This is a genomic window from Marinobacter sp. CP1 (assembly GCF_001266795.1).
Taxonomy (GTDB): Bacteria; Pseudomonadota; Gammaproteobacteria; order Pseudomonadales; family Oleiphilaceae; genus Marinobacter; species Marinobacter flavimaris.
The window spans coordinates 2509896-2740581 of the sequence record NZ_CP011929.1 but is presented as its reverse complement, the minus strand read 5'-3'; the positions used below and the strand labels follow the sequence as shown (position 1 = coordinate 2740581).

The following is a 230686-nucleotide window of genomic DNA, read 5'->3' as shown; positions in this document are numbered from 1 at the left end:
CATCCACCTTGCCCCGCTTCAACTGCTTTCTCAGTTCCTCCCGGAACCGGTTCTCCAGCTCACGGAACGCTTCCGGCAGGCGGAAGGAGGGTTCGAGATACCGGTGATTCACGGTCCGGATTTCACAGGTCAACGTTCCCCAGTCTCCCTGGACGTCCTTGCGGGCAAATGCAGTCATACTTCGGATCATGTCAGCTCCGCTTCGATAGTGTTGTATTGATGAAGTTTAACAGGCTCTTAACAGCAACGGCGAACCGGACAAAAGGCCAACCCCAACGTGATATACTGACCGGCCTTTTCGACAAACGTTCGCCCGGGACTCGCTCCCGGACATTCAAAACTGACTTCAGGAAAAACTATGCGTCCAAGCGGCAGAACGCCCGAACAACCCAGAGATGTTCGAATCACCCGCAACTACACCCGTCACGCCGAAGGCTCTGTGCTGGTGGAATTCGGGGACACAAAAGTCATCTGCACTGCCTCCGTCGAAAACAAGGTCCCTCCGTTTCTGAGGGGTGAAGGCAAGGGCTGGATCACCGCCGAATACGGCATGCTGCCCCGCTCTACCGGCAGCCGAATGGGCCGTGAAGCTGCCCGCGGCAAGCAGGGTGGCCGGACCGTCGAAATCCAGCGCCTGATTGGCCGCTCCCTGCGTGCAGCGGTGGATCTGACCGCTCTCGGTGAACACTCCATCACCATTGACTGCGATGTCATCCAGGCCGATGGCGGCACCCGCACCGCAGCCATCACCGGCGGCTGCGTGGCACTGGTTGATGCCCTGAACCACCTGGTTGCTGACAAGCGCCTCAAGAAATCTCCGCTCAAGCAGATGGTCGCCGCGCTTTCAGTCGGTGTTTACAAAGGCACCCCGGTGGTGGATCTGGACTACCCGGAAGACTCCGAAGCCGAAACCGACATGAACGTCATCATGACGGACCAGGGCGGTTTCATTGAGATTCAGGGGACTGCGGAAGGTGCACCGTTCGACCAGTCAGAACTGGACAGCATGCTGACTCTGGCCAAACAGGGTATTGAGCAGTTGTTTGAGATTCAGAAGGCGGCGCTGGCAGATTAAGTTTGTTGCCCGCGTGTCCGGAGGGGGAAACCTTTCCCAGACTGTTGAGGGCCATGGATGGCCCGATTCAAGCGCACAGGGAAGTGCTTGTAGCGTGTCTGGGAAAGCGTTGCCGCGCAGGCGCCTTCCTCAGAGCTTAGAAGCCGATTTCGATGTCGTAATCCATGATCACCGGGGCGTGATCAGAGAAGCGGGTTGAGTCGTCAATCCAGCCATCTTCGATGGTCTTGCGGATTCCCGGTGTCAGCAGCTGGTAATCCACCCGGATGCCGGCATTCTTGCGGGAACCCTCGGCCTGCTCGGGCCACCAGGTGAACTGGTTGCTCTGCTTGTTGATCTCCCGGAAGCCGTCAACGCAGCCCATCTCATCGAACAGACGATCCAACCAGGCACGCTCGTGGGGCAAGAAACCAGAGAAATCCAGTTTGTGGTACAGCGGGCTGGCGTCGGTTACGTGATGAGCAGTCTGCAGGTTGGCGCAGAAGATGAACTGACGGCGCTTACGAAGGGTCTTTTGCATGTGCAGACCGAAGGACTCCATGAATTCGTCCTTGTGGTCGAGAACCGTCAGGTCGTCCTCGCCAATCAGCTCGTCCTCACGACCCAGCGCACAGGGCGCCAGGACGCAGGCAACCGAGACCTTGTCAAAATCGGCCTGAATGAACCGGCCTTCCCGATCGGCCTGTTCGTTGGCAAATCCATACATGATGGCCTTCGGGAAATGACGGGTGTAGATACCAACACCGCCATCTTCATTCTTTTCGCCATCAATAAAGTAGGCCTCGTAACCTTCCGGAATCAGGTTATAGTCCTCAATCTCGTAGGCCCGCATGCGATGGTCCTGGACGCAGACCACGTCAGCGTCCTGCTCCGCCAGCCAGTCGAAAAAACCTTTTTCAACAGCCTGGGCGAGGCCATTGACGCTGATTGATACTACCCGCATACGTGTTCCCTGATTCGGTTTGTGTGTATGATACCGTTTTTACGAGCTAATTAAAGATCAACACCCGCCAGAAGCCTTGTCATGCACGACTATCAGCAGAAATTTATCGAATTTGCCATCCGCCGAAATGTACTACGCTTTGGTGAGTTCACGCTCAAGTCGGGCCGAACCAGCCCCTACTTCTTTAACGCTGGCCTGTTCAATACCGGGGACGACCTGCTTCAATTAAGCAAGGCCTATGCCGCCGCGATCGCACGCAGCGGGCTGGATTATGACATTATTTTCGGCCCTGCCTATAAGGGCATTCCGTTGGCCACTGTCACAGCAATGGCACTGGCTACAGACGGTAACAGCAAACCCTTTGCGTTTAACCGCAAGGAAAAGAAAGATCATGGTGAGGGCGGCAATATTGTTGGCGCACCGTTACAGGGCAAAGTGCTGATTGTCGATGATGTGATTACCGCCGGTACCGCGATCCGGGAATCCATCGATATCATCCGTGCCGCCGGGGCCGAACCGGCAGGCGTGCTTATTGCGCTGGATCGTCAGGAAAAAGGCAATGGCGAGCTATCCGCCATCCAGGAAGTGGAGAAGGAATTCGGCATCCCTGTGGTGAGCATCATTCGTCTTGAGCAGGTGCTGGACTACCTTAAAGCCAACCCGGAATTTGCCGGGCATGCTGAAAAGGTAGCCAGTTATCGGGATCGCTACGGAGTCTGATTGATGACCAATCGTCTGACCGCAATCTCTGTCAAAGCAACGGCATTGGCGCTGGCTCTGGGTTTTTCTGCCCAAGCAGCAGCCAATATGTACCGTTACACGGATGAGAACGGCCAGATCGTAATCAGCAGCACCATCCCCCAGGAAGCCACCAAGCGGGGCTATGACATCCTGAGCAACAATGGCCGCGTGATCGAAACCATTCCACCGGCACCAACCGAAGAAGAAATTGCTGCCCGGGAAGCGGAAAAACAGCGCCAGAAGGAACTCGCAGAACAGCGCGAGCAAGACCGCGCGCTGCTGAAACGCTTCAGCCATCCGGATCAGGCCGCGAAAGCCATGCACCGGAAAATCCGCGAGCTAGAGGGTCTTATCCAGCTCAAGCGCGGCAATATATCGGTGATATCGAGCCAGCTGGATAACGAACAGAGTCGGGCCGCCAACATGGAGCGGGCCGGTCGCGAGATTCCCGAGGGCACGCTGGAGAAGATCCGGCGGCTGGAGGCCCAGATTCGCGACATTGAGCGGGAAATTGCCTCACAGACCCAGGAAATCGACGAACTACGAAAGGCTTTTGAGGACGACATCGAACGCCTGGAAGAAGTTACCGGCGAGGCACGAACTCTGCCACTGGATCACACCAAGACCGACAACTGATTCTGCACTGAAATTTCCGAGACCAAAAAAAAAGCCACCGGTGTTAGCCGGTGGCTTTTTCATTTCACTCACCTACCGATGAGGTGCTATCCACAATTCAGGCGGATGCAGTGCTCTTCTTGGCAGTGGAAGTGGTCTTGCGCGCAGTGGTCTTGCGTGCAGCCGTCTTCTTCGGCTCAACCGTTTTTTTCGCATCCTTCGCAGCGTCAGACACATCTTCCGCGGCTTCTGCAACTGCATCAGCGCCTTCGGCTGCTTCTTTTTCCAGCTTGGCGACCAGGTCACCAGCAAAGCTGCCAAAACGGCTGTTCAGGTTGCGCAGCTGATCGAACAGGCTATCGCTGTAGCCGTTGTAACGCTTGCGCAGGGTCTTCACGCTGTACTCGCGCGCTTCAGACTCGAGCTTCTCGGCGTAATCGAACGGCTTGGAAGCCAGCTTCTTCTGCTGCTCTTCAGCGGCGTTGATACCCTTGTCCACGATTTCCTGGAGCTGTTCCTGATAAGACTTGAGTTTACCCATGATAAATCCCCTTGGTTTCCTGAAAGTTCCAAGGCCCTGTCGAAACGAGTGCAACGAAGGCCTTACTTCAATCTCACCACCCAAGTTACGCCTTAAAATTAGAATGTTCATACTAAAAGCAGGAAGTGAACGAATAAGGGCTTTTACGGATTATTCACTTGATCCTGAAAACCCGGCTGGCATAATGCCGTGCTTTCACAGAAGCCCGTCTCCCCGTTTTATTCAGGCTCCATACGCTTAATCACCAAAGGCCTCGATCAGGCCCGTATGCGAGTAACCATGACCACCAGCAAAACCCGACAACCGCATTTCTTCATATTTCTTTTACCAGTGATTGCCGCCTCTTTCCTCCTTGCTGCCTGCCAGGAAGATTCCCGCGCCGTCAGCACCAGCTCTGACAGGGCCAGTGAAATCGCAAATTCGCGGCTGAACAAGGCGACCGACGGGCTCATGACCACACTTGGGCAGACTCGGGAAACCGGATATACAGCCACTGAGCCGAAGGAGTTGACATGGACAGCTCCACTGACCCGTGAGGACGGCTCGTCACTGGCACTTGGAGAGATTGCGGAATTCAGGGTCTACTATCGGTTCAGACACCAGGACAACTTCAAGGTTATCCACATTGAGAGTCCTGCAACCACAAGACTCTCTCTGGCGGAGATGGCGCCAGGCGCTTACGAGTTCGCCATCACCACCGTGGATATTCAGGGGTTGGAGAGCCGGCGCTCAACTCCGGTCAACGTCGATCTGATCTGACTGAGGTTTACCAGCGGAAAATCACCCAGCTAGGCACCAACATGTCGGACTCGGTTTCCCGGATCCAACCGCCGCCATCCGCCGGCACCAGGTAATACTCCGGTCCGACTTCCGGTACAACCTTGATTTCCATCAGCTGTCCGTTGACCCGGTATTCATAGAACACTTCCTGCTCACCCGGGCGAATAACAATCTCGGGGCCCTGGCTTGCAGGCTGGTAATCCGAGATCACCACTGGCTCGTCGGGAGTTGTCACCGGCGTCTCATCCAGAGCGCCTTCTTCCTGGGCCAGAGCAGCCAAAGGCAGACAGGCGAGCAACAAAGCCGGGCAGGCGATTCGTTTCATTTTCGTGATACCCTTTCGTCCATCGATTTCAGTACAGAGTTGCATAAGCCAACCCACGCTTCAATCAGATTCCGGACCTGTTTTGACATGACCAGCAAAAACACACCACCTGTGGTTCTTGTGGACGGATCGTCCTATCTTTTCCGTGCTTATCATGCACTTCCACCGCTCACCACAAGCAAGGATCATCCGACAGGAGCCATTAAAGGCGTGATCAGCATGCTCCGCCGCCTGGAGCAGGATTTTCCCGGGTCCAAGATGGTGGTGGTGTTCGACGCCAAGGGCAAAACCTTCCGGCACGATCTCTATGAAGAGTACAAGGCCAACCGACCTCCCATGCCGGAGGATCTCGCCTGCCAGATCGAGCCTATTCACGAGATCGTAAAGGCCATGGGGCTGCCGCTGCTAACGGTGACAGGCGTTGAGGCCGACGACGTGATCGGCACCCTTGCCAACGAAGCAACCAGCAAAGGCATCGATGTGGTGGTCTCCACCGGCGACAAGGACATGGCGCAGCTGGTCAGCGATCACGTTACGCTGATTAACACCATGACCGAGACCCGGATGGACCGGGACGGCGTGGTGGAGAAATTCGGCGTTACTCCGGAGCAGATTGTCGATTACCTGGCCCTGGTGGGCGATAAGGTGGACAACATCCCCGGCGTCAACAAGTGCGGACCGAAGACCGCGGTCAAATGGCTTCAGAGCTACGACAACCTGGACAACGTCATCGAACACGCCGACGATATCAAAGGCAAGATCGGTGAATACCTGCGGGACGCAACGGAGACCCTGCCCCTGAGCCGTGAACTGGCGACCATCCGCACCGACGTGGAACTGGATTTTGGCCTGGAAGACCTGAAACTCCGGGAGCAGGACGACCAGCAATTGCTTGAGCTGTTCAGGGAGTATGAATTCCGAAGCTGGATCGCCGAACTCGAAGAGGACGAAAGTTCCTCTTCCAGCAATGCCAGAGCCGGCGATGAAAACCCCAAACCGGAAACCGGCGAAAAAGACTACAGCATCATCACCGACCAGAAAGAACTGGATCAGTGGATGGAGCGCCTTGGGGCGGCGGAGCTGTTTGCCTTCGACACAGAGACCACCAGCCTTCGCTACATGGACGCCGAAATCGTCGGTGTCTCCTTTGCCGTAAAGCCGGGCGAAGCCGCCTATGTCCCGCTGGGGCACGACTATATGGGCGCGCCCGAGCAGCTGGACCGTGATCAGGTGCTGGACCAGCTTAAACCACTGCTGGAGAACCCCGACGTGGCCAAGGTCGGCCAGAACCTGAAGTACGACAAGAACGTACTGGCCAACCACGGCATTACCCTGGAGGGCATTGCCGAAGACACCATGCTGGAATCCTACGTGCTGAATTCTGTCGCTACCCGGCACGACATGGACAGCCTTGCCATGTATTACCTGGGCGAGAAGACCATCAGCTTCGAATCCATTGCCGGCAAAGGCGCGAAACAGCTCACCTTCAACCAGATCGAACTGGAAAAGGCCGCACCCTATGCCGCCGAGGATGCGGACATTACCCTGCGCCTACACCAGACCTTGAGACCAAAACTGAAGGAAACCGGGAAGCTGGCCTCTGTCTACGAAGACATCGATTTGCCTCTGGTGCCGGTACTGTCGCGCATGGAGCAGCGCGGCACCCTGATCAGCGCCAGCACCCTGCGACAGCACAGCCAGGAACTGGCAGAGCGCATGGCGGAGCTGGAAAAAGAGGCCCATGAAGTGGCCGGGGAAACCTTCAACCTGGGCTCTACCAAGCAGCTGCAGGCGATCTTCTACGACAAGATGGGGCTGCCGGTCATCAAGAAAACCCCAAAGGGCGCGCCGTCAACAGCGGAGCCGGTGCTTCAGGAACTCGCCCACGAACACGAACTGCCGCGTCTGATTCTTGAGCACCGAAGCCTGAGCAAGCTGAAGTCGACCTACACCGACACGCTGCCGGAGCTGATTCACCATCGTACCGGCCGGGTACACACGTCCTACCATCAGGCTGTCACTGCTACCGGTCGACTGTCCTCGTCGGAACCCAACCTGCAGAATATCCCCATCAGGAGCGAACAGGGACGCCGTATACGGCAGGCCTTTATTGCGCCCGAGGGATACAAGCTCGTCGCTGCCGACTACTCTCAGATCGAGCTTCGGATCATGGCCCATCTCTCGGGAGACAAAGGACTGCTCAAAGCGTTTGAGAAGGGCGAAGACATTCACAAGGCAACGGCATCGGAAGTATTCGGGGTCAGCCTTGACGATGTGTCCTCAGACCAGCGTCGGAGCGCCAAGGCCATCAACTTCGGCCTGATCTACGGCATGTCCGCCTTTGGCCTTTCCCGGCAACTGGACGTTGAGCGCAAACTCGCCCAGGAATACATCGATCGTTATTTCGAACGCTATCCCGGCGTTCTTAAATACATGGACAACATCCGCAAACAGGCCCATGACGACGGTTTCGTGGAGACGCTCTTCGGCCGCCGCCTGTACCTGCCAGAGATAAACGCCCGCAACAAACAGCTGCAACAGGCTGCGGAGCGCACCGCGATCAATGCTCCCATGCAGGGCACAGCCGCCGACATCATCAAACGAGCGATGGTGGATGTGGAGAATTGGCTGCTCAAGGAGCACGCCAATGAAGCCCGCATGACCATGCAGGTTCACGATGAACTGATCCTGGAAGTGAAGGAATCGGCCCTCGACAAGATCCGGTCAGGCCTGGAGCAGCGCATGTCCGCAGCAGCTGAACTGGATGTTCCACTGCTGGTGGAAGCCGGTGCTGGTGACAACTGGGACGAGGCGCACTGATTCGACCCAGAAAAGGGCATGGATGCCCGAAAATGCACCGAAATCGACCGCAATATCCACCGCCTGGTCTGCTCTCAAGTCCCGCGATTCCAGGGCAGGCCGCACGCACTACCTCCCGGCGAAATACCACCGTCACGGCACGATATTCGCTACATAATCAGAGTCGGCGCCGCCCCATCAGACACTCCGGGCTGCGCCATGTTGTGACACCCATCTCCGAGGCTCATACCATGACTTCTCTGGCATCTGAACGTAGCTGGCTGCTGGACCCCAGCGTGCTGAAACTGGTTCACCAGTGCCGCCGCCTGATTCACACGGAATTCGGCGTCAAACTGCACCTCACGGAAGAGCATCTGGAACAACAACTGGCCGATTACGCGCGGAAAACCCGCTCCAGTCAGCTGACTCGTGTTTGGGAGACCCTCAAAGAACGGGTTCCGCAGCTCAATATTGAGCCCGAGGAAGAAGATGACGCCCTCAAGCGTAACTACAGAGGCCAGGTCATTGCCGATGCTCCGCCCGCATCAGCGGAACAGGACGAGGAGGGACAGATCGACCCGCCACGGAAGAAAAAAGTCATCTACCGTGGCCAGGTGGTTGGCTGACCGGCCTTCAGCCGGCCAGATTCTCCGGATTTTAGAAGGACTTGCTTACTTCGAACGCAGCGCTCCAGGCGCTCAGATCGTACTCAGCAGCGTAAAGGCTTGGATCCTCGACACCAGGCGCCAGTTGCGCGATCTCGCTCGGGTTTTCATGCTGGTAATTCCGATCGTTGACTCGTGGATCGTCCGTGAACAAGAGCGTTCCAACCGCTACGTCGACCGTCCAGCCACTTTGGGCGTCAGCCCATTGGGCACCGAGAGTCAGCCAGTGACGATCACTGGAGGGAATTCGGGCGGTAACATACTGATTCACGGGCGACTCATCCCAGGCATATCCGGCTTTAAACGCCCATTCAGGCGAAGCCTGCCAGATAGCACCAGCGTTGATCTGCCAGCTGTTTTCCCATTGTTCGGTAACATGAGAAATCACAGCGCCTTCTTGCGGCGCACCACTAACGGCACCACCAGCTTCGGTGCTGACGATATCAAGCTCCTCGAATCGGCTCCAACGAGCGTAAGTTGCTCCAGCCAGAAGAGTAACGTTATCGGTAAGGCTGTGACGAAGCCCCAGGGTCGCGCTCTCAGGAATCGCAAGAGGCACCTTGATACTCTCTGAGGCGGACAGCGTCGGCCCCATCGGGTTGGACGGATTGGTTATGCCAGAGATTTCCAGGTCACCCTCCAGCTCGAGTTCCGTACCCGTCTGAAGCGTGAGGCCAATCTGAGTAGCGCTGGTCAGCTCATAAAGAAAGCCAACACGGAACGTCATGCCAACATCGTCACCCTCTGCATCCGCATAAGGCTCCTCAAGTGCAAGCGCCGCTGTCCCTACTTGAGCACTGATGTCCTGGTAGCGGCTCAAGCGTCCTTCCGCGTATAGGACATTCAAACCAACACCCATTGACAGGCCCTGGCCATTGTTAAGAGAAACCGAGGGCGTGAATGCGATCGCCGTGAGCTCTGTCTTGTCAGCGAAAAAACGCCCTGCAAAGTCGTTATCGTAATCCGCCGCCAAACCATAGGGCGCATGGATTCCAAAACCTACATCTATCGACTCGTTGATTTCATGACTTAGATAAAAATTCGGCAGCACCGCAGGGTCTGCAATATCCCCTCCGCTACTGGCCGGGCTTACAGGCACCGAGGGATTGTTTCTGGAGGTCCGGATACTACTTTCCTTGGCCTCAGCATCAATATCCAGAACCGCAGCACCAAACGAAATATTTGTGCCCGACAACTGGCTCATACCGGCGGGGTTAAAAAGAACGGTGGTCGCATTTTCGGGGTTGGCGGCGGCACCGGCGTTAGCGGTGCCCATCGCACTGGCGCTCTGCTCATTGAGGGAGAAGCCGCCTGCCAGGGTAGAGGCAGGTGCGGCGAGCGCCGCGAGGGTGGTAAGACGTACAGCTCGTGCAAGCGTTGAGGAACGGTGGTGCATGGTATCTCCTTATTGAATCGCGCGGAGTATACGCACCACCCCTTACTGGCCTCAAATGCCATCCCTAACGGTTCGGGGCCCTAACTTTCTACGACCAACGTCTTATGCTCAGCCGGTATTCAGTCATCCTGAATGGAAAGCTTGTCGACGGAAGACGAGAGCTTGTCGGCTCCCTGGGCGTCGGCACCCAGTTTGATCATCAGGCGCAGGTCGTTAGCAGAATCAGCATGAGCCAGGGCGTCCTCATAAGTAATCGACCCTTCTGCATAGAGCTGATAAAGCGCCTGGTCAAAGGTCTGCATGCCGGATTCGTTGGATTTGGACATCAGCTCTTTCAGCCGATGCACCTCGCCCTTCCGGATGAGGTCCGATACCAGCGGGGTATTGATCAGCACCTCGATAACCGCCTTACGGCCCTTGCCATCTGGCGTTGGCACCAGCTGCTGAGCCACGATCGCCTTGAGGTTCAGGGACAGGTCCATCCAGATCTGGTTGTGCTGTTCCGGCGGGAAGAACTGGATGATCCGGTCCAGCGCCTGGTTGGCGTTGTTGGCGTGCAGGGTCGCCAGACACAGGTGACCGGTCTCGGCGAATTGCACGGAATATTCCATGGTCTGCCGGGTACGAACCTCACCGATCAGAATAACGTCTGGTGCCTGGCGCAGGGTGTTCTTCAGGGCCACTTCAAAGCTCTCGGTGTCGATACCCACCTCGCGCTGGGTGACGATACAACCCTGATGCTGGTGCACGAATTCGATCGGGTCTTCGATGGAAATGATGTGGCCACGGCTGTTGCGGTTACGATGCCCGAGCATGGCCGCAAGGGACGTAGACTTGCCGGTACCGGTAGCGCCCACGAACATGATCAGGCCACGCTTGGTCATGGCCAGTTCCTTGATTACCTCCGGCAACGACAGATCATCGATTTGCGGGATCTTTACCTCGATCCGACGCAGCACCATCCCGCACAGGTTGCGCTGGAAAAAGGCAGAAACACGGAAACGGCCAATGCCACGGGCACTGATAGCGAAGTTACACTCATGGGTTTCCTCGAATTCGGCGCGCTGCTTGTCGTTCATGGCGCCGTAAACGAACTCCCTGGTCTGCTCCGGCGTCAACGCGTTCTTGGTGACCGGTAGAACCTTCCCGTTCACCTTCATACTCGGCGGCACACCCGCTGTAATAAACAGGTCCGAACCGCCCTTCTCCACCATCAGCCGTAACAGTTTTTCGAATTCCATTTTTGTACCCAGTCTTCTTTGTTTGGTGCCTGACTTCCAGGCACCAGGAACCTACCAGTTAAAAATTATCGGGCATCTTGGCCTTGGCCCGCGCCGCTTCACGGGAAATAAGCCCTTTCTGCAGCAGCCGCTCCAGGCACTGGTCCAACGTCTGCATGCCCAGTGAACCGCCGGTCTGGATCGACGAATACATCTGCGCGATCTTGTCTTCCCGGATCAGGTTCCGGATCGCAGACGTACCGATCATGATCTCGTGCGCCGCAATCCGGCCGCCGCCCATTTTCTTCATCAGGGTCTGGGATATAACTGCCTGCAGGGATTCTGACAGCATCGACCGCACCATGGACTTTTCCTCCGCCGGGAACACGTCGACCACACGGTCAATGGTCTTGGCGGCAGAGGTGGTGTGAAGTGTGCCGAACACAAGGTGGCCCGTTTCGGCCGCCGTCAGCGCGAGGCGGATGGTTTCCAGATCCCGAAGCTCACCCACCAGAATGATGTCGGGGTCTTCCCGCAGTGCTGAACGCAGTGCTTCGTTGAAGCCCAGGGTATCGCGGTGAACTTCACGCTGGTTGACCAGACATTTCTTGGAGTCGTGTACAAATTCAATGGGGTCTTCAATGGTAAGAACGTGTTCGTAGCGGGTGTCGTTGATGTAATCGATCATCGCCGCCAGCGTGGTGGACTTACCCGAGCCGGTCGGGCCGGTCACCAGAACCAGCCCCCGGGGCACTGAAGACACGTCCTTGAACACCTGCCCCATACCCAGATCTTCCATGGTCAGTACTTTGGAAGGGATGGTCCGGAACACGGCGCCTGCGCCACGGTTCTGGTTAAAAGCGTTAACACGGAAACGGGCGACGCCCGGAACTTCGAAGGAGAAGTCGGTTTCCAGGAATTCCTCGTAGTCCTTACGCTGCTTGTCATTCATGATGTCGTAGATGAGCCCGTGGACTTCTTTGTGCTCCATGGGCGGCAGGTTGATGCGGCGTACATCACCATCAACACGAATCATCGGGGGCAAACCGGCAGAGAGGTGCAAGTCAGACGCACCCTGTTTCGCCGAAAAGGCAAGCAGTTCAGTAATATCCATAGGAATCCTCGGAAGGCTTTTTCTTTTATCCCGGTAGCTTCCGCCCGGCGGGGCCCCGGCGCGGTTCACTTGGCATTTCAGTGACCTGCGGGTAACGTGTCACCGTACAAGTGACAGACCGAGCGTGGCATTCTCACACTATGAGCAGCATAGCAGACAACATCGGGAGCGTAACCCGACGCATACAAAAAGCAACATTGCAGGCAGGCCGTGCGCCCGGGTCTGTGCATTTGCTCGCCGTCAGCAAAACCCGACCACCGGAAGACCTGCGGGAAGCCTTCGCTGCCGGGCAGCGGGCCTTTGGTGAGAACTACCTCCAGGAAGCGCTGAAAAAGATCGAGGCGCTGTCTGGTCTTGACGGACTGGAATGGCATTTCATCGGCCCGATCCAGTCCAACAAGACCCGGCAGATGGCCTCTGCCTTCGCCTGGGTGCACAGCGTGGACCGCCTCAAGATTGCCCGTCGCCTGAGCGAACAGCGCGATCCTGCGCTGCCGCCATTGAATATCTGTCTTCAGGTCAATATTAATGAGGAAGAGAGCAAATCCGGCTGCACTCTGGATGAGCTGCCGGATCTGGTGGCCGAAATCGGCGAATTGCCAAACCTCAGCCTGAGAGGGCTGATGGCCATTCCGGATCCGGATCAGCCCGAAGCAGGGTTAAGAGCCAGTTTCCGGAAACTTGCCAATACTCTGAAACAGCTGCGGTCAGACCATCCCGACGCCGGCCCACTCGACACACTGTCGATAGGCATGTCCGGCGACCTGGAAGTCGCGATTGCGGAAGGCGCCACCTGGGTACGGGTCGGCACTGCCCTATTCGGCAAACGCCCAGTAAAGAGCTGAACCGGCCGGTTCCTGCTATGATCAGGGCCGGACGTTTAACCGATCAACCGGGGAGTTAACCTTGAGCACATCACCAACCATTTCTTTTATTGGCGCCGGCAACATGGCCAGCGCCATCATTGGCGGTATGCTGGATAACGGCTATAAGGCCGGCAATATCTGGGTCAGCGCGCCGGATGACGCGCACCTGCAGACAATCCGCAAGCGCTTTGGCGTAAGCGTCACCACAGACAACCGGTACTGCGCCCAGCAGGCTGACATGGTAGTTCTGGCGGTGAAACCCCAGGTCATGGCCGATGTCTGTCGCGACATTGCACCAGTGGTCCAGAACACTCGCCCACTGATGGTATCCATCGCCGCCGGCCTGACAGCGGATACCCTCGATGGTTGGCTTGGTGGCGGCCTGCCGATGGTTCGGGTAATGCCCAACACACCGTCCCTGGTCGGCAAAGGGGCTGCAGGCCTGTTTGCCAACAAAGAAGTGAAAGACAAACAGAAGAAGATGGTGGAATCGGTGTTCGAAAGCATCGGGTCAGCGCTCTGGGTTGAGGACGAAAACCTGCTGCACGCGGTTACCGCCCTCTCCGGCAGCGGCCCCGCCTATTTCTTCCTGATGCTTGAGGCGCTTGAGGAAGCGGCCACCGAGGCTGGCATCGCCGCCGGAACCGCGAGGGAACTGGCTATCCAGACCATGGCGGGAGCCGCGGAAATGGCCGGTCGAAGCGAGCACGATCCCGGCCAGCTCAAGCGTAATGTGATGTCTCCTGGCGGAACCACCGAACAGGCCATCAACACGTTCGAGGAAGGTGGTATGCGCGATCTGGTAGCCAAAGCGTACAAGGCCGCCTTCAAGCGTTCGGAAGAAATGGCCAAAGAACTGGCAGGCAAACAGTAACCGATAACGGAGACACGGCTTCATGCTGGCAGATATTCTGATTACCATCCTGCTCATCGCATCCACCTTTTACCTGACCATTGTGCTGCTTCGGTTCCTGCTTCAACTGGCCAGGGCCGACTTCTACAATCCCATCACTCAATTCGTGGTCAAGGCCACCAATCCACCGCTACGCCCGCTACAGCGGGTTATTCCTGGCCTGGGCGGTTTCGATGGAGCTTCGCTGGTTCTTGCAGTCATCATTCAGGGCATCACCTTCTTCCTGATCCTGGTGGCGCTGAACGGCGGCATTCCGGCCATAAATCCGATTACGCTGCTGGTGTGGGCGGTACTGAACGTACTGGACCTGATCGTGAAGATCTATTTCTGGTCGGTAATTGCAGTGGTCGTCGTCAGTTGGATCGCGCCGGGCAGCGGCCATCCGGCCATCCAGCTGGTCGCCCAGATCACCGAGCCGGTCATGCGCCCGGTGCGCAATATCATGCCCTCCATGGGCGGCCTGGACCTGTCACCCATCATCGTTTTCCTGATTCTGAACGTGATCTCAGTGGTGATTGAACACATGAAAATGGCCGCAGGCCTCGGCTCCATCGGGCTCGGTATGTAAACGCCGTCTCAAATATACACTTTGTAACACTTAGCCACGAAATCCATCATTCCCGAGCTGCAAAGTCATGTAACTGATTTTGCAGCTTTTTTAGTGAATTTCCGGCAAGTTTGGCCATTTCTTCCACTCCGGCCCAGCCACAAACTTGGAAATAACAGGATAGTATTAACGGTAATTAATCCGTCACCCGTGAGCACCCCGTTCTGAGCGGGATACCAGGAAGTCGCGCAGAAGGAAAATCCGATGAACCAACAGGGAACTCTGTCGCAGCAGGTAGAGGCTTATCACAACTGGAAAAAAGAGCTGATCCGCCAGATCGGCAGGTACCGGCTGTGGCTGCAGGATAACAATCTGTTCTCCGACGATGTCAGCACCCGCATACGCCACGGGCTGGAGCTGCTGATTGAGGATGAACTGACCATTGCGTTTGTCGGCGAATACTCCCGCGGTAAAACCGAACTGATCAACGCCCTGTTCTTCTCCGAGTATGGCCAGCGCATGCTCCCGTCTCAGGCGGGGCGCACGACCATGTGCCCCACGGAGCTGTTCTTCGATCGCAGCGCCAATGAAAACTACCTGCTCCTGCTTCCCATCGAGACCCGAAACGGCGAACTGTCCCTGCAGCAGTTGCGCAAGCAGCCGGAACGCTGGGTCAAACATGAGCTGGATGAGCGCGACCCTGAGATCATGCGGGAGGTGCTTGCCGAGGTTGCCCGCGTCAAGAGTGTGCCACCTGAGGAGGCTCGCGCACTCGGCTTCGACGAAGGCATGCTCGAGAATGATCGCAACAACCCGGGCAATGTACTTGTACCTGCCTGGCGGAACGCACAGATCAGCATCCGCCACCCCCTGTTCGAGCGCGGCCTGCGGATCCTCGATACGCCGGGCCTGAATGCTCTTGGCTCCGAGCCGGAGCTGACGATCAGCATGCTGCCCCGCGCCCATGCGGTGATCTTTGTGCTGAGTGCCGACACCGGTGTGACTGCCAGCGACATGACCATCTGGAAAGAGCACATCGACACCCAGCACGCCGATCATCGCGCCGGCCGCTTTGCCGTGCTGAACAAGATCGACGTGCTCTGGGATGACCTCCAGGGCGAGCGCCACACCAACGAGGCGATTGAGCGGGTGCGCGGTTATACGGCCGACCACCTGGGCATGCGCCAGCACGATGTTATCCCGGTTTCTGCCAAGCAGGGGCTGGTCGCAAGGGTAAAGAAAGACAACGACCTGTTTGACCGTTCCAATATCAATCAGCTTGAGCAGCTGATTATCCAGCGCATTCTCATGCACAAGGAACAGCTGATCACCCAGAGTCTGATCAACGACCTGCTAGGCATGCTCCAGAACAGCCAGGCAGCCATGCAGTACCGCCTCGAATCCCTGGAGGAAGAACTCCAGGCGTGCGCGGGCGTTACCATGGACAAGGCAGCGCTGGGCCGCCTCGCAGAACGCGCCCAGAAAGACTACGACTTTTACTACAAGAAGCTGATCACCCTGCGCTCCAGCCGTCGCCTCATGGACTCCCAGGGCGACCTGCTGAAGAAGCTGGTGAGCGAAGACCGCTTCGAAGCCCATGCGGAACATGTCCGTACCAGTATGTCGAAGAGCTGGACCACTGCCGGGATGAACCGCGCGATGGATCAGTTTTTCGAACTGCTCGAAAGCGACTTGACCAACCTTCTGAGCGAAGGGCACCTGGCCGAAAAAATGGTGGGCGCGATTTACCGTCGCTATAACGAAGACAACCGGGCCCGTCACCTTGAGCCCATCCCGCTGCGGGCCGGGCGCCATGTTATTGCCATCCGCGAGTTGCGCAAAAAAGCGAGACGCTTCCGCATCAGTCCGAAGAACCTGCTCACCGAGCAGTCGGTCCTGGTTCGCCGTTTTTTCAATGTCATGGTGGGCGAAGCCCGCACACTGCATGCCCGTGTACGCCAGGACGTTGAGCGCTGGCCATCGGAAGCCCTGCTACCGATCATGCAGTATTCCATGGAGCAGAAGCAGCTTCTGGAGCACCAGATCCGGCGCCTTCGCGATATGGTCCGCAACGACAAGGACAGCCGCACCGAGCGCCTGCGCCTGACCAACACCATTGCCGACCTGCGCAGGCAACTGGAACTGGCCGACGCGATGCAGCGCCAGATCCGCAAACCGGCCCCCACCCTGATCCAGCAAAAAGTGGTGAACATCTCCGGCGCTGTGTAGTGTCCCGCAAGCGCGACCATTCAGGCGGTTGCAGCCATCATGCCCCGGCTTTAAACTGCTGGGCTGGCGATGGCTTTGTCATTGCTTTTCCAGACACTTACGGATCGAACCAGGAACCATTCGCGCCGATGCCTGATACCCTGCCTGCGGATTCTGTCGGGATTGTCTCCCCGCAGACCTATCATTTCGACGCTCCCATCGATCTGGCCTGCGGCCAGTCCCTGGAAAACTACGACCTGGTGGTGGAAACCTACGGCACCCTGAATGCCGACGCCAGCAATGCCGTTCTTATCTGCCATGCCTTGAGTGGCCATCACCACGCGGCCGGCTACCACTCTGCCGAGGACCGCAAACCCGGCTGGTGGGACAGCTGTATCGGCCCCGGAAAACCCATCGATACCGATCGTTTTTTTGTTGTCAGCCTGAACAATCTGGGGGGCTGCCACGGCAGCACCGGCCCCAACAGCATCAATCCCGAAACCGGAAAGCCGTTTGGCCCGGAGTTTCCGGTTATCACCGTGGGCGACTGGGTCAAGAGTCAGGCGCTGCTGGCAGATCGGCTCGGCATTCAATGCTGGGCGGCCGTTGTTGGCGGCTCCCTCGGCGGCATGCAGGCCCTGCAGTGGAGCCTGGACTACCCCGATCGCCTGCGGCATGCGGTGGTGATTGCGTCCACTCCGCGATTGACCGCCCAGAATATTGCCTTCAATGAAGTGGCACGCCAGGCAATAACCTCTGATCGGGAGTTTCACGAGGGGCGCTATTACGACTTTGATACGGTTCCCAGGCGTGGCCTTATGCTGGCGCGGATGGTTGGCCATATCACGTATCTGTCTGATGCCTCCATGGGCGAGAAATTTGGCCGCGAACTCCGTGACCAGGCTTACAAGTTTGGTTATGACGCGGAGTTCCAGGTCGAGAGCTACCTCCGCTATCAGGGCGAACGCTTTTCCGAATCGTTTGACGCCAACACCTACCTGCTGATGACCCGTGCCCTGGACTACTTTGATCCGGCCTACGAGTTTGGCGGCGACCTCTCGAAAGCACTGGCAGCGGCCAGTTGCGAATACCTGGTGTTGTCATTTAGCACCGACTGGCGCTTCACGCCGGCCCGCTCGGAAGAAATGGTCAATGCCATGATTGGCGCGCGCAGAAAGGTCAGCTACGCCGAGGTGGACGCACCCTGGGGACACGACGCGTTTCTGATTCCGACCCCGCGGTACACTGACATCTTTAACGCCTACATGGACCGGGTAGCACGGGAGGTCGGCGCATGAGACCGGATCTCGAAATCATCCAGCAGTGGGTTCAGCCCGGCCACCATGTTCTGGACCTGGGCTGTGGCGACGGCACTCTGCTTGATTTCCTTCAGCGGGAACGGGGTGCCAGTGGCTTCGGCCTGGAGATTAACCCGGACCACATCACCGCCTGCATGGGCCGCGGAGTGGCGGTTATCGAACAGAACCTGGACACCCAGGGGCTGGGGAACTTTGAAGATGGCAGTTTCGATATTGTTCTGATGACCCAGGCGCTTCAGGCGGTCCGGCGCCCTGACAGGGTACTGGATGAAATGCTGCGGGTTGGCAGCGAAGGCATCGTGACCTTCCCCAACTTTGCTCATTGGCGATTGCGCTGGGGACTGACTTTGAGCGGTCGTATGCCCGAATCCGAGGCACTGCCGTATAAATGGTATAACACGCCCAACATAAGGTTGTGCACCTTCAAGGATTTTGAGGCACTGTGCCGTCAGAAAGGCATCAGGATCAAAAGCCGCCGGGTGGTTGACGGCCAGCACCAGAACAGCTGGCTGGCTCGTCTCTGGCCGAACTTGTTGGGCGAAATTGCCATTTACCGAATCACACGGGAGACCTAGCAATGATCGCAAAAACCTTTTCCACATTCCGTACGCTGCTGGCAATTACGCTGATTGGCCTGTTCAGCCTGCAGGCACAGGCCGGCTCGAAGGATTTCGGAGACTACAAGGTACTCTGGAGTGTCCTGCCCAGCACCTTCCTGGCTCCGGAAGTCGCCCAGGCCAATAATCTTCAGCGGAGCAAGGGCATAGGCATCGTCAATATCTCCATCATGGAGGAAAACGACGATGGCTCAATGTCCCCGGTGAGCGGCCAGGTGGAAGGCAAGGTAACCAACGATGTCCAGCAGGTGCGCTTCCTGGCGTTCCGCCGCATCCAGGAGGGCGACTCCGTGTACTTTATTGCCGAGTATCAGTATTCCTCCGGCGAACTGATGACTTTCAATATTACCGCACGCCCTACCGGACACCAGCAGGACCTGGCGGTACGGTTTGCTCACACACTGTTCAGCGATTAAGCCTCTATGACCAACCGACTTGTCATCGCCAGCAATAACAAGGGCAAAATCGCCGAGTTGACCGAGCTCCTGGCACCTCTTGGCATGACGCCGATTGCCCAGGGCGATCTGGGCGTCGGTGAAGCCGAGGAGCCGGCGGTCACCTTTGTAGAAAACGCGATTCTCAAAGCGCGCCACGCGGCCCGGGAAACCGGGCTGCCAGCACTCGCTGACGACAGTGGTCTGGCGGTGGACGCGCTTGAGGGCCGTCCGGGCGTGCGCTCTGCCCGCTTTGCCGGCGATGATGCAACCGATCAGGACAATGTGGACGCGCTGCTCGACGCCATGGCGGGCGTGCCGGACGGGCAGCGGGGCGCCCAGTTTCACTGTGTGCTGGTATACCTGCGCCATGCCGAAGACCCGACCCCGATCATCTGCCATGGCCGCTGGCCGGGCTCGATCCTCAGATCCCCTCAGGGCGATGGCGGCTTCGGTTATGACCCGGTGTTCCTGGCACCAGAGCACGGCTGCAGTGCGGCGGAACTGTCTCGCGCCGAAAAGGGCAGCATCAGCCACCGCGGACGCGCCCTTAAGATTCTGCTGGATCAGCTGAAGGCCGAGGCCTGAAACAGTTGAGTAATACCAGCCCCGGGGACGATCAGCAGCCAGCGGCGGTTAGGCCGCCGTTGAGCCTCTATATTCACGTACCCTGGTGCGTGCGGAAGTGCCCCTACTGTGACTTCAACTCCCACGCTTTCACCGGGACAATCCCGGAATCCGCCTATCTGCAGGCTCTGCTCGAAGATCTCGACCAGGACCTGGCCTTTGCCACCGATCGACCAATAGAGACCGTGTTCATCGGAGGCGGCACTCCGTCCCTGATGAGCGGCGACTTCTACGATCGCCTGTTCAGGGAACTGCGGGCACGCCTTGCCTTCGCCACAAATGCCGAAATTACCCTGGAAGCCAACCCCGGCACGCTCGAAGCCGGCCGGTTCGACGCGTTCCGGGCAGCGGGCATCAACCGTCTGTCCATCGGGGTCCAGAGTTTCAATCCCGACCATCTCAAAACGCTGGGGCGCATTCACGATGCCGATGCCGCCCACCGGGCCATACGCGCCGCTCGCCGTGCCGGGTTCGATAACTTCAATATCGATCTGATGCACGGTCTGCCGGGCCAGACGCCCGGGCAGGCACTTGAGGACATCCAGACTGCCCTGGACTACAAACCACCGCATCTCTCCTGGTACCAGCTGACCCTCGAGCCCAATACCGAGTTTTACAGCCGTCCGCCAGAACTGCCCGACGACGATCATCTCTGGGACATCTATCGCCGGGGTTCCGATTACCTGCACCAACACGGCTACGAGGATTACGAAGTCTCGGCCTGGAGCCTCCAGGGAAGGGCCTCCCGTCACAATCTGAACTACTGGACGTTCGGGGACTACCTGGCCCTCGGGGCTGGGGCCCACGGCAAGATCAGCCTGGTGGACGGGGGTATCAGGCGATACTGGAAGACCCGGCAGCCGGACGCTTACCTGAACCGGATCGGCAGCCGAACGGCCGGTTCTGATGCGATTGCCGTGGACGATCTGCCGCTGGAATTCCTGATGAACGCCCTCAGACTGAAAGAAGGAGTGGATGAAAGCCTTTTTTCTGAACGAACGGGTTTACCCCTGACAACAGTTGGAGTAAAACTTGAACAACTGCGGAATGAAAAGCTGCTGGTAAGCGATCGACTCCAGGCAACCGACCTGGGCCAGAGATACCTTAACAGCCTGTTGGAGCGTTTTCTGTAATGGACCCTGCACACGGAGTGGCAGCATTTCCCAAAAGCCTGAAAGCCAGCCTGGTCGTGGCTGCCGTGCTGCTGTTCGCTCTGCTTATGGTCAACCAGCCTCTGCAGACGGCATCAGCACCCCAGGGTATCGTGAGCTATCAGCTGGCCGGGACTGCCGATCAGGCCCACGCCATTTTTCGCAGCTGGGGAAGCGAAGGGGTTGCCTGGGCGAAGGTTTCGCTGTGGCTGGACTTCCTGTTCATTCCTGCCTACATGCTGGCCCTGATTCATCTTACCCGGCACTTTACCCGTGATCGCCCCGGCATTCGCGAGCGGGTGGGTGCCCGTTGGGTACGGGCCCTGTTCGCAACTGCCGGCCTGAGCGACGGTGCAGAGAACATTCTGTTGCTGAACAATTTCAACCCGCCCACCGATGAGATGAGCCTGTCCGCAACCCTATGCGCACTCATCAAATTCACGGCGCTCACGCTCGGCATCGCCGGGCTGGTCATCATCCGGGCGTCACGGCGCCACCCGCTCGCGCATCACTGACCCCCGATCAACGCCTCTTAATTGGTGCGATAGAACAACAGGTCCCAGACACCGTGACCGAGGGTTTCGCCCCGCTTCTCAAACTTGGTAATTGGACGGTCGTCAGGGCGCGGTGAATAGCCACCGGTCTCCTGGGTGTTGGCAAAGCCCTCGGACTCGCTCATCACCTCGAGCATATGCTCGGCATAATTCTCCCAGTCGGTCGCCAGGTGCAGAATGCCGCCTACCCTCAACTTGTGACGAACCCGCTGGACAAACTCGTGCTGGATCAGCCGGCGCTTGTGATGCTTTTTCTTGTGCCAGGGATCGGGGAAGAACACCATCACGCGATCCAGGCACGCATCCGGAAGGCAGAGGTCAATCACATCGTTGGCATCAATACTGTAAATCCGGACGTTTTCCAGGCCACGGTCCTCGATCTCCTTGAGCAACGCGCCAACACCGGGCTGATGAACTTCAACCCCGATAAAATCCTGTTCGGGAGCGGCCTCAGCCATGTCGGCCAGGGACCGCCCCATACCAAAACCGATTTCCAGGTTCAGCATGTTGTCGCGGCCGAACACTTCCCTGGGATCAATCATTCCGTCCTCACGGGTCAGCCCGTACTTCGGCCAGCTCCGCTCGAACGCCTTTTTCTGGCCTTCCGTCATCCGGCCCTGGCGCAAAACAAAGCTGCGCACACCGCGACGGGTGGTGACCGGCGAATCGGCGGCCTCTTTGGGATCTTGCGGTTCTTTATGGTCTGTCATCTGCAATCCTTAACCGCAGGCAGCGGGTCATGGTTAACGGGATTTGCCAACAGTTTACCAGAGTGTTGTCGCTCAGGCGGAGACCACCGAGTTGCGGCCCTGCTGTCGGTCGAGCTGCCGGTAACCCAGAGCCTCAACCAGATGGCTCTGTCGTAGCTCCTCGCTGCCTTCAAGATCGGCAAGCGTTCGGGCAACTCGCAATATGCGGTGCAGTGCACGGGCCGAAAGCCCCAGCTTTTCCATGGCACCGGTGAGCAACTGCTCGCCCTGGCGATCCAGCCGGCACGCAGCCTGCAACGCACGCCCGGACAAGGCCGCATTCAGGCAACCCCGCTCTGATTGCCGGGCTCTGGCAATCAGGACACGCTCCCGGACGGTGGCGCTGGTTTCGCCATCCCCGCCCGACTGCATCAATACGTCGCCACCCTGCACAGGCACCTCCACATGCAGATCAAACCTGTCCAGAAGGGGGCCGGAAATTTTCGACCGGTAACGGGTAACCTGTTGCGGCGTACACTGACACTCGATGGTGGGATGACCACTGTAGCCACAGGGGCAGGGATTCATTGCAGCCACGACCTGAAATCGCGCCGGAAAATTCACCTGCCGTGCTGCCCGGCTGATCGAGATTTCGCCGGTTTCCATCGGCTCACGCAGGACCTCCAGCACCCGGCGTTCAAACTCTGGCAACTCGTCGAGAAACAGTACGCCCCGGTGAGCCAGTGAGATTTCTCCGGGCTTGGGGCTGCTGCCGCCGCCCACCAGGGCCACCGCTGAAGCGGTATGATGGGGCGCCCGGAAAGGCGGCTGGCGCCAGCCCCCGGCCCGAATCGGCAGCCCGGCCACCGAATGCACGCTGGCGACTTCCATGGCGGAGCCATCATCCAGCCCCGGAAGAATGCCGGGCAAACGACTGGCCAGCATACTCTTGCCGGTTCCCGGTGGGCCGAAGAACAGCAGATTGTGGCTGCCTGCCGCAGCCACTTCCAGTGCACGGCGGGGAACTCGCTGACCACGGACATCCGACAGGTCCGGCACTTCCCTGTTGCTGCCCGGCGCCTGTTCCAGCGAGGACCTGGGCACCGGCACCAGGCGGGCGCGGCCACTCAGGTGCTCGCACACGGCCAGCAGGTGGCCGGAAGCCAGAACGTCACCCTGGCTGGCCAGGGCCGCCTCCTCGGCATTGCCCTGGGGAACCAGCAGGTTTCGTTGCTCCTGCCGGGCGGCTAATACCGCCGGCAGCACGCCTTTAAGCGGCCTCAATGCACCATCAAGGGACAATTCGCCGAGAAATTCGCAGTCCGAAAGGCTCTCGGCCGGAATCTGGCCCGAGGCCGCCAGAATGCCCAGGGCAATAGGCAGATCAAAGCGACCACCCTCTTTGGGCAAGTCGGCAGGGGCAAGATTAATGGTGATTCTCCGGGCGGGGAACTCGAACCCGGCGTTCAGAAGGGCACTGCGAACACGCTCTTTGCTCTCCCTTACACCGGTTTCCGGCAGCCCCACAATCGAGAGCGCAGGCAAGCCGCCTGAGAGATGGACTTCAACGGTAACGGCGGGCGCCGACACGCCAATGGTGGCGCGGGAATGAACGATAGCAAGCATGACAACCTTCCATGGTAATGACCGGAACTGCTTGCCCGGCGTCCTGCCGGGCGTGTCCGTGGTTTACTGTTTTGGCAGGGAATTTTCCAGTTCGGCTACCCGCTTCTCGAGTGCGTCCACCTTTTCACGGGTCTTCAGCAGGACCGCCTGCTGGGCGTCGAACTCTTCCCTCGTTACCAACTCCAGGCGGGACAGGACGGACATCACGGTGGCCCGGGCCTGGGTTTCAAAATCTTCCCGTGCAGCGCGGGCCATGTCCGGTACAAACTGGCCAAACTGGCCCTGCAGCTGAGCAAAAATATCCTGTGGACCTTTCACACATCACCTCACACATTTCTGAAATATCCGGCTTCGACTAAAAGAGAGGGCCTGTTACCGGTTTGCAGGAGTGTATCACACCGCAGCCCCTGCCATACTGTAGGCGGTCGGCCCTATAATAGCGGTCGAACGGTCAGGCAGCCCGCTCCAATTTGGCTCACTGGCCGGCTACCCGCTTCATTTTGGTGCACAACTTTGCGCCATTCTGGTACGCGGATATCGTAGCCTGTTGTTTTAAATATATTTTTTTGCGTTGGCATACCCGATGCTAAAGCTCTCGTACGCAATCCGCACGATTGGTGTGCGAGGTGGCAGCATCCCGAGCTCAACAACCGGCCGACGGGCCCTCACTGTTGAGACGGCTTTACCAAGGAGAAAGCAATGAAACTTGTGACAGCGATCATCAAGCCTTTCAAATTGGACGATGTCCGTGAGGCATTATCCGAGATTGGCGTTCAAGGCGTAACCGTCACTGAAGTCAAAGGCTTCGGTCGGCAAAAAGGCCACACAGAACTCTATCGTGGCGCGGAATACGTGGTGGATTTCCTGCCCAAGGTGAAGGTGGAAGTTGCTATCGGCGACAACCTTCTGGACCAAGTTATCGAGTCCATCACCAAGGCGGCCAACACCGGCAAGATCGGTGACGGCAAGATCTTCGTGACTGAACTGGCTCAAGCCATCCGGATCCGGACTGGCGAAACCGGCGAAGAAGCGGTCTGAACCAGCTCTGATTTTTCGATCAGCCAACGCAAAAAAATTTATAACCTGAAAAGCCTCGTGCGGAGGGCTTCATATGGAAAGCAATCTTAATCACATTTTTGAACTCCAGTATGCGCTGGATACCTTTTACTTCCTGATTTGCGGTGCCCTGGTCATGTGGATGGCCGCTGGCTTTGCCATGCTGGAAGCCGGCCTGGTGCGTGCCAAGAACACCACTGAAATCCTGACCAAGAACGTGGCCCTGTTTGCGGTCGCCTGTACCATGTACCTGATTGTCGGCTACGACATCATGTACGACGGCGGTATCTTCCTGAGCGGTGTAACAACCGTTGCCGAGATGGACGACGCAGCGATCGCGGGCGTTATTGCAGCCTCCACTGAAGCCGGCTTCGGCGACATGGGCGAATACAGTGGCGCTTCTGACTTCTTCTTCCAGGTTGTTTTCGTTGCAACCGCCATGTCCATCGTTTCCGGCGCCGTGGCTGAGCGCATGAAGCTCTGGGCCTTCCTGGCTTTCGCCATCGTTATGTGTGGCTTCATCTACCCGATGCAGGGTTCCTGGACCTGGAACGGCGACGCGGTATTCGGCATGTACGAGCTGAGCTACAGCGACTACGCCGGTTCCGGTATCGTTCACATGGCAGGCGCAGCAGCGGCCCTGGCAGGCGTTCTTCTCCTCGGTGCCCGTAAAGGCAAGTACGGCGCCAAAGGCGAAATCCGTGCCTTCCCGGGCGCCAACCTGCCCCTGGCAACGCTTGGTACCTTCATCCTCTGGATGGGCTGGTTCGGCTTTAACGGCGGCTCCACCCTGAAGCTGGGTGGCATCGGTGTCGCCAACGAAGTTGCCAACGTGTTCCTGAACACCAACGCAGCTGCAGCCGGTGGCCTGATTGCCGCCCTGATCGTGGCACGCCTGATGTTCGGCAAAGCGGACCTGACCATGGCCCTGAACGGTGCCCTGGCTGGCCTGGTTGCCATCACTGCAGAGCCGGCGGATCCTTCTCCCCTGCTGGCCACCATCATCGGCGCCATTGGCGGCACCCTGGTTGTCTTCTCCATCGTAACCATGGACAAGCTGCGCATTGACGACCCGGTCGGTGCCATCTCTGTCCACGGCGTGGTGGGTATCTGGGGTATCTTCGCGGTTCTCCTGTCCGACGCAGACGCTACCTTCATGGGTCAGCTGGTCGGCATGCTCACCATCTTCATCTGGGTGTTCGTCACCAGCCTGATCGTCTGGGGCATCCTGAAAGCCGTCATGGGCATCAGGGTTTCCGAGGAAGACGAGTACGAAGGTGTGGATCTGTCCGAGTGCGGCATGGAAGCCTATCCGGAGTTTGTCAGCGGCAAGCAGTAATCGTTGACACGAGCAACGAAAAAGGGCGCCATCTGGCGCCCTTTTTTTGTCTGCTTTGTCTGCCCGCTTTCCCCTTAACCTTCTTCCGGACGGACCTCATCTTCCAGTGCATCCACCATGAACTGGGGCATCGCCAGGGCACCGTGATGAACCCCGGAATTATAGTATCGGGTCACGAACGGCCGGTTGTTGGCATCTTCCTCGCGGAAGTATTTGATCGGGTTTTCCTTGCTGGCCATGGTGCAGCTCCACCAGCCGGTGGGGTAGACCGGTTGCGGGAATGGCATGGTCTGCACATGCTCGAATCCGGCCTTACGCATGTCCTCGTGAATGCCCTTGATGATGCTGTCGGTGTGCAGCAGCGGTGATTCGCTCTGCTGGACAATAATGCCGCCTTCTCGAAGCGCCAACATGGCATCCCGGTAAAAATCCAGGGCAAACAGGCCTTCGGCCGGGCCGACAGGATCGGTGCTGTCGATAATAATGAGGTCGACACTGTTCGGCTCAATGTCCCGCATCCACTGGATACCATCTCCGAAGAAGAAATTGGCGCGCGGGTCACTGTTCGCTTCGCAAAGCTCCGGAAAATATTTTTCCGACATGCGGGTTACCCGCTCGTCGATTTCCACCTGCCAGGCTTCCTCAACGCCCGGATGCTTGAGCACCTCTTTCAGGGTGCCACAGTCACCGCCGCCGACAATCACCACCTTTTTGGGGTCCCGGTGGGTGAACAGGGCCGGATGGGTCATCATTTCGTGGTACAGGAAGTTATCGCGGGTGGTCAGCATCACGCAGCCGTCCAGAACCATCAGGTTGCCGAAGGTCTCGGTCTCGTAGATCTCCAGTTTCTGGAACGGTGTCTGCTCCTCGTGGAGCTTCTTTTTCACCTGAAGGGAGAACGCTGTCCCCTGATCCTGGAATACCTCGGTAAACCAGCCGTCATTGAGTGCTGTCATGTCTTGCCTCCCGATGTGGGCCATGGGCTGTGTTAAAAGGGCGTATTGTAGGGACGCCTTACCGTGAGCTAAAGCGATAATCGCGGCAACCGGCCAGATATTTTCCCTGCCCGGTTCTTTTAGCCCGTGGCGGGAATCCATACAATGTCGGCCAGAAGCCGGCTGCCGAACAATTCCCTGCCGGCCAGTGTTTCCTGACAGGATAGCAAGCATGAGCGAAGCCAGCGCCACCCCGGCCCACAAGGTTTACAACATTGCCCACTGGAGCGATGGCTACATAGGTGTCAACGACCAGGGACAGGTACTGATTCGTCCGGATCGGGGCCAGAGCCCGGCACGGATCAACCTGCCGGAGCTGACCCGAACACTGACCGACTCCGGGATTCAGTTGCCGGTGCTGGTGCGCTTCGTTGATATCCTCCACGACCGCGTCAACAAACTGTGCAATGCCTTCAACAAGGTCGCAGAAGAACATGCCTACCAGGGCCGTTACACAGCGGTCTACCCGATCAAGGTCAACCAGCAACGCCGCGTGGTCGAGGAACTGCTGGCCGCCGAGCCCGCTGCCTCTAAAGGGCAGATAGGCCTCGAAGCAGGCAGCAAGCCGGAATTGATGGCGGTGCTGGCGATGTCACAGCAACCGGGATCGGTGATCGTCTGCAACGGCTACAAAGACCGGGAGTACATCCGCCTGGCCCTGATCGGCCAGACCCTGGGTCACCGGGTGTTCATCGTGGTGGAGAAAAAATCCGAACTGCCACTTATCCTGGAGGAGGCAAAAAGCCTGGGCGTTTCGCCCCTGATCGGCGTGCGGGCGCGTCTGGCAACCATCGGCAAGGGCAACTGGCAGAACACAGGTGGTGAAAAGTCGAAATTCGGACTGTCTGCCAGCCAGGTCCTGGATGTCGTCGACACCCTGCGCGAGGCGGGTGCCCTGGACACCCTGCAACTTTTGCACTTCCATCTTGGCTCCCAGATTGCCAACATCCGTGACATCCAGACCGGTCTCCGGGAATGTGCCCGCTTCTACAGTGAACTGCGCCAGATGGGCGCTCCGGTGGGCACGGTGGATATCGGCGGCGGCCTGGGTGTGGACTACGAGGGCACCCGCTCCCGCAGCAGCTGCTCCATGAACTACAGCGTTTACGAATACGCCTATAACGTGGTGCATGTTCTGCAGGCGGAGTGTGATCGCCACGGCATTCCCCACCCGGACCTGATCAGCGAATCCGGCCGGGCCCTGACCGCCCACCATTCGGTGCTGGTAACCAACGTGATCGACCGCGAAGCACCGGAAAACCGGACGCCGGAACAACCAGACGATAACGCCTCCGCGCCACTGCACGACCTCTGGCGCGATCTCGACAGCCTGCAGGATACCAACACGCCGCGTTCATTGGCCGAGATCTACCACGACGTCCTGCATGCCATGGCCGACGTCCATGCGCAGTTTGCCCACGGCGTGCTCTCTCTGCAGGAACGGGCAGATGCGGAGACGCTGTACACCCGCTGTTGCCGCCTGCTTCGCAATCAGTTGGACAGCAGCAACCGGGCCCACCGGGAAATCATCGACGAGCTCAATGAGAAACTGGCCGAGAAGCTGTTTGTGAATTTCTCCCTGTTCCAGTCACTGCCGGATGTCTGGGGCATCGACCAGATCTTCCCGGTGATGCCGATCAACGGCCTGGACCGGCCGCTGAACCGCCGCGCCGTCATCCAGGACATCACCTGCGATTCGGACGGACGAATCGATCGTTACGTGGATGGCCAGGGCACCGAGACCACCCTGCCTCTACCTGAAGAAAAGACCGGCGAACCGCTGCTGATGGGTTTTTTCATGACCGGTGCCTATCAGGAAATTCTGGGGGACATGCACAACCTGTTCGGCGACACTCATTCCGTGGATGTCCGCTTGACGGCAGAAGGTGGCTACGAGATCAGCGACCCCATCACCGGCGATACCGTAGCCAAGGTGTTGCGCTATGTGAACTTTGAACCGGATGCCCTGGTGGAGGCCTACCGACGCAAGTTCGCCGCCTCCACCCTGGCGCCGGAGACCCAGTCAGCGCTGCTGGCGGAGCTGGCCGCCGGTCTTGATGGCTACACCTACCTGGAAGAATAGCCAGAGTCAGGGTTTCTGGTGCGTCCGACGCCAGGCGCTGGGCGAGAGGCCTTCCCATTTTCGGAAGGCCCGGCCAAAGTTGGAAGGGTCGCTGTAGCCGAGGGCGTCGGCAATCTCGTCGATGGTCAGCTCATTGCGCCGCAGCAGCTCCAACGCTCGGCGGTGGCGCAGGGAATCCTGCAACTGCTGGAAACGGACCCCTTCCGCTGCCAGCTGCCTGCGTAGTGTCCTCGTGGATATTTGCAGGTGCTCGGCCACGTCTTCCAGAGCCGGCAAGCGTTGACTCCGTCCCGTCTCAAGCAGGCGCATCACCCTGTCGGCTACCGATGTTGCTCCTTCGATAAATCGCATTTCCTCTTCGCACTGGGCCTCGGCAATCCGGCGTGTCACCGGATTCGACAGGGACATGGGCGAGTCCAGAAACACCCGCCTGAACCTTAACTGGTTCACACCGCTGCCAAACGAGATCTGACTGCCAAACAGCTGCCGATAGGCTGAGACATCTCCGGGCTCCGGAAAGTCTAAGAGGCAGCGGCCGCCGTCCAGGAGTCGTTGACCGAACAGTAAAAGGTTTACATCCATCAACGACGCCATCACCACGTCAACATTGAAACGGTATAGCTCCTCGATTCCGTGGGCCAGATCCAGCTGGATGACCGCCTCACGATCCTCCACGAAAAAAGACAGCCTCATGTAAACAAAACGGATCTGGAAATACTTGATCAACACGGTGAGCGCCTGCTCCAGGGTGTCGCAACTGATGGCAGCCTGGGCGAGGGAACCGTGGGTGGTAAACTTCAGTCGTTTGCCGAACTCCAGCCCCAGGGCAGGATCACCGCTTTGCGCCAGGCTTTCCCGACACAGGGCGCTGAACTGATCAACCGTGATGAAGTTGTCCGGGTGTCCAAGCATGGACGGACGGATTCCGGCGGCCGACAGCAACCGCCCACGCTGCAGGCCCCGATCCTCCGCCAACTGGCAGAGGATATCCGCATAGTGCGCCCGGATAACGGGCAAATTTCCGGAAATGCCGGGTGCATTCATGGGGATGGTTTTCTTCCGGTCTCGGTTTATTGCTCAGACTAGACCGCTCGGGCTGTTCCGGCAATTACCGGCGAGACGACCGGCAACCGTCTCTGGCGCCAGCTTTTTTGCATTTTTTTCGGACCGGCAGATCCAACGCGTAAACCACTCCGTAAATCTTGCGACTGACAAAACCGGGACGAGTGCATAGAATGATGACCAGAACAAGCTCAAATCATGCGACTGTCAAGGAGCGTCCGGTGACCACACTGGATCAGAAGCCAGCCAGTTCCGAGGGCCGAAAGGACCCGTGGAGCCAGATGCTGCAGAAAGTGGGCAAGCACCAGGATCGCGAGGCGTACCACGCGCTGTTCGAGCATTTTGGCCCGCAAATCAAGTACTACGCCATGGCGAACGGTCTGGCGAGTCATGCGGAAGAGCTCGTGCAGGAAGTATTCGTGTCGATCTGGAGACGCTCATGCCTCTACGACTGGCGCAAGGCGGCGGCATCAACCTGGATTTTCACCATCGCCCGGAACCAGCGAATCGATATGCTGAGAAAGATGCAGCGTACCAGTGCTGAAATGCCGGTCGAGACAGAAGACCTTTGGCAGATTCCGGGTGAGAACGAAAACGAGCCGGTCACTTCTTTGCACCGTCTCATGTCCGAACGGCGAATCAGGGAATCCCTGAGTCATCTGCCGGAAGAACAGATTACGGTCATTGCCAAAGTGTACATGGAAAACAAGTCGCACCAGATGGTTGCGGACGAGTTGGACATTCCTCTTGGCACCGTGAAAAGCCGGGTTCGCCTGGCATTGAATAAACTGAAAGTGATTTTGCAGGACCAGAACGTATGACACGGCACCATCCCGACAGCCTGAGCCTGATGGAGTACAGCGCAGGTAACCTGAGCGAGCCCCATGCCCTGTGCATCAAGCTCCACCTGGACAAGTGTTCCCACTGCCGCAGCCGTGTGGACACGCTTGATAGCCTTGGGGCTGTGATGATGGAGCAGCAGCCAAAGGTGACTGTCTCTGAAAGCATGTTCGACAGCATTCTTTCAAAGATCGACAGCGAGCCGGCAGCTGAGCCGGCAGCAGCGGCTGCCCCGAGGGTCAGCGCCCTGCAGAAGCTACTGGGTGAAGATCTCAACAGCTTGCCGTGGAAGCGCCAGCTGGGTGATGTGAGCGTCCTGGACATCACCGACCGGTTCCCCGGTCAGAAAGAACAGGTTGTACTCCAGAAACTCGCTGCCGGCGGCAAAGCGCCTGCCCACACGCATCGCGGCGAGGAAACGACCATCGTCCTTCAGGGTGCGTTTGCAGACCAGAAAGGGGTGTTTAACCAGTGGGATTTCGTGGTCCTGAACGATGAGGACGAACACAAGCCCGTAGCGGTTGGTTGCGAGGACTGTATAACACTCTCCGTGTTGAGTGCTCCGGTGAAGCTCACGGGCACCTTTACCCGGATGCTCAATCCCTTTATTCGGTAACCTTCCGCCGAATGACGGACACGAAAAAGGGGCGATGGAAATCGCCCCTTTTTTGTAGCCGACACCAGGGTTGCCCGAACTACCAGGGCAGCTCTGTACCATCCCAGCTCAGAAACTTTCCGTTATCGTCTTCCCCCAGTCCATCGAGCACCTCCAGAAGGTTGGTAGCCGTCTCCTCTGGAGTATGCACGTTAAGCTTGGCGAGAGATTGGCTGAACGGTTCGCTCAACGCCGACTCAGTGGTGCCCGGATGCAACGAAACACAAGCTATCGGTTTGCATCGCCGGGGTAATTCGATGGACAGGTTACGCACCAGCATGTTGAGCGCCGCCTTGGAGCTCCGGTAGGCATACCAGCCGCCAAACCCGTTGTCGGTTATCGAGCCAACCTTGGCGGAAATAGCCACCACCCGTTTGAATGCCCGATGTCGCAGCCATGGCAATAGCGCCTGGGTCAGCAATCCGAAACCGGTTGCGTTGACAGCAAACGCACGCGCCATACTCTGCGGATCGAGGTCTTCAAGGCGCTTCTCCGGGAACATATCCGGCCCGTGAAGCAGCCCCGCGGCATAAATAAAGCTATCAATCCCATCCTCCCTGTTTAGCAGCGATTCCAGTGCCTCGGCAATCGCACCGGGCGCGGCACTGCTTTCGGCATCCCAGGGCAGCAAAGTGATGCGCTGATGGCTGCGCAAAGCGTCCGGCGCATTCTCCGGATCACGGCACAACCCGATCACCCTGGTTTGGGAATCACGCTCAAGCAACCGGCTTGCCAAAGCGCCACCGATTGCGCCGGAAACCCCGGCTATCAACACTTGTTTCATTTGATACCTCCTTGGTTCAGGAGGACATACGAAAATTCTATCGTCCAGACTGCCAAAACGGTGAACCAGCGCATTAAAACGGGCGTATGAAACCAGTGTTCAAATTATCTTCGGGTCGCTGCCGAATGCTGCAGCGCTCCCGTTAAAACGGCGCACCTAGGAGAGTATCCATGCAATACCAGGCTCCGGCGAATGACCTTCGCTTTCTGTTGTTTGATGTATTGGGCGCAGACCGGCTGCATGAGCTGGAAAAATACGCCGATGCCACCCCGGATCTGATTTCCGCGGTCATCGATGAGGCTGGCAAACTGGCTGCCGAGGTTATCCAGCCCACCAACCAGGCCGGCGACCGCGAGGGCTGCACCTACGATCCTGAAACCCACTCTGTGAAAACACCCGAGTGTTTCAAGGACGCCTACAAGAAGTTTGTCGAGGGCGGCTGGACCGCGCTGGACGCACCCCTTGAATACGGCGGCCAGGGCCTGCCACACACCCTGAAGTTTGTGGTGGATGAAATGGTCTGCTCCACCAACCTGTCTCTGGGCATGTACCCCGGCCTGACTCACGGCGCCATTAGCGCCCTGCATGCCCACGGCTCCGACGAACTGAAAAAGACCTACCTGGAAAAGCTGATTTCCGGTGAGTGGACCGGCACCATGTGCCTGACCGAGCCCCAGTGCGGCACCGACCTGGGCCTGATTCGCACCCGCGCAACACCGAACGACGACGGCAGCTACGCCCTCGAAGGCACCAAGATCTGGATCACCGGTGGAGAGCACGATCTGGTGGACAACATCGTGCATCTGGTTCTGGCCAAGCTGCCCGGCGCGCCGGATACCACCAAGGGCATTTCCCTGTTTGTGGTACCCAAGTTCCTGCCGGAATCCGGGGAGCGAAACCCGGCCTTCTGTGGCGGCCTTGAGCACAAAATGGGCATCAAGGGTTCTGCAACCTGCGTCATGAACTTCGAGGGCGCCAAAGGCTGGCTTGTCGGCGAGCCGAACGATGGTATGCGTGCCATGTTCACCATGATGAACGAGGCGCGCCTGATGGTTGGTATGCAGGGCCTGGGCCTGGCCGAAATGGCCTACCAGGAAAGCCTCGGCTTTGCCCGTGAGCGCCTGCAGAGCCGTTCACTGAGCGGCCCGAAGAACCCCGATGGTCCCGCAGACCCGATCATCGTGCATCCGGATGTACGCCGAATGCTGATGCGCCAGAAAGTTCTGAACGAGGGCATGCGTGCTCTGGCCCTGTTTGCTGGCCACCAACTGGATCTCTCTGTCGCCCATCCAGACGAGACCGTTCGGGAATCCGCGGACGATCTGGTTCAACTGCTTACCCCGGTGGTGAAGTCGTTCCTGACAGACGAAGGCTTCAACAACGCCAACACCGGGCTGCAGGTACTGGGTGGCTCGGGCTTCACCACCGACTGGCCGCTGGAGCAGCTGGTTCGTGACGGCCGGATCGCCAGGATCTACGAGGGCACCAACGGCATTCAGGCCATGGACCTCGTGGGCCGCAAGCTGAGTCTGAAAGGCGGCCAGCTGGTGCGCACCCTCTTTGGCACCCTGAGCGGATATCTGAAGGACAATCCGGAAGCGCCGCACCGTGAAGAGCTGAAAAACGCCATGAAGGCGCTTGAGACAGCCACCATGTGGCTGGCCAGCAACGCACCGAAAGATCCGGAGCAGGCGGGCGCCGCCGCGACACCGTATCTGCGCCTGATGGCGCTGACGGTCATCGGTTACCTCTGGTCCAGGATGGCAAACGTTGCCAACGAACAGCTTGCCGCCGGCGAAGGCAACAAGCCCCTGCTCGAGAGCAAGGTTGTCTCTGCCCGCTTCTACTTTGAAAGGCTGCTTCCGGAAGTCGACTGGCTGCTGGGTGACATTCAGAGTGGCAAGGACAGCCTGATGGCGTTCTCGGACGACCACTGGGCCGCGTGATCCGCTATCCGGCCAGTGCTCCCAGGGCCTGGCCGGAAATGACCGATCAATGACAGCTTGTGACCTTCAGGTGAATGCACTGGCCATTGATAATGATCACGTTGATTAGTGTCTCTGAACTAGTCCCGCCCAGCTCCCCGTCGGACTGGGCACTTTGAAAGCCACGCCCTGCTTCTGTATAGTACATAGAACTGTGTAATTTTGATAAAAACCCCCTTAACTGGGGGTTTCTTTTTCCTGAAGACTGCACTATATGTATAGTAAATAATGTGTAATATGTGTAGGATTCAAGAATGTTTGCAACGAAGGTTACAGCCAAGGTAGTTCAGGACAAAAGTGGAGTGGCCACAGAGATCCCGGTCATTCTGACCGACCAAGGGGTTCTGGGGTCAGTCACAGATTATGTGCTTAGCCTTCACCTAAATGGCACCTCGCTTTCAACCATCACCAACCATATTCAGTCGATTAGACTCCTCATCGAGTTCATGGATGCCAACGAAGGCATGTTCCATGAACCCGAAGAGTTGTTCGCGGGCTTTGTCCGTCGGCTCTACAGCGGCACCATCGGTGAAGATGGATTAGACCCCTCTGGTCTTTATTGGATACCGGCCAGCACTGGCACGATAAATCGTCACATCGGCAATCTGACGAACTTCACCAATTGGCTCTCAGACAAAGGTCTGGCCAAGCCTCTTAATACCTTGCGCACGGCCACTCGACATGAGGAGCGCATCCAGTATGCCGCTTGGTTTAGGCGCAACCAGAACGATTTCCTCGGACACATTAAAGACACCTCGGTTAATACCACGGTAAAGAGAGCCCGCAGCATCAAGGGCAGAACACCTCTGGCAAAAACCAATGACGATGCCATCGCCTTCCCTACGGGAAAGTTTGAAGACTTCTACATGAAAGGCTTGGGAGGAGCCAAAGACCCGGGAGTTGCGCTGCGGGACAAGCTTATCGTGCTCCTGATGCACGCGGCCGGATTGAGGCGTAGCGAAGCACTGTTGCTTTGGGTCACAGATGTCTTTGAAGACCCCTCCGATCCGGATCGGGCAATCGTGAGGATCTACAACGAGATAGAAGGTATGGCACCTGAAGGATGGAAGTCCCGAAAAGGGATACAAACCCGCAAGGCGTACCTACAAGAAAAGTACTCACGCATACCGCGCCAGGAGATGCAAAACACCCAGGTTCTCGGCTGGAAATCCAAAACCCTAGACCACAAGGATGGTTACCTGGAGGCGTATTTCTTCCCGCAAGAGTTTGCCCGGGTATTCATGTCGCTGTGGCGACAGTATTTGGTTTTCCGAGCATCGGTGGAGTGCCATCACCCCTATGCGTTTATCAACTTCGATTCTCGGTATCTGGGCAACCCCTATACCTACAATTCCTTCAACCAAAACTATGCGGCTGGGTTAAGACGAATTGGTCTCGAACCCGACAAGACCGTAGGGTTAGACCCTCATGGCCATCGCCACAACTATGGCCGTCGATTGACGGATGCTGGGGTCGATCCGCTAATTCGCAAAAAGTGCCTGCACCACGCAAGCCTGGAGTCTCAGGTTCCTTACACCATGCCCTCCAGCGTGAAAGTCTCAGAAGCGCTGTCCCAAGCAACACAACAACTTCAGTTGGGATCGGATAAAGAAAAGACCCCCGCTTCTTTCGACTGGAAGACGTTGGCAGAACACGGCTTTGAAGACCTCGATCCAAACGGCCACTTCACCGGCAAGAATCCACGGTTAGGGAAACGATAACATGAGCAAGAAATCAGGAAGGAAAGGCTACACCACGGATCTGACGCTGGGGTGGGTGACTGAGGAACTGGGGCAAGACTGGCTGCAATGGCAGCAGTACGCCGTTGAATGGCTAAAAACGCAAGACAAAGCCGTAAGAGTGTATTTGGATGGTATCAGAAAGTTTCTTCTTTACCTGAACGCGAAGGCCCCGTATGCCGCTGACGTGGCCACAATGTTCAAGGGCCATCCGAGCGGCCACAAAGTATCCAGTGAAGAGTTTGAGGCCTTTCTGACTAGCGGTGGAGTGAATACAGAGGTCTATAAGTTCATTTCGTGCACGGTCGAATTCTGCGACTACATCCTCAACCACCATCTGATCGCCGAGGACGATAACGGCGTCGAGCGGCCCCTGTTCTCTAATCCGTTCGATAAAATCAAGAGAGATATATCAAACACCGAAACCGCCCACAGCCCGTTACCGTATCGCTATATCCAGCAAGCCAGGCACATTCTTTGCCCCTATCCAACCGATGACCCCGGCAATAAAACGCCATGGGTCGGGTTTCATTTCCGGGACTGGCGGTGGGCTATCGATCATCTTCAGGATGGCAATAAGGCGTGGATGGAAGTACATCCGGAGGTCATTGATCCCGATGATCCGGATTGCATTGCCCGTAAACGGATTGTGAACAGGAACAATAAGAAAGTTGAGATCCATGAGGTCTGGTCGCCTGTGATGGCGATGTTTCTATTTACTAAGCTCCATCTGCCCCTTCGTTCTTACCAGGTGCGGCTTCTAGACTCCGGTGAAGGCGATACCTGGCGCTACGAGCGCGGTCATTGGGTCGAGAACATCAAGCATCCATTCAGGTACGGAACCCCGAAACGCCCCTATCAGAAAGGCGTCTTCCGGCGCATTTATGACTCGATGACGGAGAGTTATGCCACCGGGCTGTATGTCTCGACCAACAAAACCGCCGACCAAAACAAAGACGAGCCTCAGCGCGGCTACACCATCCCCTGGCAGCACGAAGAACTGCTGTATTGGCTGGAAAAACTCCGCAACTGGCAAGAGAAATACAACCCGATTAACCGGTTGATCGGTGGTACAGAGCTTTCGCGTCGCGATCTTGGCGCAACCAAATCCAAGAAGCAATTAGCAGAAATGGGCGAGTTTGCCCTTTTGTTTCGGGACCGAAATTCTGCGTTCCCGATTGGCCACGTTTCTTTTGCTAATCCTTGGTATCGACTGTTGTCGAAACTGGAAGAAGAACTGTTCCAGTCAGGCCTGAGGATGAAGGATGGTGACCGTCTCCGGTTTGTGAAAGACTACGACGAGGACTACGAGGGTCAAGAATCATCCAAGGTGGCAACGGAATACCCGCTTCACAGCCTTCGAGTGTCGTTGATTACTTGCTACACCATGGACACCGATCTGCCGTTGCCGGTGATCTCCAAGCTACTGGCCGGTCATACCCGGCTGTTGATGACGATCTATTACAACAAGATCACGCCCTCGGTGATGGCCGAAAAAATGAGCGAGGCCGACTCCGCCCTAGTTGAACGCGGGGAAACGTCCCTGAAGAACTTTCTTGAGGACGCAGAGATGAGGCAGATCCAGCTTCGCACTGCGTCGCTCGGTGATACATACAACTCTGTCGAAGCCGTGCTGGCGAACCGGAATCCGATTGGCTGGGAAGAGCGGGCCACCGGTCTATGCCTGGTCGGCGGCAACTCCGTGCGTTCGGATGAACTGTCCACCGTTGGCGGCTGCTGGAACGGCGGCCCCCTCATTAAAGATGCTGCGTCGGCACACTCAAGGGTTTATGGCCCGGTACCCCATGGCCCTGAAAACTGCCCCCGCTGTCGCTGGCACATCACCGATGCGACCTACCTGCCAGCTCTGAATTCCAAGTTCAATCAAGTCAGCTACAAAGCGCACCAGGCGGCTGAACTGGCCGTCGAGATTGAAGGCCAATTAGAGGCTCTGAAGGATGAGATGTTCATCGCCGAAGAAGAAGATAAACCGTTTCTCAAGCACAGCGAACTTCAGGCGCTGGAGCGTCGGTACGAGAAGCAGCGCGTGGAGGCAGATGCGTACGCCAAAGACTACATCGCCATCTTCAATCTGATCAACAAAGTGGTACAGATCGAGAATGGGCGAACTGAGGGGGATGACAGTCAAAAGCTGATTGCCGTGGGATCTGCGGAAGACCTCAATGTCAGCATGAAATTCATCGAAACCGACTCGGAATTGCTTCACCTGTCCTTGCTCTGCGAGGACGCTGAATTCTACCCCGACCTTCAGGACGACCTGCGCAAGACGCCTGCGATTGCCAAGCGCACCAATGCCTTGAGCCGAATGATGGCCCGCTCCGGGTACAAGCCCGTCTTTCTGGAAATGGACGAAAACACACAGTTGATCGTGGGTAATGCGCTCGTTCGAAAGATGGCTAAGATCGCGGACCCAGACGACAGGATGGAAGGCTACCGAATCGCAACAAATTACATCGAAGCGCAAGAGTACCTGGAGAACGATGGGCTGCTGAAATCCGGATTTGAGGCAGTCAAACAAATCACCCCGATCACGCTGTCGTCAGGCGCTCTGAAGCGGATTCCGGCCTTGGAGGTGTCCGAATGAACATCGATGTTGATGCGATTCTGGACACCCTAAAAGACCGCAAGACCGCGAAGACGAAGGCATCTCTGGATAAGCTCCACGAAACGTTGAGCGCCTACTTCGACTCCGGTGCTCGGGACTTTTCCATCACCACCATTGGGCGCGTATCCGAGGAAGATGGCGGTGTGGGCTATCAGTCGATTCGTGCCACCGCGAATAAGCATTATCGGGATCTGGTCGAAGCGTGGGCCGCCAAGGCAAAGACCACCACGAAGAAGCCACCGGTGGGGCCACCCAAGAGAATGAGCCAGGACCACCAACTGCTGGAGCGCATTGATGACGCGGCGGTGCGTGCGCTGTTCGGACAGATCATTCGGGAGCGGGATCGCTACAGAAGCGAAGCGAACATGCTCAAGAGCACAACCGAGATCGTGATTGATAAGCGTCCCACGACCTATGTGGAGCCCCAGTCTGAAGCCAGCGTGGAGCTGCTGCCCTCGTTAAAGGGGATCTGTTCGGAAAACGAGATCAAGGCGTTGCAAACCGTCTGCACCGAGGAATGGTTGGAGAAACTCGGATTTAGAGCGAACGCACTGGGCCAAGTGAAAGATGAGCTGGGTACGGAAATCCTGCCTCGCGGCTTCCTGACCGGGCTCAAGAAGATCCTGGGGGAAATGGATGAGTAATGGTCAGGAAAGAGCACGTCAGAACCTGAGTGCCTTCCAGAGCTGGGCGGCCACCCAGACGGATGATGATTTTAAGCAGATCATCTTTCGGGGCCAGTTAAACCGTGGCGAAATGGCCAAAGCCATAGGCGTCGGAAAGAGCGCGTTGCGCCAGAACCCGGCCATTAAAACGGCACTGGAGAATCTGGAGCAGAGCTTGCGTGATCGGGGTGTTCTGCCAGAACTGACCGAAACTGCCCAGGCCCAGCGATCAGAACCGAAGCGCTATGATCCCAGCGTTAACCAAAGAGCCAGGGAATCGAGAAGGCTCTCAGTGCTGGAGCAGGAGAACATTGAGCTAAAGGCCCGGGTGGCAACCCTCGAAGCCAAGCTAAAACGTTACGGTGAACTGTCCGAAGTCCTCACAGAGTTCGGAGTCGCGCCCGATGCGTGAAGAGTATTTCCGTGTCACCAGCTGCCAGCATAGCGGCTATAAATACACGATCTTCACGGGCATTCCCCTTAAAGCCGACAGTTACAAAATCAATTCGGGCAAATACATCGTCAGCATCCGATGCGAAGACCAGTCCCTGCCTATCAAGCCGTCCGTTGGCCAGCAATGGCGGGTGCGTGGTGTGAGGACGCTGGAGAACGTTCAGGCAGGCGATTATGAGCTTCAGCAGCATTTGTATGACGCCCCAGCTGAGATGGAGTGCACGCTGCCGGAAACGGGTGAGACGCTGATCCGCTTTATTGCCAATGAAAAGGAGTTCACCGGTATCGGTGAGGCCAAAGCACGAGCCCTCTGGGACGCTTTTGGCAGCGATCTGCACCCCATGCTCCAGTCCGACACCTCCGAGCACAGAGGCCGTCTCAGCGAGGTTCTCAGCGAGGTTTCGGTAGCCGCGCTATACAAGGGCTACGCCAAGTACAAAAACCTTGCGCATGCGAACTGGCTGGCTTCTCTGGGAGTGCCGCTGAGCATTCAGCAACGCATCCTGAAATACCACGATAATCGCACCGTTGAGATACTCAAGAGCAATCCTTACGCATTGCTCGGATTCGGGATGTCTTTTCCCGATATCGATGCCATCGCTGAACAGATGGGCATGGAGAAATCGGCACCGGTGCGGCTCACCGCTGCTTTAGAAAGCGCGATACGAAAAGAGGTAGAAAAGGGGCACACCTACGCCTCCCATCAGGCGCTCAGGCCCGAGGTGATCAAGCTTCTGGGCGATAAAGCCCTGGTCGCAGAGGCGTTCGCCAGCGGTTATCGCAACGGCCAGTTCATTCTCAGGCCAGAAACCGGCACCTACCATCCTACCGCACAAATCATGATGGAGTCGGTCGTTGCCAAGCGGCTCAAGGCCTTGGCCGCCATCAAGGATGAAGATGGATCCGTCTTCAAGGCGCTCACCGAAGCCGTTCAGGAGTTGCCCTACGACCTGACTGAGCAGCAGCTCCGAGCGATCGAGTCGAGCCTGACAAATTCGGTGTCCTGCATCACGGGTGGTGCCGGTACGGGTAAAACCACGGTCCTTCGTACCGTGCTCAAAGCCTATGCCGCACTAGGCTATAAGGTTCATGCCGTCGCTCTGTCGGGGCGAGCAGCCATGCGACTGCACGAAAGCATCGGATTCTTCACCATGACAATTGCTCGCCTGTTGCGGGAAGAGCCGATCTCGCCGTCACTAGAACAGGCGCAGCATCTCCTGGTCATCGACGAAGCCAGTATGATCGACCTGCCGACCATGTATCGGATCGTAACGCACCTCGATCCTTCGGTACGCATCATCCTGACCGGCGATCCGAACCAGCTACCAGCCATCGGCTGTGGCAAAGTGCTCTCAGACATCGTTGAATCCGGCGCAATCGCTACAGTTGAGTTGAACATCGTCAAACGCCAAGAAGGCTCAACGGGCATCCCGGAATACTCGGCGACCATCAATCGGGGCGAGGTGCCTCCATCGCTATCGGTTGGCGCAATCACGTTCCACGAGACGCCTCCGCAGCAGGTGGTCGATAAGTGCAAATCCTTGTACGCGGAGTCACCCTATAACACCCAGATCATCGGAGCCACCAAGGTTCTCGTTGGGGAGGTGAACCGTCAGTGCCAAAGGCTGATCAATCCGGATGGGGAGCGCTTGCAGTTTAGACTGCATGGCGATGAATTCTTCCTCGATATGAGAGTGGGCGACCCGATCCTCTTCACCAGGAACAACTACACCATCGGCATTCAGAATGGGTCTCTTGGCACCTTATCCTCAACAGAGCGCGACACTCAGGATGGCCAGGAAACCTTTGGTGTCGTGACCCTGGATACCGGCGAAGACATTTCAATTACGGATGAAGTCTTCGATTGCATGGAGCTTGGCTACGGAATCACGCTCCATAAGGCTCAAGGAAGCCAGTTCCCGAGAATCATCGTGGCAGTCCAGAAGGGGCGAATCTCAGACCGTGCGTGGCTCTACACGGCGATTACCCGTGCCGAGGCAGAGATACACATTGTCGGGCAGGCTAGTGATTTTGCGTCCATCGTAAAATCGGTAAGCAATGCCACCAGGCGGGCGAGCTTCTTGAGGGAGTTGCTGGAAGAGAGGGATTCGGGGTTAGCCATTAATGGCACGCCCCCGCATCGCCGGTCGCGGCCATCGGGACCTCTCCCTGTACCGCAACTTTATCTTAAACGATCATCGCTGGTCGTCAAATACCTCAGGTTCAGCTCAGTTGTTTAGTTAAACAAAAGTGAACATTCGCGTCGACCCGCACCAGCCCCAGAAAATCAAACAAACTTACTTTCCGCCGAAGCCCGATTTTTGCAACTACGGGCGCACCCAGTGCGGGGAATAAGGGTTAATGATGAAAATTACTCAGTGAATAACGGTTAGTTCTAAGGGGAGCAGGTCACAGTGGCACTTTAACCAAATCCGCGATTTACTATACGAGAAGATCTTTTCGTTGCCATCGCACAAGTAAGGTAAAAAGTGGTCTATACAGTTGGTGTGACCGGAGCGGCTGAGGGGATTTAGGGCAAGCCGGGGTTCTGCAATGAATCGATCTCTAAAGCGATTGTGAGCATTCGTATTGAGATTCCAAGTGTCGAGCAGACCGTCTAGGTGAGTAATTCTAATCAAATCTGGCGAGAAGATCGGAGCCCCGGAGATAGAGCCCCCGGGGCTGAGTAATCAGAATAGGTATGATCCACCAATGGATATTCCAGAAACTTCATACTCATCTTTATCGATGTATTGCATGTATTCTGCGTTCAAAACGACGTTGTCAGTCAAAGCCACATTGGCACCGACGCCGTAAGATAGGTCTGATTCGGATTCCGATGCCGAGACGCTGCCACCAGGGCCGGAGATCGTCGCAGTCAGTTCACCCTTCGTGAAGCCCAGTGCCACGTAGGGGTAGATTTGAGTTTCGTTGGGGATACCAAACAGGGCATATCCCCCGACGATGTAGTCCAGCTCAAGCTTCGCAGATATGGATCCGTTACTGGCTGTTTCGTCGGCAACACCAAAACCCGCGCGCAGCTCCGCTGAAACATACGGATTGATCTTAGCGCCGACTTTTCCGGACAGAGCACCCAAATCCAGTTCGTCATCCAGAGTGTCTTCGTCATAGGTGACGAAATTATAATTTGCTCCGACATATGCCTTCTGACCCATCTCTTCTGCTGTGACCAACCCTGAAATGGATGCCAGACAAAGTGCGCTTACCATGCTTAATGTTTTTCTCATTTTTGATCCTACTGCATTTCTATGAATTTAATCTCCACGATAACCTTACGCAAAGTGAGGCCGAGTTGGCCACTGCTTCATACTTAATTGCTAAGAGTATGTCCAGTTCATTCGCTTTGCGACCGTCCCGCATCCCAGGCAATACCTTAAACAAAAGCGAACATTCGCCTTGCTCTCAATTCACGCCCGTTCTCCTGGCTCAAACCTAAGAAATCCATCCTGTCTGGAGCAAACCAATTGGTCTAAAGCTGAGTTTCTGTGAGGGCTTTTGGTCGGCATAGGTGCCTGTAGAATTTATGGGCATATAATGAAAGCACCTCAAATCCGCAAAATGCTCGCGGTTTAATTTGCACGGTGCTGTGCACTTTTCACAAGGAATCCTTGTGGCTCATTGTTTTAGCGAAGAGCTTTTTCAGCCCCCTGGATTTTAATTGCAGAAATGTGCACAGATAAGCCGCGTGCAATCTTTTGACAGAGCCCGGGTTCGCAGAATAGTGGAAAGGCAGCTAGTATCCCTTTGAACTGGACTGAAAATTTGCACTGCGATTCAGATCTAGAATAAAGGAGCCGACTGGGTTTAGTGCGAATTCAGACAAAACAAGCTGTTAGGCAAGCGTGTATGCAGGATCAGCACGAAGCTCGACGAGAACAAGTAATCGAACGCTACCTCCAGGCAAGCTATGGTTTGTGGAACGCCCTTCTTACTGTGAATGGATTGATTCTCGCAGCGGCCACCTTGGTTTCTGCCGATGATCTTTCGAAGATCAAGGTCATTGTGGTCGTGCTTGCTCTACTATCAATTGCGTTGTTGACATATAACTATCTTGCAATGAAGAAGATGTATTTCCGTATCGGCAATGTAATGTCTGGGGATCCGGAAAAGCTCACTGATGAGCAGCGAGAAAAGGACATAAAACATTCTCTGTTGCAGTACCGGCTGTCGAATTTGTCAGAGAACAGCTGCTTAGTTCTGCTAGTAATTCAGGCAGCGCTTCTGGTGGTGAGCTTGGCCTACGGAGTCGCCTAACACACCTTGTCAGTTCGGTAAGTAGTTCATATTGTTACGAGGGGGGGAGGTAAATGGACACGAAAGGACGGATGAAAAGAGCCCTGAGTGCAGTTGAAGACGCAATTTCTGCTCTTCAGAGCGCGAGGAACCGGTCAGGTGAAGGAAGCTCAGATATCGATCGAGCTATCCGTGAATTGGATGATGCGGAATCAGACATTCGGCGAGCTATCCGGGAGCTGCCTGAGAGCTAGGCATAACAGATACGGGCAAGGGACGCTCCTTTCGTCGCGCCCCTGCTGTTTGCGTTATTTGATTACGACAGGCCAATGCCGAGGAAATAGGTATGAGAACATTGATCGTTGGACTGGTTCTCACGGCCACCGGGACATTTGCTTTCGGGCAAGGCCAAAATCCGGCATTCGAGGCGATATGCAAAGATGTGAATACGCATGGATATCGCGACGCAACAGATTTTCGTGAAGACCAATCGGGCGGAGTTTGGACGACAGCGGAAAAGTTTGGGTCTACGTGGAAATTCACGTTTACTCCTCCTGACCAAATCCGTATTGATGAAAAAATGGGTTATGTCCTTGCGCAAAATCCTGGATTAGTAATTGTTGTAGAAGCCCCCGGAAATAATGGAAATGCCGCGGGGGTTTGGACGTATGCAATACATATTGGAATGCAGAAAGTTGTTGGGTCTCAAGTCAACGCATACGGCGGCTATGGAGCGCCAAGAAGCGGAGTAAAGGCGCGGTCTACGAATTTCGACTGTAATTTCCAGCTAAAATAGGCATGTCCCATAACCATCGCAGGCACGGCGACGGCTTTACGTTGCGGCTTCGCCTCCATTCCAAAACCGCGCATACTGTCTGCATTATTGCCAAAACAGAATGTCCGCTTTGCGATCAGAGCTACGGGCGGCCAATTTATTGTGGCAATCTCCAGCTACAGTATGAGTATGGTGGTACGACCATTACTCACTTTTAAGCATCCCCGAGGAAGTTATCTGTATCTGTGCTCTCACTCGATCACATCGCTGGTCGTGAAATACCTCGGGTGAATCGCCGCTTGCGGCGAGAGGGCAGAGCCCTTGGAGCAAGCGCTCCTATTTTTACACACCAAATTACACACCGTGTAAAAATGAAAAATGCCCCAAAAGCCTTTGCTCATGGGGCATTCACTCACTCACCGACAGAAGTACACAAAATTCACTATATACTCCCTCGCGGTGGCTTTTTTTATGGTCCTTTTTTGTCTGTGCGGTCACTGGGTTACAATTGCGATCTTTGATTCTGTCCGGTCTGCGACCGGACCTGCACGGGGACACCATGAACGCCGACGATTACGCTTTCCGCTTTGGTGGCATCGAACGACTCTACGGGCGCCGGGCCCTGGAAGCCTTTCGTCACGCCAATATTGCTGTGGTCGGTCTTGGCGGGGTCGGGTCCTGGGCCGCTGAAGCCCTGGCCCGAAGTGGCGTTGGTACCATCACCCTGATCGACATGGACGATGTCTGTGTGTCCAACACCAACCGCCAGCTCCACGCCCTGGAAGGCCAGTACGGCCGTACCAAAACCGACGCCATGGCAGACCGGTTGCGGGCGATCAACCCGGAAGCCGACATTCGGGTGCATTTCGGCTTCCTGACCACGAAGAACGTCAGCGAGCTGATCACCGAAGACATGACCGGGGTGATCGACGCCATCGACAGCGTCAAAGCCAAGGCCGCCCTGATTGCCCACTGCCAGCGCCGGAAAATTCCTCTGGTCTGTGCCGGCGGCGCAGGCGGACAGATCGACCCCACTCAGATCCAGGTGGCAGACCTCAGCAAAACAACCCAGGACCCACTGCTGGCCAAGGTTCGAAACCTTCTGCGGCGGGAATATGGCTTTTCCCGGAATCCAAAGCGGCGCTTTGGCATTGAGGCCGTATACTCCCTCGAGCAGCTGACGTATCCTGCCGGAGACGGGGAAGTGTGCCTGCAGAAACCGGCCACCGACGGTCCGGTGCGCCTGGATTGCGCCTCCGGCTTTGGCGCCGCCAGCCCGGTGACCGCCAGCTTCGGTTTATTTGCGGCTTCCCGACTCCTGAACCGGATTGCCCGGCGCGCCAACCAATAGATCAACGGAACTGAAACCATTATGCCAGTCAGCACTGTCCTGCTTCTTGCCAGCATTGGCGTTTTATCATTGTTCTGCCAGTGGCTTGCCTGGCGCGTGCGTATGCCCGCCATCCTTTTCCTGTTGGCGGGTGGCATTGCCGCCGGGCCTGTTCTGGGTTTTCTGGCACCGGAAGTGGTGTTCGGCGATCTGCTGTTTCCGGTTATTTCCCTGGCCGTTGCCATCATCCTGTTTGAGGGCAGCCTGACCCTGCGCTACGAGGAGATACGGGGCCATGGCAAAATGGTCCGCAACCTCATTCCGGTCGGTTCTATCGTCACCTGCATCATCGGCACCCTGGCTGCCCGCTGGCTTCTGGATGTCTCCTGGGCAGTCGCCCTGCTGTTTGGCGCCATCTCGATTGTCACCGGCCCGACGGTTATCGCGCCGCTGCTGCGCTCCGTGCGACCCGATTCGAAACTGGCCAACATACTGCGCTGGGAAGGCATCATCATTGACCCCGTTGGCGCTCTGCTGGCGGTTCTGGTATTCGAGGGGATTGTCTCCTGGGGCCAGGGCAACGTGTTTGGCCACTCGTTGTATATCTTTGGAAAAACCCTGGCTGTGGGTTTTGTGATCGGTGCCGTGGCCGGGTATCTCAACGGCATCGTATTGCGCAAGCACTGGATTCCGCAGTACCTGCATAACGCTGGCACACTCACTTTCATGCTCGGCGTCTATGCCATTTCGAACGAACTGGCCCATGAGTCTGGCCTGCTGACCGTGACCATCATGGGCATCTGGATGGCCAACATGAAGCAGGTGCCTATAGAGAGCATCCTCGAGTTCAAGGAATCCCTGAGCGTTCTGCTGATATCCGCCCTGTTCATTATTCTGGCGGCGCGAGTTGAGTTTGCGGCGATTGCCGAATTGGGTTGGGGCCTGGTGGCTGTGCTGGCCCTGCTGATGCTGGTAGCCCGCCCCCTGAGTATTTTCCTGTCGGCCATCGGCACCAACCTGAACTTGCGGGAAAAGCTATTTCTGAGCTGGATCGCCCCCCGGGGCATCGTCGCGGCCGCGGTGTCAGCGCTGTTCGCTTTCCAGCTGCAGAAGTTGGGTTATGAGAGTGCCGGCGCCCTGGTACCCCTGGTGTTTATGCTGATTATCGCCACCGTTACTCTGCAGAGCCTCACCGCACGGCCGGTTGCCCGCCTATTGAAGGTCGCGGAACCAGCGGAATACGGCTTCCTGATCCTGGGCGCCAATCCGGTGGCCCGTATGATTGGCATGGCCCTGAAAAAGTATGAGGTGCCCGTGACCCTGGCGGACACCAACTGGGAAAACGTCCGTCAGGCCCGCATGGAGAACCTGCAGGTGTACTTCGGCAACCCGGTTTCCGAGCATGCATCGACCCATCTGGACCTGACAGGCATCGGTAAGCTGCTGGTGATCTCCCCGTACAAGCACATGAACTCACTGGCCACGTACCACTTCCTGGACTGGTTCGGAAACAAGTGCGTGTTCAGCCTGGCCGAAGGTGATCAGGACCAGAAGGCCCGGCATCAGACGGCTGAAAAAATACAGATGACCCGGGGCCTGTTCGATGGCGTCAGCTACGCCAAGCTGGCCAGTCTGGTGAGCCAGGGCTACACCGTAAAGACCACCCAGTTGAGTGAGGAATTCGGTTACGAGGAGTTCCTGAACAAATACCAGAACCAGGCCCTGGTGCTGTTCACGTTCGACAGCAAGGAACACGTCGCCCCGGTTTGCAGCATGAAAGACCTGAAACCGGAAAACGACTGGATCCTGATCAGCCTGGTACCGCCCCAGGCCCGCAAGGAGCGCAAGGAGAAAGAGGGAGGAGAACCATCGGCCAGCCAGGATCAACCGGCCGATCAGGAACCCTCATCGACAATCTAGCACCAGCTTGCCGCGCACGTGCCCGCCTTCCAGCAGTTCGTGGGCCTGCGCGACATCGTCCAGCGCGAACGCCTTTTCGATGTGCACCTTGACGTCGCCGTCCTCAATCAGCTCGGCAATCTCATCCAGGTGAAACACGTCGGGACGCACAGTCATGCCATGGGCGCGTAAACCCATTTCCTCGGCAGCACTGATGATTTCGTCGGCGGTAACCGTCGGGATGGTCACGAGGACTCCATGTTCGCCGAGGGTGTGCAGGGAGCGTTTGCCGGTATCACCCCCAACAAGGTCCAGTACCACGTCCAGACCATAGCACTCTTCGGCGATATCCGTGTTGCGGTAGTCAATCACCTCGTGGACCCCGAGTTCCGCCAGGAAATCCCGGTTACCGGCCGAGGCCGTTGCAATGACATGGGCACCGCGCTCCAATGCAAACTGCACCGCAAAATGGCCCACGCCACCGGCGCCGGCGTGGATCAGGATTTTCTGCCCCGACTCCAGTTTCGCCATCTCGAACAGAGCCTGCCATGCGGTCAGTGCCGCCAGGGGCAAGGCACCTGCAGACACCAGGTCCAGTTCTTCCGGCACGATAGCCAGTTCATCGGCCGCGGCCAGGGCATACTGCGCATAACCGCCACCGCCGGCCGGGAATCCGACCATGCCCATGACACGGTCACCGGGCGCAAGGGTGGTCACGTTGGCACCTACTCCGACAACCTCTCCGGCGACATCGTAACCGGGCGTCCACGGCAACGAATTCTCGATCTGCCGCGCCGCGAAACCAAGCCCCTTCCGGGTTTTCCAGTCGATCGGATTGAGCCCCGCACCGTGCACCCTGACGAGCACCTGATCGTCTCCGGGGACTGGCACATCGGCCGAGACCACTTGCAGGACGTCACGCTCACCAAAGCGATCGTAGATCACATGGCGCATCGTGGCTTCAGCGTTCTGATCGGCAGTATTTTCCATGAAGATCTCCGGACAACAGGTTAAACGGGATTGGCTTTGAACAAGATTAGCTGAAGTAAAGCACAAAAGACCTCGGGTGACCTACAGCCCTTTGCCTCCGGCTACCACAGCGGAACCGAGAATCTCGGCGAACTCTTTGGGCGCACGGGCAGGCCGCTGGCTTTTCAGATCAACACAGGCGTGAGTGGAAACGGCCCTGACCAAGGTTTTGCCATCCGAGGGACGAACGAGCTGGAACTGCCGTGCAGACCGGAACCGACCATCGTAATCGGTGAGCCAGGTCCCAAGAACCAGTTGATCGCCGGCGTTCGCCGAGGCCAGGTAATCGATTTCCGTTCGGGTAATGGCCATCGCCTTGCCGGTTTTCTCGTGCAATTCCCAGGTCATACCCAGGCTTTCTATGTGGGCCCAACTGACGTCTTCCAGCCACCGTACGTAAACAACGTTGTTGGCGTGCCCAAGCCGATCGGTATCCTCGGGCCGTACCGCTATCTCGATCGTGAAAGGCGCCGGCAGATCCCAGTCAATATCGTGTTGCTGCATCAGTTGCTGTCCCCCAGACCCGGAATGGCCTGCAACGGTAGCCGACCAATACGATCATTGTGAAGTGAACCAAAGTACAGGTTGCCATCGTGAGGATTCACCGAGGTGATTTCCTGCAAATGGGTCCCCCGAGTGTCGTGGAGACTGGTAATAACCTCACCGTCCCGGTCGAACGCAATCACAAGACCATATTCTTGTGGCGCAGGTTTCAGGCTGCTCGGGAGTTTAGCCACCAGATCCTTGAGCCAGGGCCGGGGGTGCATGGCGTCCATCCTCGAATCTCTAAGGGTAGGAAACGCCACCCAGTAGCGCCCCTGATCATCCACCGCGAGGTTATCGGGAAAACCGGGCAGATTGTCGGCAAAGACTTCCGCCTGGCCGGCTTTGGGCCCGTGAATCCAGTATCGAAGGATGCGGTATTTCCAGGTTTCGTTAACCAGCACGTAGTCGCCCTCCGGAGATACCGCAACACCATTGGCAAAATGCAGGTTGGCCAGGAGAACCTCGGCCTTGCCGGTTTTTGGAGAGTAGCGGAGCAGGCGGCCATGGGGACGCATTTCCAGAAGATCCAGCATGTATTCCGGCTGGTGGAACTTGGAGCTGGCGTCGGTGAAATAAATGCGCCCGTCATCGGCGATGTCGACGTCATCGGTGAAGCGGAACAGCGTTCCCTCCGCCTCGCGGGCCAATACGGTGATCTCGCCCTCAGGACTGATAGACAGCAGCCCCCGCCAGGAATCTGCAACGATGAGATTGCCCTGGCTGTCAAACACCATGCCCAGAGGCCGACCATCGGTGGACAACCAGTTTTCAACCCGGCCATCCGGGAACACCCGCACGATGAAGCCATCCTGGGTGCCGGTATAAAGCACGCCATCCTCGCTCACGGCTGTGTCCTCTGGGCCGTATACCTGGCCCCTGGCGATCAGGTCCGCAAGCCTCAGGCGCTCATTTGGCGCAACCTCACCGGTCAGCGGAGGTGGCGATGGCGGGTTCCAGGCTTTGCTGTCGACGGGCGACGGAGTCAGCAGGAAACTGCCAAGCAGCAGGAAGACAACCAGCAAACCCACCATCAGCCATTTCATACACTCTGCCCGCCTGTTGTTATGTCCATTCCGTATGTCAGCGATTGGCCCACCTTAGCAGACGGGCCGGTGAGCAGGAAAATGCCCTACGCAGGGCACCATCATTCATCGGCGCTGAGGAAACGGCGGCACAGGGCAGCAAAGGAGTCGGCTTTCTCAGCGTGCAGCCAGTGGCCGGTCCCCTGGATAATACGCAGCTGTGCCTGCGGGAACAGTCGCTGGATATCATCTCGGTGTTTTTCCTGGATGTAGGCCGAATCCGCGCCCTTCAGAAACAGCACAGGACCATCAAACGGGCCATCACCCTCCGGCGCCCTGGCCAGATGCTCATAGCAGGCATCGATAACCGGCAGATTGAGCCGCCACCGGAACATTGGCCCGCCCTCCTGCTGGTCTTCGCGGGGAATCCGTTCCAGGTTTTTCAGCAGGAACTGGCGAACACCCGGCTCTTCGACAAAATCTGCCATCAGCCTGTCTGCGTCCTGACGGGAACGCACACCGGTCAGATCCATGCTGGTCAACCCGTCCAGAATAGCATCGTGCCGGGGTTTGTAGTTTACCGGGGCAATGTCGGCCACGATCAGTTTTTCCACGCGCTCCGGAGCCTGGAGGGCAACCTGCATCGCCACCTTGCCACCCATGGAATGACCCAGCAGGCTCACCTTGTCCAGCGCCTGGGCGTCCATGTAGGCGATGACGTCGGCGGCCATGGCCGGATAGTCCATGGTATCCGTGTGGGGCGAACTCCCGTGGTTGCGCTCGTCCAGTGCGTGAATCTGCCACTGGTCTTCCAGACGGCGGGCGATACCCCCCAGGTTGTCCAGGGAGCCGAACAGCCCGTGCAGCAGTATCAGGGGCGGGCCTTCGCCGGTAATGCGGTGGTTCAGCGCAACAGTCATGGGCAGTCAGTCTCCGGATTGGTCTGCGTTCTCAGACCGGATACATTACCACTGCCAGTCTTGCGAGCAAGTGCCGGTATTAGCGGTCATTTTCCGTGGACGAAAAAAAGCCGGGCAAAGCCCGGCTTGAAGGTCATAGACGTGACGTCTGAAGGATCAGCAATAGAAGATGCTGTTCAGATACTCGGCAAGCTCAATCACGTTTTTACGCTCAAGCTCGGTATGAGGTACGAAAATTTCCTGTTCCATAAAACACCTCCTGATTGCTTTTCCATTGCTTCAACCTGATACGTTGATGCTATCGTTAAAGCCACGGGTAACCCTTGACAGGCCGTTGCACCCACTTGACATTTTGTATCAGTCATCATGACAGGTCGTTAACTATCAACGTGACATCTGCCCAATCAGACTCCACCAGCGCACCCCTGGTCGCTGCCTCCAGCACGCTGGCGCTGGTTCACTATCTGGAACGCCAGGGTGTTCTCAATGCGCCAAGGGTGGAACAGCTGACCGGGCTGGCCATGTCGGAGCTCACCGACCCGGACCGGCGCGTGCCCGCCGATGCCCATTACCGGCTGTGGGAACACGCCGAGCTGGTAACGGGCGATCCGGCTGTCGGGCTGCACGCCGGAAAAGTGGTGGATCCCGAGCGGATGGGACTGGTCGGGCATGTGTTTTTCAACTGTGACACCCTGGGTGAAGCCGTTACCCAGTACGTGCGCCTGCATCGGCTGATCAACGAGTCGGTATTCCTAAGCTTCGAACAGACCGCCGACCAGGCCATTCTCTGCTGGCAACCGGACATGGCCGAACATTACTGCCGGCAGGATATGGACCGGACCCTGGCTGCGGCCATCACCCGCACCCGCCACTTCATTCATCCGGGCATCCGGGCGGAATGGGTAGAGATCGCCCATCCGGCGCCGGTGTACGCCGACGAGTACGAAAAGCTTCTCGGTGGCCCGGTGCGGTTTGATTGCGGTATTACCCGGCTGGCGTTCAACAGCCGGCATCTGGGGCACCCGATACCACGCCGCAATCCCTACGTGTATTCGGCAGTACTGAAGCAGGTCAATACGCTGCTGGCGAGGCTTCAGAGCCGCCGCTCGTTCGGCCGCAGGATTCGCCGACTGATCTCGAAGCAGATGGCGACCGAAAGAATCGATGCCGACAGCCTTGCCCGGCAATGCCATATGAGCCGCCAGACGCTCTACCGCAAGCTCAAGAAGGAAGGCCTGAGCTTCCATGGCCTGGTTGAGCAGGTTCGCCAGGACAAGGCGCTCAGGTATGTTGCGGCCGACCAGTACGCTCTGGGTGAAATTGCTTTTCTGCTGGGTTTTTCAGAGCTCAGCGCCTTCAGCCGGGCGTTCAAGCGCTGGACCGGCACCTCACCGGCAGAGTACCGGGCAAGGCATCTGGCCACATCGGGGCCCTACGGCCACCAGGCAGATGAGGGAGCGCAATGATGGACGAGCTGTCTCTCGTTGCACTGGTGGTCGGGGCCGTTTACCTGGGCGCATTTGCCTGTATTTACCGTATTCTTCTGACCTATCGGACAACACAGGGTGCCATTGCCTGGGTCATTGCCCTGATCGGCCTGCCCTACCTGGCTGTGCCCATGTTCGTGCTGTTCGGGCGGCATCGGTTTGGCGGCTACGTGAAAGCCCGACGGCTTGGCGACGAATCCCTGACCAATCTGCTGAACCGGTTCGAGCAGCAAACAACCTCCATACCCATCCCCGCCAGCGAACGGTTCACCGACGAACTTCAGGTGCTCTGCCGACTGGGCCGGCAGCCGTTCACCGATGGCAACCGATGTACCCTGCTCAGGGACGGTGAGGCCACGTTCGAGGCCCTGTTCGAAGCCATGGAAGACGCCGAGCACTATATCCTGCTGGAATTCTACATCGTGCGGTCAGACCGGGTTGGCCGCCGGATCAAGTCAATTCTCGAGCGCAAACTGGCCCAGGGTGTGGAAGTCTGGTTTCTGTATGACGACATTGGCAGCGTCTGGCTGCCGCGCAAGTACCTGAACCAGCTCGCCGCCGCCGGCGCCCGCGTGGCCTCGTTCGGTAACGGCAACATCCGCCGGAGGCGGTTCCAGATCAATTTCCGGAACCACCGGAAACTGCTGGTCTGCGACGGCAAGATCGGCTTTGTGGGTGGCATCAACCTGGGAGACGAATACCTGGGCACTGCCATGGACCAGGAACCCTGGCGCGATACCCACTGCCGGATTGAGGGTCCGGCCGTCACCGGCCTGCAGCTGGCATGGCTGGAAGACTGGAACTGGGCCAGCAACGATTTTCCCAGCCTCGACTGGGCGCCGGTCGACAACCAGCCCGGCGACGACGAGGTGCTGATGCTGCCAACAGGACCCGCGGACAGCTGGGAAACCTGCACACTGTTTTTCCTCAATTGCATCAATAATGCCCGCACCCGGCTCTGGATCGCCTCGCCCTATTTTGTTCCGGATTTCCAGATCATGAACGCCCTTCAGTTGGCGGCGCTTCGGGGCGTGGACGTACGAATCCTGATTCCGGAGAAATCGGACAGCCGCCTGATTGGCCTGGCGGCTTACTCTTACCTCGTCCAGGCCTGCAAGACCGGCATCGGCATCTATCGCTACCAGCCTGGCTTCATGCATCAGAAAGTGATCCTGGTGGATGATCGATACGCGGCGGTGGGAACCGCCAACATGGACAACCGCTCGATGCGACTGAATTTCGAGATCACCGCCATAACCACCGCAAGGCATTTCATCCGGAGTGTGGAATCCATGCTGGAACACGATCTGGACAATTCCCGCCTGATGATCGAGAGCGACTACAAGGATCGGTCGATCCTGTTCCGCCTGTGTTGCCGGGCCGTCCGCCTGCTGGCGCCACTGCTATAGGCCATCCGCCCACTGGCTCCGGAATAGCCGATGTGCGACTATGCCAGGACGATTCAGCCAGTATGCAGTAGCGACAGATCACCATGAATGCCTTCAAGCCCAGAGAAACACTGACCGAACAGGTCGCACGCCACATCGAAAACCTGATTGCCTTTGGCCAGCTGCGCTCCGGTGAACGGATCTACGAGGGCGCCATGGCGAAACAGATGGACGTCAGTCATGGATCCATACGGGAGGGCTTGCTGCTGCTGGAGAAGCGGCATCTGGTCCGCAACGTACCCCGCAAAGGCGCGTTCGTGACTCCGCTGGATGAATACTTCGTTCGCAGCCTGTACGAGACTCTGGAGCTCTACCTCACCCACACCGGTCGCAAGCTGGTGCGTCACTGGCAGCCCGAGGACATGGCCCGGCTGGAGAGCCTGTATGAGCAGATGCAGGCCTGCTACAGGAAAAACGATCTTATGGCGTTTCTGGAGCTGGGCATTGAGTACACCAAGGCATCGCTGGCCTATGCCGACAACTACTTCATTGTCTCTGCCATTGATGACCTCTGGCCTTCGGCAAAGCGCTGTGCCTTCGTCGCCTTCCAGGAAGGAGGCAATCGTGTCATTGAGGACAACCTGTCCCACATGGAACAGTCAATCAGTGCCATCAAGGATCGGGATGAGGATCGCCTGGCAGACATCCTGCACCGCTATGCCCTGCAACAATGCCAGCAGGTTCTCACTGCCATTGAAAAGACCGGCAGCAGAACGGCCTGACGGCACTCAGTAAAAGAGCTGGGTGAACGAGAAACCAATGTTCAGGTAGGCCGTCCAGTTGTCTTCGTTGTTGTAGGCTGCGGCCACCTGAACCGGGCCGAGGAAGGTATCCACGCCGGCGAATACGCTGGACGATTTCACCGAACTGTCCCAGCTCGCCTCATCCAGAGAGGGCCAGGCATTACCCGCCTCGAACCCGGCGCCAACGAACCAGGGCAGCAGCGGGCCGCCAAAGGTCTGGCTGGCATAGGCTGAAACCATTAACGCGTTGTCTCCGGTAATCTCACCCGGCGCGTATGCCGATAGCCGGCGGAATCCACCCAGGCGGACGGCATTTTCAATTCCGGGAGTGCCCCGGGTTACCGCATGGCCGAAGACCAGTCCGGTCAGGGTCAGGCCTTTCCAGCTTCCGGTTCCCAGCGCCAGGCCGGTTACCGAATCGAACTCCCGGTCGGATCCCAGGCCCTCCCGTTCAAAACGTCCACGGAGGCCGGCAAAGCCACCGTCGCGAGGATAGAAAGTATCGTCCAGAGAGTCGTGTACCAGTTGCACGGCCAGCCCACCCTGGTGCACCGACCCCTCCGGCGCTACCGGTTGCCCGATCTGCTCGTCAACCGTCGCATAGCCCCGCGCATAGATCAGGCGAACTTCGGCATTGCCGCCGATTTCCATGCCCAGTGCCAGATCCGCTTTCCGGAAGGTCACATCCACCTCCGTAACGCGGGTTCCGGCGGCATCAAACAGGCTGAAGGTATCCCGGGAGTACTCGCCACCGAGCACCAGAAAACGCTCATAGCCGTAATCCAGCGGCTGATACCACTGGCTGCGAACCCAGGGCTCGGTGCCCAGCTGAACACCGGTCTGCCACTCCCCGCCCAGGGCATTGAGCTCGGTCATTCGAAGGGAAGAGGCAAGATTGAACCGGGTTTCCCCGTCAAAGTTATCCTCATAACTCAAACCGAAAGACAGGTAGTTCGGCCCCCAGCTCTTCTCCTGGACGCGGATGGTCAGAACGGTTCCCTCGGGCAAAGACGAGGTCGAATAGGACACAATCTCGTAATAGCCAAGCCCGTAGATCCGTTTGAGGTCGGCTTCCAGGCGGGCGGTGTCCAGTGGCTCTCCGATTCTCTGCCGGATTCGTTCCTTGAGGAAGTCCCGGGCCAACCGACGACTGTCTTCGATCTCGATGCGTGACACGATACGCGCACCCGCGTCCTGCGCTGACACGCTGTCGCGCCAATCGGCCCAGGCCTTGCGGGATAATGCCAACGGACGCAGTTCGACGCCGTGTTCCCGGGCCGAGCTGGCGCCCAGCTCAAACAGAACCGGCGCATCGTAAAAATCAGCGGAGGTGTAGCCTTCGAGGTCGGGGCGGATCAGAACATCGTCTTCGGCGAGCAGATCCAGCTGCTGGTCGGTGTTCCGACGGGTCATGATGGTTGTGAGTTGACCGACAACGGAAAACGCGCCCCGCAGCTCGTCGGTTTCCATCAGACTGTCGGTAATATCCACTGCGATGATGATGTCGGCGCCCAAATCCCTGGCAACGCTGATGGGCAGGTTGTTGGCGACGCCCCCATCCACCAGCAACTGGCCATCACGTTCCACCGGCGCGTATACCCCGGGAATACTCATGCTGGCACGGATGGCCTCGGACAGGTTACCGTCACCGATGACCACCTGCTCACCGGTCTCGAGATCGGTGGCAACCGCCCTGAAGGGAATGGGGAGCCGGTCGAAGTCTTCAACCAGGGCGGCGTTGTGGGTCAGCTCGTTGAGGATAAAACCTAGATTCTGCCCGGCAATCAGCCCGCCGCCGACACGCAGGCCATCGGCGCGAACACCGATGCCCGGGACCACCGGAAACCGCCAGTCATCCTGCTTGCGCCGAACCGGCTTGTAGACCCGGCCGGGATCGTCGCGAAAGCTGGAAAGCCAGTCCATCTCGATAAAGCGCTGCTCGATGTCACTGACCGGCATACCACTGGCATACAGGGCACCGACTGCGGAACCCGCGCTGGTGCCCACCACCAGATCAACAGGAACCCGCATTTCCTCCAGAACCCGCAGCACGCCAACATGGGCCATACCCTTGGCGCCGCCGCCACTCAGAACCAGCCCTACCTTGGGACGCTCCTCAGCCGAAGCCAGTGGTGCCAAGAGAATCATGATGACGGCGATCAGTCGAGGGGCATTCCGGCCCCAGGGGTTGCACTGGCTCACAATTGGGTTATTTCCGCTCGGAGGAGTCGTCCGCCAGTGACAGGTGGGATACGTCAGGTATCATCGGCGGCGGCAGGTCACGCTCGACACCCAGATCACTGCCAGCCGGAGCAAGGCTCCACTCGTCCAGATGCTGAAACATCGGTGGCTCCACTTCGGTCTTCTCTGTCAGGTTGACCCCGACCGGATCCAGACTCAGACCGGAGCCGGAAAGTATCGTATCCACCTTCTCGCCCGCCACCGGCAAACGATCGCCAGGCTCGGTTTCAGGAACCCCACGGCGCTGCCCTTCCGCCGGCGGGGCAGAGGGCGCCGGCTGCGGACGGGGCTGACTTGCGGGGGCCGACGGGGCTGGCTGTGGTGCCGCACTGGCAGCAGGCCGGGCGTCAGCCATCGGCTGGACATAAGCTACCATGCCGTGCTTTTTCAACACCGCCCGGTATTTTTCAGCCTGAACCTCTTCCAGCTTGTTGCGAATAACCACCGGCTGACCACTGAACATGCGATCAACCTGATCAAGAGACGCCTTGAACAGGGTTCTGGCATTGTTGCGCGCCGTTTCCAGATCCGTTCCGGGAACGCATTCCCCTTTAAAGACAAGCTGAAACATGCGTTTTCCTCTCTAAGTCCGTCTTACCCACATCATAGTTGATCGTGCACCGGACCGGGAGCCCGAAAGCCCGGTCGTCACTGTATCGAGACTGCAAACAATTGAAAAATTAATGTCACATATCACGCAAAATGCGACAGACTCTGCAATAATCAACGGTAACCAAACTTTACACTTGGTTACAGATTAACCGGAATGTCACCAGGGAGTGGCCTCCAATGACGATCACACGCTCACTTCGCCTCGCTGCCACAGCCCTTTTGCTGTCGGCACCGCTTGTTCATGCCGAAAATCTTGATGTACTCATGAGCCAGGTGTTTCCGGAAGCCCAGGCGACCTATATCGGGTACGAGAGCGTTGAACGACAGGATATCCCCGCCAGCGCGGCGGTCGAGCGCAAATACCTGATTGTGGATTTCCGCCTGGCTTCTAACGACATGGCCTCTGAACAGCTTCAGGCCAGCGTGCACAAGGTCTGCATGACTCTGCTGAAAGACCGCGACCTGATCCGCCAACTCTCGGATTCCGGTTACGACATGGTCTCGGTCGCTTTCGACCGTCGCTCGCAGTTCGATTGTCTGTAACCCACCCGGCTCTTACTCTTCGCGGCCGAGCAACTTCGGGAAAGCCTCAAGAGCACTGTTGACCGCGTCCAGGTTGAATGCCTCGACATCCGCAAGCAGCTTCTCCCCGTAACGGGTAACGGAACGTGACCGGAATCGCTGGCCCCAGGCCAGCACCCGGCGTGCAAAGTCTTTCATCTGCTCCGGATCGCCACTCTCTCTCACAGCTTCCCACTCGTCACCGAAATCCGCCGCGAGCTGTTCCCTGAGCCAGCCCCGCTCCTGCATGCTGAGAGTCTGGGCCAGCAGCCGGTCGGATTCCTTGGGAACGCCCTCGTCTTCCGCCTGTTCCACCGTCGCCTCAACCCGGGGCAAGGTCACCGTAAAGACCGAACCGGAACCTTGCTCACTCTCAACTTCCAGCTCACCGCCCATCATACGGGCCAGCTTCCGGCTGATGGCCAACCCGAGACCGGTTCCACCATAGCGCCGCGTATTCTGCCCCTCCTGCTGCTCAAAGGCATCGAAAATACGCTCCACCTGATCCGGCGGGATACCGATACCGCTATCGCTGACCGTGACGATCAACTTGTAATACTGGCGTTCCGGCGCTTCCGGGTTCTGTTCCGCTTCTGCCGACCGCTTCTTGAGCGGCTTCGCGGTTGCCCGAACTGTGACACCACCGTCGTGGGTGAACTTGATGGCGTTGCCGACCAGGTTGAACAGAACCTGCCGAAGACGGGTTTCATCCAGCATCATGGCGCCGGGCATTCGCGAGTCGACACTCACTTCCAGGGTTATGCCCTGCTCCCGGGCCCGCAGATCGAAAATGTGGCGAACATCATCCAGGAGACGACGGACCGATACGGCGGAATAGTCCAACCGCATTTTCCCCGCCTCGATTCGGGACAGGTCCAGAATGTCGTTGATCAGCATCAGCAGACTTCGACTTCCCGCCCGGATGGCGTCCAGGTAATTGCGCTGCTGCGGGTCGGTAACACTGTTGCTGAGCAGATCGCTATAGCCGATCACCGCGTTCATCGGCGTTCGTATTTCGTGGGACATATTGGCCAGGAACTCACTCTTGGCCAGGCTGGCGGCCTCCGCCTCCCGGGCCAACCTCTCGGCTTCGAGCTTGGCGGCCCGCAACTCGTCTTCGCTCCGGCGCAGGGCATTCTCCGACCGGATACGCTCATCCACCTCCCGCGACAACTTGCGGTTCCAGTACAGAAAGATCAGCACGACCAGGATGGCGATCAGCACCACCCGCCGCACTACGGTGTAATCGGTCTCCTGCTCGATATCCAGATGAATCCACCTGTTGTAGATGGATTCTGTCTCGCTGGCTTCGAGGCTGCCCAGCGCCTTGTTCAGCACCCGGTGCAGCTCAGGGTTGTCCTTGCGTACGGCCAGTCGCAGGTCGTACTGGTAGGGAGTAATGCTGGTAATCCTTAGGTTCGACAGTCCCAGCCGGGCGACTGTGTAACTGACCGCCGGAATATGGGTAACCATGACATCCAGGTCGCCGTTGGATAGTGCCAGAAGCCCCTCCTCCACCGTATCCATCGGGTAAAGATCCAGGTTCGGATGATTGATCAACAGGTAATCGTGGGCCGCATGCCGGTTCACCACACCCACCCGTTCCGTGCGGAGTTCCCGGAGATCGCCGATAAAGCGACCGTCGTCCCGGATGGCAAGGGCGATGGGCACGGTCAGATAGGCCCGGGTAAACAGAAATGCCTCTTCGGTGCGCGGCGTCCGGGACAACCCGGGAAGAATATCCACCTCGCCCGAACGCAGCTTTTCTTCAGCATCCATGCGGCTTCCAGCGACAGTGCGCGTAAACCGCACGTTCAGCTCGGTTTCCAGCCGGGTCAGCAAATCTGGAACCAGGCCGGTGGGCCGGCCGTCCTGGGTGTATTCAAACGGCGGCCAGTCCGCGCGAAACGCGACTTTCAGATCCGGATGCTGTTTGAGCCACTCCATATCCGATCCGGACAATTCCAGGCCACTTCGTTCAAGGGACGGCTGATCGGCCTGCAGCCATGACTGGCGGATGGTGCGGTGTTCGTTATGGCCGATTGCGGCAATGGCCTTGTTCAGCACCTGGTAAAGCAGGTCCCGATCGGTATCCACCCGCAACACCACATCTACCGGGCTGTTATCGAGCAGTACCGACAGACCGATCCCATTCACCATCGCCGACTGGAGGTAATCGGACACCACGGGCACCGGCGCCAGAAACGCATCGGCCTGCCCCGAAAGAATCTGGCCGACGGCTTCGCTGACGTTGCTGACCGGCACCGGCGTAAACTCCTCGACGGGGTCCAGCATGGGATACTGGTTGGGGTCACCGGCAATAACCGCAATCCGGCTGCCCTCAAGATCGGCAAGGGTCCGGATAGCCGCATCGCCGGCGCTGACGAACACGCCATAGGTAAGAGACATCAGGGGATCGGTGAAACGCTTGCCGGGCACCACCGGCATCCCCGGCATTCTTGTGGTCAGAACCGCATCGGTTGCCAGCTCACTCCTGACCGGGCCGCTATCCTGCCCGGTCTCGAGGACGATTGGCTCCATGGCGACGCCCAGTTTGTCGGAGAGCCGGGCAAGGTAGTCAATGTAGGTGCCCGCAAGCACGCCATTGCCGGTATCGAAAACCAGCGGCACCTGATCGCTGCGGAGACCGATACGAAACCGGTCCTGCCCTTCCAGCCAGGTCAGTTCCTCTTTGCCTAGCACGGGGGCCGGCGATGCTTGCGGCGGTTCCGCCCGCAGGGGGGATTGAAACAGCGCCAACAGGCAGCATAGTAGAAAGGCAAGGGTAACCTTCACTGGATATCCTTAAGGGTTCCGCTACATTTCAGGGAACAATACCTGCAAACGCCATTGATTTCATTCAGGCAAACGGCCAACGGGAGACGAATGTCCATGGACACCAGCAAACACACCCTCAGTACTCTGTTCGAGCAACTAGGCCTGGCGTCCGACGCCAAAAGCATTGAGGATTTTGTCGCCAGGTACTCGCCCCTGCCGAGCGAAGTTGCCATCCAGGATGCTCCCATCTGGTCCGAAAGCCAGTCTCACTTCCTGGAAGAAGGCCTGGAGGAAGACAGCGACTGGGCGGAGGTGATCGACGAGCTGGACGCAATGATGCGTCACTGAACGTCGGCACTATCGCTGATCATCACCTGGTCCCGGCCGGCGTCCTTGGCCTGATAGAGGGCCCGGTCGGCCCGGTCAAACACCGACTCCTCGGTGTCGCCGGCAATGAATCCCGCGAGGCCGGCTGAGAAGGTCACAGTCACCGGCTCGCCGCGGAAGTGGAACGGCAGCTTGCCGACATGTTCCCGCAACTTGTCCACCACTGCTCGCGCGTCTGAAGGTTCGGTTTCCGGGAACAACACCACGAATTCCTCGCCGCCAAAACGAGCCACAAAATCCGTGGTGCGCAAGCGATCCCTGAATTCCCTCGCAACCAGCTGCAGCACCCTGTCGCCGGCCTTGTGACCATAGGAGTCGTTGATCCGTTTGAAAAGATCGATATCCAGCACACCGATGGTCAACGGATGGCTGTAGCGTTGCCAGCGGTTGTACTCGAATGACAGTCGCTCCTGCCAGGCTTCACGATTGGGCAACTCGGTAAGCAGGTCAGTCATGGCCCGGAGCCGCTCCTTACGGACCTGTTCCTGCATCTGCTCGGAGTGGGCCTCCATGGCCGCCACTTTCTCCTGCATGGCCTCAAGCTGCTCGGAGAGCGCACGCTCGCGCTCGGATTCCTGGGTACGGAAACGGCCTACCGCCTGACCAATGGACTCAAGATGACGACTGACCGACTGTTTTAGGTCCTGAAGGTCATCGCTCTCCTGCAAACGTTGCCCAACCCGCTCAATTTCCTCGCGGATCTCCCGATCAAGGTGCTCTGAGGCATCCAATCGGCCGGACTGGGCCGAAGACTGGGCCGAGAAGTGTTCCCTCAACAGCTCCAGACGTTCATCGAGACGCTTGAGAAAGGCTTCGAACTCGCGCTTGCTCCGGGTAACCGCAGCGATGACCAGCTCAGCCACATGGTTCAGGCCTTCGCGCAATTCATCCCAGTCGTTACTGGCCAGGAGAGATTGCTGCAACGCCCGGGCCCGGGCCTCGGCGGCAGGCTCAAGGGAGACCTGGGTAAGCATCTGACCCAACAGCTGGCCCACACGGCGGGCAATGCGCAACCGCTGAACGTTGTCCTCGACATCCTGGTCATTGCCCGGGAGGGACTCCGGCTGCTCGCTGCTTTCCGGTAAAGGTTCCGCGCTGACCTGTTGCTGCTGTTGCTGGGGCTCTTGCTCTGGTTCTCGCGCCAGACGGGAGAAAAAGGAAGGCTTCCTGTCGTTGGCCGACTGGCGCTCATCGAGCAGGGCGACCTGGCGATCAATCTGATCCTGCAAGTCCTTCCAGGCGTCCACATCTACCCGGTTTTTCCGCAGGTCCTTCCGGATGCGAGCCAGTAACCGATCCAGCTCCGGGGTCTGGCCTTCGGAGGCGAGACTGGTGCGCACCAGCATGCGTTCAAGGGTATTCCGCTCCGCCTTCCACTGCTTTTCCCGATTGTCTGCAGACTCGAGTTCCTGAAGGTATTTTTCCTTCCAGGACTGATCCGATGCCATGGAGCGCTCCCGCCTATCCTTGCTGTACTGTTGATGTGTGAAAAACCCCTGGATGACCCTTGCTGGCCTCAGGAACTCTCGTCACTGGTCTTACCATGATACCGATCGCGTCGTGCTCTGGGGTGACTCTGGTCATAAACCCGCGCCAAATGTTGAAAATCAAGATGAGTATAGACCTGGGTCGTGGCAATGTCGGCATGGCCCAGAAGTTCCTGTACGGCACGAAGGTCACCACTGGATTCAAGCATGTGGCTGGCAAACGAGTGTCGCAGCAGGTGCGGATGGAGCTTCTGGTCGGCACCACGGCTGATTCCCCAACGGCTAAGGCGGGCCTGGATACTTCGGTGGCTGAGTCTTTCGCCCCGCTGGCTGACGAACAGAGCAGCCTCACCGTCATTGGCCAGCGCCGCTCTGTACGGTAGCCAGGCCTGTATGGCTGAAATGGCTTTTCGTCCGACGGGCAGCAGCCGTTCCTTGTCACCCTTACCCATCACGCGAACCTCACCACTGCGCAGATCGACGGTATCCAGATCCAGGCTTGCCAGCTCCGCCAGCCGCAACCCGGAAGAATACATCAGCTCGAACATACATAGATCCCGCACTTCCAGGGGATCGTCCGGCTGTCCGTCCAGTAGATGATTCAGTTGATCCACATCTGCAACGCGAGGCAGACGGCGGCCACTCTTGGGGGCCCGGATATCCAGCGCCGGATTATCCGATGCCAGCTTCTCCCTGAGCAGGAACTGGTAGAAACGGCGGGTCGCCGAGAGATGTCTGGCAATGCTCCGGCCTGACAACCCCTCCCGGCTGAGCGTCGCGACGTAGCGGCGCAGGTCGTGGTTGGTCACCCGTTGCCAGGCAACGAATCCACTGCGGCCCAGCCAGTCCGCCAGACGCAGCAGGTCGCGCTGGTAGCTGTCGCAGGTTCTTGGAGAATGGCGTTTCTCAGAAGCCAGGTGCCGGATAAATTCCGCCAGCGGCCCGGTCAGCTCATTGGGCACTGCCGGACTCTCCGGGGCTTCTGACACGTTAGCGGGACTCCGTCGCCATGTCGGTGACCGGAGCAGCCGCTGTGTGGCGCTGCACCATGGGCGGCAGCAGGCGGCTGAGTGTGTCGCTGATGTAGCTCAGGAACAGGGAACCCATGCTCTGGTCGAAATAGCCGGGCTGGCAGCTACCGACCGCAAACACGCCCGCCAGCTCGTCATGCCTCAGCGGCACCAGGGCGACCGAGGCAATGGGTTCTTCACGGTCCGGGAACAGAAACTCCCGTTCGCTCTCCCGGAACTGGCCGCACACGGCACGCTCACCTTCCAGCAGGCTGCCCAGGCGCTCACGGGCCGCAGAAGGACTGACCACATGCAGGGCGCCTTGAGAGGCCTCAGGCAGCTCAACATCGGTAAACAACAACACGGAAGCGGCGTCGAGACCGAAATCACCACGGATACTGTCATCAATGGCAGCAGCCATATCGTTGAGCGTCCGCGCTTCAATCACCTGCATCAGCAAACGCTTGCTCTTCTCGAACAACCGGTCGTTATGGCGGGCGATGGATACAAGCTCTACCAACTCCCTGCGCAGGGTGTCCCGCTGCTCCCGGAACAGATGCACCTGGCGTTCGACCAGCGAAATGGCCCGGCCACTGTCGTGGGGCAGGGTCAGGCTGCGCAGCAGCTCGTCCTGGTCGATGAAGAAATCGGGGTTGGCGCGCAGGTAATCCGCCACCTCTTCCCGGGTGAGCTCACCGGCCTTCTGGCGGGCCGTTTGTTCTGTCATGGAGTACTCCTGGCTGTCAGGATCGTTGTTTATGGGGGCGAGCGCTCCTGCGTCGACGACCACCAGAATCACCCGGCAGCCTCAACTGCCCCTCAAATACGCTGGTTGCAGGCCCTTCCATCATAACAGGGGTCCCTTCACCCTGCCATTCAATGACCAGAGGGCCACCCCGCAATTCCACTTCCACGCGGGCATCCAGCAGGCCTCGCAGGCAGCCGGCCACCACGGCGGCACAGGCACCACTACCGCAGGCGAGGGTCTCGCCCGAGCCACGCTCAAACACCCGCAGGCGGACATGGGTACGATCCAGAATCTGGAGAAACCCGATGTTGGCCCGTGCCGGGAAGCGGGGATGCCGCTCGAGCTTGGGCCCCAGCGTTTCCACCGGCGCCTGGTCTACATCCTCAACCAGCAGCACACCATGGGGGTTACCCATGGACAAGGCGCTCAGTTCCACTGTCTGGCCGTCCACATCCACGGTGTAGACATCCTTTCGACGGTCGGCGGCGAACGGAATGGCCGGCGGATTGAACTCGGGCACGCCCATATTGACCATCACCATGCCTTCCCGGCCGACACGGAGCTCGATCACGCCCTTGGCGGTCTGGACGCGGATGACCTTTTTGTTAGTCAGTCGCTGGTCCCGGACAAACCGGGCGAAGCAGCGGGCACCGTTGCCGCACTGCTCCACCTCGGACCCGTCCGCATTGAAAATGCGGTAGCGGAAATCGACATCCGGCAGCCCGGGCGGCTCCACCACCAGCAACTGATCGAAGCCAATTCCGAAATTCCTGTTGGCCAGTTCGCGGATCATCTCGGGGCGCAGACGAAAAGGCTGGCTGATGGCATCCACCACCATAAAATCATTACCCAGCCCATGCATCTTGGTGAATCGAAGCATGGGGCCCTGGGTCCGGCGTTGCTGTGTCATCTCCTCGCTCCCGCTCATTCCGGAAGGCAGCTCTCGGGTGCGAGCTGGTCTTCGAGAGTTTCACGGCGGCGGACCACATGCACCTGGTCGCCATCGACCATGAGTTCCGGCGGCCGGTTCCGCGTGTTGTAGTTTGAGCTCATGACAAAGCCATAGGCTCCCGCAGAGCGAACCGCCAGCAGATCCCCGGCCTGCAGGCGCAGGTGACGGTCCTTGCCCAGGAAATCGCCGGTTTCACAGACCGGACCAACCAGATCCCAGGCCTTTTCCTCACCATCCTGGTGTGGCTTGACCGGGATAATCGCCTGCCAGGCGCTGTACAGGGCCGGCCGGATCAGATCATTCATGGCGGCATCAATGATGGCAAAATTCCGGTGCTCGGTGCACTTCAGGAATTCGACTCTGGTAACCAGGATGCCAGCGTTGGCGGCAATGGATCGGCCGGGCTCCAGAATCAGCTCCAGTTTGCGGTCACCCAGGCGCTCGGCCAGCGCTTTCACGTAATCCGACGGCTGTGGTGGCTGCTCCTGGTTGTAGGTGACGCCCAGGCCACCGCCCATATCCAGGTGATGAATGTGGATGCCCTGGTCCGCCAGGGAATCAATCAGGGCCAGCACTCGGTCCAGTGCGTCGAGGAACGGTGACACGCTCGTCAGCTGTGAGCCGATGTGACAATCCACACCCTTCACGTCGAGATTCGGCATACCTGCCGCACGGGCATAGACCTGCGACGCTTCGGCAATATCAATCCCGAACTTGTTCTCTTTCAGACCCGTGGAAATATAGGGATGGGTACCGGCATCAACATCCGGGTTCACCCGCAGAGAGATCGGCGCCTTTACGCCGAGTTCTCCCGCCACCGCATTGAGCCTGTCCAGTTCGGTATCGGATTCGACGTTGAAGCAGCGCACGCCCACTTCAAGGGCCCGCTTCATTTCCCATTCCTGCTTGCCAACGCCGGAGAAGACCACCCGCGACGGATCACCACCGGCCCGCAGTACCCGCTCCAGCTCACCGGCCGACACGATATCAAAGCCGGCACCGAGCCGCGCGAGAACGTTCAGCACCGCCAGATTGCTATTGGCTTTAACGGCGTAGCACACCAGGTGCGGGTGATCCCGAAGAGCGTCATCATAGGCCCGGTAATGTCGCTCAAGCGTGGCGCGCGAATACACGTAGGCCGGTGTGCCAAAACGATCGGCAATGGCAGAGACAGGGATATCCTCGGCGTACAGCTCGCCGTCGCGGTAGTTGAAATGATCCATGAGTTTCCTGATTCGTTTAACGGGGCCGGGAGGCCATGGCGCTAGTCGCGGGTTTCTTCGCGATCGGGCTGCTCCTGGGCCGAATCCGGCCCGGACGTTATCGAAGCGGCCTGACTGTCACGGTACAACGGACCTTTCTGACCGCAACCGCTCACAACCAGAGCCAGCATCAACGTCATGATCGACAGAGTCCACGCTCGCATATCGGCTACCTACCCCTGAGTTCACTATGGGCGCAGTATACCTGACACCCGCCCCGGGCCGCGAGGTCAGCGAGTCCTCGCGAGGTGGCGGTTCAGGGAATCTTCCAGCACAGACCGGTAATACAGGTATTGGCTGGTCTGGATATCCTGCTGATACACCCGGGGGTCGAGGTCGTGGGGCAGGTGGATATCGGTCAGGTACACCGGGTAGACCTCATCGCTATGTCGGAGGGAGCGGATGTAGTGGGCCACTGCCGGAATCAACTGGTCGCCGTACTCCTGGACGCTGAATTCCTGGTCACCACAGAAAATGTCGAAGCGCAGGCGACTGTCGCCCTCGTGGATGCCCACGGCCTGCACCTCAAATCCGGGCAGAGGCACTCCCGAATCCGACTCCGGCCGGTACTCGGCCCGCCAGGCCCCGTCCCGCCGGACAATTTCGTAGCACTGGACGCCGGCCACAACGCCGGCGGAATCGGTATGGCGCAGCAATCGCCGCTCGATCAGGTTATCCAGGAAACGCAGTACCGGCACCAGCAAATGCCGTCGACTGGTCACCGCCTGTTCCCAGCTGAACACAGAACCCAGTTCGTCAACGACCCAGAGCCGGGCCTGATCGCCGAGAATACGATAAAACACCTGGATGTTGTCCGGTTCGCTGGCCAGGCAAACCGCCCGCAAGGCCGGCTCGTCCTGCAACGCGTAACGATCGAACACCACCGGCAGGTACCGCTCCTGGGGCAGCGCCAGATGCTCCATCAGCGCCTCAAAGCTGTCGAGTGCCACAAACCCCGGTTCCAGGCCGTTGAACTGGAGCAGGAAGTAGCGACGATCCATTTCAATCACATAGCGCAGCGGATGCGGGCCGGTACCTCCGGCAAAAAAGGGCCGGAGGACATCGGCAAACAGCTCCTGAACCCGGCGGGCAATGGCAGAGCCATGACCACGGTTGTGGCAGTGCACCTGAACGGCCGGCAATTCGTCGGGATTGGCTGCCACCGAGGCGAGAACATTCTTCAGGCACTGGATCAGTGTATCGCCCGCTGCGTAATGCTGGAGACTGACTTCATGCCAGCTGTTGAAGGTAATCTGGTCGATGCTGATGACCAGATTCTCCCGCCCGCCGCTAAAGCCCAGGGAATCGTGCCGGGAACTGAGCTTGTGAAGGCCCTTTTCCGTGAGGTGGGCCTGAGGGTCAATGCCGACGTTCACCAACAGCAGATTCCTCAATGGCCGGACGCCCCGGGACAACGCTTCCCGTTCCGCCGGGGCAATCGGAAATGGCAGGAACGCAGACAGGGCATCAAGCATTTCACGCAACTCGCTGACGGACGCAATACTGTTGCCCGACCGCACATTCAGCCGAGTCGAGCGGGTCAGCAGACCGTTGCAATAGCACCAGACCATCAGTTCCGCCAGATTGCCAGAGCGACGGATAACCGGCTGCCAGAAAGCGTCTGCCGGGTCTTCGAGGTCCCGGTAAAGCAGCCAGCCGTCGGCGTCGCCGCCCTGCTCCGACTGATGATGAAATGCCAGGTTTTCCTCCGCCAGCGACGGGGCCAGCCCGGGATTGATCTGCTCGATCTTGCCCGCCTTGCGCTGAAACGCGGCATAAAGCTTGCGGCCGAGGAGATTGATATCGTTGGCGCTGATGGCGGCGCGTTGGCCATGCTCCCTGGCCATTTTCGACAGCAGGCGGTAACCGTGGGTCAATTCGTTGACGATGGTGCGACGCAGGGTGGTGACATCCTCTGCCCGCCAGCGTTGACGATCATCCAGCTCCGCCAGCGTGTTTTCACTCCAGCCCCAACCTGTCACCAGCTGGCGCAGCAGGCGGGCACGCCACTGCTCACCGGAGACCTCGGACCGTGTCAGTGGCAAACCGGCTTTCAGATACAGGCTCCGGCGAATCAGGTCCAGCCTCGACGCCACTTCCGGCCCGGTCAGCCAGCCCTCCAGCCGATTGTAGAGCATGACGTAAGGGTCCAGACGGTCGGCATCGGTTTCGCCGCGGAAAACGGCCCGCTTGAACTGGCTGGACAACAGAGCCTCACCGGTGGTCCGCGCATAACATTCGATCAGAAGGAGTTTCAGAATCGACTTCCAGGGCGCATCAATCCCCTTGTACAACTGCCAGACGCCCGCACCAAGGAATTCTTCCTCCGGAATCGCCGGCACCGGGCCAAAATCGATATAGTCCTCGGCGCGCACAAACCGGTAATCTACCAGCCTGCGCATGCAGTCATCGTAGGTTTCCTCCCGCTCCGCAGGAATCAGCCACCACATGGGCCAGGCACCGGCCAGATGGATGCTGGTCCGGTAGAACTCGTCCAGCAGCAGGAAATGCTGGGCGCTGCCACAGTTCTCGCCGGTCACCTCTACCCGTTGCCGACCGGCACGCCAATCCGAAGCACAGAAGACGAATACGTGCAGTTCGACACCGAAAGATTCCGCCCAGCGGGCCAGCTTCGCGGCTTTGCGCTCAAGACAGCGGATACCCCGCTCGGGCAGGTCACTGCGGTGACAGAGCCAGACATCGAGGTCACTGGCCACGGAATGGCCAAGGGTTCCCGGGCTGCCCATCAGGAACATGGCGTCCAGATCCGGTTTGCGCTTGCCTTCATCCTTCAGCGAAAAAGTCCGGGCCAGTCGACGAGCGGCATTGATGGTGGCCGGTGACGGCTGATAGTTGCTCAGGCCATAGGGGCAATCGCTGTCCAGGTAACCGGGCAGGGCCGGATGATTGAGATGAAAAACCAGTGGCAGAATCTCCAGCACCATTTGCTGGCGATAGGACAGGGCCGAGTGGGCACGATTCCAGCGCTGCTGATTGACCAGCAGAAACCGGTCCCTCAGGCGACGGAGGGTCTTGCGATCTATTCCCTCCTCAAAGTCGAGGGAAATCGGGGCAACGTGGGCGGTCAAGGCGGCTCCGCAGAGAGGTTCTTTTCAGCATCAGTATGAGTATGATGTCGGCATCGTGGCAAAACCTTTAAAAAAATAAAAGCTGCAGGACACGCGAGGCTTACCCGCTGTGAAAGAATTCATCATTCGCCGCTACCGTTCGGACCAGTCCGCGACCTCCGGGCGCCAGACCGTTTTACGCATCGACGATGAAGGAAAAGTACTGTTCGCTGACCACCAGGCCGAGGCAGTGCTCGGTTATGAGAGTAGTGAACTGGAAGGCCAACCGGTGCACCGGATCCTGGCATCTCGCCAGGATGATCCTTTTGCACCGGCAAACCGCCACCGGATCGAGCGTGGCCAGAACGTCCTGGTGACCTTCCGGCACAAGGAAGGTTTCTTCTACACCGCCTGCCTGAGCCTGCGACTCGACGTTCGGGATTCCGACAAGGCGGCGAGTGCCACGATTGCCCTGTGCGACAGCTCAAGCAGGGATTCCCGCCTGTTGCGAGCAGCGGAGAGCATTGCCGGTTTCGGGATCTGGGAACTGGACACCCGCACGAATGAAATGACCTGGACCGAGGGAATGTTCCAGCTTCTTGAGCTGAGACCGGGCGCCGAAATCACGCCCGAACAGGCGCTTTTCTACTGCCAGACCGGCCAGGCCAGGGTCCGGGCCATGTTCCGCCGTTGCCTCCGAACCGGAGACGCATTCTCCCTCAACCTCGATATCGTTACCTCGCAACAGAACCATCGGCGGGTGACGCTCAGTTGTCGGGCTCTGAAACAGGGCGGCCGGATTACCGGGCTCGGCGGCACCCTGGTAGACCGGACCGCCGATATGAAACTCGACAGGGCTCGCCAGCACGCAAACACCATGCTCGCAGCGGTCACCAGCGCCACCTCCGATCTGGTTGTGGCGGTCGATCTCTCGTTCAACCTGCTCCACTTCAATGACGCCTGGGCCAGACAGTTTGCCGAAACCTTTGGCGGGCGCCCGGAGGCAGGCGACAACCTGAGCGACTTGCTTCAGGAGTTCCCGAACGAACGCAGGCTGATGGAACGGCTCTGGCACCGGGCCTTCGAACGTGACAACTTCGTGGTCGAGATGCCCATGGCCCAGCAGTCGCGCCAGCTACCAGTGCATGAATTCCATTACCAGCGCCTGACCAACGACCAGGGCGAAATCACCGGCGCGGTGCACGTGGCCCGTCGCATTGAGCCCAGGCTGAATCACGCCTCCAGTGAGGAATACCGGATACGTCACGATCCGGTTACCGGCCTGATGAACAGAAAGGCATTCATCGCTCGAGTATTAAGAACCCTGGAGCAGAAAACCCATCGGGAATCCTGCGACAGCCTGCTCTACCTGGATCTGGATGAATTCGAACGCTTTAACGATCTTGCTGGCAGCGGCACCTGTGATCGCTACCTCAGGGAGCTGGCCGGCAACCTCGGCGTGCGCGTCCGGCAGCGTGACGCCCTCGCCCGCCTCGCTGGCGACACCTTCGCCCTTCTGATCGAGAACTGCCCGGAAGCGCGGGCCCGCAAGATTGCCCAGGAAACCCTTGATTTGATCGGCGACTTTGTCTTCGACTGGCAGGGCCACAGCCTCCAGACCACCGCATCGGGCGGCCTGTTGATCCTGGACAGCGACGTCCCCGCGGATCCGGAGCAGCTTCTGGGCCAGGCTGCGGACCTGTGCCACACCGCCAAAACCTCCGGACGCAACCGGGTTCACGCGGCCAGGGCCATTGCCAACCAGACGGACGATTCAGTGGCCAGCAAACGGGTCGAGCAGATCCGCGACGCGCTGGACAAACAGTCGCTGATTCTGGAATACCAGGCCATGAGGCCGGTGGCCAGCCCCACCTGGGGCGATCACATCGAAATCCTCTGTCGGATTCCAACAACGTTGGATGATGAGACGACACTCCTGCCCGACGATTTCCTGCCCATTGCGGAACGGTTTGACCTGGCAAAGCGCCTGGATCGCCAGGTGATCCGGCAAACCCTGGAATGGCTCGGTAACCAGCCCTTGCTGGAACCCCGATTGAAGTACTGTGGATTTAACCTGTCACTGGCAACTGTGCTGGATGACACCTTCGCCGACTTCATGGCCGATGCCCTGAACCAATCCCCGTTTGCCCCGGACTGTTTCTGCCTGGAAATCCGTGAGGCCCACGCTACCCAGTATCCCGACGACGTGGCCGTGCTGTGCGACGCCCTGCATCGGGCAGGCTTCCGTGTCGCCCTGGACGGTGCCGGCGCATCGGTGGAAAGCTACAGCCTGGCGGCGAGACTACCCGTGGATATCATCAAACTGGACCGGAGAATGGTTCAGCAACTGGAGGAGGACCCGGTGCAACAGGTGATGCTGGAGGCACTGCACCGGATTGCCGAGGCCGCCGGCAAAGTGACGGTGGCCACGTTTATCGAAAGCGACGATGCCCTTCGCAAGGTCCGGACTCTGGGCATTCATTACGGACAGGGCTACCGGCTATGCCGACCTGAGCCACTGGACGAGCTTACGCCGGCCGCGGTGGACCTCGCTACGGGGCGAATTGGCGGTTAACCGTCTCGCCCCGCTGAGTGCGCCGGCTCAGCCCAGCTGGTTGCGGGCCCGACCGACCGCCGCACGCACCTGATCCGGCGCCGTGCCGCCGAGATGATCACGGGCCTGGACCGAACCTTCCAGGGTCAGCACATCGAAAACATCGGGGCCGATATGATCGGAGAACTGCTGCAGCTCTTCGAGGGTCATATCAGACAGGTCACGACCTTCAGCCACACCGAACGCCACGGACTTGCCCACGATCTCGTGGGCGTCCCGGAAAGGCACGCCTTTCTTGACCAGGTAATCCGCCAGATCGGTAGCGGTCGAGAAACCGCGCTTGGCTGCCACTCTCATGTTATCGGCCTTGGAGCGAATGGCCGGAATCATATCGGCATAGGCCTTCAGACAGCCCTTGATGGTATCGACCGTGTCGAACAGTGGTTCCTTGTCTTCCTGGTTGTCCTTGTTGTAGGCCAGCGGCTGGCTTTTCATCAGGGTCAGCAGGCTGATCAGGTGGCCATTGACACGACCGGTCTTGCCCCGGACCAGTTCCGGCACGTCGGGGTTCTTTTTCTGGGGCATGATGGACGAGCCGGTGCAGAATCGGTCCGGCAGATCAATGAAGTCGAACTGGGCGGAGGTCCAGAGCACAAGCTCCTCGCTGAACCTGGAAAGATGCGTCATCAGCAGTGCCGCAAAGCTGCAGAACTCAATGGCAAAGTCCCGGTCGCTGACAGAGTCCAGGCTGTTCTCGGTGGGCCGGTCAAAACCCAGCAGTCGGGCGGTCATTGCCCGATCAATGGGATAGGTAGTGCCTGCCAGGGCCGCTGCGCCCAGGGGCATTACGTTCACCCGCTTGCGGCAATCCTGCAGACGCTCGGCATCCCGAACCAGCATCTCGTACCAGGCCAGCAAGTGGTGCCCGAAGGTCACCGGCTGGGCAGTCTGCAGATGGGTGAAGCCGGGCATGATGGTGTCCGCCTCGCGCTCGGCGAGATCCAGCAGGCCAGATTTCAGGCGATTCAGTTCCTCGGCAATCACGTCGATCTCGTCCCGCAGGTACAGACGGATATCGGTGGCTACCTGATCGTTGCGGCTTCGGCCGGTGTGCAGCTTCTTGCCCGTAATACCGATACGGTCGGTGAGGCGTGCTTCAATGTTCATGTGCACGTCTTCAAGGCTGACCGACCACTGGAAGTTGCCGGCCTCGATGTCTGCCTTGACGCCTTTCAGGCCCTCAATGATCTGGTCCCGCTCGTCGGCGGTAAGCACGCCAACCTCGGCCAGCATGGTGGCATGGGCAATGGAACCGGTGATGTCGTGATGGTACAGGCGCTGGTCAAATCCCACAGATGCAGTAAATTTTTCAACAAAGGCATCGGTGGGTTCACTGAAGCGCCCGCCCCAGGGTTTTTCAGAGCTTGTGGTCTGGTCAGACTTTTTCTGATCCGTCATGGTCTATCTTTCCTGCTGACAGCCCGGCATCATCTGGCGGGAGCTGGGTACATTGAACGTGGCGGGAGTATACCATTCTGACCCGGGTAAAGGAGACACCCCGTAACGGGGACAAAGGTGTGACAGAGAGCGAGTTCTTCGTTCCGGACCTGTGCCGGGTACGGGCCGTGTTCCTGTTGCTGGTCACCAGTGAACTGCTGGTTCTGGTGCTCGCCATCGTGCAGGCGGAGCGGGGCTGGATCGACTGGAATTACTTCGGGCTGTTGTCGCTGTTCGTGCAGTGGACCACCCTCACCAGTGCCGCCCTGATCTGCCTTTTGCGCACCCGGCTTGCACGGATGTCCGTCTCCGGTGCGACAACCACCATCGTCGCCATTGTGCTGCTGGATGTGCTCGCCTTCAGCCTGTTTGCAGACAGCGTCCTGCACCCCCAGGACGGCGTGGCTGTCTGGCAGGGCGTGGCCAAGAAGATGCTGCTGGCGTTGCTGATCGTGCTCATGGTGCTGCGCTATTTTTACCTGCAGCACCAGTGGCAACAGCAGCGTGAAGCGGAAATGCAGGCGCATCTGGCATCACTGCAGGCCCGCATTCAGCCACACTTCCTGTTCAACAGCATGAACACCATTGCCAGCCTGATTGCCATCAATCCGGAACGGGCCGAAGAAGCCGTTCTGGATCTTTCGGAACTGTTTCGCGCCAGCCTTCGCACCGGCGACCAGCTGATTCCGCTATCGAGGGAACTGGCTTTGTGCCAGCGTTACCTGGCCATCGAAGCACTGCGCCTGGGCGACCGCCTGAAACTGGAATGGCAGATTGAAGAAGGCCTGGAGCACCAGGCCATTCCCCCGCTCACACTGCAGCCATTGGTGGAAAACGCCATCTACCATGGTATCCAGCCGCGCCCGGACGGTGGCACCGTCAGGATTGAAGCCCAGGCCAAAGGCGAATTTGTCTACCTGCTGGTACAGAATCCAAAGCCGGACCAGAATAAGCAGCAACATGACGGCAACCGAATGGCGCTGGCCAACATTCAGTCACGGCTACGGGCGCTTTTCGGTGAGCCGGCGGTGCTCAAACACAGCCACCAGCACGATGTGTACACGGTTACCCTGCGACTGCCGCGACGGAAGGCCGGCGAGCAGAGAGCCCGAAAACAATAAACCCCTGACCAACGGAACCGAGACAAGACATGACTGATACCCGCAGCGTCCTGATCGCCGATGACGAACCCCTGGCCCGGGAACGCATCCGCCGGTTGGTGGAGGCGGTTCCGGGGTATCGGGTCTGTGGCGAAGCTGCAGACGGCGACAGTTGCTTGAAACAGGTGGCGGAACTGGAGCCAGACATACTGTTGCTGGATATCCGGATGCCGGGCATGGACGGCATGGAGGCCGCCAGCAGACTTAGCCAGCTGGCCAATCCACCGGCGCTGATCTTCTGCACGGCCTACGACCACTACGCTATCCAGGCATTCGACGTGCAGGCCATCGCCTACCTGCTCAAACCGGTTCGCAAAGAGGCCTTGGCGGAGGCCCTGGCCCGGGCCGGCAGGGTCAACCGGGTACAGTTGCAGGCACTCAACGGCCAGGCTGCCCACAGCCAGGAACAGTTGGCGGTGCGCACGCACCGCGGCACCGAGCTGATCGATCTGTCGGAAATCCTCTACTGCGAGGCAGATCAAAAATACGTCACCATCCATCACGCCCGGGGCGAAACCGTGTGTGACTACACGCTGAAGGAACTGGAAAACAGCTACCCGAGCACCCTGCTCAGGATCCACCGGAACACCCTGGTGGGGGTTCGCTTTATCCAGGCACTGAGACGGACGCCGGATGGCCACAATCTGGTCGCCCTGAGGGAAGGCCGGGGCGAACTGCCGGTCAGTCGCCGCCATGCCAGCAATGTCCGCCAGTGGCTTCAGGAACATCAGCCGGGCTGAATCAGCAGCGCGCCTGAGGCGGGAGCTGCGGGACTTTTCTGCCGCTACAAGGTAACCTTGGCGGACATTTTTCCGAACCGACAGTGAGTGTCATGTCCAAACGTACCCTTCGCATTGCAACCCGCAGCAGCGCCCTTGCGCTGTGGCAGGCGGAATTCATTAAGGCCGAGCTGGAAAGGCTGCACGACAACATCACCGTGGAACTGGTCAAGATAAAGACCCAGGGTGACAAGATCCTGGACGTGCCTCTGGCCAAAATCGGCGGCAAGGGCCTGTTCGTCAAGGAACTGGAAGAAGCCATGCTGGACGGCCGCGCAGACCTGGCCGTCCACTCCATGAAAGACGTGCCCATGGAATTCCCGGAAGGACTGGGGCTGGTGGCGATCTGCGAGCGGGAAGACCCGACCGATGCCTTCGTAAGCAACCACTATGACAACGTTGACGCCCTGCCCCACGGCGCCGTGGTTGGCACTGCGAGCCTGCGCCGGGAGGCCCAGCTGCGGGCCTACCGCCCGGACCTGGAAATTCGCGTGCTGCGGGGCAACGTCAACACCCGGCTGGCCAAGCTGGATGCCGGCGAATACGAAGCGATTGTACTGGCCAGCTCCGGGCTCAAGCGCCTGGGCTTTCACGAGCGCATCCGCTACTGCCTGCCCGACACGTTGTCGCTGCCGGCGGTCGGCCAGGGCGCCCTGGGCATTGAATGCCGGGTCGATGACCAGGATCTGCTAGCCATGCTTGAACCCCTGAAGCACAAAGACACCTGGGATCGCGTCACTGCCGAAAGGGCTCTGAACCGTCGACTGGAGGGTGGTTGTCAGGTGCCAATCGCGGCGTACGCGCTTCTTGAAGACGACGATACAATCTGGCTGCGGGGCCTGGTGGGCGCAGTTGATGGCACCCAGATTTTCCGGGTCGAAGGCCGCGCGCCACGGGCCGAAGGCGAACGTCTGGGCCGGGAACTGGCCGAGGATCTGCTGGCTCTCGGAGCCGACAAGGTGCTGGCTGAAATCTATGGCCACACACCAACCTGATCCCGACCTGAACGGCCGGCGGATTCTGATCTGCCGGCCCGAACCCGAGGCATCGCGCCTGGCCAGCCGGTTTCGTGCAGCCGGTGCCGATGTACATATCCTGCCACTGATTGACCGGGAACCTCTGCCGGAAACGCCCGAGCGCCGCACACTCATTCTGAGCCTTGATGAATTTTCCCATGTGATCGCGGTCAGCCCGTTTGCCGCCCGACTGCTGCTGGAAGAGGTGGACACCTGGTGGCCCCAGGTTCCCATGGGCATCCGCTGGTATGGCGTTGGTGCCGGCACCGCATCCGTGCTTGCGGAACACGGTCTCAGCCCGCGGCGGCCGCCCGAGGGCTGGACCAGCGAGGCACTGCTGGCATTGCCGTCACTGCAAAACCTCCAGCATGAGCGGGTTCTGCTCGCTCGCGGGGAAACCGGACGCGAACTGATCCGCGAAACCCTTGAAGCCAGGGGCGCCCGCGTAACCCTGCTGCCCCTGTACCGCCGCTTTCGCCCTGACCACACGCCGGAGCGGATCCGGGCCACCCTCGATACCTTTGCTCCGGAGGCCATCGTCGCCCTGTCGGGCGAAACCTTGAACAATCTCATCGCACTATGTGCGAATAGCGGCCATAATCTATACGATAGGTTATTGATTGTTCCCGCAGATCGGGTTGCCGAACAGGCCCGGGCAGCGGGATTCCGAAATCCGTGTATACCAGGAAGCCTTGCCGATAACGACATCGTGGCCACGGTTGCAGCGCAACTTGCCGGCCGGGACGGTGGCTCCGGAAAAGCCAAGTAAGGACGCCCGTGACAGAGACAACGAATCAACTGCCCGCAACCGTTTCCAAGGAACCACCAGCCCGCCAGCGACTTTGGCCAATATGGCTTGTTGCCATCATTGCGCTGATTATCGCTGTCGCCCTGGCCTTCTGGAGCTGGCAACAGTGGAACAACCACCAGGCCGTGATGCAGACAATCGAGAGCCTGCAACAGGACACCGCCCAGCTTGAAGATCGCTATGGTGACCGCGGCAGCCAGCAGAGCCAGCGCCTGCAGTCCCTGGAAGAGAAACTGGCAAGCCAGCGGGAGCTGATCGCCACCCAGCAGCGCCAGATCGACCACAATGCCCGTGAACTGCTGGAAGCTGGAAACCGCACACGCACGGACTGGCTGCTGGCCGAGGCGGAATACCTTCTGCGCATTGCCAATCAGCGGTTGATGATCGAAAAAGACATCCGCGGAGCCATGTCGGCCCTGGAAGCGGCAGACGAAGTGCTGACTGAATCCGACGACATCGGTGTCTACCCGGTTCGCCAGCAACTGGCTCGCGAAATCCTCGCACTCAAGGGCCTGACCGGCGTTGACCGCACCGGACTCTACCTGACACTGGAAGCGGCCATCAACAGCATTCACCAGCTTACCGACCAGGCCCTGATCAGTGAGAACGCGCCCGGCTTTGTGGTCAGCGCTGCAGAAGGAGAAAGCGCTGGAACCGGCGAAGAACCCGGCGCTGTGGTACAGGCCTGGAACAAGGTGAAAGCAACACTGATGCAGGTGGTGGTTGTGCGCCGCATGGACGAACCGGTCAAGCCGCTGCTCTCTCCCGACCAGAGCGCCTATGCCCGACTGAACCTCCAACTGATGCTGGAAGAGGCAGAGATGGCGGTATTGCGGGGCAACCAGCCGCTGTATGAGCGCGCCCTTACCAAGGCCCGAACCACCATTGACGACTGGTACAACGCAAGCAATCCCCGGGTCACCGCCCTGAGTGACACCCTGGCTGAGCTGGCCGGCAAGAACGTGGACCCGGAGCTGCCGGATATCAGTCAGTCCCTGGACCTGCTCAAGGAGCGGCTGGCCGGACGCCTAAATGCCAACAATGATAATGGCGAGGACAACGCCGACGGCGGTAATGGAGGCGATGATTCATGATTCGCCTGTTACTGATCGTTCTGCTGGCGCTGCTGATTGGCACCGGCCTTTCCCTCGGATTGCAATATGATCTGGGCTACATCCGGATCAGCCTTGGCCATTACCTGATCGAAACCAACTTCTGGGTGGGGCTGGGCCTGATCGTGGCCCTGATCGTGCTGACTGTCCTGACCATCAACCTTATCCGCCGACTCAGAACCAGCACCGGCCTGGTGGCGGGCTGGATTGCCCGCGGCAATGAACGCCGGGCCCGACGCCGGACCACCCAGGGTTTGCTGGCGCTGGCCGAAGGCAACTGGCCCAGGGCCCGCAAACTGCTGACATCCTCCGCCAGCCATGCCGACACGCCCCTGATCAATTATCTTGCCGCCGCCCAAGCATCGTTCGAAACCGGTGATCACGAGGCCGTGGATGATCTGCTGCGCAAGGCCTTCGACAGCACCCCCGGTTCTGACATGGCCGTCGGTATTACCCAGGCCCAGCTGCAACTGGCAGGCAACCGCCTTGAACAGGCCCTGGCCACGCTGGTTCGCCTTCGCAAACAGTCGCCCCATCACCCCTTTGTGCTGAAACTGCTCAAAAACACCTATCTGCGCCTGGAAGACTGGCGCGAACTGTCCAGGTTATTGCCTGAACTTCGCAAACGCAGCGTGCTCTCGGAAGCGGAACTCAATGATCTGGAACGCCAGGTCTGGCATAACCTGCTGGAGCGTGCCGCGGAAGATTGCCGGCGCCAGCAGAAACAGGATCCCGATGCATCCCTGGAACCGCTGACCAGGCTCTGGGACGAATTGCCGGGCTTCCTGCGTCGCGACGAATACACCATAAGGGACTACGCCCGCCTGCTTGCCAGCCTTGGCGACGAGGTACAGACCGAAACCCTGTTGCGCAAGGTGCTGCGCAACCACTGGAGCGATGAGCTGATCAATCTGTACGGGCGGGTGAAGGGCCAGAAACCGGATGAACAGTTGTTACTGGCCGAACAATGGCTGAAAGACCGGCCCAACAACCCCGAGCTTCTGCTGGCCCTGGGCCGGCTGAGCCTTCGCAACGAACTCTGGGGCAAGGCCCGTGAATATTTCGAGACCAGCCTGCGGCTGAAGCGGAGCCGGGAGGCACTGGCAGAGCTAAGCCGCCTGAATGCCCACATGGGCGAGGAAGAAGCCAGCGTCAAATTGCTGATGCAGGGGCTGGCCAAGGATAACGGGCTGCCGGAACTGCCAATGCCGAGGGCTTAGCGCCAAGGTGTAATGAAAAAGGGCCAGATGAACGTCTCATCTGGCCCTTTTTTTATTCTACTACACAGGCTGCTTCACGAACGGGGGGCGTACTCCAGCACGTCAGAAAAGAACGCCTCTTCGGGCAGGCCCGCATCTACCAGAGCATCCATCAGTGTGTACACCATGGTGGGCGAACCGCTGGCATGGACCTCCACATTCTTCCAGTCCATACCGGATGCAAGCACCGCGCGAACCAGCTGGTCGTGATGGCCAGCCCAGTCATTATCCTCGTCATCTCCCACCACCGGCAGGAACGTGAAGCGGGGCCACTCGTCCTGCCACTGCTGTGCCAGGGCGCGAAGATACATGTCCTCGTGTCGACGAACTCCCCAGTACAGCTTGACCGGTTGGTCGTAGGACGTTTCCCGGAGGTAATCCACCAGGCTCTTCATCTGGGCAAAGCCGGTGCCGGCAGCCACCAGCAACAGCGGCCTGGTCGGCACTGACGCCAGGCAGGCTTTGCCATGGGGCAGCTCCACGGTTACCTCGCCACCGGACGTCAGGGCATCAATCACCTTCTGCGCGGACACCCACTCGGGGGTCGCCTGGATATGCAGCTCGATATTCTGGTCCGATGGACTGCTGGCGATGGAAAAGTAACAGGGGTCAGCATCAGGCAGATTGACCGACAGATATTGCCCGGCATGAAACGACAGCTCCCGACGCCGCGGAAGCTGTAGCTCAACGCGATAGACATCGTGACTGATCGACCTTACGTCCACGACTTTTGCCTGAAACTTGCCAGGCTGATTGTTTCCAGCTGCCATAACGGCGGATATCTCCAGTTCCAGATCCGTGAGCGCGATGCTACGGCACATCATCAAGCGCTCACCGATCTTTATAGTCTGTTGGTTTCGGGTATTAAGCGCGGCGCCCTTCAGTAACCGGGCCTCGCAGATTTCACATACCCCGTTGCGACAGGCTGCCGGCACAGCTACGCCAGCCCGCGCGGCAGCGCCGAGCAAGTCTGCCTCCGACGCCGCAATGAAGGCGATACCAGAGGGCCAAAGCCGCACCGCCCGATGTTCACTGCCCATATCAGTCGGGGCGCGATGCCGGACTTTCAATACCCAGGGTATCCCACAGCTTGTCGACGCGTTTTTTCACATCTTCGGTCATGGCGATCGGCTCACCCCACTCCCGGGTGGTCTCACCCGGCCACTTGTTGGTGGCATCCATCCCCATTTTGGAACCCAGGCCGGATACCGGCGAGGCAAAGTCCAGGTAATCGATGGGCGTATTCTCCACCAGCGTGGTATCCCGGGTTGGATCCATCCGGGTAGTGATCGCCCAGATCACGTCTTCCCAGTTACGGGCATTCACGTCGTCATCCGTGACAATCACAAATTTGGTGTACATGAACTGCCGAAGAAACGACCATACCCCCATCATCACCCGTTTGGCATGGCCGGGGTACTGTTTCTTCATGGTCACCACTGCAAGGCGATAGGAACAGCCTTCCGGTGGCAGGTAAAAATCCACGATCTCCGGGAACTGCTTCTGCAGAATCGGAATAAAGACCTCGTTCAGGGCCACCCCGAGAATCGCCGGCTCATCAGGCGGGCGACCGGTATAGGTACTGTGATAGATCGGATCCCGGCGATGAGTGACCCGTTCTACGGTGAATACCGGGAAGTGGTCCACTTCGTTGTAGTAACCGGTGTGATCACCGAACGGTCCTTCCGGCGCCATGTCATCCGGGTAGATGAAACCTTCCAGCACGATTTCGGCGCTTGCCGGCACCTGCAGATCGCTCAGCCCCGCCTTGACCAGCTCGGTCCGGCTGCCGCGAAGCAGCCCGGCAAAGGCGTATTCCGACAGCGTATCCGGCACCGGCGTCACCGCCCCCAGAATGGTCGCCGGATCGGCACCGAGGGCTACGGCCACCGGATAGGGTTGGCCGGGATTGCTCTTCTGGAACTCCTGGAAATCCAGGGCACCACCGCGATGACTCAGCCAGCGCATGATCAGACGGTTGCGACCGATGACCTGCTGCCGGTAGATGCCCAGGTTCTGGCGTTCTTTATGGGGCCCACGGGTAATCACCAGTGGCCAGGTCACCAGCGGCCCGGCATCGCCAGGCCAGCAATGCTGCACCGGAATCTGATACAGGTCCACCTGATCCTTTTCGATCACGACATCCTGGCAGGGCGCGGAACGCAGTACCTTGGGGCTCATGCGCATCACCTGCCGGAACAGCGGCAGTTTTTCGATGGCATCGCGGAAACCCTTGGGGGGATCCGGTTCCTTGAGAAACGCGAGGAGCTTACCGATGTCCCGAAGCGCCGTGACGTTATCCTGCCCCATGCCCAACGCTACCCGCTTCGGTGTCCCGAACAGGTTGGCCAGCACCGGCATGTCATAGCCCTTGGGGTTTTCAAACAACAACGCAGGACCACCTGCCCGCAATGTACGGTCGCAGATTTCGGTCATTTCCAGATGGGGGTCGACTTCAACGCTGATGCGTTTCAGCTCACCCAGCTTCTCCAGCTGGTCAATGAAGTCTCGCAGGTCGTTGTATTTCATCGGTTACTCCGTTCAGATATGCCAGTACTACGGAGATCGGTGGTCGCTGGACTGCTTTAAAGCAGTTGGAACAAACTGCGCGCACGTGGCATGAACGGCGGAGCCGGGGAGAACCTCCCCGGACCGTGCATTGCCAGGGATGGCAATGCCGAGCCCCCAGGGATGGGTTCACGGCGTGTCCGGGGAGGTTCTCCCCGGCTCTGCCCGCCCCCAAAACCAGAGGCGCTAGTCCTAGCTTAGGGAGAGATCAACGACGCTTCATGGACTGGAAAAACTCGTCGTTGGTCTTGGTGTCCTTGAGCTTGTCCAGCAGGAACTCGATGGCGGCGGTATCGTCGTCCATAGAATGCAGGAGCTTGCGCAGGATCCAGACCCGCTGGATGTCGGCTTCACTCATCAGCAGATCCTCACGACGGGTGCCGGAGCTGCGGATATTGATCGCCGGATAGGTTCGCTTCTCGGCAATCTTGCGATCCAGATGGATCTCCATGTTGCCGGTGCCCTTGAACTCCTCGTAGATAACCTCGTCCATCTTGGAACCAGTGTTGACCAGCGCCGTGGCAAGGATGGTCAGGCTTCCACCTTCTTCCACGTTACGGGCGGCACCGAAGAAGCGCTTGGGTTTTTCCAGGGCATGGGCGTCAACACCACCGGTCAGGACCTTGCCGGAGGACGGGATCACCGTGTTGTAGGCACGAGCCAGACGGGTGATGGAATCCAGCAGGATGACCACGTCCTTCTTGTGCTCTACCAGACGCTTGGCCTTTTCAATCACCATTTCAGCAACCTGCACGTGGCGGGCCGGCGGCTCGTCAAACGTGGAGGCGATGACCTCGCCGCGCACGGTGCGCTGCATCTCGGTCACTTCCTCTGGCCGCTCGTCAATCAGCAGTACCATGACATGGCACTCTGGATTGTTGCGGGTGATGGACTGGGCGATGCTCTGCATCAGCAGTGTCTTACCGGCCTTGGGCGGGGAAACGATAAGCCCGCGCTGGCCTTTACCGATGGGCGCAACCAGGTCCAGGACCCGGGAGGAGAGATCCTCGGTACTGCCGTTACCGGCCTCGAGCATCAGGCGCTCGTCCGGGAACAGCGGCGTGAGGTTCTCGAAGAGAATCTTGTTTCGGGCGTTATCCGGCTTGTCGAAATTGATCTCGCTGACCTTCAACAAGGCAAAGTAGCGCTCACCATCTTTGGGCGGGCGAATCTTGCCTGCGACCGTGTCGCCCGTGCGCAGGTTAAACCGGCGGATCTGACTCGGAGAGACATAGATGTCGTCAGGCCCTGCCAGGTAGGAGGCGTCAGCGGAACGGAGGAAGCCGAAGCCGTCCTGCAGAATTTCCAGTACGCCGTCACCGTAGATGTCTTCGCCGCTTTTCGCATGCTTCTTCAGAATGGTGAAGATCACATCCTGTTTGCGCGAACGAGCCAGGTTATCGAGGCCCATCTCTTGCGCAATATCGAGCAATTCGGGCACGGATTTCTGCTTGAGTTCAGTAAGATTCATAGTTTGTTGGATTTTCAGGAATGGAAGTAAACGAGTATTGGAATGACAGGGGTGCCCCTGAACGTATTGATCGTAAAAAAACGCTGAACTTGGTGCTGGCCAGTTAGAGCAACCGGTGTAGATGGAGTCCGGAATTCAGGTACTGAAGCCAGAGAGTGGGAACAACCGTTCGCCGGGCAAGAGCGATCATCGGCCACCTGACTGGCGAATGTCAAGTGCACTGCACAAATTAACAGCAATTTCACGCCAAACCGGCCACAACCGGCCGCTGGCGCCTCCCCCTGATGGGTTACTCCCTTCCATTAAAAGCCCGTGATGGCGATACTGGCGTATAACAACTTTTCAACGATTATGGAGCCCATCCATGAGCAGTGTACCCAGTACCGAAATGAAACCCCTGAACGTTGCCCTGCTGACCGTCTCCGATACCCGTGGGCCTGAACAGGACACGTCCGGGCAATTTCTGGAGGACAGCGTGGTCGAAGCCGGCCACAACCTGGTCGCCCGCCGGATCCTGCCGGACGACGTCTATCTGGTGCGGGCCTTGTTGTCCGGCTGGATTGCCGATTCACAGGTGCACGCAGTGATCATTACCGGTGGCACCGGCCTGCTTGAACGAGATAGCACACCGGAGGCGGTAAGGCCTTTGCTCGACAAAACCATCGAAGGCTTTGGTGAGGAATTCCGCCGCCTGTCAGCCGCCGAAATCGGATCATCAACCGTGCAGTCACGGGCGATGGCGGGAATGGCAAACCACACGGTGATCTTCTGCCTGCCCGGCTCGACCGGCGCCTGCCGCACCGGCTGGGAAGGCATTCTCCTCAGTCAGCTGGACAGCCGTCACACACCATGCAATTTCTCGGGGCTGGTCTTGCGCAAACCCGAGAAGCCAATGTCGCGGCTCAACGAAGTCATTGGACAGCGCGCCAAGCGCTGAGGCAGAAGACATCCCGATCGGAGTTAAGACTTGATGGCCAAGCCAAACCTCACGCCCCTGGAAGATGCCCTGGACCACTTGTTGTCGGAAGCACCGGTGGTTGCGCAGATTGAAACCGTCGCACTGGCCGACTCCCTGGGCCGGGTACTTGCCGAAAACCACTATGTGCCGGCCGACGTGCCGCCGGCTGACAACAGTGCGGTGGACGGATACGCCCTGCGCAAACAGGATCTGCATGGAGACCGGCCAATACCGGTCTCGGCCCGGATTCCGGCCGGTGAAGCGCCGAAGCCCCTGGAACCCGGCACCGCTGCGCGCATCTTTACCGGCTCAGAGATTCCCGAGGGCGCCGACTCGGTGGTCATGCAGGAGCGGATTGAGGTGACGGAATCCGGCATTCTTGTACAGGCGGAAGTAGACGAAGGGCAGAATATTCGCCGCCGGGGGCAGGATCTCACCCGGGGCGATCTTGCTCTGGCAAAAGGTACACAGGTACGTCCCAATGAGATGGGACTACTGGCCTCCATGGGCGTTGCCCGGGTTGCCGTCCTGGCGCGGTTGAAAGTCGCCATTCTCTCCACGGGAGATGAGCTGGTAGACCCCGGCACGCCCCTCGGGCCGGGCCAGATCTACAACAGCAATCGCTTCACCCTGATGGGGCTGCTCACCGAAGCCGGTTGCGAGGTCGTTCTGTGCGAAACACTCAGGGACAAGCGCGAGGCGACCCGCGAAACACTGCAGCGTGCGGCCGAGGCCGCTGACCTGGTTATCACCAGCGGTGGCGTATCCGTGGGCGAAGAGGACCACGTGCGTGCAGTGCTGGAGGAGTCAGGCAGTCTGTCGCTCTGGAAGATGGCCATCAAGCCCGGGAAACCGGTGGCTTTTGGTGCCATCGGGGGGACCCCGGTGCTGGGACTGCCCGGCAACCCGGGGTCTGTGCTGGTCACTTTCCTGATGGTGGGCATGCCCTATATCCGGAAACGCCAGGGGCGCAACCCGAAACCTCTCTCGGGCGAGCGGATACCCGCAGACTTTACCATTGACTCGCCGTCGATACGCCGGGAGTTCGTCCGGGCCCGCAAGGAATCCCGGGGATCCGGGCCGGTGGTGGCCGCCTATCCCAACCAGAGCTCCGGCATCCTGAGCTCTACTTGTTGGGCTGACGGCCTGGCCGTGGTGCCTGAAAACAGCACCGTCAGCCCCGGCGACCTGCTAACCTACTACTCGTTTGCGGAACTGTTGAGCTGACCATGAGTGATAACACGATTACAGTGCGCTTCTTCGCCCGTCTGCGCGAAGACCTGAAAACCGACCAGCTGGCTATCGACGCCAGGCCCGGCCTCACAGCGGGCGATGTACTTGCAGAGCTGGCCAGCCAGGGCGGCCCCTGGGATCAGTTGCAGGGCGACCAGCCGGTTATGATTGCGATCAACCAGGCCATGGCGAAACCGGGCGCTGAGGTGAAAGCCGGCGACGAGCTTGCCTTTTTCCCGCCGGTCACCGGAGGTTGAGATGATTTCGGTCCAGTCTGACGATTTTGATGTGGCCGCTGAATACGCGGCGCTGCGTGACAGTGGCGCCGGCACCGGCGCCATTGCAACGTTTACCGGCCTGGTGCGGGACAGCGGTGACTTGCAGGGCGTTAACGGGCTTTACCTGGAACACTACCCCGGAATGACCGAACAGGTGATCCAGGGGCTCATTGATGACGCCTCGAAGCGCTGGGATGTGCGCAGGGCCCGGGTGATTCACCGGGTAGGCAGGCTGGCGCTGTGCGACCAGATTGTCTTCGTCGGTGTGTGCAGCGCCCACCGTGGAGACGCGTTCGCGGCCTGCGAGTTCATCATGGACGCCCTGAAGACATCCGCTCCGTTCTGGAAAAAGGAAATCACCTCAGATGGAGAGCACTGGGTGGAACAGAAAGAATCCGATCGGGCGCGCTCCGAGGACTGGAAGTAACTGGCCATAAAAAAACCGCCCGTGAGCCTGGGCTCAGGGGCGGTTTCTGGTGACCTGCCTGCAATCAGAGATTGCTGTCCAGGAAAGCCGCCAGCTGGGATTTGGAGAGTGCGCCGACTTTCGTGGCGTCCACGTTGCCGTTCTTGAACAGCATCAGGGTGGGGATACCGCGGATGTTGAACTTCGGCGGGGTCTGCTCGTTCTCGTCAATGTTGAGCTTGCAGACTTTCAGTTTGCCGTCGTATTCGTCGGCAATCTCTTCAAGCACCGGGGCAATCATCTTGCAGGGGCCGCACCACTCTGCCCAGTAGTCCACCAGAACGGGGACGTCGGACTGCAGTACATCCTGCTCAAAAGAAGCGTCGGTTACATTTACGATATTTCCGCTCATTACCTTTTCCTGATTCATGCACTACTGCTGCACATCGGCATGTCCCTTTCAGGGAATAACCTGCCGGGCACAGGTGCTGTTGACTGTCGCTGAAGGCTGTCCGGGTTATACGGACAACCTTTCACCCAAATCACGGTAAGACATACTTTACGCGATTGATCAGCCGGATGTGAAGCGGTAAGAACCGATCCAGGCCTGACCCTCGTCAAATGCGCGGTTTTCCGGTTACTGACAGGCCTGAGGGATTTCGCTTATAGTACCCCGCACGTTCATCTCAAAAGGATTCCGACCACGTGACGGCCGCATCCACCGCCGAAAACGCTGCCGCCTCATCCGAGGTACTCGCAGCCATCGACATGGGCTCGAACAGCTTCCACATGGTGGTTGCCCGACTAGTGCATGGGGAAATCCGGACCCTCGAGAAGATGGGAGAAAAGGTTCAGCTCGGCGCCGGACTGGACCAATACAACCGGCTCACTGAAGACGCCCAGGAGCGGGCCCTCGCCTGCCTGGGACGCTTCGCTCAACGGCTCAAGGGCATGCCGCCAGAGGCAGTGCAGATTGTCGGCACCAACGCGCTTCGCGTGGCCCGCAATGCCCATCAGTTCATGGCCCGGGCCGAAGAAGCGCTGGGCTATCCGGTAGAGATTATTGCCGGCCGCGAGGAAGCACGCCTGATCTATCTGGGGGTTTCCCATACCCTCTCCGACGATATCGGGCGTCGACTGGTTATTGATATTGGCGGTGGCAGCACCGAATTCATCATCGGCCAGCGGTTTGAACCCCAGGAGCTTGAAAGCCTGCACATGGGTTGCGTGTCGTTCCGTAACCGGTATTTCCCGGACGGCAAGATAACCAGGCGGCAGATGGACAAGGCAGTGACCCACGCAGAACAGGAACTGCTCAACATCCGCCAGCATTACCGCTCCGTGGGGTGGCAAAGTGCGGTGGGCTCATCCGGCTCGATCAAAGCCATTGCCAGCGTATTGGCGACCCTGAAGATCACCGACGGCACCATTACCCTCGCCGCCATGCAGGAACTTCGCAAGCGGCTGGTGGACATGGGTAAAACAGAAAAACTGGGAGATCTGGGCGTACGCTCGGACCGCCAGAGCATATTCCCGGCCGGATTTGCCATCCTGATGGGGGCATTCCAATCCCTTGGTATCAAGGACATGGCGTTCGCCGATGGTGCTCTGAGGGAAGGTCTGCTTTACGACATTGTCGGGCGAATCCAGCACGAGGATGTCCGTGAGCGAACCATTTCCGCGCTTCAGGAGCGTTACCACGTTGACCAGGCACATGGCGCTGCCGTTGAGGAAACGGCCGTGGCAGCATGGCGGCAGGTTGCCGACGCCTGGGCCCTGAACACCCCGGCAGATGAAGAAGTACTGCGCTGGGCCTGCCGACTGCATGAGATCGGCCTGACCATTTCCCATAGCCAGTACCATAAACACGGCGCCTATCTGTTGCGCTACTCGGATCTGCCCGGCTTCACCCAGCAGTTCCAGCGCGACCTGGCAACTCTCGTGCGCGGCCACCGGAGAAAATTCGCCTCGGCAATCTTCGAGGGCCTGGACCCGGAAGACATTGCCAGGCTGCGTTACCTCTGCGTGCTGGTGCGCCTGGCGGTTCTGATTCAACACCCACGCAACATGGAGCCGCCTCCGGCCTTCACCCTGACGGCACACAAGGACAAGTTGGTGCTGGAGTTTCCGTCAGGTTGGCTGGATGACAGGCCACTGACCCTGGCCGACCTGGAAAACGAACGGGACTATCTCGCCAAACAGGACTTTGTTCTGGAACTGAACGGCGGCTGAGCGCGCTCAGCCAGCCAACTCGGCCTCCAGGGACTCCACCTCTTCGCTAACTTCAAGCCACTGCGCCTCCACCTCTTCCAGGCGGGCGGTTGCGGTGGCCTGCTCCGCCAACAACTCTTTCAGACGGGTCTTGCCGCTGTCGTCGTAAAGGTCAGGGTCGGATAGCTGCTCTTCCAGAGCTGACAGCTTCTGCTGAAGCTGGTCCATTTCCTTTTCCAGCGCACTCTGTTTTTTACGGTAGGGGCTGAGTTTCTGGCGAAGAGCCGCCTCTGCCCGCTTGCGCGCCTTCCGATCTTCGGCACTCTCGCCCACCGCCTCAGCGGCCTCGGGCGCCCCCTCCTGGCCGACCGGCTCTCTCCTAGGTGCCTCGGTTTCGTCTTTCCGGCGGTCCGCCAGCCAACGCTCATAGTCTTCCAGATCGCCCTGGTACTCCGTTACCCGACCATCATTGACCAGCCAGAACTCGTCCACGGTGTTCCTGAGCAAGTGCCGGTCGTGAGAAACCACCACAATAGCGCCTTCAAAGTTCTGCAGCGCCATGGTCAGAGCCTGGCGCATTTCCAGATCCAGGTGGTTCGTGGGCTCGTCCAGCAGGAGCAGGTTGGGTCTCTGCCATGCGATCACGGCCAGCGCCACGCGGGCCTTTTCGCCACCGGAAAACGACCGGATGGCACTCAGGGCTTCATCGCCATGAAAATCAAAGCCACCAAGGAAATTCCGTATACTCTGCTCTGACGCCTTCGGGGAAAGCCGCTGAAGATGCAGGAAAGGGCTGGCATCCAGATCCAGGGACTCCAGCTGATGCTGGGCAAAGTAGCCGATGGCCAGATGCTCGCCACAGGTACGATCACCAGACATCAACGTGTCCTCACCCCGGAGTGCATCCATCAGGGTGGACTTGCCCGCACCATTGGGGCCCAGCAACCCGACCCTGCTGCCCGGCAACAGGGTCAGGTTAATGCCGTTCAGGATTGCGGTACTGCCGTGCCCGGCCTTGCCATTGCGTATCGACAACAGCGGATTGGAAACCTTCTCGGCCACCGGAAACTCGAAGCTGAACGGCGAATCGATATGGGCCGGGGCAATGCGCTCCATCCGCTCCAGAGCCTTGACGCGGCTCTGGGCCTGACGGGCCTTTGTGGCCTTGGCCTTGAACCGATCGATGAACCGCTGGATTTCGGCGATCCTGGCCTGCTGGCGTTCAAAACCGGCCTGCTGCTGGGCCAGACGCTCACTGCGCTGGCCCTCAAAGGCTGAGTAATTACCCGTATACAGTTCCAGGTTACGGCGATCGAAATGCACGACATGGGTAGCGACCCTATCCATGAAATCGCGGTCGTGGGAGATAAACAGCAGGGTACCGGGATAGCGCCGCAGCCAATTCTCGAGCCACAGACAGGCATCCAGATCCAGGTGGTTAGTGGGCTCGTCCAGAAGCAGCAGATCGGACGGTCGCATCAGGGCCTGGGCCAGGTTCAGGCGGATTCGCCAACCACCGGAAAACGCCGATACCGGCCGGTTCGCGTCCTCGTCCGAGAATCCCAGCCCGCGCAGCAAGGCCTCGGCCCGGCGGCCGGCGGACCAGGCCTCGTGCACATCCAGCTCGCCGTGTATGCGGGCAATGGCATGATCGTCACCTGCGGCCTCGGCCCTGGCAAGTTCACCTTCCAGGCGGCGCAAATCCAGGTCGCCATCTAGAACAAAATCCCTCGCGCTGCGCTCGGTGGCTTCGACCTCCTGCGCCATGTGGGCAATCCGGCACCCACCCGGCAGAGAGACCGCGCCCTGCTCTGGCGCCAACTGGCCCAGCAAGAGCTGGAAAAGACTGGACTTGCCGGCACCATTGGCACCGACGATCGCGACACGCTGGCCGGGTTGCACCGTCAGGCTGACGGATTCTAGCAACCAGACGCCGCCCCGTTGTAAACTGAGATCGGTTATCGTTAACATGCTTTCATTTTATCAACGTAAAGTGTTCAGGGAAGGCACAGCGCCTATGTCGGTCCGCTCGGCGACCACCCCGGATTTTTCGACACCGCCGCTGGAACTTCCGGCAGATCTGGAACCGGACAACCCGCTCTGGCGTTTTGCCCTGGCGTTCTGGAAACGTCCGGATGTCCAGAACAGCTGCCTGGCGCTTCAGAATCAGGGCTGGAGCGTAACGCGGATTCTCGGTGCGGCCTGGCTTGCACTCTCTGGCAGGGTCTTCGCCGGGGTCGAGGACGCTACGGTAACAGAGTGGCGCGACCGTGTAACCGTTGCCCTCCGGAGCGCGCGGAAATCGCTGCCCGGCAGCGCCGACAACTGTCAGAAGCTTCGCGCCGGCATCGCCGGCCTGGAGCTTGAAGCCGAACAGATTGAACTGGCCCTGAGCTGGCGAACGCTAATGACCATTAACCCGGAACACGCAGACATGCAGGGACGCGACGCACTGATCATCAACAATCTGTTTGCGGCAGCACCGACCTTACCCGTTGAGGAGGATGCAAGGCCCTTGCTGAATACACTGGCCGATACCCTGGCCCACTTTCCCAAGGGAGACCATCAGCCATGATGATGAAATGGCTCATACGGCTCTCGTTCCCGGCTCTCGGGTTATTGCTGTTGCTGATTTTCTTCGGTCTGAACGACCCGGAGCAGGTCTCCGAACCTGTGGCAGAGCACGAGCAGCCCGAGATTCCCGCGTTTGAAGGTCTGGTTCCGTCCCCGATTCCCACCGAGGGCCCCGAAATCGTGTTCAAATGGCAGGATACCGACGGCAACTGGCACTACGCAGACCAGCCGCCCGAACAGGGCCGCTGGAATACCCTCGCTATCGAGCGACGTGACAAGGCCTTCCCCCGGATTCAGCCGCAAGAGCCGGAAACAGACTGGCAATCGCCCTACAGCGCACCTTTCTCCCTGGGCCCTTCCGCTGCCGGCACCAACGGCAGCTGAGCTGACACGTCCGGTTTCTTAACACATGTTCAGTGGCATCTGATGCCGGAACCCGTTACCTTCTGCGTTCTGACAAACACAACGCGGGGCCCTGCCCCAAGCACCGACGTTAAAGGATAATGCAATGAAGAAAACGCTCCTTGCACTGGCAGTGACCGGCCTCGTGGCCGGCTGTTCCACACCCCCCGAAGCCCCGGAACAACCGAAACTGGATTCCACCGATCAGAAGGTGAGCTATGGCATGGGCCTGGTTCTCGGTGAACGCATGGGTAACGACCTGCCGAATCTGCAGATGGACCAGTTCCTCCAGGGCATCCAGCACGGCCACGCCGGCGATGAAGAAGCCAAGCGTATGAGCCGCGAGGAAATCCAGCAGGCTCTGATGACCTACCAGCAGCAGCTGCAGGAAGAGCAGGGCAAGCAGATGGAAGAATTGGCCCAGAAGAACCTGGATGCCGGCGAAGCCTTCCTTGCCGAGAACGCAGAGCGTGAAGGTGTGGAAACCACTGAATCCGGCCTGCAATACGAAGTACTTGAGCAGGGTGACGGCGAAAAGCCGGCAGCAACAGACACCGTTCAGGTGCATTACACCGGTGAACTGCTGTCCGGTGAAGTATTTGACAGCTCCCGCGAGCGCGGTGAGCCGGTTACCTTCGCCCTGAACCAGGTGATTCCCGGCTGGACCGAGGGCCTGCAGCTGATGAGCGAGGGTGCCCGTTACAAGCTCTACATTCCGTCCGATCTGGCCTACGGCCCCGGCGGCAACAGGGCGATCGGCCCCAACGAGACCCTCGTGTTTGATGTCGAGCTACTCGAGATCAACCCTGGCTCCGGAGACTAAGCGCCAGAACAGGCAGCTGTCAGTTCTGAGGCTGCCACACGAAAAAGCCCCAGCCGGCGATGCCGGACTGGGGCTTTTTTGATTCAGGGATTTCTCAGGCAGAGGCTACTTTGCCGGCATGGGCATTGTGCAGATGCTCGATCAGGAAATCCTCCATCTCGAACCGGGTCTCCAGAGTTTCACCCAGCTTCGACAATTCACCGAACAGTTCTTTGACATCCTCTTCGGACAAATCCCGGCCATCCAGCCGGTCATTGAAGTTAAGGGCAACCTCGGTGGTTTGCTCAATACGGGGATAAACCTTGGCAGCCAGCTCCAACCCGCCATCGTTAAATTCCCGGGCCTCTCGCACCAACTGCTCGTAGATCTCGAAATGACCGGTAGACACGTAGTCCACCAGAACTTCACACAGGCGCACGAATTTTTCTCTCAATGCTTCGGTCTGCGAGAAGTCGCTTTCTCCGGACAGGTCGCAGTAATGCACCAGAAGCTCCTGACGCTCCTTGAGCCAGCGATCAATCAGCTCGCTGACGCCGCCCCAGCGCTCCCTGGCATTTCGGCAATTTTCCAACATGACGCCTGTTCTCCGCTTGTCTTGACTACTTCTGTTTCGGTTTTGATTTTTATTAGGTTTGGATCAAGTTACCCCATGGCTGCGGTTCCCCGCAACCGTTTCAGCCTCGAATCCATTCCCGGGGTTTTTGCCGGCGAAACATCAAAACCAGACCGGTGATGACAAGCAGCGAGAAAAAGACAGCAGTCCAGCCGGGAATGCTCAAACCCAGGAACCGCCAGACCACTTCAGCGCAGTCCCCGGTGCCCTGGAGCGCGGTAGACAGAACCTCGAACCACGGCAGAACGTCCAGCATGTAGTCCACCGAAGGCCCGCATGCCGGCACCTGGTCCGCCGGCAGGCTCTGCAGCCACAACTGCCGCCCGGCGACACCCAGCCCTGCTCCGGCGGTCAGCACCAGCAGGAACCCATAGATCCGCACGCCGAATCCGGTGGGGCCATGGAGAAAGGCCAGGAAACTGACCAGACCGGCACCCATGAAACCGAAGCGCTGTAACCAGCAAAGCGGGCAGGGCTCGAGCCCCATCACATGCTCCATATAAAAAGCCACACCAAGGAGTGCGGCACATACAAGGAAAATAAGCCCGAAAACCCATCTGCTGGTCAAAAGAACACCTCGAATCGTGAATTGAAACTGCAAGCGGCCACAGGGCCTGCTATTCTCGTCACTTAACCCTAAACCACGATCAACTTCAAGCCTATGACACGCCAGCCAAAATCTGTTCTGACGCTTCTTTTTCTGTTGTTTGCAACGATCTCTTTGCCGGCCGTTTCCCAGGAAGAGGAAAATGCCGACGAGGACGTGGCTGAAGAAGAAAACAGCTTTACCGACTACATCAGCATGGATCCACCGTTCGTGACCCACGTGGGTACGCCCGGCAACAAGCCAACCTATCTGAAAGCCGCGGTCAGTCTGCGGGCAAACAGCGCGAGCGCACGGCCTGCCGTGGATGCTCACATGCCCCGATTGCGACACGAACTGGTCATGCTGTTTGGTGAGCAAACGGATACCGATCGCCTCACCTCAATGGAGGGCCAGGAGGCGCTGCGCGAAGAAGCCAAACAGCGAATCAATGCGGTACTGGAAGAGCAGCAGACCGGCGAAAGCATAGCCGGCGTGCTGTTTACGGAGTTTGTCGTGCAGAAGTGAAGCTGGAACCGGCCAGTGGTTCAGGCGATCCGCGAGAACAGATCATCTGACTGGTCGCGGTCATCACGGGCCACCTGATCGGCATCATCCCAACCGGCTTCCCAGGCCGCAATAACGACGTCACCACGATAGGGGCAGCGGGATTTGTCCATGCCCATGTTGGCCGCCATATAGCCCTGTCGGTAAGCCTTGTTCAGGGCTTCCACGTCCCAGCCGAGTTTGATATCCCTTGCCATCGCAATCCCCTCCCGATCCTGATGTTACAAAAATTAACAGCCGGACCGGAGGGAGACAAATCTTTGTTCAGTTTCTGTGCGTCAGGTCCGCAGACTCCTGCGACGCCTCCCGAACCCAACGTTCAAGAGCGCAGGTACTGTTCCAGAAACTCGCTGAACGACAGGGTATCGGCGCTTTCCATGTCGGCCTGCTCGGTCAGGGATTCTGACGTCATAGCCTCAAACGCGCGGCGCACATCATCACCAAGACCTTCCTGCCTAAGGCTCTGCTGATGCTGCCGCGCCATTTCCATACCCCACTCCCGGTGACCCAGGCCAGAGGAACGCATGGCATCGAGAACCCGGGCAGACGGCACGGTCCATTCACCGGTCAACACTTCGCGCTGGGCGGCAAGGGCGTTGCGGTAGGTGTCATCACCCCGCCAACTATCGAGCAGTTCCGCAAGGGGCTCCAGCTGCGACAGAATGTCGTTCGCAGCGTCGGATACCGGGGTACGATGCCCACCACGGCAAAGCGCCAACTCTCGATAACGCCCATTGGCGACCACATCCTTGTAGTTGTCATCCAGGCGTTCACATTCGGCATCGCCAATTCGGGGAGAGTCTGCTAGCAGGCAGTCCAGCAGGAACAGATCCAGAAAATCGATCTGGGCCTCGTTCACACCAACCGGCGAGAAGGGATCAAGATCCAAACATCGCACCTCAATGTACTCCACACCCCGGGCTTCGAGGGCCTGGATGGGCTTTTCCTCACGCTGCGTCGTGCGTTTGGGGCGCACCGCGCTGTAATACTCGTTCTCGATCTGCAGTACGCTGGTGTTGATCTGGATGAACTTGTCGCCCCGGCGGGTGCCGATCGACTCATACGCCGGCCAGGTGGTGTGAATGGCCCGATCCAGAGTCTGGGTGTAGGTGCTCAGCTCGTTGAAACAGATATTCAGGGATGCCTGTGCGTTGTTGTGGTACCCAAGATCGCCCATCCGTAACGAGGTTGCGTACTCACCGAACCAGGTGCGTTCATCAAATCGCGAGAGATCATGGTTCACGCCGGCTACAAAGCTGGCATCCAGGGCGGGCGAAGCACCGAACAACAACATCAGCAGCCAGCTGCGGCGGCGGAAATTGCGAATCAGCCAGAAATACTGGTCCGACTTGAAGTCTTTCAGGCTTTGCTCGTGGCCCAGCAATTCCTGCCACTTGTGCCAGAAACTGTCGGGCAGGGACAGATTGTAGTGGGCGCCCGCGATGCTCTGCATCATACGGCCGTAGCGCACGGCCAGTCCCTGCCGGTAAACATGCTTGAGTTGGCCAATATTGGAGCTGCCATACTCGGCGATGGGGATACTCGGGTCACCATCCAGCTCACAGGGCATGCTTGTCGCCCAGAACACTTCGTCACCCAGGTTCTGCTGCACAAACGTGTGGATATCCCGCAGCGATTTCAGCATGCCTGCCGTGCTGTCGAACACCGGCGTGATCAGCTCCAGCAAGGCCTCTGAATAGTCGGTGGTAATCCTCGGATGGGTAAGCGCCGACCCCAGGGCTTCGGGGTGCGGAGTCTGGGCGATGAAGCCGTTGCGATCCACCCGCAGCCCTTCTTTTTCGACACCCTTGAGGAAACCATCCCAGTCGCTGGCAGCGAACTGACGAAATACGGAATGGCGGGATTCAGCCATGGTCGACTCCTGCTGCGGCCGGCTTGCTCTTGTGCATAACCGGCCGGTGAAAAGATTGTAAACCCGTCAGCTGTCCTTGCGCGCCGAGGCAAGTGCCTGGGCCAGCGCACCAGCCATGGCGCCCTGTGGCGATTTCTGACCGGAACCGCCATTACCGGCATTCCGGTTTCCGCCCTTGCGGCTGGCTCCGGAGCGGTTGGCAGCCATTGGCTTGCCTTCGTTTTTCTCGCCAGGCTGATCGTCCATACGCATGGTCAGGGCAATTCGCTTGCGCGGGATATCCACGTCCATCACCTTAACCTTGACGATATCCCCGGCCTTGACCACTTCTCGGGGATCCTTGACGAAGGTGTGGGACAGCGCGGAAATGTGCACCAGGCCATCCTGATGCACACCAATATCCACAAACGCGCCAAAGTTGGTCACGTTGGTCACCGACCCTTCCAGCACCATGCCGGGTTTGAGATCGCTCAGGGTTTCGACCCCTTCCTCAAAACTTGCGAACCTGAATTCCGGTCGCGGATCCCGCCCCGGTTTCTCCAGTTCCGAGATGATGTCCTTGATAGTCGGCAAACCGAACTGTTCTGTTACGTAATCCTGGGGATTCAGACCACGCAGGAACGAGGAATCGCCGATGATATCGCCCACTTCGCGATTATTTTTCCGGGCGATGGCCTCGACCACGCCATAGGCTTCCGGGTGCACGGAGGACCGGTCCAGGGGGTTCTCGCCGCCGGCAATACGCAGAAAACCCGCCGCCTGCTCGAACGTGCGGTCCCCGAGACGGGTGACCTTGAGCAGCTGTTTCCGGTTGCGGAACATGCCGTTCTGGTTGCGGAACTCAATGATGTTCTGGGCGATGGTCTGGTTCAGGCCCGAGACCCTTGCCAGCAGTGGCGCTGACGCGGTATTCAGATCCACACCCACGCCGTTTACGCAGTCTTCCACTACGGCATCGAGGCTTCGTGACAGCTGCACCTGGGAAACGTCGTGCTGGTACTGCCCCACCCCGATGGATTTCGGCTCGATTTTCACCAGTTCGGCCAGCGGATCCTGCAACCGGCGGGCAATGGACACCGCGCCGCGAATGGTGACATCCAGATCGGGCAGTTCTTTTGAGGCGAACTCGGAGGCTGAATAGACCGAAGCACCGGACTCACTGACCACGATCCGGGCCAGCTTCAATTCGGGGTAACGCTTGCTGAGGTCGCCGACCAGCTTCTCCGTTTCCCGGGAAGCGGTGCCATTGCCAATGGCCACCAGTTCAATCTTGTACTCCCGACACCAGGCCGCCAGCTGCTCGATGGAACGGTCCCATTGGTTCTGCGGCGCATGGGGGAAGATGGCACCGTGGCCGGCCACCTGGCCAGTGCCATCGATAACAGCCACTTTCACCCCGGTGCGTAGCCCTGGATCCAGGCCCAGGGTCGGACGTGGACCGGCCGGCGCAAGCAGCAGAAGATCCTTGAGGTTGGCGGCGAACACGTTGATGGCTTCGGTTTCTGCCGCTTCGCGGACCTGTGCCATGAGATCGGTTTCAATCTGGGTGGAGAGTTTCACCCGCCAGGTCCAGCGAACCACCTCCGAGAGCCATTTGTCGGCAGCACGACCATTGTCCCGGATATTCCAGCGAGCGGCGATGCGCTGCTCGGCCGGGTGGGGCGCACGGCGGTCATCCTCGGCATCACCAACAACAATCGTGTAACCAAGAACGCCCTCGTTCCTGCCCCGAAGGATGGCCAGGGCACGGTGGGACGGAACTTTCTTAAGCGGCTCAACGTGGTCGAAATAATCACGGAACTTGGCCCCCTCGTTTTCCTTGCCTTCCACCACGGTGACGTTCAGCTGGCCTTCCTGCCAGATAAAGTCCCGCAGGCTGCCCAGCAGCTCGGCATCCTCGGCAAACCGCTCCATCAGAATGTAGCGGGCGCCATCCAGGGCAGCCTTGGTATCTTCCACGCCGGCTTCTTTGTTCAGGTAGCCCTGGGCAGTGGTTTCAGGATCGAGAGTCGGATCATCATAGAGGGCGTCAGCCAGCGGCTCCAGACCCGCCTCGCGGGCAATCTGGGCCTTGGTCCGGCGCTTGGGCTTGTAGGGCAGGTAAAGATCTTCCAGACGGTTCTTGGTGTCGGCGTCCTGGATGGTGGCCTTGAGCTCGTCGGTCAGCTTGCCCTGCTCCTCAATGCTCTTGAGGATAGTGGCACGACGGTCTTCCAGTTCCCGCAAATAGCGCAGACGTTCTTCCAGGTTCCTCAGCTGGCTGTCATCCAGTGAGCCTGTGATCTCTTTCCGGTAGCGGGCGATAAACGGAACGGTCGCGCCTTCGTCGAGCAGTTCGACGGTGGCATTAACCTGTTGCTCGCGGACACCGAGTTCCTCGGCGATACGCCTGGAGATACTGTTCATGCAACCTCTGTCTGATGCTTTGCCAATAAACCAGCAAAGGTACAGCGGCTTACTGCTGCAGGCAAGCGGCCTGTCCCCGCTTGTTCAGGAATTGCACAAGATCCGCCCAGGGCATGGGCCGGGCGTAGTAATAGCCCTGGATTTCATCGCAATGCTGCTGGCGCAGAAACTCCAGTTGCCCTTCGGTTTCCACGCCTTCGGCGACGACGCTGATCTGCAGGCTGTGGGCCAGGCTGATAATGGCCCGGATAATGTGTTCGGCGTCTGCGGAATTACCCAACTCCTGCACAAACGACTTGTCGATCTTCACCAGCGAGATGGGCAGATGCTGGAGATTGCTCAACGATGAAAAGCCGGTGCCGAAATCGTCCAGGGCAAAACTGATACCCAGCTGGTTCAATTCCCGCAGGCAGCGCTGGGCGTACTCCGGGTCGTGCATCATGGCACTCTCGGTCAGCTCCAGCTCCAGCAGACTGGTATCCACGTTGGCGTTAAAGATGATGCGGAAAATGGTTTCGGTCATCTTGCGATCGTGAAACTGCCTGAACGACAGGTTGACCGCGAACACCAGCCCGGGGAAACCGAGCTCGGCGGACTCCTGCAGGCGTTTGCAGGCCTGCTCGATGACCCAGTAACCAATGGGCACGATCAACCCGCTGCGCTCGGCAACCGGAATGAATTCGTCCGGCCCCACCAAACCCCGCTCCGGATGATTCCAACGCAGCAGGCATTCCACGCCCCGAACCTCCTCGGTGGCCAGATCAATCCGGGGCTGGTAGTAAAGTTCGAGCTCCTTGCCCCGAAGGGCATTGCGCAAATCCGCCTCCAGGCGAAGCTGGTAACCGGCGGAAATGTGCAACTGGCGGTCGTAGAAGCGGTAGCTGGTGCCCGGATCCCGTTTTGCTTCAAACATGGCACGATTGGCCCGACGCAACAGATTTTCGGCGCTATCGCCGGCTTCCGGGTAGGTAGCAACACCAAGGCTGACACTCACCACGACGGTCTGGCCATCAATGGTAACAGGCTCATCAAGGGCGCTGACCACCTTGCGGATAATCTGGGTGATATCCAGGGAGTCTTCGACCTTTTCAACAATAATAGCCAGCTCGTCACCGCCAATGCGCATCAGCGAATCCACGCGTCGAAGCGAATGTCGGAGCCGCTCTGCCAGTTTCATCATCAACTGGTCACTTTTCTGATAGCCAAACGACTCGTTGATGCTGCGGAAATCATCAATATTGAGGTGCAATAAAGCCAGACGGTGGCCCGCCCGCTCGGCACGCAGAAGCGCTTGCTGAAGACGATCGAAGAAAAGGTCCCGGTTGATAAAACCGGTGGCGACTTCGCGGCCCAGCTGACCATGGGCGGACTCGGACAACTGGTCCCGATACCAGAGGCATTTCACGGCCCGACGGAACGTCCAGTGGTCCAGGGTTTGACGACAAAGGTAATCGGCAGCTCCGGCAGCCAGCAACTCTGGCGCGCGCTCCATCGGCGGCTCGGCACTGAGGGCCAGAACCGGTTTTTCATTGCTGGCGACCGCCAGATATTGCAGGAAAGACGCCTCTGAGCCACCATGGAACACGCAGTCCCAGACGATGACATCAAAACTGGCGTTACGGATCAGATCATCACAATCCACCAGATCCGGGCACCAGGTCGCGTCCGCACTGATGTCGACGTCACCCGCCAGAAGAGCATTCAGCCAGAGAAAATCAGCGTAGTCTGGTGTAAGAACCAAAAGGCGCAACTGTCCGGGCCTCATGGTTTCCAGTGGCAGTGTCATCAAGCAGGATCCATTTATGCGTGAACAACCGAGTCCGTTCTGTTAATCATAGTCTATAGATCCCCAAGGTACAGTAACTCTGTCTGGTGTAGAATAAGCCCACGTCCGTTATCCCCATTTCGTTCCATTCTGGCCATTTATTTGTGAACAAGCTCAACCCGAGACAAAGCGAAGCAGTCCGCTATGCCGATGGCCCGATGCTGGTGCTTGCCGGGGCAGGCAGTGGCAAGACCAGCGTGATTACCCGCAAGATTGCCTACCTGATCGAGCAACTTGGAATACCGGGGCGTCATATTGCCGCAGTCACCTTCACCAACAAGGCTGCCCGTGAAATGAAAGAGCGGGTTGGCAGGATCGTTGACCGGAAGCTGACCCGGGGCCTGATTGTATCTACTTTTCACAATCTTGGCCTCAACATGATCCGTGAGGAGCACACGCATCTTGGCTACCACCCCGGCTTCTCGATCTTTGATGCCGAGGATGCCAAGGCCCTGTTACAGGATCTGATGCTCCGGGAAGCCAGCGCCGAGGCCGGGGACGAACTCAACGACATCCAGATGACCATCTCCTCCTGGAAAAACGCCATGCGGGGGCCCGCCGAGGCCCTGAGCAAGGCTGCCGATGAGCGTGAACAGCGTATTGCCATTATCTACAAGAAATACAACGAGTACCTGAAAGCCTACAACGCGGTCGATTTTGATGATCTGATCCTGCTGCCCGTGATGCTGTTCCGCTCGAATCCGGACGTGCTCGCGAAATGGCGGCGGAAGATTCGCTACATGCTGGTGGATGAATACCAGGACACCAACGTGTGCCAGTATGAACTAGTCAAGCAGCTGGTGGCCGAGCGGGCCGCGTTTACCGTGGTTGGAGACGACGACCAGTCCATCTATGCCTGGCGCGGTGCCCGGCCCGAAAACCTGGCCCAGCTCAAGGAAGACTTCCCTAGCCTGAAAATCGTCAAGCTTGAGCAGAATTACCGGTCCACTGCCCGGATCCTGCGCAGTGCCAACACAGTAATTGCCAATAATCCCCACGTGTTCGAGAAGGCGTTGTGGAGTGATCACACCATCGGCGAGGAAATCCGGATTGTCCGATGCCGCAACGAAGACGCGGAAACCGACCGCGTTGCCACCGAGATCCTCGACCAGAAACTAAAAAAAGGGCTCGATTTCCGGGACTTTGCCGTGCTGTATCGGGGTAACCACCAGGCACGACTGCTGGAAATGAAGCTGCAGGCCTACCAGATCCCCTACCGCATCTCCGGCGGCCAGTCGTTTTTCTCAAAGAACGAGATCAAGGACGCCATGTCCTACCTGCGGCTGTTGATCAATCCGGACGACGATGCCGCGTTTCTTCGGGTGGTCAATGTGCCACGCCGGGAGATCGGTCCGCGCACGCTGGAGCAGCTCAGTCACTACGCCCGGTCCCGCAACGTCAGCCTGTTCAAGGCCCTGGGTGACATGGGCGCAGAGACCCACGTGACCGAGAAGGGGCTGGATCGCCTGCGGCGTTTTGCCCACTGGGTGGACGCCACCTGCGAGCGGCTACACAGCGAAAACCCGATACCCGTGATCAAACAGCTGTTCACGGACATCGAGTACGAGGAGTGGCTGCACCAGCACTCCGGCACCCCCAAACAGGCCGAGCGGCGGATGGAGAACATCTGGTACCTGGTGGAGTCCATCCAGCGCATGCTCGACGATGGCAAGGGCACGGCCGATGAGCTCGGCATCGAAGATGCCATTACCAAACTGATCCTGCGGGACATGATGGAACAGCGGGAAGAGGACGACGACAGCGACAAGGTTCAGCTGCTCACCCTGCACGCTTCCAAGGGCCTGGAGTTTCCCCATGTGTTCATCATGGGGCTTGAAGAGGAAATCCTGCCCCACCGAAGCAGCATCGAGGAAGGCAACATCGAGGAGGAGCGGCGGCTGATGTATGTGGGCATTACCCGCGCCCGGGAAACACTGACGCTGACCTATGCGGCTAGCCGCAAACAGTACGGGGAAAAGCTGGAAACCATCCCGAGCCGTTTTCTTGATGAACTGCCCGAAGAAGATCTCAAGTGGGAGGGCACTGGCGACCTGGATGTGGAAGCCAATCAGAAAAAGGGAAAAGCGACTCTGAGCGCCCTTCTGGGCGACCTCGGCCTTTAAAATTCACTTTTTTTCACAATTACTGCAACTTTTGACGCCCCTGATCCGTTTCTGCAAGCGGGAGACCAGATCCCACTTCGACAACAACAAGATCAGGAGGGCTTCATGTCCACACATCGCAATCGATTGTGTCAGCTTACCGGTTCGTTTCTGCTCATTGCGGCGGAGTCCACGACCGCCAGCGCGGGTCTGCTGGGCGGACTCCTCGGAACCTCTAACGAGGATTCATCGAGCCAGACGGCTCTAGCAGAGGATTACTCCGAGAAGGGACGTTTTAGCGAACCTTTTGCGGAACCAACCATCATCGTCGACGGCGAAGCTGTTGAAACCGATGAAAAATGCATCACCCGGGCCGACGGCATGGATGAATGCAAACCGGCAGCAGGCACCATGGCCCTGCTGAAAGACGGTCGCCTGCTTTACCTGAATGCGCTGGAGGGAACTGAGAACGTCGAGCTATCGATCGTCGCCGAATTTGGCGAAGTTTCAGTCAATGACCAGACCCGGGTACTTTCGCTGGATGAAAACGACAACCCGTCGTGGCTCAAACCCTCTCCGCTGGATGCCGGTGCCAACCCGGACGGCAATGACAGCGAAACCCTGCTCAACGGCACCGAACTCGACGGCTTGATTGATACTGCAGATAACACCAGCAAAAACGACGGTGCCCTGTTCTGCTCGGATGTTATCGGCCTCGCAAACGGCGATGTCATGGCCGTCGGCGGTACGGACTATTATTCGGAGCCCGGCATTGACGGCCTGCCCCTGGGTGTCGCGGAACTGGAGGGTATCAAGAACTCCAGGATATTCGATGAGGCAACCAACACCTGGCGCCAGAGCGGTGACATGACCTACGGCCGCTGGTACCCGTCGCTGGTCACCCTGGGCAATGGCGACGTTTTTGTTGCCAGTGGCGTCACCAAGCTCCTGAAACCGGTTTATCCGGATGAACCGCTGAGTAGCGGTCGTAACGTGGTTCAGACGGAAACCTACAACCCTTGCGCAGGAACGTGGACAGAGAATCCCTCTACCGCAGACAGGTCTTTGCCGTTGTACCCGCGCATGCATCTGCTGCCCAACGGTCACGTGCTCTATAATGCCGGAGGTCAGGCATTCAATCCCTTCGGCCAGGGTTATGACCAGGCCTTGTGGAACATTGTCGCCAGCTACAATCCCGCAACCCAGCGCTGGAACGACATCGGCTATGCCGGACTGCCCCTGAGACTGGATGAAGTCGGGCTGGGCCAGCTCAGCAGCACACTGAATATCACCAATCTTTCCCTCGACCAGGTAGGCTCGCTTCTGGGCGATGTGCTGGAAGCTCCATCTGATCTGCTGGAAAGCGGCGCAGAGCTGGGCATTTCAGAAGACCTGCGAATGGCCATTGCCGGCGGCATGCGCGGTTCCACCTCTTCAACCATGCTCCCGCTGAAACCGAATGCCAACGGCGAATACACAGACGTGGAGCTGTTGACTGCCGGTGGCGTGCCCAGTTACGCCCTGCTGACCAATCCCGGCGGCTACCTGCCCACAGACCAGAGCCGTATAGACCGAATCACCACGAATGGCGATGACATCGGCTACGAGTCCCGTCTTACTGGACCGCTCAACCAGCCACGCTGGTATGGCACCAATGTTCTGATGCCGGACGGCAGTGTCATGGTGTTCAGCGGCGGCAACCGTGATGGCGTTGTCGCGCCCGGCCTTGAGGGGCCGATTCGCACGGCTGAGCGTTTTGATCCGGAAACGGGCACCTGGACTGAAATGGCAGCCGGCCACCGGGCACGGACTTACCACAACACGGCCATACTGATGGAAGACGGTCGTGTGATGATTGCCGGGCATTCACCGATCAACACCGCTTACCTGACCTTTGTCGATCTTCAGGACTTCGGTTTGGCGCCGTATGACGGACGGGATCCCAGCTTTGAAATCTACACACCACCCTATGCCATGCGTGATGACCGCCCGGAAATCCAGAGCGCGCCGCGCAACCTGACTATTGGGGATCGCTTCAATATAAAGGTTGACCAAGCAGACCAGATCGACAAAGCGCTACTGATTCGCCGCACGGTCATGACCCATGTGATTGATGGCGACCAGCGCGCCATTGAGCTGATCATGGAGAGAGGCAATGGCAACAAGCTAACCCTGAAAATGCCCGACAACCACAACGTGGTACCCGCCGGCGAATACATGTTGTTCGTGAGCAAAGAGACGACTGAAGGAAGGGTGCCTTCGATATCGGCTCCCATCACCGTGGTCAACGAGAATCTCGAGTGCATGGCGCCAACCCAGGTGGCGGGCGACACCACGACCGCCGACGGAATTATCGAATCAACACTTGAGATTCTGTAACCAGGCAAAGGGAGTACATTATGAAAAACGGACGAATCAGCAAAGGCGGATTGCCTCTGGTTTTTTTCGGCCTGCTGCCCCTGATGGCCTCCGCGCCAGCAGGGGCGCACGGCGCACCTGACGCAGAGGGAGCTCCCTCTGAGATCGTACAGGCCCGCATTACCAAGCAGCCGAACATTCAGGGATTGAACGCGATGATTCTGGATGCCCCACGCCCGGGCATCCTGTTGAGCTACCGGGGCGACACCCCTCTGACAGTATTGGGAACCCAAGACGAGGCATTTCTCAGGTTTACTGGCAAGACCGTCATGGTCAATACCGAAAGCCCGAGCTGGCGGTCTCTGCCAAACGCCCCCACTCTCTCGGGAACGCCCGTTGAGGAGAGTGACAGATGGGCAGTGCTGTCGCAAAGTGCCAGTTTTGGCTGGCTAGACCCACGCCTGGCAGCGATGGAGAGCATGCATCACCAGGAACCAGAACATCAGAGCTGGTCGATCAGCCTGCAAACCGCCTCCGGCGAAACAGCGATTATAGTCGGCGAGCTGAGGCGTAAACCGCTCCCCTGACCGCCTAAACCGGAAGGCCGAAAGGCCATAAGAAAAAGCCCCCGAATATCGGGGGCTTTTCTTTTACTCAAAATAGCCTTACTGACTTTCTGCCACCAGGTGCTCGACAGCCGCCTGAATTTCTTCATCCGGACAGCTTGCACAACCGCCCTTTGCAGGCATGGCATTGAAGCCATTGATCGCGTGACTGACCAGAGTGTCCAGCCCTTTATCGATGCGAGGAGCCCAGGCATCGGCATCACCAATCACAGGTGCACCAGCAGCACCGGTGGTGTGACACGCCATGCAAACCGCGTCATACACTTCGCTACCTGAACGAGGACCAGAGCTGGCGGTCTCGGTCGGAGCAGCAGCACTGCCACATTCGTCACCCTGCAGACACACTTCGCCAACCGGCTGGATACGTGCACGGATTTCATCTTCGACGCTTGCCATTACGGCGCTAGCTGTCAGGCCTGCAACGACCAACACAGCAGCCAGGACTCTCTTCATCTTCACAATGCACCTCGCATTTGAGCGTTATAATCTTCGGTCGCCGCATTATAGCGACTGAAACCCGGCAAAAAAACCAAACAGCAAAATCATAAATTGATTTCAACCATTTTAATTGCGATTTCGTAAGTCAGAGGGTGTTTCGCGAACAATCCGGTTACCATGGTGTTCGCCGACGTTTCATCATTCAGGACCTGTTTCCATGACCAATTCGGAACCGACTTCACCCCACCCGTTGCGCAAACCGCTGCTGATTGCCGAATTTACGGCGCTTGCCGTTTTGCTGGCTTCCATGGGGTGGTTTTCCAGCCAGACCAGCGACGGTCAGACCATCAGCGCCGGCTGGCTGCTGATTCCAGCCTTCGCCAGCCTCGGGGTCTTCATCAGCTTTATCGGCCTCATGTACCTGCGCTGGGTAGCCTCGGCGGAAAGTGGCAACCGGTTCAAGCACAAGGTTATTTTCTCACTTCTGGCCGTCACCCTGATCGGCGTCTGGATTTACGGCATTGCCAATACCTGGTTCAGCCTGACTGCCAGCTAGGAGACCGCCTCATGACGTACCTTCATACGCTGTCGCCACCACGGGGCCTTCTCACCATCTCGCTGCTGTTGTCGGTGTCCGCCACGGTGGCGGCTCAGACCAACGAGACACCCTCGATAGACTCTCCCGAACAATGTGCTCTGATTGACGACGGGGTCAAACGGCTGGCCTGTTTTGATAGCCTCTATAAACCAGCAGAGCGCCAGGCCCAGGCCTCAGAAAGTGCCAAAGAACAAGCCGAGAAGAGCGCGGAAAAATTGGCACCAAATGGCGAGGATCTCGATGCCGTTGCCGGCAACGCCCATGAAGGCGACCCTGATGCGGGGGTCATGTCGGCAGTGGTCGACCGTTATGTGGCCGCTGAAAAAGCCGTTTTCTCATTCTCCGGAAGTTTCGTGGGCCACCGTCCCACCTATATCCTGCCCATCAGTTGGGTGAAAGACCCCAACGTTGTGCCGTCCAGCCCCAGACTGGGCTCCGTAGGTTATGACTACGACCTGGAACGGGAAGAGGCCAAGTACCAGATCAGCTTCAAGGTGCCGTTGCTGACAGGGATTCTGGATGACCGCACCACCCTCTGGTTTGGCTACACCCAGACGTCGTTCTGGCAGGTCTACAACAAGGACGATTCCGCGCCTTTCCGGGAAACCAACTACGAACCCGAGATATTCGCGCGCTATCAGGCCGACTGGGATATCGGACCGGGGCGACTGAATGGGGTGACCCTGGGCTTCAACCATCAGTCCAACGGCCAGTCGGAGCCTCGGTCCCGAAGCTGGAACCGGATTATGGGATCTGCCGCTTACAGCTATGATCGCTGGCTCTTTATGGTTCAACCCTGGTACCGGATTCCGGAGAACAGCAACGACGACAACGCCGACATTGAGCGCTATCTGGGGCATGCCAACTACTATGCGGTGTACAAGCTGACCGAGGACCGGACGTTTTCGTTACGGCTGATGAATAACCTGCGGTCGGATGATAACAAGACGTCGGTGGAGTTCGGGTACAGTTTCCCAATGGGGGATACGGTTAAGGGGTTCTTCCAGTACTACAACGGGTATGGGGAGAGTCTGATCGACTATAACCACCGGATTCAGCGGTTTGGTATCGGGATTATGCTGAACGACTGGCTCTGACTTTGCCTTGACACTTCGGTGCAGGACCGCTCGTCACGGGGTCCTTTCCTGAAACACGCTCCTTACGGCACGTCCATGTGACGCTTGGGCTCCGCCATCCATGGCTCCGCACAGTTTCAGGAAAGGACCCCGCGCCAATCGGCCCCAAGCTGCAGCGCTAACCCTCTTCGTTCAATCTCTGCATTTCTGCCAGCAATTCTTCCGTCTTCTCTTCCATCAACGGAATATTCGCCCTTGATTCCACGTTCAAACGTACAACCGGCTCGGTGTTGGACATCCGCAGGTTGAAGCGCCAGTCGTCGAATTCAATGCTTACGCCGTCCACGTGGCTGACGCTTTTGGCGCCAACGCTGTATTTGGCTTCAATCGCGGCAATAACCTTGGGGGGATCAGCGATGGTGCGGTTGATTTCGCCGCTGGCCGGGTAGGCTTCGATTCGAGCGTCGATGAGCGACGACAGGGTCTGACCGGACTGGCAGAGGCGCTCGGCGACCAGCAACCAGGGGATCATGCCACTGTCACAGTAGGCGAAGTCGCGGAAGTAGTGGTGGGCGCTCATTTCGCCGCCGTAGACCGCGTCTTCGTCACGCATCCTCTGTTTGATGAAGGCGTGGCCGGTCTTGCTCTCGATGGCTTCGCCGCCAGCAGCTTCCACCAGGTCCAGGGTGTTCCAGGTCAGGCGCGGGTCGTGGATGACTTTGCCGCCGCCGGTTTTGCGCAGGAACTGGTCTGCAAGCAAACCAACAATGTAGTATCCCTCGATGAAACGGCCGTTTTCGTCGAAGAAGAAGCAGCGGTCGTAATCGCCATCCCAGGCGATGCCCATGGCGGCGCCTTCCGCGATAACGGCGTCGGCCGTCGCCGCCCGGTTTTCCGGGAGGATCGGGTTCGGTACGCCGTTGGGAAAGTGGCCGTCTGGCTGGTGGTGCACTTTCACGAATTCAAAGGGCAGGTGCTGTTCGAGTTCATCAATCACCAGGCCGGCGCCGCCGTTACCGGCGTTGCAGACAATGGTCAGTGGGCTGAGAGAGCCGGCATCGATATACCCGAGGAGATGGTCGACGTAGGCGCTCATCACCTCAAGCGGTTCATAGCGGCCCTGCTCGGGCGCATCACCGAAAGGCTCCAGCACCCGGCCGCGGATCTCGTTGAGACCGTTGTCGGAGCTGATGGGCCGGGATGCAGGGCCGACCATTTTCATGCCGTTGTGGTCTTTGGGATTGTGGCTGGCAGTCACCATAATGCCGCCGTCCATCTTGTAATGGCTGGTGGCAAAATACACCTGCTCGGTGCCGCACAGGCCGATATCAAACACATCCGCGCCGGCGGCCATGAGGCCGGAGCTGAGTGCCTCGGCAATGTCGGGACTGGACAGCCGGATGTCGTAGCCCACGATGACTTTTTTCGCGCCAGTGATTTCCACGTAAGCGCGTCCGATTTTTTCAGCAAGGACCGGATTCAGTTGATCCGGCACCCGGCCTCGCAGGTCGTAGGCTTTAAAACAGGACAAGTCCATTGTCTGAAATTACTCCGCGGCGGATGACTGAAGCTGGATGTAGTTCTGGATGCCCATCTGGGAAATCATTTCCAGCTGGGTTTCCAGCCAGTCGATGTGCTCTTCTTCACTATCGAGAATGCTGCGGAACAGTTCACGGCTGGTGAAATCCTGCACTTCCTCGCAGTAGAGGATCGCTTCTTTCAGGTCGGTGTGGGCAATTTCTTCCAGTTTGAGATCGCAGGAGATCATTTCCTCGACGTTTTCGCCGATCAGCAATTTGTTCAGATCCTGGAGATTGGGCAGCCCTTCGAGGAACAGGATCCGCTCGATAAGCTGGTCTGCATGCTTCATCTCGTCGATGGATTCTTCGTATTCCTTGGCGGCCAGCTTGGTAATACCCCAATCCTTGTACATGCGGGAATGGAGAAAGTACTGGTTGATCGCGGTCAGCTCGTTGCCGAGGACCTTGTTCAAGTGCTGGATGACCTTTTTATCGCCTTTCATGGTCGGGCTCCCTGATGGCCGAATGAATCAGTGTCTTAGGATAGCCCCTTATGGCGCAGGAGAAAAACAGAACCGGCCAATCGTGCCGGTCAGGCAGGCTGGGCGAGCATGTTGGCCATGGCCAGGTAATCGGGCGTGCGGCTCTCGCGCAGGATTTCGCGGGCGGTGCAGGCACAGCGTCCACACTGGGTGCCCACACCCAGCTCTTTGCCAAGCTGGCGCATGGATGACACGCCGTTATCGGCAGCTTCGCGAATTTCCCGGTCGGTTACGCCGTGGCAAAGGCAAACGTACATAGCAGTGACTCACCAATGACAATAAAAGTTAGTGATAATTATTGTCATTGGCATCTAGAAATGCAAGCCTTCTGGCTTAAATTTGTGCAACTTTTGTGTTGCGAGACTCACAAACCCCGGGTCAGATTCCGCGAACCTGCGTCGGTAACCACCACGTTGTCCTCGATACGGATTCCGCCGCAGCCTCTCAGCCGCCCAATCAGCTCCCGGTTTAAATATTGCCCCAGCTCGCCTTCCAGCAGTGGATCCAGCAGCGACGGAATGAAATAGAGACCCGGCTCGATGGTTACCACCATACCGGGTTCAAGCCGGCGGGTGAGACGGAGAAACGGCGCGTCGTCCGGAGGCGGCGTTGGTTTTCCAGCCACGTCGTGCACCTGGACGCCCAGGAAGTGACCGATGCCATGGGGGAAGAATACACGGGTGATGCCCTTTTCGACGATGTCCTCGTCATCCAGGCCGGTAACCAGACCGGTAGCCGACAGCAGGGCGGCAAGCCCCTGATGCGCCTTGCGATGGATGTCGATGTAGTCCACCCCGGGCGCGACCATGTCGCAGAGCCTGACCTGGAGCCGGTCGAGACCGTGAATCAGCGCTGCGAAGTGCGACTCTTCCGGACCTGCCGTGGTACGGGTGATATCGGAGCAGTAGCCCCGAAAACGGACCCCGGCATCAATCAGCAGGCTGCGGGTCTGCCCTGGCGGCTGCGTATCGTAATACTGGTAGTGCAACGTCCCGGCGTGCTCGTTCAGCCCGATAATGCTGTGATAAGGCGCTTCGGCTTCCCGCTGACCGGTTGCCTGCTGGTAGGCCAGATTGATGCCAAACTCGCTCTCACCGACCAGGAACGCCTCCCGGGCCGCCGCGTGGCCTGCCAGAGCCAGTCTGTTCGCCTGCGCGAGACACTCGATTTCGTAGGGCGTTTTGCACACGCGGGTCTCGTCCAGACCCCTCAACAGAGCCTCCGGGTTTTTCTCACCCGGAATATTCCATATCAGGGCAGGATCCCCGATCACCGCAAGGCTTTCCGGATCATCCAGCAACGGGGCCTCGGGTGAGGCACTGCTGCGAACCTCGATGAATTGCTGCCAGGGCTCTTCCGCCAGTGGCGAATTGGCGTGCCAGAAGTCGACCGGTTCGAACAGCCAGAGCACGGGCTTGTGCCCGGCCCGGATCCAGAGCCAGCAGTGTTCGCGACCGGCCAGCCCGGTCCAGTGCAGAAACGGACCATAACCCTGGAAATGCCAGGCCTGGTCATCTCCATAACGGTAAGGCGCGGCGCCGGAAGCAATCAGCAGGCTGTCGTAGCCATGCTCTGCCAGGGCCGATTCGTATCGGGCCTGCAGTTCTTTCAGGTGATCGGTCTGCAGCGACAACAGCGCATTATCAGGCATGGCCATCTTCCAGTGTTTTCCAGAGCGTTAAAAGATCGTCCGACCGGGTGTCACGGAGACGGATCAGGCGAATTTCCAGGGGGACATCCCAGCCTTCGTCACCGGCTCGCACCAGACTGCCGAACTGTTCGCTTTTTTCCATCATGCGCCGGGGCAACCAGCCCATGCCGAAACCCTGCTTCACCAGCGCCTTGATGCTGGCGGACTGGGTGTTCTCGTTCAGGGGTAACAGATTGGCCGTCAACCTGTTGCGGGCAAGATGGCCCTCAATCGCCGATTGCAGGAAACCACGACTGTGATAAGCGATCAGCGGTACCGGCTGTTCCGGGCTGCCCGGCAAGGCAAACCGCGGATGCCCCTGATCGTCAGCAACACTGACCGGAACGAGGGATTCGCGAGCCAGCACCAGCCAGTCGTAACTATCGGCAGTCAGCCTCCCGCCCCAGGGCAGATCGGGATGCCAATAGCACAGCACCAGATCACACTCGCCACTGTCGAGCGCCTCCAGAAACTGCTCCCCCACCCAACTGGTGGCATTCAGGTTCAGCTGCAAACGCTCGGCAATGCCCGCGTCTTTCGCCCAGCCCTGGTAAAAGTGCGAAAACAGACCCTGCGTGGAACCCACACTGATCCTGGCAGACACCTCGGCTTCAAGGGCGCTGATTCGATCGCGGGTATCCCGGACATCCCGTGTGATCCGCTCGCACAGCTCCCGGAATATCTCGCCAGCGGGCGTCAGCGAGAGCGGCAGCGTCTGGCGGTTGACCAGCGTGCTGCCCATGGCTTCTTCCAATAATTTGATCCGGCGGCTGAACGTAGGCTGGCTCACGTGCTGCAACTCGGCAGCACGTGAGAAATGGCGCGTTCGGGCCAGCGCCAGAAAATCTTCCAACCAGCGTACTTCCATGGAGTCCCCTGAGGGTATGTCGTTGTATCGATGCGAGTTCTGCTGCTGGCATCATAGCCTATCGCAGCGGCGCCGTTACAACCGGCCCTCTTCCACCGCGTGGCACGCAACCTGGGTTCCGCCATCCGTGGTGATCAGCTGGGGCACTTCCTGCCGGCATCGCTCGTTGGCATAAGGGCACCGCCCATGAAACACGCAGCCCGACGGCAGGTTCACCGGCGTGGGCACCTCTCCTTTCAGGCGGATGTGGTTGGGGCGATCGTCCTCCAGTTTCGGAATAGCCGACAACAGCGCCTGGGTGTAGGGATGTCGGGGCGCGGAAAACAGCGTTTTTGTATCCGCCAGCTCACAAATCCGCCCAAGGTACATGACGGCAACACGGGTGCCGAAATGCTCAACCACCGCCAGATCGTGGGTAATAAACAGGTAGGTCAAGCCCCTGCTTTCCTGGGCGTCCATCAGAAGGTTCAGCACCTGGGCCTGGATCGAGACGTCCAGGGCCGAGATCGGCTCGTCGGCCACGATGAACTCCGGATCAACTGCCAGGGCCCGGGCAATGGCGATCCGCTGGCGCTGGCCACCGGAGAATTCGTGGCCGAAGCGGTTGCCCCAGTCCTGATCAATGCCCACCGAATGCATCACCTCATGGATCTTGTCCCGCACCTGCACCGGGGACCAGTCCGGATGATGGAACCGGATCGGCTCCTCCAGGGTCTGCTGGATGGTCATGCGCGGGTTCAGGGACGCATAGGGATTCTGGAAGATCATCTGCATCTTGCGCCGGTACGGCAGTGAATCCTTGCGCTCCAGATTGTCGATGCGCTGGCCGTCGTAGTGAATCTCGCCGGCGCTGGGCGAGAGCAACCCCATCACGGTTCGGGCCACGGTCGACTTGCCACAGCCGGATTCGCCCACCACGCACAGGGCCTCGCCCTTCTGCACTTCCAGGTCCACGCCGTTGATGGCGTGGACAGCCTCCTGTTTGCGGCGGAAGCGTCCACCCTCAAAGGTGATCTGCTCCAGCAGGCTGCCGGACAGGTCAAAGCGTTTCTCGAGACCGCTGATACTTACCAGAGGGGAGGTCATGATTCGGCCTCCTGCATGCGTTTCTCCTGTTCAATCAGGTTGGCAACTTCGTAACAGGCCACATTCACATTGCCCGAGCGCACATACTCCGGCATGGCCTGCTTGCACTGCTCGGTGGCGAAGTTGCAGCGGGGATGGAACGGACAGCCGGAGGGCACGTTCTTCAACGATGGCATGGAGCCGGGATTCTGGAACAGCCGCTCGCCGGGCTCGCCCATCTGGGGCAGCGCGTTGATCAGCCCCTGGGTGTAGGGGTGCTGGGCATCGTTGATAATTTCCCGGGTCGGCCCCTGCTCGATAATCCGGCCGGAGTACATGACCAGCATTCGCTGGGTCACCTGGGAAACCACGCCCAGATCGTGGGTAATCAGCATCAACGCCACGTTCTCCTGTTCGCACAGGTTCAGTAGCAGATCCATGATTTCCGCCTGAATGGTGACATCCAGAGCCGTCGTGGGCTCATCCGCGATGATGATTTCCGGATCCAGCAGCAGGGCGATGGCAATGATCACCCGCTGGCGCATGCCCCCGGACAGCTCATGGGGGTATTGATCGAGACGCTTCTCCGGAGAAGGAATCTGCACCTTCTGCAGCCGGTCCAGAGCAATGGCACGGGCTTCTTTTTTACTGATTTTCCGATGGGCAAGGAGAGCCTCCACCATCTGGGTTCCGATGGTGAGGACCGGGTTCAGGGTCATCATCGGATCCTGGAAGATCATGGCGATACGGTTACCACGGATTCGGCGCAGCTCCCGCTCGCTCATGGCGGCGAGGTCCCTGCCCTCGAACAGGATCTGTCCGCCGGCGATGTAGCCCGGCTTGGCAATCAGGTTCAGGATGGAAAAGGCAGCCACCGACTTGCCGGCACCGGACTCCCCCACCAGGCCCAGGCGCTCGCCCTTGTCCAGGCTGAAGCTGATGCCGCGCAGCGCTGTCAGGTCGCCACCACGCACGGCAAAACGTACATCAAGATCTTTTACTTCCAACAGTGCCATGGTGTTACCCCTTGTACAGCCGTGGGTTCATCACATCCCGCAACCAGTCACCCAACAGGTTGATGACCAGCACGAGCACCACCAGCACCAGGCCCGGGATCAGGGTGATCCACCAGGAACCGCTCTGGATGTAGTCAAAGCCGGATTTGATCAGCGAGCCCAGCGACGGCTGGGTCTCCGGCATGCCAAGCCCCAGGAACGACAGCGCCGCCTCGGAGATAATGGCGTTGGCGATCTGGACCGTGGCGATAACGAAGATGGGCGACAGCGTATTGGGCAGGATGTGCCGGAACATGATCCGACGGGTCCCGAAACCCATCACCTTGGCCGCATCCACGTACTCCTTCTTCTTTTCCGCCAGCACCGAAGCACGAACGGTCCGGGCAATCTGGGGCCACTCGGCAACACCGATGATGAAGATCAGCATGTAAATGGCGATCTCACCGAACATCAGGTTACCGAAGCTGGCCTTGAACACTGCGCCCACGATGATGGCAACCATCAGAGTGGAGAAGGACAGCTGCACATCGGCAATGCGCATCAGCACCGCATCGACCTTGCCACCCAGGTAGCCGGCGAGGAGACCGAACAGAATGCCCAGAAACGCCTGCAGGACCACCGCCCCGAAACCGATCATCAGGGACACCCGGGTACCGTAAAGAATCGTGGACAGCAGATCCCGGCCCTGGGCGTCGGTGCCCAGAGGAAATGCCGGATCGGCTCCGCTCATGCCCACCGGGGGCAGCTCAGAATTCATAATGTTGATCTGCGCCAGATCGTAGGGATCGGCGGGCGCCAGCAGGGGCGCGAACACCGCCGCCAGCACCATCAGCAGCAGCACGGCAAAGCTGACAATCGCCACCTTGTCGCGCTTGAAGCTGTACCAGAAGAAGGACTCGCGGAAGCGGTACCAGCGGGAAACCGTTGCCGTTGTCATGCTTTCTTTCCTGTCAGTTTGACGGTGGGATTCACCAGACCGTAGATCAGATCCACCAGGGTATTGGTAACCACGAAAATCAGGCCCACCACCATCAGGTAAGCCACGATCAGCGGAATGTCACTGCGGGTAATGGCCTCCAGGAACATCAGGCCCACGCCCGGCCACTGGAACACGGTTTCCGTAAGGATGGTGTACGCCACCATAATGCCGATCTGCACGCCACCCACGGTGATCACCGGAAGCATGGTGTTCTTGAGTGCGTGCAGGAAGTTGATGCGGCCGGCGCTCAGGCCCTTGGCCCGGGCGTAACGCACATAGTCGCTCTGCAGCACTTCCATCATCTCGGCCCGGATCAGCCGGATAAACAGCGGCAGCATGATCGAGGCCAGCGACACCGACGGTAGGATCAGGTGCATCAGACCGGTACCGGTGAAGAAGCCCGATTCCCAGGTGCCGAACAGGTGAGTCAGCTCATCACCACGCCCGTAAGAGGGCAGGCCGCCCTCAGTGGAAAAGAAGTCGTTCAGCCACTGCCCCCACCCGGTATCGGACGGAAACCAGTTCACCGTCACACCAATGGAGAACAGCTGAATCAGCACAATGGCCGTCAGGAACACCGGGATGGAAATACCCACGGTACTGACGCCCATAAAGAATTTGGATAACCATGCCTGGGGCCGGATAGCGGCATAGACACCAATCGGCACGGAAAGAAACACAATAATCAGACTGGCACCGATGACCAGCTCCAGCGTCGCCGGCAGGTGCTCGGCGATCACTTCCAGGGTCGGCTTGCTGTAGAAATAGGAGTTGCCCAGGTCGCCCTGGAGCGCATTGCCTGCAAACCGCAGGTACTGCACCACCATCGGGTCGTTCAGGCCAAGCTCCTCTCGAATGGCTTCCCTCTCCTCTTCGGAGACGGACATCCCCACCATTTCCTGAAGCGGGTCCCCGAGGCCATCCTGAATGGCAAAGGCAATCACGCTGATCACAAACATGACCAGAAACGCCTGGGAAATCCGCTGAACCAAAAACGCTAACATGGAAAGCTTCCGGATAAGGCTTGCAAACAAAAGGCCGGCGCCGGATCACTCCAGCGCCGGCCGGCCATCAAAGGCAGTTACTCAACAACCAGATCACCCAGGTACGGGAAGTTCATGACATTGAGCACCGGCTCAATATTCACGTTCTTCTTGGAGGCCCAGGCCAGGTCCTGCCAGTGCAGCGGAACAAAGGCGGCATCATCGTACAGACGCTGTTCCACTTCCTGCAGCATGGCGGCACGCTTGTCCAGGTCGATCTCGACGTTGGCCTTCTGTACCAGGGCGTCGATTTCCGGGTTGCAGTAGTTACCGGCGTTGTACTGGCCAGCGCCAGTGTCGGCATCCGGGCAGAAGGTCAGGAACTCGTAGAAGTTGGCGGAGTCCTCGGTATCCGCGTGCCAGCCGATCATCATCATGTCAGCGGCGCGGTTGTCATACTCCGGCCAGTACTGGGCCTTTGGCAGGGTTTTCAGATCCACCTTGATGTTGATGCGCGCCAGCATGGCAGCCACTGCCTGAGCGATCTTGTCGTCGTTCACGTAGCGGTTGTTCGGCGCCATCATGGTGATTGTGAAACCGTCCTCGTAACCGGCTTCCTTCATCAGCTCCTGGGCCTTGGCCACATCGAAGCGCGGTGTCAGGGACTCGTTATAGCCCTGGTAGCCTTCAGGCGACATCTGGGCAGCAGGGGTGGCGAAGCCTTTCATGATCTTGGCGGCAATGCCTTCCTGGTTGATGGCATAGGCAATCGCCTGGCGAACCTTCGGGTTCTTGAAGGCTTCCACTCGCTCCTGGTTCATGTGGAACAGGATGATGCGGGTGCCACTCATGGTGACCAGGTTGGCGTTCTTGTCGTTGCGGATCCGCTCCAGATCATTGGGCGGAACCGGGGCGATAAAGTCGACACCACCGGACAGCAGCGCAGAAACCCGGGTGTTGTTCTCTTTGATCGGAGTCAGCACGATCTTGCCGACGTTACCCGGGGACTCGGTATCCCAGTAGTCGTCGAAGCGCTCGAACTCGACGCGGACACCCTGCTTGCGTTCGGTCACGGTGTAAGGGCCGGTGCCCGACAGATTCTCGGATGCGAACGAGTTGCCATGTTTGAGGATGGCGCTCTTGTCTTTGCCGTCTTTGCCGTCTTCGGTCTGGCCGCTGTAGAACTCGCTGTCGAACGGGAAGATATAGGTGGCGGTGTTCAGCAGCAGCGGATAGGGCTCACTGGTGACCAGCTCGAAGGTGTAATCATCGATGATGTTGATGCCGCTGAAGGGCTTGAAGATGGCCTTGAAATCCTGGCTCTGCTTCAGGCGGTCGAAAGTGAACTTCACATCCGCGGTCGTCAGCTCGTTGCCGGAATGGAACTTCACGCCCTAACGGAGTTTGAAGCGCATGGTGTTTTCATCAACCCGGGTCCAGCTCTCTGCCAGGCGCGGCTCGAAACCAAGATCCTTGGTCCAGCGCAACAGCGGATCAAAGGTCATATGAGACAGCTGGAGAATGCCACCAGACAGCTGCTCATGAATGTCGAGGGTCACGGGGTCGGCGTCGTACGCCATCTTCAGTTCCTTGGTCGCCTCGGCAGACAGGGCTACCGGCGCCGCCGCCAGGGCCATGGAACCGACAAATGCTGCAATCAGTTTTTTCATCGCGTTTTCCGTCGCTGTTTTAGGAATTTTCACGGAACATCGGCGCAGAACGGCGCCGAATGCCTGGCCAACAAGCTAGTCTCGGAAAACACTTAGGGCAATCGAAATTGCGACATGGGGCTATACGCCAGGTGAATGACCTGATTTGGCGCAGACTTACAGCCGGAAAACCAGAGGCAGGATCAGGGCAGTAAACACACCGGTAAGTCCCATCCCCAGAGACGCAAACGCGCCGGCGCTATGGCTGATTTCAAACGCCCTGGCGGTTCCGATGGCATGGCCATTCAGCCCCAGGGCAAAGCCCAGAATCCGTTCGTCCTCAACAGGCAAAAGCCGCGCGAGCAGGTCTACGAAGAGGGTTGCCACCACGCCCGTGATCAGGAGCCCGCCCATCATCAGGGGCACCGAACCGCCCAACTGCTCGGTAATACCGATGGCGATAGGCGCAGTAACCGACTTGGGCGCCAGCGATGCCAGGACCTCCGGTGTGGCCCCCAGAGCCCAGCCAATCACCACGGCGTAAACCGCCGCCATGGTGGCGGCAATCGGCAGCGTGACCACAATCGGGCGCCACATGGCACGGATATGGTGCATCTGCTGGTACAAGGGAATCCCGAGTGCGACGGTGGCAGGCCCCAGCAACACCGTCAGCCACCGCGCGCCCTGTTGGTAATCCTGGTAATCCACCGCCAACGCGATGAAGCCAGATAAAAGACACGCAGACAAAACAACCGGCGGCAGCCAGATAGGCCGGCCAATGCGGGAGAACAGCCAGTTGCCGGCAAAGAAGGCACCGAGGGTCAAACCGATCGCAAGAATCGGGGTGGCGGCAAGCGACTCCGGCAGGGCCTGGAAGCGCGCGAGTAGCTCACTCACCATCGCTAACGCCTCTTTTCGTCACCGCTTTCATCAACAACAACGTCGTCAGCACACTGAGAAAGGTGCCCACCAGCAATGCCGCCGCAACCGCCAGCCACTGCCCGGAGAACTGGTTCGCCGTGAAAAACACACCCACCACCCCCGGCATGATCAAGAGCACCAGCACCGATATCAGCCCCTGGCTGGCCCGAGCAAGATCATCACTCACGTTGCCTTTAAGCATCAGCGTGAAGGTAATGACCACCATCCCCAGCACGCCGCCACTCACCGGCAACGCCAGAAGCAGGCGCACAGACTCGCCAAGAATAAAAAACAGCACCAGAACCAGAAAACCACGCAACATCGGCATGCGCTTACACTCACCCGGGAAAGAATTGCATTACACTAGCCCAAACCCCTATCCCGATACCAATGCAGGAAGCCCATGGCGCTCAAAGCAACCATCCTCAAGGCGACGCTCAACATCGCCGACATGGACCGTCACTACTACGCGGATCATCAATTGACCATCGCCCAGCATCCGTCGGAAACGGACCTGCGCGTGATGATCCGGCTGCTTGCCTTTGCCCTGAACGCCGGCGACACCCTCGAATTTACCAAAGGCCTGAGCACCGATGATGAGCCAGAGCTGTGGCAGAAAGACCTGACCGGCGAAATTGAATTATGGATCGAGCTTGGCCTGCCAGAAGAAGACCGAATAAGGAAGGCCTGCAACCGCGCCGGGAAAGTGATCCTCTACACCTATGGCGATCGCGCATTCCCAGTCTGGTGGGACAAACATCACGGCAAGCTGGAACGTTTCGACAACCTCACCATTGTTCACCTACCCGGCGACAGCACTGAGGCCCTGGCAGCGCTCGCGGACCGGTCCATGAGCTTCCAGGTGACCATCCAGGATGGCGAGGTCACCTTCAGCAATGACAACAATCTGGTATCGATTACCCCCGAGCAGCGACTACCCCAGAACTGAGGTCAGGACTTGCCGCCGGGGGCTGGACAGACACCCGCTACGCACGTAAGATTGCGCACTCGAAATCGGCGAGTCATCGTCGAGCTCGAAGCGCCCGTAGCTCAGCTGGATAGAGCGTTGCCCTCCGGAGGCAAGGGTCAGAGAAAAAATCCGGAACCGAAGGCAACGGTCAAATATGCCAACTTTGTTGATAACCGCCCGTAGCTCAGCTGGATAGAGCGCCGCCCTCCGGAGGCGGAGGTCAGAGGTTCGAATCCTCTCGGGCGGGCCATTTCATCGCAAATTCAGAAAGTTACAAACCTGAATTGTCTGAACACTCCTTTACCTCGCAAATTACTTCTGAATAAACTTCCAACTAGGCAGTGACTTTTGCCCCGCTTGTGAAATTTTACTATTTGGCACATAAATCTGAGCCTGTGTCCAAATTGTGTCCATGGTGTGTCCACGGCTTTTGAGACGTTTTTCTCAGTCTGAAATAACTGACCTTTGCACAGAAGCCGAAGGCTCCCAACTTGGACACAGAAAACGACCAGAAAAAGTCCCTCTGGTAGGCCCCCTATAGAGCTGCCATAGCCCTCGATGTAAATGCTTGTCCTACGCCTTTGGTAGACCGGCGAGAATTTCTCTGGCGATGCTCAATTCGACGCCAGATCTTCGATGTCCCCTCAACGAAATCTTCGGGCTCTGGCACGCGGACAGTTCCATCACGCCATTACTCTTCTTGTTTTTTAACCTCATTTGAGGTATAAAAACAGGAAGACTAGAGTTCCGCCCCGGAGGCAACCTCATGCACAACCTTTTACACACTGAAGAGAATGCTGTAGATCGACTGTCCCAACTTGGGATTCAGTTACCTGTCCTTAGAGAATCCGTCTGGCAGGGATACCTGGCAAGATCTCGCACTACGGCCAATCATCCGAGTATCTCTCGCGGGATCATCATGTGGGCAGAAACCGTTGCCGTATTACGGGAACAGCTAAGGCCTGAGGGGTGGAGGAAATCAGATAAAGGCAACTATGAGCTCACGGTGAACGACGAAAACGGCTTGGCTATCGTTGTCACCACCGGAGATGATGCAACCGGTATGGTCGGGCCGACGCCTTCAAATAAGTGTCCAAAGGGAATTAATACTGCTGAAGCGATTGAAGCCAACAATCAGTTGGATATGTTCAGTGAGTTGTTGCAAGCGATAGAGGAAAACCAAGGGCTCACGACTTGGGTACTTTTGATGCATTTGGCTGCCAACGAAGTACGCTGTGAACTTTCCCTTCCATCTAGCATTTCCGGCGGAAAAATCAATGGCTGGAAGGAACGGATTGTTCTGCCGAGTATGCCGTTAGATGATGATTCGGTCGAAATCGATCTTCCTGACTTGCCCGATATAGAAGTACCAATTAAGAAAAAGGCATAGCATGTTCAACAATACTCGTTTTGCCCTCGCGAGAAAGCGCAGAGGCCTTACAAAGCGGGCCTTGGCTAAGGAAGTTAGTGTGACTGATCGGTCAATCACTGCTTATGAGAGTGGGCAGACCGTGCCTGAAAACCACACAGTCGACAAGATCGCGAATGCACTCAGGTTTCCGGTCGAATTTTTCTTTGCTGATGACGTAGAAGAGCTCCCCGTTGAGGTGGCAAGCTTTCGTGCGCTGACCAAGATGACGGCCTCTAAAAGGGATATTGCTTTATCGGCGGGTGCTGTGGCACTTCTCTTGAACCGCTGGATTGAAGGCAAGTTTGATTTGCCTTCACCTGAATTTCCTGAGGATTACAGAATTGCGTCAAATGTAGATTTAAAAATTGATGCCGGCCAAAGATCGTCTGAGGGTGACCAATATCCAGGCCTCGGGCAGAAAAATGATCCTGAATCCGCAGCCGAAATGTTGCGTCGATACTGGGATCTAGGCGAGCTTCCAATTAAAAGCATGATCGCTTTACTTGAATCCAAGGGCGTTCGTGTATTTTCTCTATCAGTTGATGCTAGAGAGGTCGATGCCTTCTCCATGTGGTATGGCGATATTCCTTTTGTATTTCTCAACACAAAGAAAACAGCGGAACGATGCCGGTTTGATGCCGCACACGAATTGGGCCATTTGGTAATGCACCGACACGGCGCACCGCAAGGTCAAGAAGCAGAGAAGGAAGCTAACTCTTTTGCATCAGCGTTTTTAATGCCCAGGAGAAGTGTGCTGGCAAATGCCCCAAGAACAGTGACGCTAAAGAGCCTTATCTCCCATAAAAAATACTGGAACGTCTCTGCCGCGGCCCTTAACTACCGGCTTCACTCACTCAATTTAACATCGGACTGGACCTATCGAACACTGTGTATTGACTTGGCTAAATTAGGCCGGGATCACGAGCCCGAGCCATCACCATTCGAAACATCGCAGGTGCTCAAGAAGGTTTTTGCCAGCCTGCGCGAGGATGGCATCTCGAAAATTGACGTTGCCAGAGAACTATTGATTGAACCGGAAGAACTGGATGAGCTTACATTTGGCCTGATGTTGAATGCCTTGAGTGGCAATTCGCCAACCAATTTTTCTGACAGATCCAAGCCTAGTTTGAGGCTAGTTAAATAGCTAATTTCACTATGCTACTTGGGCGGTAGTTTGGCTGTCGCCCATCAATCTCAAACCTTTAGGCTACGGTATGATTTTATCCTCTCAGGCCAGAGCTGGCCTGACTCCAATCACTCGGCCGCTTTATGCCAAAAAAAAACCGACCAAGAGGTCGGTTTTTTTACTTTACGTTGTATCATTAGTGCTCAGCACAAGCTAAACAGCATATGCCTCCTACTAGTCGCGGTGGTGGGCTGATACGACCTTGGCACCGCCATGTAGAGAATACTATGTGAACGACTCCCTACTGTCAACATCTTACCACTCAATCCAAGAGAGCTTTCAGGGCATCCTCAGGATCGCCCTCCAACCCATACTGTTTCGAGACCTCCCCTATTATTTCTAGAAGTCGAGTCATTCGATCCTCCAGGCCTTTCTTTGCATCTCTGAGATCCTCTTTTGTCGTCAAGAGGGCGCCACGCTCATGCTTTAGCTGGCTATGAGACTGTTTTAAAGCTTCGAAGTCAGCCACTACGTCGCTCCCATAGTGCCTTGCGAGCCGGAGCTTCATCTCAGCCTTATCATCGGAACAAAGCTTAAAGGCGAAACAAGTAACAGGAAACGAATTGCCTTTAAGCATTGGGGGATAAACCCGATATGAAGATACTGTCTGAATCATGCGAGGAAGAGTTCGACACGTTCTCTCGGTGTATTTAGCGTGCAATTTTGCAAAGGATTCTTTTGATATTTCCATACTTTCTGGGTCACCAGAATTCGGGGAGGTGGTCAAAGGCATGACTTGAATTCGGTCACCGTTCACCGATAGAACAATACATGGCCGTTTTTTGTACAATTCGCTAGGAAGGTGAGAGGCTGAGCATAAAACGCTTTGACCCAGCTGTCCTTGTGAATCGATCGCAGATACTTTGTGCCCAAAATCAACTTCAACTATGTTAAAGCGAGTAACTATTTTATTAGGAGATGAGCTACCCTTTGACGCCATCAATCCTATTGAATCGGTGTGCTTTACCTCTGCAAGACTAATATCGATTTCAGACTCAGTGAATTGAATACCTTCAACTTTCCACGATATGTTACCGTCGCCACTGAAGCTCTTAATGATGAACGTCTCAGCGGCATTCTCATCATGATATGGAATCAGCACCTCATTGAAATCTGTATATTTTACCTCGCCTAGAGCACAGTCATCTTGTTTCCAGAAACGGACCTTCATAATTTAGAACTTCACCCCAGATATTTGTTTGTCAATCAGCAGACGCGACACAGAGCGATTTTCCATGCCAGATAATGAGAAACTAGAAGCCAGCGTAGCAATACGGCTACATTTCACCCTAAAGAAACTCCGTATATGAGTCAGATAAGATATCGCGACGAACGCGAGCATAAATATTGAGCTGCGACAGACTCTGCCATCGAACAATCTCAGATGAAGCGCTGTCATTCTTCTATGAAGTAATCGGTATCAACTTGCTTAACCTCATAAACTTCTTTGACGTTGACCCCTAGGTTATTCTCGATCATTAATTGAGCCAGTTCCCGGCCGTCGATCAAAACGACTTTCATATCCAAACCTGCGATGGCCTCACGGGCCCCGGCAGAGAAGTCCGACGTTGTAAGAAACACCCCTTTCCGCGCGCGCTGTCGGGTTAATGCGCCGATAAATTTATCGATCTCGGGGCGATGAACTGTGTTGGTCCATCGCTTAGCTTGCAGGTATATGGTATCCAGGCCTAGCTTGTCTTCCTTGATGATTCCATCAATCCCATCGTCATTGGTCGTTTGTGTGGCCTGCCCCGCTTCCCGCCGGGAGCCGCCATACCCCATGGAAATCATCAGATCTACAACGAGCTTTTCGAAAAAAGAGGGGGAAGCCTTGCGGGTGCTCTCCAAGACATCATCCGCCAGGTTTTCCATCAGAGACTGGTGGGCAGATGCTAGCTGTTCATCCGGAGTTATCTCGTCAACTTCGCTCACTTCCTCTTCTGAGCTATTGGAAACTGGCTTTGGCTTTTGCGTATGGAAGTCATGGAACTCAGAGAACTGCTTTAGCCAGGCAACACTGATCCGATCAGGACCATTCTGAATCGCATCCAGCCCACGCTCGGTGATTTGCACCATACCCCGCTGCGGAATCGTCAGAAGTCCGGCCTTGTTGAGGTAAGTCCTTGCCCAGCCAGCCCTGTTGTTGATCACTGTTTGATGACCGGATGGCAGTCGCTCTTTTCGCTCTGCATCTGAAAGCTGAAAAAAGTCCTTCACTGCCTCGCGAACATCTGCTAAGGGCCTAGCCTCTCCATCACCAACGGCAAGTAGAACCGGACGCATGACTGATTGAAAATCGGGTATGGCCATTGCCCAAACTGCTCCTCGCCAGAACTTTGCTTACTGCTTGTCCACAAACTCGAACAAATCACCAACATCACACTCCAGAAACCGACACAGAGCGTCTACAGCATCAAGATCCACCCTACTGGCGGTCTCATGATATAGCCGGGTAATCGTTCCTCGATTTACACCGGTCTCTCTCGCCACATCAACGATTTTCAGCTTCTTCTCGCCCATCAACCTGGATAGATGGCACTTAACCATTTGGCCCACCAAAGAACAAAATAACCCGCAGGAGATCAAAAAGACTTGCAGTAGGTCTTAATGAGTGCATAATGATCTACAGGAGGACATATTGATCACTAAAGAAACCTTTTGCCCTCCAGCGATCAAAGATAGCAAAGGAGCCACCTTATGTCACAGGTATATCTCACCACCGAAGAACTGGCGGGGCGCATTAAATATGATGCCCGAACCATTCGCGAACGCCTCAAAGACTCTGTTCTGCTTGAGGGCATTCATTACATCCGCCCTTTTGGTGGGCGGAAGATTCTCTACATATGGGACGTTATTGAGCAGGACATGCTCGGCCACTCCGCAAATCATGCCTTTGCCGTGCCAATGGCCGGAGGAGGAATGTGCCGTGGGTAAAATTGTAGAGCGCACGGAGACTGGCAAACTCTTTTTTGATTTCCGGTATGCAGGCAAACGCTGCCGAGAACAGACAACTTTGGACAACACGCCAGCCAACCGCAAAAAACTCGAAGCCATCCTCAAACGAATCGAGGCCGAAATCACGCTGGGTACATTCGAGTACCACCGGCATTTCCCGAACAGTCCCAGAGCAGCAAAGTTCACGAAACAAGCGGAGGTTCAGAGGGCTCGACAGGCCCATGACACGCCGCTGTTCAAAGCCTTCTCAAAGGACTGGCTCGGCGAAATGAAGATTCAATGGCGCCAGTCACATATCGAGACGGTGATGGGAACACTGAACAATTACCTCAATCCCCATTTTGGGGAACAAGAGGTTGGCCGCATCACCAAGAAAGACATTCTCGATTTCCGGGCCTCACTCGCCAAAGTTACAACCCGGAGCGGAAAACATCTTTCAGCCAGTAGGATCAACAGAATCATGACGCCTTTGCGCATGATCCTCAGTGAAGCAGCCAACCGGTATGAGTTTAGCTCACCCTACCATGGGATTAAATCGCTGAAGGTCCCGCGCACTGATGTAGAGCCTTTCACTATTGATGAGGTAAGGCAGATCATCAACACGGTCCGCTCAGACTTCCAAAATTACTACGCGGTTCGATTTTTCACCGGAATGCGCACGGGAGAAATCGACGGGCTCCAATGGGACTACGTGGATTTCACGCGTCGCCAAATCTTGATCCGCCAGTCTTTGGTCGATGGCCGAATGGAGTACACCAAAAACGACGGTTCCTTCCGAACTATCGAGATGTCTCAGCTGGTCTACGATGCTCTGAAAGACCAGCAAAAAGCGACTGGAAAGAAAAGCTTCGTTTTCTGTACACGGACCGGCGGGCCGCTGACTCATAACAACGTCACGAAAAGAGTTTGGTATCCACTGCTTAGGCACCTAGGACTACGCAAACGCCGGCCATACCAGACCCGTCACACCGCAGCCACGCTGTGGCTCGCGGCCGGTGAGAATCCTGAGTGGATTGCCAGGCAGATGGGCCACACCACCACGGAAATGTTGTTCCGGGTTTACTCACGGTATGTACCAAACCTGACCCGTCGCGATGGCTCCGCCATCGAGCGTCTGCTCATCAACGAATTCAACGCTAAAACTGATTCCAAGAAGGAAGGTGACTCATGAACCATTCCCAACCGTTTTCTATCAGCCGAAAGTCTTTCGCAAATCGTTTGGCAAGCGCACTCGCATTTTCGATGCAAATTCCGGACGGAAATCACCTTGTCGCCGTGCTTGGCGAAGGTGACGAAAGCTCCAATCTCGCTGCACTTACTAATTGGGTGGAAAATGAGCTTTGGTTGATGGACGACGAAAACCTGCAGGATCCGCTTCCTGCCTTGCTAAATAGCCTGGAACGCGTCCTCACCTCTGCACAGGAGCTCTTCGCATGAGCATTATCGTGAATACCGAGTGGCAATCTGAACCCGAGATTTTCGTTGGCACCATTACCAATCTGACGGAGATACCAAACGGGGAGGCCCTGCCGGTGCTAGAACTGATCATCGAAAATTCTTTTGAGCAATACCGGATCGTGATGTTCCAACCCCACCCGGACCTCCAGCTCACAAAAATCCCGGACTGTGCTGTTCAGTTGGTGCTCTGGGAGGGCAAGTCGGGGAATGCAGTATCGCGCTCAGACACCGTAATTCTGATGGACACGCCTGATTCACTGCTGCATCTGCCTGAGTCACAACTGGCCTGCCCTGATCTGGCGGTCGATATTGAACTGTTTCTCGAATCATGCCCGGTTCAACCACTGGCTGATTTTGTTCGACGAGTGTTGGGGCGACCATCAGTTGGACTTCCCTTCTTGAATGGCGCGATGCAAGAAGCCAGTTTCCAACAGCCGGGAAGCCTGGCAAGACACGGCCTTGATGTAGCCATACGTTCGTTCGATGCATGCCGCGGTTATAACGAGGCGGAACGCTGGCTCGCTGCTATTGCGGGACTTCTACATGGGGTGGGCCGGATTGAGTTATCTGACTCTAAACCAGTCGATTACCTGAAGGTCGTTTTGAAGGGGCTGGGCTTGTTGGCGGAAGACCTAAAACGACTAGCGCAAGAACTGCCTGAGGCGGCACGAACCATTCAGTTTATTATCGCCTCGATGTACCGCATCGGAAGCCATACACAACCCGATCCAACGGTAATGGTTGTGCAGTCATCCCACCTGCTTGCCGCGCAACTCCAGCCAGAGCTTATGCATACAGCTTCAACTCACTTGGCTCAAGCTTCAAACCTCATCTCGCCTTAAAAAGGACTACATTCAGTGGCCATGGATGGCCCTTTACTTCTGCATTTCGTCATCAACATACACTCTTCCAGCGAATGCGATCAGCGCTACGAATGCCACAAATCGAAGAGCGGGCATGTAATGCTGGCGCGGCCGCTCACCAAACCCTTTACGCGGCGGATCGACTTCTATTTGCGCGACACCCATTGCATTTCTGGGGCCCGCAGGGTCATCCCAACGAATCCGAATACGAGATGTCGGCATTGATAGCTCCTTACTCCAATACTCCATCATTTGCTGTTTACCAGGATCATTTTCAGGTGCACGTACATCCACCCACGCGAGCGGTAAAAAGCCTGTAAGCTCCAGAAATCTGAGATACAGCACTTTCCCCTCGGTCGAAGTAAATTTTATTTGCGTATGACTTCTCTGTATCGCCTCGACAACGTTCTCTACAAGAGCCACGAAGCGTTCGGAGTCTATGACGGCAAGCTGCACCAAGCTGTGATACATCAACTCGACGGTCGAATGGCATGCTCTCAACTTGGGTGGTGCCGGACAAGTGCGCTGGACAGGGTTGTCTACTCCGCCCTCCCCATTTCGGTGAGCAACGCTGTCAACATCAGGTCTCTCGCTCAAAGAAAATGCGTTGCGCTGACCGGCGTGCTCTTCTTTAAAATTCCGTGCGCGCTGGTCCATCAACCATTCGCCACGTCTATAGCAGCGGGCTAAACAGGCCTCAGACAGTCCAAACAAGGTTGCGGTCCCGGCAATCGCCTTTTCCAACGTTGCGCCGTTTTTTATGAGCTGAGAGATATGATCGAGCGCTCGGTAAACCAACAGAGCCGACGCTGGCACCTGAGAGTTCTCAGGCACTGCCTTACTAGCTGACCCTGACATCTCAAAACTGGTAAACGACTTGTCTAGCGCGACCTCTCCGCCTTTTTTAAAGCGGCACAGAACAGCGGCCAGTTGAGCTGGCGCAGAATCCTTGTTCTTACTTAGACCCCGCCGTTTACGAAACTGCTGCAAATTATCATCAGTGAAACCCAGTAGCTCGGCCTGGCACACATTCGACAAGGTGCCCATCGGTACCGACCAGCGCATTAGACCCACTGCGTAGTCTAATAGGTGGGTGTAAGTTCGAATCGTTTGTCCAGGGGACGCATGGCCCATCATGACGGTCAGGTACTGGAGCTTTTCGAACGCAGGCACATAACGATCTTCCCCACACAAAACCGCATACCAGTCCTCTCCCCAGTGAGGCATGATGACAGCTCCATCATCACTGCAGGCCCATTCAACCGGAAAAATCTCACCGGGACACGATTCCATCAACCGAAGTGCACTAAAAGTGGCACAGGAATGCCTTAGGTGATGGAAGCGCAAAATCGGAGTCCCCGAGGCGGATCTCATGGCATCCTGAATCGGATCAATCAACGTTCTAGCAGGCATCAAAGAATCTGGCTGGTGCAACTCGCTAAACACCAATTGGTTACGCTTTATCGAAGGCTGCTCCAAAACTCGCCGACGATACCAACACCTGACCAAATCCAGCTCAGAATCGGTTAGTAGGGCCCACAACGGCAATACTCGATTGGCGTTGGCGGTCTTTGTGGCGCCAAACTTATTCCCCCTAACAATTAAACTCGGAAATGCCAAGGCTGGCTCATACAACCCCTGCAAATCCCGGAGAAGTAACCGTCGTATTTCCCCTCGTCGTAAGCCACACCGGTAGCCCAGTATCAGTGCAGTTTTCCTTGTTTCAGATAGCCTTCGGTCTGGCTCATCCTCAAGCATAGACAGTGTTCGCCCGAACTCCGCAGGCGTTAATATCTCTGCATCGACCTGACCGTTGCTGCTCACCCCCTCAATATACGTATCTGGCAAACCGTGTTGCGTAACCAGGTAATGATGAAATCGTCTGAGAACCCCAGAACGGTATGCTTGCTGTTGGATCGACGAGCTGGCTTTTAAAAGCTCTGCGTAAAGATCTTCCCAATCATCCTCATCTAGGTCATTCAGATCCTCTTCAGCAATCATTTCAGCGATGAGTGGTTCAGCAAATTCGGAGAGGTACCGTCGAATAGTACTCGCTGTTACAGACAGTCTAGAGAGGGCACACCATGAAGCAACGACCCTGACAATTGGTGACACAGTAGATGACTCAGCAATACCCCTGAGCGCTTTATAGCTCGCACTTTTTACAGATGCGCTCTTTTTACGCTCATCTAGCGCCAGGGCCCGAAGTATTGACGCGATCGCGTCTTTGGCGTTTCCGTTTTTCGGGCCATACAGGGGACAAGAAGGCTTATTAACAGTCAGTTCCGAGGGCGATGTTGGCGTGTTGTAACGCACCCTCGGTGGAACCAGACCAGTAATCAATCTAACCCACGAGCTAGGCCCCATAGAGACGGAAACACTTGCTGCGCTCTGTACAAAGCCAGCACACCCCATGATGTCCAGTGATGCCACGGTCGAGGCTGCATCCATCAGACTACGGACAAAATTACGGTCCGCAGAGACTGCGCTCTTCCTAAAGGAAATTCGTGAAACAAACCCTGCCAAGAGCGACGGCGCATTGGCAGGAAACGCCTTTAAACCGTGCTCGCGATTGAACCGATGCAGGAGCATTAGCGTGACAGGATCAGGAAACCAACGGGAGCCTTCCGAGCTTTCGGTACTCTCCAACCAATAAAGTTGCTTGTCTCCTCGGGACCTCTTAGCGGTTTGAAGTCCACTGGTGATGGCGCCGCAGATGGTCTTGAGAAATTTTTGGGAGTGCAGACCTCCAAACCAAATCATGGAATACACAAGTCGGCCGGCGTCGTGCGTCAACCGCCGCGAGCCTTTCACCCCGTCGCTCCGAAGGCTATTCCAGAAGTCTGCTTCAATCACCTCGTAAACCGATTTATGCGCAAAGCTGCGCGGGGTCATCGGTGGCGTATCCATCCGGACAACTATCATTAGGTCTCGGTTCGGAATTTCGAAGCCATGTTCCCCGGCTATCTCATCGAGACGCCTCACCAGGTGATTGTGACGGATACGTAGTGCGTTCCCCGTGACTCCGGCACAGGCGGTCTCGAAGATAAAAGCTACCAACCCCTCAGGGACCGGTTCAGGAACGTCTCCGGTCACCAGCCTTGAAAACGATTGGTCGAGAATGCGGTCCACGGCATCACGTTCGGATTTTGCGATTTGGTGGCGCTTTTTCTCACGCAGCTCATCACCGTGAAGATTTTCATTTTTCGCCTCAGTCTCGCCCATCAGCCCAGCCCCCTAACCGGCGTCCAACCAAGCTCCACTTGGATCTCCTCCAGCACTGGCACCAGAAACTCCTTGTACTCAACTGGAGACAAGGTCGAATACTTCCCCATCGGCTCTCGCCCAGCCACCCAGTGTCCCATCAAGGCATCAATCAACGCTGGTGGAATTCTTCGATGTAAAAGCTCACTACGTAGGAGGTGGCGCCCGACGTTTAGCGGCAAACTTGAAAACGACGACAGGTGCTCATCGATCTGATCAGGCGTCACAGCGACCGGCTTGGCCATTCGCCTATTCGGCGTTGAAAGAAAGAAGAGGGTATGGTCCGGGACCGGCTCGCCTAGATACGTCTCGACCATCCGCATCACATGACGCCGATGGCTCAGATAATAGTGCCAGTGGCTCAAGAAATTTTCGGTCAATGGCGCAATACGCGAGTGGCTCCAAAAGTCGGCTTCCTTGTCCGCGATCACGGCACACCTGCGATTTAGATCTACATCGGTAATCCGGGATAGAGGCGCCTGAACGCTTCGGTACCCAGTGCATAAGAAAAGCAGCAGGACCGTGTAAACCGTATATGCATTATGAATATCGGGAAGCGTCGATTTCCCGATTGGCTGACGCAACGTTACCTGGAAATGCGTTTTCAAATCCGTCGCCAGCTGCCTCAAAACGTCCGGCGTTGGACAATAGGGGGACCCGATACGCCGATCAGACTGCACCAATGCTACCGGGTGCAAAGTATTACGAGATTCGGGCATCAGCTGTGAAATAGCCTGCAAGTAACGTTCTTGCAGATCTGATTCATAGGCACAGTAGTAGTGGATTCCAGCATGTCTGCTGATGTCATCGTGGTCACCGGCAATGAGAATTGACGCAACCATGTCACCGGCACCGTCAGACAAACGGTGGAACAACGCCCTTTGAACCCGCCTGAGGGTCAGCCTGACGTCGCTTTCTTTTTTGATCCGATCAAACAAGTCAGACGCTCGTTCCGCAACACCCTCTTTTTCGTGGTTCTTAAAAAGCGCGCCACGCCAGCCACGGGGATCAGAGCCAACATGACGTTCCAGCAAGTTCCAGAGAGGACCTACAATGGGCATCCGCACCGACGGCACGGTCTGAACCAACTGATGCCGCAGTTCTGCGTCAAGCTGAGTCTTCCGTACCGGTTGCGGGGCGGCGCTTTGCCAAACTGCAGACTCATAGCAAATGTATATTCGCCCGTTTTCTCCACGTTCCGGCAAATCACCCAGCCGGGATTTCAGTTGCGTCTCCAGAACCAAATCTAGCTCTCGCCCTGTCAAAAGGACCAAAAGGAGGGCCAAAGCAGCTGAAAGATCGGCATCATCGGGCTCAGTTACCGCGTTCCAGTAAACATAGAGTTCGTACTCCGTCGGCCGCTCCCAACGGTTTGTCAGCGTTTGATTAGAACGTCGAAGCTGATCGGACTTTGCGCGGTCTCTAGCAACCCCATTTTGCCCAACCCAAGGCTTTCGATGCTTAGAGAGGCCGTGGCTTGTAGCAACTATGGGCCGGTGAACAAGGTCATCTGATGGGAGCGCATTTCGCTCTGCTGTTTGGAATAGTTTGTCCTGATCAACACTGGTCCGAAGAGGGAAAGTGAGTGCCTCAATCACCCCAGCGGAATCTGTCTCATCACTCTCCTCAACATCAATCTGAATTCGCTCCATCTCAAGGCCGCTGCCGGCCGGATTCTCGTACTCATCTGTAACAGTTAAGTCTTCAGTCTCAGCTCGAACACTCCGCTCAATTAGGGACTCTTTTTGTAACGACAGTCCTAGTAGTCGACGGATAGGCGACAGATGCTTGGCTCGCAGGTCACCACGCTCCCTTAGTCGCTGTTCCAATTGGTCCAGCGTGGTATAGCAATTTGCAGGCTCCGAGGTGTCAACTCTCTCAAGGCTATCCATCCAAAGATGAGCTCGCCGGAACTCCAAAAAAACTTTTTGCAGATTCGAGAGCGGAACTTTCCCGTCAGGCGCCTCGGGAACCCCGCTCCAGATAGCGATAAACACATGAGCCAGAATCGACGCTTGCTCGCTGTTTAAAGAGATCTGGTCTCCAATTTTCAACAATGCGGCATAGACAGGATACGGAGTGATTTTTGGCCTTTCGTCAGAGGTCGGATGCCAAAATTCGTCAACATAAACACCATCGATAATGTCTCGACACAGTTCGATGATTCCCGGCAATGTCTTGCCCAGGTCATCCATACTAGGATGATTCTTTTTTTCTAGAAGCGACAACATCCGACCCGCAACTGGCAAAAAAGCCGTAGCGACCGTCTGGATCTGGGCGCGTGTATCCGGTGGCTGAATAAGTTGCTCAAGTGCACTACTCGGAGACATCATTCACTCCCTAACTTTTGAAAAATAATCGGAGATTCCTTGCTCAAATCTCTCTGCGATTCACGCCAGAGATCAGGGATAAGCGAGACTTTGTGGGGAAGCTCGAACTCGCAGAGCCATGCTTCTTTATTAAGAGAAATAGAGAGGAGATAGCTTTTGAATAGCCCCCTGTCTGCATTGCCATCAGGGACAAATTCAGAAGCTCACGCTCTATAACTTCGGTGAGCAAAATGTCGGTGGGGATTGGGGGGCTCTCAACAAGGACAGGAATCGGAGTCTCAGAATTCAAACAAGAGATCAAAGCCGCGGATCGCAGATTGCCCGTTACGATGTAATATGAAACGTACTCGGTTTTTTTCCCCGTTTCTTTTCCCTTTTTTTCTTCGTTCTTTTTCTTCTTTTTCTTTCTCTCTTCGACCACCGCAGGGTGTCGGTGCAGATAGTCCAGGATTGCTGGCTCGGGCAGCTCATCCAGAGCGCTTGCCCGGAAAGGTAGCGCTGCAAATTGTTCAAGAAAGTGAGTAGCCCTCAATACGGGGGATTCCTCAAGGTCCTTAGGCGAGATCGTTTTCAGTGTATAGATGTGGTCAGCCATGCTGCTCTCCTCAAACGTGATGAGAGTTATTGTGACGACCTATGAGCGACCGTTGTTTTGTCTAATTGACCGAAAAATGCGTTTACTCTGTTTTTTTTAAAAAAACGGTAACTGTCTTTTCCAACAGCCTTGCATCAACCAAGAAATGCGAAAACCGGCTGTCCGAGAAGCGACACCACTGCTCGCAGGCGAAGAAACAGCACCCATGTAATGGATTGAACGGCTCGGCGAAGGCTTGGTCACGGAGTACTACAGGGATTGGTGAGCACCGAGAAAGGTTTAGAAAAGCTCCCGGCATTGATCGGCTGGCTGGAGCATGGCGTCAAGACCTACATGATCCCGATTCCATTTCTGTAATGCTTGTGGTCAGGAAAAACCGGCTCAAACAAGGGGCTATCACCGATCCACTGATGGTGTGTAGATGTTTTTTTCTGCAAAAAGGCCAATTTCCAGTCTAATTCGATTTTTCGTGCAATTAGACGAACCGCAAGATTGTGATTCCTCTTTACTCTGGCTGTGATGTTCAAAACACACACGAGGAAGATTATGAATTTGAAAGAAAAACTCTGGGAAATTATCGAGATGCATTCGGTCGTCGAGTCGGCTTGGTTGAGAATCGAGTGGCTGAGTGAGGCTGTTGATAAGTATCAGGCAGAGCTCCAAGAAGCCGAAAACAAACACGATGAAGTTGTTGAATATCAGGAGCGACTCATGCACGAACTCGCCAAGCAGGCCGTGTTGGAAGGCATCGTTGGAGTCAACGATCACTTGCCAATGCTGAGGCCCGTCGAATTCGGGGCAAAAATGTACATGCTGCTGCAAGAGCACGATGAGCGAGACGCTGGCGAGCACCAGTCAGAAACAAAGAACTTTTAGTTTACCGACGACCTAACCGTTATCTGAGAGGGGGGGGGGTAGTGAACTTTGTCGACAGATGCTGGCCCTCAATTTGGAGCCAACATCTGTCTGACAATGGTCGAAACTGAAAAGCCTCAAGGCCATTCTGGAATCGTCTTACTGCGAAACGAAAACCCTTAATTACCCGTGTTCCGATTTTAGGGGATGGTTACAAGGCAGATCAGACTGGCGAAGCTTCGCTCGGTCTACACCATCTTTTGCTTGCAGCCGTGGAAAGTTATGAAAGACTGACACGGAAACAAATGCTGGAGCTTCTACTATGAATAGAGAACCTAACATTGCCGAACTTCGTGAACTCACTTATCAGGAGGCTGTTGATCTATTTGAAGGCGACACAGTTGCCGCTGATAGGTGGTTATCATCTTCTGTTCGGGCACTCGGTAATCACCCCCCAATCTCGCTGATGGGAACGAAACAGGGCTGTCAAAAAATCCGAAACCTCCTGCGCAAGTGGGCCGAAGGGGCGATTTCGTAGCAGCTCTCGTCCAGAGTAAAAACGAACTCGGTGGCGCTCTACTGGGCTTTTATAACCGTCAATGAGCTTACGCAGTCACCGGGGCATTCTGCACGTTACAGACGAGGGTAGACTTGAAATCTTCTGAGCGATTGGTTGACCAATACTTCAAGTGGAGCGTTTGCGACCGCCGCTACCATTCAGAACCAAATAACAGAAGTAACCAATGACAACACCCCAGAAAGCTGATGAGAGTCCAAATAGAGACATGCCCGAAGCTGTAACAACAAAGGTAATCAATGACGCTTCGCGGTGACTAGGCTCCTCTAAGGCGGAGAATAGATTACCTGCAATCGCTCCAAGGAGAGCAAGCCCGGCAAGCACAGCTACAAATGCCGCTGGAAGTGATGTAAATAGACTAACGATGGTACCGGCGAACAAACCTCCCACCAGATAGAAAACACCATTGAACACCCCCGCGATGTATCTACGAGACGGATCTTCATGGGCGTCTTTACCTGTGCAGATGGCAGCGGTAATTGCAGCTACCACAGTAGTGATTCCGCCGAAAAAAGCCATTGGGAGTGAAACCAGGCTTGTTATTCCGATAATGGGCTTTGCCTTAACCGGGTAGCCTGCACTTTGGAGGATCGCCATGCCGGGCAGAAATTGTCCAGTTAAACTCACCAAGACAAGCGGAATGGCAAAACTAAGGGTTGAACTTAATGTCCACTCTGGCTGAATGATCTGAGGCACCGCAACGCTCCAGCGAACGCCTGACAAGGAGGCACCTTCCAGAGCGACCGCAAGTACCACCCCTGAAATTAACAAGAGAACCAGGGTATATTTGGGAAAAAGGCGACGAAACACAACATAGGAAACAAGCATTCCGATGGCCAAAGCGGGAGTGGTTTCTATTGCGGTGAAAGCACCCACACCAAACTGAAAAAGAATACCCGCCATCATCCCAGCAGCAATGCCCTTCGGAATCGCTCTGACAAATGTGTCAAAGGTACCTGAAATACCAATAATAAAGATCATAATCGCCGCGCTAATATAAGCGCCTATTGCCTCGTTTAGAGACAACTCGGGGAACAGTGTAACCAGCAACGCGGTGCCCGGTGCAGACCAAGCGGTCACGATAGGAGCTCTAAGCCAAATCGATAACGCGATCCCTGATATGCCGGCTCCCACAGAAATAGCCCAAACCCATGAGGTCATCATATCGGACGAGATTCCAGCGCTGGCTCCAGCTTGGAAAAAGATGGCTAAGGGGCCCGAATATGATACGAGAACCGCTAAGAAGCCCGCCACGACTGCCGGCAGGGAAAGGTCTTTTAGAAGTTTTTGCATAAGTGTGAATCCGTTATTGATTATTGTAGATTCAGGTCATGAAAAAGGGCCCCGAGCGGTTAAACGCCGGGGCCAAAGAGGGCATGACTGACTGTCTACCCTGGGGTCGCATTTCCTACAGAACTTACCCTAGATCGCCCCCAGCAACTGGGACCACTGTTCCCGTAATGTAGCTGGCAGCATCAGATGCCAGGAAAAGAATTGGCTCAGCCTGTTCATCCAAAGTTCCGTATCGATGCATGAAGCTGTTCCCTATGGTCTGATCAATCAGGGTTTGATACCACGCCTTTTCCTGCTTACTCTGTTCTTCCGCATTTCGAGGCGTCAGTCTCGGTGGCGCTTCTGTACCGCCCGCCGCTGCGGCATTTACTCGGATATTGTGTGGCGCATATTCATACGCCATGTTCACAGTCAAAGCGTTAACCCCTCCTTTGGCTGCACCGTACGGAACCCGCATTAAAGCACGCGTTGCTATGGAGGAGACGTTGACAATCACTCCTTCATTTTGCTCAAGCATGTAAGGTAAAACTGCGCGGCAACACCATAGAGTCGTAAAAAGCGAACGCTGAATTTCCTTTTCAATCTGTTCCGGCGTGTAGTGCTCGAACGGCTGAGCCCAGATAGTGCCACCGACATTATTAATGAGAATATCGATACGCTGAAAGTGCTGATGCGCCTCCGCCATTACTTTCTCGGCCCCTGCCCAAGTTTCAAGGTTGGCCTGAACAGCAACAGCATCAGCTCCCTCATCACGCAACTCTGCAGCGACGCCGTGAATATAGTCCGCAATGTCTACGAGAAGCAGGCGAGCGCCTTCTGCGGCCGCCAGCTCGGCTACACGCTTACCTATTCCTTGGGCGGCTCCAGTGATCACCATTACCTTATCGGTGAAGCGAGATGTCATGCGACCTTCTCCTTTTCTGCAGGAGCGCTAGGAGCGAACTTTTCATAATGAAACGAATTCGGTTTCAAGCCCTTTTCTCGGAAAAATCCGAGCACCGAATCAACCATGGGAGGGGGACCACACAAGTAGACATCGACATCCCCCTCATTTAGGGGAGCGTCATCCATATGCTGGGTAACATATCCTTTCCTCGGATGGTCGCTCTCTTCTCCAGAAACCACAGTGACGTATGTAAAATTGGCCAACTCCTCGGTAAAACGGTCCAGGATATCGAGGTACACCAAATCATCATCATTAGTGACGCCGTAAATCAGATGTGTTGGTAAGTCGCAGCCATTGGCTTTCATATGCTCTAGTTTGGATAGGAAGGGCGCTAGGCCAGTGCCTCCTGCCAGCATCAGTATCGGACGCTCGATGGGTCGCAGATAGAAACTTCCCATGGGGCCGGTTAGGGTTACCTTATCCCCAGTGCGGGCCTTGCCCACCAGCCAAGAGCTCATAAGCCCCCCTGGCACATTGCGAATTAGGAAACTCAGATCACGGCTACCTGGCTTGGAACTGAAGGAATAAGCGCGCGTCTCTTCAGAACCCGGCACCTGAATGTTCACGTACTGCCCAGGAAGGAAGGCAATGTCATCGTCCGCGGTGATCTTCAGTTCGATCGATGTGGGCGAGATCAGGTTCACCTCCGCCACGGTACCACCGACTTCGGCATTGCCCGTTTTGCACATGGTGGAAGCGACAGGCACTTCCACCACACAGTCACTGGAAGGCACCATCTGGCAGGTCAGTACCATGCCCTGTTCGGCTTCCTCGTCAGACAGCGCTTCGTCAATGTATTCCTCACCCATGTCGAAGTCGCCCTGACGGCAGGCACCCTTACAGGTGCCACAAACGCCATCGGAGCAGTCCATGGGCAGATTGATCTGCGCACGGTAGGCGGCGTCGAGAACCGTTTCGCCTTCGTTGCAGGACACAAAACGGGTAACGCCGTCTTCAAAGTTCAGCGCAATGTTGTAACTCATGATGATGCTCTCCCCATCAATTACAGGTGATAAACGTCCAGCACCTGATTGATGCAATCGTTGTTCAGAACCAGTCGCTTCTCCCGAATCAGCGGCTGCTCGCCAGTAATGTCCAGGGTGTAGAAGGACGTTCCGAAAAATTCCGCCGTTTTCTTGTAGCGGTACGCCTTGGTCAGCCAGTTGAACCGCAGCTTCACTTCACTCTCATCCTGGGACAGGATCTCCAAGTTGCTGGTGAAGTGCGTGGTTCGCGGCTCCGGCATGGAGCTGGCACCGGAACGCTCAGTCTTTATGCGATAGATCCGGTCTTCCAGGCCTTCCTTGTTGGGGTAATAGATGAGCGAGATCTCGCTTTGCGGGTCCTCGGTCAGCTCATCGTCATCGTCCCAGGCCGGCATCCAGTAAGTGACGTCTTCGTGATAGCAGGCCAGCCATTTGTCCCACTCGCGGTCGTCCAGAAAACGGGCTTCGCGGATGATGAATTGCTCGATATCGTGGTAGCTCAGGCTCATGCCGACGCCTCCTCTGAAGTCACTGGAATGAAACGGGCCCGCTCCGCCTCGATGGCACGGGTCATTTCCTCCTGCCAATGTTGGTGGTGATTAACATACAGCCCTTCGTCGTCGGGCCGCGCGCCACTCATGATGGGCTTCATATCGATCTGGTTGGCGTGCTCATCGGGGCCGTCGATCCAGTGCGCTGCACCACGGCTCATGTCGTTCCAGCGCATGTCGCGGGCTTCATAGCCGTTCTGGCAGGCGCGGAATTCCTCCAGGTCGTCTGGTGTGCCCATGCCGGTCACATTGAAGAAGTCTTCATATTGACGGATACGCTTGGCACGTAGCTCTGCCGGCTCGTTCTTTGGACCAAAGGCATAGATGGTCACTTCCGTCTTGTTGACGTCGATGGGCCGGGTCACGCGGATCTGTGTGGAGAACTGATCCATCAAGTAAACGTTCGGGTAGAGACACAGGTTCTTGGTGGTCCTTACTATGGAGTCCGCACGAGCCTCTCCGTAGGTTTCCTTCAGGCGCTCCAGCTGGCTGAAGATCGGACGCACTTCTGGGTTCAGCAGTCGAGTCCACAGCATCATGTGACCGTTCTCGAAGGAGTAAAAACCGCCTTCCGCAGACCAGCTCTTGGCGTCGACCGCTTCAGTGCCGCCTTTGTCGTAATTGCGCTGGCCCATGGTGGACAGGTAGTTCCAATGCACGGTGCCCACGTGATATCCATCGGCTCCGTTCTCGGCGGTCAACTTCCAGTTACCCTCGTAGGTGTAGGTCGAGCTTCCGCGCAGGATTTCCAGGCCGTCTTCGGACTGATCCACGATGTTGTCAATGATCTTGGTTGTCTCGCCCAGATACTCTTCGAGAGAGACCACGTCGGCATTGAGGCTGCCGAACAGAAAGCCACGGTAGTTGCCGAACTTTGGCATTTGCTTCAGATCGTGGGAGCCGTCGGTGTTGAACTGCTCTGGGTAGCCGCCTTTTTTCTGGTCTTTCGCCTTCAACAGCTGACCGTCATTACGGAAGGTCCAGCCGTGGAACGGGCAAGTAAAGGAGGTCTTGTTGCCCCGTTTTTTACGGCACAGGGTCGCACCACGATGCGAGCAAGTGTTGAGGATGGCTTTCAGCTCGCCATCCTTGGTACGAGTGATGATCACCGGCTGGCGACCGACAGTTACTGTAAAGTAGTCACCCGGCTCCGGGATCTGGCTCTCGTGAGCTAGGTAAACCCAGTTGCCCTCGAAAATATACTTCATCTCCAGATCGAACAGTTCCTGATCGGTGAAGATGCTGCGATCACACTGGTAGCGTCCGGTTTTCGGATCGGCTATTACCGCGTCACGTACCTTTTCGGCGAGTTTTTCAAGCTTGCTGGTCATGTCGTTCACTCCGTCTTGTTCTTGGGTGGCGCTTACGCAGCGTCGGTTTCCAGGGCACGCGGACGTGCGTGGCGTTCCTGGAGCTCGGGCTTGTCAGTAGCAACCAGGGCGACGTTGAACTCGACTTCGGTAATCGGTCCTGTGACGCCGTGCTTGGTCCCTTCTTTGGACTGGTCTACGCGCTTGGCTTCCACCACCAGCTCTTCACGGGTGGCAAAAGCAAAGTCGCTGTAGGTGTATTCGTCACCGGCGATGTTGATCTGAGTGGTCAGGTGCTTGTAACCAGGCTTGGACACGAAGTAATGAATATGCGCCGGGCGCTGGCCGTGACGGCCCAGATGGTTCAGCAGCTGCTGGGTTGAACCCTCAGGCGGGCAACCGTAACCGGACGGCATAATGCTCTGGGCAGCATAGCGACCTTCAGAATCAGTCTTGATGCGGCGGCGCAGGTTGTACTCGCTCTGCGACTGGTCGAAGTAGGAATAGGCGCCCTTGGTATCAGCATGCCAGATATCCACGATAGCATTGGCCAGCGGCGCGCCGTTCTCGTCGGTAACCTGGCCCTTGATCAGGATCACCTCGGCGTCTTTGTCGGAGCCGTCATCCATGCGAGCAAATCCTTCGCTGATTGGGGCACCGGCCACGTAAAGCGGGCCTTCAATAGTGCGTGGCGTGCCGCCGGTCAAGCCGGCCTGTTCGTCCTCGGCGTCCTGACGGATATCCAGGTAACGGTCCATGCCCAGGCCCGGGGCCAGCAGGGCGGCTTCGCCGTTTGCACCCAGTTCGCCAACGTAATAGACGGCGCTCCAAAACTCCTCCGGCGTGACATCGAAATCTTCCACGATCTGAAAAATGTCGTGCATTACACGGTGGACAATCTTTTTCATCCGCTCGTCACCGCCTTGCTGATCAAAGCCGGCAACTTTTTCAAGAAGATCTTTCACTTCGGCGGTTTGCATGGTTTTAACAGTCATTGTTGGTCTCCTCGGTCTTTTGTTGTTGTTGCTCAAGACGTCCCAATCAGTTGGCAACATCATCTTTGAAGCCCCTTTCACCACAGAACGGGGCCGGATCTTGTGAAAAATTTTGCTTAGCGATCGTCCTCGTGAATGGAGGACGGATGGCGGCACAGGGGCGCAACGGTGATGTCCATATAAGGGAACAGCGGAAGGTTGCTGATCAGGTCCTGTAACTCGGCGTTGTCCTCAACGTCGAAAATGCTGACGTTCGCGTAGCTGCCCGCCACACGCCACAGATGGCGCCACTTGCCTTTTTCCTGAAGGCCTTGAGCGTAGGCCTTTTCCCGGGCCTTGATCTCGCCAGCAACCTCAGTCGGCATATCGGTAGGCAGATTGACCTTCATTTCAACTTTGAACAGCATGTGCGCTCCTCCGTTATTGATCTTTGCGGCTATATTCAGCGAGCTTGTCTTCGTTAAGCGTGACGCCCAGTCCAGGGCCTTGTGGTAGGTCCACTCCGTTGTCTTGAAAGCTCAGGGGCTTGTCCACAATGTCGTCCTTCATCAGTAGCGGGCCGAACATTTCCGTGCCCCAGTGCAGGGTTTCCAGAGTGGACCAAGCATGCAGTGCAGCGACGGTGCCGATCGTGCCTTCCAGCAAGGTACCTCCATACAGGCCGATACCCGCCGCCTGGGCAACCGCGGCCTGCTTTAGGGCCTGCGCCGGGCCGCCAGCCTTGGCGATCTTGAGGGCGACGGCCCCCGAAAAGCCGGCGGCAGCAAGGTTGTACATATCGCTGGCATCGGCGACGGCTTCGTCGGCCAGGATAGGCAGGTGGAATTTCTGCGACAGGCGCACCAGCGCGGCGTGATCCTTCATGGGTGTGGGCTGCTCGACCAGGTCAATACCGGCGGCTTGCAGTTCCGCCATGCCTTTGGCAGCCGTTGACTCATCCCAAGCCTGGTTCACATCAACCCGAACACTGGCGGACTCACCCACGGCATCCTTGATGGCCGCTACATGACGAACGTCGTCCATCAATGCCCGCGACCCAATCTTGAGCTTGAAATCACAATGGCGCCGGGTTTCGATTAGGCCGAGGGCCTCCTCGATATCCTTGGCGGTATCGCCACTGGCAAGGGTCCAGAGCACCGGGATATGCTGGTGTACGGCACCGCCGAATAGGTCGGATACCGGGCAGTTCAACCGCTTGCCATGCAGATCCAGCAGAGCCGTTTCAATAGCGGACTTGGCCAAATTGTTTCCACGAGACGCTCGGTTTAGCTTTACCCTTAGGGTATTGATTGCGTCAGCCGGCTGGCCAATCAGTTGTGGCTTGAAATAGGTGTCGATGGTAAGTTTCACGCTTTCGGGGCTTTCCGGGCCGTAGGCAAGGCCACCGATGGTGGTGGCTTCACCCAACCCTTCAAGACCATCGGAATCCTTCATCCGCACGATCACCATGGTCTGAACCCCCATGGTTGTCATGGAAAGCTTATGCGGCCGGATGGTCGGAATGTCGACCAGGATGGCTTCGATGGACTGAATGGTTGCGGACATGTGCTCTCCGAATCGCAAGTTATAATGCCTGTGACTCGAACAGTACGAAGTTTCACGGATGTGAACCAATATTGATTAAGTAGCTAGCGATACCTAGGAGGTATGGATGGAACTCAGACACCTGCGATATTTCGTCGCCGTTGCAGAGGAAGGCAACCTCACCCGGGCAGCAGAAAAACTGTTTATTGCACAACCACCACTAACCCGGGCAATGAAGCAGCTTGAGGAAGAAATAGGTGTAGAGCTTTTTATCCGCAAGCCCAGGGGCCTTGAGCTGACCAATGGAGGGGAATATTTTCTGGAACAGGCCCGACAGATACTGGACAAAGTAACTGCGACGGTTGATGACACTCGCAGGATCGCACAGCATCGAAAGACTATTTTTTCCATCGGGTTTGTCCCATCCGTTTTTTATGGCCAGCTACCTCTCATGGTTCGGCGTCTGCGCCGAAACAAGAACTTGGAAATAGTCCTGCATGAACTGAAAACCCGGGAACAGGTCGAAGCACTTAAAACTGGCAAGATCGACATTGGCTTTGGAAGGGTGAGCATAGAAGACCCCGACGTGGAGCAGGAGCTACTGTTCGACGAGCCCATCATCGCTGCCATCCCCATGGGTCACCCGCTCAGCAAACACCCTCCGTCTATGAAAGAGCTTTCTGCCCACCCCATGGTCGCCTTCCCTTCCGGGCCGGGCCCAAACTTTGCAGATATCACCCAGGGGCTTTTTCACAGACGCGGCCTGAAAATTCATGTCAGCCAGCATGTCAACGATCTTCAAACGGCCCTATCGCTGGTCGCCTCCGACATGGGGTTCACGCTGGTGCCAGAACAGGTCCGAAAACTTAATCGTGAGGGGGTGGAGTTCATGCCGCTGGAGGATAACAACATCACCACGCCCGTTATCGCCTCCCGTCGTCGGGGCGAAAACCCGAACGCCGTAATGCGGCTGGCTAACACTATACTGGATGAACTCGTGGAGAACCGGCTCACCGGTCGTTATCCATGAGGCTTATCGAGCCGCTTGGCGAATCCGATCAGCCACAATCTGCAGCCTCGGCAAATACACGTTCAACAAAGTATCCATGTCCACCCGGGCAGCATTTGTGCTGATATTAAGCGCCCCCAAAAGCTCGCCACTCGCAGAATAGGCGGGCACCGCCACAGATCGCAAACCAAGATCAAGCTCCTGATCTAAGACGGCGTATCCGAGATTTCGTGCCTTGTCGATCTCCTCCCGCAAAACGTTTTTTTCTGTGATGGAAGACAACGTATGACGCTCAAGCTGAATCCTATCAATATAGGTCTCAAGCTCGTTCTGCGGCAACTGCGCAAGCAGCACCCGCCCCATGGAGGTATAGGCCGCAGGCAAGCGGGTACCCACCGACAGCGTAATCGCCATTAGTCGATGCCGGGCGGCCGATCGCACCACGTACACGACATCGTCACCATCCAGAACCGCCAGCGATGAGGATTCACCAAGCTCGGCGGTAATGTCTTCCAGATACTGTTGAATGACTGCCCGATACTGGTTTGATGCCTGATAGGCATAACCCAGCTGCAGTACCCGGGGAGTCAGCTCGAACTGACGACCGGTGCGCTTCACAAACCCCAACGCGTGCAGGGTCAACAGAAATCGCCGTGCTTTGGCCCGGTCCATATCAGTGCGGGCCGCCACTTCGCTCAGGGTCATACGAGGGTGATCGGCATCGAATGCCTGCAGAACCTCCAGACCCGACGCCAGTGCGCCCACGTAGTCCCGGTCTCCCGGCTTGAGAACCTGTTCGTCCATTCCAGCTCCTATAACAGGCTTATTTAGCCCGCCGCACATCAGTGTCAGCGCATGGTACCAGTTAGTTCGCATTACGAACATCCGTGCATTCTTAACAACTGGTGAAAATTTGTACTTGACGACCTAAAACCAATCGCGCCATTATGTTCGCATATTAAACTTATGTTCGTATATCGAACTTAATTTGCCAACATATGATGGAGACACTGCGATGGCTGAATTCCTCTCTCTCCAGGACGCGGTAAGCAAACACATCAGCAACGGCGACATCGTTGCGATGGAAGGCTTTACCCACCTGATTCCGTTTGCCGCTGGCCACGAAATCATCCGCCAGGAAAAGCGTGACCTGACCCTGATCCGCATGACTCCAGACCTGGTTTATGACCAGATGATTGGTGCCGGCTGCGCTAAAAAACTGATCTTCTCCTGGGGTGGCAACCCCGGCGTGGGCTCCCTGCACCGTCTGCGGGATGCCGTTGAGAAAGGCTGGCCAAACAAGCTTGAGATCTTGGAACACAGCCACGCAGCCATGGCCTGCGCTTATGAAGCCGGCGCCGCCGGGCTGCCGCTAGCAGTTCTGCGCGGTTACGTCGGCAGCGACCTGCCCAAGGTCAATGACCAGATCAAATTCATCGAGTGCCCTTTTACCGGTGAGCGCCTGGCGGCAGTGCCCTCTGTTCGTCCGGATGTAGCCGTGATTCATGCCCAGCGAGCCGACCGCAAGGGTAATGTGCTGATAGAGGGTATCGTCGGTATCCAAAAGGAAGTGGTGCTGGCCGCTAAGCGAAGCATTGTGACCGTTGAGGAGATCGTGGATGACCTCGGCGCCTCCGTGAACGCCTGCGTGCTTCCCTCCTGGGCCATCACCGCCATCGCCGAGGCCCCGAAAGGCGCCAAACCCTCCTACGCCCTCGGCTACTACGACCGTGACAACGCCTTCTACAAAGAGTGGGACGGCATCGCCCGTGACCGGGAAACTTTCCAGACCTGGCTGAAAGACAACGTGTTTGAAAAAGGAGCTGCGTGATGAGCCTTGAATTTACCTCCTCGGAAATGATGAGCGTCACTGCCGCCCGCGCACTGACCAGCGACATGACCTGCTTCGTGGGCATTGGACTGCCCAGCGAGGCTGCCAACCTGGCGCGACTGACCCACGCACCGGACGTGACTCTGATTTATGAATCCGGCACCCTGCAAACCAAACCGGACGTGCTGCCTCTGTCCATCGGCGACGGCGAGCTATGCGAATCCGCCCTGACCACCGTGGCAGTACCTGAGATGTTCCGTTACTGGCTGCAGGGTGGACACATCAGCGTCGGCTTCCTGGGTACCGCTCAGATTGACCGTTACGCCAACCTGAACACCACGCTGATTGGCGACTACCGCGAACCGAAAGTCCGCCTGCCTGGGGGTGGTGGCGCTCCGGAAATTGCCACCAATGCAAAGGAAGTGTTCATTACCGTCAAGCATTCCAAGCGTACCTTCGTGAAGGACGTCGACTTTGTTACCACCGTTGGCTTTGGACGCGACGGCAAGGCACGGGATAATGTACCCAACATTGGACGTGGTCCCACCGTGGTAATTACCGACCTGTGCATTCTCAAGCCTGACCCTGATAGCAAAGAACTGGTAGTAACTTCTCTGCATCCCAATGTGACTCGGGAAGAAGTGATCGATGCCACTGGGTGGGAAATCCGGTTTGCCGACACGTTGGAGACCACGCCAGAGCCAAGTGCCAAAGAGCTGGAAGTTCTGCGTGATCTGAAAGCACGCACAAATGCACATCATGCCGGTCAACAGTGAGAAATATCATGACTGACGTTTATCTCTGCCATCCTCGTCGTTCGGCGATTGGCCGTTTCGGTGGCACCCTTGCCAGCATTCGCCCTGACGACCTCGCCGCTCACATTTTTAAAGCGGTACTGGAGCAGGCTTCAGAACTCGACCCGACCGCTATCGACGAAGTGATGATGGGCTCCGCTAACCAGGCCGGTGAAGACAACCGCAACGTGGCGAGGATGTCTGCCCTGCTGGCCGGCTTGCCTACGTCTGTTCCCGGCACCACTCTCAATCGTCTGTGCGGCTCCGGCATGGACGCCGTGGGTACGGCGTTCCGCGCCATTCGTGCAGGTGAAATGGACCTAGTGTTAGCAGGAGGCGTGGAATCCATGTCTCGCGCACCCTATGTTATGGGCAAGGCTGACAGCGCCTTTTCACGTGGCCAGAAGATTGAGGACACCACCATCGGCTGGCGCTTTGTGAATCCCCTGATGAAAAAGCAGTACGGCATCGATTCCATGCCGGAAACGGCGGAGAACGTGGCCGAACAATACAAGGTGTCGCGGGAGGATCAGGACCTGTTCGCCTTCCGTTCCCAGGAAAAGGCCGCCCGAGCCCAGAAGGAAGGACGCTTCGCCGAAGAAATCGTGCCTGTGTTCGTTCCGCGCCGGAAACAAGACCCGCTGGTGTTCGATACCGACGAGCATCCCCGCGAAAGTACGCTGGAGAAGCTCGCATCCCTGCCCACGCCATTCCGCGAAAACGGCAGCGTGACCGCAGGCAACGCCTCAGGCGTGAACGATGGCGCCGCTGCGATGCTGATTGCCAGTGAGACCGCCGTCAAAATCCACGGACTAAACCCCATGGCCCGCATACTGGGCATGGCCACGGCCGGCGTGGAACCGCGCATCATGGGCATCGGCCCTGTCCCGGCGGTTCGCAAGCTGCTGGAGAAACAAGGCATCGGCATTGACGACATTGACGTGATCGAACTGAACGAAGCCTTTGCCGCCCAGGGGTTGGCGGTACTGCGGGAATTGGGCGTTGCCGATGGTGATTCACGCGTGAACCCTAACGGCGGCGCCATCGCCCTGGGCCATCCTTTGGGGATGTCCGGTGCCCGACTGCTTATGACCGCCGCCCACCAACTGCAGAGCACCGGTGGCCGCTATGCCTTGTGCACCATGTGCGTGGGTGTCGGCCAGGGTATTGCGACACTCATCGAACGGGTCTGAGCTAAGGAGCAAACATGGCTTTTCTAAAACACGACGGTCGCACGGTTTGTTATCGACTGCTGGGTGACAGCAACAAACCGCTGCTGATGCTCGCTCATCCCCTAGGCATGACCCAGGGGGTTTGGGACGACATGTTGCCAGCGCTACTCGAAAAATTTCGGGTACTGGCCTGGGATTTACCGGGACACGGCGCCAGCGCCGCCTGGCCGGAAGAATCCGACGAAATCACACCGGAAAACCTGGCGCAGGAAGCCATCGCGCTCGCGAAAGTGGCAGAGTCAGATAAGTTCCACTTTGTCGGAACATCGATTGGCGGCGCCATTGGCCAGCAACTCCTCAGCAAGCATTCTGAAAGGCTGCTTTCAGCCACGCTCACAAACACCGGCGCCGTCATCGGCACACCCGATGCTTGGAATACCCGCTCGGCCAACGTTCTGGAACTCGGCCTGCCGGCCATGGCGGTGGATATCGTGCCACGTTGGTTCGGCCCCCACGCGTGCGAAAAGCAGCCGGCGCTGGTGGAAGGCTGGAGCGTGATCATGGGACGCGGTGATGACCGTAGCTATGCCCTGCTGTGCGAGATGCTGGGACGGGTCGACTTCCGAGAGCAGCTGGGGCAGCATCAAGTGCCACTCCGACTGCTTGGTGGTTCAGACGATGTGGCCACGCCCCCAGACACACTCAGGGCGCTGGCCGACGTCAGCGGTGCAGCGGAGCCGGTCGTTTTGGAGCAGATTGGCCACGTGCCGTCGGTTGAATGCCCCGATGCATTCAGCCAGATTCTGCTTGATGCCCTGACCTGAGCACTTAGCGCGCAGACCAGACCGCAGCTTACTCCGGCCCTGGTCTGCAGCCAACCACTTCCGCGCTTCAGAATCTGGATAACTGTCTGCACTTTGCGGATAGGTTCATTCCGAAAAAAACCTTAGCGTTGCTCCACAATGCTAACCCTTGCCCGCCGGGAACAGTACCATGGACAACTCTCTCACATTAGAACAAGAAACCTCTGAGACCGGTTCTTCCAGAGTCCCAATATATGGAGCGTTCCTCCTGGCTCTCGCCTGTGCCGCACTGATGCTTGTCAACGCAGACACGGTATTCCAAACCACGCTTGCAGCCATAACTCTTGGGCTGACAGCTACTGCACTTATCCTGTGCGCACGAATGCGTCCGACCACCGTCACGATACGCGAACCGGTGCCAGCAGTGGAGTCCCGTCCCGAACCGGTTCATGAACCGGAAACGCCTGTGCCCGAACCGAAATCACCCGACCCCGTTCTGATCGGTCACCTAGACGACCTGCGAAACAACGTGGACATGATACTCGAAGAAATGGATGAAGCTGGCAAACTAGCCAAAGCGTCCGGCGCGAAGGTAGCCCAGAGCGCGAACAGCATTTCCGGGGCCGAGGCCTCGATTAGGGAGCTGGCTGAGTTCATGAGTCGTATCGATGACGTCTTCACTCAGTTGGTTAAACAGTCCGAAGAAATCGGTAGCATTGTCGGCAACATTCAGGATATTGCCAAACAGACCAACCTGCTGGCTCTGAACGCGTCGATTGAGGCCGCGCGAGCGGGAGAACACGGTCGCGGCTTTTCGGTAGTGGCCGACGAAGTGCGTAACCTAGCCGTTCGAGCGAACGAATCCAGCGAGAGCATCCGTGAAATCGCCAACAGCCTGAATTCGACCTCCGTGGAGGCCGGTAGCGGTATGGAAAAAATCCGCCAGTCGTGTGATCACTGCCTAAACCAGTCGGGGGAAGCCTTACAAGCAATGGAAGACATTCAGGCCGGAGCTGTCGCTCGTATGGAAGTGGTTCAGGGCATTACCAAACGCTTGCAGGTCCAGAGCGAGCTCACCCGTCAACTTTACACTGACCTCAGCACTGAGCATTGATCTTTTTTGGGACGGGCTTCCCATGGCCGGGTGACGACCAACAACCTAAGTTTTCACTGAACGCCCGCATTGGCGACTTTGAGCCTCCGATACAGTGTCGCTCGACCAATGCCCAACCGTTTTGCTGCGCGACTGACATTCCCCCCCTCAATTGCCAGCGCTTCTTCGATAACGGCACGCTCCAGAGTCTTTAAGGTACCGCGTTTGCTCGCTGCCCTATTGCTTCGAACTGCCATGGTTGTCGGGGCCGCTATCTCTTCAGGCAGATGGCAAAGTTGCAAAACTTCACCGGGGTCCGCAAGTGCGTCTGCGTGAGTCAGGGCGTAGACGAGCTCACGAACATTTCCCGGCCAGTCGTACCGCATTAAACCGTCCAAACAGTCTTGCGACAACTCGCGACTACCCTGTGTCAGAGCACGGCATCGGTCGACGATGAAGCTTTGCAAATCCGAGCGTTCCGAAAGTCTTGGCAGGCGTATAGCCATACCTTTAATGCGGTAGAGCAGATCCTCGCGAAATTCTCCGTCCCTGGCAGCTTCCGACAGGTTCCGATGTGTTGCGCAGATCAACTGGAAACGGACCTGCTTTGGGGTAGCACTTCCAAGACGGGTCACTTCACGGGTTTCCAACACTCTCAATAAACGGGACTGGAGCGCCAACGGCATGTCACCAATCTCATCCAGAAACAGGGTGCCACCATCTGCCTGCTCGATCTTACCTGGAGCACCGCCTCGTCGCGCACCTGTGTAGGCACCATCGGCGTGACCAAAGAGCTCACCCTCAATAAGCGACTCCGGGATGGCCGCACAGTTAATCGCAACAAACGTGCCGGAAGAAAATGCGCTACCGTTATGAAGTGACGTTGCCATCACTTCCTTTCCGGTCCCGGTCTCACCTAGTATAAGCACCGGCAGCCCCTTCTCCATTGCTCTGCTTGCTTGGTTTACCTGACGACTAATTGCATGATCACCAAAATCTGTGGATTCTGGTACACGCTTAGCCAAAGGCGCGGAAGCCGTACGCCTCGTGTTTTTTCGCGAACCAGCATCGACCGGTCGTAGCGAGAATGACAGCCCAGAGTGCATCCTGGCCGTTATAGGGTGATTCCGGCCACGGAACCCATCAACGAGTGCCTCAAAGCGCAAATCAAACAAATCCTGAAAGCGCAACGTCCCATCCGTCGAGGCCAACCCCGTCAGTTCGCGCACCCGGGGCGACAATCCAAGCACTTGTCCGTCCGGCCCAAGCGCCACCAACAGGTCACTCGTGGCATGAGGATCACTCTGCTCCCACCCTAGACTAATCATAAGCCAAGGCGACAACATACCCATCAACTGGCGTTCAATCCTAGCTGAACATTGTTGCACTAAGGAAAGCGCGCTTCCCGGCTCCAACGGATTTCCACGAGTAATATCAATGGCCCCCAATACCCTGCCCATGGGGTCTACAATGGGAGAGGCCGCACAATTGAATACTCGATTTGCATGCAAGTAATGCTCGACTCCGGCAACTAGCACTGGACGACGCTCCAACACAGCACAAGACATCGCGGAAGTGCCAATATTCGCCTCGGAGAGATTGACTCCCTGTCGAAAGGCGTCATTAATCAGTGTATTGGCGCACCGACCCGAACGTCTCGCTGCCAGAGCAACCCCTTTGTCATCCGTAAGCAGAACGGAATAGCCTGCTCCATTAACGGTTTGGCCCAACTGTTCCAGCGGCTGGGTGGCTGCCTCCAACAAAATTCGGTTGTTATCCATCAGCTCTATTAAACCGTTTCTGGACACGGTGTCGAACTGAACACGCTCACTCACGTTTTTTCTCGCCGCGGAACAACGCTGCCAGGAATGAACAATGGCATCATCGATCAGGCCCGTTGGAATCTGACCATGCTCAAAAAAGGTTTCACGTGCCTTGGCACGCCTCTGGTCGGCAGGAATAAGTGCGCTCATTGATTTACCTCTATCGCAGGACTGATTATTGTCGTTTGATGCGACCCTGCGCTTTGGCCTTATTGGCTCTTCTTGTCATGTTCTTGAAACTTTAACACGTTCTTTAATAAGGACCGCCTGCAAATTCGTTGGCATGCCACTTACTGTCTCATTCTGAGACAGTGTCTCCCTGTTTCCCCGATTGAAACATTCATAGCCCCGCTTAACGATAACAAAACTCCCTTAATCAAATGATTTAAAAAGCCTTTTTTATAGAAACGAACTGTTGGCATGATCGTCGCTAACCGTTTTCGCGTTGACAACAACAACATGAAATTTGGAGAGCAACTATGCGATCGACCTCGAAGTACACACCATCAAAATCACTTGCTTTGGGCTCAACCCTGATGCTGGCCATGAGCATTTTCTCGGTTCCAACCCAAGCTGCCGAAATTGCCACTGACCCCGGCGACTACACACCGCTACCAGCAGGGGTAAACCTTGGGATTCTATACGGCCAATATGCCACCCGCGACGCAGCTTACGCCGATGGCAACAAAGTCCCCGCCGAGGCGGGACTGGACACCACCATAGGATTGGCACGCTTCGTCCACTACATGGACATTGGTGGCATTATTGTTGATCCCCAGATCATCGTTCCTTTCGGAAAGGTAGAACTGACAGAGCCCTTCGGTCCGCTTCAGCCGACCTCAGAAAGTGGTATCGGTGACCCGATCATCGGCGCAACTGCTTGGGTTCTCAACAACCCCGATGATCAGCAATGGGTTGGCCTGTCCGCTTTCGCATCCGTGCCGGTCGGCCAATACGATGAGAACAAAGGTCCAGTAAATATTGGCGAGAATCGTTGGAAAGGAATTTTTCAAGCTGCCTACGTGAAACATTTAAATTCCAGTGTAGTGCTAGACCTGATCGCAGAGTATTCAGTGTACGGCGACAACGACGACTTCCTCGGCTTCAAGCGCGAACAAGAAGATGCGCAGAGCCTGCAGAGCCATCTTCGTTACCTCTTGTCCAAGCAAAGCCACGTGGCAATTTCTTACTACCATTCGTTTGGGGGTGAAACCACTGTTGGCGGCCAAAAGCAGGATGACAGGGTGAACACAAATCGCTGGCAGGCAACCTACGCAACTTTTGTTAATCCGACTGTGCAATTGCAATTTCAGGCTGGCCAGGACATCGATGTGGAAAACGGATTCAAAGAAGATACCCGCGTAAATCTGAGAGTATTGAAGGTATTCTGACCCCCCAAGAACATGAACATGCCTTTCGAACACAGGCAATAATTCGGAGAACACCATGAGTCAGATGAGCGATCAAACAAAAGAAGCCATCGACCAGATCAATGGCCTAAGCCGCCGAAGCTTCCTGAAAGCGGCAAGCGGCCTTGCGGTTGCTGCGACAGTCGGCACCGGACTTCTGGGGGCAGCGCACGCTTTCGCCTCAATGCCAGAGGGCATAAATGTTATGTCCGCCAGCGAATATCAGGTGATGAATCGCCTGATGCAGGTTCAGCTGGCAAGCGAGGGAACCGATCTAGTTCGGGCAAGTGAAATCCCGGTCATGCAAACATTGGACGCCGCACTTATGGCTACCATGGCACCTCACATTCTCGAAGGCCTGAAAGGCGGCATCGCCTACTTTAATGACGGACCCAAAGCCTTTTATGGCAAACCTTTTGTGGAACTGTCCGACAAGCAAGCCGCGGCATTCTGTGACACTTGGGCCGATTCAGACGAGGTACCGCAACGAGCACTTGCTATGGGCCTGAAGAAGCTGATCGGGCTGGCCTATTGGGCGAACCCCCCGACCTGGGAGCCACTCGGCTACGGCGGACCGGTGACTGAAAAATGGAACCTGGTGTCTCTGGGCAATGCACCCTTACCAAAAAGCTGAGCGGCAGGAGTAGATCATGCAAGAAACAATCGAAGCTAAAACAATTCCTGCGCACGGTTTGCAGGTAACCCAAGCGTCAGACGTGACCAGCGACAACATTGAGCTCAACGCCGATGCTGTCGTAATCGGATCAGGTGCCGGCGGAGCCATTGCAGCTTATGAGTTGGCCAAAGCCGGCAAAAAAGTGGTCGTTCTGGAAGCCGGCCCTTATGTGCCATCCGAAAAATTTTCAGAAATGTTGGCCGTTTCCATGGATCAGCTGTATGCGGACCACGGCGGTCAGTCCAACTCCGCCGGTGACATATCAATCTTGCAGGGTGCCTGCGTTGGTGGATCCACGGTCGTAAACGCTGCCCTGTGTTTTCGAACCCCGGATTACTATCTCGACCGATGGGGGAAGGAATTCGGGCTGACCAACCTCACACCAAAGGTCATGCTGCCCTACTTTGAGAAAGTCGAAGAAAATCTCGGCATTGCACCCAACAAGTCCTTTGAGACCAGCCCTGGCGCCCAATTACTCAGGGGCGGCATGAAAAAGCTGAACCTTCCCGAAGGTAATGCCAAACGCAATATTCGCAATTGTGCTATGACCGGTTTCTGCTTCGCTGGCTGCAAATCCGACCGTAAACAATCCATGATGGTCACCTACCTGCCTTGGGCCGTGGCCTATGGTGCGACCATCTATTCTGACACACGGGTCACCCAGATCCTCGCAGAAAATGGCAAGGCCACCGGCGTATTGGCCGAGATTGTTGACCAGCAAAGCAAAACGGTAAAAAGCAGGCTCAAGGTCAACGCACCGATCGTCGTCGGCGCGGCTGGACCGATCCAAATGCCAATTCTGCTTCAGAAAAGCAAACTAGCCAACAGCAACGGCCAGGTGGGTAAGAACTTCGCGTGTCATCCAACCATGTCCGTGACCGGCATGTTCGAGGAGAACGTTGATAACTTCTACGGCGCCACCCATTCCCTATACATGGATAAACATGTAATGCCTGGGGATGGAAGCTACTTGCTGCTCGACGCTATCCAGGAACCCGTGGAGGCCAGTTTTCAGGCCGAGCCAGGCACTGGTAAGCCGTACATGTCCTACATGTCGAAATATCGCAACACTGTTCGTCTGATAACCCTCATCCACGATCAAAACGTGGGCGAGGTAAACTGGAAAGACGGCGTGAAAGAGATCAAATACTTCGTCGACGACGGTGATTTCGAAATCATGAAGAACGGCCTTAAGACCAATGCTCGGGTACTTTTTGCCGCCGGTGCGAAGCAACTGTTCATTCCGACATCCCACAAGCTGACCATCGACAGTGAAGATCAGATTGATGCTGTCATCGATGGGCTCGACAATGAGCCCGCCCGCTATCGCTACACCTCGTTTCACCCCCAGGGTACCTGCCGTATGGGTGCAGACCCGAAATCCACAGTGGTCTCTCCCACGGGCGAAACCCATGAGGTCAAGAACCTTTACATCGTGGATGCGAGCTTGCTGCCGACATCGATCGGCTACAACCCCTCGGAAACAGTTTACGCGCTGGCCCACTATATAAGCGACCAGATCAACCGGGCGCACACCTGATTACAGTCGAAAGCATTGAGGAGAAAATACCATGGATGTGCCAGTAAACCCTGTTTGGCAACAGAACCTTTTCCTGGGCTCATGGCAAAATGGCGACGGTGAGCAGATCGATATAATGGAACCAGCGACCGGGGAGGTGATCACACAACTGAAAGCGGCGACGCCTCTTGACGTTGACCGGGCCGCCATCATCGCCAAAGACGCCCAGAAAAAGTGGATGGCAGTCCCCTTTGATCAGAAAGCCGAGATCCTGCGCAGGGCCGCAGCCCTCCTCAAGGAGCGCGCGGAAGAAATCAACGGATGGAATACCCGCGAGTGCGGCTCAATCGGTCCAAAAGCAGATTGGGAGTTACAGGCTACCTACGAACAGGCTCAGATGGCTGCAGCCATGCCAATGCAGCCCAATGGCGAGATATTCCCGTCAAGCATTCCCGGAAAGCGGAATTATTGGAAGCGGGTACCACTTGGTACCGTGGGTGTTATCGCACCCTGGAACTTTCCCATCCTTCTTTCAATGCGTTCCGTGTTTCCGGCCCTGGCCATGGGTAACTGTGTGATACTCAAGCCGGATCCCAAAAGCAGTATTTGTGGCGGTGCACTGATGGCTCAGATTCTCGAAGACGCCGGACTGCCCGAAGGGGTGTTTCATGTTCTGCCGGGCGGCCCTGATGTAGGCCAGGCTCTCGTTGAGCATCCGCTGGTCAAGATGATCTCTTTTACCGGTTCCACCGCGGTTGGGAAAAAGATTGGCGAGATCTGTGGTCGGATGCTTAAGAAAGCCGCGCTGGAGCTAGGTGGAAACAATGCGCAGGTGGTTCTCGAAGACGCCGACCTGGACATTGCAAGTTCGTGTGGTTCCTGGGGCTCTTTTCTGCATCAGGGGCAAATCTGTATGCAGACCGGTCGACACCTCGTGCAAAGTTCGGTGGCAGACGCTTATATTGCTCGCCTGGCCGCTCGCGCCGGAAACCTTGCCTGCGGAAACCCTGCGCAAGAACAGGTTCATATAGGTCCACTGATCAACGAGGTTCAGGCAAAGCGGGTAGAGGGTATCGTCAACCGCTCTGTCGAAATGGGCGCACGCATAGTCGTCGGCGGCAGACGTAATGGCAACTACTATGAGCCCACAGTTATAGCCGACGTCACCTCGGACATGCCAGTCTTCTCCGAGGAAGTCTTCGGGCCTGTAGCACCAGTGATGACCTTCGACTCGGATTCAGAAGCTCGTGATCTGGTCAATGAGTCTCCCTATGGTTTGGCTGCAGCGATTCATTCAGGCTCGACAGAACGAGCACTGAAGATTGCCAATCAAATCCAGGTTGGGATGATTCATATCAACGATCAAACTGTAAACAACGAGTTCCAGGTACCCTTTGGCGGCATGGGCAGCTCGGGTAACAGCGGCCGCTTTGGTGGTCCAGCCAACATTGAAGAATTCACCACCAGCCAATGGGTGAGCGTGATGGAAGAGGGTATGCAGTATCCTTTTTGAACCATGAGCTCGCCTGTCATTTCTTGTTGAGCGTCGGTTCCCGCTGGGAACGATCTGCCCTTGCCTGAAGAACGCCCGGTTCTTCAGGCTTTTTTATCGACCAAGCTACTGAATTTGGAAGGTCTCGCAATACCTCTGCAATAACCGGACACGCCTATGCAGAAAACGGATATCTCTGCAGCCCCCACACGCCTCTAATGACAGAACCCACAACAACAATCTGAGGTGTTGAAATGAGCAAGATCAAAACGCTTGCCGGTGCTGTACTGGCAACCACCCTTACCGCCGGGCTCTCAACCTCTGCCCTAGCGGCCGCTGGTGACCCGGTAAAGATCGGTGTCATGCTTCCGTTCAGCGGCATTTACGCACAACTTGGTGAAGCCGGCCGAGATGGCCTGAAGCTCGCTCTGAAAGAGCATGCCGAAAAACTTCACGGATCAAAAGTTGAGTTCATCGAGCTTGATACTGAAGCAAAGCCTTCACGCGCTCCAGAGCTCGCATCTTCGCTGTTGAACCAGCACGAAGCAGATTTCGTTATTGGCCCGGTTCACTCCGGCGTTGCCATGGGCATGATCAAAATGCTGCGCGGTAAAGATACCATTATGATTATCCCCAACGCGGGTTCTGCTGCGGCGACCGGTCCTCTTTGCTCTCCGAATGTATTCCGCACCTCCTTCTCATCCTGGCAGCCATCCTACCCCATGGGCAAAGTGGCGCTTGAAAAGGGCTACAAGAAAGTTTATGCGATCAGTTGGAACTACGGCATGGGCCGCGAGAGTCTCGACGCCTTCGAAGAGTCCTTCACCGCGGGTGGGGGTGAGATTGTCGAGAAAGTATTGCTGCCTTTCCCGTCCACAAATTTCCAGTCCCATGTCAGCGACATAGCTGACGAAAATCCTGACGCGGTGTTCACATTCTTCGCCGGCGGTGGCGCCATCAAGTTCGTGAAGGATTACGACGCCATGGGCCTACGCGGCAAGATTCCGCTGATGGGCTCCGGCTTCCTCACCGAAGGTACACTGCAGGCACAAGGTGATGCTGCCGAAGGCGTGATGACTGGGCTGCACTACGCTGAACAGTTGGACGTTCCGAAGAACCGGGAGTTCCGGGAGGCCTTCAACACCGAGTATGGCCACTACCCGGATATCTACGCCGTTCAAGGGTATGACGCAGGGCAGGCCATCGCCAACACCATCGACCAGCTTGAAGGTGATATTTCAGACAAGCAGGCCGTGATCAGCACCATGGAAAAGTTGACCATCGACAGCCCGCGTGGGGAATTCACCTTCTCCAAGGCACATAACCCGATTCAGAACATCTACCTGCGGGAAGTGAAAGATGGCGTGAACGTGGTGCAGAGTATCGCCGCCGAAGCGCTGGAAGATCCCGCCCGTGGCTGCAAACTCTGAGCACGGGCTCTGTTACCCCCCGGCAAGAGCCGGGGGCTTACCTGAAGCTCCCTGCCCACACCTGAATTGACTTATCCGTAAAACCGTTGGGTATTACTATGTCTACCGAACTTTTCTTCGTGCAACTTATTAATGGCCTCCAGTATGGGTTGCTTCTTTTCCTGATCGCTTCCGGCCTGACCCTGGTGTTCGGCGTCATGGGCATCCTTAATCTGGCCCATGGTTCCATGTACATGGTCGGCGCCTATCTGGTGTGGTACTTCGTCGCTGTGACCGGCAGCTTTACGGTATCGGCCATTCTGTCGGCAGTGATCGCGCTTGGCCTGGGCATACTCATCGAGCGGGCATTGATCCAGCGACTCTATAACCGCAATCACCTGGACCAGGTACTGCTGACCATAGGCATGATCTTCGTGTTCAACGCTTTGCAAAGCATTCTCTGGGGCAATGATCCCTATGGCGTTGCCGTTCCGGAAGCACTGAGCGGTTCGGTGCCTTTTACCGACAACTCAAGCTATCCGGTGTATCGCATCTTCGCTGCAATGGTCTGCATAGCCATCGCCGCTGCCCTGTACTTCGTGGTGAGCAAAACCCGGCTGGGCATGTTGATTCGCGCCGGCGAATCTAACCGTGAAATGGTAGAAGCTCTCGGAGTCAACATCAAAAGCCTCTACACCATCGTGTTCGCGATTGGAGTCATGCTAGCCGCTGTTTCGGGCATCATCGCCGCACCTATGCGTTCCATTGTTCCCGGCATGGGCGAAAGTGTGTTGATCACCTGCTTTGTCGTAGTGGTCATAGGAGGCATGGGCTCGATTAAGGGCGCCTTCGTGGGAGCCCTGCTGGTCGGTGTTATCAGCACTTTTGCTGCGGTTCTAATACCGACCATGTCCAACATGATTATCTACATCTTTATGATCCTGGTGCTGCTGGTGAAGCCCCAGGGCCTGTTCGCCAAGTAAGCGGGAGCCGAACATGATTTTCGAAAAACGCACCGAACGGATTTTCCTGGCGATCTTCTTTATCATCGCCCTCTGTATTCCCCTTTTCCTGGAGGAGAACTCCTTCTTCGTGGGCAAAGCCACCACCATCCTGATTTTGGCGGTGTTTGTGATGTCTCTGGACTTCCTGGTTGGGCGAGTTGGCCTGGTCACCTTGGGTCACGCCCTCTTCTATGGCCTTGGCGGCTATTTATTCGTCATCCTCACGCCGGAGTATGAGGCAGTCAATTTCTGGATCTACGCCTTTTACATTATGGGGCTTAATGCCCTGATTGCGCTGGTGATCGGTGCGGTGGTGCTACGCACCTCCGGAATCTACTTCATCATGATCACCCTGGCCATCTCTCAGATGGCCTATTACTACTTCTTCGATTCCCTGGAGTTCGGCGGCAACGACGGTCTGTTTATCTTCATGAAGCCGGAAACCAGTATCTTCGGACTGAGCTTCCTGAACCTGGACAACCCCACCCACTTCTATTACCTGGCATTGCTGGCGGTGCTGGTCACCCTGCTGGCCATCAAAATCATCCTGCGTTCGCGCTTCGGCCGCATCGTCGAAGCCAGCCGCCTGAACCCGGAACGTACCGCGGCGCTGGGCTACAACATCTTTGCCTTCCGCCTGATCAGCTACGTCATTGGCAGCACCCTGGCGGCCTACGCCGGTTTGCTGTTTGCCCTGCAGTACGGCTATGTAAACCCGCAATTCATGACCTGGGAAATGTCTGGAACAGCGCTGGTGATGTCCATCCTCGGCGGGATGGGCACGATCTACGGCGCCATTATCGGCACCATAACCTATGAAGGTCTGCAGTATTTCTTTGAGCACATGAGCGAAGACTGGATGCTGTTTATGGGCGGCGCCATCATCCTGATGGTCCTGCTGCTGCGCAAAGGCCTGGCCGGATACCTTGAAAAGCTGCTGGAGAAATAATCATGGCCAACGACATCATTCTGGAAACCGAATCCCTCAGTAAACACTGGGGCGGCATCAAGGCACTCAACGACATTTCCCTGCAGTTTCATGATCGACAACTGCACGGCGTGGTCGGCCCGAACGGCGCCGGCAAGAGCACGCTGTTGAATATGCTGTGCGGCACCCTGCAGCCAACCAGCGGATGCATCTTCCACAAGGGCGAGCAGATTGAAGGCATGAAGCCGTGGAAATTCGTGCGCCGGGGCATCGGCCGCAGCTTCCAGAAAACCAACATCTACGCCGATGTCACCTGCCTGGAAAACTGCGCGGTGGCGGCTCAGCGCCGATTTGCGGGTAGCTTCAATTTGTTCGCGTCGCGTCATTCCAACAAGCTGGTTCAGGAAGCCGCTGAAAAGGCTTTATGTCAGGTGGGGCTCGAAAGCCGCATCCATACCGTTGCGGCGGAAATTTCATACGGAGAGCAGCGCCAGCTCGAACTGGCCATGGTGCTGGCAACCGATCCGTGCATCCTCCTTCTGGATGAGCCCATGGCTGGCATGGGCCACGAAGAATCTCAGCGCATTATCGCGCTGCTGAACGAGCTCAAACAGACCTACTGCATTGTGCTGGTGGAGCACGACATGGACGCAATTTTTGAGCTGTCCGACCAACTAACCGTGCTGGATAACGGCACCCACCTGATTACTGGCACCGTGGATGAAGTTCGCAACGAGCCCCGTGTGAAAGAAGCCTACCTGGGCAAGGAAGACGAGGAGGAAGCAGCATGAGCAACAGCCTTCTAGCAGTTAAGAATCTCAATACACTCTATGGCCGCAGCCACATCCTCCACGACCTGTCCTTCAAGCTTGAGAAAGGGCAATCCATGAGCTTGATGGGACGCAATGGCATGGGCAAGACCACCACGCTTAAGTCCATTCTTGGCATCGTGCCACCCCGCAGTGGTCATGTTTACTTTGACGGACAGGACATTAGTAACCTGCCGACATGGAAGCGGATGAGAAGGGACATTGCCTACGTTCCCGAGGGCCGGGGCATGTTCCACAACCTTACGGTGAAAGAACACTTACAAATGGCCGCACGCCCGGACAGCAATGGAAAATCCGGCTGGGACTTCGACCGAGTTATGGCGACTTTCCCGCGCCTTCAGGAGCGCTTGTCTAATTTAGGAACGGAACTCTCTGGGGGTGAGCAGCAGATGCTGGCGATCGGACGGGCGCTGGTCACCAATCCGAGACTGATGATTCTTGACGAAGCCACCGAGGGCCTTGCACCGCTGATCCGAGAGGACATATGGAAGGTTATCGCAACCATTCGCGAGTCCGGCATTTCCACATTGATCGTGGACAAGAACATCAAGGCCCTGAAGAGGCTCTGTGACCGTCATGTGGTTATTGTAAAAGGAAAAGTTCATTTCGACGGCAGCTCTGAGGAGCTGGACCAAAACCTGGAAAAAGTCGAAACCGCACTCAGCGTGTAAATTTACAGAAAACGGATAGGGATGTTCATTAACCGGATATTTGACCCCGCCGTAATAACCGATAGTTCAAGTGCCAAACAACAAGGAGAAGGCAAATGAACTATCGTAACTCACTGCTAGCGCTGGCGATCGCTTCCGGTCTCAGCGCAACACCTTCCGCTCATGCTCTCGAACTCGGCGAGTTCAACGACACCAAATTCAGCATCGGTGGTTATTTCAAAGCCGAAGCCATCTATGAAAAGGTCGATGATGGGGACTCGCGTATCTTCGGTCGCTCAAACCAGTCTCGCGTGAACCTAAAGACGGTGACCCAGAAGGAAGGCCATACCATTGTCGGTTTTGTGGAAGGCGACTTTTACGGAGGGACCTATCCTGGGGAGAACAACGACCTGCGTCTTCGCCACGCGTTCATCAAGGTTGACCAGACCACCGTAGGTCAAACATGGACCGGCCAATTCTGGGCCGTTGCATACCACGACTACCTGGATTTTCTCGGTGGGCCACGGGGCACCTTGGGCGGGTTGAACTTCCGCACCAACCTGATTAGCCATGAGGTGGCCGGCTTCCGTTTTACCGCACAGGATCCAGTAAACAACGACGCAGACACCCCCGATCTGGCCGTCAACTACCTTGACAGAGGGGGAACCTTAACTTCGACGGCGGTCACCGTGTTATCCTCACCGCATCCGGCCGCGAAGTTGAAAACGGCGACTTCGTGGGTGGCGGTGCCATTGGATCAAAGTTCATGATCGGGCCGCACAGCATTAACTTAAACGCCCACTACGGCGAAGGACTTGGAGCGTTCACCGGTGTAGGCGTGAACAACAGCCTGTCATCCCCCGATGTAGAAAACGGCGATGCTGTAAGCCAGGCAGGCGTCGACGTCGGATTCCGCTACGTCATAAACAGCGATTGGCGAGCCAATGTAGCCTACACAGCCGTTGAAGTGGACGATAACGCCGACACCAACTACGAGGCCCACCGCGTCAACTTGATCCACAACATTACGCGGGATCTGGAAGCCGGGATAGAGTGGCGCAAATACAACCTCGCCTTCGGCCCACTTCTACCGGAAGGCCAGCAGGTTGAGGTAATGGCCAAATACAAGTTCTGATCCAGACCTTCAGAATTGGTACTTTGAAAGAAACCGGAAAGACGGGCGTCCGCGTTCCCCAGGGCGCCTGTTTTCCACTGGTACACGGCAGAACCAGTCATTCGAAAACGGTAACGTCCATGGCAGAAGAGACCACAAAGCGACAAGGAATCGGTTCGCTGGAAATTGGATTACATATACTCAACTACATATCCGTAGCATCCAGACCCCCGACCCTGAAGGAACTTTCGGGCGCTCTGGACCTTTCACCTAGCCGCGCTCACAAGTACCTCGTCAGTTTGCTGAGAGAGGGGTATATCAATCAGGTGAATCAGACCCAGTATACTCTCGGCAACTCCAGCCTGACTCTGGGCATTTCTGCGCTCCGGCGCATTAACCCCATTCAATTGAGTTATGCGGCTGTTGATCGGCTTAATGAAGAAACAGACAAAACGGTTTCCGTGACTGTATGGAATGGTAACGGTCCATTGATCATCAAGTGGTTGGATTCAAGCCAGCCAATCTCGGTCAACGTGAGGTTGGGCGCGGAGTTATCGCCACTGAACTCTGCGTCGGGAAGGATTTACCTGGCCCACTTACCAGACAAACGACGCAAGGAGTTGATAGACCAGCACTACGAGAACTCCAAGTCACTCCCAAAACATCGGGGCAAGCCCGTCACCCGAGACGAACTGCAACTTCATCTGGACACCATCAAACGGGATAACTACTGCGCGTTTTTTCAGCGATTACCTTCCCGAAATCAATGTGCTTAGCTGTCCCGTGTTCGATATCAACGGCAGCATTGTCACCGTCATCACACTGTTGGGTCTTGATAGGGACACAGATATTAGCGAAGGCTCATTTCTGTTCGAAAAGGTCTTGGAATGCAGTAAACGGGTCACTCGCCAGATTTGCGGGCAACAACGAGAAGGCAATGGCCGGGCTTAACCGGCCATTCGCAGGGTTTCAGAGGGCAATTCGCCGAAGGATTTTCGATAATCCGACGAAAACCGGCCCAAGTGGCTAAAGCCATAGTCCAGCGCGATCTCGGTAACATTGCGGCATTTTCCTTGTGTGAGATCTTCCCGCAACTTCTGCAATTTCAACTGTTTAATGTAACACTTCGGAGTCGTTGCGAAGGCTTTTGAAAAGGCATTGTAGATGGATCGAACACTCATATTAGAGACGCTGGAGAGTTCTTCGATATCAATATTGCGATGCACGTTCTGTTCTATGTGCCTCAGCATCTTGCCCAGCATGGGCGTATGAGCAGTTTCGCCCTCTTCAATTGACCAGTTACTCGGAAAAGCTTTCAGCAGCTTCTTGAGTATGATGTCCCGGTAAGGCGCTCCAACTGCGCTTATTTCCTCATCCTCAGCATCATCAAGCTCCGAAAAAACGGCTTCAATAATTTTGATGAGTGCCGGACATAATTTGAGATCGACGGGAATCCGATCAAAACGAATACCATTTTCTGGCAACCGCCGAAGAGACACCTCCCGGGCGTTGATCAATGCTAACTCAGGAACTTTGATGATTAACTTTTCGCAATCTTCTGAATATTCGAGATCAATTTTCTCATAGGGGTTCACCATAAGGCCCTGGCCACTGCGAACTTTCATTCGTTCGCCAGCCTGGTGCCAGACACACTCCCCTTTGGTGACGATTTGCAGGTGGTAAATGGATTCTAGTTCAGGACTTTTTACCCGGACGCAATTTCCGTAGCTAATTTGAGACAAACCAAATCCGGCAAACTCCCTGAAACTTAGACGTGACTTTTGTTCCTGCCCCCCTACCATTTCGAGTCTATGATGTCCGATATGCTTATTGACGAAGGATGACACTTCTTCCGGGTGTGCCCCATGGAGGATTGTTTCGCCTGCAAGTTGTTGACTAAACATCAGCTGCCTCATTTACTTATTATTAATTTGTTCACTTTAAAGAAAACAGCATGATCAATCAACAACCAATCAAATGCCCTTCTCTCATTGGCAAGCCCCCGATAAAGCAAACGCCTGATGGCGTTGCGCCGAACGCAAATCTGCAGGTGCTGGCAATGAACTGAGAGCGGATACTGCGAGGAATTAAAAATCGAAGCGGTCAGAATGCTAGAGAAATCATGATCGGTATAAAAGCAAGGGCGAAAATTGTAGTCAGTAGAACCGTTCCAGCTGCTTGGCTCGGTGACACATCCATCAAGGTGGCGATAACAACAGCATTCGCGGGTATTGGCGTGATTGAGATCAGGAAAATCGCTTTGTGGGCAGCTGAGTCGTATATATCCAGGAATGTTGCATCCAGCCACCAGAAGGCAATCGCAACCAAGGGCCAGATCATGAACTTTCCAAAAAAGGCCATTGCCGTAAAACGAATGTTGCCTGCCAATCCACGGAAACTGATGATGCTCATACCGATAATCATCATGCCCAGAACACTGTGAGCTCCTCTGAAATTATCGAAAAGCGGAACGAAAATTTCTGGAATGTCGACCCCAGAAAGATTCATTGCCATAGCGGCAATAAAAGCATACACGGCTGGGAGCCTCAGAACCCGGAAAAGGGCGTCTTTAATTCCGAACTGACCTCGTGCGGCGAGATAAAAACCCACCGAGTTTTCGAAAAGCGTTGTTCCGAGCATGCACATGATGTAAAGCCCCAGCCCTTCTTGTCCAAAAAGTAGTAGCGCTACCGGCACTCCAAAGTATCCGTTGTTTCCTGAACCGACACACAAAGGGATGATGTTGGCACTGCCATCATTGAGAAACTTACTTGCTACTTTCATCTGGACAATACCTAGTACAGATGCAATCGCAAAAATGAGAAAGGGCAACAGGATAACTTCTGTTGAAAGCGGCGCGGCCATCACACCGGAAAAAACGACCGATGGAGTCACGATGTAAAGCATGATGCCCGCTATGTTTCGGCTGTTGGCCTCCAGATAGCGGCCCGCGATCCAGCCTAGAGCAACCGTTACGTAGAGCGGAATTAGCTTAAGAAAGAGAGCAAATCCAGCCGTCATAGGCATTCCGGGTCACGCGAATATTTACCGCCAGGCAAGTCGCGAAGTTTATAGTGCAAGAGAAAGCTGAGGAGCTTTAAAAAGGCTAGGGATCTTTGAGGAGTTAATCTATCCGCTCAGTGCAGACACTTATCCAGGTGCTGAAACTGCACCATAAGCAATCACGACAAAAACAGGGCCGAACATAGAAAACTCGGCGGGCCTTCTTTTGAGGAGGTGAAGTGGACCCCGAAATTTGGACAGGTGCCTAAGCTCTGATTCATCATCTCCACAAGGAGGAGAATCATGAGCAAGAAACGCAAGCAATACAGCGCATCATTCAAATCCAAAGTCGCCCTGGCCGCCCTCAAGGGTGACCAGACCACATCTGAAATTGCTGCCCGGTTTCAGATCCATCCGACCATGGTCAGCACCTGGAAACGCGAGCTGCTGGAGAATGCCCCGGACCTCTTCGAAGGCAAAAAAAGGTCCGGCAATCAGTCCAACGAGCCCAGTTCTGACGAGCTTTACCGCGAGATCGGTCGACTGACGGTGGAACGCGATTTTTTGTCGCGCAAGCTCGATCAGTAAGCCGTCAACGCCGGTTGGCGATGATCGAGCATGGCCATCCCCAAGTCAGCATTGTGCGCCAGTGCGAGCTGCTCAAACTGAGCCGCTCGTCGGTGTACTACGTCCCTCGTGAACAGTGTCAGGAGGATCTGGATCTGATGTACCTGATTGACCAGCAGCATTTGGAAACGCCGTACTATGGCTCTCGTAAGATGCGTGTCCACCTGGAACGTAAAGGCCACCGGATAAACCGCAAGCGGGTTCAGCGCCTGATGCGCACCATGGGCATTCAGGCGGTGTATCCACGCCCCAGAACCAGCATTCCGGGCGACGGGCACAAGGTGTATCCGTACCTGCTCAAAGGGCTGAAAATCGACCGCGCCAACCAGGTGTGGGCAACAGATATCAGCTATATTCCGCTGGCTCGGGGCTTCATGTACCTGGTCGCCATCATCGACTGGTACAGCCGCAAAGTGTTGTCCTGGCGGGTCTCCAATACCATGGACACAGACTTCTGTATTGATGCCCTGGAGGAGGCCTTACAGCGCCATGGAACGCCGGAGATCTTCAACACCGATCAGGGTGTCCAGTTCACCAGTGAGGCCTTCACAAGCGCTCTCAAAGAGCATGGCATCCGGATCAGCATGGACGGCAAGGGCTGCTACCATGACAACATCTTCGTGGAACGGCTCTGGCGCAGCGTCAAACACGAGTGCGTCTACCTCACAGCCTTCGAGGATGGACACCACTTAAAGCAGGCGCTCCACCGGTACTTCCGGCATTACAATCAGACCCGGTACCATCAGACCCTTGATTACCAAACACCGGATGAGGTGTACTACCAACAACCCATGACCCTGGCAGCTTGAACCGGGAATAAAACTGGATCAGAGCTTAACCGCACCTTCAAGCTGTCCAACTGATGGGGTCCACCTCAAGGTTCCAGCATTACCTTGCTATCGAGGCGTTTCCAGCGAATCAACTGGTCGTGGGTCCTGACGAAACTAACGCTATTGACAATCACTCTTTGCGCATTTGAGAAACTATCTCCAAACAACTCGCTGCAATGATCGCCTGCCCTCGGTTCTGAACATTAAGCTTACGGAGGACAGCCGAAACATGAGCTTTAACTGTCGTTTCGGCCAGGTGTAATTTATAGGCAATCTGTTTGTTGGACTCACCAAACGTCATTCTCTCTAAAACGATCAGCTGTCGCTTCGTCAGGGGCTGAAACTGGCCCGGATCAATCGCTGATTCCGAGCCCAGGCGACCAGCTCCACTACCTATCCCGCTTTCGAATACGCCAGACCCAGCACAAATACAAATCTTGCCACCCAAAACCTGTCGAATAGCGTCGACAATTTCATTTCGTGACGCGGATTTCGCTATGAACCCCATGGCCCCGCGACTGATCGCCTGTGAAGCAACATACCTATTTACTCTAGCTGACATAACTATGATGGGTAGCGAAGGTGCTATCTCATTTAAGCTATCCAGACCTCCGAGCCCATGCATTTCCGGCATGTCAAGATCGAGGAAAAAAAGACCAAGGCTGTCATGCGCACTCATTATTTCAATGGCATCTTTCAAGCTAGATGCCTCGAAAATATGTTCGCAATCATGAATTTTAAAAATAATGTCTCGTAGGGCCTCACGAAATAGCGGCTGATGATCAGCGATCATAGCCTTGGGTAATCGCGCCACTTCGATTTCTGATCGCCCAACGTCACGAACTGCGAGCGTCTGCTGCGTAGCCTGGCATTTCTCCAATCGTCTAAGGTTTTCGGCTTCTTTTAGCATCAGTTATTCCTCGCCAAACTGTACATAGGCTGTCCCGTGTTCCGCTCATCGTCATGGCACGATTGGACTAACTAACCTCAGCTGCATCCCCAAAAAGCCAGATGGATCTTCGAAGATACTCATGCCCCTTCTATGAGGAAAGGGATATCTACTTTAATAAAGTTGAGAGGCTATGGGGGGCTAAACCCCGGCGTAAAAGATCCGGGGTTTAGCACAGGCTCTAAAGGGCCATGACAACAGCCTTGGTTTCAAGGTACGAGTCAAGTGACTGCTTACCCATATCACGCCCAACCCCGGAGAGTTTATAGCCTCCGAATGGCATGTTTGCGTCAAGCATATTGTGCCCATTCACCCAAACAGTGCCTGCTTTCAACTTCGGGATTAAGGTTTGCACTTGCGATAGGTCATTTGACCAGATGCTTGCCGCCAGGCCATATCGACTGTCATTGGCGCGGTCCACGGCGTCGTCAACATTGTCAAACGGAATAGCTACCAGCACTGGGCCAAAAATCTCTTCTTTGGCGATGACAATAGAGTCATCTTCGCTGACAAAGATGGTAGGCTTCACGTAATACCCTTTACGGTCAGCCCTTTCGCCTCCGGTGACCAATCGCGCCCCCTCCTGCCGGCCCTTCTCGATATAGCTGCAAACCCTGTCTAGCTGTATTTGGGATACAAGAGGTCCCATTTGTGCATCTGGGTCTAAACCTGATCCCAGGGGAATGGCTTCAGCTAACTCCGCAAGTCTGTCAACGACCGTATCAAAGATACTTCGGTGGATATAAACCCGTGAGCCGGCGCTACATGTTTGCCCCTGATTGAAAAAGATGGCTGCTGCTGTGCCTTGCGCGGCTTTTTCCGGATCGCAATCCGCAAGCACAATCATTGGCGATTTTCCGCCGAGCTCCAGAGTTACCCGGGCCATGTTATCCATAGCAGCACGGCCTATAATTTGACCAACTTCTGTTGACCCAGTGAAGCTAATCTTATTCACATCAGGATGACTTACTAAGGCCGAACCAGTGGTCTGACCATCGCCAGTAACGATATTTACGACCCCGTCAGGAAAGCCTGCTTCTCCAATCAATTCACCCAAGTAAAGTGCTGAGAGAGATGTTTGCTCTGCAGGCTTTAGAACGATCGTGCAGCCTGCTGCGAGTGCTGGAGCTAACTTCCAGCAGGCCATCAGAAATGGAAAGTTCCACGGTATAATTGCAGCAACAACGCCTACTGGTTCACGACGAGTGTATGCGGAAAATTCAGCTTCGGGAGGTAGGAAGGGCATGGACACGTCAAGCGTAGATCCTTCAATTTTTGTTGCCCATCCGGCCATATAGCGGAAAAATTCAAGCCCCAAGCCTACGTCAACAGCCTGAGCCACAGCAGCAGACTTGCCATTGTCGATAGCCTCTAACTCCGCAATAGTTCGGGCATCTCTTTCAATCAGATCAGCAAGTTTCAAGAGCATATTTTGGCGGGCCGAGGGCCTCATCCGCCCCCAATCATCCTGGCTCAGTGCATTCTTTGCACAGCTCACTGCTTTGTGCACATCATCCGAATGGGCTGATGGAATGCTTCCGATAATCGTTTCTTCGGCCGGGTTTTCTACCTGAATGCGTTTGTCATCCAGAGCATCAACCCAATCTCCGCCAATCAGCATACGATGAGTTTGACGAGCCAGGAACGCTTGCGTTTTAGAGTCTAAATTAGACGTTCGTTGTGTCATGTCATTCATTGTTTTTCCTCAATTCACTGTGTCTTGGGGCGAATAGCGTCAGCAGTTCCCTGGATGAATGCCTTTATTTTCTCGACATCCATTTCGCTCAGTTTTCCGGTGAAATGAGGCATTCCACTAGATAGCAGGGGGCCCTCAAACACCATAACATCCAGGTTTTCAATGACTGACTTTTGGGAATAACCTAAATTTGGAATATTGCCGCCCTTGTCTACACCGGGCACACCATGACAAAACACGCAATTACTGACGTAAAGAGCAGTGCCTTCTTCGACGAATTCCGGATTGTACTCAACACCCGATATAAGAGAGTTCAGCTGGTATTTGGTGAACTCAGGCATCTCGGCATCTCCGTTCAGGGCAAATGTATAAACGGTGCCGGCGGTTTTCAGATCAGAAGCTCTCTGAGATTTCCCGTAAACTCCTCCCCAGCCCGCTGCAATGGACACGTATTGAGTGCCATCGACTTCGTAAGTGACCGGTGCGGCGATAACGCCGGTACCCATTGGGGATTCCCAGAGAGGCTGGCCTGTTTGTGCGTTGAATGCCATAAATCGGGCATCTGCAGTTCCTTGAAACACCAGATCGCCAGCCGTTGAGAGAGTGCCGCCGTTCCATGGAGAGACATGCTCATAGCGCCAAGCTTCCTTCTGAGTAACGGGATTCCAGGCAGTTAGACGTCCAAACGGTTTGCTTGAGGGTGGCGCTGCGTTGAGCCTAAATGCTGTATTCCAACCAACGCCACTCATTGGTTGTCCGGGCTCATTGCTGTCCACGCCCTCCCAGGTCGGGTCTTCGACCATCGTGATGGGAATGTGCTGAGACGGGAAATAAGCTAGCCCTGTTTGAGGGTTAAAAGACATTGAGTGCCAATTATGCCCGCCGAAGGGTCCTGGAATGATGTCGAAAGGCTCATCCATGTTTCGCGCGGCAGCAACTTCAATGGGGCGACCATCGCTGTCGTATCCTTCGGCCCAGTTGACGTCGACGTAATTTTCGGCGGAGATGAACTCTCCATCGGTCCGGTCGAGAACAAAAAAGAAGCCGTTTTTAGGAGCTTGCATGATAACTTTTCGCATCTCACCATCAATCATGAGATCGGTAAGAATCATGTCCTGTGTAGAGGTATAGTCCCAGTTATCACCAGGTGTAGCCTGGTAATGCCACACATACTCACCAGTATCCGGGTTGAGTGCTACGATAGAAGCCAAGTAAAGGTTGTCGCCCCCCTCTGGGCTACGCTTTTTATGGGACCACGGAGATCCGTTGCCTGTACCGATGTACAAGAGATTGAGGTCCGGATCAAAAACGATAGAGTCCCACACTGTACCACCGCCACCAGTTTCCCAGTATTTCCCGCTCGGGTCCCAGGTTTTGGCGGCTCTCTCCATAGCTTCGTTTTCAAACGGCTCGTTTGGGTCTCCTGGTACGGTATACCAGCGCCATTTTTGTTGACCGGTTTTGGCGTCGTACGCAGTAATGTAACCCCTAACCCCAAGATCGGCGCCACCATTTCCTATGATGACGTTGCCGTTAACTACTCTAGGTGCCCCGGTTATCGTGTAACTCATGTCATTATCGGGCAGAGTATTTTTTTCCCAGACCTTTTTGCCATTTTTTGCATTAATAGCAATCAGTCGGCCATCGTAAGATGCAACGTAGACGTTGCCCTCATGAAGCGCTACTCCACGATTCACAACGTCACAACACCCCCAAGCACCGGCTTCACCTGGCACTTCTGGATCGTAAGTCCAAAGTTTCTCGCCGGTTTTTGCATTGAGTGCGTGTACAACGCTCCAAGAGGCAGTGACGTACATCACGCCATCAACAACGATAGGCGTAGCCTCGACACCACGGATGGACGCCAAGTTATAGGACCAAGCAAGCCCAAGGTTTTCGACGTTATCAGATGAAATTTTTGAAAGAGGACTAAAGCGGGTTTCTGCGTGATCGAAACCATGGGTGGGCCAGTCTTTACCTGTTTTGGCATTTTCAATGATATAGTTTTCGTTAACCTGATCAGCGGCGCTAACATTACTAGCTCCGAGTACTAAACAAGAAACCAATGATGTAGATAATGCTTTCTTCACGAGCCAGGTTTTAGGGTACTTATTTATCAGCGTCATTTTAAAGTCCTTTCATTTTTATTACTGTTTTCTGATTTTAAAAAGCTTTTAAAACACGAAAGTTGAGTCGATGCTGCTCCTTAAATCCGTTTTCTACCGATAAATCTCTTCCATAATTCGCGATCAGCTGCAGCCCCGGATTGGCGAACCATGCCGTCCCTATCGTCATTTTTGTGGTTGCTAACTCATTGTCTTGATTGACATCGTTTATCTGAGTTTCTCCTCCAAATGTATGTGAAATGCCTGTGCGAAGATCCCATTGTGGGTTTATGTTATACCGAAGAAAGCCTTGGAACTGATATAAGGGGTCTTGTTCTAGTGTGGCTTTGGAAGCGCCGAGCTCATCATTTTTTCCATATAAAGTCACGTCGCCGATCAAGTCTAACGTGATTTTGGATGTAAGACCGGTTATGTAGCCGGCCTGTAATGCATATTTCCATCGGTTTTCGCCAAGATTCAATGGATCATTTCGATCGTAACTTCCTACCGGAACATAAAGGAAAGGAGTAATACCGAAATAGGTATTACTTTCAGGCTCGTTAACAAGCCACACCGTGGCTGCAAGTATGAGGTCGCCGATACCACTGGTATCTCCCAGCGCGGATGTATCGTCCTTTCCCTCAACTTTGCCAAATGGAAGGAGGAATTGAGGATCGACTGTGTACCCGCCAATCTCGGTGAAATGAATGCCACGAAGAATTCCAATTTGTGAGTCTAGTCCAGCATCAATCGGCGCTTTGTCACCGTCTGCATACAACTCGTCGGCAGTGGCATATTGGTAGTAAAGCAGTCCGAGGTTAGTGCCCGCGGGCAGTGCGGTGTAGTCTCCGGCATCTACGTCAATAGCCAGTGCAGAGCCTGAAGAAAGTAGCAATGCAGCTAAGGCAACTGGAGCAATACTCCTATTTCGCTGCCGAGAGGAGAGCAACATTTTTTGGTCGTAGCTTAATACAGATGACATAGTGCAGATTCCTTATTAGTTTTGTTGGTATCGCCTATGTGCATCAGCAGATTGCGTGCCAGGTTGTTTTTTTCAAAAAAATACCTACAAAACAATTAGATAAACTCAAGAAGAACGATAGTTTTTAAATTTTTGGAAAAAACTGGATCGTTTCAATACACTCAGTGTGTGCTGATGGACAATAACAATACGCAGTAATAGGTACGGTTATGCAAAGAAAGGACGTTGATCTGAACACTCAGGTTCAGCAAGCTCGTGCACTATTCGATGAAGGGCGGGACGTACCCTCGCAGTGGGTGCGGGATGCAGTTTTGCGTTCTTGGTCGCGTTCCAGGACTCAAGGCGTTTCCCCCAGTAATCAGGTTTTACACGACGCCGCGCGCCGAAGTGAACTATCTCAAATCCGTGAACAACATCAGCGGCTCATGCGATATGCTGAGCCGGAAATGCAACGGTTGTTTAGGTCATTGGGTTCTGCCGGTTGGGTTTTGGCATGCGTGGAACGACAAGGTCATAGTATCAAGTATTTTGGTAATGATAGCCCTTACTATAAAGTGCTTGGTGCCGCCCTAAATGCCGGCATTGATCTTTCGGAAGGTGTAGCCGGAACTAACGCTCCCGGATGTGCATTAATCGAACGAAGGCCCTCAGTTGTCTGTGGTAGTGAGCATTTTTTGCATGCACTACGTGATCTTTCTTGCGTTGCTGTGCCCATTTTTGATCCAGCAGGCGCATTGGTTGGCGCCTTGAATGCTTCGAAACCCTACGATGGCCGTCCAGTCGGGATTCTTGAGTCGGTTGCGCTAACAAGCCGAGCCGTTGAAAACCGAATGGTTGGGGATTTGTGCGGCGCACTTGTCGTAGCGCTTCACTATCGCCCAGAACTTACCGATTCACCAATGCGTGGCCTGATACATTTCAGCGAGGATGGCGAGGTATTGGGAGCAAATCCCTCGGCCCGTCAAATGTTGGATCTTGACTCTCTGGAACAGAATCAGGACGGGGTTTGTTTCAAAGACTTGTTTTCCTGTCGAGCTGCAGAGATGGAGGGATTACAGAAGAGCCCTATTGAGGTTGATTGCCACAATGGATCAAAACTCTATCTAAGAGTCGAAAGTCGCCGTAGAAAGCCTGTTGCCGTTAACGTGTTGCCCCTAGAAAAGAAGTCGGAATCTGTTCCGTCATTTTATGTGGGGGCACCAACAAAGCCTCTTTTTGACAAGGCACATCGTGCATTTCAGTTCGGGGTTCCCGTTTTGATCAACGGAGAAACCGGTACGGGCAAGGAAGTCCTGGCGCGATCATTACACGCTAATGGACCCTCTTCAAAAGGCCCATTCGTCGCAGTGAATTGTTCCGCTATTCCGGCGGGATTGATTGAGTCAGAGTTGTTCGGCTATGCCGACGGGGCTTTCACTGGTGCTCGCCGCGGTGGTGCTAAGGGCAAGTTTGAGGAGGCGTGCGGGGGCACGCTTTTCCTTGATGAGATAGGCGATATGCCAGTGGAATTCCAAGCACGCTTGTTGCGAGTCATACAAGAACGCACGGTGACCCGGCTTGGAGAGGAGAAGCCTCGCTCGGTCTCTTTTTCCCTGGTCTGTGCGACCCATCGGGATCTTGATGAATTGATGAAAAATGGAGATTTTCGAAGTGATCTCTACTACCGGATCAATGGCCTGAAGGTATATCTGCCTGCTCTGCAGGAGCGTGGAGACATGGATGAAATGATCGACCATCTTCTGGCATCAATGTCACCTTCTGATTCGCCATTGTTACTAACATCGGAAGCCCGCAGCTTGTTAAAGCGTCATTCTTGGAAGGGAAATATCAGGGAGCTTCAGCAAGCATTGAATCTTGGGCGAGCACTCTGTAGCAAAGGTATTATCGATGTAGATCATCTACCCGAGGAAATCAGCGCCCAAATTGCCCCTGACGAGATGAGTGTTGCTGAAGGGGGTAAGCTAGCAGATGCCGAACGTGAGGTAGTGCAAGTAGTGCTAGAAAATCACAACAATAATGTTAGCGCTGCGGCGCGAGAATTAGGGATAACCCGAGCAACCCTCTACCGGAAAATAAAACAGTTCCGTCTTTGAACTGTTTCATGCAACGGGACGCAAGGTCTTTCCGCTGAATACCTAGCAAGCTACTGTATTAGCTCATCGTTCCGAGCACTTGATCTGATTGGAGATGCACAGTTTCTGAACTCAGGGATCTCATTTACCGAGAAATCGTGGAGCAAAGTGATAAGCCGCGCAGAAGCATTTCTCCGAGCGGATCGTGCTCAACAAGGTTTATCGAAACAAGATGACAAGGATGTTATTGTTTATTTAATTCAACGATCTAATCTTCCCCAGACCTTAAAAGATGTCCGGTTTCCGGACACCAAAATCCTGACAATTCTGCATTCCTCGAACTGACAACATCGGCTCGAAATATCCATTCAGAGTGCTTGGGGGGCACCGATCAAATGTCCTGTTTCCGGACATCAGTTACCTGACAGATGTGTGCCACACTTAGGTGTTAATTGGCTTAAAATGCTGATATATCGGGGTTTTGGAGGCTAGCGGTTTTTGCTTTAGGCATTTGATCTTTGGGATTTTTCACCGATTTAAACCGGTTGCTGCCTACCTTTGAGGGTGCCCTCCGGAGGCAAAGGTCATAGGTTCGAATCCTATCTTCCGAGTTCCTCGTCCGTGAAAACAACCTCATGATTGCAGCAGGCCTGCTGCAAAATATCGCACTCCCACTTCTCTGCCTCAAAGAACACAATTTTCATTAGCTTTCCCTGGCCAAACTCATTTTTACTCCGACCTCAGCACAGGTAGCCACAGGATGGGGCTACCTGTGCTGAGGTCATCGATATGGTCGTTTCGCGCCTAGACTTTCTCTCGACGCAAACGCAGGGAGTTCATCACCACTGACAACGAGGACGCACTCATTGCAAAAGCGGCAAAGATCGGTCCTATCAGAATGCCAAAAAATGGGTAGAGTACGCCCGCAGCTATTGGCACACCCGCGCCGTTATAGACCAGGGCAAAAAACAGATTCTGCTTGATATTCCGCATCGTCGCCTGGGACAGCCGCCTGGCGCGGACAATGCCGTCGAGGTTACCCTTAACCAGGGTAAAGCCCGCACTCTCAATGGCGACATCCGCGCCGGTTCCCATCGCAATACCGACATCGGCCTGGGCCAGGGCAGGCGCGTCATTGACCCCATCCCCTGCCATCGCCACCTTGCGTCCCTGGCTCTGAAGCTCGCGAATGATACTGGCCTTATCTTCTGGCAGCACGTCGGCGCGAATCTCATCAATACCGAGTTTGCCCGCCACTGCCTTAGCTGTGCGCTCATTGTCACCCGTTGCCATGATGACGCGGAATCCCGCGGCATGTAGCGCCCTCAGCGCGGCAGGCGTTGTTTCCTTGACGGGGTCGGCAACGCTTACAAGGCCCGCAACGGCGCCCTCAAGCACCACAAACATAACCGTTTCACCCTCGTCGCGCCTGGCATTGGCAACCTCCATCAGATGGCCGCCGTCCAGCCCCAGTTCTTCCAGCAGCCTGGCATTGCCCAGTGCCACCGGCTTGCCATCAACAACCCCTTTAACCCCTTTGCCCGTGACCGCTTCAAAGTCGTCGGCCTTGCCGAGTGTCACGTTGCGCGCCTCGGCACCGGCAACAATGGCTTCGGCAAGCGGGTGCTCCGACCCCTTCTCCAGCGTGGCCGCCAGCCTCAGGACTTCGGTCTCGTCATGATTCGATTCCGGCAGCACGGCCACCAGCTTTGGCTTGCCTTCTGTCAGGGTGCCGGTTTTATCGACAATCAGGGTATCCACCTTGGCAAAACGCTCCAGCGCTTCGGCGTTCTTAATCAGCACACCTAACTGGGCACCGCGCCCCGTAGCCGTCATGATCGACATAGGCGTAGCCAACCCCAATGCGCAAGGGCAAGCGATGATAAGCACCGCAACCGCAGACACGAGCGCATACGACAAAGCTGGTACCGGCCCCCAGATGGCCCACGCCACAAAGGACAGGGCCGCCACGGCAATAACCGCTGGTACGAACTTGCCGGCCACCATATCGGCAAACTTCTGGATAGGCGCGCGGCTGCGCTGGGCATTGGCAACCATCTCGACGATTTGACTGAGCGTAGTATCCGCGCCAACCCGGGTCGCCTCCATAACAAGGCTTCCGGTACCGTTGATGGTGGCCCCGGTTACTTTGTCTCCCTCCACTTTCTCTACCGGAACCGGCTCCCCCGAAATCATAGATTCATCAACGGAAGACCGGCCTTCAACAACAACACCATCCACCGGCACCTTGTCACCAGGCCGCACCCGCAGGTGATCACCGACCTTCACATCCTCCAGAGCAACCTCTGTTTCGGTTCCATCGGGCCGGATCAGGCGCGCCGTTTTGGCGGCCATATCCAGCAACGCACGTATGGCTTTACCGGTGCCCTCACGGGCCCTCAGTTCCATCACCTGGCCCAGCAGGACCAGCGTGACGATAACGGCTGCCGCCTCAAAATAAACGCCGACGTTTCCTCCAGAATCCCGGAAGCCTTCCGGGAAGATCCCTGGCACAAGGACCGCTACGATGCTGAAGATATAGGCCGCCCCAACTCCCATGCCGATCAGGCTGAACATATTCAGGTTCATTGTCCGAAACGAGATGTAACCGCGAGCAAAGAAGGGCCAGCCGGACCATAGGATTACAGGAGTAGCAAGCACCAGTTCAATCCAGAGTGACAAACGCTCACCGAAGAAGTCGCGAACCGCCATGACACCGATATAGGGAGTCATGGTCAAAATCAGCAAGGGCACTGAAAATGCCAGGGCAACCCAGAGCCGATGAGAAAAGTCCACCAACTCCGGGTTGGGCCCCTCATCTTCCGCGGTGGCCGATTCCTGCTCCAGTCCCATACCGCACAGAGGACATGCCCCGGGCTTTGTCTGTCGGACTTGAGGGTGCATGGGACAAGTGTAAACCACCCCCGAATACCCGGGTGGTACACGGTCATATGTTCGATCGTCGCCTGACGGTTTTTCATGATCTCCAGAACAATGGTGAGAGTGATCTGAATGAGAACTCACTTTATTGTTTTCCAGAGGCACAAGGTGCATCCCGCATTTCGGGCAATTCCCAGGCTCATCAGATATGACCTCCGGATGCATCGGGCAGGTATACTGGCCCTCCGACTCCTTCCCAGCACTATCTTTGATAGCAGAACTATTTTCTTTGGCAGACATCTTCCGATCATCCTTTCGATGGTTTCATACCATTCGAGCCTCTCAAGGTTCGACCTGGTCATAAGCAATGTAGTTGCCCTCTACTGCACCCCATTCCACTACACCCGGCTGAACTGAACCTGAAAAGCACTTCTGCGCTTTGCATTTTTTTGATCACCATCAACTTTTCGGTAAAGCTATTGCCCTGAGGTACACGTCAAACCGGACTTTCAGCTGAAATTCAGTCTTTGTCTATAATCTGGTCACTTAAGCAACATAACAGTTCGCTCGCCCCTTTTCAGAAGCTGGAGATACAAAAGATGGTCGGTCAGAGAATTATTCGCGTCGCGGTCAACGGTTATGGCGTTATCGGCAAACGGGTAGCGCAAGCCGTTGCGGTACAAAAAGACATGGCTGTGGCTGGCGTAGCTGATGTCGCGCAGGACTGGCGAGTGAGGGCCGCGCTGAGTAGAGGGTATGCCCTGTACGGCGCGACTGAAGAGCACGCCGTTGCCATGGGCGCAGCCGGGCTTGATGTTTCCGGCACACTGGATGACTTACTTGAAGCCGCGGACATCGTGGTGGACTGTACACCGAAACACCTGGCCAGCAAGAACATCGAAACCTACCGGCGGCTCGGTATCAGGTTCATCGTTCATGGCGGCGAGAAACATCAAAGCACGGGCCATTCATTCGTTGCCGAGGCCAACTACGCCAGCGCTGTCGGCCGTGACTGCACGCGCGTCGTATCGTGCAACACGACGTCGATCATTCGTACCCTGTCAGCGCTCAAACGCCACGGCTTGCTGGACCGGGCACGGGGAACCCTTCTGCGCCGGGCCACCGATCCCTGGGAGAGCCACCAGGGCGGGATCATGAATACCGTCGTGCCAGAGCCGGAGATTCCCAGTCACCAGGGCCCGGATGCCCAAAGTGTCGACCCGGACCTGGATGTGGTAACCATGGCGGTCAAGGTTCCGGAGACACTGGCCCACCTGCACTACTGGTCCGTTCAACTGACACGTGAGGCGAGCAAGGACGAAGTGCTCGATGCGTTCCGCACCTCCTCCCGCATTGTTTTCCTCCGGAACAGCGACGGGCTAAGCGCGATCAACAGCGTCAAGGAGTTGATGGCCGACCTTGGCCGACCTCACGACAGCCTGTATGAAGTCGCGCTTTGGGAAGACATGCTCAAAGTGCAGGGCAATGAGCTGTTTTATGCCTATATGGTCGACAACCAGGCGATTGTTGTTCCGGAAACCATCGATGCCATACGCGCACTGACCGGGGCCGAACCCGATGCGGAAACGTCGATCAGAGACACCAACGACAGCCTGGGTATCGGCTCTTTGGGGTTATAGATATGGACGGCAACCCCGGCGACGTCGCCTGTGAACCCGAGGGCGGGGCCGTGAAGGGTGTGTTCAGGCTGTTCGGTGAGGGAGACGAACTCTATGCGGAGATGATTCGCTCGGTCCGTGCTGCCACCCAGCGTATCTTTCTTGCTTCGTATATCCTCGCGGCGGACGAGGTGGGGACTGAACTGCTCGATGAACTGATGAAGCAGTCCCGCCACGGCCTCGACGTGCGAATTCACGTTGATGCGCTGGGCTCAAGTGGCGTCCTTACGCGGCTGCACCGGCGCCAGCTCAGGGCCGCCGGCGTCCGTCTACAGCGCTTTCACCGCTGGAGCTGGCGGCAACCGATGCGTTACAACCGTCGCGACCATCGCAAGCTGCTGGTCATTGACGGCAAAACAGCGTACCTCGGCGGCTTCAACATTCATCGCGAAGGCTCGAGGCGCTATTACGGCCCAAAGCGTTGGCGCGACGTGCATGTGTGCTTCGAGGGGCCTCTGGCGGCGGAGGCTGACGCTCTGTTTGACGCCTTCTGGTGCGGTCACCCTGACTGGAGCCCACAGAGTCATACCATCGGTGACAGCCGGATCACTCCCAATACCACACGCGCCTGCCGCATCCAGCTGCGGTGCTCCATCAAAGACCAACTGGCTGGAGCATCCGACAAAATCTGGCTGGCGACGCCCTATTTCGTACCGGACCGGGGATTACGCAAACAACTTGCTCTCGCGGCCCGCCGTGGAGTCGATGTGCGGATCCTGACCACCGAAAAGACCGACTCGACCCCCGCACAATGGGCGGCCCGCGCCATTTACGGAGAACTGTTGGAACACGGCGTTCGCATATTCGAGTACACGCCCCGGCTAATGCATTCCAAAGTGCTGCTCGTTGACGATGTCTGGGGCAGCATAGGGACCGCGAACTTCGACTACAGAAGTTTGTTTATTAACTATGAACTGACGCTGATTTCCACAAACGAAGCCTTGAATGGCCAGTTAAGAAACGAGTTCGTAACTGACTTGCAGGATGCCAGTGAAATCACTGGCATCGCCTGGAAACACCGCGGCTTCATAAAAGCCGTGTATGACACGCTTGGCCTGTTGCTACGCAAGTGGCTTTGACGTGGGCCGACTTAGATCGGGGCTCAACTTGCCTGGTATGCCGAACCAGGGGCCCAGCCACCCGGTGCGGCAATGATTAAAGACACAGCGAGTGCTTTGGTGCGAGTCGAGTCATACCGCCTTGATAATCTCCGACAGCCTATCTCTCACCTCACCCGCAATATGCTTGAGTTGCCCATTTTCGATCGCTGTCATGGATAACACGGGATCAACCGCACTGACTTCAACGCCCTCCGGGGTCTCGCGCAGTATGACATTGCACGGCAACATAGCGCCTACCCGGGGTTCCACGCCAATCGCTTCCCAGGCCATGGCCGGATTGCAGGCACCGAGAATTCGGTAGGCGAGCATGTCCTTGTCCAGTTTCTTTTTCATGGTGGCCTTGACGTCTATCTCCGTCAAAACCCCGAATCCCTGATCGGCCAGGGCCTTACGGGTTCGCTCATCCACGGTCTCGAAATCCACATTCTGAATTACGCGATTCATTGTGTAAGACATATACATCTCCTTTTCTTTAGGTAAACCGAGTAAGGCCTACAGTAGCCAGCCCTTCGATATCAACATCTAACCTTTTCAGAACCCATAGCGTACCCCCAGATACAGGTTATTGTTGTCCTCAAACTGACCGAAGAAGGTTTCCTCCTGGGCGCCGAAAAACAGGTTTCCGCCGGCTTCAACAGAGAGATGGTCATCAACCTGATAGCCCACCCGGGGGCGCAGGTACGCGTCCCGGTCCGAGGGCGAGTAGAACAGGAACAACGACCACTCCAGATTCTGGCTGTGTGTCAGCCATGTCAGCCGCTGGGTGAGGACGTGGCGATTCTCGTCCCGCACCGGGGCACCCGGGGGCAAGGCCCGCCGGTAGGCCTCAAACTCGCCCATGCGCTCAAGGTAGTATTGCAGGCCCAGGGTCAGGTTACGGGCAATTTCCTGCTCATAGCCGAGCAGCAGGCGCAGCTCGCTGTTGCGCACCGTGGGATCGTCGCCATCGCGGTCGGCGCGGGAATCGTAATAGCCCAGCTCGACGTTGCCGATGCCGGGCCCCACCGGCCCGCGCAGGCTGGCGCCGAGCACCGACAGCGGAGGAAACCTGGCCCGACCGCTGGCCGGATCAGCCCCGGCCGGGCTCTTCCAGAAGCCGTCGTAGCCGTAGAGCGCGACCTCGTAGGCGCCAAGGTTACGGTACAGCCGGGCGGCCCACTCGTCGTCTTCGAACGCGTCCGCCGGGCGGCCCGCCAGTACAACCGCATTGCGCCCGGTCAGCCGCCCTTGCCCTGTGTTGAAGAAAGAGAGACGGCGGCCGTCGATGAAGCGATCCGCGTCAAACCGGGGGGTGTAGACAAGGTCAAGATTGGCCCAGCTGGAAAAAGCCGAGACCTTCAGCGCGTCCGAGGGCGCCTTGAGGTACTCCACATCGCGGCCGATAAAAAACGAGACCCAGTCCTTGGGAAACAGATCGTTGATGAACACCAGGTCGCCGGTTCCCCAGGTTAGTATCTGGCGCCCCAGCTTGACATCGGTGTCCGCGCTCGGCGAAAACACCAGGCTGGCCTCGCGCAGGTCGAAGGCGCCCTCACCCGATTCCAGGTCCACCGACCGATCATCGTCCAGGTCGTCATAGAGAAAATCGCCGGTAAGGCGCAGCGTTACTCCCTTGAAATACTTCTCCGCCTCGAGCTGCAACCGGGTTTCGGCGATGGAGAGATCGCGCTGGTGAGGATCATCGCCCAGCCGGGTTCCGCCGCGGGCCTCCCAGAAGCCGCGCAGACGAAATGGCAGCGCCGCCGCAGCCGATCGGTCGGTGGTCTGTTCTGCTCCGGTCTCACCCCCGAGGCCCGCTGGCAGGGCCGGTTCTGCGGTATCACTGGCTGGCGCACCCAGCCCCTCCGGCAGCTCGGGCGCGGCCGCCCATAGCGCCCCGGGCGCTGCACCGAGACCGATACCCGCCAGCAACATGCCCCAGAGCAGGCTTCTGGTGTTCATCCACGCCCTCCTGCCCTCAGTGCACCGGTGGTCACTGCAAGTACTCCCTCGGTGCCCGGCGCAGATACCGCTCCGAAAACACGTCTTCCGGCAGGCTCAGGTCATAGTCAATGCCAGTGTAGGTCAGCTCCGTGGTGCCGCCGCTGCGCAGGTTCTCCATCCTCGCCTTGACGACCGTGGGGTAACCCTGCACCTTCTCCACCGCCAGCGCGGTGTAACGCCGGTAGAGGTTGCCACTGTCGTCGACATACTCGGTGCGAACCGGCAGGAACGACTGCTTGTGAATATAGACATCGTAGTAGGCGAACTCAACCTCCCCGGGCCTCTTGGGTTTGTTGCGCACTACGTAGTAGTTGTCCGTGGTTTCAATCAGCTCATGGCTGTCGGCATCAATACTGCGCCCGGAGATATCCTCGTAAAAGAAATCCGAGCCAACGAAGCTGGTGCGTTTGTCGGAAGCGGCAATTCGCTTAACCAGATCCAGCGCCGGCAGGTACAGCCAACGGTCGTCGTCCCGGTCCTGGTGTTTCCACACCAGCAGCGTCATCTGGCTCACATCCGCCGGCCGCCGGAAATAGACATAGTACTTCTGCTCGCCACGATAGGCGCTCCCCTCAATGGCATCTGTCTCCGGGCCGTCCCGCCGCAAAATGGTAAGCTCGCGACTGCGGGTACGGCCCTGGCGGTCGGTGATGCTCATGGCGACCCTGGCGCGGCCATCACGGCCCTGAAAGTAGGAGACCATATTGGCACGGTTGACAATGCGCTCCACCGAGGGCGCAGCGCCGGCATCCTGGGCCAGGGCAATGGGCGTGATGCCCAGAGCGATCACCACCAGGGCCAGCTTTTGGAACAGGGTAACAGGCCAGTATCTACTCATTGCACGCCTTCCTCTTGGTTTTGCGGATTCGGGGCGGCCCTGCGGGCACCGGGAAACAGCCATCGTTGCAGCAGGGTTACCAGTGCCGGCAGGATCAGCAGTGTGCTCAGGCCGGCGGTCAACAGAATGGCCGCGATAAATACCCCCACCGTCTGGTAGGGCACGAGCGGTGCGGCCAGCAGCGGCAGGAAACCAACGCCAAGCACGATGGCGTTGCGGGTTATCGCCCGTGCCGGCTCGCCGAACATCGGCGCCACCGAGCGACGCCAGGAGCCTGTCTCAGCCTGGGTGGCGCGGGCGCGGGCCAGGAAGTGGATGGCGTAGTCCACGGCGAGTCCCAGACTCAGGGCGCTCAGCACGGCGACCGGCATATCGTAGTTCTTGCCGATGATACCGATCAGACCGTAGATGGCCCCGATGGTCACAGTCAGGGGAATCATGCACAACAGTCCCCAGAGCAAAGAGCGGAACAATAAGGCCATCAGCAGGAGCACGACCACGAAACTGCCGAACAGGGCCATGGCCATGCCGCTGACCATTTTGTCCTGCCAGACCACATTGATATAGTTAAGACCAAACCAGCGTGCCTGGATCGACGCAGGCGGAGGGTTGGCCGCGATGAAGTCGTCGAGCGCCTGAACCACCCGGCTCATATCCCGGTTGTCGCCACTGGTAAGCTGAACCCAGATGCTGGCACGGCGGTAGTCGGGGGTAACGAAGTGCCAGAGATCCTGGGGGCGGTGGCCATTCTGGTAGGTGAGCAGGGTCTGCGCAACCGCCGCCGGACTGTCCGGAATGCGAAAGGCTCCGGCATCGCCGCCCAGCAGTTCGCGGTGAACGGTTTTGACCAGATCGGCGACGGAGTTGGACTTGCCGACCACGCCGGTCTCGCCCAGCCGCTGCTGCAACCTGGCGATGTAGCGCAGGACTTCGGGGCGTTTGAAGATCTGGTTGTCCTGGGCCGCGTTATCCCCCTCCGGAACCAGCGCCAGATAGGCCATGTAGGTGCCGCCGAAATGTTCGTTGAGCACCCGGTCTGCCACCCGGATGGGGTGCTCGGGCTCGAACCACTTGACCGGGTTATCGTTGATGCGGATCAGGCTGATGCCATAACCGGCGGCCACCACCACGACCATGGTAACCACCAGCACCGCCCTGGCGTGGCTGACCACGCCCTCGCCGAGGCGACGCAGCCAGCGCCCCATGACCGTATCCTGGTCCGGGTCCCCGGCGGCGTGACCGAAGCCGGTGAGCCGCCGCTCCGGCATCAGCATGATGTAAGCCGGAATGAAGGTCACCGTGCACAACCAGGCCAGGAACACACCAATCGCGATAAAGATGCCGAACACCTGAACGGGCGGGATCGGGGTGAGTGCCAGTGAGGCAAACCCCGCCATCGTCGTCAGGGTGGTGAACAGCATCGGTTTGAACAGTATCCCCATAACCTCCCGGATGGCCCGGTGGCGGTCACGATGCAGGGGATAGCGGTCGAAGAATTCCGAGAGGATATGCACCGCGTCCAGCACCGCAATGGGCATGATGAATACGGGGATCATCGAGCTCATGATGTGGACGGTGCTGCCGCTGATCACCAGCAGCGCCATGGTGCTCGCGGCCGCCACCATCGCCACGATCATCGCCGAGGTAATGAGCCGGATGTGGCGGAAGAACCACCACATCGCCAGGAAGATGACCAGCATTGCCAGTGGCGCCGAGATCGCCATCTGATAGAACATCTGCACACCGAACGTGTCCTCCGCCACGGGCAGCCCGGTGATGTAGACCTGATCGCCGGTATCCTTCCAGCCAGCGACTTTGTCAAGCAGGGCTTCGCGGACCCGGTAACTCATGTCCTTGCTGGTCAGCGGCAGGTAAAGGGCGACTGCCTTACCATCGGCGCTGACCAGGGTATTGTCGAACAGCGGAATGCGTTGCGCCCGCTCAAGAATAGCGAGCGCCTGGTTGCGGGTATCCGGCGGCTCTGGCATGAGCCAGCTGAAACGAACCGAGCCGACCCCCTCTTGCTCAATGTTGTCGACCCGCGAGAGCGCGAGCATATCCTCCTCAACCACGCCCTCCTGCCGGCCCGGGTTGTCCGGATCGGGCCACCTGAGCGTACTGGCATACTCCGTCAGCTCATAGATGCGCCGCAGCGAACCGACATTGAATACCCCGTCAGGGTTGCTTTCGTTGACCACACCCACCACGACCATGTCATAAAGCGAGAATTGCTCCTTCATGTCGTCGTGGAAAACGCGCACGGGTTCGTCGGAAGAGAGCATGTTCTCGGGGTCGGTATCGATGGTCAGCGGATTAAGCAGACCAAACCGCTCGGGCCAGACGCTTGGCAGCGCCGCCAGCGCCACCAGCGCCAGCGTGGCAACCACCATGGCCCAAACGGTCAGTCGAGGACGGTCAGTGGCGAACTGTAGCCACGAACTCTCGGTGTTTTCAGACATTTACAGTGCCTCCGCAAGTCAGTCGAAGGCGGCGCCGGGCTTCTTGCCCAGGGCCTTGAGGATCTTCGCCAGAGGGCAGAATCCGCTGAAGGCAGCCTGCAGCATGTTGGCGCCCACAAACGCGGTGAACCACAACCAGTAAGGTGAGTGGAGCTGGGAGAGAGCCAGACTTACAAGAATGAAAGATCCTGCGAAGGCGAGTACAAGGCGGTCGATAGACATATGCCCCTCCTGTTATAGTAGCGCGTTCCGGCACTTTCAGCAGATTGCGCACTGCGCTGGCTGCACTGAAAGCACCCGTACACAATACCTGGCATGGCCACGTGCCGGACCATGGAGAGCCGGGGCCTGCCAGACGACGACGGGCAACACTTGACTACCTGGCCAAGAGCAGCCGATCATCTGAACCAAGCCTAACATGTTCACGATTGCAGAGCTATGAATGTATGAATAAAAATCAGATGTCGGAAGCGGCGGATCAGGCCACCAATCTGCTAAAGGCCCTCTCCGGGCGGAGCCGGCTGATGATCCTCTGCCAACTGGTCGACGGCGAGCAGGCGGTGAGCGAACTTGCGGATGCACTGGAGATGCGCCAGGCGGCCGTCTCCCAGCAACTCGCCCTGCTGCGCAAGGACGGCCTGGTATCTGCGCGCCGCGAAGCGCGGACCATACACTACTCCCTGGCGGGAGAGGAGGCGCGCCGGATCATAGAAGTTCTGTATGAGCTGTTCTGCGATAACGACGCATGCTAAGAAGTAGGGCAACAAGGAGTTTCGAGTTGCCCTACTTCAACTACTAATTGCTGGCAAAGGCCTGGCGCATGTATTGAACGATGGCTCCCGCCTGCTCCTTGGTCAATGAGCTGATGCCACCCTTGGCGGGCATCGCCATGGATGAGCCGGGGCTCTTGAAACCCTCCATGATATTGGTAACCAATACATCGTCACTCTTGGTCAGCCGGCCATCGCTCTTTGTGAAGTCAGGAACGCCGGGCAGCTTGCCCTTTCCGTCTGCGCCATGGCAGGCAACGCAGGTGGAGTTATAGAGCTTTTCGCCGGCTTCCACGCTGTCCGCCTGAGCCGCGGCTCCGCCTGAGTAGGCAAAGCTCCCGGCGACCAGGCTGGCGACCAGAAAAGATGATCGTTTCATTTATTCTCCCCCTTATTATCTGCCGGATCATTGGCTTTCTGGAGGAAGGTCAGGATATCCCTTGTTTCCTGCCCGGTTAAGCCCGCTCGGATGCGCATGTGAAGCACGGTTGGCTCCCAGACATCGTCACGGAACTCGGCCGGGTCGCGCATGTTATGGCACCGTGCGCAGCTGTCAGCCCATGACTGGGCGCCCCGGACGAACGCCATGGGGTCGTCGGCGTCCTGGGCAGCGGCTGAACCTGCGCCACCGATGAAAAGCGCGGCCATGAGTGCAGCATTGCTGATGAGGTTGCGGTTCATTAGTTTCATGTTAATACCCTCTTAAAAGCCGTAAGCCAACTGAATGTTGAAGCGCTCGTCATCGTCGATAGCGTTGTCGTCGTAATCGTCCACGGTGTAGGCCGCCTTGATGATAACGTGGTTTGCGAACAGGTAATTCACCCCAACGGACCACTGGGAGCGGTTTCCATCGGCATTCGGGGTGTCCAGGTCACCTATGCGGGCAACACCTTCCCACTTGGTATCCGGCAGCCGGTAGGCCGCCTGCGCATACCAGGCTGTAAAGTCAAGTTCCCCGGTCACCTCACCATCAGCAATTGTGCTGCCGGCTTCGCTTCCCACGGTCTGCTGGATGAATTCACCGCGCAGCTGCAGGGTGTCAAGGTTGTAAACGGCGTCCGCACCCAGAACGGTGTAGTCACGGTCCGGCTCTCCCGCCGCCAGCTCAGACACTGCGTGCCCCTCGGCCACGCCGACCTTGCCCAGGGCGCCGGACAGGCCCAGCTCCAGGGCGGGCACTGGCAGGAAGCCTATGCGGCCACCGTAGACAAAATTGCCATCGGCATTCGATGAAGCAGCTTCGGTTTCCATTTCCAGCTCAACCTCATCACCATGCCCATCGACAAGCAGCGTCGGGCCGTTAGAGGTAAAAAGCGCATAGTTGGCGCGCATCGACCCGCTCAACGGGATGCCGCCACGCAACTGAACACCCAGATCAGAGAGCGGGGCCGCGCCCCCGTGACCAAAGCCCACGGGCGCGGTCGGCAGCTTGTTGATCCAGCTTGGGTGGATATTCTGGCGGAACTGGCCGATCGGGCTCAGGAACTTGCCCGCCACCAGTGCCATGTAATCGTTCAGGATAAGATCGATGGTCGCATATTCTGTTGCGATTTCGGTTTCACCGTCTGCATTCGTCTCGATTTCAAGTTCGCCTTCAAACAGCACCCTGTCGGAAAACTGAAAATGAAAGATCGGCGCAAATCGTGCTGCCGTAAAACCGTCTTCCTGTCGATCAGAGCCCGCTATGGCATCAACGTTGGCGTATCCGGCCATGTGCAGCTTGGACAGCGTATCGAGGTTGTTGCTCTTTACATCCTCCCGCAGTGCCGCCATCTGCGACTCAAGGTTGGCAATTTTTGACTAAGTATCTTCGTTTGCGATTGCAGTCCCGCTGGCGAGTACGGAGGCCGCAAGCGACAGCTTGATAAAATGGAGTTTTTTCATAGGTGCACCCTTCTGGGTTAGATGAAGAGACGTATATAGCTGTTCCGGAAAAGGCTTTCGAATAAAGCCATCGATCCAAAACATTAACAATTAGACACCCTTGACCTGAAACGAAACTGAAATTGTCAGTCGTGCCGCCCTTATCTTGATGCAAGTCAGTTTTTACAATGGCCGGATATCATGAGATTGAGCCAGCACCGTATGTGGGGGCGCCACGCAGTATAGTCAGACACCCGGGAATGATCGCTCCTGTACGCCGTCTCAACGGAATCGAGCCTGATGCGAACCAGTCGACCGGCAAAACCAATACCTGCGTCACACCGTATCATTTTCACTACTATTTCGTGACGCAGCGGCGAGCTGCCGCCACCGCCCCCAGCGGGGGATGAACATCGGCACCTGCCGCTGGTAGGCACGGTACTCCTCACCGAACTCCTTGAGCACCTGCCGTTCCTCACGCCGAGCCAGCCATGTGTAGACAAGCACGATCACCGGAAAAAGGCCGACCGAGAACAGCGTCGGCCAGTGCACCACACCTTCTCCAAACAGAGCGATGAATAGCCCCGTATACTGCGGATGCCGCACATACGCATACAAGCCGTCTTTCACCAAACGGTTTTCACCTCGCGCCTTGTGGACCTGACGCCACCCCTGAATAAAGAGGCCGATCCCGGTGAACGCGAGCGCATAGCCGAGCAACATTGAGACCAACATCCCGGTTTCGCCCAGCCCTACCAGGGTCGACCACAAGCTGGCGCTGACATACTCACTGTCGAGGCCAAAAAAACGCACCAACAGATAAATAGTGAGCGGAAAACCGTACATTTCCGCATAAAGCGCAATGATGAAGGCCTGCACCACTCCGGCGCCGGCCCATTCCCGCCAGTTTTTCGGCGCGAAATAACGGTAAAAGAACCAGGACACCAGAACGATAACGATCAGTGTGATGCCCCAGGCCCCAGCGTGATTGAACGATTCATTCATAGCATGATTGACCTGTATGTGGGGCGGCTAGCTGAATCGGTTGCCGCCCGGATTGTTTTAGTGTGAGAATCAGTACGGTGATCACCAACGCTTTACTTTTCCCCGTAAAGACTGTTGTAAGTCGATCCTCGCGCTCCATCGCTACAATGTCGCCTTATCAGCGCCTGAGGAGCCACTTTTTGACAGGATCGCCTGCACTATCGAATGGGCATCACATTTGTTGGCCTGCAGCAGCCCCGATGTATCCAGGGTGCCACCATGGTTTTCATAGCCAAACGCCAGCGTCCGGTCGGGCCCGAGATCGAGAGGACGGCAGATTCCCAGCAAGGCCTCTGGGCGCATATGGCAGACGAACACTCTGAGTTTTGTATCGTGGGGAAACAGCTCGGCCCTGTAAGAAGTACCAGACTGATGTCCTGACTCGATTGGATCCCGGGGACTCCGGAATCGACCGGGCTCGAGAAGGCAGACCACACCACTCGAAAGCCCTCTCTGAGCCAGCGCTTCGGCAACCTCAAGGCAAACCCGGAGTTGATAGGCGCCGACAGCGATCAACTGCACATCACCGGCTTCACCAAGAGCGATGGCACCATCCCGGAGCAATTGCACAGCCTGACGGCCGTCAAAAACGGCAGGCAGTTTTGCCTTGGGAACCGTCATGGCCCAGAACTGCCCCTGGGTTCGAAAACACTCGTTAAGGCACGCCACAGCACTATTGCAGTCGGGAGGATAGACAACGCGGGCAGTGTCACTCATTTCTCCCATCAGGACTTCGCCGAAGGCCGGGTCCTGATGAGACTGCTCGTTCTTGCCGTTTTCCCAGAGGTGCGACGTCGCAATGACCGGCACGGATAACCATCGGGCGGGCCGACCGAGACTTTTCTGGTGTCGCGCAAAAATAATTTCCTGCCGAAGAGCGCCAATCATTTTCATGGCAAACGCTTCGTAGGACACCACCAGATTCATACCTCCCTTATTACCCAGAGCGGCGCTGACAACGGCCTCCTCATTCAGGGCTGTGATTACCGAGCCGTGAAGGGATTCCGCAAGGCCGGGCTCGGGCGTCAGGGTGCGATGCTTCAGAAGGTCAAGCGACTGGTTCATCTGATTACTACGCAATTCATCCGGGTTCCCCAGGCGAATACGAAGCGCCGGGTTGGCCTTTACAAGGGCAACAAACTGCCGATCAATCGCAACCATGGGCGACTCTGATACCGCCGTTTGCAACCAGACCGGTTCGGGCACAGTTTGCAGCTTGACGTCACGACAGCTCAGCGGATGATCCTTTTCCGCAGGCCGATCGTCTGCCCGGTGAGTTGCCAGCACGTCGCGGGCGCCGTGAATCTCGATCTCGGGCACAAACAAACGGGCAATGGATTCGTTAAAGTGCCTGCGCGAGACCTCATCAAATCTCGGTATTGCCGGAAGCGGGGTACCATGCGCCGCGTTTGAGCCAGCACCATAGAAACCATAGCCTTTGACCGTCTCGGCAATCAGATAGGGGAGCTTTACAGGGTACCTCATGTGGCCGGCGCTGACCTGTTCGCTGCACGCCTGAAGCCTCGATTCGGCCTCGAAGATGCCCCAGATAAAGGCCGCAGGATCGCGGCCATCAATGAGTATGGGGTAAAAGCCATTGAGTTCCAGGTGTTGCCGGAACCAGTCCGTGCCTCCTTGCAGAAAGATGGTTGACCGTTGATCAATGCGGCGCCCGTTAGCAATCATCACCGGGGTCACCAGGCCACAGTCCTCGGCTCGCCACCAGCGGCTTGCCCAGTCGCTGCCCCGCTGCTCCTCAAATGCCCCATCACTGAGAAACGCGACCAGACGCTCCCCCGGCAGCGGCATATGGGTGTATTGCAGTTCCGCAAAGCCCAGGTATCCGCCCTCGATCAGCCCGCCGGCAGTGTGGGGGTTGACGTGACTGCCCAGGGGAACCCCCGGTGTGCCATCCGGAGTGACGGCGTAGCTGTAAAAGTCACTCACCAGCCGGGACAGCCCCGCCTCGTCGAGCGTGTACCGATCCTGCTGTTCTGGATGCAGATTGCCGAGCAGTATGTTGACGCTTTCGATAGCCGCCACACAGTGCCCCTGCCCCATCAGCCAGCTACGGGTCAGCCCCGCCAACGCGTTGGCGGCCGTGTAGCCAAGATAGGCAGGCACCATGTTCAGCGAACCACCGGTATGCCCCTGAGGATTTTCCTTGAAGTCATCCGCCGCCAGCGGCTGTCCGGACAGGTCCACTCTGCTGGCATAAGTCATGTGGGCTACCAGCCACATGGCCGCGTTGGTGAGGGTGTCTGCAGCCTCGAAAATAATCAGGGCATCGTCGAGCGAGTCATAACGCCCGGCACAAACGAGTTCCTGGCACAGGTCGAACACGCGCACCTGGGTCAAATCGGTATGTTCGATCACCCCGCGCCCTTTTGCCCAGTTGGCAAACTGGGGGTAACGCTGCCGGTATTGGGCAGCACGCTGCTGGATTCGATGTGAATCCTCAATGGAATAGCCGTTCATGATCTCTCCCTGATAACTCTACTGACGTTAATGGTGGCCTACTAGAAATCCTCGCCGTAAATATCCGGATTACCCCGGGTATTTGCCCGGTCTCACATCAAAGACGCAAAATGGATTGGTAGCCTGCCACATCCACCTCAAACCGGGTGTTCTGACGCAAGTGATCCTTCATGGCCTCCAGCGCATCAGGGTCTCCATGAATCAAGTTGATCGGCGTTTCGGGGGCTAAGTCACTTTGAGCCAGCCACTGTTCGATCTCTGTGAAATCTCCATGTCCGGAAAGCCCACTCAACACCTCCAGCCGGGCCTTGACCGGAATCCAGTCGCCGTGGATCTTGATCCTTTCCGCTCCATTAACCATTTTGGCGCCTCGTGTCCCCCCTGCCTGATAACCGGCAAAGATAACGGTTGTGCGGTGCTGGCCGAGGAGACGCTTGAAGTGATGAAGAATGCGACCGCCCGTTGCCATACCGCTGCCTGCAATAATTACGTGCGGGTAGGCCTGATCAGCCAGCGCCTTGGAGTCCTGGACGCTGCGGCTATAATGAACGGTGCTGCACATTTCGTGGCATTCTGAACTGCTCAACCGATGCTGATCTTCGTAGCGGCAGTAAATCTCAGAAACATCAATCGCCATGGGGCTATCCAGATAAACTGGCAACCTTGGAATTCGTCCCGCCTTCATCAGGTCGGTGAGCATATGTTGCAAGACCTGCGCTCTGCCCACGGCAAAGGCTGGAATCAGTATATTGCCCCCTTTGTCGACCGTTTCGTTGACGATGTCCGCCAATTGTGACGGCAAATCCACGTCTTCGTGGCGACGATCGCCATATGTTGATTCCAGCATCAGCATGTCGAGTGCTGGCAGGGGTGCCGGTGGCCTCATGAAAATATCATTGAGGCGGCCCACATCGCCGGAAAAACCGACGCGTTTACCTTCCGCCTCGATGATGACACAGGCCGCCCCGAGAATGTGCCCGACCGGTCGCAGATGAAAGCGTATATCACCGAGCTGGATCACTTGGTGAAAGTCCACCGACTGAAACAGCTCCATGCAGGCTTCTGCATCCTCCTGATCATACAGGGGCTCCGGATTCTCATGCCTGCTCAGCTTATGGCGGCCGAGGTAATGTGCCTCCTCTTCCTGAAGATGGCCGCTATCGGCCAGCAATATGCTGCATAGCTCTCGGGTGGCATGATGGGTATAAACCGCCCCCCGGAAGCCCTGCTTGTACAACACGGGGATGTAGCCTGAATGATCCAGATGGGCATGGGTCAGAAGCACGGCATCCAGCGAGGCAATATCGAGCGGCAACGGTTGCCGGTTGCGCTTTCTCAGCCACTTGTACCCCTGAAACAGGCCGCAATCGACCAATACACGTGTCTGGCCGGTTTCAACCAGGAACTTGGAGCCGGTCACGGTTTCCGTGCCACCCAGAAATGTAATGTTCATCGGCGCTCATCCTCCACCTGATTGAGAAAATGCCTGACCGGCGGCACCAGCAACTCGCTGACATCGATCTCATTGCTGCTGTGTGGAACCGTGTTGGTGGTCACCAGCGTCTGCAGGCCGGTACCCAGAAGGTAGGTGTCCGAGGCCTCCGCAAAAATGCCATGCACCGCCGCACACAGGATGGCCTCCGTGCCTTGTGCCTTAAGTGCCCTGACACACTCGCCAATGGTGCGGCCGCTGGAAATAACGTCATCAATGATGACGGCTTTCCGGCCGTTATACGCCGAGATATCCGGCAAGGTGACTTCAACGCGCCGGTCACCCAGACGCTGCTTGGTGCCAATGACATAAGGATGGTTACTGGCCTGCGCGATACTTGATACCCATTGCTCACTTTCCGCGTCCGGACCTACCAGCAACAGACCGTTTTGCCCCCGTAGCCAATCCGCCAGCGCCGGTGCTCCCTGAACAACTTGCGTGGGTATGCTGTAGATTTCGTCAAGAGACTGGTACCTGTGCAAATGTGGATCAACGGTGATCAGCCAGTCGATATGTAAAGACAAAGACTGGGCAAACACCCTGGAAGTGACCGCCTCCCCTTCTTCGAAGCGTCGATCCTGGCGCATATAGCAAAGATAGGGCGCCACCAACCCAATCGACCTGGCACCGAGTTCCCGGAGAGTTTCAAAGAGAAACAGGAGAGCAAGGTATTTGGTGTCTGGATGCGTTAGGTCGGCCAATATTACGCAGTTCGCACCTTTGACTGATGTGAGCACACGTAAGTAGGACTCACCATCAGGGAACCTCCGCACCTCCAAACTTCCCGGCTCCAGATTGAGCCGATCACAAAGTTTTTCCCGTAATGGATGGGGAGCAAGGCTGAACAACACACTTTTTTCAGTAATGCCCACAATCATTCCTCTCGCTTTACAGTGAAGATTGCCGGCCCCATATCGTTAAACGCCAGCGCATAATCCTGCTGCCCCGGACTGTCACTGAGCAATTCATAGAGAGGCTCTCCCTTAGTGACTCTATCACCGACGGTCGCCAGTAGCCGCAGCCCTGCGGTAGAGCTGGCAGGTGCACCTGCCAGCTTGGCGACACGGGCAAGCCGACGATTGTCGATAGACACGATTGTTCCGGATTCCGAGCACAGAACTGGGCGCCTAAAACGGGCTTCACCTAAGCTCCTCTGCCCTCCCTGAGCCTCTATTATACGCTTGAACTGCCCCCAGGCAGAGCCGTTTTGAAGTAGTCGTTCTGCTTTGACCATCCCCTCTTTCACGCCACGACCATCAGCCAGATCGAACAAATGGCCAGCCAGCATGATGGCGCGGCTCCGTAGATCCTCCGGCGCACCCCGCTTTCCCTGCAACACGGCCAAAACATCACGGGCCTCCTCTGTCGGCCCGATCCCTGCACCAACCGGCTTGCTGCCGTCTGTCGCGATGCAGCGTACCTTCAGCCCACAGGCCGCCCCAACGCTTGTGAAAAGAGAGGCCAGCCGGTCGGCATCGCCGGGCGTTCGAACCTTGGCCGTCTCCCCCACCGGAATATCAATCACCGCATGGGTGGAACCGGCAGCAATCTTCTTGGACAGCACCGAGGCCACGAGCTGGCCCTCACCATCAAGGTCCAGCGCTCTCTCGATGCGAATCAACAGGTCATCAGCCGGGCTGAGGTTCATCGCCCCACCCCAGGCGAGACAGGCACCGGTTTCTCTGACCACACGGCGAATCTCGTTCAGCCCAAGCCTCACATTGGTCAGCGCTTCCATGGTGTCCGCTGTTCCCGCCGGTGAGGTGATGGCACGGGAGGAGGTTTTAGGCATTACTAAGCCTGCTGCGCTGACGATCGACACAACCAGCGGCGTGGTCCGGTTGCCCGGCAGGCCTCCAACACAGTGTTTGTCGAACACACGATCCACGCCTGGCCAATCGAGCTGTTGTCCGCAATTCACCATCGCCTGGGTCAAAGCAACAATCTCATCGAAACCTAATCTGCCACCCGCACAAGCGCTCAGGAAACAGGCTATTTCGACATCGCTGTATTTGTGTGCGGAGATATCGGAGACAATGCGGGCCATCTCAGCCGGAAGCAAGCTGTGTCCGAATACTTTCCGACGAACCAGACTCAAGGATTCGATATAGGGCGCATGATGTACTGAAACCAGGTCAGACTGAGCCACCCCGAGCCGCTCTATGGCGATATCTGAAAGCCCCGCATACCCCTTGGGAACCGTTTCATCAGACGAAATATTGAGAGTTGCGATGATGGAACGTCCCTGCGAGGAAATTCCCACCCTGGAACTGGCGGCGAATCCTTCTGAAAGGCACACATCACAATCACCACGCATGTAGACGACAGGCTCCTGATGAGTATTGATACCCATCTTGAAAACCCGTAACTGACTGGAAGACGCCACCATGTATCAACATCCTTTTCTGCGTCGAAGAATAATTTCAGTGTTCTGATCAGAGGTCGTTCATACGCCCTATCTGCCTGGCCAATCGCATAGCTTCGTTCTCTTCCATGGTTAGCAACGATTGCAGTAATTCTTTCGCCTCGGGAATCTCGGCTTTGTCGGCCATGGTGCGATAAAGGTCCTCTATCTGATCATGGAAATCGAATACTTCTCTGCATATGCCCTCAAAATCCAGCTGTGCGTAGGGCTCATCGCAGGTTCTGTGGGTCTTAATGGGATGGTGAGACAGGTAGTCGTAGACCCTTGTCTCCAATGCTTTGAAATCGCCCTGCGACTTGAATTCATTCACGATACGTTCCATTTCCGATTCATGGGTCGCCAGATAGTCCAGCAGCGCCCGTGCTCGCTCCTCTTCATTCTTCGTAGCGCAATGTGACATACACCTTGCAAGGTGAGCATGCAAATCCCGTGTCCAGCTAATAAGTTCTCCAAAGGTTTTGATGTCCATTTACCCGTTCCCCCTTGTTGTCATTAATCATGTCAGCAAACAGCAATTACCTACCACTTAAACTCATAAGCCTGAATTCACACTGAAAAACCCCAACAAAAGATGCAAAAAGAGTCGCTCAATAGCGTGGGCTTGATGAACATCAATTTTTCCAATTGGAAGTGTTCGTCTACCCTAAGCCGTCCAGTTGGGTGCGCTTTAACAGGAGTGCATTTACCGCAACAAGAGCGGAGCTTCCAGACATTGCGAGCGCCGCTACTTCTGGGCTTATCACCAACGGATAGAACACGCCTGCCGCCGCGGGAAAGGCGATGACGTTATAGCCCACCGCCCAGAAAAGGTTCTGATGCATCTTGCGCAGGGTAGCGCGCGACAGCTCGATGGCTCCCAGCACATCGTAGGGGTCGCTCTTCATCAGCACCACGTCAGCGCTCTCAATAGCCACATCGGTGCCGGCACCGATGGCGAAACCCACCTCCGCCTGGGTCAGTGCCGGGGCGTCATTGACACCGTCGCCCACCATGCCAACCTTCTTGCCCTGAGCCTGGAGCTCCTTGATCTTGTCTGCTTTCTGCCCCGGAAGGACATCGGCGATCACCATCTCAATGCCGAGTTCCCGGGCGATGCGCTCGGCGGTGGCCTGGTTGTCGCCGGTGAGCATCGCCACCTCCACCCCGCGTTCACGCATCTTTTTGACCATTGCAGTAGCGGTGGGGCGCGGCGCATCGGCAATGGCGATAAGGCCGACCAGCTTCCCGTCCTGGGCGACGTGCACCACGGTCTGGCCCGCGCTCTGCAGACGCGCGGCCTCGTCCTTCAGGCTCGCCATGTCGACCTTCTCTTCGTCCATCAGCCGGCGGTTGCCGAGCAGCACGGTCTTGCTGCCAATCTCCGCCCGCGCGCCCTTGCCCTCGATGTTGGTGAAGCCGGTCAGCGGATCAAGCTGCAAGCCTTCGGCCTTACTTTGTATCGCCTGGGCCAGAGGATGGTCCGAGCCCTGCTCCACCGTCCCCGCCAGTGCGAGGACCGCCTCCTCGGTGCTGCCCGCCACCACGACCACCTCGACCACCTGCGGCTCGCCCATGGTCAGGGTGCCGGTCTTGTCGAAGACCACAATATCCAGCCGGGTGGCATCCTCAAGTGCAGAGGCATTCTTGAACAAGATGCCGTTCCTGGCGCCGAGGCCGGTGCCCACCATCACCGCCATGGGCGTTGCAAGGCCGAGGGCATCCGGACAGGCGATCACGAACACGGTGATAGTCAGGGTCACGGCAAGCAGCAGGCTTTGGCCGATCCACCAGAACCAGACGGCGAAGGTGAGCAGGCCGATTACGATGGCAATCACCACCAGCCACTGTGACGCTTTGTCCGCCAGCAGCTGCGCCGGGGCCTTGGAGTTCTGCGCCTCCTGCACCAGCTTGACGATCTGCGCTAACGCGGTGTCGGAACCTACCTTGGTGGCGCGATACCTGAAGCTGCCGCTCTTGTTAATGGTGGCGCCGATCACCTTATCGCCGGGCTTTTTTTCCACCGGCATGGACTCGCCAGTGAGCATGGACTCATCCACCTGGGACTCGCCCTCTAGAACCTCGCCGTCCACCGGAATCTTATTGCCGGGGCGGATCACGACGATGTCGTCCTTCAGAACCTCAGCGGTGGGAACCTCCCGTTCCTGGCCATCACGCAACACCGTGGCCTTGGGCGGCGCGAGATCCATCAGCGAGCGGATGGCGTCGGAGGCACCGGCACGGGCGCGCATCTCCAGCCAATGGCCGAGCAGGATGAACACCAGCAGCACCGCCACCGCCTCGAAAAACTGCACACCCGGGAAAAAGAGCGTGGAACCGACGCTGAACAGGTAGCCAGTACCCACCGAGAGAACGACCAGCACAGCCATGTTGAGCACGCCGTTTTTCAGCGCGCGCCAGGCGGCAACAAAGAACGGCCAGCTTGGCCAGAGCACGGCGATGCTTGCCAGTAATAGCAACCATAGGTCTAGCCGCAGCCCGAAGGGCGGTGCTGGCGGTTCGAACAGCCCACCCATGGGCGAATAAATGAAAATCGGGAGGCTGAAGATCAGGCAGACCCAGAAACGGTTGCGCATGTCGCGCACCATTGCCTGCATGTCCATGCTGCCGCCGTGGCCCATCTCGTGAGCCATCTCGTCCTTTGCGCCAGTATGTTCGCCGTGTTCAGCAGGATGCGCGGTATCGTCGTGGCCGGTGTGGGAGGCATGGCCATCGTGGACGGGCGTGGACACAGCCCCGGCTTCGGTCGGCGGGTCCCCCGGGTCGCAAACGTGCCTGGGCAACTGTTCTCCGGAACAGTGATAGCCGCACTCGTGTATCCGGGCCTTGATAGCCTCAAGGTCCACCGTCGCCTCGTCATAGGTGACGGTCGCGCTGCCGGCCACATAGTTGACCTCGGCTTTCTTAACGCCGGGCAATCTCAACAACTGTTTCTCCACGCCCCGGGCACTCAGTGCCGATAGCAAGCCGCGGATCTCCACGACGGTATTTTTCATTCCTTGGTCCCCTTTCCTTAATTGGCCAACCGGAGCTTTTATCAGGCAGACGAACACCCAGCATAAGCGCCATCCAGATCATCAGAGCATATCTACCTGAATCCAAAATGAATCACCGGCTTAAACCGAATCAGATTGTGATCTCGGTCAAGAAACCCCAGAGCCGCGTTCAAATGATTTATCCGGCACAGCATGACAACTGTTTTACATCCTTGGTGAACGTTTGCGCACAGAGCTTGAGTCCTTCAACCATGGTCAGATAGGGGAACAAGTCATCGCCGATTTCCTGAACGGTCAAACCTGCTCGTAACGCCATCACCGCCGTTTGGATAATTTCACCGCCTTCCGCTGCGACAACCTGCACCCCGAGCAACTGCTTCGGCTTCAGAGAGGCCAACGGTGGCGACTTGAGGATCGGTAAACATGACCGCGGGCATGGCACTGAGGTCGAGCCTGGCCTCGCCTTCCTTACAGGAATATCCCATCTAACACGTAATCCTGAACACCGGCAGACTCGCTCAGCGCCCAGGGCCGGATAGGCTTTTTACACTCAGCTACACTGGCTGCGTCAGGATAGCACCCACTGAAACGATCCCCACGAATTAAAGAATTAGAGAGGATCAGCCAAGCCTTCCAAGAACTGGAAACGTCGACAACATCCACGAGGCGAATAGAGTCATCTGACCGGTGAGCACCAACACGCCCATGACAACGAGTACCAGGCCTGCAAACACTCTCAGCAGTCGACTCCAGCGACTGAGCCAGCGCACTCGTTGTCGAAAGTGCTCAATGAAGAGGGCGGTGCCAAGGAACGGGATAGCCAGCCCTAAAGAATAGGCAGCAAGATAAAGCATACCCGCCTCGGCATTGGCATGGGTGGAGCTGAGCGCCAATATAGCCCCGAGTATGGGACCTATACAGGGTGTCCAGCCGATGGCAAATGCTATCCCCAGAAGAAAGGCGGCAGTGGGACGTCCGCCTTCGAGTGACTGTCCAATGCGCCATTCGCGCTGCAACGCCGGCATGCTCCACCAGCCCAGCATAAACAGACCCATTAGAACGATGAGCACGCCGGCCACCAGGTTGGCCTCTTCACGATAGGCCATCAACCATTGCCCTAAAGCACTTGCGCTTGCTCCCAGGGCAATAAAGATCAGACTGAACCCCATCACAAAACACAGGCTCAGCCAAAGGGCCTTCAACCGATTCGAAGCCTCGGTCAGGGCACCTCCAGTCACGACCGACAGGTAGCCGGGAACCAGAGGTAGCGTGCAGGGTGAAAAAAACGATATGAGACCACCGGCAAACGCGGCGGCAATTCCCCAAGTTGCAAGATCAGGCATTTAGCCCTCCAAGTTCGGTGAGTCTGTCAAATTGCCCAGAAATCGAATTTGATGCCTTCCCTGGACCTGCCGTTATTGATAATGGCCCGTGCCCGCCATAGCATCTTGCCAGTACCGCACCGTGGCGGAGTTCAGGCGAAAAGGCATCACTTTCACAGAGCTGACCTCAGTAATCCTTGTGTTCGCGGAACACACGCTGCTGGCCGTTGGCGTTGAAGGCGATGACCTGATAATCGTCCTTCCGGCCCGTTTCCATGCCCCTGCATCATTTTCATGCACGCCTCAGTCATGGCTTTACGGTCTTCGGGGGACATATCAGACATCATATTCATCATCCCCCTCATGCCTTTTCCTTCGTCCTCGTGGGCCAATGCAGAGAAGGATCCAATGGTTCCGGCCAGAAGAATCGCTGTGATGGTGAGCCTGGTTTTTGAATTGCGCATTTGATTCACTCCATATAAAGCCCCGTTACGAATGAACCGAAGGACGAGACTTTGTTGCAAGAACTAACGTTAATGAGTTTGCCGCGATGGGCAAAAACCGGTTAAGACTCAGGAGTAATGTTCTGGAGGGGGTGTAATAGAAGCCAGGAAGGGATCCTGGTAGTGGGCCGCCTGTGCGGCAAAAATCAGCTGGGAACCGGTATCGGTAAAACTTGTGAAGTTCCCCGGCGGCAAGGCAAAGCAAACGCAGGCCCGCTGAACACCAAAAGCAGTGACAGCAACACAACAATAGTGGGGCGATTCTTTGCGGACATCCTGCTTTCAAGCACCAATCTGTGACATTAACAAATTAAGGCATACGATCTACCGATAAGTTCCCAACAGACCAACACTATTTTATTCCGTTGTAAGCGTCCGCCGATGGCGCTGCTCTTCTGTGTCGGCAGTCGGGTTAGAACATCCCTTGGATACCCATAGGGATCATGCCCTTTCCGCATAGCCGACTGGATCAGCGTCATGACCGCAGCCGCGCGTTGACCACTGCGGAGTGATCCCAGGAACAGCCCAACGCACAGGGCCACGAGCCTTCACTTATACGTGACGCCGTGTCGATCGAAGATCTCATAAACTTCCCCGGCCTCCTCCTGCGGCAACATCACCCGGATCGTCTGCTCTTCCTTATCAATAAAGATCACATCCTGTGGGATTTCGCTGCCAATAAGATCGTCTCGCGTATTGCGTGCCTGATCCATGTTCTCGAACTTACCATTAATAGCTTTACCCATCGTGCTTCTCCTTGTTGTTTAGATTCCATCCAAAGCATAGCTAACACATCAATTTCTGTAAATTTACGACGTTTCCAAGAGCCAAACGCTGCCTGAGACCTCCTCAACCGCAGCGTTCGTCAGCGACCCTTATCCTTCGGATTGTCTACCCCCGGTCGGGGCGACCCGCCCTCTATCAGGCGAATGTCTGTTCACCGCAACAGTGATAAGGTCAGAACTTGACCTCTCCCCACAACCAGGCCTTGTCCGTATCCACGCCACGACCATCGGCGGCATAGCTGGCGAACTTGGCACCCACCGTGTAGTGCTTGTTGATCGGGTAGACAGCCAGCAGCCCCAGCTCGGAGCCATAGCTCAGGCTATTGATGTCACTGCTGTAGTCATGATAAACGGCCAGCCACTTGACCCCCTTTGCTGAGGCACCCGCCGATACGTATAGATCCTGCAGGCCATCGTCCGGGGTGACCAGGAACTGGTCGGCCCAACCGTTCATCGCGTGAAGCGTCGCCAGAGGCGTCTGGAATGACCGGCCGTCGTCCGACTCCAGAGTCTCCATACCCACCTTAAAGGTCAGGCCGTAGACTGCGAGCCCCACTTCCGCCAGCCAATAAGCGGCCTCAAAGCTTTGCGGGTTGTCTGCATAGTCTTTCTGGATTGCGTACTCCAGGGTGTACAGGACCCTGGCGTCTTCCGATACATCGGTGCCACCTGCGAACCGCAAACCAAAATTCTGGGTTGAGTTGACGTCTGCGTTGGTAAAGTCGAAAAGATAACCGTAAGTGGTCAGGGTTCCGGCAGCCAAGCCATGATACTGTGCGTTGAAAATCGGCGACTGCATTGGGAAATTGCCATTAGGGCTGGCATCCGAGAACACCCGGTTAGCATTGTAAAGATAGCCCGCTGTGATCTTCGTGTCCGGAAGCGACTCGTTGGTGCCGACAAAGGCATCGAAGGTTTGCTCATTCTGGCGCCAGCCAACCGTACCGATAAACCGGTGATTGTCCAGAGCAAAGCGCTGACGGCCGTAGGTCAGGCTGGTATCCGAAAAACCTTTGTAACGCACGTAAATTTGGTTGACTTCGGTTTCCGTCGGATCAGCGACTACTGAGTGATCGGTTATGCCATTGATGGTGCTATTGTAGTTCTCATTCCCCACAGCGGACACATCTTCCGCCTCGGCAAACACCTCAAACCCCTTAAAATCACCAGTCCGGTACCCCAGTCGGGTTCGAACGGTAGAAGCATGGGCTTGATCAAGAGGGTTGTCCTGATCCACAAATTCGTAACGGTAACGAACATCAAGCGAAACCTTTCCCCCGGTTAAGGCTTCGGTAAAGGTCATGGACAGGACAGGCGTTGCGGCAGAGGCCAGAACCGAACCAATGGCAAAGACAAGCAACGACTTCTGGTTTTTTTGGCCATTCCTGGCAGTGAGCGGAGTTAGCATCATTTTCATCCTAGTGGTACCTTCAGCGGCCGTATAAACGGTTGAATGGAGTCAACATTTCATCGATAAGTCGCTCGTTCAGTTTAGGGCGCCAATGTCAGCGACAACCTTGATATCGGTCAGATTGAACCTGACTCTCAAGGGGTACCTCCATAGGCTCACAGGCAAAAAGAGCTGAACAACGCGCCACCACCTTATACGTCTCGCAAAGCCGTCCATACGGGCCTCCTTTTTTCAGGAATACAGCCGGATCAGAGCTTAACTGCACCTTCAGGCTGTCCAACTGATGGGGTCCACCTCAATGTACACCAGAAACCTCAGATGAACTTTATTAGCGGGGGGCGGGGTGGGGGGGGGGCAGACAAAAGCATGGGCAGATTAATATCTGCCCAAAACCTGAGTATTTCATTAACTCTCAAGAACTATATCAAGCCGCAAACTCATTCAAGCGACCTCCATGCGGTCAAAATGCATATTGTAACCTCGCACGCACTTCATCTCCGCTAGCGCCATTGGCTTCTTCGCCATCCATGTAGCTCATTCCAAGTCGAACATTCTTGTTGGCGTAATAGTTAACGCCCAGTGTTGTTTGCTCACCGTCGGTCGTGGCCAGCCCCACATCACTGTATTTTCCGTCACCATCCTCAAAGCGGGCAACAACTTCCCAGGCCCCTTTGGGTGATGCCGGTTTTACCCGCTTGAATGCTCCGGCTTTGTAAGGACGGCTTTCGCCGGTGATGATCCAGCCAAGCTGTACGTAATAACCATCAACATCCACCTGGCCTTCCTCGGAATCGAAATATTCGGCCTGGGCATGGAAGGGCCCGGAAGCGCCGGCGAGCTCCAGATTAAACGTATCGACCTCATCGGCCTGAGTGTCGGCATCACGCGTGGTATAACCCGCACCAAGATGAACAACCATATTGTTCGTTTGAATCGGTGCAACCGTGCCCCGTGCGGTTACTGCCGTGTTATTGAAATCGTCGCTGCCATTGCCGCCTGCCTCGAAGTAGCCGATACCGTAGGTCCAGTTGCTGCCTTTGCCGCTGAGCTGGATGCCGCCGCTGCGACCGGGGGCATAACGCTCGGTCATGGCAGATCGCTCAAGCGCTGAGATGTCTTTTGAGCTCGTTAATTCTTCCAGGCCGAATGGCTCTTTCTGTTTACCGATAGTCACGGTTGCAGCTGAGCCAAATCCCATGTAACGAATGTACAGGTCTTCAGCAGTACCGCCGTCGGCGCCATCACTTTCAGCGACGTTGAACTGGGTCTTGTACGCCCAGTCGCCAAAGTGGCCCTTGGCGTAGAGGCGTGCCCGGCGCACATCGAAATCGGTAGTGTCAACACCGTTGTCGTCAGACTGCGTGGCGTCGTAATCCCACTGAATGCGCCCGCCGAGCTGAAAAGACGCAGAGTTATCCGACACTTTCACTTTGATACCGCTGTCGGTATCGATCACAAGGTCTTCGCCGCTGGTCGTAACGTTTCCGGCCTGTGCAGCAGAAGCGGCAGAAATCGCCAAAGCCAAGCCCAAATATTTCTTGCTCATGATCTGTCTCACCTTTTTCGGTTTGCTTGTGTGTGTTGAAGCGCTATTAAAGTCTATTTGGCAAAGATTACAGAATGGTTACAGAGAATGCATCAAAACAGGGCGCTGGTCCGGGCCGGTGACAGGTTCTGGGGCGCTAGGTGTTGGGTCGTTTTTCGGGGGCAAGCTCAGAATGTGCCGATTTGTCTCTATAATAATGATAAACAAGAATAAATAAGATGTGGCAAGACTTTTGCTAAATCATATTTGGAGCAATGAAACCCAACCGAAGGTATCCATTATGAAGAAGCAGTTTTTCACCAAATCCGGATTTATCAGTATCACTTTGCTTGCAGCACTTCAGGCTGCGCCCGCCATTGTTAGCGCTGACGTCAGCTCAAATGTGAGCGCCAGCAGCAACTATCTGTTCCGGGGCGTCACCCAGACAGACGGGGCTGCGGCTGTCCAGGGAGGGTTGGATTATGAGCATGCGTCGGGCTTCTACGCCGGTGGTTGGGGTTCCAATGTCGATTTTGGTGACGGCACCAGCTATGAGCTTGATCTTTATGCCGGATTCTCCGGCTCTGTGGAAGAACTGGGTTATGACGTTGGGTACATTTATTATGCGTATCCTGACGCGCCGGACTCCATTGATTTCGGCGAACTTTACGGCGAGATCAGCTATGGCATTGCTGCTGTAGGCCTAGCCTACACGATCAACAGCGACACCAGTGGTGATGGGGTGTTCGTGCAAGGAGATGCCTATTACTACGCCTCTGTTGGGGTGCCTCTGCAGGACAGCTACAGTGCCGGTGTTACGCTTGGCTATTATGACTTCGCTGATGACGGCAAGGCTTCTGTCGGTGAGGCAAGTTATTCACACGTCGCCGCCAACGTTACAAAGGATGCGGGAAACTTCGGTTCCTTCAGTGTTAACGTGGAGTACGCGGACATTGAGTCAACCGACGCGCTTGGCTCTGTCAACTCGGATGACCCGAAGTTCTGGCTGGGTTGGAGCAGGAGTTTCTGATCGGCCAAGTGATCACAAGCAATTCAGATCCAGAATAAAAAGCCGGCCCAAATGACGGGCCGGTTTTTATTTATCATGCAAGAACCCACCATCGTGCGCCTGCCTTGACGCCCGGTGACTCGACATCCTCGCCCTTACCTCTGCCCCCCCTGCCGCCAAAGCTCATTTCTTATCCGGTGCCTGAATTTCAAACTGTATTAAAGGTTTGTCTGTAAGATCGCTCCGGAATCCCACGCAAAAATGCTGACTCACTGACCTCAGTCAAACAGCCAGGATGATACTGAATGAACAAACGATTGTTGTTGTGCGCGATGATAGTTCCGGGAGCCTTGGCCGTCTCTCCCATGGTGTCGGCCCAGGCAAAAGAGAGTGTGTCGCTGAAAGAATATCAGCAGGCCAAAGCCAGCCAGGCTGTTTCCCTGAACCAGGCCATGGTGATGGCTTTCGAGAATAGCCCGGTATTGGCTTTGAGGCGGGCCGCGGTCTCGATACAGCAGGGACAGCTTGATCATGCCAGCCGCTGGGCGCCGAGCAATCCAGAGTTTGAGTTGGGGGCCCGTCAGGCCCCGGATCAGGCCGACGAGTCCCTGGAATATGGGGTGAGGGTTACTCAGGAGATCTGGATGGGTAATCGCGGCGACCTTGGGCAGTCGCGTGCCCGGAGTAATCTCACGTCCCGGCAACAGGAGCTTGAATACCTGAAGGTAGCCACCAAGGCGCGGGTGCGGGCCGCCTATTTCCGGATACTGCTGGCTCAGAAAGAGTTGGAAACCGCAACCCGTGCCGTTGAACTTATGCAACGCACCAAAGACCTGGTTGAAATGTCCGTAAAACAGGGTAAACAAACCCGGATTGATCTCAATACCGCAGTCATTGGGCTTGCCAGGGCCCGGAATCAAAAAGCCTCGGCGGAACAAAAGCTCGAGCAATCAAAAATTGACCTTACCGAAGTGCTCGGGGTGTCCCCCTCCGATGCCGTTGGGGTGACCGGCGAGCTTGATGTGACGCTCGAAGACCTGCCTCCGACCAGCCAGCTTGTCGAGATGGCACAGAGTCAGAGAGCGGACCTGAAAGCGGCGGCCGCAAGAATTGCAGCGGATGAATCTGGCCTTGAAGTTGCGAAAAGCCTGACGATTCCAAATCTGAAAGTCTTCGGATTTTATGATCGTGAGGAAGGCTCCAACCTTTTCGGTGCAGGGGTGTCGATGCCTTTGACCGTTTTTCATGATTATTCCGGTGAGCAGAGACAAGCTGCTGCGCGGCTGAAAACCTCCGAGCTTGAGGCAGAGGCTTTGCGCCTGGCTACAGAGCGTCAGGTTGTGTCGGCTGTGGCCCGGTATGAATCCACCGCCGTTCGACTGCGCCAGATGAACGAGTCGATCCTGGAGCGTTCAGAGGAAACATTACAGTTGATGCAGAAAGCACTTCGGGCGGGCAAGGTCGGTGCCTCGGATGTTCTGGCGGCACAGGACAATCTCCTGTCGGTAAGGCAGGAATACGTTCAGGCGCAGAATGATTATATCGATGCCGTCCGGGCGCTGGAGATAAGCACAGGAGGTGCTCTGTCGATGTCAGCCGGTTCCTGAGGGTATAAAACTCGAAATTGACCGTTCTCTATATATTGAGGGTGAATGAATGATTCGCAATCTTAAGATATTTTTAATTGTTGTCAGCATTCTGAGCTTGCAGCAGGTATACGCTGCCGGAGAAGCCGAGGGTGACCAGCACGGAAATGAAGAAGCCGAGCATGCCGGAGAGGAAAACCAGTCCCGCCAGATCCATCTGACGCCGGAGCAGACAGAGTTACTGTCGATTCAGACTGTGGCGGCTGCCAAGGGGCGCGCTGGCGCAATTGTCACGGCACCTGCCGAGATTCAGTATGTGCCGGACCGCGTGGCCGAGGTTGGTCCGCTGCTGGAGGGAAAACTGACAGGGTTGGCGGTTGATCTGGGGGATCGTGTCAATAAGGGGCAGTTACTGGCAACCCTGAACAGTGTGGAGCTGGCCCGGATTCGCTCCCGGTTAATCTCGCTGGAGGCCCGCAAAGAAGCGGCCGAGTCTGACTACAATCGTGAAAGGGAGTTGCAGGGACAGGGTATTTCCAGTGAAGAAGAGTTCCTGGATGCCAAGGCTGCCTTTCTTGAAACAAAAGCGGAGTACGATTCCGTGCGGGAACAACTGGCGGTTTACGGCAGCGAGTCGTCAGGTGACAGTGGGGGGCTGGCGCAATACGCGCTCCGCTCACCCATTGAGGGGCGTGTCGAGCAGATGCATGTTCGTCTGGGGCAAACGCTGAGTCCGTCGGATACGCCTTTCATCGTGGCGGATGCCTCGGTGTTGTGGGCCATTCTTCAGGTGTCCGAATCCGATATTGACCAGATTTCAACGGGAGACGAGGTTCAGATTTCCTCCAGGGATTCAAGTTCCGACCGGTTTCACAGTGGGCAGGTATCCTGGGTGTCGAGCATGCTCGATGAAAAGACCCGCACCATCCCGGTTCGCGTTGTGCTGGAGTCTCCGAGGGGCGACCTTCGCCCGAATACCTATGCCACGGCCAGAATCATGACGGAATCGGAGGCATCACTGCCGCTGGTTCCGGATGATGCGGTTCAAACCATTGGCGATGAATCCGTTGTGTTTGTTCCGGGCGATGAGAAAGGGGCCTACCAGGCGGTTCCCGTCACGCTTGGCAAGGAGGCAAACGACTGGATCGAGATCAAGTCCGGCATCAGCGCGAACACGGAAGTAGTTTCAGTAGGCGCTTTTGATCTGATGTCGGCCATTACCGCCAGTGGCCGTAGCGCCGCTCACGGACACTAAAACCCGGGGGGAACATGGTTAACGCAATTGTGAATTATGCGCTGAACAACCGTCTGATGACGATTGTTTTTGCTATCGCCGTGATCGTTGCCGGGGTATTTTCATTTCAAAAACTGCCGGTGGACGCATTTCCCGACGCGACGCCTACCATGGTTCAGGTTTTTACTGCCAGTCCTGGTCTGTCGCCGGTGGATATTGAAACGCTGATTTCCTATCCCATTGAAATCAGCATGTACGGCATCCCCAAGTTGCAGAAGGTTCAGAGCACGTCGATTTTCGGGCTTTCCCGGGTGACCATCTATTTCGAAGATGGCACCGATATATACTTCGCCAGGCGGCTGGTAAACGAACGGCTTTCAGAAGCCAAGCGCCAGATCCCGGAGGGCATGGGGGAACCCGAACTAGGACCCATCACCACGGGCTTGGGACGTATCCTGATGTATTCCCTGAAAGCTGAGGACGAGAGCCAGTACAGCTTGCAGGAAATCCGCACGATCCAGGACTGGATTGTCAAACCCCAGCTCAGAACCGTGCCGGGTGTAACCGGTGTGCTGTCCATCGGCGGCGAGGTAAAACAGTACCAGGTCAATATCGATGCGCAGAAGCTTCAGGCTAGGAACCTGACAGTGTCTGACGTCCGCGGCGCTCTCACCCAGAATAATCGAAACGTAGGCGCCTCTTTCATTACGCGAGGCGGTGAAGAATATATTGTTCGCGGCTACGGTTGGGTTAATTCAGGTACCGAGGGCATCGAGGACATCCAGAACATCATTGTGTCCAAAAGTGAGAGAGAGTCTCCTATCTATGTCAGGGATGTGGCAGAGGTTGGCCTTGGGCCGGCGATCCGCCGCGGCGCGGAGGTATCCTCGGGTGAGGAGTCCGTGGGCGGCTACGTGATGAAGCTGATCGGAACCAACACCAGTCAGGTACTCGAGGACGTCAACGCAAAAATCGATGATCTGAACAAGTCACTTCCCGAAGGGCTGAAAATAGAAGCTTATTACTCCCAGGCGGAGTTGGTGGGCAAGGCCATAGGCACTGTCGAGAAAGCGTTACTTGAGGGCTCGGTTCTGGTGCTGGTGTTCCTCTATCTGTTCCTCGGAAATATTCGTTCCACACTGATCGTGGTGGCGACCTTGCCGTTGTCTGTGCTTTTCGCATTCATTGCGATGCGGATTTCGGGCCTGTCCGCCAATCTGATGAGTCTGGGGGGGCTGGCTATCGGCATCGGTATGATGGTGGACGGCGCCGTTGTGATGATAGAGAACATCTTCCGACATCTGGAAGAACGATCAGAGGAAAAGGTCAGTGTTCTGAGGCTTGTAGGTGAATCTGCCCGGGAAGTGGCTCGTCCGATTGTGTTTGCCATTGGCATCATTATTATCGTTTTTCTGCCGCTGTTTACGCTGCAGGGCGTTGAGGGCAAGCTGTTTTCGCCCATGGCCTACACCATCAGTTTTGCGTTGATCGGTGCGCTGTTACTCGCGTTGACGTTGGTGCCGGTTCTGGCCTCGCTGTCATTCAAGATGGGTGGACAACACAAAGAGCCGAAGCTGGTTCTGTTCCTGAACCGGCTATACAAGCCGGTGGTGAATACTGTCGTCAAAGCCCCTAAAATTGTGATGGGCGTGGCCGTCATTGCCTTTGCCGGCAGTCTCCTGCTGTTTCCCTATCTCGGGAGCGAGTTCGTGCCCACGCTCAGGGAAGGCACGTTCCAGATTCGCTCGACACTGCCTCCTGGAGCCAGTCTTGAATCCGCCATCAAGTATGGCAAACGGATTCAGTCCGTTGTCGATGAATTTCCAGAGGTCACCGGCACCTATGCCAGGATCGGTCGTGCCGAGGTGGGCGGTGATCCTGAATCCGTGAACGTTGTCGCGACGCTCGTCAATCTGAAGCCTCTGGATCAGTGGCGAGAAGATGTGAGCTATGAGGACCTTCAGAGCCGGATTGCGGAGTCTTTGGCTGAGCGGGTTCCCGGGCTTGCCAACAATCTGTCACAACCGATTCAGCTCAGAACCGACGAACTCCTCTCAGGCGTTCAGGCGCAACTGGTTGCCAGCATTTTCGGCGACGACCTCGACGAGTTGGGCCGGATCGGCAAGGAAGTGGCGGCCCTGGCGAAAGAAGTGCCGGGTGCGACGGATGTGCGCGCTCAGCAGAGCGCAGGTAAAAAACAGATCGTTATTCGCCCCGACCGTGAAGTGCTGGCGCAGTTTGGCATCAGCATTGATAACCTGATGAGTACGGTCGAAACCGGGATTGGCGGTAAAGGCGCGGGGCTGGTCTTCGACGGTGTCCGGCGATTTGAGATCTTCGCCCGGCTGCAAGAGTCCTATCGCGGGTCCATCGATGAAATCAGAAAGCTTCCCCTCCGGGGTAATAGTGGCGAGCTCATCCCGCTTTCACGGGTGGCCGATGTTGAAATGTACGCTGGCCCCAAGAAAATTTCGCGCTCCAATGCCAGTCGGCGACAGTACGTGCAGATGAACGTGCGTGGTCGCGATATGGGCGGTGTTGTTCAGGACTTGCGCAAGCGGATCGAGGAGCAAGTGGACATGCCGCCGGGGTATTTCGTGGAGTTCGGCGGTCAGTTTGAGAACCAGGAAAGGGCCATGGCTCGGCTTGCGATCGTTGTGCCCATTACCCTGGCGCTTATTTTCCTGCTTCTTTTCTCGGCATTCAGTAGTCTGCGCTATGCGGTGCTGATCTTCATGAATGTGCCCTTTGCGATTACCGGTGGCATTGTCGCGCTGTTTGTGACGGGGCTTTACCTCTCTGTGCCCGCTGCCGTGGGATTCATCGCGGTGTTTGGTGTGGCCGTACTTAACGGCGTGGTGATGGTGAGTTACATCAACCAGTTGCGGGACGAAGGCTACGAAGTCATTGAAGCAGTCAAGCTGGGTGCTCAACGCCGTTTGCGGCCGGTTCTGATGACCGCCTCTGTGGCTATTCTGGGGCTGATTCCCCTGCTGCTGGCCGATGGCATTGGCTCTAATGTCCAACGGCCACTGGCAACGGTTGTGGTTGGCGGTCTGATCACGTCAACGTTGCTGACGTTGGTAGTGTTGCCCAGCGTGTATCAGTGGTTTGCATCCGAACGTCGTGACGTTGAAGTCTGATAGGCAGGAGAAGGCTTATGTATGAAATAAAGGCTTATGTCAGAGAGGTTATGGCAGAGCATGTGGTTGATGCTCTGGCCAGAGTCAAGGGCGTGACAAGCATTGCTGTCGTGCCTCTCAGCGAATTTGGTCATCTGGTCGGCGATGAGTCGCCTCTGGAGAAAGTGAAGATGGTCAAGCTGGAAGTAGACGTAGCGACCGATGATGTCGCTGGTGAAGTTGTGGAACTCATTGTCAGAACGGGCAGAACCCAGGATGGGCACCCGGGTGACGGCAAGGTACTTGTATCCCGCCTGGTTCGGGCTGTTCGTATCGAGGACAGCGAAACCGGTGAGAGTGCACTGGAGCCTGCTTCAAGCTAGTGCTCTGGAAACTGGATGGCGGTTCTGCGGCTTTTGGTTGCGGGCCGCCATCACAGTTCTATCTCCAGTTCCCAGCGATAGATCATATCGTCTGAGTCCGTAGTGAGGCCAAATGCAACGCCCGCCTGGAGTTCCAGAATACTGGAACCCATTCTGAACTCAGCCAGGATGGCAGGTCCCATCAAATGGTTGTTTTCGGCCCCGTAATACTCCAGCCCTGGCTGAAACGTGTCAGACTTCGTGTAGGCGAACTGTAATGAGCCAGTGGGCTCAAGCTGCTCGTCGTCTTCACCAAATGAGCGGCTAACCAGAAGGTTCGTCAGGATGCTGTAATGCGCGTATAGCTGTCTCTCGTAAAGTGACCCAAGGGTCACTCCACCGGCTTTTTGGCCATGTTCTTTTGACAGTTCAATGAACAAGCCCGCAGCGCTCTCAGTGTCTTGAAAAAAGTTTCCAATCAGTTCGATTTCGTATTCCTCAAGTGAATACGCTCGCCCCGGTCTCTTGATTGCGTTGAAGTTAAGTTCGGCGCTCAGGCGTTCAGATAGCCCGTAACCCACCTCCCACTGATCGGCACGAAGGTTGTCAATTTCGCTCCCCTCACTGTCCAGAAACGCCCCAACCACTCCGATTTCGAGATCCCCCGCAGTTACCCGGGGGGAGTAAATTTCATCGACTGCGAGCTCTGATTTGACCGTGAGGGGCCATAACAGAACCAGGAAAGCCAGTTTGAGTTTGAATCCGTGGCGCGGTGCGCCTGCGTTATTCGTTGCTCGAGACATAGATCACCTTGAAGAAGTGACGGAAAGTAAGGGGCATCGAATGACAGGCTATTGATCTGAGCGCTACAGAAACATAAGTCTTTGGTACTCATTTTGTCCGTCAAAAGGACAGTCCGGGAATGCTGGTGGAGTTGGAGGGCGGTTTCTTTTGTGGATGACGCTTCGAATTCAAGTTCATTTCAACCTTTTCACTTACTATCCTGGCCTGTTCCTACCTTGTCATGGACGCCTCGCGCCCATGAATTGTGGCTATTTACCCCTTCGGGAGAAAGTCGATGAAGGCAAGCAAGCACTCGCCCAGAGCGTTGCTGTGTTCAGTACTATTGTCCATTCCTCTGTTCGGTCAAGCGGAGACTGTGAATTGGACAAATTGGCTCACTGGCCAGATAAGCAAACATCCGGATGTTATGGCGGCGACAGAGCAGGCGGCAGCCCGGAATCAGGATGCTGAGGCAAGCGAACAACCGCTGTATAACCCGGAGCTGTCTGTTGGAGCAGACAGAACGGGCAGTGAAAACAACTTTGAGGCAGGGCTGTCACAAACGATCGATTGGTCTGATCAACAGGGTGCGCTAAAGGACAAGGCAAAGCTGATCAGGCTTTCCGCTGAAGCTGATTTGAACGAAGCGGTTTTGGCACAAACGTCCGAGTCGCTGTTTGCGCTTGTCGAGTGGCGCGCGGCGACGCGTGCCGAAGAAATTGCGGAATCCCAGCAACACCGTCTGAATGCCTTGCTGGAGCAGGTTGAGCAACGCCAGCAGGCGGGCGACCTGGGGAGTACCGATGCAGAGTTGCTTTTTTTAAGCCTTTCTCAGCAGCTCAGTGAACTCGCCCAGGCAAAGGCCGCAGTTGATCGAGCAGAAACTCAAGTTAGAGAACGTCTGCCGGACTGGAGGCCTCAGGATGGGGGAATCCCCGGGCACATTTGGCCGGCTCTTGCTTCCAGGGTCGATAACGACAATTTGCTGGATCATCCGTCAATTGCTGCTGCCCGCGCGAGGTGGCAGGTGCTGCGGAGCGAAGCCGAGGTGGTCAGTCGCAGAGCGACGGCATCTCCCACGGTCGGGCTGAGCGGAGGGCGTGATGGCGGTGAGAACCTGGTTGGCCTGACGTTCTCGATCCCTCTGAACGTCCGTAATAACTACAGCGCTGAAACCCGGGCTGCGAATCGACGGGCTCTGGAGGCGGAAGCGCGGTTTCAGGCGCTCTACCGGAAACGACAATATGACCTGGCAGGCGCTCGCGCTTCCTGGAAGCGATACGACAAGCAACTCCGTCGATGGAAAGAACTATCCCAGGGGCGTGTACAGCGAAGTGCCGATTTGCTTGAGAAGCAGTGGCAGGTCGGCGACCTCTCCACCTCTGAGTATCTCCAGGCGCTGGGCCAGCGCGCGGAGAGCCTGAAAACCGGTATTGAACTGGAAAAGCAGGCGCAGTTGGGTCTGATTGAGCTCTTGAGCCAGTCTGGCGAACTGATCACCCTCTTCCAATACTAGTCTGGAAACTGGATATTCATTATGAAAAAAGCTCTGATTTCAGTATTCGCATTGACGTTGCTTACAGCCCCACTTTCTTTTGTACAGGCAGAGGAAGATGCTCATCAGGAAGCCGGTCATGATCATGCTGCCAGTGGCGACGATCATCAGGAAGTCACCGGTGAGAAGGGCGAGCATAAGGAAGATCATGGTGAAGAAGGTGAGCATGAAGAGGAAAAAGCAACTACCGCAAGCATCAATGCCAAACAGAAAGAGCTCGCCGGCATTGAAGTAGCAACCCTCGAAAGCAAGCACGTTGACTATGAAATCTACGCTCCCGGTGAGCTGCTGACCAACGGCTATACCAGCTATCACGTGTCCCCCCGGGTTGCCTCAGTGGTGCTGCGGCGTCACGTGGAACTGGGTGAGCACGTAACCAAGGGCCAGCCGCTGGTAACCCTGTTCAGTGAGACGGTGGCACAGGCGCAGGCGGATTACAGGAAAGCTTTTCCTGAATGGAAGCGAATCAGCGGGCTGGGTCGTTCCGTGGTTGGCGATCAGCGGTTCAATACAGCGAAAGCCAACATTGAAGCAGCAAGGGCGACTCTGCTTGCTTACGGGCTGAACGATGATGACATTGGTGCGTTGAAGGCCAGTGGTGTGGGTAGCCTCGGTGAATACATGCTCAGGGCTCGCGTGGATGGTGCAGTACTGACCGATGAGTTTGAGCAAGGACAAAGAGTTGAGGCTGGCCAGCCGCTGGTGACTCTTGCTGATGAGAGTGAGCTTTGGGTAGAAGCCCATCTGCCAGCAAGCTCCGACATTGTTCTAGAGAAGGGCGCGGAAGCCGAAGTCAGGGCAGCGGGTCGTGTGGGCGTGGCAACGGTGTCCCAGGAAGCCCACACCATTGATCCTGTGACCCGCACGCGGATTGTCAGGCTGGAGCTGGACAATCCTGAAGATCGTTTTCATCCAGGAATGTTCGCAGATGTGTATTTTCGTTTTAAGACCAGCGAGCCGGTGCTTGCCGTGCCGGAGACTGCATTGATGCGTGGCGCGGACGGCGACTGGACGGTCTATGTGGAAGAGGCCGAAGGCGAGTATGAACCCGTGGAAGTGGAACTGGGCCGCTCAATTGGCGGGCTCCGTGAGGTTTCCGGCCTGGCTGCGGGCCAACGAGTCGTTTTGCGGGGCGCATTTTTTGTGGCCTCTGAGATTGCCAAAGGCGGCTTTGATCCGCACAACCACTGATTCCGGGAGCCATTATGTTCAACCGAGTAGTCGACTTGGCGGTTCAGAACCGCCTGTTGGTTCTTATTGCGCTTGCAGTGCTTATCGCCACGGCCGCGTTTCAGATACCAAAACTGAATCTTGATGCTTTCCCCGACGTTACAAACGTCCAGGTCGCTGTTAATACAGAGGCGCCCGGACTTGCGGCTGAGGAAGTCGAGCAGCTGATCACCTATCCCATTGAAGCGGTGATGTATGCGTTGCCGGATGTTGAGGAGGTTCGGTCCATCTCCAAAACCGGGTTGTCTGGTGTCACCGTGGTCTTTAAAGAGGGCACGGATATCTATTTCGCGCGCCAACTGGTTTTCGAGCGGTTGCAGGCCGCGCGGGAGCTGATTCCGGACGGGGTCGGGGTGCCTGAAATGGGGCCGAATACGTCCGGTCTTGGCCAGGTCTACCAGTACCTGCTGATAGCGGACCCGGATTCGGGGTACGACGCAATGGAATTGCGCAGCTTGCACGACTGGCTGGTCAAACTGTTGCTGATACCGGCTGAAGGGGTTACGGAAATCCTGTCGTTTGGCGGAGAGGTCCGCCAGTACCAGGTTAACCTGAACCCGGCGCGAATGCTGTCCTATGACTTATCACAGAACGATGTCATGGAAGCCCTGGAGAACAACAACTCCAATGTTGGGGGCTGGTATATGGGCCGCGGGCAGGAGCAGTTGGTTATTCGCGGTATGGGCTGGCTGGGTAATGGCGAGCAGGGGCTCGAGCAGATCCGTCAGGTGCCCGTTAAAACCAGTGATGGCATTACAGTGACAGTGAACGATGTCGCCGAGGTAGCGCTGGGCACTGAAATTCGCCAGGGTGCGGTAACCATGACCCGGAAGGATGAAGCCGGTCAGGTTGAACAACTGGGTGAAGTGGTTTCTGGCATTGTACTCAAACGAATGGGGGCCAACACAAAAGCCACCATCGACGGCATCGAGGCCCGCATTGATCGCATAAATCAGGCGCTTCCGAGTGGGGTTCGTTTTGAGCCCTATTACAACCAGGCGGATCTGGTGACCAAGGCCGTAGAGACGGTGACCAATGCGCTTTTGTTGGCTTTTGTGTTTATTGCGATTGTGCTTGCCCTGTTCCTGATGAATCTGCGGGCAACAACGCTGGTGCTGCTTTCAATACCGATTTCCATCGGGATTGCCCTGATGATCATGGCCTGGTTCGGTCTCTCGGCCAACCTGATGTCTCTGGGCGGCATTGCTGTGGCAATCGGCATGCTGGTGGATGGCTCTGTTGTTATGGTTGAGAACATGTTCAAGCATCTGACCCATCCTGATGCTGAGCATGACGCCCATCGGGATGAGTTGGCTGGAGATGACCCCGATCCATTGGACGCGTCACACGATGATCATGGCATTGCCCTTCGTCTCCAGGAAGCCGGCCGGGAAGTGGCGCGGCCGATTTTTTTCGCGACGGCGATTATCCTGGTCGTTTTCATGCCTCTGTTCAGCTTCGAAGGTGTGGAAGCCAAGCTGTTCCAGCCAATGGCAATCAGCATCATGCTGGCTATCGTGTCGGCGGTGATCGTCGCTCTGGTGGTTGTACCCGCGCTGGCGTCATACATGTTCCGTAAGGGTATCCGGGAGCGGGAAAGCTTCATTCTAAAACCCCTGGAAAAGCTCTATCGCATGGGGCTTGCCTGGTCACTGAAGCATAGCCGCGTGGTTGTTGGCGCGGCGGCTGTTCTTGTCGTGCTGGCGGCTCTTGTTGTGCCGCGACTCGGTACGGAGTTTGTCCCTGAACTGGAAGAAGGGACGATCAACCTCCGGGTGACGCTGGCCCCTTCATCAAGCCTTGATACGGCGATTGAAGTTGCGCCAAAACTGGAAGCCATGTTGATGGAGTTTCCAGAAGTGACTTACGCTCTCTCCCGGGCTGGCCGAGCAGAAATAGGTGGCGACCCGGAGCCCGTTAACAATATAGAGATCTATATTGGCTTAAAACCAACTTCGGAGTGGACCAGCGCCAGTAATCGCTATGAATTGCAGGCTCTGTTTGAGGAGAAGCTCGAACAGCACCCGGGACTACTGTTTAACTTTTCTCAGCCTATCGCGACTCGGGTTGATGAATTGTTGTCAGGTGTTCGTGCGCAGTTGGCCATCAAACTCTTTGGCCCGGATCTCGACGTACTGGCGGAGAAAGGCCAGCAGATTGAAGCGGCGGTCCGAACAGTTCAGGGAACACGGGATGTGGCCATGGAGCAGATTGCCGGTGAAGCGCAGTTGGTGGTTCAGCCAGACCGTCAGGCACTTTCCCGGTACGGACTCGCCGTGTCTGATGTGATGAGTGTCGTCCGGGACGGACTGGGTGGTGCCGCCGCGGGCCAGATCATCAACGGAAATGAGCGGTACGATATCTATGTGCGCCTGGCCAAACGTTTCCGGGAAGACCGGGATGCCATTGCTGATCTCAGGTTGCAGGCGCCTTCCGGAGCCTGGGTGAGACTCGGTGATGTGGCCGATGTGTCTATTGAGTCTGGCCCGCCCCAGGTGCGCCGCGACGACGTTCAGCGCCGTGTGGTCATTCAGTCCAATGTGCAGGGTCGTGACATGGGCAGTGTGGTTGCCGATATTCAGGATACCATCGCGTCAGAAGTGAACCTTCCCCCCGGCTATTCGGTGGATATTGGTGGTCAGTTCGAAAACCAGCAGCGAGCTCAGAAACGATTGACCATTGTGGTACCTGTATCTCTGGGGCTGATCGCGCTGTTGCTCTACTTTGCTTTCAGTTCGGTTGGTCAAGCGCTGTTGATTCTGGTCAACGTGCCGCTTGCCGTTATTGGTGGCGTCTTTTCACTCTGGCTCTCCGGCCAGTATCTTTCGGTGCCCAGTTCGGTCGGTTTCATCACGCTGTTCGGTGTGGCAGTGCTCAATGGGGTCGTTATGGTTGAAAGCATCAATCAGCGAATACAGGATGGGTTGAGCGTGGATGCCGCGGTGTTTGAAGGTGCCGTCTCCCGTTTACGTCCTGTCTTGATGACAGCAATAACCTCGGCACTCGGTTTGATACCGATGCTGTTGTCGACGGGCGTGGGTGCTGAAATCCAGAAGCCACTGGCCAGCGTGATTGTTGGTGGTCTCGTGACTGCAACTTTCCTGACACTCTTTGTTTTGCCGGTTCTGTTCGGTCGCTTTTCGAGAGCCAAGGTGGGTGATATTCAGCGGTAGATGTGAGGCGGAAATGCATAGTTGCGGTTACATGCATGGAAGTGTAATTCCGCCCGTTTTAACGGAGACGAGGGTCTTGCTGTTGAACTTTGCTCCTAGAAAGAAGGCTGTGACTGTGATTCTGGTGCCCGATGTTTCTGAAGAGTCAATGTTCACCATTTCCGGAATTGTTGTTGAAACATCGGGCACGATGGTTAGCCACGGGTGTGTCGGCCAGGATGAAGAAGGTTCCCTTTAAAAGAATAAGTGGATTTATTGCCGCCGGAGGAATGGCAACCCTTTTCCATTGGGCGGCCATGTCCGGCCTGGTTCTGCTTGGCATGGCCCCCGTAGCAGCCACCTTTTCTGGAAGCGTTGTAGGAGCGGTTACCAACTACTGGTTGCAGCGAACTTTGGCCTTTCCAAACGCACGCCCACACATCCAGGCCATCTGGCGATATGCCTTTTCCTGTTCACTCGCAGCTCTCCTGAACGTTCTGATCTTTTTAGTCCTGCATCAACTGTTTGAAATCTCTGTTGTGCCTGCTCAGCTTCTAACCACTGCGGCTGTCGCTGTATTTAACTATGTTGTCTACCAAAGGCTGGTGTTTCATGAACAAACCTCTTGAGACTTCCCGTGCGCCGAATGAATCAGAGCTGCTTTCCCTGGTGGTTCCGGTGTTCAATGAGCGTTCGATGCTTCCCCTATTCTTTGAGCATGTATTGCCGATCCTTGCGAGCCTCGATATTCGCTCGGAGATCGTGGTTGTGGACGATGGTAGCGAGGATGGCAGTGCCGAATTTGTTAGGACTTTCATTAAAAGGAAATCGAGCATCCGTCTCGTCAAGCTAAGCCGCAACTTTGGCAAAGAGGCAGCGGTAACAGCAGGGCTGGAGCATGCCAAGGGGGATGCGGTGATCGTTCTGGATGCGGACCTTCAGGATCCACCTGAATACATTCCCGAGATGGTCAGGAGTTGGAAGTCCGGCTTTGATGTCGTTCTGATGCAACGTCGATCACGTGTAGGCGAGAGTTTTCTCAAGCGCTGGAGTGCGCACCTTTTCTATCGCTTGCTGAATAAGACCAGTCGCACTGAAATCCCGGTCGACACGGGTGATTTCCGATTGATGAGCAGGCGGGCAGTTGATGCCCTTCTCCGGTTAGGAGAGCGCAACCGCTACATGAAGGGACTCTTTGCCTGGGTTGGTATGCCAACGACGATCATCGAATACGACCGGGCATTGAGAGTGGCTGGCGAGAGTAAGTGGGACTACCCGGGCCTGGTCGGCCTGGCCCTTGAAGGCCTGACTTCCTTCTCAGTGTCACCTCTCAGATGGGCAACGCTTGTCGGCTTGCTGGCCGCCTCCGTTGGTGGATTGTTCGGTGTCTGGATTGTAGCGAAGGCAATAATGCTCGGCGATCCGACTGACGGCTACCCATCGTTAATCGCCCTCATCAGTTTTCTGGGCGGCATACAACTGGTGAGCGTTGGTATCGTTGGTGAGTATGTGGGCAAAACCTACATCGAATCGAAACAGCGACCACTGTATCTGACCGAAGAAGTGGTCGAGAACAAAGAGGTATCAAGCCGAGACCAAATCAGCAACTTCAGAGGCGTCAAGAATGCTAAAGCGATTTGAGCCCTGGTTCTGGGTACTGGCTGCCGTATTGTTCAGTCGCTTTATCGGAATGACGCTGTTTCCCTTCGTGGATACAACGGAGCCCGATACGCTGAAATCGCTCGGTTAATGGCTGAATCCGGGGACTGGATAACGCCCTGGTTTGAACCCGGCGTTCCGTTCTGGGGAAGCCTCCCCTGTCATTCTGGGCTCAAGCGGCCTCTCTAAAGATATTTGGACTGTCTGAATTCTCATTGCGGCTACCGGCATGGTTCGCCACGATTGGAATCGTATGGCTGACGTGGTGCCTTGCAAATCATGCGCGAGGTGCTGCGGTCGCTCGGTGGTCTACTCTTGTGCTTTCCACGATGGCACTCACTTATATCAGTGCCGGCGCAGTCATGACGGATACGTTCCTGGTATTTGGAACGACCCTCTCCTTGGTGAGCGTGTGGTTTGTGCTTTCAGGGCGCTCTGACTATTGGCGCTGGTGGTTTTTCATGGGCCTGGCCATCGGTTTGTTGTCAAAGGGACCGTTGGCTGTTGTACTGACCGTTATCCCCCTGGTGCTATGGGCTGCTATTTTCAGGCAGCGGTTACAGCCGTTGAAAAAATTACCCTGGCTTCTTGGCTCACTTCTGACACTGGCGATTGCCGTGCCATGGTACGTGCTCGCTGAATTGAAAACGCCAGGGTTCCTCAACTATTTCATCATTGGCGAACACTTTAGCCGGTTTCTGGACCCCGGGTGGGCCGGCGATTTGTACGGTAGTGCCCATGACCGGCCCAAGGGCATGATCTGGATATTCTGGCTTTGGGCTTCATTCCCCTGGGTATCATTGGCTTGGTTGGCTTTGGCCTTGCGGCGGCGCGAGGCAAAACAAAGGATATATTCACTGGTGCTGTTCAAGACGCCTCAACGCTGTATCTGTTGTTTTGTGCGATAACGCCAATGCTGTTCTTTACCCTGGCAGGCAACACGCTCTGGACTTACATACTTCCTTCTCTGCCGTTCTCGGCCATTCTGATTGCCGGATGGGTGTCGCAGCTCAATTTACGTCCCTGGTCCAGAATCAGGTCGGGTGCTGTATTACTTGCACCCGTTCTCATTACCCTTTTTGTGTTCATAGGTGTGAGCGGAGTAAAACCACTAAAAACCGAGAAGCAATTGATAGGCCGGTATGAGAGCATTCAGCAAGCGGGAGACGGTCCAATCTTTTACATTGGCGAGATGCCATTTTCCGCACGTTTTTATTCGTTGGGCGACGCTGTCGAAATCACCTCCACAGAATTCGACAGTCTGCTGGACGCTGACGGGTACGCCAGGGTCTTTGCCGCAATTCCAAACGATGCGGTAGATAAGGTTCTTGGTCCGCGGGCCACTGACGCTCAGAAGTTGGGGGAGAACGAACGGTACCAGCTATTCTCGATCGATCTTCCGCCAACAGACAGCCAGAATGACCCCGTTGATTCTGAATTAAACTCGAAGAATGATTAATGACGCAGCTGATTACTGCTAAAACTGAGTCTTTGAAGGCCGGATTTTCAAGATGGCTGGCCTTTTGGCAGTGATCTAGTCCGGAAATGGCAGTAAAATCAGAATCCTGGCTCCTCCGTTTTTCGAGGATCCGATTTCCAGGTGTCCGAGGTTGTCTTCGACAATCTCGGACACGATGGACAATCCGAGCCCAAAACCCGCGACCGTTTCATCCAGCCTGGCACCCCTGTTCATGACAGTGGCTGCCGCCTCGGGAGAAATTCCGGGGCCATCGTCCGCTACTTCTATGGAGAGCCCTGATGACGTGCGGACGATTGTAACGTCGACGGTTGTCTGGCACCACTTCCCGCCATTTTCGAGTAAATTGCCAAGTAGCTCTGAAAGATCCTGCCGTTCCATTGGCCAGCTGAAGTTTTCAGGTAAGTTGGTGTGGAGGCGAAAAACCGTGTCAGGGAAGATTTTTTCCATAACGGTGATGACACTTGCCGTGATTTCAACCGGCATGCACGTCCGTCCCATCTGTCTGCCTGATATGTCTGCTTTGCTCATCCGGTATTTCAGGGATTTGTCAAGCTCCCGCAAGTTAGAGGCCATAAACACAACATCCTCCCGGGACGGAGGCAAGGTATCGATATCCGACAAAATGGCAAGATTGGCAGAAATAGAGGTTTTGACCAGGTGAGAGAGATCGGAATTCAGGCGGCGGTGGCGGTCCAGCCGCCGGTTTGACAGCTCGAGCAAATCATTGAGCTGCCGGATCAGCGGACGAAACTCTTCCGGCACGTGAGGGTTCAGACGACTTTGTTTCCCGGATTGGAGCCGTCTCAGGTCCTCTTTTATCCTACTGATGGGCTTTAACGTCAGATGTGTGGTGGTTCCAATCAGTGCCAGCAGTATCGCCAGAAGAACGGCCGAGGCACCGAGCAATGTCAGGTGGGCCTTCAGCGGTCGTTCAGAGAGCGCCCCCTCGGTTTCAAGAACGGTGATTGAGGCCAGCTTTCCAGTAGCAGTGAACGTACGTCTAAGCCCGAAAAGCGTGTTCGCACCCTGCGCTATGTGGATGAAACCCTCGGGCTTCTCTGCAGCGCCCTGCAGTTGGCTCTGGTCAAAGTTCGGGCTCGCCAGGACGCTTCCGCTAGCCGTTTCGATGACGATGGCATGCCCCAGAAGCATTTCAAACTGATTGATCATGTTGCTGAGGTCGTCGGTTGTGGGGGATTCAGCCTCAATGATTGCCTGAAAGTTTCCCAGCTCTTTGTTCAGGTGTTGCTTCCTGGACTCGTCCGATAGTTGCTTTATCACGTAGGTGTGTGAAAAGAATATCAGAGTAAAATATACGAGGCTGAAAACAGCACCATACTGAATGGCTGTTCTGCGGATACTTTTTGGAGCAGACATATTTTAACCTGGTTGGTTCACTCGGGCGTTCAGCGGGTAGCATCTTTTTCAAAGTAGTAGCCCTGGCCACGCAATGTTTTTATTTTATTGACCCCTATTATTTTTCTAAGCCGGGTTATGTAAACCTGAACGACATTTCTGGTGGGGCATCTTTCTATGTTGTAGAGGGATTCAACCAGTTCGTCCTGGGAAAACACTCGGTCCGGTGAACGGAGGAAACACTGTAAAAGGCGGAATTCCGTAGCTGTCAGTCTGAACTCTTTCTGGTCGGGCGTGGTAAGCGTTCGGTAGGTGGCGTTGAGACTGAATCCGTCAACACTGATCTGGTCTGTCGTTCTGCCGTCCTTTCTTCGGATAATCGCACTGAGCCGGGCTTTCAGTTCATCAAACTCAAACGGTTTGGGAAGGTAATCATCAGCTCCCGCATTCAACCCTTCTACTCTCTCAGTCCAGTTGGAGCGTGCGGTCAGAATAAGGATGGCCTCTTTTTTCCCGTTTTTTCTCCATCTTTGCATTAAAGACAGTCCATTTTCATCGGGCAGTCCGATATCGAGAATAACGGCCTGGTAGGAGCTTGTTTCAATCAACGAGTCCGCTTCTTTGCCGGTTTTGGCGATATCTACTGTGTAGTGCGCCTGCGCAAGCCAGCCCGATATTTTTTTGGCAAGTACAGCATTGTCTTCAACAATCAGAATTTTCATTTGTAAGCGCCGTTTTTCGTGGTGGGAAAGTTTCGCCAGTCTGCCATGGATTGTACCAGTAACGGCAACTCCCCAGAAAAACAGCAACCCGTTAAAAATGGGGGGTTACCGGTCGACTTTTCAGTTTGATTTCAGTTGCACCGGGTAGAGTCAACAATCGAGCCACGAACGCGAGAAGCTGTATATACATGGTTTTAGGAGCAACCTATGAGCGATAGACATTTCTATGCAGGTGTGTCCAGGCGCCGCCTTATACAAGGAGCTGCCACAATGGGACTTCTTGCCGGTTTCGACAGTTTGTTACCGGCCTATGCTAGGAGTCTGCGCGGCAGGAGCCACCTTCTGGCATAATACGTAAAAATTCTTCAGCACCGGAGAATCCGATGGGAACCACCTTCCGCCCCTATTCACCTGATCAGGAACTGCTTCTTCCCCCGAGCCTGAACGAGTGGCTGCCCGAAGGGCATCTGGCCTATTTCATCAGTGACGTGGTCGAGGAACTGGATCTGAGTGCCTTCTACGCCCGGTATGAAGGGAGCGGTCGGCGCAACTCGCCTTTCGATCCGCGGATGATGTTGAAGGTGTTGATCTATGCGTACGCGACCGGCGTGTTTTCATCACGAAAGATCGCCCGGAAGTTGGAAGAAGATGTCGCCCTTCGGGTCCTGGCGGCTGGCAATTTCCCCAGACACCGCACTATCTGCGATTTTCGCAAGCAACACCTGGCTGCGTTCAAGGCCGTATTTATTCAGGTGGTCCGGATCGCCCAGGAAGCGGAATTGGTTACTCTCGGTACGCTGGCGATTGATGGCACCAAGGTCCGGGCCAACGCCAGTAAGCACAAGGCCATGAGCTATGACCGCATGCGGGAGGAAGAAGCCCGTCTGTCAAAAGAGGTTGATGAGCTTTGTGGCCAGGCTCGCCGTGTGGATGAATCGGAAGACCAACAGTTTGGCCCGGATCAGCGGGGCGACGAGTTACCCGAAGAGCTTCAGCACCGTCAGGGGCGGCTGGACAAGATCCGGGCAGCGAAGGAGAAACTGGAAGCGGATCAAAAAACGCAAGATGAGGCCAAAGGCCGGCATCCAGACGATGATCGCCGCTCACCCAAGGGTGGCCGGAACTTCAAGAGAGATTATGGAGTTCCGGAGGACAAGGCTCAGAGTAACTTTACCGACCCCCAAAGCCGGATCATGAAAACGAATGATGGGTTCCAGCAATGCTATAACGGCCAACTGGCCGTGGATGGCGAGTTCCAGATCATCGTGGGCAACCGCCAGGGTAACAACCCCAGTGATAACGGCTGTCTGGTGCCGCTGCTGGGCGAGGTAAAAGAAACTCTGGGAAGTTACCCGGGCCAATGTCTGGCTGATGCGGGTTATCGCAAAGAGGAAGACTTGCAGGCATTGGAGACAAAAGGCATAGATGGCTACGTCTCGCTGCGCCGGGAAGGCAAAAAAACCGGAGATATAAACGCGAGCCGGTACCCGGCGACGGCCCGCATGGAGGAGAAGCTTACCACGGCGGAGGGGCGAGCAGTCTACGCTCAGCGCAAGCACATGGTTGAGGCGGTGAATGGCTGGATCAAGAATGTCCTGGGCTTCCGGCAGTTCGGCTTGCGGGGCCTTCAGGCGGTGCAGGGTGAATGGGATCTTGTCTGTCTGTCGCTCAATCTCAGGCGCATGAGTTCACTGATGAGGCTGGCATAAGTCGCTGAGGCAGCCTTTGGCTCACGGTAGGTACAGCTGGGGCCCTGCGATGCCCCTTTTAACCGGTTAACTGGCTGGATCGAAAGCGATGATGGAGCCGATCCGATATCGCGAACACTCCTTCCGGCCAGACAATGATCCGGTCTGGCGGAAACGAGGGCTCAAAACGTTTCTGCCGCGCAGACTCCTAGATGCCAGACTAGTAGAGCTGCAAGCGGAAAAGGCCGGGCTAGCCAGCGACCTGATTCCTCTGCTTGGGCGTCGTCCGACGGGGGCCAGTTTGCAACTGATGGCGCCATCTGAAACGCTTCTGTTCGCCGATGGACAGTTGGAACCAGATCATCCGCTGATTCGTGCAGCCGAGGCGAGGGAAGCCGAGGCGCGCGCGGCTGGATGTTGCCGAAGTCGATCGTCGACCTACGTTCACAGCTAATGCCGGCTATAACAGCCTGTGGGCTGACGAGAGAAAACGTTGGGTCGTCGGCATTGGCGTTCGGATCCCATTTAGTGGGCAGCGCCAGCACAGCGCCGTTCGAAAGGCGACTGCCGAAGCATCACAAAAACGATGGCTGGCCACTCAGGCCCAGCGGGAATGGCGGGCCTCGATAGCTAAACTGAGGGCAAGCGTTGAGGCCGGCCATGGTCGACTGAACATCCTCAACGAGCGACACTTGCCAAACCAGCGCGCGCACTGGGAAGCCAGTCTGAACGAGCTGGCCAGTGGCACTGGCAGACTGGAGGACGCGATAAATAGCGCAAGACAGCTTACTGGGGCCAAACTCCGTCGAGCTGGGGTGATCCGTGATCTATATGGTGCCTCGGCCGGGTACGAAGCCCTGATACCGGTGCGTACTATCAATGCGTTAAATTAAAGAGGTAATTCAATGGTCAAGTCTTCGGGCATTTTGGATAGCACCAGAAAGTTCCCTTCAAAATGCCCGAAGACTCGACCAAACCACTTGGACCAAAACTCATGAACCTTCCTGAAGGTTCGCTTTGCGACCGTGACCTGCTACCCTCTTGCTCAACGAACCAGCCCAGATTTTCCATTCCAGAAAGACGGCCGAAGCAGTTGATTACCCCCTTACATCTTTGAAAGAAAAAGCACGGTCAGCCACACTGGCTGAGAGCAAATTAAAAGAGAGAGAATTTCGAATGGTGAAGGTTAGCGTTTTAGGCTTTTTTGTCCTGATTTTTGTAAGCTCCGTGTCGGCGCAAAGCACTTATTGTGATGATTTTGGAAACTGCTCGGGCGGCGGAGTAAACACCTACACGGACGACTTTGGAAACACATCCGGAACTGTCGGAGGGAGGTCCTACAATACCTACAGAGATGATTTCGGCAACACGTCAGGGTCGATTGGAAACGAGAATATCAATACGTATTCAGATCAGTTTGGGAATACAACGGGAACGATTGGCGGCGATTCAGTAAATCTTCATACCGATCAATTCGGAAACACGACCGGAACGATTGGAGGAGAGAGTGTGAACTGCTATACCGACAGCTTCGGCAACACCACCTGCTAATGAACAGTCGCAACTTCCAACCATAAAGCCGGCCATCGAGCCGGCTTTATGATTTTTAAAGAGGCAATTTGCCGCTAAAGAAGTGTAAACACCCCCCCCATTTTAGTGGCCCCGCTTACGAGATTACGCTCAAAAAAAGACAGCCTCTGCCCAATTATCGAACGTCCGCTTTGCGACCACAGGATAATTTGTTGTGTCAATTTCCGACCACGCTATAGCGGCATGACCAGTTGGCTGATTCATTGTTTAAACTTGTTTCTGAGTCTTTCTCAATTAACGACTTCAGGCATATGTCGGTAGATTAGACTCGATATGCAAAGAAGGTCGGTAGAGCCTACCTTGCGAAACAGGTTGATTGTTAATCCTCCTCATCCCTGGTCGGACAGTCGCCGCCACGCCCAATTCAGGATCCTACGCAGCTTTAAGATATATCTCACACGAATCCTGCATTGACAATGATAGGGTTGGGGCCGAGTCAGCTGGTCAGGACGACCGGGACTCAACGCCGGCACGGATGCTAGGCAAACGCGACACCTGCCCAGTGGTGTGACGCGCCAAGGAGAGACTTGGCACCACCCCCGCTTGTGACAATTCGCACCCTTTGATCGACCCAATCTTGACCTAGTCAATCAGGATTATCAGAATAATGTTCGAATATTCAGTTTTGGGTCAGAGGTGTTCCATCACTCTCAATGAGCATCGGTTACTGTCCGCATTGCCTTTGGAAAGGTTACGGTATTTGCCTTCTGACCTTACTAGTTGGAAATCCACGTGAACGGGATTAGCGAGCTGAGGACGGAGTTTCGTCGCCGACACAATATGACTACGCCACCCTTCAAGCGTTTGCGTCAATGGAAACCGTCGGCATCGTTACAGAAGATAATATTGAGCTTTCTCATTGGCTCGGCGTGGCGGACCGCAGGATTCTACGATTAGTTCTAGAGTTAAAGTCGGTTCTATTGGATATCGAAGCTTGGCGAACGATGATTCTTGAGCCCTACAAACGGCTTGGCCCCGGTGTCTACATGGTAGGGGCTTTCATCGGACATGACAGAATTGTTGGCGTCGTGGAAGGACGACAGCCAATGGTCAGGGTTTTTTCGTCTAAACCGGACGCGCTGGGCCGGTCCTTCGGCCAAGACACTGAATAGATCTAATTCCGAAACTCTGACACCTGGCGCTCTAGGTTCGCGTACATTGCCAGAAGATCATCCTCGTTGAGCGTTCCTCTGGTGGTTGCCTTAGCCTTATGTTTTTCCAGCTGGCTACGTTGTTCGGCGTAAACATGATGGAGGACGCTGGCTTGATAGTCGCAGCCCTCGTGATTGTTCAGTTGTTTTCGAAGCGATTTGAACTGATCAGGACTGGGAACCTGTTCGAGCTTTTTAGCTATGTCTTTGGGTCGGATATTGAACACTTCTCCCCAATGTTTTACGGCATGCTCCCAGGCCTGAGATAGAGATGCCCGCTCATCTATGTAGAATTTGTTAGCAGCTCCTCGTTTGTTTACGGAGAAATAGCAGGTTTCCTGTGCAGCACTTTTCCCGCTTCCGATGCCAAGCGTGATGCCCTGGAAGCCAACACCGCGACAGGGGAGGGTTGAGGGATGGTCTTTTCCAATGAAATCCAGATATTGAAGTGCTGCGGAGCGGGCCATGTAACGGGCCTCATAGTACTTGGCCCTGGTCTCTTGATACTGGTACCAGAGTTCTTGAGTAATTCTGTTGTTCGGCCTCTTAAGAGAGAAATACTTCTGATAGCGTTTGCCTCGGATGGTGGCAACAACTCGCCAACCGTGGAAGCCAGAGGTCAGCTCCCCTTTTTCATAAAAGCTAATAGCCATGGATAGTCGATCTTTCCCGTCCAAATCACGTTAAAGATAGTACGCAGCCAAGCAGGCGTCGCCTGCTCTACTCTGAGGCCTACGTCAGCTTGCTGCAATCGAAAATGGTCAATAAACTTCTCAGTCTCTTTGGGCTGCAAACTGGAAACACCGACCTTCGGTCAATCGTTGTCGCTTCCTAGGAGTGAAGCATCGTCCAGCTGAATGGTTGCCACCGTCAGGCCAGTGCGGTTATGTGGCAAATCGTACTTGTTTGACTGCGTTGGTTCTTGCTAAGGGTAGAGTTATCAGAGTTTTCAGACGCGACAACCCGCTCTTTAACTTCCGTGAATTCAAAATTCAATCGTGACCTTTAATCCACCTCGTGGGCGATTGGAAAAGACAATCTTTGCGCCATACCGGCTAACAATGTCTTGAACGATTGCAAGGCCGAGCCCGTGGCCCGGAGTCTGTTCGTCCAGCCTTAATCCTCGTTGACCAAGCTTGCTCAATTCAGCTTCCTCAACGCCGGGACCATCGTCTGTCACGACAATTCGTTTTGAGGGGCCGCATTGTTCCAATATTAGCTCCACCTCTCTATGTGACCACTTCCCCGCATTGTCCAGCACGATCCCCAGTATTTCAGATAGGTCGTATTCTACAATTGGCCAACGGCTATTCTCTGGGAGAGAACTTGATAACTCAAATGATTTTGCCGGGTACAGTCTTCCCATCATCCACAGAAGGTCCCGTGCTTTTTCTACTGGATAGCAGCTTTTTCCTACCTGCGGCCCAGCAAACCGGCTGCGGCGCATTTCAGCTTCAAGTTGTTTGTCAATATCCCCGAGACGCGCAGCTATTTGCTGCCTTAACTCGCTATCTAGCGGCGTAGAAGTGTCGCT

The 230686-nt window shown here is 56.5% G+C and carries 207 protein-coding genes, 1 tRNA gene and 2 pseudogenes (2 of these 210 only partly in view); 107 read left to right on the top strand and 103 right to left on the bottom strand.

All coding sequences use genetic code 11. The features are described from left to right. Window positions 1–190, bottom strand: partial view of a YicC/YloC family endoribonuclease gene (locus tag ACP86_RS12635; protein WP_053114218.1) — the start only. The gene continues 677 nt to the left of window position 1, outside the view; 190 of the gene's 867 nt are visible here — the first part of the coding sequence; the start codon lies at window positions 188–190; the stop codon falls past the left edge of the window. Between the two features lie 168 nt (window positions 191–358). Between ACP86_RS12635 and rph the strand changes: the two genes are divergently transcribed. Beyond that, window positions 359–1075, top strand: a complete 717-nt coding sequence (gene rph / locus ACP86_RS12630) for a ribonuclease PH (RefSeq protein ID WP_008174211.1) — start codon at window positions 359–361, stop codon at window positions 1073–1075. 136 nt (window positions 1076–1211) lie between these two features. On the opposite strand, the gene ACP86_RS12625 is transcribed toward rph, so the two are convergent. Then, window positions 1212–2018, bottom strand: coding sequence for an exodeoxyribonuclease III (locus tag ACP86_RS12625; protein ID WP_008174210.1), 807 nt, complete (start codon window positions 2016–2018; stop codon window positions 1212–1214). A gap of 81 nt (window positions 2019–2099) precedes the next feature. On the opposite strand from ACP86_RS12625, the gene pyrE reads away from it, so the two are divergent. Then, on the top strand, window positions 2100–2738 hold the full coding sequence (gene pyrE, locus ACP86_RS12620) for an orotate phosphoribosyltransferase (RefSeq protein ID WP_008174208.1): 639 nt from the start codon (window positions 2100–2102) through the stop codon (window positions 2736–2738). Window positions 2739–2741: 3 nt separating this feature from the next. Then, the gene (locus ACP86_RS12615; protein ID WP_053114216.1) at window positions 2742–3395 is read left to right on the top strand and encodes a DUF4124 domain-containing protein; all 654 of its coding nucleotides are present in this window, start codon (window positions 2742–2744) and stop codon (window positions 3393–3395) included. A gap of 97 nt (window positions 3396–3492) precedes the next feature. Here the strand turns inward: ACP86_RS12615 and ACP86_RS12610 are convergent, their stop codons facing one another. Beyond that, the gene (locus ACP86_RS12610; protein WP_014575893.1) at window positions 3493–3915 is read right to left on the bottom strand and encodes a hypothetical protein; all 423 of its coding nucleotides are present in this window, start codon (window positions 3913–3915) and stop codon (window positions 3493–3495) included. A gap of 279 nt (window positions 3916–4194) precedes the next feature. On the opposite strand from ACP86_RS12610, the gene ACP86_RS12605 reads away from it, so the two are divergent. Continuing rightward, a complete protein-coding gene (locus ACP86_RS12605) occupies window positions 4195–4674 on the top strand; it encodes a fibronectin type III domain-containing protein (protein WP_227507713.1) in 480 nt (159 codons plus the stop codon). A 7-nt stretch (window positions 4675–4681) separates the two neighbouring features. Here the strand turns inward: ACP86_RS12605 and ACP86_RS12600 are convergent, their stop codons facing one another. Then, window positions 4682–5020: a DUF2782 domain-containing protein gene (locus tag ACP86_RS12600; RefSeq protein ID WP_008174197.1), complete on the bottom strand. Its 339-nt coding sequence runs from the start codon at window positions 5018–5020 to the stop codon at window positions 4682–4684. Window positions 5021–5107: 87 nt separating this feature from the next. Here ACP86_RS12600 and polA point away from each other — a divergent pair, with 87 nt between their 5' ends. Together polA and ACP86_RS12590 are read left to right on the top strand one after the other, a co-directional pair. After that, entirely contained in the window at window positions 5108–7840 is a 2733-nt protein-coding gene (gene polA / locus ACP86_RS12595; RefSeq protein ID WP_053114214.1) for a DNA polymerase I, read from the top strand. 230 nt (window positions 7841–8070) lie between these two features. Then, window positions 8071–8445 (top strand): hypothetical protein, encoded by a 375-nt coding sequence (locus ACP86_RS12590; RefSeq protein WP_053114212.1) that lies wholly within the window; start codon window positions 8071–8073, stop codon window positions 8443–8445. Window positions 8446–8476: 31 nt separating this feature from the next. Here ACP86_RS12590 and ACP86_RS12585 read toward each other — a convergent pair whose 3' ends face one another. The 3 genes from ACP86_RS12585 to ACP86_RS12575 form a co-directional block, all read right to left on the bottom strand. Then, on the bottom strand, window positions 8477–9760 hold the full coding sequence (locus ACP86_RS12585; RefSeq protein WP_008174193.1) for an OmpP1/FadL family transporter: 1284 nt from the start codon (window positions 9758–9760) through the stop codon (window positions 8477–8479). A 239-nt stretch (window positions 9761–9999) separates the two neighbouring features. Next, window positions 10000–11121, bottom strand: coding sequence for a PilT/PilU family type 4a pilus ATPase (locus tag ACP86_RS12580; RefSeq protein WP_008174191.1), 1122 nt, complete (start codon window positions 11119–11121; stop codon window positions 10000–10002). 58 nt (window positions 11122–11179) lie between these two features. Next, window positions 11180–12214, bottom strand: coding sequence for a type IV pilus twitching motility protein PilT (locus ACP86_RS12575; RefSeq protein WP_008174189.1), 1035 nt, complete (start codon window positions 12212–12214; stop codon window positions 11180–11182). Window positions 12215–12354: 140 nt separating this feature from the next. Here ACP86_RS12575 and ACP86_RS12570 point away from each other — a divergent pair, with 140 nt between their 5' ends. The 10 genes from ACP86_RS12570 (at window position 12355) to ACP86_RS12525 (ending at window position 21411) form a co-directional block, all read left to right on the top strand. Continuing rightward, on the top strand, window positions 12355–13059 hold the full coding sequence (locus tag ACP86_RS12570) for a YggS family pyridoxal phosphate-dependent enzyme (protein ID WP_039882033.1): 705 nt from the start codon (window positions 12355–12357) through the stop codon (window positions 13057–13059). A gap of 61 nt (window positions 13060–13120) precedes the next feature. Then, a complete protein-coding gene (gene proC / locus ACP86_RS12565; protein ID WP_014575886.1) occupies window positions 13121–13954 on the top strand; it encodes a pyrroline-5-carboxylate reductase in 834 nt (277 codons plus the stop codon). Window positions 13955–13976: 22 nt separating this feature from the next. After that, window positions 13977–14561 carry a YggT family protein gene (locus tag ACP86_RS12560; RefSeq protein ID WP_008174183.1) on the top strand — a complete coding sequence of 195 codons (585 nt, stop codon included), beginning with the start codon at window positions 13977–13979 and terminating at the stop codon, window positions 14559–14561. 243 nt (window positions 14562–14804) lie between these two features. Continuing rightward, on the top strand, window positions 14805–16769 hold the full coding sequence (locus ACP86_RS12555) for a dynamin family protein (RefSeq protein ID WP_008174181.1): 1965 nt from the start codon (window positions 14805–14807) through the stop codon (window positions 16767–16769). A gap of 128 nt (window positions 16770–16897) precedes the next feature. Next, window positions 16898–18046: a homoserine O-succinyltransferase MetX gene (gene metX / locus ACP86_RS12550; protein ID WP_053114210.1), complete on the top strand. Its 1149-nt coding sequence runs from the start codon at window positions 16898–16900 to the stop codon at window positions 18044–18046. Beyond that, a complete protein-coding gene (gene metW / locus ACP86_RS12545; RefSeq protein ID WP_008174176.1) occupies window positions 18043–18642 on the top strand; it encodes a methionine biosynthesis protein MetW in 600 nt (199 codons plus the stop codon). Before metX ends, metW begins: the two co-directional genes overlap by 4 nt. A gap of 2 nt (window positions 18643–18644) precedes the next feature. Beyond that, on the top strand, window positions 18645–19100 hold the full coding sequence (locus tag ACP86_RS12540; RefSeq protein WP_008174175.1) for a DUF4426 domain-containing protein: 456 nt from the start codon (window positions 18645–18647) through the stop codon (window positions 19098–19100). 6 nt (window positions 19101–19106) lie between these two features. After that, window positions 19107–19706, top strand: coding sequence for an RdgB/HAM1 family non-canonical purine NTP pyrophosphatase (rdgB, locus tag ACP86_RS12535; RefSeq protein ID WP_053114208.1), 600 nt, complete (start codon window positions 19107–19109; stop codon window positions 19704–19706). Window positions 19707–19711: 5 nt separating this feature from the next. Continuing rightward, window positions 19712–20878 (top strand): radical SAM family heme chaperone HemW, encoded by a 1167-nt coding sequence (gene hemW, locus ACP86_RS12530; RefSeq protein ID WP_039882032.1) that lies wholly within the window; start codon window positions 19712–19714, stop codon window positions 20876–20878. Then, window positions 20878–21411 (top strand): hypothetical protein, encoded by a 534-nt coding sequence (locus ACP86_RS12525; protein ID WP_008174168.1) that lies wholly within the window; start codon window positions 20878–20880, stop codon window positions 21409–21411. The genes hemW and ACP86_RS12525 overlap by 1 nt, the downstream gene beginning before the upstream one ends. 17 nt (window positions 21412–21428) lie before the next feature. On the opposite strand, the gene trmB is transcribed toward ACP86_RS12525, so the two are convergent. The 3 genes from trmB to ACP86_RS12510 form a co-directional block, all read right to left on the bottom strand. Next, window positions 21429–22160 (bottom strand): tRNA (guanosine(46)-N7)-methyltransferase TrmB, encoded by a 732-nt coding sequence (trmB, locus tag ACP86_RS12520; RefSeq protein WP_008174166.1) that lies wholly within the window; start codon window positions 22158–22160, stop codon window positions 21429–21431. A gap of 72 nt (window positions 22161–22232) precedes the next feature. After that, window positions 22233–23765 (bottom strand): YifB family Mg chelatase-like AAA ATPase, encoded by a 1533-nt coding sequence (locus ACP86_RS12515; RefSeq protein ID WP_053114206.1) that lies wholly within the window; start codon window positions 23763–23765, stop codon window positions 22233–22235. Between the two features lie 63 nt (window positions 23766–23828). After that, window positions 23829–24083, bottom strand: a complete 255-nt coding sequence (locus ACP86_RS12510) for an accessory factor UbiK family protein (protein ID WP_008173270.1) — start codon at window positions 24081–24083, stop codon at window positions 23829–23831. Window positions 24084–24464: 381 nt separating this feature from the next. On the opposite strand from ACP86_RS12510, the gene glnK reads away from it, so the two are divergent. Both glnK and ACP86_RS12500 read left to right on the top strand, forming a co-directional pair. Further along, entirely contained in the window at window positions 24465–24803 is a 339-nt protein-coding gene (gene glnK, locus ACP86_RS12505) for a P-II family nitrogen regulator (protein ID WP_008173268.1), read from the top strand. Window positions 24804–24876: 73 nt separating this feature from the next. After that, window positions 24877–26160, top strand: a complete 1284-nt coding sequence (locus ACP86_RS12500) for an ammonium transporter (RefSeq protein WP_008173267.1) — start codon at window positions 24877–24879, stop codon at window positions 26158–26160. A 74-nt stretch (window positions 26161–26234) separates the two neighbouring features. Here ACP86_RS12500 and speE read toward each other — a convergent pair whose 3' ends face one another. Next, window positions 26235–27116: a polyamine aminopropyltransferase gene (gene speE, locus ACP86_RS12495; protein WP_008173265.1), complete on the bottom strand. Its 882-nt coding sequence runs from the start codon at window positions 27114–27116 to the stop codon at window positions 26235–26237. Between the two features lie 211 nt (window positions 27117–27327). Between speE and speA the strand changes: the two genes are divergently transcribed. Then, the gene (gene speA, locus ACP86_RS12490; protein WP_053114204.1) at window positions 27328–29238 is read left to right on the top strand and encodes a biosynthetic arginine decarboxylase; all 1911 of its coding nucleotides are present in this window, start codon (window positions 27328–27330) and stop codon (window positions 29236–29238) included. A gap of 6 nt (window positions 29239–29244) precedes the next feature. On the opposite strand, the gene ACP86_RS12485 is transcribed toward speA, so the two are convergent. After that, window positions 29245–30282 (bottom strand): AraC family transcriptional regulator, encoded by a 1038-nt coding sequence (locus ACP86_RS12485; protein ID WP_053114202.1) that lies wholly within the window; start codon window positions 30280–30282, stop codon window positions 29245–29247. 239 nt (window positions 30283–30521) lie between these two features. On the opposite strand from ACP86_RS12485, the gene ACP86_RS12480 reads away from it, so the two are divergent. Together ACP86_RS12480 and ACP86_RS12475 are read left to right on the top strand one after the other, a co-directional pair. Beyond that, on the top strand, window positions 30522–31121 hold the full coding sequence (locus tag ACP86_RS12480; protein ID WP_053114200.1) for a sigma-70 family RNA polymerase sigma factor: 600 nt from the start codon (window positions 30522–30524) through the stop codon (window positions 31119–31121). After that, window positions 31118–31756, top strand: coding sequence for a ChrR family anti-sigma-E factor (locus ACP86_RS12475; protein ID WP_053114198.1), 639 nt, complete (start codon window positions 31118–31120; stop codon window positions 31754–31756). The genes ACP86_RS12480 and ACP86_RS12475 overlap by 4 nt, the downstream gene beginning before the upstream one ends. Window positions 31757–31835: 79 nt before the next feature. On the opposite strand, the gene ACP86_RS12470 is transcribed toward ACP86_RS12475, so the two are convergent. Further along, complete coding sequence (locus tag ACP86_RS12470) at window positions 31836–32579, bottom strand: SDR family oxidoreductase (RefSeq protein ID WP_053114195.1); 744 nt, start codon at window positions 32577–32579, stop codon at window positions 31836–31838. A 170-nt stretch (window positions 32580–32749) separates the two neighbouring features. Here ACP86_RS12470 and ACP86_RS12465 point away from each other — a divergent pair, with 170 nt between their 5' ends. From ACP86_RS12465 to ACP86_RS12440, 6 genes are all read left to right on the top strand, one after another. Then, window positions 32750–34525 carry an acyl-CoA dehydrogenase C-terminal domain-containing protein gene (locus ACP86_RS12465; RefSeq protein WP_053114193.1) on the top strand — a complete coding sequence of 592 codons (1776 nt, stop codon included), beginning with the start codon at window positions 32750–32752 and terminating at the stop codon, window positions 34523–34525. Window positions 34526–34818: 293 nt separating this feature from the next. Next, the gene (gmtY, locus tag ACP86_RS12460; protein ID WP_053114191.1) at window positions 34819–36285 is read left to right on the top strand and encodes a gamma-mobile-trio recombinase GmtY; all 1467 of its coding nucleotides are present in this window, start codon (window positions 34819–34821) and stop codon (window positions 36283–36285) included. A gap of 1 nt (window position 36286) precedes the next feature. Then, window positions 36287–38908, top strand: coding sequence for a VPA1269 family protein (locus ACP86_RS12455; protein WP_053114189.1), 2622 nt, complete (start codon window positions 36287–36289; stop codon window positions 38906–38908). Continuing rightward, entirely contained in the window at window positions 38905–39573 is a 669-nt protein-coding gene (gene gmtX / locus ACP86_RS12450; RefSeq protein ID WP_053114187.1) for a gamma-mobile-trio protein GmtX, read from the top strand. The genes ACP86_RS12455 and gmtX overlap by 4 nt, the downstream gene beginning before the upstream one ends. Beyond that, entirely contained in the window at window positions 39566–40006 is a 441-nt protein-coding gene (locus ACP86_RS12445) for a VPA1267 family protein (RefSeq protein WP_053114184.1), read from the top strand. Before gmtX ends, ACP86_RS12445 begins: the two co-directional genes overlap by 8 nt. Then, on the top strand, window positions 39999–42287 hold the full coding sequence (locus ACP86_RS12440) for an AAA family ATPase (RefSeq protein ID WP_227507712.1): 2289 nt from the start codon (window positions 39999–40001) through the stop codon (window positions 42285–42287). Before ACP86_RS12445 ends, ACP86_RS12440 begins: the two co-directional genes overlap by 8 nt. A 450-nt stretch (window positions 42288–42737) precedes the next feature. On the opposite strand, the gene ACP86_RS12435 is transcribed toward ACP86_RS12440, so the two are convergent. Next, on the bottom strand, window positions 42738–43295 hold the full coding sequence (locus ACP86_RS12435) for a porin family protein (protein WP_082220562.1): 558 nt from the start codon (window positions 43293–43295) through the stop codon (window positions 42738–42740). 619 nt (window positions 43296–43914) lie between these two features. On the opposite strand from ACP86_RS12435, the gene ACP86_RS12430 reads away from it, so the two are divergent. The 4 genes from ACP86_RS12430 to ACP86_RS12415 all read left to right on the top strand — a co-directional run bounded on the left by ACP86_RS12430 (window position 43915) and on the right by ACP86_RS12415 (window position 48326). Then, on the top strand, window positions 43915–44322 hold the full coding sequence (locus tag ACP86_RS12430; protein WP_144422722.1) for a hypothetical protein: 408 nt from the start codon (window positions 43915–43917) through the stop codon (window positions 44320–44322). A gap of 325 nt (window positions 44323–44647) precedes the next feature. Next, entirely contained in the window at window positions 44648–45097 is a 450-nt protein-coding gene (locus ACP86_RS12425) for a hypothetical protein (RefSeq protein ID WP_053114178.1), read from the top strand. Between the two features lie 538 nt (window positions 45098–45635). Beyond that, window positions 45636–46427: a tRNA cyclic N6-threonylcarbamoyladenosine(37) synthase TcdA gene (tcdA, locus tag ACP86_RS12420; protein WP_169702126.1), complete on the top strand. Its 792-nt coding sequence runs from the start codon at window positions 45636–45638 to the stop codon at window positions 46425–46427. 21 nt (window positions 46428–46448) lie between these two features. After that, entirely contained in the window at window positions 46449–48326 is a 1878-nt protein-coding gene (locus ACP86_RS12415) for a cation:proton antiporter (protein ID WP_053114176.1), read from the top strand. Here the strand turns inward: ACP86_RS12415 and ACP86_RS12410 are convergent. From ACP86_RS12410 to ACP86_RS12395, 4 genes are all read right to left on the bottom strand, one after another. Then, entirely contained in the window at window positions 48312–49295 is a 984-nt protein-coding gene (locus ACP86_RS12410) for an NADP-dependent oxidoreductase (RefSeq protein WP_008173247.1), read from the bottom strand. The two genes, ACP86_RS12415 and ACP86_RS12410, sit on opposite strands and share 15 nt — an antisense overlap. 81 nt (window positions 49296–49376) lie before the next feature. Further along, complete coding sequence (locus ACP86_RS12405) at window positions 49377–49838, bottom strand: acyl-CoA thioesterase (protein ID WP_053114174.1); 462 nt, start codon at window positions 49836–49838, stop codon at window positions 49377–49379. After that, window positions 49838–50923, bottom strand: a complete 1086-nt coding sequence (locus tag ACP86_RS12400; RefSeq protein WP_053114172.1) for an SMP-30/gluconolactonase/LRE family protein — start codon at window positions 50921–50923, stop codon at window positions 49838–49840. The genes ACP86_RS12405 and ACP86_RS12400 overlap by 1 nt, the downstream gene beginning before the upstream one ends. A gap of 101 nt (window positions 50924–51024) precedes the next feature. Continuing rightward, the gene (locus ACP86_RS12395; protein ID WP_008173240.1) at window positions 51025–51822 is read right to left on the bottom strand and encodes an alpha/beta fold hydrolase; all 798 of its coding nucleotides are present in this window, start codon (window positions 51820–51822) and stop codon (window positions 51025–51027) included. A 389-nt stretch (window positions 51823–52211) separates the two neighbouring features. Between ACP86_RS12395 and ACP86_RS12390 the strand changes: the two genes are divergently transcribed. The 3 genes from ACP86_RS12390 (at window position 52212) to ACP86_RS12380 (ending at window position 55479) form a co-directional block, all read left to right on the top strand. Next, on the top strand, window positions 52212–53288 hold the full coding sequence (locus ACP86_RS12390) for an AraC family transcriptional regulator (protein ID WP_008173236.1): 1077 nt from the start codon (window positions 52212–52214) through the stop codon (window positions 53286–53288). Beyond that, window positions 53288–54718 (top strand): cardiolipin synthase, encoded by a 1431-nt coding sequence (gene cls, locus ACP86_RS12385; protein WP_014575864.1) that lies wholly within the window; start codon window positions 53288–53290, stop codon window positions 54716–54718. The genes ACP86_RS12390 and cls overlap by 1 nt, the downstream gene beginning before the upstream one ends. Before the next feature lie 83 nt (window positions 54719–54801). Further along, on the top strand, window positions 54802–55479 hold the full coding sequence (locus ACP86_RS12380; protein ID WP_008173234.1) for a GntR family transcriptional regulator: 678 nt from the start codon (window positions 54802–54804) through the stop codon (window positions 55477–55479). Between the two features lie 6 nt (window positions 55480–55485). Here the strand turns inward: ACP86_RS12380 and ACP86_RS12375 are convergent, their stop codons facing one another. Further along, window positions 55486–57702, bottom strand: coding sequence for a patatin-like phospholipase family protein (locus ACP86_RS12375; protein ID WP_053114170.1), 2217 nt, complete (start codon window positions 57700–57702; stop codon window positions 55486–55488). Between the two features lie 7 nt (window positions 57703–57709). Beyond that, entirely contained in the window at window positions 57710–58312 is a 603-nt protein-coding gene (locus ACP86_RS12370) for a hypothetical protein (protein WP_008173230.1), read from the bottom strand. Window positions 58313–58530: 218 nt separating this feature from the next. Here ACP86_RS12370 and ACP86_RS12365 point away from each other — a divergent pair, with 218 nt between their 5' ends. Further along, window positions 58531–58896 carry a hypothetical protein gene (locus ACP86_RS12365; protein WP_008173227.1) on the top strand — a complete coding sequence of 122 codons (366 nt, stop codon included), beginning with the start codon at window positions 58531–58533 and terminating at the stop codon, window positions 58894–58896. A gap of 12 nt (window positions 58897–58908) precedes the next feature. On the opposite strand, the gene ACP86_RS12360 is transcribed toward ACP86_RS12365, so the two are convergent. After that, complete coding sequence (locus ACP86_RS12360) at window positions 58909–61710, bottom strand: ATP-binding protein (protein WP_008173225.1); 2802 nt, start codon at window positions 61708–61710, stop codon at window positions 58909–58911. A 96-nt stretch (window positions 61711–61806) separates the two neighbouring features. Between ACP86_RS12360 and ACP86_RS12355 the strand changes: the two genes are divergently transcribed. After that, window positions 61807–62040, top strand: a complete 234-nt coding sequence (locus ACP86_RS12355) for a DUF2789 domain-containing protein (RefSeq protein WP_008173223.1) — start codon at window positions 61807–61809, stop codon at window positions 62038–62040. Here ACP86_RS12355 and ACP86_RS12350 read toward each other — a convergent pair. The 7 genes from ACP86_RS12350 to ACP86_RS12325 all read right to left on the bottom strand — a co-directional run bounded on the left by ACP86_RS12350 (window position 62034) and on the right by ACP86_RS12325 (window position 70627). Beyond that, entirely contained in the window at window positions 62034–63527 is a 1494-nt protein-coding gene (locus ACP86_RS12350) for a GGDEF domain-containing protein (RefSeq protein ID WP_053114168.1), read from the bottom strand. The genes ACP86_RS12355 and ACP86_RS12350 overlap by 7 nt on opposite strands. Before the next feature lie 68 nt (window positions 63528–63595). Further along, on the bottom strand, window positions 63596–64528 hold the full coding sequence (gene xerC / locus ACP86_RS12345) for a tyrosine recombinase XerC (RefSeq protein ID WP_008173215.1): 933 nt from the start codon (window positions 64526–64528) through the stop codon (window positions 63596–63598). 28 nt (window positions 64529–64556) lie between these two features. After that, a complete protein-coding gene (locus ACP86_RS12340) occupies window positions 64557–65303 on the bottom strand; it encodes a DUF484 family protein (protein WP_053114167.1) in 747 nt (248 codons plus the stop codon). A 16-nt stretch (window positions 65304–65319) separates the two neighbouring features. Then, the gene (dapF, locus tag ACP86_RS12335) at window positions 65320–66234 is read right to left on the bottom strand and encodes a diaminopimelate epimerase (protein WP_008173211.1); all 915 of its coding nucleotides are present in this window, start codon (window positions 66232–66234) and stop codon (window positions 65320–65322) included. 14 nt (window positions 66235–66248) lie between these two features. After that, the gene (lysA, locus tag ACP86_RS12330; RefSeq protein WP_014575857.1) at window positions 66249–67499 is read right to left on the bottom strand and encodes a diaminopimelate decarboxylase; all 1251 of its coding nucleotides are present in this window, start codon (window positions 67497–67499) and stop codon (window positions 66249–66251) included. 41 nt (window positions 67500–67540) lie between these two features. After that, window positions 67541–67702, bottom strand: a complete 162-nt coding sequence (gene lptM, locus ACP86_RS22135) for an LPS translocon maturation chaperone LptM (RefSeq protein ID WP_227497818.1) — start codon at window positions 67700–67702, stop codon at window positions 67541–67543. A gap of 66 nt (window positions 67703–67768) precedes the next feature. Beyond that, entirely contained in the window at window positions 67769–70627 is a 2859-nt protein-coding gene (locus ACP86_RS12325) for a class I adenylate cyclase (RefSeq protein ID WP_053114166.1), read from the bottom strand. Between the two features lie 109 nt (window positions 70628–70736). Here ACP86_RS12325 and ACP86_RS12320 point away from each other — a divergent pair, with 109 nt between their 5' ends. Next, the gene (locus tag ACP86_RS12320) at window positions 70737–73181 is read left to right on the top strand and encodes an EAL domain-containing protein (protein ID WP_053114165.1); all 2445 of its coding nucleotides are present in this window, start codon (window positions 70737–70739) and stop codon (window positions 73179–73181) included. 27 nt (window positions 73182–73208) lie between these two features. Here the strand turns inward: ACP86_RS12320 and argH are convergent, their stop codons facing one another. After that, window positions 73209–74618: an argininosuccinate lyase gene (gene argH / locus ACP86_RS12315; protein ID WP_008173200.1), complete on the bottom strand. Its 1410-nt coding sequence runs from the start codon at window positions 74616–74618 to the stop codon at window positions 73209–73211. 119 nt (window positions 74619–74737) lie between these two features. Here argH and ACP86_RS12310 point away from each other — a divergent pair, with 119 nt between their 5' ends. From ACP86_RS12310 to ACP86_RS12285, 6 genes are all read left to right on the top strand, one after another. Then, window positions 74738–75778, top strand: coding sequence for a sensor histidine kinase (locus tag ACP86_RS12310; RefSeq protein WP_053114162.1), 1041 nt, complete (start codon window positions 74738–74740; stop codon window positions 75776–75778). A gap of 29 nt (window positions 75779–75807) precedes the next feature. After that, a complete protein-coding gene (locus ACP86_RS12305; protein ID WP_014575852.1) occupies window positions 75808–76557 on the top strand; it encodes a LytR/AlgR family response regulator transcription factor in 750 nt (249 codons plus the stop codon). A gap of 92 nt (window positions 76558–76649) precedes the next feature. Then, window positions 76650–77591: a hydroxymethylbilane synthase gene (gene hemC / locus ACP86_RS12300; protein WP_014575851.1), complete on the top strand. Its 942-nt coding sequence runs from the start codon at window positions 76650–76652 to the stop codon at window positions 77589–77591. Beyond that, window positions 77572–78381: a uroporphyrinogen-III synthase gene (locus ACP86_RS12295; RefSeq protein WP_053114160.1), complete on the top strand. Its 810-nt coding sequence runs from the start codon at window positions 77572–77574 to the stop codon at window positions 78379–78381. Before hemC ends, ACP86_RS12295 begins: the two co-directional genes overlap by 20 nt. An 8-nt stretch (window positions 78382–78389) precedes the next feature. Next, entirely contained in the window at window positions 78390–79514 is a 1125-nt protein-coding gene (locus tag ACP86_RS12290) for a uroporphyrinogen-III C-methyltransferase (RefSeq protein ID WP_053114158.1), read from the top strand. Continuing rightward, on the top strand, window positions 79511–80752 hold the full coding sequence (locus tag ACP86_RS12285) for a heme biosynthesis HemY N-terminal domain-containing protein (protein ID WP_053114155.1): 1242 nt from the start codon (window positions 79511–79513) through the stop codon (window positions 80750–80752). The genes ACP86_RS12290 and ACP86_RS12285 overlap by 4 nt, the downstream gene beginning before the upstream one ends. A 74-nt stretch (window positions 80753–80826) precedes the next feature. On the opposite strand, the gene ACP86_RS12280 is transcribed toward ACP86_RS12285, so the two are convergent. From ACP86_RS12280 to rho, 3 genes are all read right to left on the bottom strand, one after another. Then, on the bottom strand, window positions 80827–81831 hold the full coding sequence (locus ACP86_RS12280; protein ID WP_053114153.1) for an FAD-binding oxidoreductase: 1005 nt from the start codon (window positions 81829–81831) through the stop codon (window positions 80827–80829). A 1-nt stretch (window position 81832) separates the two neighbouring features. Further along, window positions 81833–83320: a 4-hydroxy-3-polyprenylbenzoate decarboxylase gene (gene ubiD, locus ACP86_RS12275; protein ID WP_053114152.1), complete on the bottom strand. Its 1488-nt coding sequence runs from the start codon at window positions 83318–83320 to the stop codon at window positions 81833–81835. 247 nt (window positions 83321–83567) lie between these two features. Beyond that, window positions 83568–84830 carry a transcription termination factor Rho gene (gene rho / locus ACP86_RS12270; protein WP_008169890.1) on the bottom strand — a complete coding sequence of 421 codons (1263 nt, stop codon included), beginning with the start codon at window positions 84828–84830 and terminating at the stop codon, window positions 83568–83570. Window positions 84831–85194: 364 nt separating this feature from the next. Between rho and moaB the strand changes: the two genes are divergently transcribed. The 4 genes from moaB to ACP86_RS12250 are packed head-to-tail and all read left to right on the top strand — an operon-like array spanning window position 85195 to window position 87726. Further along, window positions 85195–85767, top strand: a complete 573-nt coding sequence (gene moaB, locus ACP86_RS12265) for a molybdenum cofactor biosynthesis protein B (RefSeq protein WP_053114150.1) — start codon at window positions 85195–85197, stop codon at window positions 85765–85767. A 33-nt stretch (window positions 85768–85800) separates the two neighbouring features. Next, window positions 85801–87015 (top strand): gephyrin-like molybdotransferase Glp, encoded by a 1215-nt coding sequence (glp, locus tag ACP86_RS12260; RefSeq protein ID WP_053114148.1) that lies wholly within the window; start codon window positions 85801–85803, stop codon window positions 87013–87015. Window positions 87016–87017: 2 nt separating this feature from the next. After that, window positions 87018–87278, top strand: a complete 261-nt coding sequence (locus ACP86_RS12255) for a MoaD/ThiS family protein (protein WP_053114146.1) — start codon at window positions 87018–87020, stop codon at window positions 87276–87278. Window position 87279: 1 nt separating this feature from the next. Next, the gene (locus tag ACP86_RS12250) at window positions 87280–87726 is read left to right on the top strand and encodes a molybdenum cofactor biosynthesis protein MoaE (protein ID WP_053114144.1); all 447 of its coding nucleotides are present in this window, start codon (window positions 87280–87282) and stop codon (window positions 87724–87726) included. A gap of 64 nt (window positions 87727–87790) precedes the next feature. Here ACP86_RS12250 and trxA read toward each other — a convergent pair whose 3' ends face one another. Then, on the bottom strand, window positions 87791–88117 hold the full coding sequence (gene trxA / locus ACP86_RS12245; protein ID WP_008169901.1) for a thioredoxin TrxA: 327 nt from the start codon (window positions 88115–88117) through the stop codon (window positions 87791–87793). A gap of 293 nt (window positions 88118–88410) precedes the next feature. Here trxA and ppx point away from each other — a divergent pair, with 293 nt between their 5' ends. After that, on the top strand, window positions 88411–89937 hold the full coding sequence (gene ppx / locus ACP86_RS12240; RefSeq protein ID WP_053114142.1) for an exopolyphosphatase: 1527 nt from the start codon (window positions 88411–88413) through the stop codon (window positions 89935–89937). A 6-nt stretch (window positions 89938–89943) separates the two neighbouring features. On the opposite strand, the gene ACP86_RS12235 is transcribed toward ppx, so the two are convergent. Further along, the gene (locus ACP86_RS12235) at window positions 89944–91887 is read right to left on the bottom strand and encodes an ATP-binding cassette domain-containing protein (RefSeq protein WP_053114140.1); all 1944 of its coding nucleotides are present in this window, start codon (window positions 91885–91887) and stop codon (window positions 89944–89946) included. A 46-nt stretch (window positions 91888–91933) separates the two neighbouring features. Between ACP86_RS12235 and ACP86_RS12230 the strand changes: the two genes are divergently transcribed. From ACP86_RS12230 to ACP86_RS12220, 3 genes are all read left to right on the top strand, one after another. Next, window positions 91934–92491 carry a TIGR02444 family protein gene (locus ACP86_RS12230; RefSeq protein ID WP_053114138.1) on the top strand — a complete coding sequence of 186 codons (558 nt, stop codon included), beginning with the start codon at window positions 91934–91936 and terminating at the stop codon, window positions 92489–92491. After that, window positions 92488–92874: a DUF4124 domain-containing protein gene (locus ACP86_RS12225; protein WP_014575835.1), complete on the top strand. Its 387-nt coding sequence runs from the start codon at window positions 92488–92490 to the stop codon at window positions 92872–92874. Before ACP86_RS12230 ends, ACP86_RS12225 begins: the two co-directional genes overlap by 4 nt. Window positions 92875–92998: 124 nt before the next feature. Next, window positions 92999–93715, top strand: a complete 717-nt coding sequence (locus ACP86_RS12220) for an FKBP-type peptidyl-prolyl cis-trans isomerase (RefSeq protein WP_008169914.1) — start codon at window positions 92999–93001, stop codon at window positions 93713–93715. 94 nt (window positions 93716–93809) lie between these two features. On the opposite strand, the gene ACP86_RS12215 is transcribed toward ACP86_RS12220, so the two are convergent. Beyond that, complete coding sequence (locus tag ACP86_RS12215; protein WP_008169916.1) at window positions 93810–94289, bottom strand: Rsd/AlgQ family anti-sigma factor; 480 nt, start codon at window positions 94287–94289, stop codon at window positions 93810–93812. A 100-nt stretch (window positions 94290–94389) separates the two neighbouring features. Next, window positions 94390–94896, bottom strand: coding sequence for a disulfide bond formation protein B (locus ACP86_RS12210; RefSeq protein WP_175497417.1), 507 nt, complete (start codon window positions 94894–94896; stop codon window positions 94390–94392). Window positions 94897–94989: 93 nt separating this feature from the next. On the opposite strand from ACP86_RS12210, the gene ACP86_RS12205 reads away from it, so the two are divergent. Continuing rightward, entirely contained in the window at window positions 94990–95439 is a 450-nt protein-coding gene (locus ACP86_RS12205; RefSeq protein WP_053114134.1) for a flagellar basal body-associated FliL family protein, read from the top strand. 20 nt (window positions 95440–95459) lie between these two features. On the opposite strand, the gene rmf is transcribed toward ACP86_RS12205, so the two are convergent. The 4 genes from rmf to ACP86_RS12185 form a co-directional block, all read right to left on the bottom strand. Beyond that, entirely contained in the window at window positions 95460–95675 is a 216-nt protein-coding gene (rmf, locus tag ACP86_RS12200; RefSeq protein ID WP_008169923.1) for a ribosome modulation factor, read from the bottom strand. A 122-nt stretch (window positions 95676–95797) separates the two neighbouring features. Continuing rightward, window positions 95798–97351: a glutamate--cysteine ligase gene (gshA, locus tag ACP86_RS12195; protein ID WP_053114132.1), complete on the bottom strand. Its 1554-nt coding sequence runs from the start codon at window positions 97349–97351 to the stop codon at window positions 95798–95800. A 66-nt stretch (window positions 97352–97417) separates the two neighbouring features. After that, on the bottom strand, window positions 97418–99757 hold the full coding sequence (locus ACP86_RS12190) for a Tex family protein (RefSeq protein WP_053114130.1): 2340 nt from the start codon (window positions 99755–99757) through the stop codon (window positions 97418–97420). A gap of 49 nt (window positions 99758–99806) precedes the next feature. After that, window positions 99807–101543 (bottom strand): putative bifunctional diguanylate cyclase/phosphodiesterase, encoded by a 1737-nt coding sequence (locus ACP86_RS12185; RefSeq protein WP_053114129.1) that lies wholly within the window; start codon window positions 101541–101543, stop codon window positions 99807–99809. 143 nt (window positions 101544–101686) lie between these two features. Here ACP86_RS12185 and rep point away from each other — a divergent pair, with 143 nt between their 5' ends. The 3 genes from rep to ACP86_RS12170 all read left to right on the top strand — a co-directional run bounded on the left by rep (window position 101687) and on the right by ACP86_RS12170 (window position 106629). Further along, window positions 101687–103705 (top strand): DNA helicase Rep, encoded by a 2019-nt coding sequence (gene rep, locus ACP86_RS12180; RefSeq protein ID WP_053114127.1) that lies wholly within the window; start codon window positions 101687–101689, stop codon window positions 103703–103705. A 105-nt stretch (window positions 103706–103810) separates the two neighbouring features. Further along, entirely contained in the window at window positions 103811–106063 is a 2253-nt protein-coding gene (locus ACP86_RS12175; RefSeq protein ID WP_053114125.1) for a galactose oxidase-like domain-containing protein, read from the top strand. A gap of 20 nt (window positions 106064–106083) precedes the next feature. Continuing rightward, on the top strand, window positions 106084–106629 hold the full coding sequence (locus ACP86_RS12170) for a hypothetical protein (RefSeq protein ID WP_053114123.1): 546 nt from the start codon (window positions 106084–106086) through the stop codon (window positions 106627–106629). Window positions 106630–106707: 78 nt separating this feature from the next. On the opposite strand, the gene ACP86_RS12165 is transcribed toward ACP86_RS12170, so the two are convergent. Then, on the bottom strand, window positions 106708–107121 hold the full coding sequence (locus ACP86_RS12165; RefSeq protein WP_053114121.1) for a c-type cytochrome: 414 nt from the start codon (window positions 107119–107121) through the stop codon (window positions 106708–106710). A gap of 202 nt (window positions 107122–107323) precedes the next feature. Here ACP86_RS12165 and ACP86_RS12160 point away from each other — a divergent pair, with 202 nt between their 5' ends. Further along, window positions 107324–107662: a hypothetical protein gene (locus ACP86_RS12160; protein WP_014575826.1), complete on the top strand. Its 339-nt coding sequence runs from the start codon at window positions 107324–107326 to the stop codon at window positions 107660–107662. A gap of 11 nt (window positions 107663–107673) precedes the next feature. After that, window positions 107674–108801 (top strand): phospholipase A, encoded by a 1128-nt coding sequence (locus ACP86_RS12155; protein ID WP_176443087.1) that lies wholly within the window; start codon window positions 107674–107676, stop codon window positions 108799–108801. A 157-nt stretch (window positions 108802–108958) separates the two neighbouring features. Here ACP86_RS12155 and ACP86_RS12150 read toward each other — a convergent pair whose 3' ends face one another. The 13 genes from ACP86_RS12150 to ACP86_RS12095 all read right to left on the bottom strand — a co-directional run bounded on the left by ACP86_RS12150 (window position 108959) and on the right by ACP86_RS12095 (window position 120341). After that, window positions 108959–110317 (bottom strand): phosphomannomutase/phosphoglucomutase, encoded by a 1359-nt coding sequence (locus ACP86_RS12150; RefSeq protein ID WP_053114119.1) that lies wholly within the window; start codon window positions 110315–110317, stop codon window positions 108959–108961. A gap of 9 nt (window positions 110318–110326) precedes the next feature. Further along, window positions 110327–110803 carry a bacterioferritin gene (gene bfr, locus ACP86_RS12145; RefSeq protein WP_014575823.1) on the bottom strand — a complete coding sequence of 159 codons (477 nt, stop codon included), beginning with the start codon at window positions 110801–110803 and terminating at the stop codon, window positions 110327–110329. Between the two features lie 89 nt (window positions 110804–110892). Next, a complete protein-coding gene (locus tag ACP86_RS12140) occupies window positions 110893–111099 on the bottom strand; it encodes a bacterioferritin-associated ferredoxin (RefSeq protein ID WP_012139146.1) in 207 nt (68 codons plus the stop codon). A gap of 107 nt (window positions 111100–111206) precedes the next feature. Further along, on the bottom strand, window positions 111207–112493 hold the full coding sequence (gene pepQ, locus ACP86_RS12135; protein WP_053115526.1) for a Xaa-Pro dipeptidase: 1287 nt from the start codon (window positions 112491–112493) through the stop codon (window positions 111207–111209). Continuing rightward, window positions 112486–113400 carry a LysR family transcriptional regulator gene (locus ACP86_RS12130; RefSeq protein ID WP_053114116.1) on the bottom strand — a complete coding sequence of 305 codons (915 nt, stop codon included), beginning with the start codon at window positions 113398–113400 and terminating at the stop codon, window positions 112486–112488. The genes pepQ and ACP86_RS12130 overlap by 8 nt, the downstream gene beginning before the upstream one ends. 75 nt (window positions 113401–113475) lie before the next feature. Further along, window positions 113476–114486, bottom strand: coding sequence for an ABC transporter ATP-binding protein (locus tag ACP86_RS12125; RefSeq protein ID WP_053114114.1), 1011 nt, complete (start codon window positions 114484–114486; stop codon window positions 113476–113478). After that, complete coding sequence (locus ACP86_RS12120; RefSeq protein ID WP_053114111.1) at window positions 114483–115481, bottom strand: ABC transporter ATP-binding protein; 999 nt, start codon at window positions 115479–115481, stop codon at window positions 114483–114485. The genes ACP86_RS12125 and ACP86_RS12120 overlap by 4 nt, the downstream gene beginning before the upstream one ends. Before the next feature lie 4 nt (window positions 115482–115485). Continuing rightward, the gene (locus ACP86_RS12115) at window positions 115486–116418 is read right to left on the bottom strand and encodes an ABC transporter permease (protein ID WP_053114109.1); all 933 of its coding nucleotides are present in this window, start codon (window positions 116416–116418) and stop codon (window positions 115486–115488) included. Then, complete coding sequence (locus ACP86_RS12110; RefSeq protein WP_053114107.1) at window positions 116415–117464, bottom strand: ABC transporter permease; 1050 nt, start codon at window positions 117462–117464, stop codon at window positions 116415–116417. The genes ACP86_RS12115 and ACP86_RS12110 overlap by 4 nt, the downstream gene beginning before the upstream one ends. Window positions 117465–117541: 77 nt before the next feature. Next, complete coding sequence (locus ACP86_RS12105) at window positions 117542–118834, bottom strand: ABC transporter substrate-binding protein (protein WP_227507708.1); 1293 nt, start codon at window positions 118832–118834, stop codon at window positions 117542–117544. A 3-nt stretch (window positions 118835–118837) separates the two neighbouring features. Beyond that, window positions 118838–119113, bottom strand: a complete 276-nt coding sequence (locus tag ACP86_RS23705; RefSeq protein WP_227507707.1) for a hypothetical protein — start codon at window positions 119111–119113, stop codon at window positions 118838–118840. 156 nt (window positions 119114–119269) lie between these two features. Further along, window positions 119270–119992 carry an LrgB family protein gene (locus tag ACP86_RS12100; protein WP_014575815.1) on the bottom strand — a complete coding sequence of 241 codons (723 nt, stop codon included), beginning with the start codon at window positions 119990–119992 and terminating at the stop codon, window positions 119270–119272. After that, window positions 119982–120341, bottom strand: coding sequence for a CidA/LrgA family protein (locus tag ACP86_RS12095; RefSeq protein WP_008169943.1), 360 nt, complete (start codon window positions 120339–120341; stop codon window positions 119982–119984). Before ACP86_RS12095 ends, ACP86_RS12100 begins: the two co-directional genes overlap by 11 nt. A gap of 75 nt (window positions 120342–120416) precedes the next feature. Here ACP86_RS12095 and ACP86_RS12090 point away from each other — a divergent pair, with 75 nt between their 5' ends. The 4 genes from ACP86_RS12090 to ACP86_RS12075 all read left to right on the top strand — a co-directional run bounded on the left by ACP86_RS12090 (window position 120417) and on the right by ACP86_RS12075 (window position 123538). Continuing rightward, a complete protein-coding gene (locus tag ACP86_RS12090; RefSeq protein WP_008169944.1) occupies window positions 120417–120962 on the top strand; it encodes a YaeQ family protein in 546 nt (181 codons plus the stop codon). Between the two features lie 194 nt (window positions 120963–121156). Continuing rightward, a tRNA-Arg gene (locus ACP86_RS12085) sits at window positions 121157–121233 on the top strand. A gap of 516 nt (window positions 121234–121749) precedes the next feature. Then, window positions 121750–122373: a hypothetical protein gene (locus ACP86_RS12080; protein WP_053114105.1), complete on the top strand. Its 624-nt coding sequence runs from the start codon at window positions 121750–121752 to the stop codon at window positions 122371–122373. A 1-nt stretch (window position 122374) separates the two neighbouring features. After that, on the top strand, window positions 122375–123538 hold the full coding sequence (locus ACP86_RS12075; protein WP_053114103.1) for a helix-turn-helix domain-containing protein: 1164 nt from the start codon (window positions 122375–122377) through the stop codon (window positions 123536–123538). A 304-nt stretch (window positions 123539–123842) separates the two neighbouring features. Here ACP86_RS12075 and ACP86_RS12070 read toward each other — a convergent pair whose 3' ends face one another. The 3 genes from ACP86_RS12070 to ACP86_RS12060 form a co-directional block, all read right to left on the bottom strand. Further along, window positions 123843–124751: a type II toxin-antitoxin system PemK/MazF family toxin gene (locus ACP86_RS12070; RefSeq protein WP_053114101.1), complete on the bottom strand. Its 909-nt coding sequence runs from the start codon at window positions 124749–124751 to the stop codon at window positions 123843–123845. A 224-nt stretch (window positions 124752–124975) separates the two neighbouring features. After that, window positions 124976–125890 (bottom strand): restriction endonuclease, encoded by a 915-nt coding sequence (locus ACP86_RS12065; RefSeq protein ID WP_053114099.1) that lies wholly within the window; start codon window positions 125888–125890, stop codon window positions 124976–124978. A 30-nt stretch (window positions 125891–125920) separates the two neighbouring features. Next, window positions 125921–126127 (bottom strand): helix-turn-helix domain-containing protein, encoded by a 207-nt coding sequence (locus ACP86_RS12060; RefSeq protein ID WP_053114097.1) that lies wholly within the window; start codon window positions 126125–126127, stop codon window positions 125921–125923. A 150-nt stretch (window positions 126128–126277) separates the two neighbouring features. Here ACP86_RS12060 and ACP86_RS12055 point away from each other — a divergent pair, with 150 nt between their 5' ends. From ACP86_RS12055 to ACP86_RS12040, 4 genes are read left to right on the top strand one after another with little or no spacing between them, the layout of a single operon-like run. Next, a complete protein-coding gene (locus ACP86_RS12055) occupies window positions 126278–126514 on the top strand; it encodes a hypothetical protein (RefSeq protein ID WP_053114095.1) in 237 nt (78 codons plus the stop codon). After that, window positions 126507–127706 carry a tyrosine-type recombinase/integrase gene (locus tag ACP86_RS12050; protein WP_053114093.1) on the top strand — a complete coding sequence of 400 codons (1200 nt, stop codon included), beginning with the start codon at window positions 126507–126509 and terminating at the stop codon, window positions 127704–127706. Before ACP86_RS12055 ends, ACP86_RS12050 begins: the two co-directional genes overlap by 8 nt. Then, entirely contained in the window at window positions 127703–127972 is a 270-nt protein-coding gene (locus ACP86_RS12045; protein WP_053114090.1) for a hypothetical protein, read from the top strand. Before ACP86_RS12050 ends, ACP86_RS12045 begins: the two co-directional genes overlap by 4 nt. Further along, a complete protein-coding gene (locus ACP86_RS12040; RefSeq protein ID WP_053114088.1) occupies window positions 127969–128835 on the top strand; it encodes a hypothetical protein in 867 nt (288 codons plus the stop codon). Before ACP86_RS12045 ends, ACP86_RS12040 begins: the two co-directional genes overlap by 4 nt. Before the next feature lie 33 nt (window positions 128836–128868). Here ACP86_RS12040 and ACP86_RS12035 read toward each other — a convergent pair whose 3' ends face one another. From ACP86_RS12035 to ACP86_RS12025, 3 genes are all read right to left on the bottom strand, one after another. Then, complete coding sequence (locus ACP86_RS12035; RefSeq protein ID WP_053114085.1) at window positions 128869–132081, bottom strand: site-specific integrase; 3213 nt, start codon at window positions 132079–132081, stop codon at window positions 128869–128871. After that, the gene (locus ACP86_RS12030) at window positions 132081–134351 is read right to left on the bottom strand and encodes a hypothetical protein (RefSeq protein WP_141201887.1); all 2271 of its coding nucleotides are present in this window, start codon (window positions 134349–134351) and stop codon (window positions 132081–132083) included. Before ACP86_RS12030 ends, ACP86_RS12035 begins: the two co-directional genes overlap by 1 nt. A 142-nt stretch (window positions 134352–134493) precedes the next feature. Then, window positions 134494–135045 (bottom strand): hypothetical protein, encoded by a 552-nt coding sequence (locus ACP86_RS12025; RefSeq protein WP_053114081.1) that lies wholly within the window; start codon window positions 135043–135045, stop codon window positions 134494–134496. 546 nt (window positions 135046–135591) lie between these two features. Here ACP86_RS12025 and ACP86_RS12020 point away from each other — a divergent pair. Both ACP86_RS12020 and ACP86_RS12015 read left to right on the top strand, forming a co-directional pair. After that, window positions 135592–135921: a hypothetical protein gene (locus ACP86_RS12020; protein WP_094182558.1), complete on the top strand. Its 330-nt coding sequence runs from the start codon at window positions 135592–135594 to the stop codon at window positions 135919–135921. Window positions 135922–136222: 301 nt separating this feature from the next. Continuing rightward, window positions 136223–136438 carry an MbcA/ParS/Xre antitoxin family protein gene (locus ACP86_RS12015; RefSeq protein ID WP_053114078.1) on the top strand — a complete coding sequence of 72 codons (216 nt, stop codon included), beginning with the start codon at window positions 136223–136225 and terminating at the stop codon, window positions 136436–136438. A 147-nt stretch (window positions 136439–136585) separates the two neighbouring features. Here the strand turns inward: ACP86_RS12015 and ACP86_RS12010 are convergent, their stop codons facing one another. From ACP86_RS12010 to ACP86_RS11975, 8 genes are all read right to left on the bottom strand, one after another. Then, on the bottom strand, window positions 136586–137770 hold the full coding sequence (locus tag ACP86_RS12010; RefSeq protein WP_053114076.1) for a benzoate/H(+) symporter BenE family transporter: 1185 nt from the start codon (window positions 137768–137770) through the stop codon (window positions 136586–136588). A gap of 124 nt (window positions 137771–137894) precedes the next feature. Then, the gene (gene benD, locus ACP86_RS12005; protein ID WP_053114074.1) at window positions 137895–138674 is read right to left on the bottom strand and encodes a benzoate diol dehydrogenase BenD; all 780 of its coding nucleotides are present in this window, start codon (window positions 138672–138674) and stop codon (window positions 137895–137897) included. Beyond that, window positions 138671–139699, bottom strand: coding sequence for a benzoate 1,2-dioxygenase electron transfer component BenC (gene benC, locus ACP86_RS12000; RefSeq protein WP_053114072.1), 1029 nt, complete (start codon window positions 139697–139699; stop codon window positions 138671–138673). Before benC ends, benD begins: the two co-directional genes overlap by 4 nt. A 20-nt stretch (window positions 139700–139719) precedes the next feature. Continuing rightward, on the bottom strand, window positions 139720–140211 hold the full coding sequence (gene benB / locus ACP86_RS11995; RefSeq protein WP_053114070.1) for a benzoate 1,2-dioxygenase small subunit: 492 nt from the start codon (window positions 140209–140211) through the stop codon (window positions 139720–139722). Then, entirely contained in the window at window positions 140208–141584 is a 1377-nt protein-coding gene (locus tag ACP86_RS11990) for a Rieske 2Fe-2S domain-containing protein (RefSeq protein WP_053114068.1), read from the bottom strand. The genes benB and ACP86_RS11990 overlap by 4 nt, the downstream gene beginning before the upstream one ends. A 32-nt stretch (window positions 141585–141616) precedes the next feature. Further along, window positions 141617–142558: a catechol 1,2-dioxygenase gene (gene catA, locus ACP86_RS11985; protein WP_053114066.1), complete on the bottom strand. Its 942-nt coding sequence runs from the start codon at window positions 142556–142558 to the stop codon at window positions 141617–141619. Between the two features lie 116 nt (window positions 142559–142674). Continuing rightward, complete coding sequence (gene catC, locus ACP86_RS11980; protein WP_053114064.1) at window positions 142675–142965, bottom strand: muconolactone Delta-isomerase; 291 nt, start codon at window positions 142963–142965, stop codon at window positions 142675–142677. A gap of 13 nt (window positions 142966–142978) precedes the next feature. Beyond that, a complete protein-coding gene (locus ACP86_RS11975; RefSeq protein ID WP_053114062.1) occupies window positions 142979–144103 on the bottom strand; it encodes a muconate/chloromuconate family cycloisomerase in 1125 nt (374 codons plus the stop codon). Window positions 144104–144209: 106 nt separating this feature from the next. On the opposite strand from ACP86_RS11975, the gene ACP86_RS11970 reads away from it, so the two are divergent. Continuing rightward, the gene (locus ACP86_RS11970) at window positions 144210–145112 is read left to right on the top strand and encodes a LysR family transcriptional regulator (RefSeq protein WP_053114060.1); all 903 of its coding nucleotides are present in this window, start codon (window positions 144210–144212) and stop codon (window positions 145110–145112) included. 3 nt (window positions 145113–145115) lie between these two features. Here ACP86_RS11970 and ACP86_RS11965 read toward each other — a convergent pair whose 3' ends face one another. Beyond that, on the bottom strand, window positions 145116–145895 hold the full coding sequence (locus ACP86_RS11965; protein ID WP_053114057.1) for an IclR family transcriptional regulator C-terminal domain-containing protein: 780 nt from the start codon (window positions 145893–145895) through the stop codon (window positions 145116–145118). A gap of 211 nt (window positions 145896–146106) precedes the next feature. On the opposite strand from ACP86_RS11965, the gene ACP86_RS11960 reads away from it, so the two are divergent. The 5 genes from ACP86_RS11960 to ACP86_RS23255 all read left to right on the top strand — a co-directional run bounded on the left by ACP86_RS11960 (window position 146107) and on the right by ACP86_RS23255 (window position 150805). Beyond that, window positions 146107–146922, top strand: a complete 816-nt coding sequence (locus tag ACP86_RS11960) for a CoA transferase subunit A (RefSeq protein WP_053114056.1) — start codon at window positions 146107–146109, stop codon at window positions 146920–146922. Beyond that, entirely contained in the window at window positions 146922–147698 is a 777-nt protein-coding gene (locus ACP86_RS11955; RefSeq protein WP_053114054.1) for a CoA-transferase subunit beta, read from the top strand. Before ACP86_RS11960 ends, ACP86_RS11955 begins: the two co-directional genes overlap by 1 nt. A 5-nt stretch (window positions 147699–147703) precedes the next feature. Beyond that, window positions 147704–148909 (top strand): 3-oxoadipyl-CoA thiolase, encoded by a 1206-nt coding sequence (gene pcaF, locus ACP86_RS11950; RefSeq protein WP_286855395.1) that lies wholly within the window; start codon window positions 147704–147706, stop codon window positions 148907–148909. Window positions 148910–148923: 14 nt separating this feature from the next. After that, window positions 148924–149712 carry an alpha/beta fold hydrolase gene (locus ACP86_RS11945; protein WP_053114051.1) on the top strand — a complete coding sequence of 263 codons (789 nt, stop codon included), beginning with the start codon at window positions 148924–148926 and terminating at the stop codon, window positions 149710–149712. A gap of 271 nt (window positions 149713–149983) precedes the next feature. Then, entirely contained in the window at window positions 149984–150805 is an 822-nt protein-coding gene (locus tag ACP86_RS23255) for a methyl-accepting chemotaxis protein (protein ID WP_286855390.1), read from the top strand. A 53-nt stretch (window positions 150806–150858) separates the two neighbouring features. Here the strand turns inward: ACP86_RS23255 and ACP86_RS11935 are convergent, their stop codons facing one another. Beyond that, the gene (locus ACP86_RS11935) at window positions 150859–152757 is read right to left on the bottom strand and encodes a sigma-54-dependent Fis family transcriptional regulator (protein ID WP_053114047.1); all 1899 of its coding nucleotides are present in this window, start codon (window positions 152755–152757) and stop codon (window positions 150859–150861) included. A 329-nt stretch (window positions 152758–153086) separates the two neighbouring features. On the opposite strand from ACP86_RS11935, the gene ACP86_RS11930 reads away from it, so the two are divergent. The 12 genes from ACP86_RS11930 (at window position 153087) to ACP86_RS11880 (ending at window position 164414) form a co-directional block, all read left to right on the top strand. Next, complete coding sequence (locus ACP86_RS11930) at window positions 153087–153998, top strand: transporter (RefSeq protein WP_053114045.1); 912 nt, start codon at window positions 153087–153089, stop codon at window positions 153996–153998. Between the two features lie 55 nt (window positions 153999–154053). After that, a complete protein-coding gene (locus ACP86_RS11925) occupies window positions 154054–154650 on the top strand; it encodes a gluconate 2-dehydrogenase subunit 3 family protein (protein WP_053114042.1) in 597 nt (198 codons plus the stop codon). Window positions 154651–154666: 16 nt separating this feature from the next. After that, the gene (locus ACP86_RS11920; RefSeq protein WP_053114040.1) at window positions 154667–156232 is read left to right on the top strand and encodes an FAD-dependent oxidoreductase; all 1566 of its coding nucleotides are present in this window, start codon (window positions 154667–154669) and stop codon (window positions 156230–156232) included. A 31-nt stretch (window positions 156233–156263) separates the two neighbouring features. Next, a complete protein-coding gene (locus ACP86_RS11915) occupies window positions 156264–157724 on the top strand; it encodes a benzaldehyde dehydrogenase (RefSeq protein WP_053114038.1) in 1461 nt (486 codons plus the stop codon). A 233-nt stretch (window positions 157725–157957) separates the two neighbouring features. After that, a complete protein-coding gene (locus ACP86_RS11910) occupies window positions 157958–159133 on the top strand; it encodes an ABC transporter substrate-binding protein (protein WP_053114036.1) in 1176 nt (391 codons plus the stop codon). Between the two features lie 98 nt (window positions 159134–159231). Next, window positions 159232–160095: a branched-chain amino acid ABC transporter permease gene (locus tag ACP86_RS11905; protein ID WP_053114034.1), complete on the top strand. Its 864-nt coding sequence runs from the start codon at window positions 159232–159234 to the stop codon at window positions 160093–160095. Between the two features lie 13 nt (window positions 160096–160108). Then, window positions 160109–161065 (top strand): branched-chain amino acid ABC transporter permease, encoded by a 957-nt coding sequence (locus ACP86_RS11900; RefSeq protein ID WP_053114032.1) that lies wholly within the window; start codon window positions 160109–160111, stop codon window positions 161063–161065. A 2-nt stretch (window positions 161066–161067) separates the two neighbouring features. Continuing rightward, a complete protein-coding gene (locus ACP86_RS11895; protein ID WP_053114030.1) occupies window positions 161068–161835 on the top strand; it encodes an ABC transporter ATP-binding protein in 768 nt (255 codons plus the stop codon). Next, the gene (locus ACP86_RS11890) at window positions 161832–162545 is read left to right on the top strand and encodes an ABC transporter ATP-binding protein (RefSeq protein WP_053114028.1); all 714 of its coding nucleotides are present in this window, start codon (window positions 161832–161834) and stop codon (window positions 162543–162545) included. Before ACP86_RS11895 ends, ACP86_RS11890 begins: the two co-directional genes overlap by 4 nt. Before the next feature lie 95 nt (window positions 162546–162640). Beyond that, window positions 162641–163294: a hypothetical protein gene (locus tag ACP86_RS23250; protein WP_227507706.1), complete on the top strand. Its 654-nt coding sequence runs from the start codon at window positions 162641–162643 to the stop codon at window positions 163292–163294. After that, on the top strand, window positions 163291–163659 hold the full coding sequence (locus ACP86_RS23245) for a hypothetical protein (RefSeq protein ID WP_227507705.1): 369 nt from the start codon (window positions 163291–163293) through the stop codon (window positions 163657–163659). Before ACP86_RS23250 ends, ACP86_RS23245 begins: the two co-directional genes overlap by 4 nt. Window positions 163660–163778: 119 nt before the next feature. Then, window positions 163779–164414: an IclR family transcriptional regulator gene (locus ACP86_RS11880; protein WP_200905065.1), complete on the top strand. Its 636-nt coding sequence runs from the start codon at window positions 163779–163781 to the stop codon at window positions 164412–164414. Between the two features lie 171 nt (window positions 164415–164585). Here ACP86_RS11880 and ACP86_RS11875 read toward each other — a convergent pair whose 3' ends face one another. Then, window positions 164586–165542, bottom strand: coding sequence for an AraC family transcriptional regulator (locus ACP86_RS11875; RefSeq protein ID WP_053114026.1), 957 nt, complete (start codon window positions 165540–165542; stop codon window positions 164586–164588). 199 nt (window positions 165543–165741) lie between these two features. Further along, window positions 165742–166659, bottom strand: coding sequence for an AEC family transporter (locus ACP86_RS11870; RefSeq protein WP_053114024.1), 918 nt, complete (start codon window positions 166657–166659; stop codon window positions 165742–165744). Between the two features lie 285 nt (window positions 166660–166944). Between ACP86_RS11870 and ACP86_RS11860 the strand changes: the two genes are divergently transcribed. Then, window positions 166945–168077 (top strand): IS3 family transposase gene (locus ACP86_RS11860; RefSeq protein ID WP_144422721.1). Its coding sequence is split into 2 segments (ribosomal slippage): window positions 166945–167215 and window positions 167215–168077, totalling 1134 coding nucleotides; the frame shifts between segments, so codons are not numbered across the junction. Between the two features lie 151 nt (window positions 168078–168228). Here the strand turns inward: ACP86_RS11860 and ACP86_RS11855 are convergent. From ACP86_RS11855 to ACP86_RS11840, 4 genes are all read right to left on the bottom strand, one after another. After that, entirely contained in the window at window positions 168229–169008 is a 780-nt protein-coding gene (locus ACP86_RS11855; protein WP_053114017.1) for a response regulator, read from the bottom strand. Window positions 169009–169228: 220 nt separating this feature from the next. Next, entirely contained in the window at window positions 169229–170743 is a 1515-nt protein-coding gene (locus ACP86_RS11850; protein WP_094182512.1) for an aldehyde dehydrogenase family protein, read from the bottom strand. Between the two features lie 14 nt (window positions 170744–170757). Then, window positions 170758–172869, bottom strand: a complete 2112-nt coding sequence (locus ACP86_RS11845) for a PQQ-dependent dehydrogenase, methanol/ethanol family (protein ID WP_053114015.1) — start codon at window positions 172867–172869, stop codon at window positions 170758–170760. A 37-nt stretch (window positions 172870–172906) separates the two neighbouring features. After that, window positions 172907–173830, bottom strand: coding sequence for a transporter (locus tag ACP86_RS11840; RefSeq protein ID WP_200905064.1), 924 nt, complete (start codon window positions 173828–173830; stop codon window positions 172907–172909). A gap of 209 nt (window positions 173831–174039) precedes the next feature. Here ACP86_RS11840 and ACP86_RS11835 point away from each other — a divergent pair, with 209 nt between their 5' ends. Then, window positions 174040–175923 carry a sigma-54-dependent Fis family transcriptional regulator gene (locus ACP86_RS11835; RefSeq protein ID WP_053114013.1) on the top strand — a complete coding sequence of 628 codons (1884 nt, stop codon included), beginning with the start codon at window positions 174040–174042 and terminating at the stop codon, window positions 175921–175923. Window positions 175924–176706: 783 nt separating this feature from the next. On the opposite strand, the gene ACP86_RS11830 is transcribed toward ACP86_RS11835, so the two are convergent. Continuing rightward, the gene (locus ACP86_RS11830; protein WP_227507884.1) at window positions 176707–179007 is read right to left on the bottom strand and encodes a copper-transporting P-type ATPase; all 2301 of its coding nucleotides are present in this window, start codon (window positions 179005–179007) and stop codon (window positions 176707–176709) included. A 374-nt stretch (window positions 179008–179381) separates the two neighbouring features. Here ACP86_RS11830 and ACP86_RS11825 point away from each other — a divergent pair, with 374 nt between their 5' ends. Then, on the top strand, window positions 179382–180422 hold the full coding sequence (locus ACP86_RS11825; protein ID WP_053114010.1) for a type II glyceraldehyde-3-phosphate dehydrogenase: 1041 nt from the start codon (window positions 179382–179384) through the stop codon (window positions 180420–180422). A gap of 2 nt (window positions 180423–180424) precedes the next feature. After that, window positions 180425–181540: a phospholipase D-like domain-containing protein gene (locus ACP86_RS11820; RefSeq protein ID WP_053114008.1), complete on the top strand. Its 1116-nt coding sequence runs from the start codon at window positions 180425–180427 to the stop codon at window positions 181538–181540. 111 nt (window positions 181541–181651) lie between these two features. Here the strand turns inward: ACP86_RS11820 and ACP86_RS11815 are convergent, their stop codons facing one another. The 5 genes from ACP86_RS11815 to ACP86_RS11795 form a co-directional block, all read right to left on the bottom strand. Then, window positions 181652–182038 (bottom strand): DUF302 domain-containing protein, encoded by a 387-nt coding sequence (locus tag ACP86_RS11815; RefSeq protein WP_053114006.1) that lies wholly within the window; start codon window positions 182036–182038, stop codon window positions 181652–181654. 75 nt (window positions 182039–182113) lie between these two features. After that, a complete protein-coding gene (locus tag ACP86_RS11810; protein WP_053114004.1) occupies window positions 182114–183523 on the bottom strand; it encodes a hypothetical protein in 1410 nt (469 codons plus the stop codon). Between the two features lie 31 nt (window positions 183524–183554). Further along, entirely contained in the window at window positions 183555–184403 is an 849-nt protein-coding gene (locus tag ACP86_RS11805) for an outer membrane lipoprotein-sorting protein (RefSeq protein WP_053114002.1), read from the bottom strand. Continuing rightward, entirely contained in the window at window positions 184400–186862 is a 2463-nt protein-coding gene (locus ACP86_RS11800; protein ID WP_053114001.1) for an efflux RND transporter permease subunit, read from the bottom strand. Before ACP86_RS11800 ends, ACP86_RS11805 begins: the two co-directional genes overlap by 4 nt. Before the next feature lie 18 nt (window positions 186863–186880). Next, on the bottom strand, window positions 186881–187084 hold the full coding sequence (locus ACP86_RS11795) for a DUF2892 domain-containing protein (RefSeq protein WP_053113999.1): 204 nt from the start codon (window positions 187082–187084) through the stop codon (window positions 186881–186883). A 224-nt stretch (window positions 187085–187308) separates the two neighbouring features. On the opposite strand from ACP86_RS11795, the gene ACP86_RS11790 reads away from it, so the two are divergent. Next, a complete protein-coding gene (locus tag ACP86_RS11790; protein WP_008170014.1) occupies window positions 187309–187614 on the top strand; it encodes an ArsR/SmtB family transcription factor in 306 nt (101 codons plus the stop codon). A 43-nt stretch (window positions 187615–187657) separates the two neighbouring features. Here the strand turns inward: ACP86_RS11790 and ACP86_RS11785 are convergent, their stop codons facing one another. The 16 genes and pseudogenes from ACP86_RS11785 to ACP86_RS11715 form a co-directional block, all read right to left on the bottom strand. Further along, window positions 187658–188011 carry a c-type cytochrome gene (locus ACP86_RS11785; protein ID WP_053113997.1) on the bottom strand — a complete coding sequence of 118 codons (354 nt, stop codon included), beginning with the start codon at window positions 188009–188011 and terminating at the stop codon, window positions 187658–187660. Next, window positions 188008–188322 (bottom strand): hypothetical protein, encoded by a 315-nt coding sequence (locus tag ACP86_RS11780; RefSeq protein WP_053113995.1) that lies wholly within the window; start codon window positions 188320–188322, stop codon window positions 188008–188010. The genes ACP86_RS11785 and ACP86_RS11780 overlap by 4 nt, the downstream gene beginning before the upstream one ends. Window positions 188323–188334: 12 nt before the next feature. Further along, entirely contained in the window at window positions 188335–189405 is a 1071-nt protein-coding gene (locus ACP86_RS11775; RefSeq protein ID WP_227507704.1) for a porin, read from the bottom strand. Window positions 189406–189831: 426 nt separating this feature from the next. Beyond that, window positions 189832–190500 carry a methyltransferase family protein gene (locus ACP86_RS11770; RefSeq protein ID WP_053113994.1) on the bottom strand — a complete coding sequence of 223 codons (669 nt, stop codon included), beginning with the start codon at window positions 190498–190500 and terminating at the stop codon, window positions 189832–189834. 141 nt (window positions 190501–190641) lie between these two features. After that, the gene (locus tag ACP86_RS11765) at window positions 190642–193017 is read right to left on the bottom strand and encodes a xylulose 5-phosphate 3-epimerase (protein WP_053113992.1); all 2376 of its coding nucleotides are present in this window, start codon (window positions 193015–193017) and stop codon (window positions 190642–190644) included. Between the two features lie 97 nt (window positions 193018–193114). Further along, window positions 193115–194470, bottom strand: a complete 1356-nt coding sequence (locus ACP86_RS11760) for an MBL fold metallo-hydrolase (RefSeq protein WP_053113990.1) — start codon at window positions 194468–194470, stop codon at window positions 193115–193117. Continuing rightward, entirely contained in the window at window positions 194467–195387 is a 921-nt protein-coding gene (locus ACP86_RS11755; protein ID WP_008171255.1) for a ribose-phosphate diphosphokinase, read from the bottom strand. Before ACP86_RS11755 ends, ACP86_RS11760 begins: the two co-directional genes overlap by 4 nt. Then, the gene (locus ACP86_RS11750; protein WP_053113988.1) at window positions 195384–196898 is read right to left on the bottom strand and encodes a thymidine phosphorylase family protein; all 1515 of its coding nucleotides are present in this window, start codon (window positions 196896–196898) and stop codon (window positions 195384–195386) included. Before ACP86_RS11750 ends, ACP86_RS11755 begins: the two co-directional genes overlap by 4 nt. Before the next feature lie 46 nt (window positions 196899–196944). Further along, window positions 196945–197403 carry a hypothetical protein gene (locus ACP86_RS11745; protein ID WP_008171259.1) on the bottom strand — a complete coding sequence of 153 codons (459 nt, stop codon included), beginning with the start codon at window positions 197401–197403 and terminating at the stop codon, window positions 196945–196947. A 169-nt stretch (window positions 197404–197572) separates the two neighbouring features. Beyond that, on the bottom strand, window positions 197573–199927 hold the full coding sequence (locus ACP86_RS11740; protein ID WP_053113986.1) for a heavy metal translocating P-type ATPase: 2355 nt from the start codon (window positions 199925–199927) through the stop codon (window positions 197573–197575). 178 nt (window positions 199928–200105) lie between these two features. Further along, window positions 200106–200391: pseudogene (locus tag ACP86_RS11735) on the bottom strand (mercuric reductase); the annotation flags it as partial. A gap of 156 nt (window positions 200392–200547) precedes the next feature. Beyond that, window positions 200548–201270 carry a cytochrome c biogenesis CcdA family protein gene (locus ACP86_RS11730; protein ID WP_008171265.1) on the bottom strand — a complete coding sequence of 241 codons (723 nt, stop codon included), beginning with the start codon at window positions 201268–201270 and terminating at the stop codon, window positions 200548–200550. A gap of 784 nt (window positions 201271–202054) precedes the next feature. Then, a pseudogene (locus tag ACP86_RS23240) lies at window positions 202055–202276 on the bottom strand (transposase domain-containing protein); the annotation flags it as partial. A gap of 24 nt (window positions 202277–202300) precedes the next feature. After that, the gene (locus ACP86_RS11725) at window positions 202301–202498 is read right to left on the bottom strand and encodes a hypothetical protein (RefSeq protein WP_008171269.1); all 198 of its coding nucleotides are present in this window, start codon (window positions 202496–202498) and stop codon (window positions 202301–202303) included. 211 nt (window positions 202499–202709) lie between these two features. Beyond that, window positions 202710–203954: an alginate export family protein gene (locus tag ACP86_RS11720; RefSeq protein WP_050898258.1), complete on the bottom strand. Its 1245-nt coding sequence runs from the start codon at window positions 203952–203954 to the stop codon at window positions 202710–202712. A gap of 454 nt (window positions 203955–204408) precedes the next feature. Beyond that, window positions 204409–205494 (bottom strand): OprO/OprP family phosphate-selective porin, encoded by a 1086-nt coding sequence (locus ACP86_RS11715; protein ID WP_053113984.1) that lies wholly within the window; start codon window positions 205492–205494, stop codon window positions 204409–204411. A 280-nt stretch (window positions 205495–205774) separates the two neighbouring features. On the opposite strand from ACP86_RS11715, the gene ACP86_RS11710 reads away from it, so the two are divergent. The 5 genes from ACP86_RS11710 to ACP86_RS11690 all read left to right on the top strand — a co-directional run bounded on the left by ACP86_RS11710 (window position 205775) and on the right by ACP86_RS11690 (window position 212807). Continuing rightward, window positions 205775–206503 carry a TorF family putative porin gene (locus ACP86_RS11710; RefSeq protein WP_053113982.1) on the top strand — a complete coding sequence of 243 codons (729 nt, stop codon included), beginning with the start codon at window positions 205775–205777 and terminating at the stop codon, window positions 206501–206503. Window positions 206504–206787: 284 nt separating this feature from the next. Beyond that, window positions 206788–208089 carry a TolC family protein gene (locus ACP86_RS11705; protein WP_036208654.1) on the top strand — a complete coding sequence of 434 codons (1302 nt, stop codon included), beginning with the start codon at window positions 206788–206790 and terminating at the stop codon, window positions 208087–208089. A 49-nt stretch (window positions 208090–208138) separates the two neighbouring features. Then, window positions 208139–209323, top strand: coding sequence for an efflux RND transporter periplasmic adaptor subunit (locus tag ACP86_RS11700; RefSeq protein WP_053113979.1), 1185 nt, complete (start codon window positions 208139–208141; stop codon window positions 209321–209323). 14 nt (window positions 209324–209337) lie between these two features. Beyond that, window positions 209338–212445, top strand: coding sequence for an efflux RND transporter permease subunit (locus ACP86_RS11695; RefSeq protein ID WP_053113978.1), 3108 nt, complete (start codon window positions 209338–209340; stop codon window positions 212443–212445). A gap of 17 nt (window positions 212446–212462) precedes the next feature. Further along, entirely contained in the window at window positions 212463–212807 is a 345-nt protein-coding gene (locus ACP86_RS11690; protein WP_053113976.1) for a P-II family nitrogen regulator, read from the top strand. A gap of 50 nt (window positions 212808–212857) precedes the next feature. On the opposite strand, the gene ACP86_RS11685 is transcribed toward ACP86_RS11690, so the two are convergent. After that, window positions 212858–213589 (bottom strand): hypothetical protein, encoded by a 732-nt coding sequence (locus ACP86_RS11685; protein WP_041333833.1) that lies wholly within the window; start codon window positions 213587–213589, stop codon window positions 212858–212860. Between the two features lie 356 nt (window positions 213590–213945). On the opposite strand from ACP86_RS11685, the gene ACP86_RS11680 reads away from it, so the two are divergent. The 8 genes from ACP86_RS11680 (at window position 213946) to ACP86_RS23230 (ending at window position 222624) form a co-directional block, all read left to right on the top strand. Then, the gene (locus ACP86_RS11680) at window positions 213946–215085 is read left to right on the top strand and encodes a TolC family protein (RefSeq protein WP_227507703.1); all 1140 of its coding nucleotides are present in this window, start codon (window positions 213946–213948) and stop codon (window positions 215083–215085) included. A gap of 21 nt (window positions 215086–215106) precedes the next feature. After that, window positions 215107–216315 (top strand): efflux RND transporter periplasmic adaptor subunit, encoded by a 1209-nt coding sequence (locus tag ACP86_RS11675; protein WP_053113973.1) that lies wholly within the window; start codon window positions 215107–215109, stop codon window positions 216313–216315. Window positions 216316–216329: 14 nt separating this feature from the next. After that, entirely contained in the window at window positions 216330–219527 is a 3198-nt protein-coding gene (locus tag ACP86_RS11670; protein ID WP_053113926.1) for an efflux RND transporter permease subunit, read from the top strand. A 218-nt stretch (window positions 219528–219745) separates the two neighbouring features. After that, complete coding sequence (locus tag ACP86_RS11665) at window positions 219746–220135, top strand: GtrA family protein (RefSeq protein ID WP_039881780.1); 390 nt, start codon at window positions 219746–219748, stop codon at window positions 220133–220135. Further along, window positions 220119–221147: a glycosyltransferase family 2 protein gene (locus ACP86_RS11660; protein ID WP_008169859.1), complete on the top strand. Its 1029-nt coding sequence runs from the start codon at window positions 220119–220121 to the stop codon at window positions 221145–221147. The genes ACP86_RS11665 and ACP86_RS11660 overlap by 17 nt, the downstream gene beginning before the upstream one ends. Further along, on the top strand, window positions 221131–221256 hold the full coding sequence (locus ACP86_RS23485) for a hypothetical protein (RefSeq protein WP_264752386.1): 126 nt from the start codon (window positions 221131–221133) through the stop codon (window positions 221254–221256). The genes ACP86_RS11660 and ACP86_RS23485 overlap by 17 nt, the downstream gene beginning before the upstream one ends. A 52-nt stretch (window positions 221257–221308) precedes the next feature. Then, complete coding sequence (locus ACP86_RS23235) at window positions 221309–222073, top strand: ArnT family glycosyltransferase (RefSeq protein ID WP_227507883.1); 765 nt, start codon at window positions 221309–221311, stop codon at window positions 222071–222073. 5 nt (window positions 222074–222078) lie between these two features. Next, the gene (locus ACP86_RS23230; RefSeq protein WP_227507702.1) at window positions 222079–222624 is read left to right on the top strand and encodes a hypothetical protein; all 546 of its coding nucleotides are present in this window, start codon (window positions 222079–222081) and stop codon (window positions 222622–222624) included. Between the two features lie 75 nt (window positions 222625–222699). Here the strand turns inward: ACP86_RS23230 and ACP86_RS11650 are convergent, their stop codons facing one another. Continuing rightward, window positions 222700–223926, bottom strand: a complete 1227-nt coding sequence (locus ACP86_RS11650) for an ATP-binding protein (protein WP_227507698.1) — start codon at window positions 223924–223926, stop codon at window positions 222700–222702. A 125-nt stretch (window positions 223927–224051) separates the two neighbouring features. After that, window positions 224052–224723 carry a response regulator transcription factor gene (locus ACP86_RS11645; protein ID WP_053113933.1) on the bottom strand — a complete coding sequence of 224 codons (672 nt, stop codon included), beginning with the start codon at window positions 224721–224723 and terminating at the stop codon, window positions 224052–224054. Window positions 224724–225106: 383 nt separating this feature from the next. Here ACP86_RS11645 and ACP86_RS11640 point away from each other — a divergent pair, with 383 nt between their 5' ends. From ACP86_RS11640 to ACP86_RS11630, 4 genes are all read left to right on the top strand, one after another. Then, on the top strand, window positions 225107–226432 hold the full coding sequence (locus ACP86_RS11640) for an IS1182 family transposase (protein WP_053113971.1): 1326 nt from the start codon (window positions 225107–225109) through the stop codon (window positions 226430–226432). 353 nt (window positions 226433–226785) lie between these two features. Further along, on the top strand, window positions 226786–227304 hold the full coding sequence (locus ACP86_RS11635) for a TolC family protein (protein ID WP_008169850.1): 519 nt from the start codon (window positions 226786–226788) through the stop codon (window positions 227302–227304). Window positions 227305–227587: 283 nt separating this feature from the next. Further along, on the top strand, window positions 227588–227962 hold the full coding sequence (locus tag ACP86_RS22120) for a hypothetical protein (RefSeq protein ID WP_227507701.1): 375 nt from the start codon (window positions 227588–227590) through the stop codon (window positions 227960–227962). Between the two features lie 851 nt (window positions 227963–228813). Further along, complete coding sequence (locus ACP86_RS11630; protein ID WP_008169415.1) at window positions 228814–229113, top strand: hypothetical protein; 300 nt, start codon at window positions 228814–228816, stop codon at window positions 229111–229113. A gap of 2 nt (window positions 229114–229115) precedes the next feature. On the opposite strand, the gene ACP86_RS11625 is transcribed toward ACP86_RS11630, so the two are convergent. Together ACP86_RS11625 and ACP86_RS11620 are read right to left on the bottom strand one after the other, a co-directional pair. Then, entirely contained in the window at window positions 229116–229805 is a 690-nt protein-coding gene (locus ACP86_RS11625; protein ID WP_053113969.1) for a hypothetical protein, read from the bottom strand. A 332-nt stretch (window positions 229806–230137) separates the two neighbouring features. Next, window positions 230138–230686, bottom strand: the 3' portion of a protein-coding gene (locus tag ACP86_RS11620) for an ATP-binding protein (protein ID WP_008169418.1). Its footprint extends 780 nt past the window's final position; only the last 549 of its 1329 coding nucleotides appear in the window; the start codon falls outside the window, past its right edge — the gene reads right to left on this strand; its stop codon occupies window positions 230138–230140.

Bases quoted from the DNA above. Each gene is read 5' to 3' on its own strand.
- rph (WP_008174211.1), top strand. From the start codon at position 359: ATGCGTCCAAGCGGCAGAACGCCCGAACAACCCAGAGATGTTCGAATC.
- ACP86_RS12625 (WP_008174210.1), bottom strand. From the start codon at position 2,018: ATGCGGGTAGTATCAATCAGCGTCAATGGCCTCGCCCAGGCTGTTGAA.
- pyrE (WP_008174208.1), top strand. From the start codon at position 2,100: ATGCACGACTATCAGCAGAAATTTATCGAATTTGCCATCCGCCGAAAT.
- ACP86_RS12615 (WP_053114216.1), top strand. From the start codon at position 2,742: ATGACCAATCGTCTGACCGCAATCTCTGTCAAAGCAACGGCATTGGCG.
- ACP86_RS12610 (WP_014575893.1), bottom strand. From the start codon at position 3,915: ATGGGTAAACTCAAGTCTTATCAGGAACAGCTCCAGGAAATCGTGGAC.
- ACP86_RS12605 (WP_227507713.1), top strand. From the start codon at position 4,195: ATGACCACCAGCAAAACCCGACAACCGCATTTCTTCATATTTCTTTTA.
- ACP86_RS12600 (WP_008174197.1), bottom strand. From the start codon at position 5,020: ATGAAACGAATCGCCTGCCCGGCTTTGTTGCTCGCCTGTCTGCCTTTG.
- polA (WP_053114214.1), top strand. From the start codon at position 5,108: ATGACCAGCAAAAACACACCACCTGTGGTTCTTGTGGACGGATCGTCC.
- ACP86_RS12590 (WP_053114212.1), top strand. From the start codon at position 8,071: ATGACTTCTCTGGCATCTGAACGTAGCTGGCTGCTGGACCCCAGCGTG.
- ACP86_RS12585 (WP_008174193.1), bottom strand. From the start codon at position 9,760: ATGGGCACCGCTAACGCCGGTGCCGCCGCCAACCCCGAAAATGCGACC.
- ACP86_RS12580 (WP_008174191.1), bottom strand. From the start codon at position 11,121: ATGGAATTCGAAAAACTGTTACGGCTGATGGTGGAGAAGGGCGGTTCG.
- ACP86_RS12575 (WP_008174189.1), bottom strand. From the start codon at position 12,214: ATGGATATTACTGAACTGCTTGCCTTTTCGGCGAAACAGGGTGCGTCT.
- ACP86_RS12570 (WP_039882033.1), top strand. From the start codon at position 12,355: ATGAGCAGCATAGCAGACAACATCGGGAGCGTAACCCGACGCATACAA.
- ACP86_RS12560 (WP_008174183.1), top strand. From the start codon at position 13,977: ATGCTGGCAGATATTCTGATTACCATCCTGCTCATCGCATCCACCTTT.
- ACP86_RS12555 (WP_008174181.1), top strand. From the start codon at position 14,805: ATGAACCAACAGGGAACTCTGTCGCAGCAGGTAGAGGCTTATCACAAC.
- metX (WP_053114210.1), top strand. From the start codon at position 16,898: ATGCCTGATACCCTGCCTGCGGATTCTGTCGGGATTGTCTCCCCGCAG.
- metW (WP_008174176.1), top strand. From the start codon at position 18,043: ATGAGACCGGATCTCGAAATCATCCAGCAGTGGGTTCAGCCCGGCCAC.
- ACP86_RS12540 (WP_008174175.1), top strand. From the start codon at position 18,645: ATGATCGCAAAAACCTTTTCCACATTCCGTACGCTGCTGGCAATTACG.
- rdgB (WP_053114208.1), top strand. From the start codon at position 19,107: ATGACCAACCGACTTGTCATCGCCAGCAATAACAAGGGCAAAATCGCC.
- ACP86_RS12525 (WP_008174168.1), top strand. From the start codon at position 20,878: ATGGACCCTGCACACGGAGTGGCAGCATTTCCCAAAAGCCTGAAAGCC.
- trmB (WP_008174166.1), bottom strand. From the start codon at position 22,160: ATGACAGACCATAAAGAACCGCAAGATCCCAAAGAGGCCGCCGATTCG.
- ACP86_RS12515 (WP_053114206.1), bottom strand. From the start codon at position 23,765: ATGCTTGCTATCGTTCATTCCCGCGCCACCATTGGCGTGTCGGCGCCC.
- glnK (WP_008173268.1), top strand. From the start codon at position 24,465: ATGAAACTTGTGACAGCGATCATCAAGCCTTTCAAATTGGACGATGTC.
- ACP86_RS12500 (WP_008173267.1), top strand. From the start codon at position 24,877: ATGGAAAGCAATCTTAATCACATTTTTGAACTCCAGTATGCGCTGGAT.
- speE (WP_008173265.1), bottom strand. From the start codon at position 27,116: ATGACAGCACTCAATGACGGCTGGTTTACCGAGGTATTCCAGGATCAG.
- speA (WP_053114204.1), top strand. From the start codon at position 27,328: ATGAGCGAAGCCAGCGCCACCCCGGCCCACAAGGTTTACAACATTGCC.
- ACP86_RS12485 (WP_053114202.1), bottom strand. From the start codon at position 30,282: ATGAATGCACCCGGCATTTCCGGAAATTTGCCCGTTATCCGGGCGCAC.
- ACP86_RS12475 (WP_053114198.1), top strand. From the start codon at position 31,118: ATGACACGGCACCATCCCGACAGCCTGAGCCTGATGGAGTACAGCGCA.
- ACP86_RS12470 (WP_053114195.1), bottom strand. From the start codon at position 32,579: ATGAAACAAGTGTTGATAGCCGGGGTTTCCGGCGCAATCGGTGGCGCT.
- ACP86_RS12465 (WP_053114193.1), top strand. From the start codon at position 32,750: ATGCAATACCAGGCTCCGGCGAATGACCTTCGCTTTCTGTTGTTTGAT.
- gmtY (WP_053114191.1), top strand. From the start codon at position 34,819: ATGTTTGCAACGAAGGTTACAGCCAAGGTAGTTCAGGACAAAAGTGGA.
- ACP86_RS12455 (WP_053114189.1), top strand. From the start codon at position 36,287: ATGAGCAAGAAATCAGGAAGGAAAGGCTACACCACGGATCTGACGCTG.
- gmtX (WP_053114187.1), top strand. From the start codon at position 38,905: ATGAACATCGATGTTGATGCGATTCTGGACACCCTAAAAGACCGCAAG.
- ACP86_RS12445 (WP_053114184.1), top strand. From the start codon at position 39,566: ATGAGTAATGGTCAGGAAAGAGCACGTCAGAACCTGAGTGCCTTCCAG.
- ACP86_RS12440 (WP_227507712.1), top strand. From the start codon at position 39,999: ATGCGTGAAGAGTATTTCCGTGTCACCAGCTGCCAGCATAGCGGCTAT.
- ACP86_RS12435 (WP_082220562.1), bottom strand. From the start codon at position 43,295: ATGAGAAAAACATTAAGCATGGTAAGCGCACTTTGTCTGGCATCCATT.
- ACP86_RS12430 (WP_144422722.1), top strand. From the start codon at position 43,915: ATGCAGGATCAGCACGAAGCTCGACGAGAACAAGTAATCGAACGCTAC.
- ACP86_RS12425 (WP_053114178.1), top strand. From the start codon at position 44,648: ATGAGAACATTGATCGTTGGACTGGTTCTCACGGCCACCGGGACATTT.
- tcdA (WP_169702126.1), top strand. From the start codon at position 45,636: ATGAACGCCGACGATTACGCTTTCCGCTTTGGTGGCATCGAACGACTC.
- ACP86_RS12415 (WP_053114176.1), top strand. From the start codon at position 46,449: ATGCCAGTCAGCACTGTCCTGCTTCTTGCCAGCATTGGCGTTTTATCA.
- ACP86_RS12410 (WP_008173247.1), bottom strand. From the start codon at position 49,295: ATGGAAAATACTGCCGATCAGAACGCTGAAGCCACGATGCGCCATGTG.
- ACP86_RS12405 (WP_053114174.1), bottom strand. From the start codon at position 49,838: ATGCAGCAACACGATATTGACTGGGATCTGCCGGCGCCTTTCACGATC.
- ACP86_RS12400 (WP_053114172.1), bottom strand. From the start codon at position 50,923: ATGAAATGGCTGATGGTGGGTTTGCTGGTTGTCTTCCTGCTGCTTGGC.
- ACP86_RS12395 (WP_008173240.1), bottom strand. From the start codon at position 51,822: ATGACTGTTGCGCTGAACCACCGCATTACCGGCGAAGGCCCGCCCCTG.
- cls (WP_014575864.1), top strand. From the start codon at position 53,288: ATGGACGAGCTGTCTCTCGTTGCACTGGTGGTCGGGGCCGTTTACCTG.
- ACP86_RS12380 (WP_008173234.1), top strand. From the start codon at position 54,802: ATGAATGCCTTCAAGCCCAGAGAAACACTGACCGAACAGGTCGCACGC.
- ACP86_RS12370 (WP_008173230.1), bottom strand. From the start codon at position 58,312: ATGTTTCAGCTTGTCTTTAAAGGGGAATGCGTTCCCGGAACGGATCTG.
- ACP86_RS12365 (WP_008173227.1), top strand. From the start codon at position 58,531: ATGACGATCACACGCTCACTTCGCCTCGCTGCCACAGCCCTTTTGCTG.
- ACP86_RS12355 (WP_008173223.1), top strand. From the start codon at position 61,807: ATGGACACCAGCAAACACACCCTCAGTACTCTGTTCGAGCAACTAGGC.
- ACP86_RS12350 (WP_053114168.1), bottom strand. From the start codon at position 63,527: ATGGCATCGGATCAGTCCTGGAAGGAAAAATACCTTCAGGAACTCGAG.
- ACP86_RS12340 (WP_053114167.1), bottom strand. From the start codon at position 65,303: ATGACAGAACAAACGGCCCGCCAGAAGGCCGGTGAGCTCACCCGGGAA.
- dapF (WP_008173211.1), bottom strand. From the start codon at position 66,234: ATGACACAGCAACGCCGGACCCAGGGCCCCATGCTTCGATTCACCAAG.
- lysA (WP_014575857.1), bottom strand. From the start codon at position 67,499: ATGGATCATTTCAACTACCGCGACGGCGAGCTGTACGCCGAGGATATC.
- lptM (WP_227497818.1), bottom strand. From the start codon at position 67,702: ATGCGAGCGTGGACTCTGTCGATCATGACGTTGATGCTGGCTCTGGTT.
- argH (WP_008173200.1), bottom strand. From the start codon at position 74,618: ATGACGGATCAGAAAAAGTCTGACCAGACCACAAGCTCTGAAAAACCC.
- ACP86_RS12305 (WP_014575852.1), top strand. From the start codon at position 75,808: ATGACTGATACCCGCAGCGTCCTGATCGCCGATGACGAACCCCTGGCC.
- hemC (WP_014575851.1), top strand. From the start codon at position 76,650: ATGTCCAAACGTACCCTTCGCATTGCAACCCGCAGCAGCGCCCTTGCG.
- ACP86_RS12295 (WP_053114160.1), top strand. From the start codon at position 77,572: ATGGCCACACACCAACCTGATCCCGACCTGAACGGCCGGCGGATTCTG.
- ACP86_RS12285 (WP_053114155.1), top strand. From the start codon at position 79,511: ATGATTCGCCTGTTACTGATCGTTCTGCTGGCGCTGCTGATTGGCACC.
- ACP86_RS12280 (WP_053114153.1), bottom strand. From the start codon at position 81,831: ATGGGCAGTGAACATCGGGCGGTGCGGCTTTGGCCCTCTGGTATCGCC.
- ubiD (WP_053114152.1), bottom strand. From the start codon at position 83,320: ATGAAATACAACGACCTGCGAGACTTCATTGACCAGCTGGAGAAGCTG.
- rho (WP_008169890.1), bottom strand. From the start codon at position 84,830: ATGAATCTTACTGAACTCAAGCAGAAATCCGTGCCCGAATTGCTCGAT.
- moaB (WP_053114150.1), top strand. From the start codon at position 85,195: ATGAGCAGTGTACCCAGTACCGAAATGAAACCCCTGAACGTTGCCCTG.
- glp (WP_053114148.1), top strand. From the start codon at position 85,801: ATGGCCAAGCCAAACCTCACGCCCCTGGAAGATGCCCTGGACCACTTG.
- ACP86_RS12255 (WP_053114146.1), top strand. From the start codon at position 87,018: ATGAGTGATAACACGATTACAGTGCGCTTCTTCGCCCGTCTGCGCGAA.
- ACP86_RS12250 (WP_053114144.1), top strand. From the start codon at position 87,280: ATGATTTCGGTCCAGTCTGACGATTTTGATGTGGCCGCTGAATACGCG.
- trxA (WP_008169901.1), bottom strand. From the start codon at position 88,117: ATGAGCGGAAATATCGTAAATGTAACCGACGCTTCTTTTGAGCAGGAT.
- ACP86_RS12235 (WP_053114140.1), bottom strand. From the start codon at position 91,887: ATGTTAACGATAACCGATCTCAGTTTACAACGGGGCGGCGTCTGGTTG.
- ACP86_RS12230 (WP_053114138.1), top strand. From the start codon at position 91,934: ATGTCGGTCCGCTCGGCGACCACCCCGGATTTTTCGACACCGCCGCTG.
- ACP86_RS12225 (WP_014575835.1), top strand. From the start codon at position 92,488: ATGATGATGAAATGGCTCATACGGCTCTCGTTCCCGGCTCTCGGGTTA.
- ACP86_RS12220 (WP_008169914.1), top strand. From the start codon at position 92,999: ATGAAGAAAACGCTCCTTGCACTGGCAGTGACCGGCCTCGTGGCCGGC.
- ACP86_RS12215 (WP_008169916.1), bottom strand. From the start codon at position 94,289: ATGTTGGAAAATTGCCGAAATGCCAGGGAGCGCTGGGGCGGCGTCAGC.
- ACP86_RS12205 (WP_053114134.1), top strand. From the start codon at position 94,990: ATGACACGCCAGCCAAAATCTGTTCTGACGCTTCTTTTTCTGTTGTTT.
- rmf (WP_008169923.1), bottom strand. From the start codon at position 95,675: ATGGCAAGGGATATCAAACTCGGCTGGGACGTGGAAGCCCTGAACAAG.
- gshA (WP_053114132.1), bottom strand. From the start codon at position 97,351: ATGGCTGAATCCCGCCATTCCGTATTTCGTCAGTTCGCTGCCAGCGAC.
- ACP86_RS12190 (WP_053114130.1), bottom strand. From the start codon at position 99,757: ATGAACAGTATCTCCAGGCGTATCGCCGAGGAACTCGGTGTCCGCGAG.
- ACP86_RS12185 (WP_053114129.1), bottom strand. From the start codon at position 101,543: ATGACACTGCCACTGGAAACCATGAGGCCCGGACAGTTGCGCCTTTTG.
- ACP86_RS12175 (WP_053114125.1), top strand. From the start codon at position 103,811: ATGTCCACACATCGCAATCGATTGTGTCAGCTTACCGGTTCGTTTCTG.
- ACP86_RS12170 (WP_053114123.1), top strand. From the start codon at position 106,084: ATGAAAAACGGACGAATCAGCAAAGGCGGATTGCCTCTGGTTTTTTTC.
- ACP86_RS12165 (WP_053114121.1), bottom strand. From the start codon at position 107,121: ATGAAGAGAGTCCTGGCTGCTGTGTTGGTCGTTGCAGGCCTGACAGCT.
- ACP86_RS12160 (WP_014575826.1), top strand. From the start codon at position 107,324: ATGACCAATTCGGAACCGACTTCACCCCACCCGTTGCGCAAACCGCTG.
- ACP86_RS12155 (WP_176443087.1), top strand. From the start codon at position 107,674: ATGACGTACCTTCATACGCTGTCGCCACCACGGGGCCTTCTCACCATC.
- ACP86_RS12150 (WP_053114119.1), bottom strand. From the start codon at position 110,317: ATGGACTTGTCCTGTTTTAAAGCCTACGACCTGCGAGGCCGGGTGCCG.
- bfr (WP_014575823.1), bottom strand. From the start codon at position 110,803: ATGAAAGGCGATAAAAAGGTCATCCAGCACTTGAACAAGGTCCTCGGC.
- ACP86_RS12140 (WP_012139146.1), bottom strand. From the start codon at position 111,099: ATGTACGTTTGCCTTTGCCACGGCGTAACCGACCGGGAAATTCGCGAA.
- pepQ (WP_053115526.1), bottom strand. From the start codon at position 112,493: ATGCCTGATAATGCGCTGTTGTCGCTGCAGACCGATCACCTGAAAGAA.
- ACP86_RS12130 (WP_053114116.1), bottom strand. From the start codon at position 113,400: ATGGAAGTACGCTGGTTGGAAGATTTTCTGGCGCTGGCCCGAACGCGC.
- ACP86_RS12125 (WP_053114114.1), bottom strand. From the start codon at position 114,486: ATGACCTCCCCTCTGGTAAGTATCAGCGGTCTCGAGAAACGCTTTGAC.
- ACP86_RS12120 (WP_053114111.1), bottom strand. From the start codon at position 115,481: ATGGCACTGTTGGAAGTAAAAGATCTTGATGTACGTTTTGCCGTGCGT.
- ACP86_RS12115 (WP_053114109.1), bottom strand. From the start codon at position 116,418: ATGACAACGGCAACGGTTTCCCGCTGGTACCGCTTCCGCGAGTCCTTC.
- ACP86_RS12110 (WP_053114107.1), bottom strand. From the start codon at position 117,464: ATGTTAGCGTTTTTGGTTCAGCGGATTTCCCAGGCGTTTCTGGTCATG.
- ACP86_RS23705 (WP_227507707.1), bottom strand. From the start codon at position 119,113: ATGAAAAAACTGATTGCAGCATTTGTCGGTTCCATGGCCCTGGCGGCG.
- ACP86_RS12100 (WP_014575815.1), bottom strand. From the start codon at position 119,992: ATGGTGAGTGAGCTACTCGCGCGCTTCCAGGCCCTGCCGGAGTCGCTT.
- ACP86_RS12095 (WP_008169943.1), bottom strand. From the start codon at position 120,341: ATGCCGATGTTGCGTGGTTTTCTGGTTCTGGTGCTGTTTTTTATTCTT.
- ACP86_RS12090 (WP_008169944.1), top strand. From the start codon at position 120,417: ATGGCGCTCAAAGCAACCATCCTCAAGGCGACGCTCAACATCGCCGAC.
- ACP86_RS12080 (WP_053114105.1), top strand. From the start codon at position 121,750: ATGCACAACCTTTTACACACTGAAGAGAATGCTGTAGATCGACTGTCC.
- ACP86_RS12075 (WP_053114103.1), top strand. From the start codon at position 122,375: ATGTTCAACAATACTCGTTTTGCCCTCGCGAGAAAGCGCAGAGGCCTT.
- ACP86_RS12070 (WP_053114101.1), bottom strand. From the start codon at position 124,751: ATGAAGGTCCGTTTCTGGAAACAAGATGACTGTGCTCTAGGCGAGGTA.
- ACP86_RS12065 (WP_053114099.1), bottom strand. From the start codon at position 125,890: ATGGCCATACCCGATTTTCAATCAGTCATGCGTCCGGTTCTACTTGCC.
- ACP86_RS12060 (WP_053114097.1), bottom strand. From the start codon at position 126,127: ATGGTTAAGTGCCATCTATCCAGGTTGATGGGCGAGAAGAAGCTGAAA.
- ACP86_RS12055 (WP_053114095.1), top strand. From the start codon at position 126,278: ATGTCACAGGTATATCTCACCACCGAAGAACTGGCGGGGCGCATTAAA.
- ACP86_RS12045 (WP_053114090.1), top strand. From the start codon at position 127,703: ATGAACCATTCCCAACCGTTTTCTATCAGCCGAAAGTCTTTCGCAAAT.
- ACP86_RS12040 (WP_053114088.1), top strand. From the start codon at position 127,969: ATGAGCATTATCGTGAATACCGAGTGGCAATCTGAACCCGAGATTTTC.
- ACP86_RS12035 (WP_053114085.1), bottom strand. From the start codon at position 132,081: ATGGGCGAGACTGAGGCGAAAAATGAAAATCTTCACGGTGATGAGCTG.
- ACP86_RS12030 (WP_141201887.1), bottom strand. From the start codon at position 134,351: ATGTTGTCGCTTCTAGAAAAAAAGAATCATCCTAGTATGGATGACCTG.
- ACP86_RS12025 (WP_053114081.1), bottom strand. From the start codon at position 135,045: ATGGCTGACCACATCTATACACTGAAAACGATCTCGCCTAAGGACCTT.
- ACP86_RS12020 (WP_094182558.1), top strand. From the start codon at position 135,592: ATGAATTTGAAAGAAAAACTCTGGGAAATTATCGAGATGCATTCGGTC.
- ACP86_RS12015 (WP_053114078.1), top strand. From the start codon at position 136,223: ATGAATAGAGAACCTAACATTGCCGAACTTCGTGAACTCACTTATCAG.
- ACP86_RS12010 (WP_053114076.1), bottom strand. From the start codon at position 137,770: ATGCAAAAACTTCTAAAAGACCTTTCCCTGCCGGCAGTCGTGGCGGGC.
- benD (WP_053114074.1), bottom strand. From the start codon at position 138,674: ATGACATCTCGCTTCACCGATAAGGTAATGGTGATCACTGGAGCCGCC.
- benC (WP_053114072.1), bottom strand. From the start codon at position 139,699: ATGAGTTACAACATTGCGCTGAACTTTGAAGACGGCGTTACCCGTTTT.
- benB (WP_053114070.1), bottom strand. From the start codon at position 140,211: ATGAGCCTGAGCTACCACGATATCGAGCAATTCATCATCCGCGAAGCC.
- ACP86_RS11990 (WP_053114068.1), bottom strand. From the start codon at position 141,584: ATGACCAGCAAGCTTGAAAAACTCGCCGAAAAGGTACGTGACGCGGTA.
- catA (WP_053114066.1), bottom strand. From the start codon at position 142,558: ATGACTGTTAAAACCATGCAAACCGCCGAAGTGAAAGATCTTCTTGAA.
- catC (WP_053114064.1), bottom strand. From the start codon at position 142,965: ATGCTGTTCAAAGTTGAAATGAAGGTCAATCTGCCTACCGATATGCCG.
- ACP86_RS11975 (WP_053114062.1), bottom strand. From the start codon at position 144,103: ATGTCCGCAACCATTCAGTCCATCGAAGCCATCCTGGTCGACATTCCG.
- ACP86_RS11970 (WP_053114060.1), top strand. From the start codon at position 144,210: ATGGAACTCAGACACCTGCGATATTTCGTCGCCGTTGCAGAGGAAGGC.
- ACP86_RS11965 (WP_053114057.1), bottom strand. From the start codon at position 145,895: ATGGACGAACAGGTTCTCAAGCCGGGAGACCGGGACTACGTGGGCGCA.
- ACP86_RS11960 (WP_053114056.1), top strand. From the start codon at position 146,107: ATGGCTGAATTCCTCTCTCTCCAGGACGCGGTAAGCAAACACATCAGC.
- ACP86_RS11955 (WP_053114054.1), top strand. From the start codon at position 146,922: ATGAGCCTTGAATTTACCTCCTCGGAAATGATGAGCGTCACTGCCGCC.
- ACP86_RS11945 (WP_053114051.1), top strand. From the start codon at position 148,924: ATGGCTTTTCTAAAACACGACGGTCGCACGGTTTGTTATCGACTGCTG.
- ACP86_RS23255 (WP_286855390.1), top strand. From the start codon at position 149,984: ATGCTTGTCAACGCAGACACGGTATTCCAAACCACGCTTGCAGCCATA.
- ACP86_RS11935 (WP_053114047.1), bottom strand. From the start codon at position 152,757: ATGAGCGCACTTATTCCTGCCGACCAGAGGCGTGCCAAGGCACGTGAA.
- ACP86_RS11930 (WP_053114045.1), top strand. From the start codon at position 153,087: ATGCGATCGACCTCGAAGTACACACCATCAAAATCACTTGCTTTGGGC.
- ACP86_RS11925 (WP_053114042.1), top strand. From the start codon at position 154,054: ATGAGTCAGATGAGCGATCAAACAAAAGAAGCCATCGACCAGATCAAT.
- ACP86_RS11920 (WP_053114040.1), top strand. From the start codon at position 154,667: ATGCAAGAAACAATCGAAGCTAAAACAATTCCTGCGCACGGTTTGCAG.
- ACP86_RS11915 (WP_053114038.1), top strand. From the start codon at position 156,264: ATGGATGTGCCAGTAAACCCTGTTTGGCAACAGAACCTTTTCCTGGGC.
- ACP86_RS11910 (WP_053114036.1), top strand. From the start codon at position 157,958: ATGAGCAAGATCAAAACGCTTGCCGGTGCTGTACTGGCAACCACCCTT.
- ACP86_RS11905 (WP_053114034.1), top strand. From the start codon at position 159,232: ATGTCTACCGAACTTTTCTTCGTGCAACTTATTAATGGCCTCCAGTAT.
- ACP86_RS11900 (WP_053114032.1), top strand. From the start codon at position 160,109: ATGATTTTCGAAAAACGCACCGAACGGATTTTCCTGGCGATCTTCTTT.
- ACP86_RS11895 (WP_053114030.1), top strand. From the start codon at position 161,068: ATGGCCAACGACATCATTCTGGAAACCGAATCCCTCAGTAAACACTGG.
- ACP86_RS11890 (WP_053114028.1), top strand. From the start codon at position 161,832: ATGAGCAACAGCCTTCTAGCAGTTAAGAATCTCAATACACTCTATGGC.
- ACP86_RS23250 (WP_227507706.1), top strand. From the start codon at position 162,641: ATGAACTATCGTAACTCACTGCTAGCGCTGGCGATCGCTTCCGGTCTC.
- ACP86_RS23245 (WP_227507705.1), top strand. From the start codon at position 163,291: ATGATCGGGCCGCACAGCATTAACTTAAACGCCCACTACGGCGAAGGA.
- ACP86_RS11880 (WP_200905065.1), top strand. From the start codon at position 163,779: ATGGCAGAAGAGACCACAAAGCGACAAGGAATCGGTTCGCTGGAAATT.
- ACP86_RS11875 (WP_053114026.1), bottom strand. From the start codon at position 165,542: ATGTTTAGTCAACAACTTGCAGGCGAAACAATCCTCCATGGGGCACAC.
- ACP86_RS11870 (WP_053114024.1), bottom strand. From the start codon at position 166,659: ATGACGGCTGGATTTGCTCTCTTTCTTAAGCTAATTCCGCTCTACGTA.
- ACP86_RS11855 (WP_053114017.1), bottom strand. From the start codon at position 169,008: ATGCTAAAAGAAGCCGAAAACCTTAGACGATTGGAGAAATGCCAGGCT.
- ACP86_RS11850 (WP_094182512.1), bottom strand. From the start codon at position 170,743: ATGAATGACATGACACAACGAACGTCTAATTTAGACTCTAAAACGCAA.
- ACP86_RS11845 (WP_053114015.1), bottom strand. From the start codon at position 172,869: ATGACGCTGATAAATAAGTACCCTAAAACCTGGCTCGTGAAGAAAGCA.
- ACP86_RS11840 (WP_200905064.1), bottom strand. From the start codon at position 173,830: ATGTCATCTGTATTAAGCTACGACCAAAAAATGTTGCTCTCCTCTCGG.
- ACP86_RS11835 (WP_053114013.1), top strand. From the start codon at position 174,040: ATGCAAAGAAAGGACGTTGATCTGAACACTCAGGTTCAGCAAGCTCGT.
- ACP86_RS11830 (WP_227507884.1), bottom strand. From the start codon at position 179,007: ATGCATCCGGAGGTCATATCTGATGAGCCTGGGAATTGCCCGAAATGC.
- ACP86_RS11825 (WP_053114010.1), top strand. From the start codon at position 179,382: ATGGTCGGTCAGAGAATTATTCGCGTCGCGGTCAACGGTTATGGCGTT.
- ACP86_RS11820 (WP_053114008.1), top strand. From the start codon at position 180,425: ATGGACGGCAACCCCGGCGACGTCGCCTGTGAACCCGAGGGCGGGGCC.
- ACP86_RS11815 (WP_053114006.1), bottom strand. From the start codon at position 182,038: ATGTCTTACACAATGAATCGCGTAATTCAGAATGTGGATTTCGAGACC.
- ACP86_RS11810 (WP_053114004.1), bottom strand. From the start codon at position 183,523: ATGAACACCAGAAGCCTGCTCTGGGGCATGTTGCTGGCGGGTATCGGT.
- ACP86_RS11805 (WP_053114002.1), bottom strand. From the start codon at position 184,403: ATGAGTAGATACTGGCCTGTTACCCTGTTCCAAAAGCTGGCCCTGGTG.
- ACP86_RS11800 (WP_053114001.1), bottom strand. From the start codon at position 186,862: ATGTCTGAAAACACCGAGAGTTCGTGGCTACAGTTCGCCACTGACCGT.
- ACP86_RS11795 (WP_053113999.1), bottom strand. From the start codon at position 187,084: ATGTCTATCGACCGCCTTGTACTCGCCTTCGCAGGATCTTTCATTCTT.
- ACP86_RS11790 (WP_008170014.1), top strand. From the start codon at position 187,309: ATGAATAAAAATCAGATGTCGGAAGCGGCGGATCAGGCCACCAATCTG.
- ACP86_RS11785 (WP_053113997.1), bottom strand. From the start codon at position 188,011: ATGAAACGATCATCTTTTCTGGTCGCCAGCCTGGTCGCCGGGAGCTTT.
- ACP86_RS11780 (WP_053113995.1), bottom strand. From the start codon at position 188,322: ATGAAACTAATGAACCGCAACCTCATCAGCAATGCTGCACTCATGGCC.
- ACP86_RS11775 (WP_227507704.1), bottom strand. From the start codon at position 189,405: ATGGCGGCACTGCGGGAGGATGTAAAGAGCAACAACCTCGATACGCTG.
- ACP86_RS11770 (WP_053113994.1), bottom strand. From the start codon at position 190,500: ATGAATGAATCGTTCAATCACGCTGGGGCCTGGGGCATCACACTGATC.
- ACP86_RS11765 (WP_053113992.1), bottom strand. From the start codon at position 193,017: ATGAACGGCTATTCCATTGAGGATTCACATCGAATCCAGCAGCGTGCT.
- ACP86_RS11760 (WP_053113990.1), bottom strand. From the start codon at position 194,470: ATGAACATTACATTTCTGGGTGGCACGGAAACCGTGACCGGCTCCAAG.
- ACP86_RS11755 (WP_008171255.1), bottom strand. From the start codon at position 195,387: ATGATTGTGGGCATTACTGAAAAAAGTGTGTTGTTCAGCCTTGCTCCC.
- ACP86_RS11750 (WP_053113988.1), bottom strand. From the start codon at position 196,898: ATGGTGGCGTCTTCCAGTCAGTTACGGGTTTTCAAGATGGGTATCAAT.
- ACP86_RS11745 (WP_008171259.1), bottom strand. From the start codon at position 197,403: ATGGACATCAAAACCTTTGGAGAACTTATTAGCTGGACACGGGATTTG.
- ACP86_RS11740 (WP_053113986.1), bottom strand. From the start codon at position 199,927: ATGAAAAATACCGTCGTGGAGATCCGCGGCTTGCTATCGGCACTGAGT.
- ACP86_RS11730 (WP_008171265.1), bottom strand. From the start codon at position 201,270: ATGCCTGATCTTGCAACTTGGGGAATTGCCGCCGCGTTTGCCGGTGGT.
- ACP86_RS11725 (WP_008171269.1), bottom strand. From the start codon at position 202,498: ATGGGTAAAGCTATTAATGGTAAGTTCGAGAACATGGATCAGGCACGC.
- ACP86_RS11720 (WP_050898258.1), bottom strand. From the start codon at position 203,954: ATGAAAATGATGCTAACTCCGCTCACTGCCAGGAATGGCCAAAAAAAC.
- ACP86_RS11715 (WP_053113984.1), bottom strand. From the start codon at position 205,494: ATGAGCAAGAAATATTTGGGCTTGGCTTTGGCGATTTCTGCCGCTTCT.
- ACP86_RS11710 (WP_053113982.1), top strand. From the start codon at position 205,775: ATGAAGAAGCAGTTTTTCACCAAATCCGGATTTATCAGTATCACTTTG.
- ACP86_RS11705 (WP_036208654.1), top strand. From the start codon at position 206,788: ATGAACAAACGATTGTTGTTGTGCGCGATGATAGTTCCGGGAGCCTTG.
- ACP86_RS11700 (WP_053113979.1), top strand. From the start codon at position 208,139: ATGATTCGCAATCTTAAGATATTTTTAATTGTTGTCAGCATTCTGAGC.
- ACP86_RS11695 (WP_053113978.1), top strand. From the start codon at position 209,338: ATGGTTAACGCAATTGTGAATTATGCGCTGAACAACCGTCTGATGACG.
- ACP86_RS11690 (WP_053113976.1), top strand. From the start codon at position 212,463: ATGTATGAAATAAAGGCTTATGTCAGAGAGGTTATGGCAGAGCATGTG.
- ACP86_RS11685 (WP_041333833.1), bottom strand. From the start codon at position 213,589: ATGTCTCGAGCAACGAATAACGCAGGCGCACCGCGCCACGGATTCAAA.
- ACP86_RS11675 (WP_053113973.1), top strand. From the start codon at position 215,107: ATGAAAAAAGCTCTGATTTCAGTATTCGCATTGACGTTGCTTACAGCC.
- ACP86_RS11670 (WP_053113926.1), top strand. From the start codon at position 216,330: ATGTTCAACCGAGTAGTCGACTTGGCGGTTCAGAACCGCCTGTTGGTT.
- ACP86_RS11665 (WP_039881780.1), top strand. From the start codon at position 219,746: ATGAAGAAGGTTCCCTTTAAAAGAATAAGTGGATTTATTGCCGCCGGA.
- ACP86_RS11660 (WP_008169859.1), top strand. From the start codon at position 220,119: ATGAACAAACCTCTTGAGACTTCCCGTGCGCCGAATGAATCAGAGCTG.
- ACP86_RS23485 (WP_264752386.1), top strand. From the start codon at position 221,131: ATGCTAAAGCGATTTGAGCCCTGGTTCTGGGTACTGGCTGCCGTATTG.
- ACP86_RS23230 (WP_227507702.1), top strand. From the start codon at position 222,079: ATGCTGTTCTTTACCCTGGCAGGCAACACGCTCTGGACTTACATACTT.
- ACP86_RS11645 (WP_053113933.1), bottom strand. From the start codon at position 224,723: ATGAAAATTCTGATTGTTGAAGACAATGCTGTACTTGCCAAAAAAATA.
- ACP86_RS11640 (WP_053113971.1), top strand. From the start codon at position 225,107: ATGGGAACCACCTTCCGCCCCTATTCACCTGATCAGGAACTGCTTCTT.
- ACP86_RS22120 (WP_227507701.1), top strand. From the start codon at position 227,588: ATGGTGAAGGTTAGCGTTTTAGGCTTTTTTGTCCTGATTTTTGTAAGC.
- ACP86_RS11630 (WP_008169415.1), top strand. From the start codon at position 228,814: ATGGAAACCGTCGGCATCGTTACAGAAGATAATATTGAGCTTTCTCAT.
- ACP86_RS11625 (WP_053113969.1), bottom strand. From the start codon at position 229,805: ATGGCTATTAGCTTTTATGAAAAAGGGGAGCTGACCTCTGGCTTCCAC.